Source organism: Clostridium sp. C1 (assembly GCF_018223625.1).
Classification (GTDB): domain Bacteria; phylum Bacillota_I; class Bacilli_A; order Erysipelotrichales; family Coprobacillaceae; genus Allocoprobacillus.
The window spans coordinates 1,669,260-1,899,945 of sequence record NZ_CP073631.1; the positions used below are offsets into that span (position 1 = coordinate 1,669,260).

The 230,686-nt window shown below is 31.4% G+C and carries 222 protein-coding genes, 1 tRNA gene, 7 pseudogenes, 1 riboswitch and 1 other annotated feature (1 of these 232 running past the window's edge); of the genes and pseudogenes, 59 read left to right on the forward strand and 171 right to left on the reverse strand.

The features are described from left to right. Positions 1-12: 12 nt before the first annotated feature. The 4 genes from KEC48_RS09065 to KEC48_RS09080 all read right to left on the reverse strand — a co-directional run bounded on the left by KEC48_RS09065 (position 13) and on the right by KEC48_RS09080 (position 2,967). Positions 13-288 carry a hypothetical protein gene (locus KEC48_RS09065; protein ID WP_211962010.1) on the reverse strand — a complete coding sequence of 92 codons (276 nt, stop codon included), beginning with the start codon at positions 286-288 and terminating at the stop codon, positions 13-15. A gap of 139 nt (positions 289-427) precedes the next feature. After that, complete coding sequence (locus KEC48_RS09070; RefSeq protein ID WP_349291058.1) at positions 428-1,480, reverse strand: IS3 family transposase; 1,053 nt, start codon at positions 1,478-1,480, stop codon at positions 428-430. After that, positions 1,366-2,112 (reverse strand): helix-turn-helix domain-containing protein, encoded by a 747-nt coding sequence (locus KEC48_RS09075; RefSeq protein ID WP_087357659.1) that lies wholly within the window; start codon positions 2,110-2,112, stop codon positions 1,366-1,368. Before KEC48_RS09075 ends, KEC48_RS09070 begins: the two co-directional genes overlap by 115 nt. Before the next feature lie 84 nt (positions 2,113-2,196). After that, positions 2,197-2,967: a formate/nitrite transporter family protein gene (locus KEC48_RS09080; RefSeq protein WP_211962012.1), complete on the reverse strand. Its 771-nt coding sequence runs from the start codon at positions 2,965-2,967 to the stop codon at positions 2,197-2,199. A gap of 217 nt (positions 2,968-3,184) precedes the next feature. On the opposite strand from KEC48_RS09080, the gene KEC48_RS09085 reads away from it, so the two are divergent. The 3 genes from KEC48_RS09085 (at position 3,185) to KEC48_RS09095 (ending at position 5,387) form a co-directional block, all read left to right on the forward strand. Then, positions 3,185-4,015: a phosphate ABC transporter substrate-binding protein gene (locus tag KEC48_RS09085; protein WP_211962013.1), complete on the forward strand. Its 831-nt coding sequence runs from the start codon at positions 3,185-3,187 to the stop codon at positions 4,013-4,015. Positions 4,016-4,043: 28 nt separating this feature from the next. Next, positions 4,044-4,090: riboswitch (PreQ1 riboswitch) on the forward strand. A 62-nt stretch (positions 4,091-4,152) separates the two neighbouring features. Next, positions 4,153-4,752, forward strand: coding sequence for an ECF transporter S component (locus tag KEC48_RS09090; protein ID WP_087357781.1), 600 nt, complete (start codon positions 4,153-4,155; stop codon positions 4,750-4,752). After that, positions 4,698-5,387, forward strand: a complete 690-nt coding sequence (locus tag KEC48_RS09095) for a radical SAM protein (RefSeq protein ID WP_211962014.1) — start codon at positions 4,698-4,700, stop codon at positions 5,385-5,387. The genes KEC48_RS09090 and KEC48_RS09095 overlap by 55 nt, the downstream gene beginning before the upstream one ends. Positions 5,388-5,411: 24 nt before the next feature. Here KEC48_RS09095 and KEC48_RS09100 read toward each other — a convergent pair whose 3' ends face one another. Genes KEC48_RS09100 through KEC48_RS09115 form a run of 4 tightly spaced genes read right to left on the reverse strand, consistent with a single transcriptional unit; the run spans position 5,412 to position 8,416 of the window. Beyond that, positions 5,412-6,101 (reverse strand): GNAT family N-acetyltransferase, encoded by a 690-nt coding sequence (locus tag KEC48_RS09100; protein WP_211962015.1) that lies wholly within the window; start codon positions 6,099-6,101, stop codon positions 5,412-5,414. 23 nt (positions 6,102-6,124) lie between these two features. Further along, positions 6,125-6,835, reverse strand: a complete 711-nt coding sequence (locus KEC48_RS09105) for an ABC transporter permease (protein ID WP_211962016.1) — start codon at positions 6,833-6,835, stop codon at positions 6,125-6,127. Beyond that, positions 6,832-7,644, reverse strand: a complete 813-nt coding sequence (locus KEC48_RS09110; RefSeq protein WP_087357777.1) for an ABC transporter ATP-binding protein — start codon at positions 7,642-7,644, stop codon at positions 6,832-6,834. Before KEC48_RS09110 ends, KEC48_RS09105 begins: the two co-directional genes overlap by 4 nt. Position 7,645: 1 nt before the next feature. Further along, the gene (locus KEC48_RS09115) at positions 7,646-8,416 is read right to left on the reverse strand and encodes a MerR family transcriptional regulator (RefSeq protein ID WP_087357776.1); all 771 of its coding nucleotides are present in this window, start codon (positions 8,414-8,416) and stop codon (positions 7,646-7,648) included. A gap of 128 nt (positions 8,417-8,544) precedes the next feature. Here KEC48_RS09115 and KEC48_RS09120 point away from each other — a divergent pair, with 128 nt between their 5' ends. The 5 genes from KEC48_RS09120 to KEC48_RS09140 all read left to right on the forward strand — a co-directional run bounded on the left by KEC48_RS09120 (position 8,545) and on the right by KEC48_RS09140 (position 13,290). After that, entirely contained in the window at positions 8,545-9,294 is a 750-nt protein-coding gene (locus KEC48_RS09120; RefSeq protein WP_211962017.1) for an HAD-IIB family hydrolase, read from the forward strand. Between the two features lie 213 nt (positions 9,295-9,507). Further along, on the forward strand, positions 9,508-10,662 hold the full coding sequence (locus KEC48_RS09125; RefSeq protein ID WP_087357774.1) for a homoserine dehydrogenase: 1,155 nt from the start codon (positions 9,508-9,510) through the stop codon (positions 10,660-10,662). 6 nt (positions 10,663-10,668) lie between these two features. Then, positions 10,669-11,898 carry an aspartate kinase gene (locus KEC48_RS09130; RefSeq protein WP_087357773.1) on the forward strand — a complete coding sequence of 410 codons (1,230 nt, stop codon included), beginning with the start codon at positions 10,669-10,671 and terminating at the stop codon, positions 11,896-11,898. Positions 11,899-11,911: 13 nt separating this feature from the next. Then, positions 11,912-12,946 (forward strand): aspartate-semialdehyde dehydrogenase, encoded by a 1,035-nt coding sequence (locus tag KEC48_RS09135; RefSeq protein WP_211962018.1) that lies wholly within the window; start codon positions 11,912-11,914, stop codon positions 12,944-12,946. Next, positions 12,943-13,290 (forward strand): DUF2200 domain-containing protein, encoded by a 348-nt coding sequence (locus tag KEC48_RS09140; RefSeq protein ID WP_211965457.1) that lies wholly within the window; start codon positions 12,943-12,945, stop codon positions 13,288-13,290. Before KEC48_RS09135 ends, KEC48_RS09140 begins: the two co-directional genes overlap by 4 nt. Before the next feature lie 645 nt (positions 13,291-13,935). Here KEC48_RS09140 and KEC48_RS09145 read toward each other — a convergent pair. The 9 genes from KEC48_RS09145 to KEC48_RS09185 form a co-directional block, all read right to left on the reverse strand. After that, positions 13,936-15,954 carry an ABC transporter permease gene (locus KEC48_RS09145; protein WP_211962019.1) on the reverse strand — a complete coding sequence of 673 codons (2,019 nt, stop codon included), beginning with the start codon at positions 15,952-15,954 and terminating at the stop codon, positions 13,936-13,938. 1 nt (position 15,955) lies between these two features. Next, on the reverse strand, positions 15,956-16,714 hold the full coding sequence (locus KEC48_RS09150; protein ID WP_205089889.1) for an ABC transporter ATP-binding protein: 759 nt from the start codon (positions 16,712-16,714) through the stop codon (positions 15,956-15,958). Positions 16,715-16,817: 103 nt separating this feature from the next. Then, positions 16,818-17,801 (reverse strand): sensor histidine kinase, encoded by a 984-nt coding sequence (locus tag KEC48_RS09155; protein ID WP_211962020.1) that lies wholly within the window; start codon positions 17,799-17,801, stop codon positions 16,818-16,820. Further along, positions 17,794-18,471: a response regulator transcription factor gene (locus KEC48_RS09160; protein ID WP_087357767.1), complete on the reverse strand. Its 678-nt coding sequence runs from the start codon at positions 18,469-18,471 to the stop codon at positions 17,794-17,796. Before KEC48_RS09160 ends, KEC48_RS09155 begins: the two co-directional genes overlap by 8 nt. A gap of 18 nt (positions 18,472-18,489) precedes the next feature. Further along, positions 18,490-19,485: a WYL domain-containing protein gene (locus KEC48_RS09165; RefSeq protein ID WP_211962021.1), complete on the reverse strand. Its 996-nt coding sequence runs from the start codon at positions 19,483-19,485 to the stop codon at positions 18,490-18,492. Between the two features lie 9 nt (positions 19,486-19,494). Continuing rightward, a complete protein-coding gene (locus KEC48_RS09170) occupies positions 19,495-20,097 on the reverse strand; it encodes a hypothetical protein (protein WP_211962022.1) in 603 nt (200 codons plus the stop codon). Positions 20,098-20,227: 130 nt separating this feature from the next. After that, complete coding sequence (locus tag KEC48_RS09175; protein WP_211962023.1) at positions 20,228-21,295, reverse strand: hypothetical protein; 1,068 nt, start codon at positions 21,293-21,295, stop codon at positions 20,228-20,230. 69 nt (positions 21,296-21,364) lie between these two features. Further along, on the reverse strand, positions 21,365-21,643 hold the full coding sequence (locus tag KEC48_RS09180; protein ID WP_211962024.1) for a hypothetical protein: 279 nt from the start codon (positions 21,641-21,643) through the stop codon (positions 21,365-21,367). 8 nt (positions 21,644-21,651) lie between these two features. After that, positions 21,652-22,515: a DegV family protein gene (locus KEC48_RS09185; protein ID WP_211962025.1), complete on the reverse strand. Its 864-nt coding sequence runs from the start codon at positions 22,513-22,515 to the stop codon at positions 21,652-21,654. Between the two features lie 101 nt (positions 22,516-22,616). Between KEC48_RS09185 and KEC48_RS09190 the strand changes: the two genes are divergently transcribed. The 3 genes from KEC48_RS09190 (at position 22,617) to KEC48_RS09200 (ending at position 24,376) form a co-directional block, all read left to right on the forward strand. Next, a complete protein-coding gene (locus tag KEC48_RS09190; RefSeq protein WP_087357761.1) occupies positions 22,617-23,213 on the forward strand; it encodes a YigZ family protein in 597 nt (198 codons plus the stop codon). Positions 23,214-23,309: 96 nt separating this feature from the next. Next, complete coding sequence (locus KEC48_RS09195) at positions 23,310-23,870, forward strand: manganese efflux pump MntP family protein (protein WP_211962026.1); 561 nt, start codon at positions 23,310-23,312, stop codon at positions 23,868-23,870. A gap of 53 nt (positions 23,871-23,923) precedes the next feature. After that, on the forward strand, positions 23,924-24,376 hold the full coding sequence (locus tag KEC48_RS09200; RefSeq protein WP_211962027.1) for a dUTP diphosphatase: 453 nt from the start codon (positions 23,924-23,926) through the stop codon (positions 24,374-24,376). Positions 24,377-24,522: 146 nt separating this feature from the next. Here KEC48_RS09200 and KEC48_RS09205 read toward each other — a convergent pair whose 3' ends face one another. Both KEC48_RS09205 and KEC48_RS09210 read right to left on the reverse strand, forming a co-directional pair. Next, positions 24,523-24,759, reverse strand: coding sequence for a hypothetical protein (locus KEC48_RS09205; protein WP_087297048.1), 237 nt, complete (start codon positions 24,757-24,759; stop codon positions 24,523-24,525). Beyond that, a complete protein-coding gene (locus KEC48_RS09210; RefSeq protein WP_249191337.1) occupies positions 24,753-25,988 on the reverse strand; it encodes an ISL3 family transposase in 1,236 nt (411 codons plus the stop codon). The genes KEC48_RS09205 and KEC48_RS09210 overlap by 7 nt, the downstream gene beginning before the upstream one ends. Between KEC48_RS09210 and KEC48_RS16205 the strand changes: the two genes are divergently transcribed. After that, a complete protein-coding gene (locus KEC48_RS16205) occupies positions 25,875-26,207 on the forward strand; it encodes a hypothetical protein (protein ID WP_249191397.1) in 333 nt (110 codons plus the stop codon). The genes KEC48_RS09210 and KEC48_RS16205 overlap by 114 nt on opposite strands. An 867-nt stretch (positions 26,208-27,074) precedes the next feature. Further along, positions 27,075-28,409 (forward strand): ATP-binding protein, encoded by a 1,335-nt coding sequence (locus KEC48_RS09215; RefSeq protein WP_211962029.1) that lies wholly within the window; start codon positions 27,075-27,077, stop codon positions 28,407-28,409. A 106-nt stretch (positions 28,410-28,515) separates the two neighbouring features. Here KEC48_RS09215 and mfd read toward each other — a convergent pair whose 3' ends face one another. The 9 genes from mfd to KEC48_RS09260 form a co-directional block, all read right to left on the reverse strand. After that, complete coding sequence (gene mfd / locus KEC48_RS09220; RefSeq protein WP_211962030.1) at positions 28,516-31,947, reverse strand: transcription-repair coupling factor; 3,432 nt, start codon at positions 31,945-31,947, stop codon at positions 28,516-28,518. A 13-nt stretch (positions 31,948-31,960) separates the two neighbouring features. Next, positions 31,961-32,515 carry an aminoacyl-tRNA hydrolase gene (gene pth, locus KEC48_RS09225; RefSeq protein WP_211962031.1) on the reverse strand — a complete coding sequence of 185 codons (555 nt, stop codon included), beginning with the start codon at positions 32,513-32,515 and terminating at the stop codon, positions 31,961-31,963. A gap of 9 nt (positions 32,516-32,524) precedes the next feature. Beyond that, positions 32,525-34,621: a type I pullulanase gene (gene pulA, locus KEC48_RS09230; protein WP_211962032.1), complete on the reverse strand. Its 2,097-nt coding sequence runs from the start codon at positions 34,619-34,621 to the stop codon at positions 32,525-32,527. Positions 34,622-34,793: 172 nt separating this feature from the next. Further along, on the reverse strand, positions 34,794-36,461 hold the full coding sequence (locus KEC48_RS09235) for a Na/Pi cotransporter family protein (protein ID WP_211962033.1): 1,668 nt from the start codon (positions 36,459-36,461) through the stop codon (positions 34,794-34,796). Positions 36,462-36,909: 448 nt separating this feature from the next. Beyond that, on the reverse strand, positions 36,910-39,306 hold the full coding sequence (locus KEC48_RS09240) for a glycogen/starch/alpha-glucan phosphorylase (RefSeq protein WP_087357753.1): 2,397 nt from the start codon (positions 39,304-39,306) through the stop codon (positions 36,910-36,912). Between the two features lie 16 nt (positions 39,307-39,322). Continuing rightward, the gene (gene glgB, locus KEC48_RS09245) at positions 39,323-41,194 is read right to left on the reverse strand and encodes a 1,4-alpha-glucan branching protein GlgB (protein ID WP_211962034.1); all 1,872 of its coding nucleotides are present in this window, start codon (positions 41,192-41,194) and stop codon (positions 39,323-39,325) included. Positions 41,195-41,499: 305 nt separating this feature from the next. Continuing rightward, positions 41,500-41,715, reverse strand: coding sequence for a helix-turn-helix transcriptional regulator (locus KEC48_RS09250; protein WP_087357751.1), 216 nt, complete (start codon positions 41,713-41,715; stop codon positions 41,500-41,502). A 74-nt stretch (positions 41,716-41,789) separates the two neighbouring features. Continuing rightward, positions 41,790-42,026, reverse strand: coding sequence for a hypothetical protein (locus tag KEC48_RS09255; RefSeq protein ID WP_211962035.1), 237 nt, complete (start codon positions 42,024-42,026; stop codon positions 41,790-41,792). An 18-nt stretch (positions 42,027-42,044) separates the two neighbouring features. Further along, positions 42,045-43,031, reverse strand: a complete 987-nt coding sequence (locus tag KEC48_RS09260) for a nucleoid-associated protein (protein ID WP_205089456.1) — start codon at positions 43,029-43,031, stop codon at positions 42,045-42,047. A gap of 79 nt (positions 43,032-43,110) precedes the next feature. Between KEC48_RS09260 and KEC48_RS09265 the strand changes: the two genes are divergently transcribed. The 4 genes from KEC48_RS09265 to KEC48_RS09280 are packed head-to-tail and all read left to right on the forward strand — an operon-like array spanning position 43,111 to position 45,030. Further along, entirely contained in the window at positions 43,111-43,815 is a 705-nt protein-coding gene (locus KEC48_RS09265; RefSeq protein ID WP_211962036.1) for a YaaA family protein, read from the forward strand. An 11-nt stretch (positions 43,816-43,826) separates the two neighbouring features. Continuing rightward, entirely contained in the window at positions 43,827-44,066 is a 240-nt protein-coding gene (locus KEC48_RS09270; RefSeq protein ID WP_205089458.1) for a hypothetical protein, read from the forward strand. Continuing rightward, complete coding sequence (locus KEC48_RS09275; protein ID WP_211962037.1) at positions 44,063-44,698, forward strand: N-acetyltransferase; 636 nt, start codon at positions 44,063-44,065, stop codon at positions 44,696-44,698. The genes KEC48_RS09270 and KEC48_RS09275 overlap by 4 nt, the downstream gene beginning before the upstream one ends. Before the next feature lie 2 nt (positions 44,699-44,700). Next, positions 44,701-45,030, forward strand: a complete 330-nt coding sequence (locus tag KEC48_RS09280) for an inorganic pyrophosphatase (protein WP_249191338.1) — start codon at positions 44,701-44,703, stop codon at positions 45,028-45,030. A 26-nt stretch (positions 45,031-45,056) separates the two neighbouring features. Here KEC48_RS09280 and KEC48_RS09285 read toward each other — a convergent pair whose 3' ends face one another. Next, complete coding sequence (locus KEC48_RS09285) at positions 45,057-45,602, reverse strand: DJ-1 family glyoxalase III (protein ID WP_211962038.1); 546 nt, start codon at positions 45,600-45,602, stop codon at positions 45,057-45,059. A gap of 114 nt (positions 45,603-45,716) precedes the next feature. Here KEC48_RS09285 and KEC48_RS09290 point away from each other — a divergent pair, with 114 nt between their 5' ends. Then, positions 45,717-46,886, forward strand: coding sequence for an AI-2E family transporter (locus KEC48_RS09290; RefSeq protein WP_211962039.1), 1,170 nt, complete (start codon positions 45,717-45,719; stop codon positions 46,884-46,886). Positions 46,887-46,910: 24 nt separating this feature from the next. On the opposite strand, the gene KEC48_RS09295 is transcribed toward KEC48_RS09290, so the two are convergent. Next, positions 46,911-47,645, reverse strand: a complete 735-nt coding sequence (locus KEC48_RS09295) for a nitroreductase family protein (RefSeq protein ID WP_087357743.1) — start codon at positions 47,643-47,645, stop codon at positions 46,911-46,913. 95 nt (positions 47,646-47,740) lie between these two features. On the opposite strand from KEC48_RS09295, the gene pepT reads away from it, so the two are divergent. From pepT to KEC48_RS09310, 3 genes are all read left to right on the forward strand, one after another. Beyond that, positions 47,741-48,964, forward strand: a complete 1,224-nt coding sequence (pepT, locus tag KEC48_RS09300; RefSeq protein WP_211962040.1) for a peptidase T — start codon at positions 47,741-47,743, stop codon at positions 48,962-48,964. Next, entirely contained in the window at positions 48,965-50,335 is a 1,371-nt protein-coding gene (locus KEC48_RS09305) for an aminopeptidase (RefSeq protein ID WP_211962041.1), read from the forward strand. Between the two features lie 83 nt (positions 50,336-50,418). Continuing rightward, positions 50,419-51,480 (forward strand): hypothetical protein, encoded by a 1,062-nt coding sequence (locus tag KEC48_RS09310; RefSeq protein WP_211962042.1) that lies wholly within the window; start codon positions 50,419-50,421, stop codon positions 51,478-51,480. Positions 51,481-51,510: 30 nt separating this feature from the next. On the opposite strand, the gene KEC48_RS09315 is transcribed toward KEC48_RS09310, so the two are convergent. From KEC48_RS09315 to KEC48_RS09340, 6 genes are all read right to left on the reverse strand, one after another. Then, on the reverse strand, positions 51,511-52,476 hold the full coding sequence (locus KEC48_RS09315) for an oligopeptide/dipeptide ABC transporter ATP-binding protein (protein ID WP_087244505.1): 966 nt from the start codon (positions 52,474-52,476) through the stop codon (positions 51,511-51,513). Next, positions 52,476-53,477: an ABC transporter ATP-binding protein gene (locus KEC48_RS09320; protein ID WP_164483491.1), complete on the reverse strand. Its 1,002-nt coding sequence runs from the start codon at positions 53,475-53,477 to the stop codon at positions 52,476-52,478. The genes KEC48_RS09315 and KEC48_RS09320 overlap by 1 nt, the downstream gene beginning before the upstream one ends. A 6-nt stretch (positions 53,478-53,483) precedes the next feature. Then, positions 53,484-54,473, reverse strand: coding sequence for an ABC transporter permease (locus tag KEC48_RS09325; protein ID WP_211962043.1), 990 nt, complete (start codon positions 54,471-54,473; stop codon positions 53,484-53,486). Between the two features lie 6 nt (positions 54,474-54,479). Next, entirely contained in the window at positions 54,480-55,424 is a 945-nt protein-coding gene (locus KEC48_RS09330; RefSeq protein WP_087357738.1) for an ABC transporter permease, read from the reverse strand. Positions 55,425-55,532: 108 nt separating this feature from the next. Beyond that, positions 55,533-57,203: a peptide ABC transporter substrate-binding protein gene (locus KEC48_RS09335; protein WP_211962044.1), complete on the reverse strand. Its 1,671-nt coding sequence runs from the start codon at positions 57,201-57,203 to the stop codon at positions 55,533-55,535. Between the two features lie 225 nt (positions 57,204-57,428). After that, on the reverse strand, positions 57,429-58,235 hold the full coding sequence (locus KEC48_RS09340; protein ID WP_205089468.1) for a mechanosensitive ion channel: 807 nt from the start codon (positions 58,233-58,235) through the stop codon (positions 57,429-57,431). 150 nt (positions 58,236-58,385) lie between these two features. Between KEC48_RS09340 and KEC48_RS09345 the strand changes: the two genes are divergently transcribed. The 3 genes from KEC48_RS09345 (at position 58,386) to KEC48_RS09355 (ending at position 62,053) form a co-directional block, all read left to right on the forward strand. Beyond that, positions 58,386-59,255, forward strand: a complete 870-nt coding sequence (locus tag KEC48_RS09345; RefSeq protein ID WP_211962045.1) for a DegV family protein — start codon at positions 58,386-58,388, stop codon at positions 59,253-59,255. Between the two features lie 240 nt (positions 59,256-59,495). Then, positions 59,496-61,241 (forward strand): ribonuclease J, encoded by a 1,746-nt coding sequence (locus KEC48_RS09350; RefSeq protein WP_283092184.1) that lies wholly within the window; start codon positions 59,496-59,498, stop codon positions 61,239-61,241. Then, positions 61,238-62,053, forward strand: a complete 816-nt coding sequence (locus KEC48_RS09355) for a metallophosphoesterase (RefSeq protein WP_211962046.1) — start codon at positions 61,238-61,240, stop codon at positions 62,051-62,053. The genes KEC48_RS09350 and KEC48_RS09355 overlap by 4 nt, the downstream gene beginning before the upstream one ends. Here the strand turns inward: KEC48_RS09355 and KEC48_RS09360 are convergent. From KEC48_RS09360 to KEC48_RS09370, 3 genes are all read right to left on the reverse strand, one after another. Beyond that, the gene (locus KEC48_RS09360) at positions 62,050-62,844 is read right to left on the reverse strand and encodes a MurR/RpiR family transcriptional regulator (RefSeq protein ID WP_211962047.1); all 795 of its coding nucleotides are present in this window, start codon (positions 62,842-62,844) and stop codon (positions 62,050-62,052) included. The two genes, KEC48_RS09355 and KEC48_RS09360, sit on opposite strands and share 4 nt — an antisense overlap. 35 nt (positions 62,845-62,879) lie before the next feature. Continuing rightward, complete coding sequence (locus KEC48_RS09365; RefSeq protein ID WP_087357731.1) at positions 62,880-63,641, reverse strand: metallophosphoesterase; 762 nt, start codon at positions 63,639-63,641, stop codon at positions 62,880-62,882. 118 nt (positions 63,642-63,759) lie between these two features. Then, positions 63,760-64,128 (reverse strand): DUF11 domain-containing protein, encoded by a 369-nt coding sequence (locus KEC48_RS09370; protein WP_211962048.1) that lies wholly within the window; start codon positions 64,126-64,128, stop codon positions 63,760-63,762. A gap of 136 nt (positions 64,129-64,264) precedes the next feature. On the opposite strand from KEC48_RS09370, the gene KEC48_RS09375 reads away from it, so the two are divergent. Both KEC48_RS09375 and KEC48_RS09380 read left to right on the forward strand, forming a co-directional pair. Then, complete coding sequence (locus KEC48_RS09375; protein WP_211962049.1) at positions 64,265-64,897, forward strand: hypothetical protein; 633 nt, start codon at positions 64,265-64,267, stop codon at positions 64,895-64,897. 174 nt (positions 64,898-65,071) lie between these two features. Further along, positions 65,072-66,670, forward strand: coding sequence for an aryl-sulfate sulfotransferase (locus KEC48_RS09380; RefSeq protein WP_211962050.1), 1,599 nt, complete (start codon positions 65,072-65,074; stop codon positions 66,668-66,670). 4 nt (positions 66,671-66,674) lie between these two features. Here the strand turns inward: KEC48_RS09380 and hflX are convergent, their stop codons facing one another. Then, positions 66,675-67,895: a GTPase HflX gene (gene hflX / locus KEC48_RS09385; protein WP_211962051.1), complete on the reverse strand. Its 1,221-nt coding sequence runs from the start codon at positions 67,893-67,895 to the stop codon at positions 66,675-66,677. A 295-nt stretch (positions 67,896-68,190) separates the two neighbouring features. Between hflX and KEC48_RS09390 the strand changes: the two genes are divergently transcribed. Genes KEC48_RS09390 through rbr form a run of 3 tightly spaced genes read left to right on the forward strand, consistent with a single transcriptional unit; the run spans position 68,191 to position 69,902 of the window. Then, positions 68,191-68,844 (forward strand): hypothetical protein, encoded by a 654-nt coding sequence (locus tag KEC48_RS09390; protein WP_211962052.1) that lies wholly within the window; start codon positions 68,191-68,193, stop codon positions 68,842-68,844. 49 nt (positions 68,845-68,893) lie between these two features. Beyond that, positions 68,894-69,298 carry a transcriptional repressor gene (locus KEC48_RS09395; RefSeq protein WP_087357725.1) on the forward strand — a complete coding sequence of 135 codons (405 nt, stop codon included), beginning with the start codon at positions 68,894-68,896 and terminating at the stop codon, positions 69,296-69,298. Between the two features lie 16 nt (positions 69,299-69,314). Next, positions 69,315-69,902, forward strand: coding sequence for a rubrerythrin (gene rbr / locus KEC48_RS09400; RefSeq protein WP_205089477.1), 588 nt, complete (start codon positions 69,315-69,317; stop codon positions 69,900-69,902). A 79-nt stretch (positions 69,903-69,981) separates the two neighbouring features. On the opposite strand, the gene KEC48_RS09405 is transcribed toward rbr, so the two are convergent. From KEC48_RS09405 to KEC48_RS09430, 6 genes and pseudogenes are all read right to left on the reverse strand, one after another. Continuing rightward, a complete protein-coding gene (locus tag KEC48_RS09405) occupies positions 69,982-70,926 on the reverse strand; it encodes an ATP-binding cassette domain-containing protein (protein WP_205089478.1) in 945 nt (314 codons plus the stop codon). Next, the gene (locus KEC48_RS09410; RefSeq protein WP_211962053.1) at positions 70,919-72,007 is read right to left on the reverse strand and encodes an ABC transporter ATP-binding protein; all 1,089 of its coding nucleotides are present in this window, start codon (positions 72,005-72,007) and stop codon (positions 70,919-70,921) included. Before KEC48_RS09410 ends, KEC48_RS09405 begins: the two co-directional genes overlap by 8 nt. 3 nt (positions 72,008-72,010) lie before the next feature. Then, positions 72,011-72,949, reverse strand: coding sequence for an ABC transporter permease (locus tag KEC48_RS09415; protein ID WP_211962054.1), 939 nt, complete (start codon positions 72,947-72,949; stop codon positions 72,011-72,013). Next, complete coding sequence (locus KEC48_RS09420; protein WP_211962055.1) at positions 72,949-73,896, reverse strand: ABC transporter permease; 948 nt, start codon at positions 73,894-73,896, stop codon at positions 72,949-72,951. Before KEC48_RS09420 ends, KEC48_RS09415 begins: the two co-directional genes overlap by 1 nt. Positions 73,897-73,973: 77 nt before the next feature. Then, positions 73,974-74,996 (reverse strand): annotated as a pseudogene (locus KEC48_RS09425) (peptide ABC transporter substrate-binding protein); the annotation flags it as partial. 74 nt (positions 74,997-75,070) lie between these two features. Continuing rightward, a complete protein-coding gene (locus KEC48_RS09430; RefSeq protein WP_087359397.1) occupies positions 75,071-75,691 on the reverse strand; it encodes a phosphatase PAP2 family protein in 621 nt (206 codons plus the stop codon). 79 nt (positions 75,692-75,770) lie between these two features. On the opposite strand from KEC48_RS09430, the gene KEC48_RS09435 reads away from it, so the two are divergent. After that, on the forward strand, positions 75,771-76,367 hold the full coding sequence (locus KEC48_RS09435; RefSeq protein ID WP_087359399.1) for an HAD family phosphatase: 597 nt from the start codon (positions 75,771-75,773) through the stop codon (positions 76,365-76,367). Positions 76,368-76,393: 26 nt separating this feature from the next. Here KEC48_RS09435 and KEC48_RS09440 read toward each other — a convergent pair whose 3' ends face one another. The 4 genes from KEC48_RS09440 to aroE are packed head-to-tail and all read right to left on the reverse strand — an operon-like array spanning position 76,394 to position 78,978. After that, a complete protein-coding gene (locus KEC48_RS09440; protein WP_087359401.1) occupies positions 76,394-77,053 on the reverse strand; it encodes a TIGR01906 family membrane protein in 660 nt (219 codons plus the stop codon). Continuing rightward, entirely contained in the window at positions 77,028-77,534 is a 507-nt protein-coding gene (locus tag KEC48_RS09445; protein WP_211962056.1) for a tRNA (cytidine(34)-2'-O)-methyltransferase, read from the reverse strand. The genes KEC48_RS09440 and KEC48_RS09445 overlap by 26 nt, the downstream gene beginning before the upstream one ends. Then, on the reverse strand, positions 77,534-78,127 hold the full coding sequence (locus KEC48_RS09450) for an XTP/dITP diphosphatase (protein WP_087359405.1): 594 nt from the start codon (positions 78,125-78,127) through the stop codon (positions 77,534-77,536). The genes KEC48_RS09445 and KEC48_RS09450 overlap by 1 nt, the downstream gene beginning before the upstream one ends. A 5-nt stretch (positions 78,128-78,132) precedes the next feature. Next, on the reverse strand, positions 78,133-78,978 hold the full coding sequence (aroE, locus tag KEC48_RS09455; protein WP_211962057.1) for a shikimate dehydrogenase: 846 nt from the start codon (positions 78,976-78,978) through the stop codon (positions 78,133-78,135). A gap of 130 nt (positions 78,979-79,108) precedes the next feature. Between aroE and chbG the strand changes: the two genes are divergently transcribed. Next, positions 79,109-79,852, forward strand: coding sequence for a chitin disaccharide deacetylase (gene chbG / locus KEC48_RS09460; protein ID WP_211962058.1), 744 nt, complete (start codon positions 79,109-79,111; stop codon positions 79,850-79,852). Between the two features lie 374 nt (positions 79,853-80,226). On the opposite strand, the gene KEC48_RS09465 is transcribed toward chbG, so the two are convergent. From KEC48_RS09465 to istA, 8 genes and pseudogenes are all read right to left on the reverse strand, one after another. Then, a complete protein-coding gene (locus tag KEC48_RS09465) occupies positions 80,227-80,802 on the reverse strand; it encodes a sugar O-acetyltransferase (RefSeq protein WP_211962059.1) in 576 nt (191 codons plus the stop codon). Then, on the reverse strand, positions 80,795-81,400 hold the full coding sequence (locus tag KEC48_RS09470; RefSeq protein WP_211962060.1) for a hypothetical protein: 606 nt from the start codon (positions 81,398-81,400) through the stop codon (positions 80,795-80,797). Before KEC48_RS09470 ends, KEC48_RS09465 begins: the two co-directional genes overlap by 8 nt. A 300-nt stretch (positions 81,401-81,700) precedes the next feature. Beyond that, positions 81,701-83,281 carry a hypothetical protein gene (locus KEC48_RS09475; RefSeq protein ID WP_211962061.1) on the reverse strand — a complete coding sequence of 527 codons (1,581 nt, stop codon included), beginning with the start codon at positions 83,279-83,281 and terminating at the stop codon, positions 81,701-81,703. A 179-nt stretch (positions 83,282-83,460) separates the two neighbouring features. Further along, positions 83,461-83,700 (reverse strand): helix-turn-helix domain-containing protein, encoded by a 240-nt coding sequence (locus tag KEC48_RS09480; RefSeq protein WP_211962062.1) that lies wholly within the window; start codon positions 83,698-83,700, stop codon positions 83,461-83,463. Between the two features lie 745 nt (positions 83,701-84,445). Beyond that, complete coding sequence (locus KEC48_RS09490; RefSeq protein WP_211962064.1) at positions 84,446-84,706, reverse strand: hypothetical protein; 261 nt, start codon at positions 84,704-84,706, stop codon at positions 84,446-84,448. Between the two features lie 3 nt (positions 84,707-84,709). Then, positions 84,710-84,841, reverse strand: coding sequence for a hypothetical protein (locus KEC48_RS16345; RefSeq protein ID WP_283092185.1), 132 nt, complete (start codon positions 84,839-84,841; stop codon positions 84,710-84,712). Between the two features lie 374 nt (positions 84,842-85,215). Continuing rightward, positions 85,216-85,974: an IS21-like element helper ATPase IstB gene (gene istB, locus KEC48_RS09495; RefSeq protein WP_211962065.1), complete on the reverse strand. Its 759-nt coding sequence runs from the start codon at positions 85,972-85,974 to the stop codon at positions 85,216-85,218. Then, a pseudogene (gene istA, locus KEC48_RS09500) lies at positions 85,971-87,285 on the reverse strand (IS21 family transposase). Before istA ends, istB begins: the two are co-directional and overlap by 4 nt. A 101-nt stretch (positions 87,286-87,386) precedes the next feature. Between istA and KEC48_RS09505 the strand changes: the two are divergent. Next, positions 87,387-87,560, forward strand: a pseudogene (locus tag KEC48_RS09505) (tyrosine-type recombinase/integrase); the annotation flags it as partial. Between the two features lie 256 nt (positions 87,561-87,816). Here the strand turns inward: KEC48_RS09505 and ascB are convergent. The 14 genes from ascB to KEC48_RS09575 all read right to left on the reverse strand — a co-directional run bounded on the left by ascB (position 87,817) and on the right by KEC48_RS09575 (position 102,817). Then, positions 87,817-89,235 (reverse strand): 6-phospho-beta-glucosidase, encoded by a 1,419-nt coding sequence (gene ascB, locus KEC48_RS09510; protein WP_211962066.1) that lies wholly within the window; start codon positions 89,233-89,235, stop codon positions 87,817-87,819. 11 nt (positions 89,236-89,246) lie between these two features. Then, positions 89,247-90,245, reverse strand: coding sequence for a sugar kinase (locus KEC48_RS09515; protein ID WP_211962067.1), 999 nt, complete (start codon positions 90,243-90,245; stop codon positions 89,247-89,249). 1 nt (position 90,246) lies between these two features. Then, positions 90,247-90,888 carry a bifunctional 4-hydroxy-2-oxoglutarate aldolase/2-dehydro-3-deoxy-phosphogluconate aldolase gene (locus tag KEC48_RS09520; protein WP_211962068.1) on the reverse strand — a complete coding sequence of 214 codons (642 nt, stop codon included), beginning with the start codon at positions 90,886-90,888 and terminating at the stop codon, positions 90,247-90,249. Further along, positions 90,888-91,178, reverse strand: coding sequence for a hypothetical protein (locus KEC48_RS09525; protein WP_211962069.1), 291 nt, complete (start codon positions 91,176-91,178; stop codon positions 90,888-90,890). The genes KEC48_RS09520 and KEC48_RS09525 overlap by 1 nt, the downstream gene beginning before the upstream one ends. Next, positions 91,178-92,896, reverse strand: a complete 1,719-nt coding sequence (gene ilvD / locus KEC48_RS09530; RefSeq protein ID WP_211962070.1) for a dihydroxy-acid dehydratase — start codon at positions 92,894-92,896, stop codon at positions 91,178-91,180. Before ilvD ends, KEC48_RS09525 begins: the two co-directional genes overlap by 1 nt. A gap of 27 nt (positions 92,897-92,923) precedes the next feature. Continuing rightward, positions 92,924-94,345 carry a glycoside hydrolase family 1 protein gene (locus tag KEC48_RS09535; protein ID WP_249191339.1) on the reverse strand — a complete coding sequence of 474 codons (1,422 nt, stop codon included), beginning with the start codon at positions 94,343-94,345 and terminating at the stop codon, positions 92,924-92,926. Positions 94,346-94,349: 4 nt separating this feature from the next. Next, positions 94,350-95,384, reverse strand: a complete 1,035-nt coding sequence (gene uxuA / locus KEC48_RS09540) for a mannonate dehydratase (RefSeq protein WP_211962071.1) — start codon at positions 95,382-95,384, stop codon at positions 94,350-94,352. Positions 95,385-95,387: 3 nt separating this feature from the next. Beyond that, positions 95,388-96,149: an IclR family transcriptional regulator gene (locus KEC48_RS09545; RefSeq protein ID WP_211962072.1), complete on the reverse strand. Its 762-nt coding sequence runs from the start codon at positions 96,147-96,149 to the stop codon at positions 95,388-95,390. Between the two features lie 82 nt (positions 96,150-96,231). Next, the gene (locus KEC48_RS09550; RefSeq protein WP_211962073.1) at positions 96,232-97,557 is read right to left on the reverse strand and encodes a PTS transporter subunit EIIC; all 1,326 of its coding nucleotides are present in this window, start codon (positions 97,555-97,557) and stop codon (positions 96,232-96,234) included. Between the two features lie 224 nt (positions 97,558-97,781). Then, entirely contained in the window at positions 97,782-98,402 is a 621-nt protein-coding gene (locus tag KEC48_RS09555) for a hypothetical protein (RefSeq protein ID WP_087298097.1), read from the reverse strand. A 36-nt stretch (positions 98,403-98,438) separates the two neighbouring features. After that, positions 98,439-98,666, reverse strand: coding sequence for a hypothetical protein (locus KEC48_RS09560; protein ID WP_211962074.1), 228 nt, complete (start codon positions 98,664-98,666; stop codon positions 98,439-98,441). A 27-nt stretch (positions 98,667-98,693) separates the two neighbouring features. Next, entirely contained in the window at positions 98,694-99,341 is a 648-nt protein-coding gene (locus KEC48_RS09565; RefSeq protein WP_211962075.1) for a DUF2238 domain-containing protein, read from the reverse strand. Between the two features lie 11 nt (positions 99,342-99,352). Beyond that, positions 99,353-100,141: a hypothetical protein gene (locus KEC48_RS09570; protein ID WP_211962076.1), complete on the reverse strand. Its 789-nt coding sequence runs from the start codon at positions 100,139-100,141 to the stop codon at positions 99,353-99,355. Positions 100,142-100,204: 63 nt separating this feature from the next. Beyond that, entirely contained in the window at positions 100,205-102,817 is a 2,613-nt protein-coding gene (locus tag KEC48_RS09575; RefSeq protein ID WP_249191340.1) for a calcium-translocating P-type ATPase, PMCA-type, read from the reverse strand. 190 nt (positions 102,818-103,007) lie between these two features. Here KEC48_RS09575 and KEC48_RS09580 point away from each other — a divergent pair, with 190 nt between their 5' ends. Beyond that, on the forward strand, positions 103,008-104,363 hold the full coding sequence (locus KEC48_RS09580) for an ISL3 family transposase (RefSeq protein ID WP_211962077.1): 1,356 nt from the start codon (positions 103,008-103,010) through the stop codon (positions 104,361-104,363). A gap of 113 nt (positions 104,364-104,476) precedes the next feature. Here KEC48_RS09580 and KEC48_RS09585 read toward each other — a convergent pair whose 3' ends face one another. From KEC48_RS09585 to KEC48_RS09670, 19 genes and pseudogenes are all read right to left on the reverse strand, one after another. Continuing rightward, positions 104,477-105,031 (reverse strand): TetR/AcrR family transcriptional regulator C-terminal domain-containing protein, encoded by a 555-nt coding sequence (locus KEC48_RS09585; protein ID WP_211962078.1) that lies wholly within the window; start codon positions 105,029-105,031, stop codon positions 104,477-104,479. Between the two features lie 24 nt (positions 105,032-105,055). Then, complete coding sequence (locus KEC48_RS09590) at positions 105,056-105,607, reverse strand: manganese efflux pump (protein WP_211962079.1); 552 nt, start codon at positions 105,605-105,607, stop codon at positions 105,056-105,058. Positions 105,608-105,647: 40 nt separating this feature from the next. Further along, entirely contained in the window at positions 105,648-106,796 is a 1,149-nt protein-coding gene (locus KEC48_RS09595; RefSeq protein ID WP_211962080.1) for an AI-2E family transporter, read from the reverse strand. Beyond that, positions 106,793-108,142: a radical SAM protein gene (locus tag KEC48_RS09600; RefSeq protein ID WP_211962081.1), complete on the reverse strand. Its 1,350-nt coding sequence runs from the start codon at positions 108,140-108,142 to the stop codon at positions 106,793-106,795. The genes KEC48_RS09595 and KEC48_RS09600 overlap by 4 nt, the downstream gene beginning before the upstream one ends. 20 nt (positions 108,143-108,162) lie before the next feature. Further along, positions 108,163-109,310 (reverse strand): annotated as a pseudogene (gene metK, locus KEC48_RS09605) (methionine adenosyltransferase). A 158-nt stretch (positions 109,311-109,468) separates the two neighbouring features. After that, a complete protein-coding gene (locus KEC48_RS09610; RefSeq protein ID WP_211962082.1) occupies positions 109,469-109,945 on the reverse strand; it encodes a flavodoxin in 477 nt (158 codons plus the stop codon). An 11-nt stretch (positions 109,946-109,956) separates the two neighbouring features. Next, positions 109,957-110,985 carry an aldo/keto reductase gene (locus tag KEC48_RS09615; RefSeq protein WP_249191341.1) on the reverse strand — a complete coding sequence of 343 codons (1,029 nt, stop codon included), beginning with the start codon at positions 110,983-110,985 and terminating at the stop codon, positions 109,957-109,959. Further along, a complete protein-coding gene (locus KEC48_RS09620) occupies positions 110,969-111,649 on the reverse strand; it encodes a GNAT family N-acetyltransferase (protein ID WP_249191342.1) in 681 nt (226 codons plus the stop codon). The genes KEC48_RS09615 and KEC48_RS09620 overlap by 17 nt, the downstream gene beginning before the upstream one ends. 123 nt (positions 111,650-111,772) lie before the next feature. After that, positions 111,773-112,336, reverse strand: coding sequence for a GTP pyrophosphokinase family protein (locus KEC48_RS09625; protein ID WP_349291025.1), 564 nt, complete (start codon positions 112,334-112,336; stop codon positions 111,773-111,775). Then, the gene (locus KEC48_RS16430) at positions 112,294-112,437 is read right to left on the reverse strand and encodes a hypothetical protein (RefSeq protein ID WP_349291026.1); all 144 of its coding nucleotides are present in this window, start codon (positions 112,435-112,437) and stop codon (positions 112,294-112,296) included. The genes KEC48_RS09625 and KEC48_RS16430 overlap by 43 nt, the downstream gene beginning before the upstream one ends. Before the next feature lie 14 nt (positions 112,438-112,451). Then, entirely contained in the window at positions 112,452-113,831 is a 1,380-nt protein-coding gene (locus KEC48_RS09630; RefSeq protein WP_087936357.1) for an MATE family efflux transporter, read from the reverse strand. Beyond that, a complete protein-coding gene (locus KEC48_RS09635; RefSeq protein WP_211962083.1) occupies positions 113,828-114,277 on the reverse strand; it encodes a MarR family transcriptional regulator in 450 nt (149 codons plus the stop codon). Before KEC48_RS09635 ends, KEC48_RS09630 begins: the two co-directional genes overlap by 4 nt. A gap of 93 nt (positions 114,278-114,370) precedes the next feature. After that, positions 114,371-116,116, reverse strand: coding sequence for a M3 family oligoendopeptidase (locus tag KEC48_RS09640; protein ID WP_211962084.1), 1,746 nt, complete (start codon positions 116,114-116,116; stop codon positions 114,371-114,373). A gap of 461 nt (positions 116,117-116,577) precedes the next feature. Then, the gene (locus KEC48_RS09645) at positions 116,578-116,940 is read right to left on the reverse strand and encodes a hypothetical protein (RefSeq protein ID WP_211962085.1); all 363 of its coding nucleotides are present in this window, start codon (positions 116,938-116,940) and stop codon (positions 116,578-116,580) included. A 125-nt stretch (positions 116,941-117,065) separates the two neighbouring features. Then, positions 117,066-117,938, reverse strand: a complete 873-nt coding sequence (locus KEC48_RS09650) for an acyl-CoA thioester hydrolase/BAAT C-terminal domain-containing protein (protein WP_087936353.1) — start codon at positions 117,936-117,938, stop codon at positions 117,066-117,068. After that, on the reverse strand, positions 117,926-118,630 hold the full coding sequence (locus tag KEC48_RS09655; RefSeq protein WP_022789868.1) for an L-2-amino-thiazoline-4-carboxylic acid hydrolase: 705 nt from the start codon (positions 118,628-118,630) through the stop codon (positions 117,926-117,928). Before KEC48_RS09655 ends, KEC48_RS09650 begins: the two co-directional genes overlap by 13 nt. 87 nt (positions 118,631-118,717) lie before the next feature. Then, the gene (locus KEC48_RS09660; RefSeq protein ID WP_211962086.1) at positions 118,718-119,203 is read right to left on the reverse strand and encodes a hypothetical protein; all 486 of its coding nucleotides are present in this window, start codon (positions 119,201-119,203) and stop codon (positions 118,718-118,720) included. A gap of 7 nt (positions 119,204-119,210) precedes the next feature. Beyond that, positions 119,211-120,020 carry a class I SAM-dependent methyltransferase gene (locus tag KEC48_RS09665; RefSeq protein WP_071441114.1) on the reverse strand — a complete coding sequence of 270 codons (810 nt, stop codon included), beginning with the start codon at positions 120,018-120,020 and terminating at the stop codon, positions 119,211-119,213. Between the two features lie 204 nt (positions 120,021-120,224). Continuing rightward, positions 120,225-121,139 (reverse strand): helix-turn-helix transcriptional regulator, encoded by a 915-nt coding sequence (locus KEC48_RS09670; protein ID WP_087359971.1) that lies wholly within the window; start codon positions 121,137-121,139, stop codon positions 120,225-120,227. 436 nt (positions 121,140-121,575) lie between these two features. Between KEC48_RS09670 and KEC48_RS09675 the strand changes: the two genes are divergently transcribed. Next, a complete protein-coding gene (locus KEC48_RS09675) occupies positions 121,576-122,898 on the forward strand; it encodes an AAA family ATPase (protein ID WP_211962087.1) in 1,323 nt (440 codons plus the stop codon). Between the two features lie 287 nt (positions 122,899-123,185). Next, a complete protein-coding gene (locus KEC48_RS09680; RefSeq protein WP_211962088.1) occupies positions 123,186-124,940 on the forward strand; it encodes an aminopeptidase P family protein in 1,755 nt (584 codons plus the stop codon). Between the two features lie 15 nt (positions 124,941-124,955). Here the strand turns inward: KEC48_RS09680 and KEC48_RS09685 are convergent, their stop codons facing one another. The 4 genes from KEC48_RS09685 to KEC48_RS09700 all read right to left on the reverse strand — a co-directional run bounded on the left by KEC48_RS09685 (position 124,956) and on the right by KEC48_RS09700 (position 128,723). Beyond that, positions 124,956-125,474 (reverse strand): GNAT family N-acetyltransferase, encoded by a 519-nt coding sequence (locus KEC48_RS09685; RefSeq protein WP_211962089.1) that lies wholly within the window; start codon positions 125,472-125,474, stop codon positions 124,956-124,958. A gap of 39 nt (positions 125,475-125,513) precedes the next feature. Then, positions 125,514-126,956, reverse strand: a complete 1,443-nt coding sequence (locus tag KEC48_RS09690) for a 6-phospho-beta-glucosidase (protein ID WP_087359504.1) — start codon at positions 126,954-126,956, stop codon at positions 125,514-125,516. A 98-nt stretch (positions 126,957-127,054) separates the two neighbouring features. Next, complete coding sequence (locus KEC48_RS09695) at positions 127,055-128,197, reverse strand: AI-2E family transporter (protein WP_211962090.1); 1,143 nt, start codon at positions 128,195-128,197, stop codon at positions 127,055-127,057. A 52-nt stretch (positions 128,198-128,249) separates the two neighbouring features. Further along, positions 128,250-128,723 carry a QueT transporter family protein gene (locus tag KEC48_RS09700; protein ID WP_087359508.1) on the reverse strand — a complete coding sequence of 158 codons (474 nt, stop codon included), beginning with the start codon at positions 128,721-128,723 and terminating at the stop codon, positions 128,250-128,252. 99 nt (positions 128,724-128,822) lie between these two features. Between KEC48_RS09700 and KEC48_RS09705 the strand changes: the two genes are divergently transcribed. Further along, positions 128,823-129,665 carry a Cof-type HAD-IIB family hydrolase gene (locus KEC48_RS09705; RefSeq protein ID WP_087359510.1) on the forward strand — a complete coding sequence of 281 codons (843 nt, stop codon included), beginning with the start codon at positions 128,823-128,825 and terminating at the stop codon, positions 129,663-129,665. 33 nt (positions 129,666-129,698) lie between these two features. Here KEC48_RS09705 and KEC48_RS09710 read toward each other — a convergent pair whose 3' ends face one another. The 13 genes from KEC48_RS09710 to thrC form a co-directional block, all read right to left on the reverse strand. Further along, positions 129,699-130,325 (reverse strand): putative bacteriocin export ABC transporter, encoded by a 627-nt coding sequence (locus KEC48_RS09710; RefSeq protein ID WP_249191343.1) that lies wholly within the window; start codon positions 130,323-130,325, stop codon positions 129,699-129,701. Between the two features lie 2 nt (positions 130,326-130,327). Further along, positions 130,328-130,759: a DUF1430 domain-containing protein gene (locus KEC48_RS09715; protein WP_205089934.1), complete on the reverse strand. Its 432-nt coding sequence runs from the start codon at positions 130,757-130,759 to the stop codon at positions 130,328-130,330. Then, positions 130,732-131,616: a hypothetical protein gene (locus tag KEC48_RS09720; protein WP_211962092.1), complete on the reverse strand. Its 885-nt coding sequence runs from the start codon at positions 131,614-131,616 to the stop codon at positions 130,732-130,734. Before KEC48_RS09720 ends, KEC48_RS09715 begins: the two co-directional genes overlap by 28 nt. A gap of 75 nt (positions 131,617-131,691) precedes the next feature. Beyond that, positions 131,692-132,306, reverse strand: a complete 615-nt coding sequence (locus KEC48_RS09725) for a hypothetical protein (RefSeq protein ID WP_211962093.1) — start codon at positions 132,304-132,306, stop codon at positions 131,692-131,694. Positions 132,307-132,595: 289 nt separating this feature from the next. Beyond that, complete coding sequence (locus tag KEC48_RS09730; RefSeq protein WP_211962094.1) at positions 132,596-133,279, reverse strand: hypothetical protein; 684 nt, start codon at positions 133,277-133,279, stop codon at positions 132,596-132,598. A 1-nt stretch (position 133,280) separates the two neighbouring features. Next, entirely contained in the window at positions 133,281-133,736 is a 456-nt protein-coding gene (locus KEC48_RS09735) for a LytTR family DNA-binding domain-containing protein (protein WP_087359519.1), read from the reverse strand. Between the two features lie 136 nt (positions 133,737-133,872). After that, positions 133,873-135,321 carry a glycoside hydrolase family 1 protein gene (locus KEC48_RS09740; protein WP_087359521.1) on the reverse strand — a complete coding sequence of 483 codons (1,449 nt, stop codon included), beginning with the start codon at positions 135,319-135,321 and terminating at the stop codon, positions 133,873-133,875. Positions 135,322-135,337: 16 nt separating this feature from the next. Continuing rightward, positions 135,338-136,237: a hypothetical protein gene (locus KEC48_RS09745; protein ID WP_211962095.1), complete on the reverse strand. Its 900-nt coding sequence runs from the start codon at positions 136,235-136,237 to the stop codon at positions 135,338-135,340. Continuing rightward, complete coding sequence (locus KEC48_RS09750) at positions 136,234-137,472, reverse strand: hypothetical protein (protein ID WP_211962096.1); 1,239 nt, start codon at positions 137,470-137,472, stop codon at positions 136,234-136,236. The genes KEC48_RS09745 and KEC48_RS09750 overlap by 4 nt, the downstream gene beginning before the upstream one ends. Positions 137,473-137,475: 3 nt before the next feature. Further along, positions 137,476-137,724, reverse strand: coding sequence for a hypothetical protein (locus tag KEC48_RS09755; protein ID WP_087359527.1), 249 nt, complete (start codon positions 137,722-137,724; stop codon positions 137,476-137,478). Positions 137,725-137,838: 114 nt separating this feature from the next. Next, positions 137,839-138,597: a histidinol-phosphatase gene (locus KEC48_RS09760; RefSeq protein WP_211962097.1), complete on the reverse strand. Its 759-nt coding sequence runs from the start codon at positions 138,595-138,597 to the stop codon at positions 137,839-137,841. Positions 138,598-138,676: 79 nt separating this feature from the next. Further along, a complete protein-coding gene (gene thrB, locus KEC48_RS09765) occupies positions 138,677-139,570 on the reverse strand; it encodes a homoserine kinase (protein WP_087359531.1) in 894 nt (297 codons plus the stop codon). Next, the gene (gene thrC, locus KEC48_RS09770; protein ID WP_087359532.1) at positions 139,567-141,057 is read right to left on the reverse strand and encodes a threonine synthase; all 1,491 of its coding nucleotides are present in this window, start codon (positions 141,055-141,057) and stop codon (positions 139,567-139,569) included. The genes thrB and thrC overlap by 4 nt, the downstream gene beginning before the upstream one ends. Before the next feature lie 202 nt (positions 141,058-141,259). On the opposite strand from thrC, the gene asnA reads away from it, so the two are divergent. Beyond that, on the forward strand, positions 141,260-142,276 hold the full coding sequence (asnA, locus tag KEC48_RS09775; protein ID WP_211962098.1) for an aspartate--ammonia ligase: 1,017 nt from the start codon (positions 141,260-141,262) through the stop codon (positions 142,274-142,276). Between the two features lie 57 nt (positions 142,277-142,333). On the opposite strand, the gene KEC48_RS09780 is transcribed toward asnA, so the two are convergent. The 5 genes from KEC48_RS09780 to KEC48_RS09800 form a co-directional block, all read right to left on the reverse strand. Further along, entirely contained in the window at positions 142,334-143,005 is a 672-nt protein-coding gene (locus KEC48_RS09780) for an HAD family phosphatase (RefSeq protein WP_211962099.1), read from the reverse strand. Positions 143,006-143,234: 229 nt separating this feature from the next. Then, positions 143,235-143,897, reverse strand: a complete 663-nt coding sequence (locus tag KEC48_RS09785; RefSeq protein WP_211962100.1) for a hypothetical protein — start codon at positions 143,895-143,897, stop codon at positions 143,235-143,237. After that, on the reverse strand, positions 143,891-144,589 hold the full coding sequence (locus KEC48_RS09790) for an ABC transporter ATP-binding protein (protein WP_087296916.1): 699 nt from the start codon (positions 144,587-144,589) through the stop codon (positions 143,891-143,893). The genes KEC48_RS09785 and KEC48_RS09790 overlap by 7 nt, the downstream gene beginning before the upstream one ends. Continuing rightward, on the reverse strand, positions 144,582-144,941 hold the full coding sequence (locus KEC48_RS09795) for a GntR family transcriptional regulator (protein ID WP_087359541.1): 360 nt from the start codon (positions 144,939-144,941) through the stop codon (positions 144,582-144,584). The genes KEC48_RS09790 and KEC48_RS09795 overlap by 8 nt, the downstream gene beginning before the upstream one ends. A 104-nt stretch (positions 144,942-145,045) precedes the next feature. Further along, entirely contained in the window at positions 145,046-145,663 is a 618-nt protein-coding gene (locus tag KEC48_RS09800; protein ID WP_087359543.1) for an NUDIX hydrolase, read from the reverse strand. 155 nt (positions 145,664-145,818) lie between these two features. Between KEC48_RS09800 and KEC48_RS09805 the strand changes: the two genes are divergently transcribed. After that, complete coding sequence (locus KEC48_RS09805) at positions 145,819-147,726, forward strand: NAD(+) synthase (RefSeq protein WP_211962101.1); 1,908 nt, start codon at positions 145,819-145,821, stop codon at positions 147,724-147,726. A 180-nt stretch (positions 147,727-147,906) separates the two neighbouring features. On the opposite strand, the pseudogene KEC48_RS09810 reads toward KEC48_RS09805, so the two are convergent. From KEC48_RS09810 to KEC48_RS09825, 4 genes and pseudogenes are all read right to left on the reverse strand, one after another. Continuing rightward, a pseudogene (locus KEC48_RS09810) lies at positions 147,907-149,268 on the reverse strand (IS1182 family transposase); the annotation flags it as partial. A 235-nt stretch (positions 149,269-149,503) separates the two neighbouring features. Continuing rightward, positions 149,504-149,869 (reverse strand): hypothetical protein, encoded by a 366-nt coding sequence (locus KEC48_RS09815; protein WP_087359547.1) that lies wholly within the window; start codon positions 149,867-149,869, stop codon positions 149,504-149,506. Between the two features lie 37 nt (positions 149,870-149,906). Continuing rightward, positions 149,907-150,287: a PAS domain-containing protein gene (locus KEC48_RS09820; protein WP_211962102.1), complete on the reverse strand. Its 381-nt coding sequence runs from the start codon at positions 150,285-150,287 to the stop codon at positions 149,907-149,909. Further along, entirely contained in the window at positions 150,271-151,422 is a 1,152-nt protein-coding gene (locus KEC48_RS09825; RefSeq protein ID WP_211962103.1) for an MFS transporter, read from the reverse strand. Before KEC48_RS09825 ends, KEC48_RS09820 begins: the two co-directional genes overlap by 17 nt. Before the next feature lie 215 nt (positions 151,423-151,637). Here KEC48_RS09825 and KEC48_RS09830 point away from each other — a divergent pair, with 215 nt between their 5' ends. Both KEC48_RS09830 and KEC48_RS09835 read left to right on the forward strand, forming a co-directional pair. Then, positions 151,638-154,316: a PD-(D/E)XK nuclease family protein gene (locus KEC48_RS09830; protein ID WP_211962104.1), complete on the forward strand. Its 2,679-nt coding sequence runs from the start codon at positions 151,638-151,640 to the stop codon at positions 154,314-154,316. Continuing rightward, the gene (locus tag KEC48_RS09835; RefSeq protein WP_211962105.1) at positions 154,306-157,914 is read left to right on the forward strand and encodes a UvrD-helicase domain-containing protein; all 3,609 of its coding nucleotides are present in this window, start codon (positions 154,306-154,308) and stop codon (positions 157,912-157,914) included. Before KEC48_RS09830 ends, KEC48_RS09835 begins: the two co-directional genes overlap by 11 nt. A 21-nt stretch (positions 157,915-157,935) precedes the next feature. Here KEC48_RS09835 and KEC48_RS09840 read toward each other — a convergent pair whose 3' ends face one another. From KEC48_RS09840 to KEC48_RS09865, 6 genes are all read right to left on the reverse strand, one after another. Further along, complete coding sequence (locus tag KEC48_RS09840; RefSeq protein WP_211962106.1) at positions 157,936-158,313, reverse strand: hypothetical protein; 378 nt, start codon at positions 158,311-158,313, stop codon at positions 157,936-157,938. Positions 158,314-158,936: 623 nt separating this feature from the next. Then, the gene (locus tag KEC48_RS09845; protein WP_087357098.1) at positions 158,937-159,119 is read right to left on the reverse strand and encodes a hypothetical protein; all 183 of its coding nucleotides are present in this window, start codon (positions 159,117-159,119) and stop codon (positions 158,937-158,939) included. 333 nt (positions 159,120-159,452) lie between these two features. Next, positions 159,453-159,638: a hypothetical protein gene (locus tag KEC48_RS09850; RefSeq protein WP_211962107.1), complete on the reverse strand. Its 186-nt coding sequence runs from the start codon at positions 159,636-159,638 to the stop codon at positions 159,453-159,455. Positions 159,639-159,768: 130 nt separating this feature from the next. Continuing rightward, a complete protein-coding gene (locus KEC48_RS09855; protein WP_211962108.1) occupies positions 159,769-160,107 on the reverse strand; it encodes an ATP-binding protein in 339 nt (112 codons plus the stop codon). Beyond that, a complete protein-coding gene (locus KEC48_RS09860) occupies positions 160,107-161,624 on the reverse strand; it encodes a HAMP domain-containing sensor histidine kinase (protein ID WP_205090191.1) in 1,518 nt (505 codons plus the stop codon). Before KEC48_RS09860 ends, KEC48_RS09855 begins: the two co-directional genes overlap by 1 nt. Further along, positions 161,608-162,291, reverse strand: a complete 684-nt coding sequence (locus KEC48_RS09865; RefSeq protein ID WP_205090186.1) for a response regulator transcription factor — start codon at positions 162,289-162,291, stop codon at positions 161,608-161,610. Before KEC48_RS09865 ends, KEC48_RS09860 begins: the two co-directional genes overlap by 17 nt. 149 nt (positions 162,292-162,440) lie before the next feature. Here KEC48_RS09865 and KEC48_RS09870 point away from each other — a divergent pair, with 149 nt between their 5' ends. After that, on the forward strand, positions 162,441-163,853 hold the full coding sequence (locus tag KEC48_RS09870; protein ID WP_205090183.1) for a solute carrier family 23 protein: 1,413 nt from the start codon (positions 162,441-162,443) through the stop codon (positions 163,851-163,853). A 32-nt stretch (positions 163,854-163,885) separates the two neighbouring features. Here KEC48_RS09870 and KEC48_RS09875 read toward each other — a convergent pair whose 3' ends face one another. The 3 genes from KEC48_RS09875 to KEC48_RS09885 all read right to left on the reverse strand — a co-directional run bounded on the left by KEC48_RS09875 (position 163,886) and on the right by KEC48_RS09885 (position 166,967). Next, on the reverse strand, positions 163,886-165,619 hold the full coding sequence (locus tag KEC48_RS09875) for a HAMP domain-containing sensor histidine kinase (RefSeq protein ID WP_211962109.1): 1,734 nt from the start codon (positions 165,617-165,619) through the stop codon (positions 163,886-163,888). Continuing rightward, entirely contained in the window at positions 165,603-166,286 is a 684-nt protein-coding gene (locus KEC48_RS09880; protein ID WP_087936781.1) for a response regulator transcription factor, read from the reverse strand. The genes KEC48_RS09875 and KEC48_RS09880 overlap by 17 nt, the downstream gene beginning before the upstream one ends. A 108-nt stretch (positions 166,287-166,394) precedes the next feature. Beyond that, on the reverse strand, positions 166,395-166,967 hold the full coding sequence (locus KEC48_RS09885; RefSeq protein ID WP_087936782.1) for a flavodoxin family protein: 573 nt from the start codon (positions 166,965-166,967) through the stop codon (positions 166,395-166,397). Positions 166,968-167,064: 97 nt separating this feature from the next. Between KEC48_RS09885 and KEC48_RS09890 the strand changes: the two genes are divergently transcribed. After that, complete coding sequence (locus tag KEC48_RS09890; protein ID WP_205090179.1) at positions 167,065-167,955, forward strand: LysR family transcriptional regulator; 891 nt, start codon at positions 167,065-167,067, stop codon at positions 167,953-167,955. A 54-nt stretch (positions 167,956-168,009) separates the two neighbouring features. Here the strand turns inward: KEC48_RS09890 and KEC48_RS09895 are convergent, their stop codons facing one another. The 6 genes from KEC48_RS09895 to KEC48_RS09920 all read right to left on the reverse strand — a co-directional run bounded on the left by KEC48_RS09895 (position 168,010) and on the right by KEC48_RS09920 (position 173,635). Next, a complete protein-coding gene (locus KEC48_RS09895) occupies positions 168,010-168,756 on the reverse strand; it encodes an alpha/beta hydrolase-fold protein (protein ID WP_211962110.1) in 747 nt (248 codons plus the stop codon). A 20-nt stretch (positions 168,757-168,776) separates the two neighbouring features. Beyond that, positions 168,777-169,580 (reverse strand): Cof-type HAD-IIB family hydrolase, encoded by an 804-nt coding sequence (locus KEC48_RS09900; RefSeq protein ID WP_205090175.1) that lies wholly within the window; start codon positions 169,578-169,580, stop codon positions 168,777-168,779. Between the two features lie 79 nt (positions 169,581-169,659). Then, positions 169,660-170,331, reverse strand: a complete 672-nt coding sequence (locus tag KEC48_RS09905; protein ID WP_211962111.1) for a NifB/NifX family molybdenum-iron cluster-binding protein — start codon at positions 170,329-170,331, stop codon at positions 169,660-169,662. 421 nt (positions 170,332-170,752) lie between these two features. After that, positions 170,753-172,447: a phospho-sugar mutase gene (locus KEC48_RS09910; RefSeq protein ID WP_205090173.1), complete on the reverse strand. Its 1,695-nt coding sequence runs from the start codon at positions 172,445-172,447 to the stop codon at positions 170,753-170,755. Positions 172,448-172,599: 152 nt separating this feature from the next. Continuing rightward, positions 172,600-173,499 (reverse strand): DUF4351 domain-containing protein, encoded by a 900-nt coding sequence (locus KEC48_RS09915; RefSeq protein ID WP_211962112.1) that lies wholly within the window; start codon positions 173,497-173,499, stop codon positions 172,600-172,602. Beyond that, positions 173,474-173,635, reverse strand: a complete 162-nt coding sequence (locus KEC48_RS09920) for a hypothetical protein (protein WP_211962113.1) — start codon at positions 173,633-173,635, stop codon at positions 173,474-173,476. Before KEC48_RS09920 ends, KEC48_RS09915 begins: the two co-directional genes overlap by 26 nt. Positions 173,636-173,732: 97 nt before the next feature. On the opposite strand from KEC48_RS09920, the gene KEC48_RS09925 reads away from it, so the two are divergent. Next, entirely contained in the window at positions 173,733-174,455 is a 723-nt protein-coding gene (locus KEC48_RS09925; protein ID WP_087357127.1) for a metallophosphoesterase, read from the forward strand. A gap of 11 nt (positions 174,456-174,466) precedes the next feature. Here KEC48_RS09925 and ybaK read toward each other — a convergent pair whose 3' ends face one another. After that, the gene (gene ybaK, locus KEC48_RS09930) at positions 174,467-174,937 is read right to left on the reverse strand and encodes a Cys-tRNA(Pro) deacylase (RefSeq protein WP_239480115.1); all 471 of its coding nucleotides are present in this window, start codon (positions 174,935-174,937) and stop codon (positions 174,467-174,469) included. A gap of 95 nt (positions 174,938-175,032) precedes the next feature. On the opposite strand from ybaK, the gene KEC48_RS09935 reads away from it, so the two are divergent. From KEC48_RS09935 to KEC48_RS09955, 5 genes are all read left to right on the forward strand, one after another. Beyond that, a complete protein-coding gene (locus KEC48_RS09935) occupies positions 175,033-175,623 on the forward strand; it encodes a hydrolase (protein WP_087357129.1) in 591 nt (196 codons plus the stop codon). 103 nt (positions 175,624-175,726) lie between these two features. Continuing rightward, positions 175,727-176,416 (forward strand): VTT domain-containing protein, encoded by a 690-nt coding sequence (locus KEC48_RS09940; RefSeq protein WP_211962114.1) that lies wholly within the window; start codon positions 175,727-175,729, stop codon positions 176,414-176,416. 75 nt (positions 176,417-176,491) lie between these two features. Beyond that, the gene (locus tag KEC48_RS09945) at positions 176,492-177,205 is read left to right on the forward strand and encodes a response regulator transcription factor (protein WP_087357130.1); all 714 of its coding nucleotides are present in this window, start codon (positions 176,492-176,494) and stop codon (positions 177,203-177,205) included. Beyond that, positions 177,202-179,313 (forward strand): HAMP domain-containing sensor histidine kinase, encoded by a 2,112-nt coding sequence (locus KEC48_RS09950; protein ID WP_211962115.1) that lies wholly within the window; start codon positions 177,202-177,204, stop codon positions 179,311-179,313. The genes KEC48_RS09945 and KEC48_RS09950 overlap by 4 nt, the downstream gene beginning before the upstream one ends. 90 nt (positions 179,314-179,403) lie before the next feature. After that, on the forward strand, positions 179,404-179,823 hold the full coding sequence (locus KEC48_RS09955; RefSeq protein ID WP_211962116.1) for a DUF2871 domain-containing protein: 420 nt from the start codon (positions 179,404-179,406) through the stop codon (positions 179,821-179,823). Between the two features lie 10 nt (positions 179,824-179,833). Here KEC48_RS09955 and KEC48_RS09960 read toward each other — a convergent pair whose 3' ends face one another. Beyond that, complete coding sequence (locus KEC48_RS09960; RefSeq protein WP_211962117.1) at positions 179,834-180,841, reverse strand: putative sulfate exporter family transporter; 1,008 nt, start codon at positions 180,839-180,841, stop codon at positions 179,834-179,836. A gap of 108 nt (positions 180,842-180,949) precedes the next feature. Here KEC48_RS09960 and KEC48_RS09965 point away from each other — a divergent pair, with 108 nt between their 5' ends. Beyond that, a complete protein-coding gene (locus tag KEC48_RS09965) occupies positions 180,950-181,816 on the forward strand; it encodes a LysR family transcriptional regulator (RefSeq protein ID WP_211962118.1) in 867 nt (288 codons plus the stop codon). Positions 181,817-181,827: 11 nt separating this feature from the next. Beyond that, positions 181,828-182,106 carry a DUF1294 domain-containing protein gene (locus KEC48_RS09970; RefSeq protein WP_205089655.1) on the forward strand — a complete coding sequence of 93 codons (279 nt, stop codon included), beginning with the start codon at positions 181,828-181,830 and terminating at the stop codon, positions 182,104-182,106. On the opposite strand, the gene KEC48_RS09975 is transcribed toward KEC48_RS09970, so the two are convergent. From KEC48_RS09975 to KEC48_RS09985, 3 genes are all read right to left on the reverse strand, one after another. Then, entirely contained in the window at positions 182,061-182,630 is a 570-nt protein-coding gene (locus KEC48_RS09975) for a GrpB family protein (RefSeq protein WP_249191344.1), read from the reverse strand. The genes KEC48_RS09970 and KEC48_RS09975 overlap by 46 nt on opposite strands. 70 nt (positions 182,631-182,700) lie before the next feature. Next, entirely contained in the window at positions 182,701-183,294 is a 594-nt protein-coding gene (locus KEC48_RS09980; RefSeq protein WP_211962120.1) for an RDD family protein, read from the reverse strand. Positions 183,295-183,338: 44 nt separating this feature from the next. Further along, on the reverse strand, positions 183,339-184,061 hold the full coding sequence (locus tag KEC48_RS09985; protein ID WP_087357138.1) for a glucosamine-6-phosphate deaminase: 723 nt from the start codon (positions 184,059-184,061) through the stop codon (positions 183,339-183,341). Positions 184,062-184,350: 289 nt separating this feature from the next. Between KEC48_RS09985 and KEC48_RS09990 the strand changes: the two genes are divergently transcribed. Continuing rightward, positions 184,351-185,715 (forward strand): PTS transporter subunit EIIC, encoded by a 1,365-nt coding sequence (locus KEC48_RS09990; RefSeq protein WP_087357139.1) that lies wholly within the window; start codon positions 184,351-184,353, stop codon positions 185,713-185,715. A 96-nt stretch (positions 185,716-185,811) separates the two neighbouring features. Here KEC48_RS09990 and KEC48_RS09995 read toward each other — a convergent pair. The 8 genes and pseudogenes from KEC48_RS09995 to KEC48_RS10030 form a co-directional block, all read right to left on the reverse strand. Beyond that, positions 185,812-186,480, reverse strand: a pseudogene (locus KEC48_RS09995) (hypothetical protein); the annotation flags it as partial. 228 nt (positions 186,481-186,708) lie between these two features. After that, entirely contained in the window at positions 186,709-192,519 is a 5,811-nt protein-coding gene (locus KEC48_RS10000) for a lamin tail domain-containing protein (RefSeq protein ID WP_211962121.1), read from the reverse strand. 385 nt (positions 192,520-192,904) lie between these two features. Next, on the reverse strand, positions 192,905-194,500 hold the full coding sequence (locus KEC48_RS10005) for a hypothetical protein (protein ID WP_211962122.1): 1,596 nt from the start codon (positions 194,498-194,500) through the stop codon (positions 192,905-192,907). Beyond that, entirely contained in the window at positions 194,481-195,209 is a 729-nt protein-coding gene (locus tag KEC48_RS10010; protein ID WP_087357143.1) for an ABC transporter ATP-binding protein, read from the reverse strand. Before KEC48_RS10010 ends, KEC48_RS10005 begins: the two co-directional genes overlap by 20 nt. 63 nt (positions 195,210-195,272) lie before the next feature. Continuing rightward, on the reverse strand, positions 195,273-195,914 hold the full coding sequence (locus tag KEC48_RS10015; protein ID WP_211962123.1) for an SdpI family protein: 642 nt from the start codon (positions 195,912-195,914) through the stop codon (positions 195,273-195,275). Next, positions 195,911-196,180 carry an autorepressor SdpR family transcription factor gene (locus KEC48_RS10020; RefSeq protein ID WP_211962124.1) on the reverse strand — a complete coding sequence of 90 codons (270 nt, stop codon included), beginning with the start codon at positions 196,178-196,180 and terminating at the stop codon, positions 195,911-195,913. The genes KEC48_RS10015 and KEC48_RS10020 overlap by 4 nt, the downstream gene beginning before the upstream one ends. 130 nt (positions 196,181-196,310) lie before the next feature. Next, the gene (locus tag KEC48_RS10025; RefSeq protein ID WP_087357145.1) at positions 196,311-196,580 is read right to left on the reverse strand and encodes a phosphocarrier protein HPr; all 270 of its coding nucleotides are present in this window, start codon (positions 196,578-196,580) and stop codon (positions 196,311-196,313) included. A 216-nt stretch (positions 196,581-196,796) separates the two neighbouring features. Continuing rightward, entirely contained in the window at positions 196,797-197,141 is a 345-nt protein-coding gene (locus KEC48_RS10030; RefSeq protein WP_211962125.1) for a hypothetical protein, read from the reverse strand. 178 nt (positions 197,142-197,319) lie between these two features. On the opposite strand from KEC48_RS10030, the gene KEC48_RS10035 reads away from it, so the two are divergent. Beyond that, complete coding sequence (locus KEC48_RS10035) at positions 197,320-199,008, forward strand: IS1634 family transposase (protein WP_249191346.1); 1,689 nt, start codon at positions 197,320-197,322, stop codon at positions 199,006-199,008. 268 nt (positions 199,009-199,276) lie between these two features. Here KEC48_RS10035 and KEC48_RS10040 read toward each other — a convergent pair whose 3' ends face one another. From KEC48_RS10040 to KEC48_RS10050, 3 genes are all read right to left on the reverse strand, one after another. Then, entirely contained in the window at positions 199,277-199,681 is a 405-nt protein-coding gene (locus KEC48_RS10040; RefSeq protein WP_087357146.1) for a hypothetical protein, read from the reverse strand. A gap of 119 nt (positions 199,682-199,800) precedes the next feature. Then, positions 199,801-200,853 (reverse strand): hypothetical protein, encoded by a 1,053-nt coding sequence (locus tag KEC48_RS10045; protein ID WP_211962127.1) that lies wholly within the window; start codon positions 200,851-200,853, stop codon positions 199,801-199,803. A 9-nt stretch (positions 200,854-200,862) separates the two neighbouring features. Continuing rightward, complete coding sequence (locus KEC48_RS10050) at positions 200,863-202,350, reverse strand: WG repeat-containing protein (RefSeq protein WP_211962128.1); 1,488 nt, start codon at positions 202,348-202,350, stop codon at positions 200,863-200,865. A gap of 102 nt (positions 202,351-202,452) precedes the next feature. Here KEC48_RS10050 and KEC48_RS10055 point away from each other — a divergent pair, with 102 nt between their 5' ends. Continuing rightward, positions 202,453-202,992 carry a nitroreductase gene (locus KEC48_RS10055; RefSeq protein ID WP_087357149.1) on the forward strand — a complete coding sequence of 180 codons (540 nt, stop codon included), beginning with the start codon at positions 202,453-202,455 and terminating at the stop codon, positions 202,990-202,992. A 92-nt stretch (positions 202,993-203,084) separates the two neighbouring features. Here KEC48_RS10055 and ltrA read toward each other — a convergent pair whose 3' ends face one another. Both ltrA and KEC48_RS16215 read right to left on the reverse strand, forming a co-directional pair. Next, on the reverse strand, positions 203,085-204,440 hold the full coding sequence (ltrA, locus tag KEC48_RS10060; protein ID WP_249191347.1) for a group II intron reverse transcriptase/maturase: 1,356 nt from the start codon (positions 204,438-204,440) through the stop codon (positions 203,085-203,087). A gap of 1,208 nt (positions 204,441-205,648) precedes the next feature. After that, the gene (locus KEC48_RS16215; protein WP_249191397.1) at positions 205,649-205,981 is read right to left on the reverse strand and encodes a hypothetical protein; all 333 of its coding nucleotides are present in this window, start codon (positions 205,979-205,981) and stop codon (positions 205,649-205,651) included. On the opposite strand from KEC48_RS16215, the gene KEC48_RS10065 reads away from it, so the two are divergent. Together KEC48_RS10065 and KEC48_RS10070 are read left to right on the forward strand one after the other, a co-directional pair. Next, positions 205,868-207,103: an ISL3 family transposase gene (locus KEC48_RS10065; RefSeq protein ID WP_249191348.1), complete on the forward strand. Its 1,236-nt coding sequence runs from the start codon at positions 205,868-205,870 to the stop codon at positions 207,101-207,103. The genes KEC48_RS16215 and KEC48_RS10065 overlap by 114 nt on opposite strands. Then, a complete protein-coding gene (locus KEC48_RS10070; RefSeq protein WP_087297048.1) occupies positions 207,097-207,333 on the forward strand; it encodes a hypothetical protein in 237 nt (78 codons plus the stop codon). Before KEC48_RS10065 ends, KEC48_RS10070 begins: the two co-directional genes overlap by 7 nt. Before the next feature lie 98 nt (positions 207,334-207,431). On the opposite strand, the gene KEC48_RS10075 is transcribed toward KEC48_RS10070, so the two are convergent. From KEC48_RS10075 to KEC48_RS10090, 4 genes are all read right to left on the reverse strand, one after another. Next, positions 207,432-207,650: a DUF6465 family protein gene (locus KEC48_RS10075; protein ID WP_087244848.1), complete on the reverse strand. Its 219-nt coding sequence runs from the start codon at positions 207,648-207,650 to the stop codon at positions 207,432-207,434. A 198-nt stretch (positions 207,651-207,848) separates the two neighbouring features. Then, complete coding sequence (locus KEC48_RS10080; protein WP_211962130.1) at positions 207,849-208,433, reverse strand: hypothetical protein; 585 nt, start codon at positions 208,431-208,433, stop codon at positions 207,849-207,851. 67 nt (positions 208,434-208,500) lie between these two features. Beyond that, positions 208,501-209,355, reverse strand: coding sequence for a diacylglycerol kinase family protein (locus KEC48_RS10085; RefSeq protein WP_211962131.1), 855 nt, complete (start codon positions 209,353-209,355; stop codon positions 208,501-208,503). An 11-nt stretch (positions 209,356-209,366) separates the two neighbouring features. Beyond that, on the reverse strand, positions 209,367-210,290 hold the full coding sequence (locus KEC48_RS10090; RefSeq protein WP_211962132.1) for an RsmD family RNA methyltransferase: 924 nt from the start codon (positions 210,288-210,290) through the stop codon (positions 209,367-209,369). Positions 210,291-210,380: 90 nt separating this feature from the next. On the opposite strand from KEC48_RS10090, the gene KEC48_RS10095 reads away from it, so the two are divergent. Then, on the forward strand, positions 210,381-211,595 hold the full coding sequence (locus KEC48_RS10095; RefSeq protein ID WP_211962133.1) for an O-antigen ligase family protein: 1,215 nt from the start codon (positions 210,381-210,383) through the stop codon (positions 211,593-211,595). Between the two features lie 319 nt (positions 211,596-211,914). Here the strand turns inward: KEC48_RS10095 and KEC48_RS10100 are convergent, their stop codons facing one another. The 15 genes and pseudogenes from KEC48_RS10100 to KEC48_RS10170 all read right to left on the reverse strand — a co-directional run bounded on the left by KEC48_RS10100 (position 211,915) and on the right by KEC48_RS10170 (position 225,525). Next, positions 211,915-212,490, reverse strand: a complete 576-nt coding sequence (locus tag KEC48_RS10100) for a hypothetical protein (RefSeq protein WP_211962134.1) — start codon at positions 212,488-212,490, stop codon at positions 211,915-211,917. A 46-nt stretch (positions 212,491-212,536) separates the two neighbouring features. Then, the gene (locus KEC48_RS10105; protein ID WP_211962135.1) at positions 212,537-213,379 is read right to left on the reverse strand and encodes an HAD family hydrolase; all 843 of its coding nucleotides are present in this window, start codon (positions 213,377-213,379) and stop codon (positions 212,537-212,539) included. Between the two features lie 66 nt (positions 213,380-213,445). After that, positions 213,446-214,300 carry a YitT family protein gene (locus KEC48_RS10110; RefSeq protein WP_205089637.1) on the reverse strand — a complete coding sequence of 285 codons (855 nt, stop codon included), beginning with the start codon at positions 214,298-214,300 and terminating at the stop codon, positions 213,446-213,448. Positions 214,301-214,348: 48 nt separating this feature from the next. Then, positions 214,349-214,425 (reverse strand) — tRNA-Thr (locus KEC48_RS10115). A gap of 39 nt (positions 214,426-214,464) precedes the next feature. Continuing rightward, a complete protein-coding gene (locus tag KEC48_RS10120; RefSeq protein WP_211962136.1) occupies positions 214,465-215,055 on the reverse strand; it encodes an ECF transporter S component in 591 nt (196 codons plus the stop codon). Continuing rightward, positions 215,052-216,020: an IS1595 family transposase gene (locus tag KEC48_RS10125; RefSeq protein WP_211962137.1), complete on the reverse strand. Its 969-nt coding sequence runs from the start codon at positions 216,018-216,020 to the stop codon at positions 215,052-215,054. The genes KEC48_RS10120 and KEC48_RS10125 overlap by 4 nt, the downstream gene beginning before the upstream one ends. Positions 216,021-216,249: 229 nt before the next feature. Further along, positions 216,250-216,456 carry a hypothetical protein gene (locus KEC48_RS10130; protein ID WP_211962138.1) on the reverse strand — a complete coding sequence of 69 codons (207 nt, stop codon included), beginning with the start codon at positions 216,454-216,456 and terminating at the stop codon, positions 216,250-216,252. Positions 216,457-216,886: 430 nt separating this feature from the next. Then, positions 216,887-218,212 (reverse strand): putative ABC transporter permease, encoded by a 1,326-nt coding sequence (locus KEC48_RS10135; protein ID WP_211962139.1) that lies wholly within the window; start codon positions 218,210-218,212, stop codon positions 216,887-216,889. 91 nt (positions 218,213-218,303) lie between these two features. Next, a pseudogene (locus tag KEC48_RS10140) lies at positions 218,304-218,655 on the reverse strand (VOC family protein). A 1-nt stretch (position 218,656) separates the two neighbouring features. Beyond that, positions 218,657-219,391, reverse strand: coding sequence for an HAD-IIB family hydrolase (locus tag KEC48_RS10145; protein WP_205089632.1), 735 nt, complete (start codon positions 219,389-219,391; stop codon positions 218,657-218,659). After that, complete coding sequence (locus tag KEC48_RS10150; RefSeq protein WP_211962140.1) at positions 219,388-219,930, reverse strand: NUDIX domain-containing protein; 543 nt, start codon at positions 219,928-219,930, stop codon at positions 219,388-219,390. The genes KEC48_RS10145 and KEC48_RS10150 overlap by 4 nt, the downstream gene beginning before the upstream one ends. Positions 219,931-219,946: 16 nt before the next feature. After that, entirely contained in the window at positions 219,947-220,885 is a 939-nt protein-coding gene (locus KEC48_RS10155) for an AEC family transporter (RefSeq protein WP_211962141.1), read from the reverse strand. Continuing rightward, positions 220,886-221,692 (reverse strand): HAD family hydrolase, encoded by an 807-nt coding sequence (locus KEC48_RS10160; protein WP_211962142.1) that lies wholly within the window; start codon positions 221,690-221,692, stop codon positions 220,886-220,888. It lies immediately after the preceding gene. A 122-nt stretch (positions 221,693-221,814) separates the two neighbouring features. Continuing rightward, positions 221,815-224,889, reverse strand: coding sequence for an ABC transporter ATP-binding protein/permease (locus KEC48_RS10165; protein WP_211962143.1), 3,075 nt, complete (start codon positions 224,887-224,889; stop codon positions 221,815-221,817). 123 nt (positions 224,890-225,012) lie between these two features. Further along, positions 225,013-225,525 (reverse strand): methylated-DNA--[protein]-cysteine S-methyltransferase, encoded by a 513-nt coding sequence (locus tag KEC48_RS10170; protein ID WP_087357165.1) that lies wholly within the window; start codon positions 225,523-225,525, stop codon positions 225,013-225,015. A 113-nt stretch (positions 225,526-225,638) separates the two neighbouring features. After that, positions 225,639-225,871, forward strand: a binding site (T-box leader). Between the two features lie 34 nt (positions 225,872-225,905). Between KEC48_RS10170 and lysS the strand changes: the two genes are divergently transcribed. The 3 genes from lysS to KEC48_RS10185 all read left to right on the forward strand — a co-directional run bounded on the left by lysS (position 225,906) and on the right by KEC48_RS10185 (position 230,241). After that, positions 225,906-227,396, forward strand: coding sequence for a lysine--tRNA ligase (gene lysS / locus KEC48_RS10175; RefSeq protein ID WP_211962144.1), 1,491 nt, complete (start codon positions 225,906-225,908; stop codon positions 227,394-227,396). Between the two features lie 328 nt (positions 227,397-227,724). Then, complete coding sequence (locus KEC48_RS10180; protein ID WP_211962145.1) at positions 227,725-229,401, forward strand: AAA family ATPase; 1,677 nt, start codon at positions 227,725-227,727, stop codon at positions 229,399-229,401. A 21-nt stretch (positions 229,402-229,422) separates the two neighbouring features. Continuing rightward, positions 229,423-230,241, forward strand: coding sequence for a DNA adenine methylase (locus KEC48_RS10185; RefSeq protein ID WP_087258004.1), 819 nt, complete (start codon positions 229,423-229,425; stop codon positions 230,239-230,241). 54 nt (positions 230,242-230,295) lie between these two features. Here KEC48_RS10185 and KEC48_RS16350 read toward each other — a convergent pair whose 3' ends face one another. Further along, positions 230,296-230,418 carry a hypothetical protein gene (locus tag KEC48_RS16350; RefSeq protein ID WP_283092186.1) on the reverse strand — a complete coding sequence of 41 codons (123 nt, stop codon included), beginning with the start codon at positions 230,416-230,418 and terminating at the stop codon, positions 230,296-230,298. A 95-nt stretch (positions 230,419-230,513) separates the two neighbouring features. Further along, positions 230,514-230,686, reverse strand: the 3' portion of a protein-coding gene (locus KEC48_RS10190) for a hypothetical protein (RefSeq protein ID WP_087358087.1). The gene runs 64 nt beyond the window's last position; 173 of the gene's 237 nt are visible here — the last part of the coding sequence; the start codon falls outside the window, past its right edge — the gene reads right to left on this strand; its stop codon occupies positions 230,514-230,516.

The window sequence follows — 230,686 nt, forward strand, 5'->3', positions numbered from 1 at the left end:
TAATTGAATATATTATTTTTTACGAATCGTTTCTACATTTTGATAAATGATATTGGGTGTTTCATTAGTTGATTGATCAATAACTGTAATCTTAAAATCATGTATTTCATGATTAATATCTAAAGATAATCGAATGACATTTTTCTCTAATATCATTCCATCTTCTTTTCTATATATTCCCTGTTTTCCACTTGCTAATGTCACTTGTCTAATGCCATGTTCATCAACAATAAACAAAGTGGATGAACTCCCATCATTTTCAGCAATATCCACATAAAATAGATGCATTTTCCACAGTTGCTTTTTGAATATCCTGCAATTTCATAACAAAAAAGCTATAACAACTGAACCGCCCCTGTCAAGTAGACAGGTGAAATAATTAAAAATGTTTTTGATGAAGTTGCCGAGGAGACAACTTCATTTTTCTTTATGCAGCTAATGTTGTATTACTTGTATAATGTTCTTGTTTATATTTTATGATTCTTTTATTTTCTAATATTGGATATTGATTTGGTCTTTGTAATGATAGTGCTTCTCTTCTCACTTCATATGGTGTCTTTACTCCAAATCTTCTTTGATATCTTTCATACATGTAATAATGAATCCAATCATCAATAGCCTTAATAAGTTCGTCCTTTGTGTTGTAATGTTTTCCATAATAATACATCTCACATTTCATGATTCCCCAAAAGCCTTCCATTGGTCCATTATCTATGCAGCAGTGAACTCTTGACATGCTTTGTGTCATTCCCTGCTCTTTAAGCATATTTACAAAGGCTGGACTTGTGTATTGATATCCTCCATCCGAATGACATAAAGGATGTGCATCTTTATTAGCTTGAATTGCTTTATCAAATGTATTAAAAACAAGAATATTATTATTGTGATTACCAACTTCATAACTGACGACTGTTCTATCATAGAGATCAAGAAATGCACTCAAATAAAGCTTATATTCATTATGTGGGCCATATTTGAATTCTGTGACATCAGTTACCCATTTTTCATTTGGTCTTGATGCATTGAAATCTCTATTAAGATTATTCTTAGCTGTGTTGTTATTTTTTCTAACTGTACAACTTCTTCGTTTAGGTCGAATGATGCTTTGAATACCTAATGTCCTCATGATCTTATAGATACGTTTGTCACTATAATGTCTATGATGATCTCTATTTATTCTATCAGCCATCATTCTATAACCTAATAATCCGTTATATTTTTTATGATATTCTTTGATCAGCTCAGCTATCTCTTCATTTTCCTTGTCTACAATACTCTTTTCATGATGAAGCCATTTATAATAGTTTGCACGTTTGACATCAAGTATTCTACACATAAGTGATATATTTGGTGTGTTTCCTTTATCTACTTCTTCTTCGCTAATTTCTTTGATTGCTTCATATTCTTCTTCATATTTGCTTTCTCTGTATATCGCCTTCTTTCTATCTCGTCCAATTTTTTTAACATTCTTACCTCCAATAGTGCCATTTCAAGTTCATATTCCTTTTGTTTGAGCTGTCGTTTTAATAAAGTCATTTCATCAACTTCTTCATCAGCTTTATGATGTCCACGTCTATCACCTAAACCATCTTCGCCTTTTTCCTTATACTTCTTGACCCAATTAAAGACATTAGCGTAAGTTGTTTCAAATACCTTAGCTGTTGTCTTATAGTCCAAATCATGTTCAAGACAATACTTTACAATTTCAATACGTTCTTCTTTATTTACTTTTCTGCTTTTCGCCATATAGATATCTTCTCCTCCAGGAATGTAATCCTTCAATTCCATATGACTATTATAATCTTTTATCCACTTTATGATAGTGCTATTAGAAGAAATATTATATTTTATTGCCAGATCATCTAATGAACCTTCGCCGTTTAAATAAGCATCTACAACCATCTGTTTAAATGTTTTAGTATATGCATTATTTGATTTTAAATCATCAAAAGCTGATTCACCAAAAGCATTGTATTTTTTAACCCATCTATAAACAACCATATTATTTGTGCCAATTTCATCAGCTAATGAATAAGTAGATCCTTCACCATTCAAATAACGTTTACATATTTCTATTTTTAGTTCTTTAGAATATTTGCTTTTTCTTCCCAATATAAAAACCTCCCGTATCAGTGTTTAATTATTTACACTGTCTACTAGGAGGTTATCATATCACAACTATAGCTTTCTTTGTCCTTATTTTTTTGTTTGAGGTGTTCTAAACATAATATAGATAGGTACTGCCAATAAAACACTTCCACCAATAATATTCCCCAGTGTGGAAATGAGCATATGCAATGGTAACATTGTCCAATCAATCGCTGAACCTAATTGTGTGATTCCCATTGTGAAAATACCACCATTGGCGATACAGTGTTCAAATCCTGGTAAAACAAATGTCATGACCAGAATCATAATCACAATTAATCTAGCTGTTTCATCTTTAATTTTCACCCCAGAATAAGCAGCAACACAAACAATGAAATTACACAATATACCTTTAATTAATAAATCAATGACATCAAAATTTAACTTTGATTCCATAACTCCTTTTAAATAAGGTTGCATAATTGTTTCTTGAGCTCCACTTTTAATAAATAAAAAACAAATCAATGCAATCCCAATCATATTTCCAATATAGCAGACAACCCACATCGGGATGATTTCTCGTAATTTGATATCCCCTCTTAATACTGGCATAATTGTCACAAAACAATTTCCTGTAAAAAGTTCGGCTCCTAAATAGACAATCGCAACCAGACCAATTCCAAATGATCCTGCCACAGCAATTTTCCCTACAACATTATGATCACTTAACAAAGCTCCTAAAGTATAAGATAAAATCGCGGCCAATCCTAAATAAGCACCTGCCATAAAAGCTCTCACAAAGAAACGTTTAGGATCTGTTTTCATCAAATTTAATTTAATATTTGCTAGTTTACATAGTGTTTCAATATCACCAATCATAGTCCCTCTCCTCTTTAAATCAAAAATATTATATAAGATACACTCAAAAAAGGCAAAACTTTTTCTAAGTTTTACAAAAAACTTTCTTTTGTAAATATTTCTTTAAGTTTATGTTAAAACTTTACATAAACTTAACATAATTAATACAAGATATTAACGAATATGGGATAGAAATTTGTTAAAGTATGAGTGTAAAAAACAAAGGATGGATATAAAGATGAAAAAGTTTGGAATATTAGTTGTTGTTTTTATTGTCTGTGTCGCATTTTTGAGTTCATATGCTAATGCTGATGTAGAAACAGAAAAAATCAGCTTAAATGGTTCTACATCTATGGAAAAGATGGTCAATGCATTAAAAGAAGGCTTAGAAGACAAATATCCTGAATTATTAATAGAACCTCAATTTACGGGTTCTAGTGCCGGAATTGAAGCAGTTTGCAATGGTACAACAGATATTGGAAATTCTTCTCGTTATCTTAAAGACAGTGAAAAGGAAAAAGGTTTAATTGAAAATATTGTCGCTATTGATGCGATTGTGATTGTGACAGATACACAAAATAAAGTCAATAATTTAACAACTCAACAGTTAATAGATATTTATACAGGAAAGATTCGTAACTGGAAAGAAGTCGGAGGTGAAGATTTACCTATCGTTGTTGTTGGTCGTGAAGCAGGTTCCGGAACACGCAGTGCTTTTGAAGAAATATTACATATTGAAGAACAATGTCAATATGCTAATGAAGTGAATGAAACAGGACCAATCATTGCGAAAGTTCAATCTATTCATGGAGCGATTGGTTATGTATCATTAGATGTGATTGATGAAACAGTTAAACCATTAGCTATTGATGGCATTCAAGCAAGTGAAGAAACAATTCAAAATGGACAATATAGTTTACAAAGACCATTTGTTATGGCGACAAAGGATACGATTGAAAAACAAAATGAAGAAGTTCAAAAATTATTTCAATATATTCAAAGTGAAGATGGACAAAAGATCATTCGTGCTGTTGGTCTTGTTCCAACATCAAACAAAATGTCTTATTGACGACATTTTGTTTTTTCTTTATAATAAACATACACTGGTTCGAGAGCCAAACCCAGTATAAAAAACTAAGGAAAAGAGATGGCTCACCATCTCTTTTCTGGCTTCTAACTGTTTTTTAGAAGAAAGGAAAAGTGAATATGAAAAAGAAAACAAAAATTCAAATGGTGATTATCATGGGTATTGTTTTTAACGTACTTGGAGCTTTTATAGCCATGACATTCTCCATACCATTTTATATGGATTCCATTGGAACCATATTAGTTGCAGGACTTCTAGGTCCTAAATATGCCATGCTGACAGGTGTTTTAGGAAGTATCACAAGTGGCATGACGTTTGATATGTATTCTTTCTATTATGCTCCTGTACAGTTATTGACAGGATTTTTTGCAGGAATACTTTATCATGGCAAGTGGCTAAAAGGATGGCGTACACCACTTGGCTCAATCCTTGTTGGCGTACCGACTTCTTTATTAAGTGCCTGTATTACAGCTGGTTTATTTAATGGAATCACAAGTGGGGCCAGTAGTACCTTTGTCGTTGTGTTTCATCATCTAGGTATGCCACTTATTTTAAGTATTTTGCTTGTACAGGTCTTTACAGATTACATGGATAAGTTTTTTGCAGTCTGTCTGACAAAAGCCATTATTGAAAGAGGACATCTTTATGAGAAATGGGGGATAGCATGGAAAGATACAGCCGTATTGAAAACAAGTACAAAAGAGAAATCGTTCTTTTAAAAGCCAGACCATGTGCCTGGTCAAAATGTACATTTTGCGATTATATCGAAGACAATTCTACATGTCTAGAAGAAATGATTCAAATCAATACTGAAGCCTTAAATCATGTCACTGGACAATACGGTGTTTTAGAAGTCATTGATTCTGCCAGTATTTTTGAATTGCCTCAACAGACATTACAACAAATCAAACAAATCATTCAAGATAAGCACATTCATACATTATTTGTAGAAAGTCATTGGATTTATCATCAACGCATTCAAGACATTAGAGATTTCTTTGGGATCAAGATGATTATTAAAATTGGTGTTGAAACTTTTGATGATGATTTTAGAAATCGTGTTTTGAATAAAAATGCAACATTTCAAACCATTGAAGAACTCAAACAGTATTTTGATTCTCCATGTTTAATGGTTGGTATTCAAGGACAAACAAAAGAAATGATTCAAAAAGATATGGATATTCTAACACATCATTTCGATTATGGAACCATTAGTATCTATCGTAATAATTCAACACCTGTTAAAAGGGATAATCAATTAGTTCAATGGTTTATGCAAAACTATGCTTATTTACAAGATGATCCACGATATGATTTTTTATATGAACCTACTGACTTTGGTGTAGGAGATTAAAAAGCTGTTTTTCAACAGCTTTTTTTAGTCATCAAACACCCAGTAAGAATAGCGTGATGATATTTTCATATGCAGTTTTCTTTGTAAAGCTAATGATGCCTCATTACCCTCTACAACTTGACAATAAGGAACTTTCTTTTGTTTCAATAATTCATTGATGAGGTATCCTTCTAATAAATAACCATAGCCATGACGTTGATAAGCTTTCTTTATTTCTAAAATACCCATGCTGCCTTCTCGATGCATCCCTATAAATCCTGCCAATTCATCATCAACAAATAAACCCCACATGGCTTTTTGTTCAATACGTTCTTTTAAATAATCTTTATCATCCATATGATGATAAATCTGATCAACATCATCCAAATATGATAAGCTCAACTGTTGAATAGAAACATCTTGAGGAATAGCCAGATCTAATAATTGTTGATGAGGATAAACTGCCTGATAACAGGCAAAATAATCTTTTTTATGATATTCATTCATTAATAAATCAACAATCTCTTTTTGTTTGACATTATACAAATCATAGTTTTCTAAATGCAAAACAGAAAATAATGTTTTTAATTTATTCATATCATTCATAGAAATCATCATTGATTGGCTTTCTTTCTCCAACATAACTATGCCATCATCTTCATGATATAAAATATCTACTGTACATAAACGCATGGGTTCAATGAAATCTATATCATCAATTTCATTCAATAACATTTTTATCACCCTTATTCATTATATCATTTTATAAAAGAATAAAAAGAACGCATTCTTTGAAAACAAATCAAAAAAGCAAGAATCATGATCAAAATCAAAATATATTGTCCCTGTGATTGTGTTAATAATAAATAACCCCATGTTGCTGGAAAAAGTTTTCCTAAATTTTCTAAAAAAGATGGCAACATAGAAGCAGGAAACATAATACCAGAAAGAATGATAGAAGGTAAAAAGATGATTTGACTCATCATAGTCAATAATCCTTGTGTTTTGACGAATAAACCAAGTACGGATGCAATACCTAAGGAAGATATTATAAATAAAATAAGATGGAAATAATATATACCTATATGTGATGGTAATGTCGCATGAAAGAGAATGGGTGATAAAATTAAAATCAGTGTACTGACAATCATGAGATGAAAAAATGCAGACACAAATAGAGTCATGAGTCCATAATAAACAGGCAGAGAGTTAGCCATATATGTTTTTTGGAGAGTTGTTCCATAAATTTGAACAACAGATGATGATAAACCTAACAATGAACCCATAGATACACTCATAATGGTCATAGATGCAATCAGTGTGTCTTGATATTCGGGCATGATGGATGTAAAAACACTTCCCATCATGAAAAAGAATAATAACGGTACAAGATAACAAGTGATGAATAATGAACGACTTCGTAAATCCATTAAAAATTGAATCCACACCCCATAACAAAATGCTTTCATTTTTCGATACCTCCTGCCATAGATATAAAGTGCTGTTCCAATGTTCCTCGACTCACATTCATATCTAAAATCTCCAGATTTTGTTTTTGATAACTATCTAAAATCTGGGATAAAGTCTGTCGAACATCTTGCGTTGTATACAGATTTTCTCCCTCTTGCGTGATAACCTTAATACGGTAACATTTTCCCATGTATAAAGTGAAATCCTCAAGCGTTCCTAAAAACACCATTTTTCCTTGTTTTAAAATACCAATACGCTGACATAAACTTTCAACTTCATTCATATCATGACTTGCTATGACAATAGTAACACCCTTTTTTTGTAGTTGACGAATGATTTGATGTAAAGCAAAACGTCCTGCTACATCTAAACCAGCTGTTGGTTCATCTAATATTAAAATATCAGGTTGTCCAATTAAGGCCAAAGCCAAATGCAAACGTCTTTTTTGTCCTGTAGAAAGTTGTTGATATTGTTTATTCATTATGGATAAAAGATCCAATGCTTTTAATAATTGGGGTTCCAAAGATGCTTTTTTCCACTTAGAAAACAAAGTGATAGCTTCTGATACTTTCATATAAGCAGGAAGTGATTCATTTTGTGATTGAATAGCTATTTGACCATCAATAGAAATATTACCTTCATATTTTAAAAATCCTTCCAGACACTCTAATGTTGTGGTTTTCCCTGCACCATTCATTCCTAACAAGCCTAGTATTTCCCCTTTATAAACCTCAAAAGAAATATCATTTAAGACTTGATAAGAACCATAACTTTGACTGACATGGGATACTTTTATAACTGTCTTCACATTACTCATCTCCAAACTTAATTCCTGCTTTTTCAAAATATAAACCTAATGCCGGTTGTAAATAGGCATTCACTTTATTTTGTTGTTTTGCCAGATTATGATTATCATTCAAATGCTCAAATTGCATCAACTGTGGCAACAAACTCATATCACCCTTAGTAAATTCTTCAACCATTTTCCAGAACTGCTCAGCTAATGCTCGAACACGTTTATCTAAAGGATCGACCCCTTGCTCTTGTAAGTCTAAGATTTTTTGAGATAATTGTTGAAAGCGATTAATAAATTCTTGTCCACTTTCTTGATTAAAATGTTGACGAATATGATCCATTGTTTTTTCATCAAAATATTTTATCACCCAATAATTGTCATTATTCATCTGTAAATTGACAATAATATCTGCATATTTTTTAAAATCAACACTTTGCATCTGTATCACTTCTTCTTTTAGATTTTCTATATCTTGAAGAACCTTTGTCAATTGTTTGATCTTTTCTTGAATTAATGAAGCTTGTTGATTTAAAACATGAGCGACTTGTTGGGGTGTATCTAATACTTCTAACTGATTTTTAATTTCGTCTAAAGAAAAACCTAAAGATTTTAATGATTGAATCTGATGTAACTGTACCATATCCTGATAGGTATAAAGTCGACGCCCTCCTTCACTTTGCATTGATGGTTTTAATAATCCCTTTTGATCATAAAATTGTAAAGTTCTTACTGTTGTTTTCATTTTTTTAGCTAATTGTCCTATTGTCATATATTCTTTATCCATTTCCATCCCTCCTGTTTTTATTATAATTGATGACGTAACGTCATAAACAAGTCTTTTTTATCAAAACTTAAGATAATCTCTTTGTATTTCTTTATCATTTCCCCTATAATAAAACTTGGGGTGAAAATATGAATTTATTAGCGAGCGATTTTGATAATACATTATGGTTTCAAGACCATATGAATAAAAAAGATGTAGAAGCCATTCAATCATTTCAAAAGAAAGGACATCTCTTTGGTGTATGTACTGGAAGAAGTTTGAGTGGTATTTTACGTCCTTCAAAACCTTATGGTATTGAATATGATTTTTATATTTTACTAAGTGGTGGTTTGATTTTAAACAAAGATTTTCAACCTATTCTGGAGAGTCAAATTCCTATATCATTAGTGAAAGATATTTATGAACTAACAGAAAAACAAAACATAACTCTTGTTTATAATGATGTCACATATCATCTTAATTCAAAATTTGATGATTTTATTTTTGATCATGAAATTCATTCTTTTGATGAATTTTCCTATCCCTATGTACAGGCATTTTCTTTTCATTATCAGGAAAATGAAATAGATATGGCACAAATAATGACTCAAAAAATACTCAATCAGTATGGTGAACAGATTGAAGCCTATCAAAATAATCAACATATAGATTTAGCCATGAAAGGATGTTCTAAAGGACATGGTATTAAAATCATTCAAGATTATTTTCAATTATCCATTGATAGTATTTATGGTATTGGTGATAATTATAATGACTTACCGATGTTAGATGTTATAAAGCATAGTTATACTTTTGATTATGCGCCAAAAGAAGTCAAAAATCATGCTCAAAAAGTGGTTTCATCATTAGCTCAGTGTATTTTTGATATTGAGAAATAATTTTTATTTTTAAGAAATTGAAATTATATTATTTCGCTTATTTCAAAATTATTTATTCATAAATTGACAAACATATACAAAAATGATATTATCAATGCAATAATAAAAAAAGACATCTTCATGTCTTAATTATAGATCATATGGGGATGTTTGGTGATTTTTAAAACTATATCTCATGATGAATGAGATTTTTTCTTTAGAGAGGGGTATCGTATGAAAATAGGTGTCATTGGCTTAGGAACAGTTGGATTTGGTGTTGTAGATATTTTAACACAACAAAAGGAAAGACTAGAAAAGTTAATTCAAGAAGAAGTTGTCGTTAAATATGGTTGTGCTTTAAATGAAGTTACTTTACCAGATGGTATCATCTATACCCAAGATTTTCATGATGTTTTAAATGATGATGAAGTGGATGTTGTGGTAGAATTAATCGGTGGCACAACAATTGCGAAAACAATTATTTTAGAAGCCTTAAAAAAAGGAAAGAATGTGGTGACCGCTAATAAAGCTTTGATTGCTCATGACGGACAGGAAATCTTTGAAATGGCTATGAAATATCAATCAAAAATTTATTATGAAGCTGCTGTAGGTGGTGGAATTCCCGTTGTTGTTCCAGCCAAAGAAGATTTAGTGGCTAATGAAATTGAAAAAATTGAAGGTATTTTAAATGGAACAACAAATTTTATATTAACGTTAATGGAAACAGATAATTTGGATTTTGAAGAAGCCTTAACGATTGCTGATGGATTAGGATATGTAGAAGCAGATGCCAGTTTAGATTTAGATGGCAAGGATGCTGCTCATAAGATTTGTATTCTGGCGATGAATGCTTTTGAAATTTTCTTTGATTTCCATAAGATTCAATGTACAGGTATTCGTGGTGTAACAAAGAAAGATATCGATTATGCTAAAAAATTAGGATATCGTATCAAATTAATTGCTCAAGCTAAAAAATTAGAAAATGGTTATGGTATTGATGTTTCTCCAACATTAATTGGTATAAAAGACATGGTTGCTAATGTCAATCAAGCATATAATGTAGTAGAAATCACTTGTAATTATTTAGAAAATGTTATTTTTTATGGAAAAGGTGCAGGACGTTATGTCACAGCCAGTGCCGTTGTCAGCGATATTATGAAAACACATCAGCCAACAATGTGGCAGCACCAATATCAATATGTTGAAGATATTTTTCCAATTACATATTCTAAATATTATATCAGATGTGATCATCCATTAGATATTGATTATGAGATGTATTACTCTCAAGATCATGATCATATCTACATTACAAATCCTATTGAACTGAATGATTTAAAACATCAACTTCAAAATGAATCTTATAATTTATTGAAGGTAAGGGGTTAATATAACATGAAGATAATTGTTCAAAAATTTGGTGGAACCTCAACACGTAGTATTGAAACACGTGAACATATGTATAAAAATATTATTCGTGAACATGATAAAGGAAATAAAGTGGTCGCTGTCGTCAGTGCGATGGGGCGTTATGATGACCCTTATGCGACAGATACCCTTTTATCCATTGTGCATACGGATCAATTGACAGATGAAGAAATTGATCGTTTAACAAGTATTGGTGAAACAATTTCTACACTCGTTGTTAAAAGTGAACTGGCTAAAAAAGGCTATACTGTAGAAACTGTCACAAATGCTGAACTTGGTATTTTGACAGATTCTCATCATCAAAATGCTACCATTACAACGGTTGAAGGAAAACATATATTAGATAAACTGAAAAATGCTGATATTGTCATATGTCCCGGATTTCAGGGATATTCTCAAAATGGTAAGATTACGACTCTAGGACGTGGAGGTAGTGACTTGTCTGCCGTCGCTATTGGTGTCGCCATTGATGCCAATGAAGTAGAAATATATAGTGATGTCAATGGAATTTATACAGCGGATCCCCGTATTGTTCCCGATGCGAAGAAACTGAACTATATCAGCTATGCCGAAATGCTGGAACTTTCCAACAATGGAGCAAAAGTTTTAAATCATCGTTGTGTACAACTGGCTGCTAAACATGATATTGTGATTCATGCCAGAAGTTCATTCGATGAAAGTCAGGGAACATATGTATTAGGAGATGAAAAAATTATGAAAGATCATTTAAATCAATTTATTATATCAGGTATTACAGGTTCACAAAATGAAGCCCGTATTACTCTTGTAGGTGTAGATGCCAAAATCAATGGTGCTGGTGAACTTTTTGAAAAAATTTCTGATGCCAATGTTAACGTCAATGTCTTTAATCAGGCTTTAGTTGGTGGTGGAAGAATGGATATTTCTTTAATTATTAATGATAAGGATGTTCCTGCTGTCGTTGAAGTCATTAATGATTTAAAAGATACTTTACAGGCAAAGAAAACAATTGTCAGAGGAAATATTGGAAAAGTCGCTGTAATTGGTGTAGGTATCAAAAATAATAAAGGCATGTTCCAGAAAGTTTATAATACATTGATGAGTCATGATATTAATGTCGAAATGACATCTTGTAGTGAAATTAATATATCTTGTTATATTGATCGAGATGATGTCAAAAAAGCTCAAGTTTTATTACATGAAGCATTCTTAGGTTAGGAGGATTATCAAAATGAAGAAATATAAAGTTACAATTGTAGGTGCTACTGGTGCCGTTGGGAGAGAAATGTTGAGATGTATTTTTCAGTTTCACTTCCCTTTTGAAAGTTTAAAATTATTAGCTTCTGCGAGAAGCGCAGGAAAAGTCATTGAATATGAAGGACATGAATTTGTTGTGGAAGAATTAACTGAAAATTCTTTTGAAGGTATTGAAGTGGCTTTCTGGAGTGCTGGAGGAAGTATTTCAGAAAAGTATATGCCTTATGCTGTAAAGGCCGGATGTACCAATATTGATAATACATCACATTTTAGAATGGATCCTGATGTTCCATTAGTTGTTCCAGAAGTCAATGCTTATGCTTTAAAGGAACATAAAGGAATTATTGCTAATCCAAATTGTACAACAATTCAAATGGTCAGTGCATTAAATCGTTTAAATGAGTATTTTGATATTGAAAGAATTATTGTTTCTACTTATCAGGCTGTTTCAGGGGCTGGTGTTGCTGGTATGGAAGAACTATATCGTCAATCACAGGAAGTGCTAGATGGTAAAGAACCAGTAGCCAAAACTTTGCCTTGTGCTTCTGATAAAAAACATTATCCAATTGCCTTCAACTGTATTCCACAAGTTGATAAATTTGATTTAGACAATCATTTCACAAAAGAAGAAATGAAAATGGTCAATGAAACAAAGAAAATCTTTAATAAAGATATTAAAGTCAATGCGACTTGTGTTCGTGTTCCTGTACTTAGAGGTCATAGTGAATCTGTTTATATTGAAACGAAAAAACCTATTGATATAGATAAAGTCTTTGAATTATTATCAAATTCTCATGGTGTTGAACTCTATGATGATATTGAAAATCAGATTTATCCAATGGCAACTTTATTTATTGGTGATGAACTTGTCCATGTAGGACGTGTAAGAAAAGATTTAGATAATGATCATGCTTTAAGTTTATGGATTGTTGCTGATCAATTAATGAAAGGTGCTGCTTACAACTCTATTGATATTGGATTAAAAATGATTGAAATGGGCTTGTTATAATGAGTCAAAAAGTCTTTCAAATGCCCTATTCAAAGATTTATCCTCTACTTCTTCAAAAAGCCTTGAAAAAAGGACGTACGCAAGAAGAAGTAGATACAGTGATTCAGTGGTTAACGGGTTATACTTTTGATAACATTCACCAAATGTTAGAAACAGATATCAATTATCAACAGTTCTTTGAAAATGCTCCAGCTTTAAATGAACGCAGATTTTTAATTAAAGGCAGTATCTGTGGTGTTAAGCTGGAGATGATTGAAGACCCTCTGATGCAAAATATACGTTATCTTGATAAACTCATTGATGAACTTGCTAGAGGAAAGAGTTTAGATAAAATTTTACGCTAAAAAGAGCGTTATCTTACTATGATAAGAATTGATTAGAAGATGGACACTTGATGAACTAATGGAAACTTCATTTATATTTGATTCTTAAATGTTATAAGATTGTCAAAAAAATAAGATGTGATTTAAAAAGTTATTAACATTTTAACATCTTTTCAATTTACATTACTTTTTTTTGTGGTATACTATAGATGAAAAGTATCTGAGTAGATAAAAATACTCAAATGAGAAAGAGAACTGTTGGCCCAGTTCTCTTTTTTCGTGACCTTTCTTTTTATCTATTACTTACGTAATTCTTTGATTATCAAAAGTATAACAATTAATGTTAAAACTTCTGAATACATAAAAAGTATCTTGAATAAATAAAAATACTCGGCCACGTTCTCCCATGTTAAAGCTATCGGTGCTATAAAACTGAGGCATGATTTCACCTCCGCCCATTGAGGGCTTTTTTATTTTATCATGATTCGACAAAAAAATATACTGAATAAAGTATCTTTATCCAGTCAGATTTTTGTTTTTATTATTTTGCTCATTTTTAATATCTTTTCAATTTACATTACTTTTTTTGTGGTATACTATAAACGAGAAGTATCTGAGTAAGTAAAAATACTCAAATGAGAAAGAGAACTGGGGCAACAGTTCTCTTTAATATTTCACAATACGATAATACGTTCTTGAAGTAAATGCATAGACAATAGCATAAATGATTGCTACAGTCACTACAGAAATAACAGTGCATATAACAAAGATTTGAATACCAGATGTGACAAGGAAGCTAAACATCATTGTAATCATATTGAAGGCAAATGCCATATGAATAACAGAAACAATGAGTGGTAAAAAGAAGAAAATTAAAACTTGTGAACGAATCGTCTGTTTGACTTCTTTTGTACTCATTCCAACTTTTTGCATGATTTCAAAACGTTTTTGATCTTCATATCCTTCAGATAATTGTTTATAATACATAATTAATATTGTAGCCATTAAAAATAAGATGCCTAAGAATATTCCTAAAAAGAATAAACTACCATATAATTCCATCAACATTAAACGAACCGTATACTGTGATGAATAATAGAAAGAGATTTCACCATGTTCCTGTCCAGAAGCATTGGCACTGATCGTAAATTTCTCTAAACATCTTTCCAAAATATCTTCTGCTTCTTTTTCCTGAGATTGGTTACTATACTTAATTGAAAGATTTTCTGTAGGTTGGATTTCATCACCAAAGAATGATGACATCATCTTTTGAATTGCTGCTTCATCTTTCATAATAACAATAATATTTTTTTCAGCAGTTGAATTTTCATTAGGTAATAAATATGGCTGATGAATAACATCTTTGATTTGATATTTTGTATTATCAATATCAAAAGTCTTACCAAATTCAAAGAAATTACTTGTTACAAGAACTTCATCATCTTGCAAACGAACATCTTGATGATAAGCTCGATTATATTCATCTTCCGTCACACCGATTAAATAACCTACGGTAAAATTGCCTGATTCTCTATCTGTCATGATATGTCGATTATCTTTGAAACGAACTGATACACTATATCTTTGTAAGTGAATAAAACTGTCAATTCCTATGCCATTTCTTTTTAACTGATCTTGTATATCTGCATAAAATGTCTGAAACTGTTTTTCTGTTGGTAATGTCCCATCTTCATAACCATAGACTTTTAACTGATAACTATCTTGTTGATAAGATGAGATTGTATCTTCTATTCCAAAATATAATGACACTGTACTCGATAACATGACTAAGATACATGTACATAAAATACATATACTGGCTAGTCCAACAGCATTTTGTTTCATACGATAAATCAATTGTGAAACAGAAGTAAAATGCTTTGTCTGATAATAAAAATGTTTATTCTTTTTTAAGAATTTTAAAATTGTGATAGAACCTGCTGTAAACAAACAATATGTTCCAATAATAACCAATATAACTGCGATAAAGAATAAATATACAGCTGTCAAAGGATCATCTATAGTCACAGCAATATAATAGCCTATACCTAAAGACAAAATACCAACAAGAGTCATTAACCATTTTGTTTTTGGTTCTTTTTCTCCACTTTGTGATCCTCTTAATAATTCAATAGGGTTTGCTAATTGAATTTGAATCACATGAATTAAATAAGTCATAAAATAAATTGGTAAAAATATAATCACTGTTATCAATAATGATGACCATGAAATATGAAAAGTCAATAATGTTGTTATACCCATTAAACGTATCAACAATAAAGAAACCAGTTGACTAAATATAATCCCAAAAAGAAATCCTACAAGCAAAGAAACAAATGTAGTAAAAAATGTTTCATAAAACATCATAATCATAATATGTTTCTTTTCTAATCCTAAGATATTATATAAAGCAATCTCTTTTTTACGACGTTTCATTAAAAAACTATTCATATAAAAGAGAAAAATCACAGAAAATATAATAATGACAATCTTTCCTAAATTTAAAATCACCTGCATTGTTCTTGAACCTGTAGACATCTGATCAATCCCATCATGAGATGAAAGATAATTAATTAAATAAAACATCATGACAGTAAAAGAACTTGTTAATAAATACGGGAAATAAAGTTTTGCATTCTTTTTTAAATTTGTGAATGCCAGACGAGGATAAAAGAATGATTTCATCTTATTTCCCTCCTGAAGCAAGTAATGTTAATGTATCTGAAATACTTTGATACATTTGTTGATACGTTTGATTTCCTCTATAGATTTGATGAAAGACTTCACCATCTCTAATAAATAAAACTCGAGATGCCCAACTGGCTGCTTTTGTACTATGTGTTACCATCAAGATTGTTTGTCCTTTCTTATTTACACGATCAAAGATTTCTAACAACTGATCGGTTGATTTAGAATCAAGGGCCCCCGTTGGCTCATCTGCCAGAACCAGTTGTGGCTGTGTAATCAATGCTCTTGCAACTGCAACTCTTTGTTTTTGACCACCAGATATTTCATAAGGATATTTTTCTAATAAGTTTTCAATTCCTAATTGAGGTGCTAATGTTTTTAATTTCTGATTCATTTCAGGATAAGATTCTTTTGATAAAACAAGAGGTAAAAAGATATTATCCTTCACTGAAAAAGTATCTAATAAATTAAATTCCTGAAAAACAAAACCAAGATTTTGTCTTCTAAACTGTGAAATTTCTTTTTCTTTTAAATGTGTAATATCTTTTCCATTCAATAGAACCTGACCACTTGTTGGCTGATCTAATGAAGCCAGAATATTTAATAAAGTTGTTTTCCCACTTCCAGATTCACCCATAATCGCAACATATTCTCCTTTTTCCACACTAAATGTAACATTGGATAAGGCTTGAACTTGTTGATTTGAAAAACGTGTTGTATAAATTTTCTTTACATTTTTAACTTCTAGTAATGACATCTGTCATCCCTCCTTTGTACATTTATAGTTTATAAAAAAAGAGAAAAATGTACCATTGATTTATCTTACATTTTCTCCTTATGACCTTACATCTTTGTAAGATTTATTCAACCTGTAAATCCTGAACATGAAAATCAATCTTTACAGTTGTCCCTTTCCCTTGTGATGATTCCATTGATATAGGATGACCGAGATATTTTAAAATTCTCGCACACAGATACAAACCTAATCCACTGGCTTTCTTATCCACTCTTCCATTATATCCTGTAAATCCCTTTTCAAATATTCTTGGTAAATCTTCTGCTTTGATGCCAATACCCGTATCTTCAATATACAAAACTTCATCTTCAACATAAATATGAATACCTCCTGTCTTGGTATATTTTAACGCATTGGATAAAATCTGTTCCAAAACAAAAGATAACCATTTTTCATCAGTTAAAACTTTTAGATCAATGTCATCTAACTGCAATGTCAGTTTCTTATGAATAAAGAATGTTGCCTGTTTTTTTAAAACGTCTTGAAGAATATCATGAAGTGAATAATATTGAATATGTAAATCTGATGAAATCTGCCCTAATTTCATATAATGTAATGCCATATCTACATATTGTTCAATCTTTAAAACTTGTAAAAGCATATCATGCGTCGACGCATTCTTTGAATCAATCAATAAACGTAATGCAAAAATAGGTGTTTTGATTTGATGAACCCACATGGTAAAATATTCTAGCATTTCTTGATGATTATTTTCTTCAAGTTCTTTTGTTTCTTTGAGTAAGTCATTTATTTGATATAACAACAACTGATATTCTTTTTCAATCCATGAAGAACAAGAAGGCAAATCCAAAGTATAATAATCTTTAAGTTGTTGATTAGCATTTAAATTATGTAATCGACGTACATATAATATAAAATCAATACAAAAATAAACAAACAACAAAACTAGACATAAAATTGTAGCATAGATAATAGCATCTATTAAAGCATCATACAAATAAAGAATCATATAAAATATCACAATAAAAGATAAAGAAAGAATATAAAAAGCTTTTTTATCATAGAAATAATGAAATAATTTATTCATAATAAAGCTTATATCCTAATCCTTTTTTTGTTTGAATGAGATGTTCAATATGAAAATCATCCAGTTTCTTTCTTAATCTGTTCATATTCACACTTAAAGTATTATCATCTATAAATTCATTGCTTTGCCATAATGCCATCATTAAATCATCACGAGATACAAATGTTTCAGATTTTTCAAACAAAATCTGTAAAATCTTTAATTCATTTTTTGTTAAATCTATGGTTTGTTCTTGATAAGAAATTGTTGCATCTAAAATATTTAAAACAAGTTCCTTATAAGTTAATACTTGCATAGATTTAGAAAAAGAATATGTTCTACGCAATAATGCCTGTATTTTCGCCGTTAAAACAGAAAAATCAAAGGGTTTCGTAATAAAATCATCAGCCCCCATTGAAATAGCCATCACAATATTCATATTTTCACTGGCTGATGAAATGAAAATAATCGGTACAGAAGAAATCTTACGAATCTGCTCACACCAGTGATAACCATTATAAAAAGGTAAAGAAATATCTAATAAGATTAATTCTGGTTGTATTTGAACATATTTTTCTAAAACATGTTCAAAATCATCAATGACATAAACTTCATAATTCCATGTTTCTAAATGTTTTTGAATTGCTGAAGCAATCACTTCATCATCTTCTACAATCATAATTTTTTGCATTTTGATCACCTGTTAGTATTATAGCACATCTTGATAAAGGTTGTGCATAGCTTTTATTCGTGCCTTCATTTCATCTTGAAGATATTGAGGAGATATCACTTTAATCTGTGTCTGCATCATCATAATCCACCCGATCAGTCCCTCTGATATTGAAACATCTTCAATCGTCAACAACAATCTGTCTTGATATAAACGTTGTACTTTCATCTGTTGACCAAAACGTGATACCATTTCTCTTAGCTGCTTATAATCACATTCAATCACTAATGTATCACGATGATGAGAAATGAACATATTCATCATTTTTTCTATTTCATTTTGAATATCAAATTGTTCTTGAATATCAATGTACCCTTTATTTAATGTCTGTATTTGACGCATACGATCAATACGATAGTTCGTTAATTGTTGAGGATGTTTTTCATTATAGGCAATCATATAATAATGATTATTTTGTGAAGTGAATGAATAAGGTGAAACAATATACTGGTCACCTTTATTTCCTCTTTGAGAAGCCACTTCTATCAATTGTTCATTCTGGATATTATAATCAATATATTGAAAAGATATGGCTTTTTGGTGTTCAATAGCTTTCATAATAACAGAAAGATTCACAAATAAAGAAAAAGAATGTTGACGTTGGCTTGGTTGAAAATTGACTAAACGTTGTTGTTGGTGAAAAGAAGACAACATAAGAAGCTTATTTTGTAAATGTTGTTGATCTTCTCTGTTCAAATCTTGATGAAATGCTATTTGACCCAATAAAAACTGTAATTCACCATCATCAAATATATCTTCATCTATCTTATAACCTAATTTATGATAAGAGATAATCAAATCTCTATCCAACCAGCTGCGAAAAAAATCATTGATTTGTTTAATACAAGAATAAACAGTCTTAATTTCAATTTTTATATCCTGTTTCATTAAATTTTCTTGTATTTCTAATGCTGTAATCACTTTGTGGGGGGTTTGTAAAATAATCTTTAACACATAAAACATTCTTTTTCCCATAATAGACTCCTAATGACTCATAACAAGCTGATAACTTTTCTTCCTGTTATAATGACGTATTAATGAAAGATAATCTTTCATGCTGTAACTACAAAGTAAATCTAAAACAACATCATCTTGACAGTCATCTAATTGTAATAAATATTGGTAAGCCAAATGATATTCATCTTCTAATAGACATATTTTTGCACAATCTAATATTCCAACATGATATTGATGTTCAAGAATAGAAATCACTTGAGAAAAAGTCATCTTTTCAAAAGGAATTAAATAACGTATCACACAATATTCTTGCAATGTGATCGTTTTTTTGGTTATTCTTTTAAAAATATCTTCTTTCAATTTTAAATAATCTTGATGTGAAAACAAACTATTCATCATCATTAAATCATGTTCCATATCCTGATAATTTTGAACTCTATATAAATGCTTCAATGCAGCTATAAAAAGTTGATGATAAACTTTTTGATCATGTAACAAATGATTGAATTCTTTTTCACGTAAACACCCAGCAAATAAATCTAATATAGATTCATCTTTCATAATGTTTAATACATAATTTTTCTTTTGAATAAAAGTAATCGTTTCTTGTTTTTGATAATTGTTTTTCATATATGTCATCTCCTTGTACTCTCATTATACCCATTTTATGATTTTGAAGATGACTTTATACCCATTTTAACACCGAAAAAACGGAGTTAAAACACTTTTTTTGATTTTTTCATTAAAAAAAGATTTTGCTTTATACAAAATCTTTTTGAAATGGCTGATAAATACCTTTTCCATAATAAATAGATGGTTCATAGAGGATTGGATAAAGATTCCAGTTTTCCTCAAGAATCCATTGAAACCATTGTCCTTGATATGACATACAATAGATACAATACATCATTCCACATTGATATTCTACAGCTTCTTGATAATGAGTTAATTGAAAATGATACTTTAAAAGTTTCAAAATAATCTCTGAATCTAAAAAATGATCCTGTATGCCAATCACTTTAAGTAAAACTTGGCTATGCTTTTTAGATATTTCATGTTCTTTAAGTATTTGCATTGCATGATGATAAGATGCTTTTGATAAAGATGAACTCAATTTTTGAATAGTTTGCCATTTTTGATGGTCCTGTAATAACTCATATATGATTTGACAATCCTCATAAGACACATAAATAACGGTTTGAAACCATAATGTTCCCTGCTTTTGAATAGTTGGTCTATCACTTTGATAAATCCAGTAACCACCTAGATATTCTTGTTGATGTTTTTTTCCAGCTAAAATACAATCAGCAAAGCCAAAATGCTCATCTTTATATTCTTGTCCGGCACCATTTAAAGCATAAATGACTTGATGATGATATTCATCAACCATTTGTTGCCATGATGAGGATAATTTCTTTTCATCTAAAATATAAGGATATTGGGCTGTTCCATTTCCTCTCAACAAAGTATCTTTAAATTCATTGATTAAAAAATCATTTTGTTTTTGATGGAGATGTTTTCGTTTTATCAACATTACAACAACCAAAACAAGTAAAACAATCATCATGATGACATCAAAAATCATAGGAACAATCTGAGGATTTGTTGTTATACCAATGATCCGTGATATCAAAATAGTAAATATCATGAAAAAATGAATAAAACAATATAAGATAGTCTCTCTAAAATATAAAAACATACAAAAATAAATAATCCATAAAAAGAGATGAATACCATTCATATATGAAAATGAATATTCCATATTGGCTAAAAAGGCACATAAAAGCGCTCCTATATATTCCAATAAATAATGCCATCTTTTATCCATATGTACCACTCCTCTCTTACATTATAACAAAGCACAAAGATAAAAAAAAAAGAAAAGCCAGGATTTATCCTAGCTTTCATTGAGTTGTCTTTTTAATTCTTCAATTTTATCATTGTATTCACCAATATGACGATACATTTCCATAACCTCATCATCAATAACACCAGAATCATGAATTTGTTGATAATAGTACTTTCCTAATTCACGAAAAACATCATCACGATCTGATTCCAAGTTTTTCATCTTTAATTTTAACTTAGCAGTCCCTGCCAGTTCCTGTGTTTTATCAATTGCTTCTTCTGTAAACTTCGCTGCTTTCTTTGTGAAATCATCAAATAAAGGCATCATTCTTCCTCCTATCCTATATATTTTTTAATATATTGAACACCGATACCACCAACACCCATATGAGCACCTACGACTGCTGGAAGTTCTCTTAATTCCAGTTCTACTTCACCAATTTTATCTAAAATCATCTGTTTAACATCTAAAGCAGAACTTTCACATAACACATGTTCAATTGTAATTTTATACTCTTTCGCATTAACACCTAATTCAACCATACGATTAACAAGTGTTGCCTTTGCTTTAGAAAGGGTTCTTACTTTACCAAGAACATCTATCTTTCCACCTAAATCATAATTGAGTTCCATAACTGGAACAATTTTCAACATACCAGCAAGTAATGCTACAGCTGGTGTAATACGTCCACCTTTTTTCAAATGTTCTAAATTAGGAGCCATGATAATTGTTCCAGAATGTTGAATCATGTCTTCAAGAATCACTTGAATTTCTTTGATACTTTTTCCTTCTTGAACTAGTTTGGCAGCAGTAAAAACCAGATATTTTTGATTCCCTGCTGTCCCTTTTGTATCAATTAATGTGATTGGAATATCAACCATCTCAGCAGCAACTTTCATTCCATTTAAAGTTGATGATAAGCCAGTCGCAATAGGTAAACCAATCACTTCATCATATCCTGCATCCTTGATTCTTTGTAAAATATTCACAAGTTCACCTGTTGATGGTTGTGATGTCATCACCATAATATCTTCTTTTTCCATTGTTTCAAAGACTTCTAAACTTGTTATATCTTGTTGATCTAAATATGTATGATTTTTCATTGTAATACATAAAGGAACAATATATATTCCTTGATTTTCATATTGTTTTAATTCTATTTGGCAACCACTATCAGCTAATATTGCAATTCGAGTCATTTTACTCTCCCTCTTTCTCGCAGTTAATTTTCTCTAACTATTATAACACTTTTGACAATAAAATGAAATCATATATAATAAAGAAAGAAAGGTGTGACCATATGATATCCGTAGAAAATTATACTACCCATACTCTAGTCATCAAAAAATCAGAATTTATTTGTCATTTGATTCCTTGCAGTCAAATTGAACAAGCCAAACAACTCATTGAAAAATACAGTGATCCTCAAGCGACACATAACTGTGTTGCATATATCATTGGAACACACGAACGTGCATATGATGATGGTGAACCCTCTGGAACTGCTGGGATGCCTATGTTGAATGTATTAAAAATGCAAGGTTTAACAAATATCATCGCTATTGTCACTAGATATTTTGGTGGCATTAAATTAGGTGCTGGTGGCTTAACACGTGCTTACAGTCAAAGTGTCTCTCAAGCATTAAAAGAAGCTAAAATCGTTGAAAAAGAGCCTGTTGATTTATACACAATTACTATTGATTATACTTATACACGTAAATTTGAACATTTATTAAAAGTCCAACATATACAATGTATTGACATTCAATATTTAGAACAAGTCTGTTATCAATGTTATATCAGGGATTTAGACTTTTTAAAACAGATTCAAGAATTGACAAATAATCAGTTTGAAGCACATAAAATCGGCACTGATTACATCAAAAAAGACGTTTGACACGTATATAGATACTTGTTATAATTTGGAAGTGATGAAAATAAAAAAGACTTGTCTGTTTTTTACAGCCTGTCTTTTTTATTACAAGGAGGACATATGGGTTTTTTAGAAATATTGATTATTGGTATTGGTTTATCAATGGATGCCTTCGCAGTAAGCATATGTAAAGGATTATCAACCAGAAAACTTCAATTAAAACATGCTCTCATTTGTGGTGGCTATTTTGGTTTTTTTCAAGGTTTCATGCCTTTACTTGGTTATCTTCTAGGCATTCAGTTTAAAGATAAAATTGAAAGCATTGACCATTGGATTGCTTTTATTTTATTAGCTTTGATTGGTATCAACATGATTAAAGAATCATTTGAAAATGAAGAAAGCTGTAATACAGAATTTTCACCTAAAATCATGATACCCCTTGCTATTGCAACATCTATTGATGCCTTAGCTGTTGGTGTCACTTTTGCTTTTTTAAATGTTAATATTTTCATAGCGATTTCCATCATTGCTATAACAACTTTTATCATTTCAATGGCTGGTGTTAAAATTGGACATGTCTTTGGTATGAAGTATAAAGCCAAAGCTGAAATCGCTGGTGGTATCATTTTAATTTGTATGGGATTAAAAATTTTATTGGAACATCTTCATATTTTAGGTTAATCATTCAAATTTTATTCATATTGGAGTATGATAATAATAAGGGGTGGTAAAATATGAATGATGTCGCTAAACTCTATCAAGTTTATGTCAACAGAGAAATTCAAACAGCAAAAAATGAGATCCTGAATACAAAAAGAATCAATCAGAAAATCCTTGCTTTTTTACATGATTTATCAGAAGTTTCTTTAGAATCTCGCTGCTATTTATTTTGGGAAAAAGAAGAACCTATCAATCATCAACAACTATTAGAAAAATATCTTGAAGGTTTAACAATGTTGATGTCAATAGGTTATGAACTTCGTATTGATAGTATTAAAAATCATACAGAAATTCCTGAAAATTTAGATATCTATTCTTTATTCTTTAAAATTCATCGATCTATTTTAAATGTACAAAATCAATATTCTAGTGATGATTATCAAGATGCAATTGATGATTACTTCACTTTAGGTTTTCAATTAGGTATTGATATTGATGAAATCATTGATAATTATCAAAATGATTAGAGCGATACGAAATAACTTTTTATGAGTTATTTCCTTAAGCTCTTTTTTTGTACTAAAATGTTATATTTTATGGTAATCTAAAATAACACGGGGTTGTGGGGTTTTGGATTATAAGAAATTGTGGGAAGGCTGTTCTTCCCACAATTTTAAAACTGTATAGGAGAATCATAATCTGATGATGGGTCATGGTTCTTTTTTTCTGCTTTTTCTATCAGTTTATCTAACTTCAGATTGATTTCCTGAGTCAAGTCATCCAGTTCATCTGCATATTCGTATATCATATTGAGTCTGTATAGTATGTCTTCCAGCAGACGTTGTCTGCTGATAATGCTTACATCATGATTGTCCACAATCAGTGTATAAATCTTTTTTCTTGTCACCATTCTGTAAAATCCCCCTTGTTTTTGATTGGATACAGGTGATATGTTGAGTCTTTATTGAGACTGTACATGATTCTTGTCTTGAAACGATGCCAGTTGAGGTATCCGTTTGAACTGTGTTTCAGCAGCTTGATGGATTTGTTTCTGTTTTCAATCAGGCCGTTTGATATGCGTCTTCCATTTGCCGGCACAAATGAATTCACAATCTCATATTTCCATTTGACCAGTGTATTCCCAAAATCCATCATTTCCTTGATCTGGGAATTCCTGAAGGATATGATCAGCTCTTCTATGTTCTTCAATGCGTTTTTTTCATTGGATCTGCTGTAAAATTCATCCAGCTCATATTTAAGATCATAGGCTAGATCCAGTACAGGGTCATGTCTGACCATGAACTCAAGGATATCATAATAGTTGTAATACCCCTCAAGGGTATGATTGTATATCTTCTTTTCGTTAGGGTCGAATATTCTATTGTCATTGGAGAAGAGCATCCAGTTGAATTTCTTTAATGCATAGTAATGCTTGGATGCTTCCTTTAACTCAAGCTTTTCAGTCTTGGTTTTTTCTTTTTTCTTCTCAAGATATTTTTTTCTGGAATAATACTTATTCATGACATCGATTCTCACTCTGTCAATTTTTCTTCCAAATTCCTGCTTCACATGAAAATGGTCGGTTGCACATATTGCATTTGGAAACACGATTTTCGATACGATTCTGTATGTTTCCCACATGTCAAAGGAAACAATTTTGACATTCTTCCTTTCCTCAAGAGGAATGGAGAAGAAATAATCCATGAGTGTCTGCTTTCTTCTTGACGGAAGGACATCGACAATATTTTGTGTTTCGAAGTCGACAAGAACGCATACGTACTTACTGTGAGCAGACTTGAATGCATAGACCTCATCTATCAGCAGATACTCAGGCAGAGGTCTTCTTGATATGGAGACAAATGAGTCAAATACATGTGCAGCTGTTGTCTGGGATATGTGGTATCGTTCGGCCACATCCCTGAATGTCATGTTTGGCTTTCTCAAATCCTCCAGGATATTATATACAGTCGCCAGAGAGATTCTTGAGCCAGCAACGGTAAAGGGATTGGACTCCATAAATGTCTTATGGCATTTTGGACATCTATATCTGCGAGCTCTGTAATTGATGATGCATTTCTTGTTTGTCAGTATGGAATGGTTGATATGCTTGACACTATAGTCCTTGACTCTGTCTGTCATGTTGAGGCAGACAGGACACTGGTGGGGCTTCTTCTTCAGTGTCACATCAATATAGATACCATCCTTTTGATGATGGATATCGAATGTTTCGATATCCTTGTCCTCGATATTGAAGAAAACAAGGAAATCATTCTGGGAAATGATGCAGCTGGACATGGTCGTGGTATTATCACACATCGTCATCACCATCCAAAGCCAATAGAATCTGTAATTTCATAAAACATCCCGTCCTTTCTTTTTCTACATCTTCATGATAGAGGAAATGGAAGCAGAAAGACATAAAGGTCATGTGGTTTGAAAAGAGAAATACAGTTTTCTGGAAAATTTCTTATAGATGAGCAGTTCATCTATTGGGCAGTTGCCAAGCTTAACGATGAAATAGTATATGTGAGACAGTTCGATAATAAGATGATCTGTTGAATCAGAAAGAATGGAAACAATATCATCGAAGGAGACAGCAGATAGGAAAGGAATCATGGGAAAAAGAAGCAGCGCATGAGTTTTGCCGCAATGAGGGCATATGACTCTCTGGATGTTGATGGAGCTGTCCTTGAAGTTTCTTTTATAGTAGCCATGAACAGACAAGCCTCTATGAGAGCATTTTGGACATGACAGAAGAGACAAATCCAGTGAAAAGATAACATTGGAATAATTTTTTTGATTAATGGTATTGATTTTTCTGCTGGTTTTTAATATTATCATATTGTCGTTAGGACAAGATGAGACTCAACTTTGGTCGGGAGGGTTTCATCTTTTTTTCTTTCTATAGATTTCAGAAGATATATCCTGATAATACCATTATAGAATTTCCCGTGATTTTAAACCAGCATAAGAGAAAACAAAAAAAGAGATTTCCCGTAAAACTTATTCGTTTTGGGAAACCCCGTGACTTCTTAGACTATCTATTTTATTTCATATGGAAATCTATTAATTCAACAGTTTTCTGATTATAATTGGAAAATTGTGATAAATAATAGAAAATATTGTTGGAAAAATGTGAATATAAGGTATATAAATAGCTGGAAAAATGTGTGTATCTCATTGAAAATAGCCTAAATTTTGTGATGAAATGAATTTATGAAAAGGATGAGAAGAAAAGTTGATGAGTTTCTAGAGGACTGGAAAAAATCAGAAGGAAAATATCCTTTAATTATAAAAGGAGCACGTCAAATAGGTAAAACAGAAGCCATAGAACATTTTGCTAAAAAACATTATAAATCTGTTATAGAGATTAATTTTATTTTACAAAAACAATACAAAACTATATTTGATGACAGTTTTGATGTTGACAAAATCATAAAAAATATTTCCCTTATGAATCCTGAATTTCAGTTTATTGAAAATGAAACACTCTTTTTCTTTGATGAAATACAGGATTGTATCAACTGTGCGACAAGTTTAAAATCCTTTCATATAGATGGGAGATATGATGTTATTTATTCTAACTCTCTCATGGGAATCAATTATCAAGAAATTGAATCTAATAGTGTTGGTTATAAGCAGGATTATGAAATGTATTCCTTAGATTTTGAAGAATATTTATGGGCTAAAGGATATAGTGATGAGCAAATTGAAGGTTTTTATCAGAAAATGCTTCATATTCAGGCATTATCAACTGTAGAATACAATGTTCTTTTTGAAAATTTTAGAGAATACATGGTATTAGGTGGAATGCCAAGAGTTGTTTTTACTTTTGTCAATCAAAAGAATTATAGTGGTACACTTCAATTACAAAAACAACTTTTACTAGATTATGAAGAAGATATAACAAAATATGCTGGAGGATTAGACAAAGGAAGAATATTAGATGTTTATAGAAAAATCCCTGTGTTTTTAGGAAGTGACAATAAGAAATTTAGAATTTCTAAAATAAAAGGAAATGCGAGAAATAGGGACTATATCGGTGTTGTTGATTGGCTATCAAATGCTGGAATCATTAATGTTTGTCATTGTATGGAAGTCCCTGAATTACCATTGAAAGGGAATTATAATCCTCATAACTACAAGTTATATTTTGGAGATACCGGTTTATTAATAGGTTCGCTAGATGAAGAAGCTCAAGAAGATCTTCGTGTCAATAAGAATTTCAATACTTATAAAGGTTCAATCTATGAAAATGTTGTTGCTGAAATGCTTGTCAAACAGGGATATGAACTCTATTTCTATAAAAATAAAAAAAGTACCATTGAAATGGATTTCATGATAAGAGATAGTCAATCCTTAGTTCCGATAGAAGTGAAAGCAAATGATCAAGCAACAATATCTCTTAATAAAATGATCAAAGATGATCAATATTCAGATATTCATTATGGAATCAAGTTTGCAAACAAAAACATTGGATTCAATGGACATTTCTATACTTTCCCTTATTTTTTAGCTTTCTTTTTGAAAAGATTTCTAAAAGATAGAAAAATTCAATAAAACTTGTTATATAAAAACGGAATCATTGTTTTGATTCCGTTTTTTAAGTTATCATATTGAAAGATATAACTCTTATCCTAATCGTTGACTATTTTTTAATATCAAATTATTGTTCATTCATTTTCTTTAATTCATTCAATAATTCTATTGTATGTGGTAACCATTTTCCAGTTGTAGAAATGACAATGACAATTTCATTTTTAATATATTTTAATTGTGGTTTGTCATATAAACGATTGACTAATTCAAAAAGCTGATCACCTGCAACATGTGAAGAAAATTCCTGTGTCAGCATTAATTGAACATCATTACCCGTTTCCTTGACCTCATCAATAAATGGTTCAGTACATAAGATTTCATATTGACGTTTGAATACAATATTTTGAACTTCTCTTGGTAATGTTCCATATAAATCCTTTAACTCACTTTCAAGTGCCTTTAACTGTGTTAAATGCTGTGCTTTATAAATACGTTGATACAGATTTAATTTTTCCATATCATTTTCTACATAGTTTTCTGGTATATAACCATCTACTGGAACATTTTGAACTGGTACTTCCTGTTCTTCTTTTTTCTCACCCGTTTTTTCATCAATGGCTTCCTGAAGAATCTTCATATACATGTCAAATCCAACTGTATCAATAAAACCAGCCTGTTCTCCTCCTAGTATATCGCCTGATCCTCGAATCGATAAGTCACGCATAGCGATTTTATAACCACTACCTAATTGAGCAAATTCTTTGATTGCTTTTAAACGTTTCGTTGCTTCTTCATTCATTTGTTTGTTTTTCGCATATAATAGATAAGCATAGGCTAAACGTTCACTACGCCCCACACGTCCTTTAATCTGATACAATTGAGATAATCCAAAATGATCTGCATTTTCAATAATGATTGTATTTGCATTAGGAATATCAATTCCCGTTTCAATAATCGTTGTACACACAAGAATATCATATTCATGATCAACAAATGACTGCATGACTTTTTCAAGTTCATCCTTACTCATTCTTCCATGTCCAATTCCAATACGAGCCTGTGGCACTAATCTGGCAATTTCATTAGCAACACTTTCAATATTGGCAGTCTGGTTATGTAAATAGAATACTTGCCCTTTTCTTCCTAACTCTCTTTCAATCACTTGTTTCACTAATTGTGGGTTCTTTTCCATGACATAAGTCTGAACTGGCAAACGATTTAATGGAGGTGTTTCAATTTGTGATAAACCACGAATCCCCATTAAAGACATTTGCAAAGTTCTCGGTATGGGTGTCGCTGTTAAGGTCAAGACATCAATTGTTTTTCGTATTTCTTTAATCTTTTCTTTTTGTTTGACACCAAAGCGTTGTTCTTCATCAATACATAACAATCCTAAATCTTTAAATACAACATCATTAGATAAAATACGATGTGTTCCTACTAATAAATCAATTTTTCCCTCTTTCACATCTTCTAAAATCTGTTTTCTTTGTTTGGTAGAAGTAAAACGATTTAATAAAGCAACTTGAACAGGGAAATTTTCAAATCGTTTGATCATCGTATGATAATGCTGTGAAGATAATATTGTTGTTGGACATAGAAAAGCAACTTGCTTACCACCTAAAATAGCTTTAAAACAAGCACGTAAAGCAACTTCAGTTTTTCCAAATCCCACATCTCCACACAATAATCTATCCATAGGACGAGGCATTTCCATATCTGCCTTAATTTCTTTAACAGCTTCTTTTTGATCTGGAGTTAATTCATATCCAAAGCATTCTTCAAACTGTATCTGCAAAGCATCGTCTTTTGGAAAAGCAAAACCGGGCTGTTTCATTCTTTGAGAATAAATTTCAATTAAACGATCTGCCAGATCATCCACTTTCTTTCTGACTTTTTGTTTCGCCTTTTGCCATTCAGTACTATTTAATGAATGAATCTTTGGTACTTTTCCATCTCTCGATGCGTATTTTCTGACTAGCTTAAAGTTTTCTACAGGTATGTATAAAGTATCATTTCCTTTATAAGCAATATATAAATAATCTTTCTTAGAACCTTTAACTTCCAATGTTTTAATTCCCATGTATTGTCCAATCCCATGAATATCATGAACAACATAGTCACCAATATTTAATTCCGTATAATCATTAATAATTTTAGCATCTTTATATTTAATATAACCTTTTTTCTTTTGAGTATTGACTTTAAATAATTCTTTTTCTGTCATTAAGACAACATGTTCTTCACAAAAATCAATCCCTGTTGAAAGTTCCCCCATATAAATATTAATACCTTGATAAATATGATCATCATGACCAATCAAAGTATAACTCAGTTGGTGTTGTTCTAGTAAATCCGTCATCATTTGAATCTGATGACTATTTTCCAGACACATTAAAATGGTATTTTGAACTAAATAATCTTTAATCTGTTGAATCAGTTGTGCTTCATTTAATAAAGATAATTGAACTTCTCTAGTGAAAAAGACAATTTGTTTTTCATTTTCTCTAAAATCTAGAAAATCTATGTCTGATTTCGTTAATAGTGAAGGTAATTCATGATATAAAGAAAGTCCTTTAACCATTTTCCCCATACTTTGTAATTCATGAGAATAATAAAATGTTTCTTCTACATATTGATGATAGACAGTTTTTATTTTTTCTTGGCTAGATGTTAAAATCAGAACATCATCAAAATAAGAACGTAACGTCGTAGATGTTGGAAACAATCCCATATATTGATACAGACGGGATGTACTTTGATGATTTTTAATCGCTTCTATATCAATAGAAATGTCCTCATCCAGTTCATCTTGATACTCTTCACAATCTGTCTGTTCTTTCATCATTTCTATCTGTGAAATCACATTTTCAATATCCTGATCATCATAAAGAATATCTGTAGCTGGTAAAATCAGAACATCTTTCACGTTTTCTAAAGAGCGTTGCGTGTTCTTGTCAAAGAAACGTAAACTTTCAATTTCATCATCAAAAAATTCTATACGAATAGGATTATCATATTGAATAGAATAAACATCAATAACTCCACCACGTTTAGAATAATAGAAAGGTTCATCCACCCTCTGTATCATCTGATAACCACTATATATCAACTTTTCTCTTAAAAAAAGTGGATCAATCGTCATTCCTACTTCTAAATGCAGAGTATGTTTTTTAAAGATTTGAGGATGTGGTAAATAACGTAAATAACTTTGGGTATGACAAATCACAACAAGTGGCTGTTGTGAAGAAATCTTTGACAATGCATGAATACGTTCTCCTACAAGTTCTTGAGAAGAAGCCAGAGCTTCAACACGCAAAGATTCATCACATGGAAAAAAGACAACTTTTTGATGAAGCAAAGGGTAAAGCTCCTGATATAAAAGTTGTGCCTGATATAAACTATCTTTAATAACCAGCATCATTTTTGGGCAAGTGAAAAAAGCACTAGCAATAAGAATCGCCTCATCACTAGCGTGAGATACAACAATCTCGCCTTTTCCTTTAAGCATTGCAAGATATGCTGGATTATTTTTCAAAATCTGAATAATCTTCTTCATATCTTATCATCTCCTAATTATAGGCATTCATAGCAGCAGTAAAATCTTTATCAAGAATGGTTATGACAGCCTCTTTTGCATCTTGAATTCCTTTTTCAATCATTGGCTGCTGCTCCTTTGTAAAACGCCCCAAAACATAATCAACAACAGGTATATAAGCATGTTTATCAATGCCCACTCGAATACGTTTAAAATTCTGTGTCCCCACATGAGCAATAATGCTTTTCATCCCATTATGCCCTCCAGCACTGCCACTTTGTCTTAAACGTAATTTTCCAGTTGGCATGTCCATATCATCATAAATCACAATTAAATCATCAACATCTATTTTAAAATAATTCATGACTTGAATCACAGATTCACCGGAATTATTCATATATGTTAATGGTTTTAATAATATGACATCCTCACCTTGATACTTCACTTTGACATATTCACCTTTAAATTTCTTTGTGTTGATTGATACATGCCAATAATCTGCTAAAGCATCCATCACCATAAATCCTACATTATGTCTTGTCAATGTATATTCTTTGCCCGGATTTCCTAATCCAACAATTAATTTCATAAACAACTCCTATCTTACTAATATCGCACAACAAACACCATTGACATCTAGATGATGATCTAGTATTTTACCTTTTTCACTATGATATAGAAGTGTAAAACCATCTTCTACCTCAACAGAAATCGTTTCTAAAGAAGCATTAAAATAAATGATAAAATCTTTATACTCACCATCATTTTGATGCAATGAATATTTAATCATACGATGATCAATATTTTCTGTTTTGACATTTTTACGTATCATATCATAACTTCCATATCTAAAACAAGGATTATTTTTTCTTAAATGAATTAAAAACTGTACAAACTGTGTTGTATCAATTTCCATATCCTTACGGTTCCAATCCAAAGCATTGACTTGATCTCCCGCATTATATGTATTGGAAAGACCACCTTTTGTCCTAAAAAACTCCTGTCCACTATGCAAGAAAGGAACACCCTGTGATAAGATAACAGCAGCCATCATTAGACGAGCACGTCTTTTTCGCATTTTTTCAGACTCATCATAATTAGAAATCTGTAATTTATCATAACATGTTGCATTATCATGACATTCTACATAATTAATTGATTGCGTAATTTTCGCAAACATATCTAGATTACATATAGCTTTCATTGCATCATTTGTTTTATACGTATCACCAGAAAAATATCCTTTTGTTTCCATCTGGTTTGTTCCTCTTAAAGTATCTCTAAAGAAATCATTGAAGAAACCAATATAAGGTGTCTTATGATTATTTTGAATGGTTGTACGCATGGATTCATCTAATGCTGTTGCCATATTCCACCCTTCTCCATAAACAACAAAGGATGGATCTAAAGCTTTCCCTTGAGCATCTACAAGTTTGATTGTTTCTTGATCAATAATCCCCATTAAATCAAAACGGAAACCATCAATACCATATAAAACCTGCCAACGTTTACACATATCTAGAATATATTTACGACACATTAAAGCTGTTGTATTTAAATCATTACCACACCATGAGCCATTAGATAGTGTTCCATCTTGATTTCTTCTAAAGAAATAATGTGGAACCGTTCTTTCTAAAGCATTGATATTGACATCATGCATATGATTAAACACAACATCCATGACAACACGAATACCACGTGAATGTAAAGCTTCAATCATACGCTGAGCTTCTGTAATACGCATATATCCATCATCTGGATCTGTAACATAACTTCCCTCTGTCACATTGTACGCTAGAGGATCATATCCCCAATTATAAAGTTCTATAGGATTCTTTTCATCCACTGTCGCAAAATCAGCAATTGGCATCAACTGTAAATGAGTAATTCCCAGACATGATAAATAATCTAATCCTGTTGGATTACCACTATCTGTTGATGTATTGAGTTCAGTAAAAGCTAAAAATTTTCCTTTATTTTTCATTCCACTTGTTGATGACATAGAAAAATCTCTGACACTTGTTTCATAAATAATCATATCAGTCATTTTTTCTAATGGTGGTAACTGGAAACGACGACATGGAACGGTATTTAAATCAACAATGATACTCGCATGTCCATTAGAAGATGAAGAATAAGCATAGGGATCCAATGTCACTTCATAACTATTTGTATGACGAATCAAATAAACATATTGTTCTAACTCTAAATCTTCATGAACTTCAACAAAATATACACCTTTCTTTTGTCTTTTCATTGGAAACAATTCTGTTTCCCCATTCCACTTCATGATTTTTAAAATTACACCTGTCGCAAGTGGTGCCCATACTTTAAATGTTGTTTTTTCTTTTGTATATTGGCTTCCTAAATCATCACGATCATAAAAATATAATTCATCAAATTGCTCACAAAGAGATAATCTTGAAAAGTCAAGAAAACAGCTTAATCCATAAGCATCAACAACCTTATAAACTTTTCCCATTGTAAAATTGGTATGAAATACATATTCCTGAAATCCGTCCTGACTACTATTATTCAACGAATCTCCATTCAGTGGTATCAATTCATCATTTTCAATATTTTTAATATAAAATTGGCTACTAATGCCATTATAATATCCTTTAGATAAGTAAACTCTAATCTCATCAAAAGCAACTGCATAAGCTTTCATCCTTACTGCACTTTCTTCCATATAACCATCCTTTCTCTTTAACACGACTATTAACCATTCCAAGTATAACATAAACAAATCTAAAAAACTATCAAAGAATGTAACCCCTTTACTTTTCTTGTTTAGGTTTGATACTTTATATCAATTGTCATATAAAAAAACAAATATACCTTTCAATAGGTATATCTGCTTTTTATTGATGTTCTATCATCTTCATAGCTTTCATTGCTTCTCTGGCTTTATAGAAACCTTCGGCTATGTTCAATCCATGATCTCCAATTCTTTCAAAATCTGTAAGAATCTTTGTATAGACAACACTGTTCTCTGTTGTACATTTTTTATCTTTTAACCTCTTAAGCTGATTCACTGTAAACTGATGATGTGTCTTGTCTATGTTCTCTTCTATTACATCAACTTTGTCTACAATGCTACTGAACTCATCATAGTTCATGATTCTCAGCTCATCTAGTATATTGACACAAAGACTGCTCATGATTCCTATCTCATCCATGGCTTCATGTGAGAATCGTCTGTCTTCACTTTGAAGCAGCTCGGCCCTTTGAGCTATGTTCACCGCATGATCTCCAATTCTTTCAATGTCTGATGATATCTTCATGAATAAACCAATAGCCTGTGATCCTTCTATTGGAAATTCTGTTGAAATCGCATTTGTTGTAAAGTCTACAATATTTTTATTGAGATAGTTGATATATTCTTCATTCTTTTGTAGCTTTTCATATTTGTCTTCCTTGAACTCTATCAAAAGTTCAAATGATTTTCTGACATTATCAATTGCTACATTCAACATGTTTTGTGTTTCATTGAATAATTGTGTATTCGCTATTGCACTTGTCCCAATATGATAATCATTTGTAAAGATACCAAAATCCAGATATCTCAACTGCATCTTTCCTTCCAGTTCTGGTTTTTCTGGTAAGATAATAAATGATAAATCAACCAGCTTTTCACCAATAGGTAATAAAATGATTGTTGTAACAACATTAAAGACCGTATGAACATTAGCAATTTGAGCAACAACATTTGTTGGTGTCAATGATGCCATAAACGATGCAAATGGTGTCAACATACTAACAATCACAAAGATAATTGTTCCAATGATATTAAATGATAAATGAATGATTGTTGTACGTTTCGCATTACGATTAGCACCAATTGAAGCCAATACAGCCGTGATACATGTTCCAATGTTTTGTCCAAATAAAACATAGATTGCTGATGGGAGTGTGACAACGCCACTCATCGCTAAAGCCTGTAAAATACCAACTGATGCTGAAGATGATTGAATGATTGCTGTAAAGACTGCCCCCACAAGAATACCAATCAATGGGTTCTGGAAGTTTGCAACAAGACTCGCAAATTCTGGAGAATCACGTAAAGGTATCATCGCCGTTGACATCATTTCCATTCCCATAAATAAAATACCTAAACCAGCAATGATTTCTCCAAAAGCATCAAGTTTCTTGCTTTTAAAGAATGCTATCAAAACAACCCCAACAAAAGCAATAATCGGTGCTAATACTGTAATATCCAAGGCAATCAGCTGCCCTGTAATGGTTGTTCCAATATTGGCTCCCATAATCACCCATACAGCATTTTTCAACTGCATCAATCCAGCATTCACAAATCCTACTGCCATAACTGTTGTTGCTGAAGATGATTGCATAATCGCTGTCGTTAAAGCACCAACTATTGTTCCTAAAAAACGATTTGTTGTCAATTTTTCCAAAATTGACTTCATCTTATTCCCGGCAGCCAGCTCTAAACCATTTGACATCATTGTCATCCCATAAAGGAATAAAGCCAAACCACCTAACATTGAGAATATATTTGTCAGTTCCATCTGTTCCTCCTATTTACATACAAATAAAACTTAACATAATCTTAATATATTGTAAACATAATTTTAACATTTCTAGACAATAAATGTTGATTATTTGTACATAAAACAAAGCAGGGACAATAACTGCTTTGAATATTCCTTTCTAAAAGAATATTATAAAATATATGAGTATATAAATAATTTTCCTTTTGACTTTTATTTGTCTTTCATTAGATAAACCATAAGCTTTTTTTGAATATGATAGCTTTCATTTTTTAATAAGTTATTTAATGCACTATACTAAACTGTATTATCTTTTCCAGACTTCACCCTCCACAATGAATGTAAATATAGTTTATAGAATTAAAATTTTCAATAATATTAGCTATATTTTTTCATGACTTTTCAATTTTTTAGAAATATAAAAAACCAACAAAATAAGTGACCTTACTTCATTGGTTTTCTGTTTTTATCTTTTCACTCTATCTAATTTCCAGATATCTTTTACATATTCTTCAATTGTACGATCTGATGAGAAATATCCAGACTGTGCAATATTGACAAGACACATCTTAGACCATTTTGCGCGATCACGATACAATTCATCAACTTTTGCCTGTGCTTTTAAGTAAGCTTCAAAATCTGCAAATAAGAAGTATTCATCATTACGATTCATCAATTCATCAAAAATCATTCTAAATTCTTCTCTTGAAGCATGGAATGTTCCATCAACTAATGAATCAACAACATTTTTAATACGAGGATCATTATTATAATAATCCCATGCATTATATTGTCCATTCCATCTTAATTCATTGATTTCATTATCTTTTAAACCAAAGATAATCACATTGTCATCGCCAACACGTTCAGCAATTTCTACATTTGCACCATCAAGTGTCCCTACAGTGACAGCACCATTCATCATGAACTTCATGTTACCTGTTCCACTTGCTTCTTTTCCAGCTGTAGAAATCTGTTCAGAAACATCTGCAGCAGGCATAATCTTTTCAGCAATTGTAACACCATAGTTTTCAATAAAGACAACCTTTAAATAAGCATTTGTATCTGGATCATTATTCACAACATCAGCAACACTGTTGATTAATTTGATAACTTTCTTTGCAAAATAGTAAGCAGGAGCTGCTTTTGCACCAAAGATAAATGTTCTTGGATAAATCTTAAATTCAGGATTCATCTTCATTTGTTGATATAAGTAAATCACATGCATAATATTTAATAACTGACGTTTATAGGCATGTAGTCTTTTGACTTGAATATCGAAAATACTGTTTACATCTACTTTGATACCATTGTGTTTATAAATATAATCAGCTAAAACTTGTTTTCTTTGTTGTTTCACATTGTAGAATTTACCTTGAACAATGGAATCATCTACATAATCCATGAGTTTTTCTAATTCTTCTGGATGTTTAATCCAATCATCACCAATTGTTTCATTTAATAATGAAGTTAATTCTGGATTAGAGTAAGCCAACCATCTACGATGTGTAATTCCATTTGTTTTGTTATTGAATTTCTTTGGATATAAGAAATAGAAGTCTTTCATTTCCTGTTCCATTAAAATTTGTGTATGAAGTCTGGCAACACCATTGACACTAAAGCTTCCAACAATCGCAAGGTGTGCCATATGCACTTGTCCATCTTTTAAAATCATCACACGATTTAATAAATCTTCATCGTTATCACTGATATGTTTCACATAACCAATAAATCTTCTATTGATTTCTTCAATAATCTGATAAACTCTTGGAAGTAATGCCTGCATTGTTGAAATTGGCCATTTTTCCAAGGCTTCTGATAAGATTGTATGATTTGTATAGGCACATGTTTGTGTTGTAATATGCCATGCTTCATCCCAATCCATATCATATTCATCAATTAAGATTCTCATCAATTCAGGAATCACCAAAACTGGATGTGTATCATTTAACTGAATAACATTCTTTTCATGGAAATTAGATAATGATGGATAAACTCTTAAATGATTTTTAATAATAGCACGTAATCCTGCTGATACAAAGAAATATTGTTGTTTTAAACGTAATGTACGTCCAGCAAGTGTTGAATCATCTGGATATAATGTCTGACAGATATCTCTGACTTCTTGAGCATATTGTCTAAAATCTTTATTAGATGGAATTTCATCACTTGGTTCTGAAGACCATAAACGGAGTGTATTTGTGACAGTTGTATCATTACCAACAATTGGCATATCATAAGGAACAGCCTTGACACATTCAGCATCCACATGATCCCATTTTCCAGTTTCTTCATTCCATACAACACGTCCCCAGAATTTAACATCAACAGCATGTTTAGGTTTTCTCACTTCCCACATATTTCCTAATTTTAACCATTGATCAGGAACTTCAACTTGATATCCATTTTCAATTTTCTGTTTAAATAAACCATATTCATAACGAATTGTATTTCCAAAAGCTGGATAAGAAAGTGAAGCCAATGAATCCATGAAACAAGCAGCCAATCTTCCTAAACCACCATTTCCAAGACCTGCATCAGATTCCAATTCTTCCAAATCATGAATATTAATACCATAATCAGCTAATCCTTCTTTAGCGATTTCATAAATTCCTAAATTCATCATGTTGTTGACTAGTAAACGTCCAATCAAAAACTCCATAGAGAAATAATGAACCTGTTTTTGATAATTTGTTCTTGTTGCCATTTTTGTCATAGCCCAATTGACAGAAGCATAGTCACGAACCATTCTTTCAAGTGTCATAAATTTTTCAGTAATATGTGACTCCTCAACTGTACGTCCGTAAGATTCGATAATTCTTCTTGAAAATTCATATTTAAATTCTTCTTTTGTCTTAAACATATCTCGTCTCCCTCAACTATTTTCTTTTCAATTCAAATATCATACTCGAAAATGGTGCAATGTCAACCAAAATCGAATTTTCTTTGTTTACAGCGTGTATTTTTTGTGATTTAATAGCACGTTTATTCGTAAAATTGCTACCAGTGTAATAATCTGTATCTGTGTTAATGATTTCCTTATAAGTTCCTGCTACAGGAACAGGAATACGATAACCATGATGTGTATTTCCTACAAAATTCATAACACAAACAAGCACTTCCCCATCCGGTGCATAACGTGCATAAGCAAAGACACTTTGTTTCATATCATCCACAACTAACCATTCAAATCCTTCTGGATAGTAATCATATTGATATAAAGCCGGATGTTTTAAAATCAGATGATTTAAATCACTAAAATATCTATGGAATGAATCATGTTGTGGATATTTTAATAATACCCATCCTAATGCTTTCTTTTCATCCCATTCTTTATATTCAGCCAGCTCATTTCCCATAAAGTTTAATTTCTTACCTGGATGTGTCATCATATATAAGTATAAAGACTTACACTGAGCGAATTTCTGATCATTATTCCCCCACATTTTATCTAGAATTGTGCCTTTACTATGAACCACTTCATCATGTGAGAAAGGCAAAATATAATTTTCACGATAGAAATACATCATAGAAAAAGTCAGTTTATTGTGAACATCTGGGTATTGTCGATAAATTGGATCCTTTTTAAAATAAGCCAATGTATCATTCATCCAACCTAAATCCCATTTATAATCAAATCCAAGTCCTCCAGATTGTGGAGCTGTTGTGACATTTGGATAATCAGTTGAATCTTCCGCAATCAACATGACACCAGGAAATAATCCATTCATATGCGAATTCATACGTTTCATGAATTCAATGGCACCATCATTGACACCACGTTCTTTATTTCCTTTCCAATAAATCAAATTACTAATCGCATCAAAACGAATACCATCCACATGAAAGTAATTCGCCCAGAAATGAACAGAAGACATCAAGAAACTACGTACTTCTTCTCTACCCAAATCAAAATAACAGCTATCCCATTCTGTATATCTTAAATTGATATCTGGATATTCGTAAACAAAGCCCCCATCAAATTGATGCAATCCATGTCCATCTTTTACAAAATGAGCAGGTACAAAATCCATAATCACGCCAATATTATTTTTATGACAAGCATTGATAAATGCCATTAATTGTTTTGGATTACCGTAACGACTTGTTGCACTAAAATATCCTGTTGCCTGATATCCCCATGACCCATCAAAAGGAAATTCAGTTAAAGGCATTAATTCAATATGTGAGAACCCATTTTCTACAACATAAGGAATGATCTGATCAATCATTTCTTCATAGCTGCAATATTCACCATCTTCTTCATCAGTAAAATCTTTTTTCATTTTCCATGAACCAATATTAGCTTCATAGATATTCAAAACTTTATCAAAATTCTTTGTGCGCTTATTTAACCAACGTTTATCAGCCCATCTAAAACCATCAATTTTATAAACCTTAGAAGCTGTTCCCGGTCTTAATTCACTAAAGTAAGCATAAGGATCAGCACGATCCACCCAAGAACCATTAGGTATTTCAATACGATATTTATATGTATCATATTGTTTGATTTTAGGAATAAATAAAGTATATATACCACCATCTGTATATTTTTCCATATAGTGATTTTCACCATTCCATTTGTTGAAATCACCTACAACCTGCACACTTCTAGCATTTGGAGCATAAACAGTAAATCTTACACCTTTTTGCCCATCCATTTCTTCAAAATGTGCACCAAAAACTTTATACATCTCTAAACAGTTTCCTTCATGGAAAAGCTGAATCAAAAAGTTATCTAATTGTGCCATAGTCAAACCCCTTTCATAGTTTTTATTATACATGAAAACGCTTAAAAAATCACTCTTTTTATTTATAGCGAATAAACAAAAAAAGAAATACAAGAATATATATGCAAATTCTTAATATTTCTTTTATCCTCTCATAACAAACAATAACTCATATTTTAAAGTTTTTTTGTTGCCTATTGAGTATACTATTAAAATAATCATAACTGTTTCATTATCAATTAAAAAAATCAATATATACTTTGATATAAGTTTGTAAAAAAAGATTCGAAATTTAACTATCGAATCCTTATAACATTCATAAACTCTTATATTTTTTGATTATCTTCTTTAATAAATTCAATAACATCATTAGGTGTACAATCCAATGCCACACATAGTTTTTCCAAAGTAAAAGTTGAAATTCCTTTGCCATGTTTAATATTATGAATTGTTCTTGAATTCAATCCATGGACATGAATCAAAGTATATGTTGTTATGGATTTGTCTTTCATTGTCTTAAATAATGGAGCATAACTGATCATCGTATCACAACCTTTATACTATTATGCCCATTTCTTAAGATGATGAATATATTGAAAAAAGTAACTATGAAATATCAAGACAATAATAAAAAGCATGATTTCAAATCATACTTTCTATCAAAACATTCATCTTGAATTATAATAGTTTGTTGTGGACATGTTGTTTCATTCATATAACAACAGATACAAGATATTCTTTGAAAAGCAGGATAGTCCTCATCATCTGTTGTCACATCATCCATTGGGCATGTGTCAATGCAACAACTACAACGGATACATTTTTCACAATCTAATACTAAAATTGGATTCATGTTTTCCCCTCATTTAGATTACTTTACAATCACTTCACTAACATCTTTTAATAAAATAGAATATGTTCCATCTTCCTGTTTAACCTTTTCCACCTTATCACCAGATAGATATTCCTCAATTGGTAAACTAATCTCAATTTCATCATCTAATACCAGTTTACATTTATCCATAGCTGTTAATGATAAACTTTCAATCTGATCTTCTTCACCAATTCCTAAGTCTTTCATCATAATTTCACTTTCTTCTTGTGCCTGTCCATCTTTTTCTAATACCTTTTTGACAATTTCTAAAGGTTTAACAGGTTGATTAGTATCAATTTTTTCCTGTATTTCATGTTTCATTAAAGGCAACGCTTTTCCATCATTAACATTATAAATATCATCCATCTTTCTCACAACTTTTTTCATGGTTGATATTTTCTGCTTATCTGTTAGCTTTTCTTCACCTTTAATCCACTGTGCATTTAAATAAAAATCCAATTTCCCATCAATGTTATATTTCTTTTCAATTAAAAATAACTTTTTCGCATCCACATTCACAATAATCGCTTCATCTACCGGTGAACCCATTGTTGGTAAAACCTGTTTTTTAGTAATACGAATATTGTTTTCATCAATCACACTCATGGGAATATAACGATAATTCAGTTTTAAAGCACCGACATATCTTTCCCCGTTTTTATAACAATCTACAAATAAAACATTACTGTTAGGCATTTCTTCAATCACTGAGCCTAAAGCAAATAATTTGTCCGTCATTTCATGAGCCTGTTTGATAAATTCTTCTTGACTTTCAATCATTTTTTCACTTCTTAACATCATCTCATGTAAAGAACCAACCGTTAATTCTTTTAAAGAAGGAGAATTTAAGGCTTTCTCTACTTTTTTACGATAATAATCTATAGATGTTTCATTCATGTCTACAAAATCAGTAGAATGATAAATCTTACGATGTTCAAAATCCAGCATATGCATTAATATTTTATTGATTACAATTGTATTCACATTATCACCCTGCAAAATTATAACATATTTCTTTATCGAAGACATTAAATACTTTATAATAATCTCGAGGTGAAATAATATGAAAATTGTCATTGCCCCAAGTAAAACAATGAAATATCAAAAGGTTCCTTTTGTTGGTAGTGAACCTTTGTTTCAAGAAGAAACACAATATCTTACAAACATTTTAAAACAATATAATGATGAACAGTTATGTCAGCTCATGAAAATATCTTATAAACAGGCAACTCAAGTTTATCAGTATTTTCATGATGAACAGACTGCTCATCCTGCTTTAGCTTTTTATCAAGGAACAGTTTTTAAACAACTTGAATTAGCATCTTATATGAATCATCAAGACTACTTATCTGAACACTTATGTATTTTAGATGCTTACTATGGTGTTTTAAAATACAATACTTTAATAACGCCTTATCGTTTAGATATGACAATGAAACCTGATCATATCAACTTATATGATTATTGGTATACACCTTTATATCAATATTTTGAACAAGTTGATTTCATTATTTCTTTAGCTTCTAAAGAATTTACCAATATGTTAAGACATCCTCATATTTATTTTATAGATTTCATTATCAACGATCATGGGAAAACGAAAAGAAACGCTATGATTATCAAAAAAGCCAGAGGTCAAATGTTAAATCAAATGATTTTAAATGAGATCAAAACATTGGATGAATTGAAAACACTCAATATTGATGGTTTTACGTATCAGCCAGATTATAATCAAGAAGGGACTCTTGCCTTCGTCAAAAATATGTAAAGGGGACTGTTATGTTAAAAAGTGAAAAAGTTATTATCATTGGAATTGGATCTTTTATAGGGTTGTTTATCTTGAACTCTTATTTTTTATCTTATATTCTATCATTTCTTATTGTAGGTGGAGATGAATATGTACTCTCCTATCTGATGCCCATATATAGTGGGATTGCTCTTATTGGGGCTATTATTATTTGTTGTAGCTATGTTATTATTAAAAAAATAAATCAACTGAGGGAGGAAACAAACAAGTGATAACAATCCGTCATGAAACACCTGATGATTACACAACCGTAGAAAATATCATTAGACAATCCTTTTATAATGTTTATATGCCCGGATGTTATGAACATTATTTAGCCCATATTATACGTCAACATGAAGATTTTATCCATGAACTAGACTTTGTTTTAGAAAAAGATGGAAAAATTATTGGTCAAATCATGTATACCAAAGCAAAGCTTATAGATGAAAATAAAAATGAAAAAGTTGTTCTCACTTTTGGTCCTGTCTGCATTTTACCTGAATATCAAAAACAGGGTTATGGAAAAAGACTGATTGAACATTCAATGAAAGAAGCCTATCAGCTTGGATATGATACCATTGTGATTATGGGACATCCTCGAACATATGTTCGTTTTGGATTTCAAAGTTGTAAAGATTTACATGTCAGTCTGGAAAATGGAAAATATCCTACTGCCTTGCTGGTGAAAACTTTAGTGCCTCATGTTTTAGATCATCACTCATGGACTTATTATGAAAGCCCTGCTATGGCATTTGATCCACAAGTTGCGAAAGATTTTGATGATTCCTTAGAAAAAATGGAAAAGAAACATCTTGCCAGTCAAGATGAATTTGCGATTATCAGTCGCTCATTTATAGAATAACTATGCAAGTTACCGTGACTATTGATCGTCCTATGGGTAGTTTTCACCCTCAACATAAAAATCTATATTATCCTATTAACTATGGATACATCGAAGGAATCATGGGTGGTGATGGAGAGTATCAAGATGCTTATGTCATTGGTATTGATACACCTTTATCTCATTTTACAGGAGAAGTCATTGCGATTATTCATCGTTTCAATGATAATGAAGATAAATGGGTTGTTGCTCCTACATCAAAAACCTATACAAAAAAAGAAATAGAACACTATGTCTATTTCCAAGAACAATTCTTTGAATATGAAATTGAAATGATGATTCCACATTTCTAACAACTTTCTATGAAAGAAGTCGTTTTTTATTTCACTAAATAATGATACTGCATACCTTCACGAATATCTTTTGAAGGTTGACCAAGTTTTTCTAAAATAGTATAAGCAAATTCTAAAGCAGCAGCTGGTCCACGTCCAGTAATGATATTCTGATCACAACATACTAATACATCCTGATAAATCCCTGAAGGGATTTCTTTTTCAAATCCTGGATAACATGTAAATTTTTTTCCTGCAACAACATCTGCTTTTTCTAATGAAATAGGTCCTGCACAAATGGCAGCAATCCATTTCTTTTGTTGATTAAATGTCTTCAAAATATCAATAACTCTTTCATCATCACGAAGTGAAGTCGCTCCCGGTAATCCTCCTGGCAACACAACCATATCAGCTTCATAAACACTTTCATCAAACATTTGATCAACTTTTATCTCAATACCATGAGAACTTGTCACTGACAAAGCATCCATCCCTATCATTTGACATGTCATATTTGCACGTCTTAAAACATCTACAACACTTAATGCTTCTAATTCTTCAAATCCATCTTTAAATAAAACTGCAGCTTTCATTTTCAATTCCTCCTTACTTTTTATCTATTTTAACATGTTTTGATATCATAAACAATCAGCTACACTTTTATATATAATTGTGTTATGATAGTAAACATAAAAGAAGGTGAATCTATGATTGACAAAACCCAAATCGTTAAAAATAACAAAACAATTTTCTATTTAACTTATGCTATTATATTAGCATTTGTTGTGTTTAACTATGAAACAGTATTTTCTATGCTAAGTGATATATTATCTCTTGCAACACCATTTTATATTGCGATAATCATAGCATTTGTTTTAAATATCCCTATGCGTAATATCGAACATTTGTATGGTAAGAAAATAAAACGTCATGGTTTAAAAAGAGGTTTAAGTATTGCGACAACATTATTATTAGCTATTATCTTAATTATTCTCTTTTCCTCATTCATTATTCCTAGACTTGGTGAAAGTATTGCTTTAATTATCACAAATATTTTTAATTATGCTGATCGTTTAGTGACAATGATTAATGACACACTAGCTCATTTTAACATTAATTATGCGATTAACTATGATTCTATTCAAGAAGCACTGACAAATCTTGATTTGAATCATCTACTTTCACAAAGTGGAAATCTGTTAGGAAATGCTGGTATTAACATTATCTTCCAGTCTATTGGTATTTTTGGTGTTTTTATTAATACAATTACATCTTTTATTATGGCAATCTATTTACTAGCCAATAAAGAAGCACATCTTAGACAATTAAAGAAAATTGTTACTTTTCTCTTTGGTTATCATCGTTCCTTAGTCATCTTTGATATTGGTGCCGAAGCTAATCATTATTTTAATGGTTTTGTTTCTGGTCAGTTGTTAGAAAGCTGTATTTTAATGTTTTTAATGTATGTTGGTTTTAAAATAACAGGACTTCCTTTTCCAGAATTGATTGCCTTTATTATTGGACTTGCCAGTTTAATTCCAATGTTTGGAGGATATTTTGGTTTTGCGGTTGGCTTTATCCTTGTCTTAGCTATCAATTCTACTCAAGCAATCATCTTTACAATCTGTTTTGTGATTATTCAACAGTTTGAAGCTAATATCATTTATCCTCGCGTTGTCGGTGGAGCCGTTGGTATTTCTGGATTATATGTCTTACTTTCATTAGTTATTTTTGGAAATCTCTTTGGTTTCTTTGGACTATTGATTGCTGTACCAAGCATGGCTTTAATTTATGCTGTTGGAAGTCGTGTTGTTAATATTTCTTTATATCGTAACCATATTGAAATTACGGATAAAACGATTAAAAAATTTGATTAAAAAGCAGACAAAATTGTCTGTTTTTTATTTTGTCCATGATTCAATGATTTTTCGAACAGAACGATTCATTTCTTGATGATATTGAGCAAAAAACTTTCTTTTTGCAAAAGCTTGAATATAGCTTTGTAATTGTTGTTCACTTCTTCCACTTTGTTTGATAAACATTTGTTTTGTTTCATCCATACTTTTATGATGATAAGTATTTACACTCACCATATCATTGATATCAAAACGTGGTGGTTTTTGACGATTTTGTTGTTGTGGTGTTGGTTTTCCAAAAACAACAAGTGTCGCAGGTACAGCATATTTTGGTAAATCAAAAAGTTCTTGATGAATTTCAAAGTTTTCCAATATATCCCCAATATAACAAGAACCAATACCTAATGACCATGCTCCCATAACAGCGTTTTGAGCTGCAATCATCGCATCTTCTAGAGCTAATATCATATCAGCTTCTTCAAGTTTAAAGTCTTCATCATGATAGGCACAATACATATCATACCATTTTTGATAATCTGCTAAAAACAATAAAACAAGTGGTGCCTGACTGATAAAAGGCTGATGATCACAAGTATTAGCCAATTGATCTTTAAGTTGTTGATCTTGAACATCAATGATTGAATAGAGTGCCATATTTCCAGCTGTTGGAGCTTGAATAGCTGATTGTAAAATCATATTCTTTTCTTCTAAAGTTATCTTTTCATCACGATAAGCACGAACAGATTTTCTTTCTATAAGTTCTTTGATAATCTGGTTCATTTTTTCTTCCTCCTATACCTATTTAATTATATCATAATCATGGATTATTTAAACAAATGCATGTATAATAATAAACAGAAAGCGAGGGACGATGAATGAATATAGAAGAAAGATTTTTGAAATATATTAGTTTTGATACACAATCTGATCCTCAATCTTCAACAACACCTTCTTCTATGAAACAATTAGAATTAGGAAAGTATCTTGTTGAAGAAATGAAAAAGATTGGTATTGAAGATGCACGTTTAGATCAAAGTGGTATTGTTTATGGAACAATTCCAGCTCGTGGAGAGCATCATGGTCCAGCCATTGGATTTGTAGCTCATATGGATACATCACCAGATGCTTCTGGACAAAATGTAAAACCACAGGTCATTAGAGATTATCAGGGAGATACAATCTGTTTAAATCAAGAAAAAAACTTATATCTTGATCCTCATGAGTTCCCTGAATTGTTGAATGTCATTCATCATGATTTAATCACAACGGATGGAACAACGTTACTTGGTGCAGATGATAAAGCAGGTGTTGCGATTATCATGAGTATGGCTGAATACCTTTATCATCATCCAGAATTCAACCATAGTGATATTAAAATTGCCTTTACGCCTGATGAAGAAGTGGGTAGAGGAACTGAAAATTTTGATATAGATGGTTTTAAAGCAGATTATGCCTATACAATTGATGGAGGTAATATTGCTGAAATTGAATATGAAAACTTTAATGCTTTTAGTGCAGTTGTTGAAATTACAGGAAAAAGCATTCATCCCGGAAGTGCTAAAAATGCGATGATTAATTCTATTCATATTGCTCAAGAATTTGATGCGATGTTACCTGTTCATGCCAGACCAGAATATACTGAAGGTTATGAAGGTTTTAATCATTTGCATGATATTCAAGGTAATTGTGAAAAAACAATCATGGGGTATATCATTAGAAATCATGACCTTGCATTAGCGAAAAAACAATGTCAGGATTTTGAAAATATTGCTAGTTTTCTCAATCAAAAATATGGGTATGATATGATCAAAGTCACTATTCAACAAGACTATTTGAATATGCGTGAACATATTGAACAACATATGTATATTGTAGATAACGCTATGGCAGCCATGAAAGAATGTGGTATTGAACCTTATGCTGTTCCCATTCGTGGAGGAACTGATGGTGCTAATCTCACATATATGGGACTTCCTTGTCCAAATCTAGGAACTGGTGGATATAATTTTCATGGACCTTTTGAATATGTATCTATCACAATGATGAAAAAACAAGTAGAAGTTCTATTAAAAATAATTGAAAGAAATGAGGTAATGTAAATGTACGCAAAAAATGCATGGAATAAATATAAAGATAATCAGTATAAAGATGTTATGGATTTTAATGAAGGATACAAAGCATTTTTATCTTCAAGTAAAACAGAAAGAGCTTGTGTTAAAGAATCTGTTGAATTAGCTCAAAAAGCTGGTTTTCAAGATATTCAAGATTTACAGAGCTTAAAAGCTGGTGATAAATTTTATGTTATCAATAAAGATAAAAATTTAGCTTTATTTATTATGGGTGAAAAACCTTTAACTGATGGAATGAGAATTTTAGGTGCTCATATTGATTCACCACGTTTAGATTTAAAACAAAATCCTCTTTATGAAAGTGATGGTTTTGCTTTATTAGATACTCATTATTATGGTGGAGTTAAAAAATATCAATGGGTGACTATTCCTTTATCTTTATATGGTGTTGTGATTAAAAAAGATGGAACAAAGGTAGATGTTGTGATTGGTGAAGATGATCATGATCCAGTTGTGGGTATCACTGATTTATTGATTCACTTATCTGCTGATCAATTACAAAAAACTGCTGCTAAAGTCATTGAAGGTGAAAACTTAGATGTAACATTAGGAAGCATTCCTTTAAAAGATACTGAAAAAGATGCTGTGAAAGCGAATGTTTTAAGACTTCTTAAAGAAAAATATGATATTGAAGAAGAAGATTTCTTAAGTGCTGAAATAGAAGTTGTTCCTAGTGGAAAAGCCAGAGATTATGGATTAGATAGAAGTATGGTAATGGGATATGGTCATGATGACCGTGTATGTGCTTATACATCATTAAAAGCTATTTTAGATATTCAGGAAATCCCACAATATACATCTTGTTGTATTTTGGTAGATAAAGAAGAAATTGGTAGTGTTGGTGCAACTGGTGCACAATCTTTATTCTTTGAAAATACAATTGCTCAAATCTTACACTTATGTGGTGATGATACATTCTTATCTGTTAGAAAAGCTTTAGCTCATTCTATGATGTTATCAAGTGATGTCAGTGCTGGTTTTGATCCACTTTATAAGGAAGTGAATGATCCTAAAAATGCTGCTTATTTAGGAAATGGTATTGTTTTCAATAAATATACAGGTGCTCGTGGTAAGAGTGGTAGCAATGATGCTAATCCTGAATACTTTGCTAAAATAAGAAATGTTATGGATCAAAACGGTATTCATTTCCAAACTGCTGAACTTGGTAAAGTTGATCAAGGTGGTGGAGGTACTATTGCCTACATCTTAGGAAATTATGATATGAATGTTATTGATGCAGGAATTGCTGTTTTAAACATGCATGCTCCTCATGAAATTGTATCAAAAGTCGATGTTTATGAAGCTTACTTAGCTTATACACAATTCTTACTTCAATTATAAAAGCTCATCATGAGCTTTTTTTCTTTCATAGACAAGTGATTATCTCTTTGATATAATAAGCCCATTAAGGAGGTTACACAACCATGAAATTTATGATTATGAACTATAAACCATACGAATATGAATTATTACAAACCAAACTTAATAAACTTGGTCAACAGGGTTACATAACTCAAGAACTATCATTCGTTACAATCTTTAATAAAGTTGATTATCCTGTTTATTATCATATAGATTTTCACAAAACTATCGGTTCTACAAAAATAGAACGTCAAAAAGATAAAGATGCTTTTGCTAGAAAATATCAACAAAAAGGATATCAACCTATTTATGCAAAACATCATATGTTTGTTTTTGTTTCTAAAAAACAAAAAGACCTTCCTTTTTCTTGGGAAGATAAAAAAGATATAGCAACTGGTTCATTTAAAATTCTTTCATTTATTGGATTTTTTATATCTCTCGTTGCTTTAACCTTATTTTCTCAGTATTTATATAATGCCAGTTTTGATAAGTTTACGAGTTATGGAATTACACTTGCCTATATTGGTATCCTTCTCCTTTTTATAACTTCCATTTTTAGAAATTACTTTAGTTTTCATCAAATGAGTACAATGCATCATCAACTCAAAAATGGAATACCTCACTTTTCTTTAAAAACACTCAAGTCAATGAGAATCGTTTATTTCATTTTATCATTACTAACAATTATTCTTATCTTTGGTGGATTAATTGAAGATGTATTCAATCAAAAATCATTCCATCAACAAGAGCATCAGGTCATTCAATTAAGTGATTTTCAAATTGATAAGGAAACATCTTTCTCAAGTCAAACTTATTCAAGTTTTACTATCCCACATACATACATTTCATTAGAAGAAGCAAAAGATGGAAACGAAGCCCTTTATATCAAAGAATTTGAATTTCCATCTCCAGAAAAAGCCAAACAAAGATTTACTGAAATAAAAGATTTACCAAGTTTATATGCTGGAAATCATGCTGTTATTGATGGATCATTATTATATGGGTATTATGATGATGAAATTGTTTCATTAACACTTTTACATAATCAGTCTGTTACAATCATTATCCCTTCATTTACATTAACAGAAGAAAACATTCAAATCATTTCACAATTTTATGCATAAAAAAAGTTTATGAATTTTCATAAACTTTTTTTATCTTTTCACAGGATGATGACAAGCCACAAAATGTCCTGGTTTTGCTTCAACAAGTTCTGGTTTTGTTGTTCTACATTCTTCAGTAGCATAACGACATCTACCAGCAAATGGACATCCAGCTGGTAAGTCAATTGGACTTGGAACATCTCCTTCAAGAATAATACGTTTTTTCTCTTTTTCTAAGTTTGGATCAGGAATTGGTACAGCTGATAATAAAGCTTCTGAATATGGGTGTAAAGAGTGAGAATAAACTTCTTCACTAGAACCCAATTCAACCAAATGTCCTAAATACATAACTGCAATACGATCAGAAATATATTTTACAATATCCAAATCATGAGCAATGAATAAATATGTTAATCCTAATTTCTTTTGTAAATCAATTAATAAGTTAATAACCTGTGATTGGATAGAAACGTCCAAAGCAGAGATTGGTTCATCACATACTAAGAATTCTGGTTCAATAGCCAGTGCTCTTGCAATACCAATACGTTGACGTTGACCACCTGAGAACTCATGAGGGAAACGGTTTGCATGTTCTTTATTTAAACCAACAAGTTCAAGTAATTCATGAACTCTTTGTTTTCTTTTTTCAGGTGTGTACATTCCATGAATTTCCATACCTTCAGCAATAATTGATTCAACTGTCATACGTGGATTCAATGACGCATATGGATCTTGGAAAATCATCTGTGCATGTTTTGCATACGCTAAACGATTTTTTGCATTATTAATATGAACTTCTTTTCCATTATAAACAATCTTACCTTTTGTAGGTTCATAAATTCCCATAACAACACGACCTAATGTTGATTTACCACAACCAGATTCACCAACTAAACCTAAAGTTTCCCCTTTTTTAATTTCAAGACTTACACCATTAACAGCCTTTAAAATTCCTCCACTGACTCTAAAATGTTTAGAAACATTATCAATTTTTAATAAAATATTTTCATCAGCCATTATGATTTTCCTCCTTGAGATGATGGACAATCTTTATGCAATAACCAGCAAGAAGCTTCATGACCATCATTTAATTTGAAAATAGGTGGTTGTTTCTTTTGACAAATCTTCATACATTTTTCACAACGTGATGCAAAAGCACAACCTTTTGGTGGATCTAATAAATCAGGTGGTGTTCCTGGAATTGAAGATAATTTATCAGATTTATTTGTATCGTGTTTAGGTAAACTGTTTAATAATGCACTTGTATATGGGTGAGATGGATTATAGAAAATATCATTTGCAGTTCCCGTTTCAACAACTTTTCCTGCATACATAACTGCAATTTTATCTGCTAAAGAAGCAACAACTCCTAAGTCATGAGTAATTAAAACAATTGCTGTTCCTGTTTTCTTTCTAATATCATCTAATAAATCAATAATCTGTGCTTGAATTGTTACATCTAATGCTGTTGTTGGTTCATCAGCAATCAATAATTTTGGATTACATGATAGAGCCATTGCAATCATTGCACGTTGACGCATCCCACCAGAAAATTGATGAGGATATTGATTAGCTCTTTCTTCAGCATTGGGAATTTGTACTAATTTCAACATTTCAATAGCTTTTTTTTGTGCTTCTTCTTTAGATAAATGTTGATGATGAACAATTGCTTCAACAATTTGTTTACCAACTTTCATTGTTGGATTTAAACATGTCATAGGATCTTGGAAAATCATACTCACTTCTTTTCCACGAATTTTTTGCATGTCTTCTTCTGGTGTATTAATAATATCAATATCACCTAAAGTTAAAGTTCCATATTTGATACGTGCAGGAGGCATAGGATTTAATTTCATGATTGTTTGAGCAGTTACACTCTTACCACAACCAGATTCACCAACAACTGCAAGAACTTGTCCTTCATCCACAGAATAAGAAACACCTCTTACAGCCTGTACTTCTCCAGCATATGTGTCGAATGAAACATATAAATCTTTGATGTCTAATACTTTTGCCATTATCCGTTACCTCCTTAATTTAGGATCAAAAGCATCTCTAAGCTTATCACCCAATAAGTTAAAGCTTAACATTGTAATACTAATGAAAATAGCAGGAATAATCAATTCAATAGGATATTGTTGGAAATATTGAATTCCATCATTTGCTAAAGTTCCCCATGAAGCTTCTGGTAAAGGTACCCCTAAACCTAAGAAAGATAAGAATGCTTCAGTAAAGATAGCATTAGGGATTGCTAATGTTAAGTTAACAATAATGATAGATAAAATATTTGGAATTAAATGTTTTCTAATAATACGTGCAGAAGAAGCACCCATACTTTTTGCAGAAACAACAAACTCCTGTTCCTTTAAACGCATGACTTCACCACGTACTAATCTGGCGGTTCCTACCCAACCGACAAGCGAGTAAGCAACGATAATTGTAAATACCCCACCAGTCATAATAACCATTAATAAGATAACGATCAATAAGTATGGAATACCATTAATAATTTCAGCGATACGCATTAAAATATTATCAACCATACCACCAAAGTATCCTGCAATACCACCATAAATAACACCAATAATAACGTTGATAATAACGGCAGCAAATGCAATAAATAATGAAATACGTGCTCCACGCCAAATTCTGGCAAACATATCTCTACCTAAATAATCAGTTCCAAAGAGATGGAAGTGACCATCACCAGAGAAAAACATACCTACATGTTTATGAAGATCATCTGTCATATCAAATTTGTATGGGTAAACAGCTGGAATAATAATCGCTAAAATAACCATCACGGCTAAAATAGCCAAAAATGTAATCGCTACTTTATCTTTTCTAATTCTTGAAAATGCATCTTTCCAGAAACTAATGCTTGGACGTGTAATAGATTGCATTTTCTCACTATCTTGTCCAACCCATTCAAAATCCGCTGCATCAACATGACAATCTGGAGATAATGCTTCTTCTGGAACGAATTCTTGTTTTAATGTTTGTTTCTTTTTCATTCTACACTACTCCTTTTCACTTGCTAGATTGATACGAGGATCAATAACACCATATAATAAATCGACAATTAATACAGCGATAATTAAGAATGCGCCATAGAACAATGTTGTTCCAGCAATTAACGTATAATCATTTTCTTTAATAGCCAATACGAAGAATTTCCCCATACCAGGAATATTAAAGATATTTTCAACAACAAATCCTCCTGTTAATACAGCAGCCGCAATTGGACCTAAAACCGTAATAACTGGCATAATTGCATTTCTTAAAGCATGTTTCCATAAAATCTGACGTTCTGACAATCCTTTTGCTTTCGCTGTTTTGATATAATCAGAACTTAAAACATCCAGCATACTTGTACGCATTAAACGTGAAACTGTTGCTAGTGAACTGAAACTCAATGCCAAAGCAGGTAAAATAATCTGATTCAAATTACCCCATCCTGTAATCGCAAAAATCTGGGTTCCCAGCAGCTGATTCAACTTTAATGCTATAAAATATTGAAGTAACGCTGCAACAATAAAACTAGGAATTGAAACTCCAATAACAGATAAAGTCATAGCAATAGTATCAGCAGCTTTTCCTCGACGAATAGCTGCAATTGCCCCTAGAGCCACTCCTGCAATAACTGCAAAAATTAATGAGAACATCCCTAACTGGAATGAAACTGGGAATGTATCTAAGATAATATCCATAACAGGTCTATTATATTTAATAGATACACCTAAATCGCCTATACAAGCATTTTTAACATACATAATAAATTGCTCTACCAAAGGTTTATCTAACCCATAAAACTCACGTAAAGCCTGTTTTGTACTTTCACTCATTGCTTTACCAGTATTGAACGGGTCACCCGGTAGCATATGCATCATTACAAATGTCAATGCTAGAAGGACAAAAATAGTGATTAGAGCATATATAAGTCTTTTTAATACATACTTTTTCATAAATTCACACCTTTCTAGACATTTTTCTCTACATTAAAATAAAGAAAGGCTATATAGACAATATTATATAGCCCATCTTTTTTCAAAAAATATCAGTATTACATTTGACTATTCTTCAACATACGCATAGTTTAAATTGATGTCTTGGAATGCAGTTCTAATAACACCTTTTAATCTATCGCTTGTTACATAACTTGTTTGTCTATCATAAATGAATCCAATTGGACATTCTTCAGCTAAGATTTCTTCAGCTTCTTTTAATTTAGCATAATATGCTTCTTTATCAGCAATTTGAGAAGCTTCTTTGATAATCTTATCATATTCAGCATTAGACCATTTACCATGATTATTACCATTTCCAGTTACCCACATATCAAGATAAGTCATTGGGTCATTGTAATCTGGTGACCATCCAGCGAATACGATTTCGAAATCACCTTGATCCATTGCATCTAATCTTGCATTGTAAGTGACTTGTCTAATATTTAGAGTCACACCTAAATGTTCTTTTAATTGTGCTTGAAGGAATTCTGCTTGTTGTTTTGCAGCACTTGAATCATCACAAAGTAATTCTGGTGAGAATTCTGCAAGTGTTAATCCTTCTTCTTTTAATCCTTCTTCTAATAATGCTTTTGCTTCACTGTAATCATTATTAGTGATATGTTTGAAAAGATCACCACAGTATTCAGTAAATTCACCTTGAGCTACTGCTGGTGGTGTGAATGTAGTTGCTACTTTGGAATCATTTTTTACAATTGTATCAATCATTGCTTGAGCATCTACACCTAAAGTTAAAGCTTTACGAACTTTAGCATTGTTAAATGGATTGACTTTTGAATTGAATTCAAAATACCAAGCTCCACCATCATCAAATCCTTGAGCATTTTCAAATTGTTTAATATTATCACCAGTTAAACCAATCATATCAATAGAACCATTATTAAATTCATTAATAGCAGTTGTTTCTTGACTGATCATTCTCATAGTGATTTTGTCTAATTTAATATTTTCAGCATTCCAGTAATCTGGATTTTTTTCTAAGACAATACTGTCTTCATGAGCCCATGAAGTAATTGTAAATGGACCATTATATGCTAATTTATCAGCATCAGTACCATAGTTGTTGTTTCCACCAGCTGCGTCATAAGCCTTTTTATTTACTGGGAAGAATGATGGGAATGCCATCAATACAACAGCGTATTGGAATGGGCCAGTAAATGTTACTTGGAATGTATATTTATCTACTGCTTTCCATCCAGCATGTTCTTCCATATATTTAGGAATATCTGCCTCAGCCATCTTGTAATCTGATTTTTCATCTTTTGGATCTACTTTTTCAGCAGTTGCATTGAAAATATCTTCAGCCCCTGCAATTTTAGTCATCCAAGTTGATGCATAAGGTGCACCAGTTCTTGCATTGAAATGTTGATTCCATGCAAATACGAAGTCTTCAGCAGTAACTTCTTCTCCGTTACTCCATTTTGCTCCTTTTCTTAAATGGAATGTATAAGTTTTTTGATCATCTGATACATCCCAGCTTTCTGCCATACCAGGTACAGCTTTATCATTGGCATCTAAGCTAACTAAACCTTCAACACAGTGACGTAAAACGTTCATTGATCCTGCAGATGTTGTTAAAATAGAATCCATTTCAGGTGGTTCTGCTCCTAAATTGATAGTGATCTCATTAGCACCAGTTGATCCACCACTACCACATCCAACTAACATAGCTAAGCATGTTACAGAAGCGGCAGCTTTTGCAAACCAATTCTTTTTCATTATTTAATTTCCCTCCTCCAAAATAACCAATCACGTCAGTTATTTTCTACTAATATATCACAACTTCTTTGATATGGGAATAGTTTTTTTTATTATTTTTTTCTTTTTTATAATTATACGACCAATTCGATGTGTTATTTCTGCTTTGCAGAAATATATGATATGTTTTTTTAATGATGTATACAATTATGTAAAAATTGTACGAAAGTTTATACAATTTTCATCTTATTTTATATCAGAATTTTGGATACGAACATCAATTTGTTGGGCTGGAATCTTGATATTTTGTTCTTTAAATATCTTTCTAATAGCAACCCACAAGTCATCATTTAACTCATAAAAATGATCATTTTCTGCCCATACCCATATTTGCATTGATACACTTCTTTCCTTATATTCACCAATTTTAATGACTGGTGCTGGTTCTTTTAAAGCATAGGGATGCTGTTGAATGACTTGCATAAGTGCTGCTTTAAATTGGGGAATATCATTATCTGGATGAAGTTCTACAGTCATTGTCACTCTACGTACATCTTCATGTGAATAATTGACGAAGCTAGATGATACTAAATCATTATTAGGAATCACTACCATCTTATTATCAAATGTCATGACAATCGTATATAAGAGCTGTATTTCTTGGACTGTTCCCACATATCCATCAATTTCAATAATATCCCCTTTGACAAAAGGCTTAGAAAACAAAATTGTGATACCAGAAGCAATTCCTTTTAAAGAATCTTGCAACCCTAAAGCGATTGCTGCTCCTGCTGTTGTTAAAACAGCGACTAACGATGTTGTAGGAACACCTAATTTAGCAATCACAGTAATAATGACAATAATCTTTAATCCAATGTTTAATATAGATATCACAAAGTTTTCAATAATTGCATCAATCTGACTTCTTTTCATCATTTTTGATAAAATACGTAAAATCATTTTCACTACATACCATCCCACAACAAAAAGAATAGCTGCTTCTAAAAAATTTATACCTGCATCTGCATATTTATGAATCAATTGTTCTACCATTTTTATTCCTCTTTTCTTTTTTCGTTATTTTATCATATTTTATTTGATATAGTTAAATTTTTTATGAATTTATAGCTTCAATTCACAAAAATTGTTGCATTATTTTTATATTGAGATAAAATGGTATTATTGTTATAAGGAGGTTATTTCATGAAAGTAGCAATCATGACCGACAGTAATAGTGGTATCACTCAAAGTGAAGCAAAAGAACTTGGAATCTTTGTTTTACCTATGCCTTTTACAATAGATGGTCAAGAATATAAAGAAGATATTAATCTCACACAGGATGAGTTTTATGATAAGTTAATGAATGGTGCCGAAGTCTTTACTTCACAACCTGCCACAGGAGAAGTCACAGCTTTCTTTGACTGCATTTTAAAAGATTATGATCAGATTGTGCATATTCCGATGTCAAGTGGATTAAGTGGTTCTTGTCAGACTGCTATGATGTTGGCAGATGATGAAGCCTATAAAGGAAAAGTTTTTGTTGTTGATTCTCAACGTATTTCTGTCACTCAAAAATGGGATGTATTTGATGCTATGACTTTGGCTAAACAAGGCAAAAGCGCTCAAGAAATTTATGATATTTTAATGGAAAACAAATTAAATGCTTCTATTTATATAACAGTGAATACACTAGAATACTTAAAAAAAGGAGGACGTATTACTCCTGCCGCTGCAACACTTGGAGGATTATTAAAAATCAAACCAATTTTAACAATTCAAGGTGAAAAACTAGACTCTTTCCAAAAGACACGTACAATGCAAAAAGCCTCTAAAATCATGATTGAAGCTTTACGTCATGACATCCAAGAACGTATTGACCCAACTCATGAAGATATGTCTGATGCACGTATTATGATTGCCTACACTTATGATAGAGATCAGGCTTTAGAATTCAAAAAAGAAGTCGAAGAAGCCTTCCCAAATCATGACATTATCTGTGACCCACTTTCTTTAAGTGTAGCCTGCCATATTGGTCCTCATTCTTTAGCCATTGCTGCATGTAAAAAGATTTAACCCAGCTACTCATCGAGTAGCTTTTTTGTTAAATTCTTGCATTTCACTTTATTTTCAGTTATGATACAGTATGTCAACATGATAAATCATAAATTTTTATTGTTAATCACAGATAAAAATCATATGCTTTAATGAAAAAATATATAAAAAATGGTATAATATAAATACATATCAATACTTTTATTTTATTGAAAAATCATGAAAAAGACATATATTATAATGAAAGAAAGGTGAAAGTGAATGGCGGATAGGCCTCAAAAACGTTCTTATCAAAGAAGAACACCCTATAATAATAAAAACAGACAAATGAAAAATGAAACATTATCTTCTGATACAAAGGTATTTGCATTAGGAGGTTTAAATGAAGTTGGAAAAAATATGTATTGTATTGAACATCAGGATGAATTAGTCATTATTGATGCTGGTGTAAAATTTGCAGAAGATGGATTACCTGGTATCGATTATGTTATTCCTGATTATACATATTTAAAACGTAATCAGAAAAAAATCAAAGCTTTATTGATTACACATGGTCATGAAGATCATATTGGAGGAATTCCTTTCCTTTTACAGGTTGTTCATATTCCTTTTATCTATGCATCTCCTTTAGCTTGTGCAATGATTCGAAGAAAGCTTGAAGAAAAACGTTTAACACAAGCAACAAAATTAATTCAAATTAATAATTTATCTCAAGTCAAAACAAAATATTTTAATATTGGTTTCTTTAAGACAAATCATTCTATTCCTGAATCATTAGGAATCGTTATTAATACACCTAATGGACGCATTGTTTCAACAGGTGACTTTAAATTCGATTTAACACCGGTTGGTGATCCAGCTGATTTCCAAGTGATGTCTTTTCTTGGCGAAACAGGTGTTACTTTATTGTTAAGTGATTCTACCAATGCTGAAGTACCTAACTTTTCGATTAGTGAAAAGCAAGTGGCTTATAGTGTACAGGAAGAATTTAGAAAAACTGAGGGTCGTTTAATCGTAGCGACATTTGCTTCTAACGTCCATCGTGTTCAACAGATTATTGATGCAGCTGTGAAATTCAATCGTAAGATTCTAGTATTTGGACGTTCTATGGAAAACAATATTCAAGTTTCTCGTAAACTTGGTTACATCAAATGTCCAGACCGTTTCTTTATCAAAAATGATGAAGCAAAGAATTTACCCGATAATGAAATTCTTATTTTATGTACCGGAAGTCAAGGAGAAGCACTGGCTGCATTAAGTCGAATTGCTAATGGAACACATCGTCAAGTATCTATTAAACCGGGTGATACTGTTGTCTTTTCATCTAACCCTATTCCCGGTAATGCAAGTAGTGTCAGCAGAGTTATCAATAAACTCTATCGTGCGGGTGCCAGAGTTTTAACAAATGAGGCTATTAATAACTTGCATACCTCTGGACATGCTTCACAGGAAGAACAGAAATTAATGTTGTTGTTGACACGTCCTAAGTATTTTTTCCCAGTGCATGGTGAATATCGTATGTTGAAGATTCATGCTAAATTATTTGAAGAAGTGGGACTGACAAAAGGCAATGCTTTTGTTTTATCAAATGGTGATTCTATCTTATTGCATAATGGAGAAGCTCGTTTAGGACCACGTATTCATGTTGATGATATTTATGTTGATGGTAATGATATTACCGGTTTATCAACTGCTGTATTAAGAGATCGTCAGATTTTAAGTGAAGATGGCATGGTATCTGTACTTATTTCAATGGATTCTCGTGCAGGATGTTTATTAAATAAACCTATTATTATGTCACGTGGTTTTGTTTATATGCAGGATAGTAAAGAAATGATTCGTGAAGCAGAGTTATTAGTGAGTCGTGAACTTTCTCATTTATTAAAGAGAAAGACAACTTTTGGTGAAATCAAGAATACAATCAGGGATACATTGGCTCCTTATTTTTATCAAAAAACAAAAAGAAATCCAATGATTATTCCTGTCATTATGAATAAAAAAGTATGAAAAAGCTCATCAGACGATTAATGATTTTATTAATCGTCTTTGGTTTATGTTTTCTGGGATATTATGTCTATGCCATTTCACCTAAAGATTACGAATTTCATGAACAAAATTATATCAATTCACAAATTTCTTCACAACTCAATGGTTTAAAGATTGCCTTTTTATCCGATATCAATTTAACAAACCAAGAAAGTATAACTCGTTTTCAAGAAATTGTTAAAGAATTAAACAATTATCCTTTTGATATGGTTATCTTTGGTGGAGATTTATATGATGATCAGGTCTTTAAAACCGATGAGGTTTCACAAATTTTAAAAAGTATTCAATGTCAATATGGAAATCTTGCTATACTTGGTGAACGAGATGAAAAATCTTCATTAGAAGTCACACAAGTGCTTAACAATGGTGGTTTTGAAGTACTCAATAATGAAACACGTCCATTATATTACAAAGATACATCACTTACACTTGTCGCCTATGACGATGAATACGACTTCTCAAAACTCAAAGAAACACAGGATAAACTGGTTGTTGGCATTTCACATCAACCTGATACTTTTATTCAAGCCAAAAACTATGTAGATTTACAACTCTCTGGTCATAGTTATGGTGGTTCTGTGTATTTCCCATATCTTGGCAGTATGTTCCCTATTGAAGGAGCAAAAACATATAATCATGGAACATATGAAGAAAAAAATGCTACATTAATTGTATCTAATGGAATCAGTGGTCCTTCATCATTCCCATATAAAGTTTTCTGTCCTAATCAAGTGATTCTTGTTTCTTTCTACTCAAAAAGCAACGATGTTTAATCATCGTTGCTTTTCTCATTATTTTTCATTCCATATTTTAAATGATATAACGCTTCTAAAACTTCAAAAATATATGTTACAGAAAACTTTCCAATCAATGAATGATGATCATTACCCACTTTCAATATCATATCTACCTTATCACTATATGGAAACTCATCTAATTGTGTAATCGCAATAATATAAGCTTCTGTTTTCACCAATTCTCGCATTGTTTCAATATGATCTTTAAAGAATCCCCCAGCAATAGATGAAACAATAATCAAATCATAGTCTTTTAATGTTTTATAGATATTTTTTTGTTGTTCTAAAGGATACATAGCAACACAGTCTTTTCCTAAATAGGAAAGTTCAATCTGTAATTGCATAGATACAGACTGGGTAAAGAAATTACCTGCAAAACAGATATGTTTCGCTTCATGAATTTTATCAACAATATAGATTAAATCCTCATAACGTAGATTATCATAAGTATCCTGTAAATTATGAATCACGTTTTGAAAATGATTTTTAAAAATATCCTTACCTTCATCAATTGTTTCAGGTGCAGGTAACTGATGATCAAACAGTAATCTTTTCGCATCTTGATTAAAATAATGCAAATTCATTGTGACATCTTTTTTAAAATCAGTAAATGATTCATAACTGAGTTTACGACAAAGTCTGGAAATCGTTGCGGTAGAAACATAGCACATTTTGGCGACATCTGTAATACTACTATCAGGTATCTTATAAATATTCTTTAAAATCGTTTTGGCAGCACCCCAATACACATCATGAATACTGGTCATATTAATGAAATTGATGAGATTATAGAAAGCACTTCTCATTGAGGTTGCCCCTCATCATATTTTAAGACTGTGACTTCTCCAGTTGTCAGACATAAACAATTTAATTGTCCTTTATTACCAACAGCTAAGCCACCATCTATTGCAATCTTATTATGATAATCTGGATCATACCAAATATTAAAAGAATGATCTTCATTAATAAAACAACAAGGTGTATGCCCAAAGATATACGTATAATCCGGATTAGCTTCATTCAAATAGAAGTATTCACGAATCCAAGCTAAAATTTCTTCATCATTCTCTTCTAAAGGAATTTCCGGATCAACACCTGCATGTACTAAAACATAATGTTTTCCATTCAAATCTAATTCATAATAACTTGGTAATGAATCAATAAACGAAATCAATTCTTTAATAAACATACGTTTTAAATCAAAATATTCTTCATAGGGAATGTAATCTTTTTGTAAATATTCTCGAATACTATCAACTGTTTTATGTCCCCCATTTTGCTTCCATAAACGATAAGGATTAGAACGTTCAGAATCTAAATCATTATATTTCAAAGCTGCCAACATAGATTGACGCATCATGATTTCATGATTTCCTTTAATCATATGAATATTATCCATAGCCTTCACAAAATAATAAATATCAATACTATTAGGTCCACGATCCATAATATCCCCTAATATATAAAGTTCATCATTTTCTGTAAAACCAATACGTTCCAACAACAATTGAAGTAATACAAATTGTCCATGAAGATCTGATATAACAAATATTCTTTTTTCCATATATCATCACCCCATTACATTCTATCATAATTATATTTTTTTATAAACTAAACCCATCTTTATTTTAAAAAAAATCTCTATTCAAAATAATTTCTATGTAAAATAGAGGCTTAAACCTCTATTCAATAATACGCACTTGGAAAACAATTTCAACACTGGACATTGGTTCAATAGTTGAAATCACATAATAAAGTGTACGATTGTCAAGTGCTGGTGTTTGTGCTTGTCCATTGACAGTAAATGACTCATTGACATAAACAACATTTTCATCTAGTTCATCACTAAAGACCACTTGTGTTTCTTCCACTAATGATGTGTTTTGAATAAAAATAGTATACGTTAAAATTTCTCCTGTACACGCCTTTTCTTTATCCACTGTTTTGGTAATTTGAAGTGGTTTTTTAATAGCTGTTTCTACACCATTACTCACACTAATATGACAACCTGTATCCACTTGAGCAATATTATATACTCGACTACATTCCATATAGCACCCTCCTTTCTCTATAATTTATGTCACTTTTCAAAGTTGTTCTGTTTGTTTACAACGTTTCTTTTCAATTTCGGTAAAAACTAGCCATCTTCATCAAAATAGTATATGATAAAAGCAGTAGGTGATTAGCATGTTCAATGAATTCTATCTTTCTGTTTATAATCAACTTTTCTTTCGATGGATTCTCTCACATCAAAAACAATATCAAAAAGACTATATTCACTGTTTTGTTGAAACGGACAATGAAAAACATCAAATTATTTGTTTTGAATCTGTAAAAGTCAAAGGGAAAATCACAATCTGGTATAATCACATTATAGAAGAAGAAATTTCACGTTTAAGTGATGATAAACTCATTTTTTACTTACATTTTACAATGACAGATTTAGCCCAATGTACCCATTTATTTAAAGAATTTTATCAGACGATGGTTCAATATACTCAGCAAAAAGAATGGAAAATTGCATTATGTTGTACGGGTGGATTATCAACATCTGTTTTTATCGAAGAAATGCAACAAGTCTGTGAATTAGAAAACATTCATTTTCAGCTTGTATCCTTATCTTTAGATCAACTCTATAAACATTACCAAGATTATGATGCTTTATATCTGGCTCCCCAAATTGCTCATTTAGAGCCTGATATTTTAGCATTCACAAAACATCAGATTCCTGTTTATCGTATTGATGCTACACTCTTTGCAACAAAGAATTATCGTGCTATTATTCAAACAATTCAAAAAAATATCCAAGTTCAATCATAAAACTTGGATTTTTTTATTCTCCACAATTTACATATTTTATCCCAATCTTTTTCGTTATTATATCCTTATACTTTTAATAAGGAGGAGATACTATGAAAAAGATAATACCACTTATTTTTATATTTATTTTCTTATTAGGATACATCATTTTCTTTATTGTAAGGAGAGAATATGATGAATAGAAAAAAACTCATTATGTGTACAATAATTCTTATTTGTATTCTTATCACATCCTTTTTGATTTATCAAAGATTAGATAATGTACAAACACACTCCAGTGAATTATTATCACATGTTCAAGAAGTCTATACCCCAACCTATCAAAATCAAATCAAAGACAATATTAATGTTATGAAAAATAAGAGTTATACACTCAATGATCCTTTAATATTAGAAAATCCTTTCCAAACAAATACAACCAGTCTATATGTTTATTTTTATACAAAAGAACCAGCCGTTATTTCTTATCAAGTTCATGTAGATGGATTAGAAGATTTTTCTCGTGAACTGTATGGCGATTATACAACCGAACATGAATATCAATTAATTGGTATTGTCCCTAATCAAAAAAATATATTAACACTCACTGCCACTAATCAAGATGGTGACATTATTGCCAGTCATCAATGGACTTATGATGCTCCTGCATTATTAAGTGGTAATGAAAATGCCTATGTTTCTATTGAAAAAGGAAACAGCACACAACAACTCAGCAACGGTCTTTATACAGTTCTAGGCAATGATACAAGTGAAAACGATGATGATATTGATTATATCTTCTTATATGACAATAATGGTGTCATTCGAAGTGAAATTCCTATCATTTCCTATCGTGCTCATCGTTTACTCTTTGATGATGATGCAATGTATTATAGTGTTTCATCTTCACTTGTAGCTGGAATGAACAGACTGGGACAAATCACACAGTTCTATGATACAGGGCATTATCGTCTACATCATGATTATATTAATGGTTCAAACAATGATTTTCTTGTTCTTGCAACACAAAGCAATACAGATACTGAAGAAGATAAAATCATCAGTATTGATAAAGAAACACATGAAATCAAAAAAGTTATTGATCTTGAAGAACTCTTTATCAACTATCGTCAGAATTTAGATTCATCACAAGATAAAGCTCTGGACTGGATGCATATTAATGCCCTGCAGCTGGTCGATAAAGACAGTTTAATCATCAGTTCAAGAGAAACATCAACAATCATTAAAATCAATTCTATTTATGATTCTCCCACTGTAGACTATATGATTGGTTCTCCTCTTTTTTGGCAGGAAAGTGGCTATGATGAATTCCTTTTAACACAAATCGGTGATTTTTCTTTAAATGCAGGTCAACATTGTGTGACTTATCAACAAGATGACAAACTTGCTGATGGACAATATTATTTGTACTTCTACAACAATAATAACACGATTTCTACGACACGTGATTATGACTATAAAAATGATCCTTATTATTATGATACAGGAGAAGGGAATAAAGGTAAACAATCATACTACTATAAATATCTCATTGATGAAAATGAAAGAACATTTGAATTAGTTGAAAGTATTCCTGTCACTTATTCTGGTTATGTGAGTTCTGTACAGGAACATGAAAATCATAAAATTATTGATAGTGGCAGTGCTTTTGAAACAGTGGAATTAGACGATCAAAACAATATCATACAAACAATCAAAGGAACAGGTGATACTTGGTGGTATCGTGTCTTTAAATATACTTATAATCATTTCTGGTTTCAAGATGAAAACTGACGGATTAACCGTCAGTTTTTATAAAAGGAAGATAACGTGATTTATGAGCCTGATTCACATAGAAACTCACATCAATGCCGTTGTCTAAATATTCTAATTGAACAATCTCATATTGATATTCAATATTACTAAAAATATCTCCTTGTTCATAGGGAATATATACATGTATTAATTCATAATCTTTAAAGAGAGTATGAATAATCATATCTTCTAATTCGTTGAAATATAAGTTTTCTTTGACTGATATTCCGATACTGTTTTCTTGTTCAAAGATGGGTAATTGAGGAAGTAAATCTATTTTATTATACACATAAATCATAGGAATGTGGTGAGCACCAATATCTTTTAATACAGATAAGGTTGTTTCTATTTGATTATGATAATATGGTGAAGAAACATCAATGATATGTAAAAGTAAATCTGCATCTTTGACTTCTTCTAATGTAGAACGAAAGGCCTGTACAAAAGAATGAGGCAATTGATGTATAAAACCTACTGTATCATTCATAATCAAATGATGTTTTTTAAAATAAATTCGTCTCGATGCTGTTTGAAGTGAAGCAAAAAGCATATCCTTAGCGTCTACTTTTTTCTTTGTAAAATGATTTAATAAAGACGATTTTCCACTATTAGTATAACCAACAAGGCAAACAACCTTTTCTTGATGATGTTTTCTTAACTGTCTTTGTGTTTGACGTTGTTTTTCAATAGCTTCCAATTCTTTTTTGGCTTGTGTCAATTGACGGTGAATACGGCGACGATCCAATTCAATCTGCTTTTCCCCAGCTCCACGAAATCCCATTCCTCCCTGTTGTGAATAAAGGTGCTGTTTCATTCCTGCCAGTCTTGGTAAGGTATATTCTAGCCTTGCCATTTCTACCTGTAACTTGGCTTCTTTTGTTTTAGCTCTTAAAGCAAATATACGTAATATCAAATCACTGCGATCCGTCACTTCAACCTGCCAGATATCTGTTAGATTTTTCATTTGTAAAGGTGTTAATTCTTCATTGAAGATAACAATATCATCCGTTTCTAAAAGTTCCCCAATGTCCATGACTTTTCCTTTTCCAATATAATATTTAGGAGAAATCACTTCTAAATTTTGAATAACAACTGTCTTCACTTCTATGTCACAAGCAAAAGCTAACTGTTCTAATTCCTGCATAGAAACCTCAAAATCATAAGTCATTTGAGGATATTTGACACCGACTAATATTCCTTTCATATGTATTCACCACTTTCAATAAGGAGTCTTTATGAAAAAAGCTAATTATTATTTTACACTTTGCCTTGTTCTTTTTACAACTCTTTTTTCTTTTTTTAATATGTTTCAAATTGTTAAAATATCTTCTCAAGTCATTCAAATAGTCCTCACCAATTTATTACCTTCTTTATTACCCTTTATGATTCTCATTTCTTTATGTTTATCCTTAGGAATCTTTCAACTCATCAGTTATTTTATCCAATTTCTCTTTTCTCCCCTCTTTCACCTAACACCTCATATGTCCTCTTTATATTTTATGTCATTTTTTTGTGGTTATCCAACCAACGCGAAAATGTTAAAGGAATCTTATGAACTAGGATATATCAATATTTCTCAACTTCAGCATCTTCTTTCCATTGCCTCTTTTTCATCATTAAGTTTTATCTTTGTTTCTTTAAAACTTCCTTTTTCTATCGCTTTGATGATTTATTTCAGTCATATTCTTCCTAGCATTATCAAAGCACTTTTCTATCATCATGATTATCAATGGATGTCTTTTCAACAAAGTTTAACTCCTATTATCCATCCTCATATACGCTTTGTTGAAGCGTTAAAAAAAAGCATCACGACTTCTTTAACTGCTTTCATTTTTATTTTAGGTTATATGCTTGTCTTTCAGTTTGTTGGTTATAGTCTTCAAGCCATTATTCATGATCCATTTTTATTAAGTATTATCAAAGGATTTTTAGAGTTTAGTTCTGGTTCCATTCAACTTTTACAATATCAACATTTTTTAGTTTATCCATTTGTCAGTTTTTATTTATCTTTTTCGGGATTATCTGTTTTAATGCAAGTTGATAATATATTAGATGGTATTCCTTATTCATTTAAATCATATGTCTTATCACGATTATTGCATGGTGTATGTTCATTTTTTATTTGTTTAGGTTTACAATATTTGACAATATAAAGATGTATGCTATAATAATAGTAACCATTATTAATAAGGGGTTGAGCGTATGTCTGAAACAAAATTAAGATATTCTAAACAAAGGGAAACAATTTATGATGTTTTAAAAAATGATTGTACCCATCCCTGTGTTGATGATATTTATACAAAAGTCAAACAATTACTTCCAGACATTAGTTTAGGAACAGTTTATCGTAATTTGAATTTACTGGCCGATCATCATAGAATTACACGCTTAGATATTGGTGATGGAGTGATTCGTTTTGATGCACGTATGGATTCACATTTTCATATGATTTGTAAACAATGTGGATCAATTCAAGATATTGTTTGTCAACCAGCAATACTTGAAGAACTTATTAATAAGGTCAATGAACAATCTGAACATGTTGTTGAGAGTGCACAAATTCTTTTTCATGGAACATGTTTACATTGTTTAAAACAAAAATCATAGGAAGGAGGGCATCATGATGCCTACATTAAAAGGAACAAAAACTGCTAACAACTTATTACATGCTTTTGCTGGAGAATCTCAAGCAAGAAATCGCTACACTTATTATTCTTCAATTGCGAAAAAAGAAGGATATGTACAAATTGCTAATATTTTTGAAGAAACAGCTAATCAAGAAAAAGAACATGCAAAAAGATTAATGAAACTATTAAATGCTGAATTAAAAGGTGAAGCTTTACATGTTGAAGGTGATTTCCCAATCATGCTTGGAACAACTGCCGAATGTTTAAAAGCTGCCGCTGCTGGAGAAAATGAAGAATGGACTGATATGTATCCAGAATTTGCAAAAATTGCTGATGAAGAAGGCTTCCCTGAAATTGCTAATGTTTGTAGAAGCATTGCTGTTGCTGAAAAAATGCATGAAGCTAGATACTTAAAATTATTAGAAAACTTAGAAAATGGAACAGTCTTCAAAAAAGACGAAGCTGTTATGTGGAAATGTAATAACTGTGGATTTATTTATGAAGGAACTGAAGCTCCTGAAAGATGTCCTGCTTGCGATCATCCACAAGCTCATTTTGAAGCATATACTTTCTTTAAAGGATAATATTGAAACCCAATGATGCATTGCATGATTGGGTTTTTATATATAATAAAATCTCTCAAAAATGAGAGATTTATTTATATTAGAACAAATCATTTTGGTGTTTTAAGAAATCTTTCAATTCTTCATCTGTTGCTAAAACATAATGTGTATCCGTAATCTTATGTTGTTTACCAGCTTCATAGTTAAGTCCACTTTCTTCATAATTATATGTCAATGAAACTCTATTTTTTTCAACGTCTGGATTTGGATGAGGGATTGCTGATAACAACGATTTTGTATACGGATGCAATGGATGATTAAAGATTTCTTCAGAGGTTCCTGTTTCCACAAGATGCCCCAAATGAAGAACACCAATTCGATTGCTAATATACTTAACCATAGACAAATCATGTGCAATAAACAAATAAGCAATGTTTGTCTGTTTTTGTATCTTCTTCATCAAATTAACAACTTGTGCTTGAATAGATACATCTAAAGCTGAAATTGCTTCATCAGCAATAATCAAACTTGGATTCATAATTAATGCTCTAGCAATTCCAATACGCTGTCTTTGTCCACCAGAAAATTGATGAGGATATCGAGATGCATGTTCTCTTGACAAACCAACAAGTTCTAAAATCTGATAAACTTTTTCGTTTCTTTCTTCCGTTGTCTGGTATGCGTGATGAATATCTAATCCTTCAGCTATTATATCTAAAACTTTTCTACGTGGATTTAAACATGCCATAGGATCTTGAAATATCATTTGCATATTTGTTCTTAAATCAGATAATGTTTCTTTATCCATTTTTCCTGAAATATCTTTTCCATTAAAAACAATACTTCCAGAAGTTGGTTTATATAAACGGATAATACTTCTCCCTGTTGTTGATTTTCCAGAACCTGATTCTCCAACAAGTCCATAAGTTTCTCCCGGATTAATTTCAAAAGAAATTCCATCAACTGCTTTTACGGTAAAATTACGATTGATTTTAAAATGTTGTTTTAAATCTTTTACAACAAGGATTGGTTCTTGATTAATCATTTATTAACCCCTCCTTTTTCATTTTCTCGATACGTTTCTTTAAAGATTCTGGCATTTCTACTTTAGGTGCTTTTTCATGCATTAACCAACTTGCTACTTTATGTGTATTTGAACCTGGTACGTCAAACATAGGAGAATCTATTCTTAAATCAATATTTAAAGCATATTGATTTCTTGGGGCAAAAGCATCTCCTTTAATTTCCTGTGTTAAATTAGGTGGAGTACCTGGTATAGTATATAATTCATCATCATTTGTATCTAAATCTGGCATAGATGATAATAAACCCCAAGTATAAGGATGTTTAGGATCATAGAAAATTTCATTGATTGTTCCTGTTTCTACAATTTTACCTGCATACATAACATTCACAAAGTCAGCAACTTTTGCAACTACACCCAAATCATGGGTAATATAAATAACAGATAAGTCTTTTTTCTTTTGAATTTCTTGAATCAACTCCAAAATCTTCGCTTGAATCGTCACATCCAATGCTGTTGTTGGTTCATCGCAAATCAATACATAAGGATCACATGATAACGCTATAGCAATGACAATTCTTTGACGCATCCCACCAGATAATTGATGGGGATAGTTTTTCATTCTTTTTTCAGCATCTGCAATTCCAACTTCTTTAAGGAGTTCTACCGATTTTTGATAAGCCTCTTCTTTTGATTTTCCATAATGAAACATCATTGGTTCCATGATTTGTTTTCCAATCGTCATTGTTGGATTCAAAGAAGTCATTGGATCTTGGAAAACCATTGCTATCTTACGACCACGAATTTCTTTTTGCATTTCTTTTTGACTTAACTGTACAATATCTTTTGTAATGGCTTCCCCAGTATTTTCATCATGCCAAGTATATTCAATAGATCCTGAATCAATGCTTCCATTATTAGCTAAAATCCCCATAATTGCTTTTGTTGTCACAGATTTCCCTGACCCTGATTCACCAACAATAGCAACAGTTTCACCTTTATATAAATCAAAATTAACCCCTCTAATCGCATTAACCTTACCATTTCCTGTTTTAAAAGATATAGTCAAATCTCTAATTTTCAATATTCTTTCTCTTTCCATAGACTACATCTCCTTCATTGTTGGATCTAAAGCATCTCTTAATCCATCCCCAAATAAGTTGAAACTTAACATTAATACAGATAAGACAACGGCAGGTATTAACATCATATAAGGGTAAACAAGGAAACTTTCAAATCCATCGTTAATCAATGTTCCCAGTGATGCATTTGGAACAGGTAAACCTAAACCAACAAATGATAAATAAGCTTCATAGAAAATAGCATTTGGGATAGACATCATTATCATGATAATCATTTGACTATAAATATTTGGTAATATTTCTTTAAAGATAATAAAGAAACTCTTCGCTCCTAAAGTACGTGAAGCCAAAACAAACTCTTCTTCTTTCACTTTTAAAACCTGTGCTCTAACTATACGACTCATTCCAATCCACTCTGTCAAAGATAAAGCAAAGACAATCGTCGTTAAACTTGATTTCATAACCATTAATAATAAAGTTAAAACAACTAATGTTGGAATAGAGTTAATAATTTCTTGAATTCTTTGCATAACAGAATCAACCATGCCACCAAAATATCCTGAAATTAATCCATAAGTTGTTCCAACAATCACATCTATAAAGACAGCACAAACAGCAATAAACAATGAAATACGCGCACCAGTCCATAAACGTACCCATAAATCTCTACCATTTGTATCTGTTCCAAACCAGTGTTCTAAATTAGGAGAAATAGATTGTAAAGAAGTATTCAAATCATCAAATTCCCATGATGAAAGTATTGGTGCAAAAATAGCCAATAAAACAATGATTATAATCATAATCAATCCAATAACAGCCCCTTTATTTTGAGAAAAGATTCCAATTGCTTCTTTCCATGCTGGCTTAGCAGGAGCTACAACATCTATCGAAATATCCTGCTTATCCCCAACGAATTCAAAATCATCAGGTAAAAATTCAATATTTTTCAAATTTGCATCCATTATGAATCCTCCTTACCTAAACGTATTCTTGGATCAATAATTCCATAAGAAACATCAATAATTAGCATCATCACAATATACATAGCTGCATATAAGAATGAACAAGCCAAAATAATATTCACATCATTAGATAAAATACTATTGATAAGTAGCTTGCCCAATCCTGGAACACCACAGATTTTTTCTACAACCATCGTTCCTGTCATCAAGTTAACTAAAATAGGTCCTAAAATAGTAACAACAGGAATTAATGCATTACGTAATGCATGTTTAAAAATAAGTGTTTTGCTATCTAATCCCTTTGCTTTAGCCAAAGTCATATATTCACTATTCATAACAGATACCATTTCTGTTCTTGTAAAACGTGCAACATTAGCAATAACCCCAACAGACAATGCCATCACTGGCATGATAGATGAACCAATTGGATTCATTGAGCTATATTGTGTTGGAAAAATATGCAATTTTGATGCAAATAATATCAATATCATCATCGCAAATACAAACGAAGGAACAGATACACCTATAACGGAAATAACTGTAGCCAAAGTATCCCAAATCGTATTTTTATGCAATGCTGCAAATACACCTAACAATGTCCCTAATACCCCACCAATAATGACTGCACTCAATCCATACATGAATGAAATTTTTGCTGCAGAACCTACAAGTGAAGCAACAGGCATATCTTTATACATATTGTAAGAAACACCAAAATCCCCTGTCAGCATATTTTTAACATAATTCACAAATTGAGTTAATATAGGTTGATCCAATCCATATCTTGCCTCAATCGCTGCTCTTTGTGTTTCCGATAACCTTTCATTATTGATTGGTGACCCAGGCAATAATTTAACAATTAAAAATAAGACAACAAGTATAACAAATAATGTAACCAAAGATATGAGTAATCTCTTGCCAATATATTTTAATGTTGATTTACTCATCAAATCCCTCCTTTTAAAAGATAAACACAATATAGAAAACCATATTGTGTTTATCAGCTTTCATAACTTGAATTGTTTTATTCTGCCTTTTCTACATAAGTAAATGTATAAGGGACACCAACTGGTCTATGAACCAAACCAGAAACTTTTTGATTTTCTAATGCTGAAGTTCCTTTTTCAAAGACTGGAATATTTGGTAAGTCTTCCATAATAATCTTTTCAGCATCAATCATATATTGCCAACGTGTTGTAGCATCTGCTTCAGTTGAAACTTTTGCCATTACATCTTCATAATCTTTACTATAATATTTACCATAGTTATTAGCATTTCCATCTAATAATAAGTTTAAATATGTTGTAGGATCACCATAATCTGGTCCCCAACGTGTACATGCAATGTCAAATTCACCATTAGCCATTTTGTTATAGATTCTATCTTGTTTTGTTGTTGCAACCATTTCAACGTTGAATCCATCCAATTTTGTAAGAGCGTTTTGTAAATACTCAGCCATTTGATCCATTGGTGATTCATCAGTACCATAAGTCAATCTTACAGTAATTGAATCTTTACCAATTTCTTTTAATCCTTCAGCAAATAATTGTTGTGCTTTTTCTAAATCATATGTTGTCACATCGTAATTACCTGCATCATCTCTAAAATCACTTCCAGAAGGACTTACTGATAACTCTCTAGGTACAAATCCTGCTGCTGCTTTAGAACCATCTTTTAAAATATTGTTTGCCAAATCATCTCTATCTATAGCCATTGAAATAGCTTGTCTAATTTTATTATTAGCTAAATCAGTATTCTTTTCATTAATTTCAAGATAGAATAAATAACCTTCATTAAATGAAACATAAGAATCATCATTCTTATATTTATCAACCAATTCAGAATTGATTGGTGCAAAATCAGTTTCACCGCTACCAAAACTTGTTGCAGCAGTTTGTGGATCCTGAACTAAATTCATAACCAAATTTTGAATTTTCACTGCATCAGCATTCCAGTAATCTTCATTTTTTTCAAAAGTTGCCTGTTTATTAGGTTGCCAATCTGTCATGATAAAGGCACCATTAGATAAAACGTTAGTTGCACTTTTTGCATATTGGTCACCTTATATTTATTTTCATAATACGATAACCAACAAAAAAGCAATCCATAATAATAGATTGCTTAATAATCAAATTTCCATTTTCCTATACTATAAATCACAATTGCTAAAACTAATGCCCATACAATATCCATAAAGGCATGTTGTTTAATCATAACCGTAGACATACAAATCAGTATTGCTAAAACAATAATCAAAAAACATAACCATGTATGTTGTTTAATTTTGCGACTTTTTAATAAAGATACACACATCATGACACTATTATAAACATGAATACTTGGACAGACATTTGTAGATGAATCAACAGAATAAATAAAACTCACCAAACACTGAAAGATATTATCATTATAAAGCTGAACTCTTAAATTTTGTCCAGTTGGTATCAATGCATAAATAAGCAAAGACGAACTCATTCCTAGAAACAAATAAAAGTAGGTTCTTTTGACTCCAGATTGATCAATAAAGACAAAATAAGCAAAACCTAATACCATAAATACAAACCATAAAACATATGGAATAACAAAATATTCATTAAAGGGAATATATTGATCTATCCATGTATCTGTAATAATCATATGTGAAAAATCTTGATTTTCTAAAATCATAAAGCCAATCATATAAGCAATAAAAAAATATATCAGATATTTTAAGCTTTGATATTTTTCTAAAAATGCTTTCATCTATGCAACCTCCTATGCTAGAATATATAAGAACATGATGATTGAATTATATGAATTTGATATGAACGGAGAATAATTTATGAAAAATATTATTTTTGATATAGGCAATGTCCTCTTAGATTTTCAACCCGAAAAGTATTTACAAAAACATTTCAATGCCTCTGTAATGGGGGATTTGATGATGATTATCTTTTCTAGTGATGAATGGATAGAATTAGATATGGGTACAATGATGATTCAAGATGCTATTGAATCATTAACTTTAAAACATCCTCATTATCATGATGAAATTATCTTTGTGATGGAAAATTGGACTCATATGATGACACCTTTAGAAAAAAATGTAGAAATTGTAAAAGAATTAAAAGAAAAAGGTTATCATTTATATCTTTTATCTAACTTTCATAAAGAAGCCATTCAAACAATGTTTCAAAGATACGACTTCTTTCAATTATTTGAAGGAGGCATCATTTCTGCCAACGAACAACTTGTTAAACCTGACCAAAAGATTTATCAGCTCCTTTTACAAAGATATCATTTACAAGCTGAAGAATCACTTTTCATTGATGATATGCTTTCCAATATAAAAATGGCTGAAGAATTGCATATTCATGGTCTTTATCTTCCTTATCAGGCTGATTTAAGAACTGAATTAGAAAAACGTCATATTTTATAAACCTGTGATATAAAAATCACAGGTTTTTATGTATTCTGTAAAATTCTTTTCTTTTGTATACAATAATAAGCATACAATCCTGCACTTATAGCCATAACAATACCAACAATCATCATAAAACAATGCATAAAGAAGGCTTCTGGTAAAATAGTAATAACAGGATCTGTAGCTTCATTAAAAATCCAATAATCATTTCTAAAGACAATTTGATGGAAAATCACAAAAGCTTTATTAAAATCAATAGCTGCTAAAAAACCAATGACTGTTGGAATACCTATCGCGAATAAAGATGTTAATCTTAAAAAACGATATTCTTTTTGTTTCAAACGACGATAAACCATAATCAAAGACCATAAACCACTCACAAAACATGTGATTTGAATGATTTCAAAAATTCTTTTGACTTCTTCAAAATGAATACGTCCACTATTAGACATCACAAAGTCTGGAAGATTTAATGTACCTTGATAAAAAAGACTCTGATATTGAATCAAAACATCATAATTATGACGAATGACATCAACAGATAAACCCGTTGTTTCACTGATATGCAAATAATCAATATCAAAATAATACAAAGGCTTAAAAAAAACCGTTATAACCACCGCAAGACTGATAATAAAAACTGTCAATAATAAAGCTAAAAAAATATCACTTTTTCTATTCTTTATAGATAAAATCTGCACCTTTTTGTACCTCAACTTTTGATAAACCCGGATAATTTTGTTGACGTAAAACTTCATAAATACCAATCGCAACACAATTTGATAAATTTAAACTTCTGGCACCTGAATCCATTGGTATACGTACACATTGATCAAGATACTTCTTTAAAATATCATGGGGAATACCATCATGTTCATGTCCAAAGATAATATATTGATCATTATCAGAAACATAACTTTGATCACTATAACAAAGTTTTGAATAACGTGTAAAGAAATGATAATCTCCTTGATTCTTGCTGGCAAAATCTTCCCAGTTTTCATAAATTTCCATTTCTAAATCTTTAATATAATCTAATCCAGCTCTTTTCATATGCTTATCATCTAAAGAAAAACCTAAGGGTTTAATCAAATGAAGCTTAGAATGTGTCGCTACACAGGTACGCATGATATTCCCTGTATTTTGTGGAATAGCCGGATGAACTAAGACAATATGATTCATTATGCATTCCCCTCATTCTTTAAAATATCATATAATTTTTTTAATGCTTTGGCACGATGTGAATATTGATTCTTTTCTTCCATGGATAACTCAGCTGATGTTTTATGTAATTCTGGTACATAAAAAATAGGATCATAGCCAAAACCGTTTTCACCAGCGATATGGTCATAGATTTCTCCATTGAAATATTCTTCAATAAGAATAGGTTCTCTATCAGGAATACATAAAGCCATTGCACAGACAAATCGTGCTCCTCTTTCTTTACCTTTGACTGCATCAATAATATATTGATTTTTCACATCATAACTTGTATCATGTCCCATAAAACGCGCTGAATAAATACCCGGTGCCCCATTTAAGGCATCCACTTCTAATCCTGAATCATCAGCTAAGACAGGCTTATGGATACGATCACAAATTGTCTGTGCTTTAATCAAAGCATTTTCTTGAAATGTTTTTCCATTTTCTTCAATTTCAATATCTTCATGAAAAACATCTTTTAATGATTTGACTTCAATACCAATTTCATTGAGCATTGCTTCTATTTCTTTTATTTTTCCTTCATTTGTAGAAGCTACAATAATTTCTTTCATTTTCATCACTCCATTTTTAAACTTTTTTTCACTTGTTCTATAGGCATTTCTTGATTCGTCCAAAATTTAAAAGACTCAGCCCCTTGATAAAGAATCATTCCTTCGCCATTCATAAAATCAAGACCTCGTTTTTGAGCCATTTTTAATAATTTTGTTTGTTGTGGATGATAGATAATATCAGCCACTTTTAAATGTTCAGGTAAATAAGTATCATCTTTTATTAAACATTCATCCTCATCAGGTGCCATACCAACATTCGTCGTTTGAATCAATAAATAACTTTCCTGTAAATCTTTTTTTAAACTTTCTAAATCACTTAAAGATTTCAAAGTGATTGGACATGTCAATTGTTGATTCAGTTCCTGAACCCAATCTTTTTGACTACGATTATAAATAACAATTTCACTGACATATTGTGCCAAAGCCACTACAATCGCTCGACAAGCTCCTCCTGCGCCTAGAATCACAACTTTTTGTTGAAAAAGATGCCATCCTTTTTCTTGACAAGCCTTTACAAAACCAATACCATCACTGATATGACCAATCAACTTCCCATTGATATTTTTGACTGTATTCACTGCATGACATAACTTAGCTTCAGGTGTTAATTCATCTAAATAAGGTAAAATATCAACTTTATAAGGCATGGATACATTAAAACCTTTGATAGGTAATATCCTGGCACTTGTGATAAATTGTGGAAAGTCTTCTTTTTTGACTTCAAAAGCTAAATAGACATCATCAATACCTAAATATTGAAAAGCCGTATTGTGCATCATCGGTGAAAAGGAATGTTTAATAGGATTAGCAACAATTCCATATAATCCTGTATAACCTGTAATTGTATTCATGAGAGTTCACCTCGATTTCTTTTCTATTATATAGCAACTTGCTTATATACTCAAAGATTTATTTTAAGAATATGAAAAAAAGGGACATGATATTTTGATTTCAAGTATAATAATACAGGAGGTACATTTTATGATAAAACAATTAATCGTTAATGCCGATGACTTTGGTATGACACAAGCAAATACGATAGGAATATTGGTTGCTCATAGTCAAGGCATTGTGACTTCAACAACTTGTATGATGAATATGCCTTATGCTCATTTTGCCTTAAAACAAGCACAGAACTATCCGCATTTAGGTGTTGGCGTTCATCTAGTCTTAACTGTAGGTCGCCCTCTTATTGAAGGAGCCCATTCTTACACTGATGCCAATGGAAACTTTATAAGACCAAAAGATTACCCTGATGGAAAACCTCATGGCGATAGTGAAGAATTATATCGTGAGTGGAAAGCACAGATTGAAAAATTTATTGAAATGGCAGGTCATAAACCAACACATATTGACTCACATCATCATGTGCATCTCTTACCTTGGCATATTGAAGTCACAAAAAGATTAGCCAAAGAATATGATCTTCCAATTCGTCAACGTGAACAGATTATAGATACATATCCTTATATTCCTGTTTACGATAAGATGTATAATGAAGATGTTAACTATCAATATGTCACAAAAGTTTTACAGTCACATTCTGGTTCTTTAGAGTTTATGTGTCATCCTGCTTATCTTGATCAAAGACTCTATGATATGTCAAGCTACAACTTACCTCGTATGAAAGAACTGGAACTTTTGACATCAAATGAACTCAAAGATTTTATTCAACAAAACCATATTGAATTGATCAATTTCTCACATTTGCACCATAAACATTAATATTTTGACAAAAACTCTTGCTTTATCGACAAAGACAATGTTATAATATTTTTGTCCGTAGAGATACGGATATGGTGAGGAAGAAGAACAAGGTGGAAGTTATTTGGAGAGATGGATGTTAGTCGTTTATAATAAGTACAATCCTTTCAAAAAATAATAACAGAAAAAAGATTACAGGTTAAACTTGTAATCTTTTTTCTTTATACAAAGTCTTATTTCTTTTCCATTTGATTCAATACACCTAATACTGCTAAAAACAATCCCGGACCCATCAATCCTAAATAATCCATTCTTTCACCTTCCCCTGCTATTTTAACAAATCCTTTTTTAAGAAATGTTAAAAATGGGTAAAAAGATATTTCAAATTATGTAATCTACCATTGTTTATGTAAATCTTCTTTAGTAATAGAACGGAGAACACGACAAGGATTACCAGTCGCTATAACATAGGGAGGAATATCATGGGTGACAACACTGCCAGCACCAATAATTGCTCCTTGATTAATTTTAACACCTGGTAAAATAGTGACATTCCCACCAATCCAGACATGATCATAAATTTTGACAGGACGTGTATATTCTAATCCCTGCATTCTTTGTCCTTCATGAAATGGATATGATGCAGTATAGATTTGTACATGTGGTCCAAAAACAACATGATCACCAATTTCTACAAGTCCCTGATCTAAAATTGTTAAATTCACATCACTATAAAAATTAAGTCCCACTGTAATATGATAACCATATTGACAATAAAAAGGTGGTTCAATACATAACTCACCCTTACAATTCATCAGTTTCTTTAAAAGAATATCCTTTTCTTCTTTTTGCACAGGTGTATAACGATTATATTCATAAAGCATTCGTTTACAAATTTCTCTTTCATGATATAATTCCTGATCATAAGGCTGGTATAAATGACCAGCCATCATTTTTTCTTTTTCACTCATTCTTTCCATCCTCTATATTCTTTTCTATTTCTTCAATCATTGCTTGACAATCATAAGTTGCAAACAAACTTGGAGCAACATTATAAACTGGAACAGGTTTTAATTCCATAGACAATTCATGTTGTTTATATCTTAATTGTGGTGCAATAAAAATGAAATCATATTTTTGATATACATTTTCTAATTCATAAATGGCTGTTGCATCAATGTGATATGGTAAATGATTCAATTGACAATACTTATTTAATTTTTGAGCAAAATACCCTGTTGTCATTCCACCACTACAACATAATAAAATATGATAACTCTGTTGATCATCTTCCATGAGTTTATCCATCATACGATGAAAGAGATTAGTTGCATAATGGAAATTATAAAACTGATAATGTAAATAAAAAAGTAGTTCTTCTCCTTCAGTAATAGCTTCTTCTACAATACCAATCGGCCAAATAACAAATCTAGCAATTCTTTTTTTATAATATATTTTATATGTTCTTGAATCATATTTTTCTAAAGTCAAACGAGGATCAGAAACAACTTGATAATAAACCCACTTTCTAAAAACTTCTAAGTCTTCCTGTTTATAAAAAGTTTCCATATCTCCTCACCTCATTATTTTATTATACACAAATTAATGATAAAAACCAACTGCTTAATATATATCAAAACAGGTATCACGGCAGGAATTACCGTTTTACTAAATTTCCTTATTTTATGCGTGTTTCTGAATGGTAGAAGAGAGTTTTACAACGAGTTTACAACTTTTGAAAGATGTTTCGATATGATTTTTGATAGAGTAAAACAGGTATTTAAAGCTCAACTTTATTTATATTATGCAGTGTATAATATGCGGCAATATTTTGTAAAATACTACCGCATATTATATTTTAATGCAAAATTATTTTTTGAAAATACGAACGAGGATAGCAACATTTAATACTAACCATAAAAAAATGCTACAATTATTTATTGAAATATATGGGATGTTTTGAGGAATAAAAGCAAAAAAATCCCTTAATAATTTTAAGGTGTCATATATGGATGGTAACCCCCAAAAAATCGCTAATAGTAGCCCTCCAATAGCAATAAAATTTTGAAAGTTATTATTCTGTTCTTGACGTTTATTGTTTAATATATTATCTATTGCGGAAAGCTTTGTATCTGTAATTTTTTGTTTAGTGTAATAAGGCATCATATTTTCAAAAATAGAAATTTGTTCACTTACACTTCCATAACAGCCCTCTTGTAATTGACAAATAAATTTAATGTTTTCCCAGTATTCATTTTGAATTTTTGTTAATTTTTGGGGAGCGTTAATTTTTTGGATAATTGTATTATGGTTATTTGCTTTTTTAAGAATAATAATCAGTAAAGCTAATTCTGCATTATTTTGTAAATCACGTGATATTTGATTACAAATATAAAAATAGTCACTCTCAGTTAACACGGTGGTTCTATATGTATCCTTAAATTTTTCGCAAACATAGTCTAATAGTGCTTGATCAACAAATGAGAGGCAACCACCAGTAGATTTTAAAACATATTTTACATTGTGATTTCCCCAAGAATGGTCGCATAAATATTCCTTGGCATCCTTTTTATATGATGTACAAGACATTTCGGGCACAGGAGCGCAAATAATACGAAATATGTCTTCTTGAAGAATATCCGGAATATTATTTATTTGTGACGGAACTCCATCAAAGTCCGCTAAGATGATATGATTTATAGTATCATTATATTGCCAAATGCTAATTTTAAGTTTTTTGTGAAGATCATTAATATAGAACTTTGAAATTTCATCTAAAGTATTAACTGAACTAAAATCATCTTTCCATGTGCAATGTGTTTTTGAAATAAACTGATTAACCTCATTATTTTTTAAGGGTTTAGAGTCAACATTTATTAAAGGAAGTTCTAATTTTAGTACTCCCATTTTATTTGAGAAAACATATAATATAGCAAAAAGCCAGACATTTTCTTTGCTATTAAGTTCGATCTTCAATGGAAGTAAAAGAAACCGTTCATGTGAATTCACAAAATATTGCCCATAATATTGAGAAGAGTGTTCATATTCATCTTGTATACGTCTAATACGATTTTCTAATGCTTCAAGTTCTGTATTAATTACTGCAATTTTTAAAGAATTTCCGGTATCATCAAGTTCAATTCGTAATTCTTGATTTTTTATATCAAGAGGGGAGGAAGTAGTTGATTTGTACTTTTCAAAATCTTGTATTTTAAGGTATGCGGAGTCGCTAGAAGAATAATTTTGATTGAATTCTTCTACAGTCTGAGCTAACGACACGCCTAATGCATGAAGGATTTTTTCACTATATTCCTCTTTAAAAACAAAGGAACTTTCTGCAATAGCAGTACATAGATTTTCAAAGGACAAATCGGTATCGAATTTTAAAGGATAATAGGTGTGAAATTCCCCGTATTTAATAACATTTATTCCCAGAGTACTTTTTTTCATTTACTAAACCTCTCTAAATCCTGCGGTGTGTTGTTTTTTACAATATCTATATACGTATTATATAACGAATAAGGGATTAGGTAAACTTTTTGTTAATCTCGCCGCACAATAAAACAGCATAGACAGCCATTGTAAAAAGAGAGATACCACAATTATGTATCTCCCTTTTAATATTTAGGTTACTTCTTAATCTTGAGTTCAAATTTCAACATAGCCTTTACCATAGCGGTCTGTATCTCGCCTTTCCATTCCTCATCTACCTTCATGCTTACCTTTCCATTCTCGTGATAGAATGAGTGCAAACACAATTTGGAAATATAAGCGTCATAAAAATTCAGAATTTCTTCAATGGCAGTATTGTCACCGCCAGAGGCTTTGCAAATTAGCTCATAAGCCAGATAGCCATAGTCTTTTTTCATTCGCTCAACTCCTCATTCAATAATACTTTCAGTCGTTCCAGACCTTTATTTCTAGTATAGCCAACAGCAGAACAGGAGATGTGATATAGAGTTGCAATTTCTCTGTCGCTCATATCATAATACAGCAAGATAAACGACCTTTGTCGCTCTGACAATTCTTTTAAGACTGTACTGATTTTCTCGTTATGCACAAGGATAGAAAAACGTAGGATTTGAAATTCTGTCAAATATGAAGCTTAATTGTCAGTAGTTGTTGCTTGTGTTCATTTAGTAATAATTTTCCCAGTTCACAGAAAAGCACTTCGTGTTTACTGTAACGTGAAAGCTGTTTTCTTTTTTGCTTCAATGTACCTTTTTATCGTTTTTATCATTAGCCCATTAAACTGCATTTGGATTGCTTCTTTGAAAGAAGATAATTCCATAGGCATAGCCCCTTATAGCCATCATTTGAGTATTATCCTTTTAAGCACTTTGTAATGGTATGCTCTAAACTGGCAAAAAATTTCCAAAGATAACCACTACGGAAAAAACGACGCAGGAGGCAATATAGAATAGTAAAAATGTCTGTGTGCCTATATGCTCAAATACAATACCATAGAGAAATGAACCGACAGGGTTTGCACACATACATATACAGTTAACACATGAAATCACTTTTCCAATCTGATGATTAGGTTTCAAAAGTTGGACATATGTCATCATTTGTATTTGGAAAAGAGAGGACAAAGTCATCAGAATACCACAACTAGCCGTCAATAATATATACAATGATAGCGGAATGGATAAACTGTAATGCCAGACCGCATACAAACATGGGAAACGCACAGCCAAAAGTAAGGTATCGAATTGCTTTAGGGGTGAGCTTCTTTGCCAGCAGACCAGCCAGTAAACCGTCCGCAATACTGCCGACAGCAATTACTCCTTCTGCATACCCGTACAGGCGATTAGCAACATTTATCGGGAAATCAAGCCCCTGCGTAATGATAACAGGAACGGAAATGTTCATTAGTTACGTCAACAGCAGACAGCAGAACGCATAAACAGCAGATAACTTCCATATTGTAGGCTGTTCTTTTGCAATAAAATGAAAGCTGGTCTGTAAATCAGAAAAGACAACCCTTACTCCTGTTGTGTCTGACATCTGTTTTGTGAAAGGAATATGGATAAAAATTTCCAGAACAGCCGATAAGAAGAAGCAGACAGCGCTGATATACAATATTGCGTTCAATCCTAAAAGGGAAAACAGAAGTCCACCTAAAACAGGTCCGAGCATATTTGCAAGAGAGCTTACAATTGTGCCTATGACAGACGAGGTGAAAAAGTGTTTTCGCAAAATCATTGAGAACCGCAAAAAGCCAAAGACAGAACCCATGATAGACGGGAAAGTGGGCTTTCTGTATCTGGACAAAAATGATATACCAAAGGTATAAATGTCAATATAATTTTGTACAAAAATGATCATTTATGATGTACAATTATGTTCCTGTTCAATATAACTAGGAATACTTCTTAATATTAGGATTCCTCTTCGTTTGGCTTCATATGATCTTTTAACCGATAGGATTTACCCGTTATAGTTACCACATGCGCGTGATGAAGGACTCTATCTAAAATGGCATTTGCCATTACCGCATCACAGAAAACTTCATCCCACTCACTAAAATTGATATTTGTAGTTAATATCGTGCTTCTTTTTTCATAACGTCTATCTATCAGTTGAAAGAATAATTTCGCATCATCTTTATTAATTGGAAGATAGCCAAGTTCATCTATGATCAATACTTTATATTTGGTAAAATGGCGAAGTCGATCTTCCAATCTGTTCTCATTATTTGCTTTCTTCAATTGTTGAATAAGGTCATGACATTTGATGAAATATGTACTATTTCTACGCTTTGCTGCGGCGATGCCTATACTTACAGCCAAGTGTGTTTTACCTACACCACTATTACCTAGAAATACGATATTTTCACAATTCTCAATGAATCTGAGTGTCTCAAAATCCAATATCTGTTGTTTATTAATTGATGATTGAAAATCAAAATCAAAATCCCTTAATTCTTTATGGTGAGGAAAAGCTCCTACTTTAACCATTGATTTGATCGTATTCTTTTCTCTATGATCGATTTCTATTTGGGTCAATTTAATCAATCCTTCAGTAAGGGATAGATTGTTCTTAGTTATGTAATCCAATATCTCATCTAAATTTTCATTCATTTGACTTAGTTTCAAATAATTCAGGTTATTTCTTAATTGCATATATGTACTACTCATTGTATATTTCTCCTATCAAATTTAAATTTTCCTTAGCTAGTTGTTTAATTTCATCCGAACTATCTTTAAAACTTACTTCGTATATTTTTTGATAATGCTCTTCATGATAATTGTATTTTGACTGAGATATTTGATGAATTGTTATGAGTTTTGTGTTAAAATGCACATGTATATAATCATCAAATATTTGTAGTTTCACTGTTTTACCAATATATTCTGGTGGTGCGGAATATTTATTTCCTTTATAGGAAAATAAGCTTTGTGAATCTACTTTTACTGGTTTAATGGTGATTTTATATTGATTTCTTATCTTTTCTTGTGGTAAGGGGGGATAAGAAATCTTTTTCTTTTTTGAATATGAAGCTTCGGAATTTTTCCTATTTCACTGTGCACCTGGCAATTATGCCTTTCATTAATTTCCGTTACTTTTTCATTCAGTTGTGCATAGTTTAATTTTCCATTATAGGCATATAGTTCATCCCATAATTTCATTGGTGCTTCAACTTTTCCTTTACTCCATGGTTTTCCGGCAATACATGGTTTCACTACAAAGCCATAATCATTTGCAAATTGTTGAAACTTCGCATTGACCTTTCCACTCGAATATTCTGTTCTTGCCTCATCCATAACCGTTTTCATATTATCGGTTTTTAAAATGTCAGGCACACCACCTGCTGCTTCAAATGCCTGATCAAGATAATGGAATAGAGCACCTTGCTTTTTTGTAAGCGAAATAAAATTAACTTTATATCTTGAATAGGAATAAACAAGTGCAAAGATATTTAATTCAATAACTTCACCTGTATTTAAGGTATAATGCATATTTTCCTTCCAGTCTAATTGTGCTTCAACTCCCATACCCGTCTCTCTTTTGATTGACTGATGATTTGTAGTACTGTTTCTAACTTTACCATTCACTGTCCTGTTTGTTCTGCCATTAAAGTATTTATCGAATTCCTCATGTTGACTGATCCACTTTCTAAAATGTGAAGCTGAGCATTCTAATCCATGATTATCTTTTAGATACTGCCATAAAACTCTTTTATAAAAGAAAACTTGAGTATTTTGATTGATCAGTAAGTCATATATTATTTGATAAAATTTATCTAACTTACTTTTTCTTTCTCTTTTCTTTGGCTTAGTATAACCATTCATATATTTATCTATCAATCTTCTATCGACACCAAGCTCTCTGGCAATCTGTGATTTATTTATTTTCAATTTTAACTCCTCTACTAATACTTTCAATTTTGGTAAATCAAGCAAGCAATTAATCTCAATACTTGAATTGACTGTTAAATTCATAATCATAATATAACCTCCAATAAAAACTGAATTATTATATTATGTTGAATTGATTTTGTACATTTTTATATGATCATTTTTGTACATATTAATAGTAGCATTTATAAAAGGTGACGCCCCATGTCTGCCGTCATACCTTTTGCTCCAATATGGCAAAGTCGGGCATGAACCCAAAGACGTTGCAGAAGATTATGGGGCACTCGGATATCGGCGTGACGCCGAACACCTATACTCATGTAGGATTTGAAGATATTCAAAAAGAGATGAAAAAAAATATGTAGTTAGGTGAGTTGTAAAGTAGTAAAATAGGAAGGGAGTTTTACAACCTATTTTACAACTTTTCAGAGGAAAAACCTGCTGACATATGCCAAAATATGCAAGTTTCCCTAAAATGGGGAAATACGGGAAAGCCTGTAAAATCAAGGAAAAACCAACTTATAAGGAGAAATGCGAACATGATTAAAATACTATTCGTCTGCCACTTTTGCATACGAAAATAAAAAAAGCCAACATTTCTGTTGACTCATTCAATATAACTTAATCTAAATCTTCTCCATTTGTTGCAATGACTTTCTTATACCAATCAAAAGATTTCTTTTTCATACGTTTTAATGTCCCATGACCTTCATCATCTTTATCTACATAAATAAATCCATAACGTTTACTCATTTCACCTGTACTTGCTGAAACAAGATCAATACATCCCCAAGTTGTGTAACCTATTAAATCAACACCATCATCAATCGCATCACTCATAGCTTTAATATGTTCTCTTAAATAATCAATACGATAATCATCTTGAATTGTTCCATTTTCTTCAATGACATCTTTAGCACCTAAACCATTTTCTACAATAAATAATGGTTTTTGATAACGATCGTATAACGTATTTAAAGTAATACGTAAACCTAAAGGATCAATTTGCCATCCCCAGTCACTTGTTTTTAAATAAGGATTTTTAACGGATTTCACAACATTTCCATCTGTCGCCGTTAATGAAGGATCACTGCTGGCACATCTTGATTGATAATAACTAAATGATACAAAATCTACAGGATATTGTTTTAAAATATCTAAATCTCCTTCTTGAATATCCAAAACAATACCCTTTTCCTTAAAAACACGCTTTGAATAGCTAGGATAATAACCTCTTGCCTGAACATCAATAAACATAAGATTTTCACGATCTTTATTCATAGCCAACCAGACATCTTCCGGATTACAGCTATATGGATAGAATTGACCACCTGCTAACATACATCCCACTTTATTTTCTGGATTGACTTCGTGAGCAATCTTTGTCGCTAAAGCACTTGCTACAAGTTCATGATGAGCAGCCTGATATTTCACCTGTTCACGATTTTCTCCCGGTTGAAATGCAATCCCTGCTCCAGAGAAAGGAGAATGTAATAAAATATTGATTTCATTAAATGTCAACCAGTATTTAACTAAACCATCAAACGCTTCAAAACATGTACGTGCATATTGTGTAAAGCAATCAATCATATGACGACTTCTAAAAGATCCATATTTATTGACTAATGCCATTGGCACATCAAAATGACAAAGTGTGACCAAAGGTTCAATGCCATATTTACGACATTCTTCAAACATACTTTTATAAAAAGCAATTCCCGCTTCATTAACTTTCCCTTCACCATCAGGATAGATTCTTGCCCATGAAATTGATGTTCTAAAACATTTAAATCCCATCTTGGCAAACATAGCAATATCTTCTTTATAGTGATGATAGAAATCAATAGCCTCATGACTTGGATAATTTTCTCCCTCGATAAATTCAACAGGATACATATCTCCTAATTTGACATACATTCTTTTTTCACCATGAGGAATCATATCTACTGTTGTTAAACCTTTACCATCTTCAAGATAAGCACCTTCTGCCTGATTCGCAGCAATCGCACCACCCCATAAAAAATCTTTTGGAAAACTCATTCTTCATCCTCCTATCTATTTATTTTTGAAGTTCCACAAGACATAAAATCTTCAATTTCAGATACTGTAAAGCGATTCACATCACCATGTATTGTATGCTTTAAAACAGATGCACAACATCCAAATTCCAGACTATACATCAAATCTTTATGTTGCAATAAACCATATAAAACACCTGAAATAAACGCATCTCCTCCACCAACACGATCAACAATATCATCAATATGATAAGTCTTAGATATATGTAATGTTCCATGATACAAATAACCTGTTAATTCATTAACACTCGTTGATAAAATATCACGTTTTGTAGATACAATATATTGTAATTGGGGATACAATGCTTTCATTTGTCCATAAACATCTTCTAATCGCTGTTCAAATGTATCTGCTTGACTTAAAATACCTAATAAATTTTGGGCATCCAGATAACCTGCTGATAAAATATCAACATAAGGTAGTATACGTTTTAATGCTTGCCCAGCTGCTTCTATGCTCCAAAGTTTAGCACGATAATTACTATCATAAACAACAAGAATATGATTTCCTCGGCAATATTTGACCATTTCTACCACAATATCTTGAATTGTTTGATTTAAAGCAACCGTAATCCCAGAAACAACAAAAACATCAACATTTTGAAATAATTGTTTCAAATCAATGTCACCTGACGTTAAAGATGTCATCGCACTATAACAGCGATCATAAATCACTTGACTGGCACGGTTCCCACTGCCATTTTCTAAAAAATAACTTCCTATACGCATATCATTTCTTAAAATCTTTGATGTATCTACACCAAAACTCTTTAAGAAAGAAATCACAGCTTCCCCCAAAGCATGACGAGGAAGTTTGGTCAATAAAGATGTATGAAAACCATATTGAGCTAAATTAACTGCAATATTGGTTTCACTACCCCCGACATGGACTTGAAAATCAAGTTCTGAAAAACGATGTCCCTTTTTTGTAGAATACCTTAATAAGGTTTCTCCCATACATAAAACATTCATATTATCTAGCCTCTTTCACTGCCTGTACATATTGAGCGGCTATTTTTGTCACTTCATCAAATTGCCCTTGAGCACCGAGTTTATTTAATTCGCCTCCAACTCCAATCGCATCAACACCAGCATTGAACCATTGTTGGACATTATCCAATTTGACACCACCAGTAACCATAATAGATGTTTGAGGTAAAGGTGATTTAATAGCTCCAATATAACCTGGACCAAAGGCACTACCTGGAAATAGTTTAATCATTTCACTTCCTGCTTCCATAGCTGTGACTATTTCTTTGATTGTCATACAACCCGGAATATAAGGAACACCATAACGATTACATAAAATCGCTGTATCATAATCAAATGATGGTGACACAATATATTGTGCTCCAGCAAGAATTGCACTTCTAGCTGTTGGAGCGTCCAAAACTGTTCCAGCTCCTACAAAAACATCCAAATCATCTTTATACATTTCTTTTAAATCTTGAATAATCTGTGAAGCATGACTATTTGTATAAGCCATTTCAATGGCTTTTAAACCACCTTGAATACAAGCTTTAGAAATATTCAACCCTTCATCATAGCTATCACCACGAATGACTGCAACTGCCCCACATTGTCTTAACTTCATTAATACTTCTGACTTTTTCATCAACCATATACCTCCCATAAATTAACAATCACAACAAACATATAAATCACACAAACCATTGTCTGTACCCATTTTTCTTGTTTATTGAATGGTGAATTCTTTTTCCAGATACGATATAAAGCATAAGGTGGAAAAAGAATCACAAAGACATAAGTCAATATTTTATAAGGTGTAAATACATGCACAGCATCTGGATCAGGTGCATTGAGTTTTTGACGTAAACGAATAATATTTTTTTGACGTTCTGTCAAACCATCCATTTTATCCTTCTTTACTTTCTTAGTTGCCATTACTTCATATATCCACCCTTCATAGCTGAAACTGCATGTTCAGAGAAGATTTTCAATACACCATCTTGATATTTACTAACAAATGGTTTTAAATGCTTTCTTCTTTCCTCTAATACTTTTTGAATATCTTCTTCACTCATCTTTTGTCCATGAATGCCACAAATTCTTAAAATACGTTGAGGAATATTAATTTCAATTAAATCTCCTTCTTCGACCAAAGCAATTGGTCCTCCCTGAGCTGCCTCTGGAGAAACATGTCCAATAGCAGGTCCTTTAGAAGCACCAGAAAAACGTCCATCAGTAATCAAAGCAATAGAAGCGCCTAATTTTTCATCAGAAGCAATCGCTTCTGTTGTATAAAACATTTCTGGCATACCACTGCCTTGAGGACCTTCATAACGAATAAAGACAGCATCACCCGGTTGAATCTTATGTGATAAAACAGCCGCAATAGCATCTTCTTCACAATCAAATGGTCTAGCAATCAAAGTCGCTTCAAACATTTCTTTAGGCACAACAGTATGTTTCACAACAGCTCCTTCAGGCGCTAAGTTTCCTCTCAATATCGCAATACTTCCATCTGTACCAAATGCATTATCAAAAGAACGAATGACATCTTCTCTTTGAATACCATACTTTTCTAAATTCTTGAAGCATTTTTCATAATATCCTGTTTGTTTGAGTTCTTCTAAATTTTCTCCTAATGTTTTTCCAGTTACTGTCATCACATCAAGATGTAACATGCTTTTAATTTGTTCCATAATCATTGGTACACCACCAGCATAATAGAAGAATTGTGCCGGCCAACGTCCAGCTGGTCGAATATCTAATAAATAATGAGCTCCTCGATGTAAACGATCAAACGTATCAGAGTCAATTTCAATGCCAAATTCCTTAGCAATAGCTGGTAAATGTAATAATGAATTTGTTGAACCAGAAATGGCAGCATGAACCATAATCGCATTTTCAAAAGATTTCATCGTCACAATATCTCTTGGTTTTAAATCATGTTTTGCTAACCAGACAGCCTGTTTTCCAGCACGATAAGCAAATTCACGTAAATCTTTGCTTGTGGCAGGAAGCAAGGCACTTCCTGGCAATGTCAATCCTAAAGCTTCTGCCATAATTTGCATTGTTGAAGCCGTTCCCATAAATGAACATGCGCCACATGATGGACAGGCATGATGTTTATAAAATTCAAATTTTTCCTTTGATATTTCACCACGCTCATATTGTGCAGAATACATACCAATTTGTTCGAGTGTCAATAAATCTGGTCCAGCATCCATCACACCACCTGTCACTACAATAGATGGAATATTCACACGTCCAAGTCCCATTAAATGAGCTGGCATACCTTTATCACAGCTGGCAATAAAGACACCTCCATCAAAAGGTGTTGCATTGGCATGAATTTCAATCATATTCGCAATCATATCACGTGAAGCTAATGAATAATTAATCCCATCATGTCCTTGTGCCTCCCCATCACAAATATCTGTTGTAAAATATCTGGCACCATATCCACCAGCTTCATCAATCCCTTTTCTGGCTTCTTCTACAAGTTCAAGTAAATGACCACTACCTGGATGACTATCGCCAAATGTACTTTCAATGATAATTTGCGGTTTTGATAAATCTTCTAATTTCCAACCTGTTCCTAAACGTAGAGGATCTAACTCAGGTGCCATTTCTCTTAGCTTTTGACTCTTTAACATTTTGTTCATCCCTCTTTTCATTATTATTTATTTGACATCTTCATCATCATCAATTTCAAACTCTCTTGTTTGAATTAAATCTTTGTAAAAATAAGCAGATTTCTTTAAATGTCTATTACGTTGATCTTCTAAATCAATTTCAACTAATCCATATCTATTTTTAAATGCATTCATTGGTGAAACATTATCAGTAAAAGCCCATAACATATAACCTTTACAGTTTGAACCTTCTTCAATACCACGAATAAGCCAATCTAAATGCATTTTGATAAACTCTATACGATAATCATCTTGAATCATTCCATCTTTTTTATATTGTTTTTCATTTTCTACACCCATACCACTTTCAGCCACAAACCATTCAAAATTATTATATTCATTTTTCATACGTAAAGCCATATCATACATAATCTTTGGATAAATTTCCCAACCACGATGAGGATTCATCTTTTTACCAGGCATATTAAAATCTTCATAATAGAAATCGGGATGGAAAGGTGCATCTGGATGTATAGCTGTTGTACGACCTTTAACACGATTTGGATGATAAAGATTAATTCCTACCCAATCCAATGTATTATTTTGCATAATATCCAATTCTTCTTGAGTATAGTCCATTAAAATATTATGTTTTTTTAATAAATCAAAGAAACCTTCTTCATAATGTCCTTTAATTGCAGGGTCTAAGAAAATACGATTATAAAATAAATCATACATATTTGCAGCTTCTAAGTCACGAGGACTATTTCCTCTAGGATAAACTGTTTCTACATTAATGATTGTTCCAAACTTTCCTTGATAACCACCTTCTTTATAGGCTTTCATAACCATGTTTGTCGCTAAAGCTTTATTATAATTCCATTGCATCCAAGCCTGACTATCTTGATAAAAAGGATAACGTAAAGCATCAAGATGAATACGTGTTTGCACAACAACGGGTTCATTAAATGCAAACCAGTATTTCACTTTATGTCCATATCTTTCAAAGGCTTTTTTTGCATATTCTACAAACAAATCAACAACATGTTTACTCGCAAAACCATCATATTTCTTAAATAATTCTCCAGGTATTTCATAATGTTCTAAACAAATCATAGGTTCAATACCTTGGGCTATCATTTCATCAAGCATTTGATCATAATAACGCGCATAATCTTCATCCACAATCACATTTTCATAGTCTATTAAAAAACGTGACCAGTTTAAAGATGTACGATAACAATTCATTCCTATTTCTTTCATATAAGAAATATCTTCTTTATAACGATGATAATAATCAGTCGCTATCGCTGGACCATAACCATTATGCCAGACATTTTTATTTTCTTTATACCATAAATCAATATATGAATCCTGATGATCTTTTTTACCTGTCCAGCCTTCCGTTTGCCATGCACTAGCCGCAGCACCCAAGAAAAAATCATCAGGTAATTTTACTTTCTTCATCATAAGCTTATTTTCCTTTCAATCCATCAATAATACCACCAAGATACATTGCTCCTAATGCACGATCATATAATCCATATCCTGGTTTCCCCTTTTCTCCCCAAATCATACGTCCATGATCAGGTCTAATATAACCTTGAAAATCTGTTTCCAGATAGGCTTTCATGATATCAACCATATCCAATGAACCACATTTTGCATAGTGGGCACTTTCTTCAAATGAACCATCTTCTAAAATCTTTACATTTCTCACATGAGCAAAATGAATTCTTTTCATTTTTCCATATTTTCTAATTAAAGCTGGAATATCATTCTTCTTTGTACAACCTAGTGATCCACTACACAATGTTAACCCATGATGTGTATCATCATAGAGTGCTAAGAAACGATCCAAATTCTTTTCACATGTGATAATGCGGGTAATCCCAAATATAGACCAAGGTGGATCATCTGGATGAATAGCCATATTGACATCACAAGCTATCGCCACGGGCATAATCTCTTGAATAAAATATTCTAAATTTTTCCACAATCCTTCTTCTCCTAATTGCTGATAAGCTTGAATGAGTTCACTGACTTCATCTGGAGAATAAGAAGCATCCCATCCTGGCAAAGTTAATTTTGTTGGGTCTAACTGATCAATTTCATTTTTATAATAAACAAGTGCTGTTGAACCATCTTCTAATTCATGGTCAATAGATGAACGTGTCCAGTCAAACACAGGCATAAAATTATAACAAATACATTTGATTCCACATTGTGATAAGTTTCTTATTGTTTGTTTATAATTATCAATATATCTTTGATAATCGCCACGCTTTAATTTAATATCTTCATGCACTGGCACACTTTCAATAACTTCCAGTTCTAATCCTTTTTGATGAACTGCACTAACAAGCTGCTGGATTCTTTCCACTGGCCAGACTTCACCAACTGGTATATCATAGATGGCACTGACAACCCCTGTTACATTAGGAATTTGTTTAATTTTATCTAAAGTCACAGGATCATCATTGCCATACCAGCGAAATGTCATTTTCATGTCTTACTCCTCCTTATATCCTAATCTTTTTGATATTGTACGTGCTGTTTCTTTCACTATATTTCCTAATCCACTTAAATCCGTAAATTCTTCATACAACCCTACACAACTGATAGCTGCAATCACTTCACCATCATGATTTCTTAAAGGTGCTGCAGCACAATATTGATATAATGAATTTTCACGATCATCAATTGCATATCCATTAATTCTGACCTGTTTTAATTCATCAAAGAACTTTTCTGGTGAAGTAATTGTATAAGGTGTAATCGGTTCATAAGTCATTGTTTTCAAAGCATCTTTTAACATTTCTTCACCGGAAAAAGCTAACAAAACTTTTCCTAAACCCGTACTATGCAAAGGATTTCGTGTTCCTATATTCGCTGTTGTAATGACACTATGTACAGACTCATATTTATAAATATAAGTGACTTTAAAATCATCTAAAACAGCCATAAATGTTGTGGCATGCATCTTATTGGCTAAATCTATTAAATCATTTTTAGCAACACTGACAATATCCATATCATTGATAAAACTACTTCCTATCAAAAAGGATTGTAGGCCTATCTTATATTTTGTTATGCCTGTCTGGGTATCTTCTAAAATCATGTTTTTATACAATAAAGTTTTAAGAATATCAAAAATACTTGATTTTGGAGAATCCAAAATATTGGCAATTTGAGCTAAAGTATAACCATCTTTATTTTTAGATAATAATTCTAATATATCTATCGCTCTTAATAATGTTCTATTGAGTTTCATGAAATCACCCCTTCATAACAATCATAACATAGGCTTACATGGAATACAAACCACCCTGAAGGGTGGTTGTATTTTATAACATTTATTGTTCTTGAGCTTTTGCTTGTTTGTTTGCTGCAATAACAAATGGAATATAAATAAGAATAGAAACAGCAATACAAATTAACTGTGTAATAATACATGTAATACTTCCACCAGATGCTAACCAAGCACTTAAAATTGGTGGTGTTGTCCAAGGAATAGCATATACCAATACATCAGCAAATCCAATCACAGTCAAGAAATAAGCAATGCTTCCTGTAACTAATGGTGTAATAATAAATGGAATTGCTAAAATTGGGTTTAACATAATTGGTAAACCAAATGTCATTGTTTCATTGATATTGAAAATACCAGGAGCTAATGACAATTTTGCAACTGATTTATAATCTTCACGTTTACAGAAAAGGAAAATAGCTACAATTAAACCAATAGTTACACCAGAACCACCCATAGACATATAAGTATCCCAATAAGACATATTAATAATATTTAATTGACTACGATCAGTGATTCCAGAGTTAACCATATCAGTATTAGCTATAATAGCTGCATTTAATAATGGTTCACGTACTGGTTTAATAATCTGATTACCATGAATACCAATAACCCAGAATAATTGTGCAACTAACATCAAGATTAATAATCCAGGTAGACCTTGCATAACTGCTTCCAATGGTTTTTGTAACATTGTATAAATAATGTCATATAAAGTCATACCAGTTAATTGATTAATTCCAAAGTTAACTGCTGAACATACGATGATTGTCAACATAACTGGGAATAATACGTTAAATGAATTTGAAACATTTGGTGGTACTGTATCAGGCATATTAATTTTTAATTTACCAGATTTAACAATCCAAGAGAATAATTCTACTGATAACATGGCAATAACCATACCTAAGAACAATCCCTTAGCAGCTGTATAATCTTTTCCTAATACATCGGCAACTTGTATAATGCTTCCATCTTCTAAAGTAAAATTAACAAATGTTGGACAACAAGCGACGAATGAACATAATGCGACAATAGCAGGTGCATAAGTATTAATACCATTCTTTTTACCTAATTCTAGACCAATAAGAATAACAGCCCCTACTGTAAAAAAGTTTAATGTTGCATAGTTAGCAGCACTAAAGATTGGTGAAAGTACTTCCAGCCATGCCATACCTGGCACTTTAGCAAGAGAAATACCATCAGTTGTTGTAGAACAAATTACATTTGTCACAAGCGTACAGAATGCCCCTGTAATAATGACAGGCATCAAAGTTGTAAAAGCATTCTTAATTGAGCTCATGTGTTTTTGATTACTAATCTTATCAGCAATCACAAGCAACTTCTCAGTTGCAGCTTCGGATAACCCCATATTTCTCTCTCCTCTCTTATCCGTATTTGCGAATTATATTCGCTATTCTGTACAATTATGATTATAACTCCCGATACTCTGATTTGTCAATATCATTTTAGGAAAAAATAAAATTTTATTTCTTATATTCATAATTACGAATATAATCTTCCGTATATGCGAAAATATGTTTTATAAAAAAAGAATGAATATTGATCATTCATTCTCTGTATCATTTCATATCGTTATGAGTCTTTTTTATGATTTAACTGATAAATCTTTCTTTCCAAAGACACAAAGAAATGTTCTTTGGGACTTTGATCAAAATGTATCAAATAGAAAGATAAAACAAGCCCGCCAATCACAGCAACCAGCATATCTGTCAATGTATCATGGACACCACTTGTCCAATGATTAATAGCATCATAGTTAAAAAAGACTAACAAAGCATATTCATAAAACTCCCATAATAAAGCCACTAAAGCATTAACAGCATTCAAAAATAGAAACATCAGACTTTGACGATGATCTTCTCTCAAAAAATATTTATAGATAAAATATATCAATTCACAAATGACAACACCACTGGCACAATGTATAAATTTATCATAATAGGGCGTTGAATAGCCTCCAAGGCAACTTCCCCAAAGACTGGCAAAATAAACAAAAACAAGATTAATGATATAAAATTCTAATGGAACTTTGATATGTAATATTTTCATGAGTACAGGTAAAATCCACGGTGTCAGACAGGCAACAAAAGTCATTCCAAAATACTTTCCTTGCCAATTGACATAAAAAGCATATATCAAAGTGACAATATAAATGATTAAACAGCTATACCATATGGTTTTTAATTTTTTCATAATGACACCTCTTTTTTTATATTGTATCATTATTTCTTAATGTTTGTGACTAAAGAAATTTCTTTTTTGTTTATTTTTTAATAAAATCAATTTTCCAAATTCACCATCCGCTAATAAATCACCCTTTTTAAGATTCTTTGGTGCAGCGAATCTTTCAAAGTATGTATATTCTGTTTGATTATCATAACGTTGACACTTAATCATATCATCATTCACAATTTCAACAATATACTGTGATTTTATCCCTATTTGTTTTTTTAACATCTTCATCCTCTTTTCCTGATTATATATCTATGATTGATCATTCATATTACAATCATAGAATTTTTCAACAATACGCATAAAGAAAGGTGACTCCTGACGATTTCTATGAGCAATCATTTCCAATAGCACTACACATCCACCACCAAGTGCACAAAGCATATCTGTCATGGCATCATGGACACCTGTTGTGTAATGTAGAATACAGTCATTATTGAAAAAGACAAGCATAAAATATTCATAAAACTCCCAAATAACAGCAATTGATAAATTAACTGTCATCATAAATATAAAAAAAAGAATATAATCCTGCTTATTATAAATAGTGCGTTGTTTTTTAATCATGCAATAAAGAATCATTGCGATAATACTGGCAAGAATTCCACTGAAAAAATGGACAATTTTATCATAGAAAGGTAATGTATATCCAGCTAATGAACTTCCTACCAGTGAAGCAAAGTATATAAAAATCACATTAATGATTTTGATTTCATCTGTCATTTTCAAATAAAACAAACGCATAAGAATTGGAAAAAGCCATGGTGTTATACAGGCAACAAAACACATCATGATATCTTTGAGATTTCCTTTTTGTATATTTAAAACAAAAGCAAATAAAAGCGTCACGATATAAATACCACTAACAAAATATAATAGTTTTGACTGTTTTGTTTTCATATCTCTTCCTCTCACTCCTTCTTTATAGGAATAAACTGTTGAATAAAATTCTTCTTTTCTTTCTTCTTACTATAAAAGAAACCAAATATTGAAAAAATAAAAGCTCCAACAAAATTCACAACCAGATCCAGCATACTGTCAATCAGACCAATATCCAGATAACCACCTAAACCTAAGTTCTGACCATTAATCAACACTTCATTAATAGGGGCAATGGTAATAGGTATATTACTTTTTGTTGGATCCAAAACAACAGAGTGAATAGCATGTATCACAGTATCTTTTTGCATATCAAAATTAAAGAACTGGTCCATACCAAACTCAAATAATTCCCATAAAGAACCAATGGTCATGGAAAAACAAAAAGCAACAACACTCATAAAAAGAGGTGATAAAGTAAACTTAAGTCGTTTATCATTATTCATAATTTCTACTAAAGAAAAACCAATAGCAGCACATAAAAATCCATTTAAAGTATGCAATATGGTATCCCACATAGGGAAATAAATATAAAATGATGAAATTTCACCAAGAATTTCTGCACTGAAAATAAATAAAAAGATAATGATTTCTAATAAACTTGGTAATTCTATTTTAAATTCTGCCTGAATAAAGCTTGGCACAATCATCAAAAACAAAGATAAAATACATAAAAACACATTTTCATAATTACGATTCCATAATTGTAAAATCATGACCATAAAAATAATGGCTCTTAATAATATATAGACTGTAAAAGAGGCTTTATGTTCATGAATTTCCGCTTTGATTGCTTCGCTTTTCTCTTTGAGTTTATGCATATTGAAATCCTCCTTAAACATATAGATATGATAGCCAGATAGCTATCATATCTATGTTAACATTTATTTCAAAAGATGAAAAGCTTTGACAATTTCTAAAACCAAAACAGGTACAAATGATAAAATCAAAGCACTGATATAGAAATGTAAAGATAATATTTCTAATCCAAAGATATGGTTAACAGCTGGAACAAATAAAACAATCAATACCATGAAGATAGAAATCAAAGCAGCTTTATTTAAATTCTTATTTTTAAAGATACCAATCTTAAATAAAGACTTTGATGAACGCATGTTATAGGCATGAATAATTTGAGATAATGACAATACCATAAATGCCATTGTTCTTCCTACTTCAATATTACCCGTTTCACGCCATCCTAAACGAAAAGCTGTTAAAGCTAAACAACCAAACATAAACCCTTGTAAAATAACCTGTATACCTAAACCATGAGCAAATAAACTTTCATCTTTATGTCTAGGTTTTTCATCCATAACATCATCTTCAATAGGTTCCGTTCCTAAAGCAATGGCTGGTAAACTATCAGTAACTAAGTTTACCCATAGTAACTGCATAGATAATAATGGAGCCTGTTTCCAAAACAGCATTGATAAAAAGACAAGGACAACTTCACCAATATTTGTTCCTAATAAGAAACCAACTGTTTTACGAATATTGTTATAAATACCTCGTCCTTCCTTGACCGCTGCCACAATCGTTGAGAAATTGTCATCCATTAATGTCAAGTCTGCTGCCCCTTTAGCAACATCAGTTCCAGTAATTCCCATTGCACAGCCAATGTCAGAAGCTTTTAATGCTGGCGCATCGTTCACGCCATCACCTGTCATTGAAACAATATAACCTTTTTTCTGCCATGTTTTCACAACACGAATCTTATTTTCTGGTGATACTCTGGCATAGACGGAAATATGTGTAACTTTGTTATCAAATTCTTCATCAGACATATTATCTAATTCCACACCAGTAATCGCCATATCACCTTCATTTAAAATACCTAATTCTTTAGCGATAGCCCCTGCTGTTACGACATGATCACCGGTAATCATAATTGGCTTAATGCCTGCTTTTTGACACTGTGCAACAGCTTTTTTCGCTTCTGGTCGAGGTGGATCAATCATACCTAATAGACCTGCAAAATGTAAATCATTCTCCAAATAGTCATTATCATAATCACTTTCATTGTCATTAACTTCTTTATAACCCACTGCGATAACACGCAAGGCCTGTTGACTCATTTGTAGCATTGTGTCATTAATAACATCCATGTTCTCATCTAAACAACGTGATGCCAAAACATCATAGGCCCCTTTGACAATCGCATATCTTTTATTACCAATCTGATTGACTGTTGTCATTAATTTACGATTAGAATCAAATGGCAATTCAAATAATCGTGGATATTGATCATTCACTTGTTGTTTAGTGATACCTTTATGCATCAATGCCGCTACAAGACATGTTTCTGTAGGATCTCCTAATGGTTTTTCTTCACCATCTTTGACTTCAATATCGCCATCACAACACAAAACAGCCGCTTTTAATAAATTCATATCTGCATCACTTTGCGTTTGATCAATATCTTTCAACTGTTTTTCTTGAGCTGTATACATCTTGACAAGTGTCATTTTATTTTGTGTTAACGTTCCTGTTTTATCACTACAAATAATAGATGTACTTCCTAAAGTTTCAACAGCTGGTAATTTTTTAACAATGGCTTTATGCTGTGTCATACGACTGACACCAATAGATAAAACAATAGTCACAATAACTGGTAAACCTTCAGGAATTGCTGAAACAGCTAAAGAAACAGATGTCATAAAGATTTCTAAGATATCCATGCCATCAATAATTCCCATCACAAAGATGACAAGACAAATCACTAAAGCTAAAACACCTAAATACTTTCCTAACTGGGCCAGTTTCATTTGAAGCGGTGTTTTCATTTCAACTTCATTGTCTATCAGCTTGGCAATTTTTCCCATCTCAGTATTCATACCTGTCTGTGTCACAATGGCTTTGGCACTTCCATAAAGAATACTACATCCGGAAAAGACCATATTAAAGCGTTCTGCCAATGGCGCTTCTAAATCTACTGGTTGAATGGCATCTTTTTCAACCGGAACACTTTCTCCAGTTAACGCTGATTCTTCAACCTTTAAGCTAGATTCTTCCAACAAACGTGCATCAGCTGGAACATAATCACCATCTTGTAAAATCAAGATATCACCCACAACCAGATCCTTAGCATCTATCATCTGTTGTTTGCCATCTCTGATGACTCTAGCATGTGGTGAAGATAACTGCATCAAAGCTTCCATCGTTTTTTCTGCCTTATTTTCCTGAAGAACACCCATCAGGGCATTCACTACAACAATCGCAACAATTAATATCGGTTCAAAGAATGCTGCCATATCATCTTCAGAAAAAGCAACGATAAAACTAATGACTGCTGCAATCAATAGGATAATAATCATAACATCTTTAAACTGTTCCATGAATTTTTGAAAGAAAGTCTTTTTCTTTTTCGCCTTTAAAGAATTATTCCCATACTTCTTTCTATTCTCTTCTACCTGTAAAGAAGATAACCCCTTATTTTCATCACTGTTTAACTGTTGAATAAGTGTATCTTTATCTTCATAATGCGAAATAATCATGTTCAGCCCTCCATTCTTGTGATTATAAAAAGAGTAGAAATTCTTTTCCTACTGGCTCTATACTAAAACTGGAGGGGAAGTTATCTTTCAATACTTCATCTTCCAGTTTTTTAGATAAAATAATAGACATAGTCGATAACTCGTTTTACAATTAGTTCACCACAAACAAAAAAGAAAGGAGTTATTTTCTATGTCCAATTTCAATTATACCAATGATATCTTAAAATCGCTAGAACTAAATTCAATGAATGGAACTTTTTTTCCTATCCCTTATCCTGATTCTGATTCCTGTTTCAGATATGAACATAAACCTGATGGTTCCACTATTAAATATGTTAATATCGTATCTTCTTCAACGAGCAAGCCTTGTCCGCATTGCGGATGTGTTGATCGTCATGATTCTAAAGGCATCAGAAAAATTTTTCTTACCCATACTTCTAACGGGCATTTAAAGACCATACTCGAGGTTTCTTACAGAAGATACAAATGCAAGCATTGCCATAAATATTTCAAGGATACCATCCCCTTTAGATTCCCTCATTCCAAGCTGACTACCATCGCTGCTCAAATCTGTCTTTTTGGCTTTAGGGAAAATACTGCAATGGCTGTACTTGCCAGATCTCATGGTCGTTCCAAAAGCACTGTCTATAGATTGTTTTATCATCATATAGACATCCCTCCAAGATTCTATCATCTTCCTTCTACGATCTCCATTGATGAATTTAGGGCAACAGTTGATGAAGGTGCTTTTGCTTTTCATATAACCAATCCCATTACTGGTAAAACTATTGATATTATTGCGGATAGACGTGCTTCCTACCTCAAAAACTATTTCATGAGATTTCCCTACAATGAACGAAAGAAAGTCAAAATCATCGTCATGGATCTCTCTGGTGCTTTCCATTCAATCATGCATTCTCTTTTCCCTCATGCTCAGATCATTGCCGATAAATTTCATTATACAAGAATTGTAAGGGAAAATATGGTGCAGGCAAGAATCAACTGCTGTAAGAATCTTAAAGATGCTTCTCTATCAAAACTTATCAAAAGAAATCTTCATCTTTTTGACCAATATAAAGAAAGACTTAATGAAAAGAAAGCGTGGTATCATCCATATTTTAAAAAGCATATGACAAATAAACAGCTGGTTGAAGCAATTCTTGAACTTGAATCGTGTGAAGAACTAAAAATCAACTATGACATTTATCAGAATTTCCTGAAAATACTTAATGAACCACACAACGATTATAAGAAAGCATTAAATGATTGGCTTGATCATATTTTCAAGACTGAAAATCAATATTATATGAGTACCGCTAAAAACTTCAGGAAAAACTGGTTCATGCCAATATTAAGATCACTGACATACACAACATACTTCAAGAGAAAAAATAAAAGAATAAAAACATGCTTCAATAATGGATTCATTGAAAGCATGAATAATAAGGTGAAACTAGTCAAACGTAATGCCTATGGCTATAGATATTTTCAAAATCTAAGAAAAAGAATACTTCTGCATCTTGGTTTTAAGTATGACATTATATAAACAAAGGAAGTAACTGAATAAGTTACTTCCCCTCCACTCTTGACACAGAGCCTTCCTACTCTTAGTATACGATTTATTGACTTATAAACATATAGACATTTTGACGAAAATGTTTATTTTTTCTCTAAAACTTTCTCACTGGAAGAAATTAACCATTCATAGAGTTCAATTAAATCATTCGGTTCAACTTCTTTATTTGTCTTCACATATTCCTTGATTCCAGCACTGATGACAATTGCATGAAACTTCGTAAATGTATCTGTAGAAAACTTATCCATCATTGGAATTTCACCATCCATATGACTAACGAAATCATGAATAATTTGATGAACAGCTTTATAGATAGCTTCTTCAAAACTATTCTGTCCAACAATCTGGTAACCAACTCGATAAAATTCAATATTTTTTTGAATAGCAAATATTACAACCCGAAAAGCTTCATGTCTATCTCGACTTTGAATATAAGGATATGCTGTTTCATAAAGATCACGATAAACAATATATTCCAAAGCAGCATATTTATCAGAGAAATAATTATAAAAAACAATACGTATCACACCTGTGGCATCACAGATCTGCTTAATCGTAATTTTTTCAAATGGCTTTTTCAACATCAAATCTCTTAAACTATCCGCTAATAAATCTTTTGTATTATTCTTAGAATTCATTGCATTCACCAATATCCAGTTCTCTTAAAATACCAAAACCAGGGAACTCATATATAATAGGATTCCTGCAATACAATAGACCTGTTTTTGATATTTAACTCCAAACATCTGACCAATCTTTAAACCTATCAAAACAAACAAAAATGTCACCAAGGTTGTTAATATGGCCATAGTCATTATATCGACTCCAACAATACGAAGACCCACACCTAATAAAAATAAATCAATAGATGTTGAAAAAGCCAAGCGACTCATATGTTTAAAATCAATATTTTCATCCAATCCTTCAAAAAATTTTCCTCTAGAAAAAGCATTATATAAAAAACGACTTCCCATTAAAATAAATAACATTGCTAATACCATACGATTAATTTCTCTTAAAATGTAAGATGTAAAAATTCCTCCAACAAAGAAACCAAGTAAAAGCATCATCAACGATACAATTCCAAACAAAACACTATATTGGCTAATCTTCTTCCATGAAAGAAAAGGCATTACAGCTCCCTTTTCCATAACCACAACAAAACAATCTAATGATAAAATAATTAAAATAATAAAAACATTAATCAGTTCCATATTTCTTTCCTCGTATATCAATCATATACATATTCCTTTCTTATGCAGAATTCTCTTTTGTGCGAAGCTGAGCTTCGCGTGTATGAATATAATCTTTTAAGAGTTCATAAATAATGGACATCACAGGTAATCCAAAGATCATTCCAGCAATACCAAAAAGACGTCCACCTACCATTACTGTAAATAAAACAAGTAGTGGTGATAATCCCACTGAATTGCCTACCACATGTGGATAAATCAAATTGGATTCAATTTGTTGAATCACTGTTCCAAATACAATAAATAAAAGTGATTTTGATAATGATTCACATAATAAAAGTATAGCACAAAAAGCTGTTCCGAAAAAGGGTCCAAAATAAGGGATAATATTGGTACAACCAATAATGATAGCACATGTTGAAGCATAGGGAATTTGAAGAATTAAGCATCCTACATAACACATGACACCAATAATCACAGCTTCTATGATTTGGCTGTTAATAAAGTTTTTAAAGACTTTATTGATTAAGCGATAAAGTTTAATTAATCGATTTAACCATTTTTCTGAAATAAACACATAACAAAGATGTTTTCCTTTCTTTAAAAGCTTTTCTTTAGAAAAAATAAGATAAACACTAATCACAAATCCCATCATGACATCTAAGATGCCTGATACGAATGTTGAAATCAGGTTTTTTGCATCTGGTAAAAGTGTTTCTAATGCTAAAATTAATTGACTGACAAAATCGCTCAGTTTGATTTGAACCTGTGTAATCTGCGAAGAAGTCATATGAAAACGTAACAGAACACTTTCTACAATTTGTGACAGTTCCTCTGAGAGTTCTGAGATATTCATAATAAGTGATGAAATAGAATGGACCAGCTGGGGAATGAAGAGAAATAAAACAGCTGCTAAAGCGATAAAAACAACGCTTAATGACAAAATAGCAGAGAGAATTTTACGTTCCTGTCCCTTTCTTTTGGGTAAATGTCGTCGAAAATAATTCATGGGAATGTTCATGACAAAAGCAAAAACAATCCCATATAAAAATGGGACAAGTGCCTGAAAGAAAATAGAAAGAGCATGTGTGATGATATCCATCTTAGAAAAGATGTAGATCATCACAATTCCAATCAGGATGATGACAATTAGATTTTCAATTGTGAGATCTACTATTCTCTTCTTTCTATTTAAATTTATTTTTTTCATGAATTTTTATGATATTCCTGCCATAACTCATCTGCAACACTCTGCCAATTGTGAGCGTATGATTGACACTTATCACACAAATGATCAACACTTTCATGAGATTGTAAATCAGTTGATTTAGCATTTGTACGATGAACCATCTCTCTTAATTTTTCTGGATTTTCCAGCATTGGACATGGGCGAAGATGATTGTCATTAAATGGCTGACCTTCTTTATATGCCATAAATAATGGTGAACATAAAGCTTCTAATAAACTCTTTTCTCTAATATTAGAATCTGAATAATGAATGAAGACACATGGTTCAATATCACCATGAGGATTAATATGCAAATAATTTCTACCTGCTGCAATACATCCACCTACATATTCACCATCATTTTGGAAGTCAATAGTAAAGATTGGTTTTTCATTTCTGAATTTTCTAATTTGTTGATACATCAAAACACGCTGTTCAGGTGTACATAACAGATCTGTGACTGCATCATTACCCACTGGCATATAATGGAAGAACCAGGCAAACTTCGCACCAAAATCAATTAATGAATCCATAAATGCTTCACTGCTTAATACTTCAACATTTTGACTTGTATAACAACATGAAACACCAAATGGCAAACGATTGTCTTTTAATAATTTCATGGCTTTTAAGACTTTCTGATATGTTCCTTGTCCACGACGTAAATCCGTTGTGTATTCATTTCCTTCAATACTGATAGATGGCACAAAGTTTTTCACTCTCAACATTTCCTGAATAAATGCTTCATCAATTAATGTGGCATTTGTAAAAGCTAAAAAGACACAATCATTATGTTTTTCACAAAGCTTGATTAAATCTTTTTTACGCATCATAGGTTCTCCACCTGTATAAATATACATGTACACACCCATTTGCTTTCCTTGTTCAATAATGTTATCAATTTCATCATAAGTTAAGTTTAACTGATGACCATATTCACTGGCCCAGCACCCCACACATTTTAAGTTGCAGGCACTTGTTGGATCTAACAATATAGCCCAAGGCACATTACAGTGATAAGTATTCATAGTATCTTCTCTTTGTTTCAATCCTAAAACGGCTGAATGAATGATAAAGTTTTCAAATAATTTCACTCTGACATCGGCATCAATATCAGTATATAAACTATTTACAAGTTGTGTCCAGTTATTATTGGGATCACTTAAAACATCTCTGACGACTGTTAATTGTTTGGTAATCATACCTGATGTATCAAATTTATCTAACCAGTCTAAAATCTTTGTGATATTCTCTCCTGGATTCTTTTCAATATATTGAATGACTTTCTTTAATGCTACTGATGTTGTTTTATCTTTTATTGTTCCCATATTCTTCAATCCTTCTTTCTTTAATGCGCATGTCCATATTGTGTATCTTGATATTGATGTGGCTGAAAATCAGTCTGAGCTTTTAATTTTTTCACTCTTTCCCAAGTAAAGATATCTTTACCAAAATGACCATAACAGCTTGTGAAATGATAAATAGGCTGATATAAATCAAGTTCATCTATCATGTTTTGTACTCGAAAATCAAAATTTATTTCCACTATGTCCTTGATTTGCTGATCTGAAACATGACCCGTTCCAAAAGTATCTACCATCAAGGAAATAGGTTGAGCTTGTCCAATGGCATAAGAAACCTGGATTTCACAACGATCAGCTAATCCATTAGCGACAATATTTTTCGCAACATATCTGGCATAATAAGCACCAGTTCTATCAACTTTACTTGGATCTTTAGAAGATAAGCATCCGCCTCCAACTCTTCCCATACCTCCATAAGTATCACAGATGATCTTTCGACCTGTTGTGCCAGAATCACCAAAACTTCCACCTACCACAAAGCTACCACTTGGATTGATATAATATTTTGTTTCTTGATCCAGCAAGTCATCAGGTATTGTAGGATGAATGACTTCCTGCATCACAACTTCTCTGATTTGATCCTGTGATGCGGATGCTTTATGTTGTGTTGATACGACAATCGCATCAATACGTGCAACCTTTCCATCTTTATATTCAACAGAAACCTGTGTCTTTCCATCCGGTCCTAAAAAGCATGTTTCTTTTGGGCCTGACTTAATGCAAAAGCTAATCGATGGGCATAATAGATTGGCGCTGGCATATAGGCTTCTGTTTCATTGCAGGCATATCCAAACATGATTCCCTGATCTCCAGCACAGACTTCATGATCTTTTGATACTGCCTCATGAATTTCTCGTGATTGTTCTGATATTTTTAAAATAATATGATAATCTTCTTTATAACCAATTTTTCTCAAGCATTGTCTTGCTATGTGTTCATAGTCAATTTGAGCTCGTGTTGATGCTTCACCATAAATAAAAACAATTTCATTTTTAATTGTCACTTCAACAGCCATTTTAGAATATTTATCCTGTTTTAAGGCTTCATCTAAAATACTATCTGCAATAAAATCACAAATTTTATCTGGGTGTCCTAATGTCACACTTTCAGATGTAAAAATATAATCTTTCATGAACTATCACCTCATTTATTCTTTCTACAATTTTCATTATAAAAAAGTCATTTTTAAAATGTAATAGACAAAAAATGAGTTATGTATACAATTCCAAACAAAAAAAGAGATACGAATCTCTTACAAATTTTCAATCAAATCTGCTTTGTTCATATCTCTTATAAAAATGATTCAGCCCATGTTTTTAATGTATCCACATCAACCTGACTATCAAAGCGACGTCCTTGACATAATTTGGCATTGCCACAAGAAACTTTTAATTCCTGAGTGGTATTTCCCATACCACTGCCTCCTGATGTTGCAAAAGGAATAATTGTTTTACCTGATAAGTCATATTGTTCTAAAAATGTATTGATAATCGTTGGTGCCACATACCACCAGATTGGAAAACCAATAAAAATCACATCATAATCATCTATATTTTTAACTTCATTTTGAATAGCTGGACGATATGCTTTGTCCTTCATTTCTTGACTGCTGCGACTTTGTGGATTCGTCCAGTCTAAATCTGCTTGACTATAAGGTTGAGCTGGTATGATCTCATGTAAATCCCCATCAATAGCTTGAGATAGTTTTTGAGCCACTCTTGCAGTGACTCCACTTGCTGAAAAATAAGACACTAAAATTTTTTTCATTTCCATCACTCCTATTCTCCAAAATATAAGGCAATGTCTTTCATTCTTTGCATTTGATCCACATGGAAAGGACAACGATGATTACAATGTCCACATTGCACACAGTCACTTGCTTTCTTTTCTAAATGATGATAGTGATCTTTAGCTAAATCATCACCTAATAAAGATAAATCATAATATTTATTCATCAAAGCAATATCTAAGCCCATAGGGCAAGGATGACAATGTTTACAATAAACACATTTTCCTTGATGTTCTACAGCATCAAATGTTGAAATAACAGTATAATCCTTATCTCCATCACTGGCCTGTGTATATTTTAAAATTTCTTTTAAATCATCACGATTTCTAACACCAGGTAAGACAGTCACAACACCTGGCTTATCTAATGCATATTGAAGACATTGAATACGTGTTAAAGCCTGCGGGAAAGGTGATTTGTTTGCATCCAAGAGCTGTCCTGCACTAAAGGCTTTCATAACTGAAATAGCGACTCCTTCTTTTTCACAGCGCTGATATAAAGCCATTCTCTCATCAGTCTGTCCAATGGCATATTCACCATGTTTATAATCATAAGCGGGATTAATACTAAACATCACCATATCTAATATATGCATATCTAAGACTTTATGCACAATTTCAGGAGTATGTGATGATAGTCCAACATGCTTGACAATCCCCTGTTTTTTTAATTCTTGAATATAATCAATAACACCCGCTTTTTCAATCGCTTTTAAATCTGCTTCTTCATCAATACAATGAATAAAACCAAAATCAATATAATCTGTCTGCAACATTTCTAACTGCCATTGAATAGATTGTTTGATCTTATCTAAATTTGTCGTCCATCCATATTCACCTGTTTCATAATTAGCTCCAAAATGAATCTGTAAATAAACTTTTTCTCTTTGTCCTTTGATAGCCTGACCAATTGCCTGAAATGTTTTAGCATGTCCACTTGCTAAATCTAGATAATTCACACCTTGATCAATAGCTTCTTGAATCGTCGCAATGATTTCTTCATCACTTGATTCTTCCAAGTGAACTGGTTCCTAAACCAATCACACTAATTTTTTCATTTCCATGTGGTAATTGTCTATATTCCATGGATTTCAACTCCTTTGCATATAAATAAATTGTAAAATCATCATCTCTTCGATATTGATCTAATCGTTTCATTTGATGATGATCATAAAATTCATAAGAACAGCTTGTATCGGTATACAAAATATAATGGGAACAGTTTTCTTTTTTAAATAAACATTCTGCATACTCATAAAGCTTCGTTCCTAATCCCTGATGCTGATATGTCTCATCAACCATAAATAAAACAATCTCTCCATCATAGTTTTGATGCATCTTTTGTAATAACTGTTCACAGTTTTGATGATAGTTTTGCATCATTTGACGATAGGAAGAAATCAAATGAAAATCATCATGTTGATGATAGAGAAGATTTTGATATTCTTTTGGAATCAGAATTTTCTCTTTTTTAGATAAAGATAATGCTAAAAAGCCAACAATACGCTGTTGTTTGGTTGCTATAAATAAATCTGTGGAATGCAATAAAACATCATAAAAATATTCTTGTGAGAAAATCATGCCATTTTTTAAACTTTTAAATATGCGATCTAATTTCCAGACTTGACAGATCATTTCTACAATTCTTGATGTCTCTTTCCATTGAAATCTTTCTATTTGCATAGTGCCACCACAACTTTCATCTTTATTTTATATCAACCCTTTCTTTTCTTCAAATACTTATATTTCATATTCAACCATGCTTATAAAGCATAATAATAAAAGAATCACTTATAAAAGCGATTCTTATTCTAAATATTCTTTAATTGAACTCATTTTATCATCTAAATCATTACACATCTGTGCACATTCCAATAACTGATGAGCTATATAACTTTCTTTATCGTCATCAATGACTTTTTTATATCTCAATTTATGTTCTAGACTGGCCCAAAAATCCATCGCTAAAGTACGGAACTGAACTTCGACTTTCACCCATTTTTTCTCATTCTCTAAAAAAATCGGAACTTCAACAATCAAATGCAAACTGCGATAACCATTGGCTTTAGGATTTTGAATATAGTCTTTTTTCTTGACTAAACGAATATCATCTTGTTGTAATAAACATTGAGCCAAATGATATATATCCTGTTTAAATGAACAGACAACTCGTAATCCCGCAATATCATAAAGATATTTTTCCATTGTTTCAACATTAATCGGATAACCTTTTAACTTCAGCTTCTTTGTAATACTTGCATTAGATTTTAAGCGGGAGTGAATAGATTCAATAGGATTACGGTCATAACAAAGAGAAAGTTCTTCATTTAAAACTCTAAATATTTTGTTTCTACTTCCATGATGGCACAACGATAATAAGCCATCATTTGTTTAAGTGGCAGAATTTCTTCCTGCCACTCATTGCTCATCACTTCATCAATAAATGCATCTTTAAACTGTTCAATAATCATGTAACTTTCCTTTCTTATGATTGTTTTGTCTGCATTTCTTTCATCTTATTTTTCATTTCAAAATAGAACATTGTTGAGGTTGTTAAAACAGCAATTGTATCAGCAATAGGTTCTGCTAAAAAGACTGCAAAAACTTGATCTGATATAAACATAGGTAAAATATAAATCAAAGGAATTAAAACCAAGATTTTTCTAAAGACTGCCAAAAATGCACTCTTTTTTGAATTTCCAAAGGCAATAAATGTCTGTTGACATGAAATTTGTATACCCATTAATAAAACTCCAGCCATATAAATTCTTAATGCCCAAATTGTGATTTCTGTTAATTGTGGATCACTTGTAAAAATCGCAACAAATAAACTTGGGAAAATCATAATCAATAACCATAGTATAGATGAATATGAAAAACATGAAATGGTTTGAAGTTTAAATGCTTTTTGAACACGATCACCTTGTTTAGCACCATAGTTATAACTGATAATAGGTTGTCCCCCTTGTGTTAAACCTTGTAATGGTAACATGGCAAATTGCATAACACTTGATAAGATTGTCATAGCGCCAACAGCTAAATCTCCACCATATTTTAATAATGATGAGTTAAAGCACAATACCAAAACACTTTCTGTAGCCTGCATTGCAAAAGGAGCAACACCTAAAGCAATACATGGTAATAAAATATGAAAATTGATTTTTAAATTTTCTCTTTTTAATTTTAAAATCGTATTTTTTCCTGATAAGAACCAGAATGCCCAAATGGCACTTAAAGCTTGTGACATGACTGTCGCAACTGCTGCACCTTGTACCCCCATATTCAATCCAAAAATGAAAATAGGGTCTAAAACAATATTTGTGACAGCTCCAATAACAACAGTTAACATACTAATTTTTGAAAATCCTTGTGCTGATATAAAGGCATTTAACCCTAATGTCAATTGTACAAAGATTGTTCCAATCGCATAAATAGTCATATAATCCATGGCATAACCAATTGTATTTTCACTCGCTCCAAAAAGATATAATAATGGTTCTTGAAAAATCAAAACCAAAACTGTCAATAAAACGGCAATAATCATGAGTGATGTTGTACAGTTACCTAAAATTTTTTCAGCCGTATCATTGTCTTTTTTCCCCATGAAGATACTAGCTCGTGGTGCTCCTCCCATACCAAATAAGTATGCAAAAGCAGAAATAATCATGATAATAGGAAAACAGACTCCTACCCCTGTTAAAGCTGCAGAACCAACTTCTGGAATATGTCCTATATACATACGATCGACCATGTTATATAAAGCATTGACAACCTGCGATGTAATAGCTGGTACAGCCAAAATAAACAATAAATGTCCTACGGGTTCTTTTCCTAAGTCCACTTCTTGTGACATTTTTAATTTCATAAACATACCTCCTCATTTTTTTCTTTAAAGTGATCTCTTATTTTTATTAGCGTTTCTTCCATTTTTTGAATATCTTCTTTTGGAATTTCTAATAAAATATCTTCATTAATTTTTCGAATTTCTTTTTTTAAAATCTTTATCTCCTCAATTGCATCGGCTGTTAAATAAATATGTTGAATACGTCGATCAGTGACATCACTTTCTATACGAATCAGCTCTTTTTTCACTAAGCTTTCTACACTACGACTAATGAGTCCCTTAGAAACTCCTAAAAAGACATTTAACTGTGTACTTGTTGTAATACTTGGATTATTTGATAATAAAATTAAGATATTCATTTCATTAGGCGATAATTTCAAATCTTTCAATCTCTCATTTAAAACACGTGCATAATACTTTCTAATCTGTATTGAATAATCTAATAATGTTTCAATGTTCGTTTTCATATCTCACCTCATTAGTTTACTTGTATATTGTTTACAACTAAACAATATACTCTTATTTTATGAAAATTGCAACAAAAAAGGTGTAACATTTCGTTACACCAATTGCTTTAATAACTTTTCAAATAAATCAATATCATCTTTTATCATATCAATAGAATTTTGCCAGAATGCTGGATCCTGTAAATCAATACCAACACTCTTACCCACATCTTCTAAACTCATTTTTCCTGTTAATGATAAGAAATGTTCATACGTATCAGCAAATGTAGCACCTTGTTTTTGATATAAACCATATAATCCTTTTGCAAGTAATAAACCAAATGCATAAGGAAAATTATAAAACGCATAATCAGCTTCATAATAATGTGGTTTCCATGTCCACATATAAGGATGTAGGTAACGATGATCCAAACCATGACCATAGGCTTCTTTTTGAGCTTCTAACATTAAATCCTTGATTTCTTCAACACTTAATGGTCCTTCTTGACGCTTTTCAATCAATCGACTTTCAAACAAGTAACGTGAATAAATATCCACAATCACCTGTGCACAATCACAGAGTTCATTTTCTAAAATAAACAATTTGTCTTTTGCATCAGCAGATTTGAGCGCTGCCTTTTTGATAATTGTTTCGCAAAATGTTGAAGCTGTTTCAGCAATAGGCATTGGATAGTCAGCATTTAAAGCTGTTTGTGTATTTAAACATACACCATGAAATCCATGTCCAAGTTCATGACCTAAAGTAATAGTATCACCAAACTCATTTCCATAATTTAATAAGAAACGACTTTCCTGAATACAATGTAAATTATGACAGAAAGCCCCTCCAACTTTTCCCGTTCTTGGATAAACATCAATCCATTGATTTTCAATAGCCTTCTTGGCATAATCTCCTAAATGCTTTGAAAAAGTATAAAACTGTTCTACAACAAATTGACTACCTTTTTCAAAAGGATAAGACATATCACTTTCTACAATTGGAGCATATAATTCATACCAAGGCAATCCATCCGTATAACCTAACGCTTGAGCCTTTAATTGGAAATATCTTTCAAACATAGGTAAAGCTTTTTTCATCGTAGAAATCAAAACATCCAATGTCTTTTGTGACATTCTGGAATCTATCAAAGTACGCTGTAAAACAGAATCATAACCTCGAAGATTGGCACTTGTTATGGCTTCACCTTTAATTGCATTCAAAGCACTCGCAACACCTTGTTCTACTTGTAAATAAGATGCTATCTCAGCTTCATATGCTTTCTTTCTCACCTCTTTATCCTTTGAATAAGCCATATTTAAAACTTCTGTCAAAGGATACTCCTTACCATCCATAGATACTTTCATAGAAGCAATTAACTGATCTTTATATTTCAACCAGGCACTTGAGCCAGTTGTTTTCATTTGAGCTAGAATCTTTTCTCCCTCATCACTTAATAAATAACGATTATGTTCTTGTGTTTCTTTTAAAACAAAAAGATGTTCTTGAATATAAGAATCTTGAATATGATCCAAATCAAACTGACCAATCCAACGATCAATTTTTGCCTGTGCATCTGCAAAACCTGCTAAAAGATTTTCAATAACAGATGAATATTTCAAAGCATCCTGATTCGTTGTATCACTACTCATTGTTAATGATATAAAAGCATATATTTTTTCTACCAGATCCGAAAATTGATTGGATTGTTCTAAATATGACTTTAAATTGTCTTCTGTTTTTTCCTTTTGAGAATATTCCTGCATATCTTCTAACATTTGTTTTAATGTTTCAATATCATTTAAAAATGATTGATCTTGAAAAGATAAATATAATTGATCTAAATTCCAACGTTTCTCCATAATAACCTCCTTATTTATATTCATTATATACTTTTTTCATATTTTTTTTCTATAAAAACTTACTAAATTTCTGATTATCTTTTCATAAGCTGGTAAATGTCGGTATAGCCTGTATTTTAGGGCTTTATCGGCATTTTCCTTTGGGAAGATACTCTGCATAAACTGTCTTTTGAAATGAAAAAAGCACTGAAAAACCAGAGAACTATCTAATTGAATATTTTCAGATAGCAGTCTTTGTTTCCAATGCATCGTATACTGTTTCTTTATGTAGGAAATATTGGATTCATCTATATTTGGATTTTCAATCATAAGCTGATTCAAATCCTGCATAGAATTTGAGCGAATAATGGATAGAGTGTCATGAAATAGAATTTGACTATAAGGAATAATGACAGATAGTAAAAATGCATGTGTATGATGACAATGCTTACATATTCTGTTTTATATCATTTGATGGCTGATCAGAGGATTGCTGTAATCGCTCCCACTGCAAGACAGGCGGGCAGGCCAAGAAGCATACCAATACAGGACTGCCTGATATGAAAACGATAGTCCTTATATTCTTCCATATCCTCTGTGCCTGGTATCCTGACTTTTTTCGAATGGCAAAACCAGATGCAATCAAGTATCAGAGCGTCATACCAATCAATGATCAGCCAGATCAGGTAGGAATCCCGAAACCCTTTCCAGAATATATCCGCTCCATTAAACTGTTTCAGGACAACAGCGAAGATGAACACAAAAGCAAGCAGGGCGATCCCCTTTCGGAGGATATCTGCCCTGGTAAAGCGTTGTTCTCTTTTTTCGATCAATCCTAATTCCATACATTTCTCCCGTATGGCCGGGGGATAATCTCCCACTGAGGTAAGGGGATTTTTCAGCGTCAGTGACACAATCAGAACTGTGAATAATAAGATACCAATCAGACTTTCTATCATGACCGCCATATTCACTTTACCTCCGATATCCATTTTATCGTTTTATGGAAAGCGTCTTCACGGCTGCGCCTGCAATCTTCCGGATATTGTCTCTCAATTTTAAACATTTTCAGCTTAGATGGATTTAATGGAACAAGAATGTGGCTTGCTTTTTCATATTCCAAGACATCCACCCGGAAAGCAAACCGGTGTTTTTCCAGGCGGTTTACCATATATGCCACTGCCTCTTTGCTGGGCCACATGAGATCTTCCTTTGCGTAAATAAATAAAATGTTTCCCTGAATGTTCTCCACATGAATGGCTGTATCCTCATCAAAATGTTTCAGTGGTTCTTCGTAGATGTAGGATAACTCGAACTGCTGATGGAGGATGAGGTTCCGGATTGCCGGCCCATATTTCAGATGCGCTGTCATACACGGAAAATCTTTTCCCCTGTATGTGAATTCGGAGGCAGATGAAAAAGTTTTCGATGCCATGCTTTTATTCCCGTACATGCCTCCCCATATACAGTGGATCGGGGAGAGTGCGACAACGCCGCAGATATCCGGCATAAGGGAAGCGCAAAGCAGCGCCAGTTCAGCGCCTTTTGAAATGCCGTACATGATAATCTTCTCATGTCCCTTGTTTTTCAGCCACAGGATTGCTTTTTCAAACGGATCGACAGGCACCCGAACCAATTCTTTCGGCAGCCCGTCTACGTTCCAGTAACAAATGCCTAACGCGGCGATGCCGCACCTGGCAAACATAGCGCCCACATTCATCGGGATATTTTCATTCCCTTCGCTGCCGCCTACTACGATGACGACCTTTTTGGGATCATGATCCTTAACAGGGACATGATAAAGTCCATAGAAGCCCTCCTGTGCAACCGTCACATATTCCACTTTCCCAACTCTCCCTGTTTTTGCAGCTTGGATTGCTGTCCGTATTTTCTTTCTTTATCCCATTTAGAGTCCTTTTTGCAAACATAGAAATCACACTTTTCTGCGCCCTCTGCAAGTGTACCTGTCCTGTATAACACGCCGCCCATGAGATCAGCAGAAATAAAATCCATGGCACACATATAAGGTATCAGTTCTTCCAAATGCTCCTGTTTTCCAAGCGCACACAGGCCGCACCTGTGATAGTTGATGGTGTATTCGTCTGCATCCCTTCCGGGAATCGTCTCCGTCATCCAGTTGAATTCGCTGTCGGATATGGCATTTGCAATTCTGTCCTTCTTGACTTTCTTTTTTTGATATTCCATATCAAATGGATTTTTACTCCCGAAAGCTTTTTTAATGAGCGACGCCTGCATCGTGGCTGTCACCATTTCCCCGAACTGCTCATGGCTCATCGCCCCATCCATTGCCTTATAAACTGCCATCCAGACAATTCCGCCGGAAAGACAGATTCGCAGAGGATTTTTCGTAAAACCGCCTATGTCGGGTGTCCTCGCCAACATATCTTTAAAGTTTTTACGCGATTTCTTCTTCACCCTGAATGTATCCGTATTTTTGCAATTGGCTGCGATATATTTGAAAATAGCAGGTGTCATCGCTGACCACATCAGTTTTTCACAGATGGTGTTTTTCATATTCTATTCCTCCTCAAACGTACTCATAAACGAGAGATTTCCTACTGAATGCGAATCATATTCTGTTTTATATCATTTGATGGCTGATCAGAGGATTGCTGTAATCACTCCCACTGCAAGACAGGCGGGCAAGCCAAGAAGCATACCAATACAGGACTGCTTAATATGAAAACAGTAATCCTTATATTCTTCCATATCCTCTGTGCCTGGTATCCTGACTTTTTTCGAATGGCAAAACCAGATGCAGTCAAGCACCAGAGCGTCATACCAATCAATGATCAGCCAGATCAGGTAGGAATCCCGGAACCCTTTCCAGAATGTATCTGCTCCATTAAACTGTTTCAGGACAACAGCAAAGATGAACACAAAAGCAAGCAGGGCGATCCCTTTCCGAATGATATCCGCCCTGGTGAAGCGTTGTTCTCTTTTTTCGCTCAACCCTAATTCCATACATTTCTCCCTTATGGCCGGAGGATAATCTCCTACCGAGGCAAAGGGATTCTTCAGTGTCAGCGGAACAATCAGGATTGTGAATAACAGGATTCCGATTAAACTTTCTATCATGACCGTCATATTCACTTCACCTCCACTCCAGGTGGAGCATTTTGAGCATTCCAAATCGATCTGAGACATCCATACTGATTTTTGTAATGATTTTTAATCCATCTCGTTTGATAAACTTGTAATACGGTTCATCCGCCAGTACTTTGACACCGCCACCCAAGGTGGTAACCAGATCTTCAGCCGAATTCACATAAAAAAACATTCGGGCATTTTCATGCCCCATCTGCTTCATATATTTCTTCTGCAACATTTTCATGCCGCTTTTATTTACCGTATCAAACACAAGCTCTATATTCCCGAAACCTTTCAGCATCTGCAAAAGGCCAAGAACTTTTTCCTCTTGAAAGTAATGGAACAGACCTCCTGCAGTAACCAGAAGAGGCGTATCAGGCATGTTCCTGCGGATCTGCCTGAGCCATCCGTCTGAAAAAGCATCCCCTGAAAGATAAGTTTCCTTCTCAGGTTCCGGGAGCAAACTGCGCCGGTATTCGATTACATTCGGAAGGTCTACAGCATACCATTGGGTTTGTCCATTTTCATTGCGATCATACGTTGTCTCCAGTCCGCAGCCCAACTGTATAACAACACCATCCGGTTTACGTTTCAGGAAGTTCTGGATATGCCGATCCATATTAGCGGAACGGGATGCAGAAGCCAGAAGCGTGTATTGACTTTGATTTCCTGTTTCCAACAGTGCGGATGGCAGCTTTTCTTTTAATGAAAGTGCTTTTTTATCATATAAAATACCCGGAAACTTTTCGGTGGCGTAAATCCTTCCCACCATAGGAATAAACATTGTATCTTCTACTATACCAAATTCGGACATGGCTATCTATCCTCCTATATGCAAATGAGTTAGTAATATCTAACCATTATTATATCAAGAGGAACCGGGGATTGCAATTCGTTTTCAATTGCTACTCGTTTTCTTCCCATCCTTTCTGCCAGCTCACCGCATCATCAAAAGAGAAGGAGCCATTCAGCAATGTCATTAAGTTAAGGACTGAATGACATTGGACTTACATCTTCTTTACTTACGATGAATCAAATAATCAATACCTAATGAAATAAAAGCAGTGATTGGAAAAATAATCCATCCTGGATGCCACCAGTTCCATGTCAATCCCATCACACAATAAAGCATAGCTGCTAGAGGCATTGTGATTCCAAAAATACTACTTTGCTGCTTTTGAATTTGTTTATCTTTAACATACTCTTTATTATGAACAATGAATTTATACACACCATCTAAAATTCCATAATAAATAAAGAAGAATACAGCAATCGCAACACATAACATAAATTGAGCCGGTATCCATTGTGAGTTGGCAAAATGTGTTTCTGTTAATAACGCCACACATGCAAGTGAAACAATAATCAATAAAACACTACCAGCAATAGCTAAAGTCAAATGAGAGTGAAATTGTTGATATTGTTCCTGTAACTCTTGTAAATCACTAAAACTCATTTTTATTTCCTGATCTTCAATATTCTGATATGGATTTTTAGAAAGAGCAGCTACCATGATGACAAAAATACTTATACCAATAATGATTAAGAAACCAAAACCACTCCATGTTTCATAAGGTGTATTTGAACATAAAATAGGAATGAGAAGTCCCAAAATCATGAATGATACAGATAATGCCATTTTTAATGCAAAACTTTTTTTAATTTGTATATAGTCGTCTATTTTTTGTTTTGACATTAAATAATAAGAAGTATCTGTTTTTTGAAAAGAATCATCATAATCTTCTTTTAATAAATAATCTAAACTTACTTGAAACAATTCGCTTATTAAAATCATCTTTTCCATCTCTGGATAACCATTTTGTGATTCCCATTTACTGACTGCCTGTCTTGATACATTTAATTGATAGGCTAAATCTTCCTGAGATAAACCTTTTTCTTTTCTTAATTGTTGTAACTTTTCTCCAAAACTCATATATCTCACCTCTTGTCTTAAGCATAGTCAAAATCAGCTCTATTAACCACCAACCTAGGGTTGTTTTTTGTCAACTAGAAGTTGCAAATAAGGGTTGCTACTTTATTTTAACATATTTTGACTCACAAGAATGTAAAGATTGCTTCAAAATCTTATAGATTAAAAAAATAAATACTCAAATCATCAAAGAGATATTCTTTGCATTATCATCTGTCCGATTCTATTATAGTTAATAAATCTATGATAGATTCATTTTATTTGCTGCTTACCCACACCTAATGCATGAATATTGCATATTTTCAATATAATAAATTATGCATTTTGCATTTTTTTAATATAAAATAAAAGTTATTTTGCATTTTTTTATAACTTTTTATATCTGTTTTATGTATTTTTCTCTATTCAAATGATATACTATATATGGATGGTGATAGTTATGAAAAGAATAATCTATAATGATTTAATAGAATGGAAAAACAAAAAAGTGAAAAAACCGCTCATTATTAAAGGAGCTCGTCAAGTTGGTAAGACTTATATCATTAGAGAATTTGCCAAAAACAACTACAAAAATCTGGTTGAAATCAATTTTGAAAGAGATCATGAATTTCAAGAACTTTTCAAACAGACAAAAACTGCTCATGATTTACTGCAATACTTTGAATTAACATATATGGATATTCAATTTGATAATGATACTTTGCTGTTCTTAGATGAAATTCAAGCATGTGGAGATGCTTTCACAGCTTTGAAATTCCTGTCTGAAGATTTTCCTTGTGATATTATTTGTTCTGGAAGTATGCTTGGTGTTGCAGTAGCATCAAGTTCGTCTTTCCCAGTTGGTTACGTTGAAACATGGGATATGTATCCCCTGACTTTTTTAGAATTTGTAGATGCTATGGGAGTTAATCCATCTATTATAGATACAATTTATCAATCTATTGAAAACAACAAGCCTATTCCTATTAGCATTCATGAAAAATTTAATCAGTTCTTTAAAGACTATATGATTATTGGCGGCATGCCTGAAGTTGTTCAAACCTATTTTCAAACAAAATCATACAGAGAAGCACTACTTATCCAAAGACAAATCGTCGATGATTATAGAAACGATATGCTTAAATATGCTCATGGTTCTGAAAGAATAAAAGCAAGAGAATGTTATGATTCTATTCCACTTCAGTTAGCTAAAGAAAATAAAAAGTTTCAATATAAGCTCATTAAAAAAGGTGGAAATGCTCGCTATTATGAATCCAGTCTTGATTGGTTGAAAGACAGTGGACTTATTATCAAAACATATAGATTGAAAACTCCAGAGATTCCATTAGAAATCAATAAGGAACTGAATATATTTAAAGTCTATATGGCTGATACCGGTCTTCTTGTGTCCCAATTTGATGAGGCTGTCATCAAAGCATTCATCAGTGGAAATTTAGAGCATTTCAAGGGTGCTTTATATGAAAATGTTATTGCACAGATTCTTCACTCCAAAAAGAAAGATTCCTATTACTTTGAACCATCTCAATCTCAGGAAATCGATTTTGTCATTTATTATCAGGGCAATGTTACCCCTATTGAAGTGAAATCATCACGTAACACTGTATCAACATCATTTCATAATTTTATTAAGACGTATAAACCTTCATTCGCTTTTAAATTTTCTCAAAAAAATATTGGCGAAAATTCTCAAAATGTGTGCTATTACCCTCTCTACACATTAGAATTTGTTCTCAACAAAGAAAAACCTGTATTACTCAAATAAAAGGTATACATTTAGCTTTTAATATATAAAAAATCAAATCTAACCAACAGATTTTCTATGGTTAGATTTTTTATATGAGATTTCCTCATAAACAGGTCACTCACTTTCTTCATGTCATGAATTTTCTCTATTCATGCTTTTATAAAGGCCCAAGGAAAATCATTTTATAGATGACTGGCCTCATTTTTTATCAACGAGAAATCACAAATAAGGATTACTATCTTTTTTAACACATTTTTACTTACAAAATGTAAAGATTGTGCTAAAGTATTATAGGGGTGTTCATAATGATAAAGGATTTTCAACAATTATTAAAAGATAAAAATATTCAATTTTATATTGTTCCTACTGATGATGATCATCAGTCTGAAACTGTAGGTGACTATTATCAGGCACGTGCTTATTTAAGTGGCTTTACTGGTAGTGCTGGAACATTACTTGTTATGCAAAATGAAGCTTATCTTTGGACTGATGGGCGTTATTTCATTCAGGCAGCTAAGGAATTATACGAAGGTATTACACTAATGAAAATGGGACAAAAAGGTGTCCCTACTTTATTGGAGTTTTTAAAAGACCATGTTCAAAAGCAAGACACAATTGCTTTTGATGGACAAACAATGACTTGTCAATTTGTATTGGATATGGAAGAAGAAATTCAAGTTCCTTATCATATTGAATGTATTGATTTAATGGAAGATTATTGGAAAGATCGTCCTCAAAGATCATGTGAAAAAGCATTTTTATATGATATACAATATCATGGTTTATCAACACATCAAAAAATAGAAAAAATTGTAGATGTGATGAAAGAACATCACTGTGATGCTCATATCATGACAACACTTGATGATATAGCATGGACATTCAATATTCGTGGCAATGATATTCCTTGTTCACCAACTGTATTAGCCTTTGCTTTGATTACTCTTGATCAGTCTTATTTATATCTTCAAAAAGGAAGTTATGATTTAGAAATGGTCAAAGCATTCCAAAAAGAAAATGTCATCATTAAAGAATATCTTGATATTTATCAAGATGCACGTCAATTAAAAGGACGTGTCTTATTAAGTCAGGCTCATATCAATTATGCTTTATATCAATGTCTTGATTGTGAAATTGTTAATCAGATGAATCCATCACAAATGATGAAAGCTATTAAAAATGATGTTGAAATAGAAAATTCTAAAAATGCGCATATTAAAGATGGTGTTGCGATGACAAAATTCATGTATTGGTTAAAAAAGAATTATGGCAAGATACCAATGGATGAAATGAGTATTTCTCATCAAGTTTTACAGTTTAGACAACAACAAGATTTATTTATTGAACCAAGCTTTACAACTATTTGTGCATGGAAAGACAACGCCGCTTTAATGCATTATCATCCAACAGAAAATCAATATACTACAATCGATCAAGATGGTATGTTGTTGATTGATAGTGGTGGTCAATATATGGATGGAACGACAGACATTACAAGAACATTTGTTTTAGGACATATTACTGACATGCAAAAGAAACACTTTACAATGGTTTTACAAGGAATGTTAACTTTACAAAATGCTCATTTCTTACATGGGTGTACAGGACAAAGTTTAGACATTTTAGCAAGAAGCCCTATGTGGAGTGAAGATATTGATTACCAATGTGGTACAGGACATGGTGTCGGTCATTTATTAAATGTTCACGAAGGACCTCAAGGCTTCCGTTATAAATTACGTAGTTTATCAGAAAACATCACCTTAGAACCGGGTATGAATATTACAGATGAGCCAGGTATTTATTTAGAAGGACAATATGGAATTCGTATTGAAAATGAACTTCTTTGTGTGAAAGGAACAGAAAATGAGTATGGACAGTTCTTACATTTCGAACCATTAACATTTGTTCCTATTGATTTAGACGCTGTAGAAGTGAGTCTGTTATCACCAAAAGAAAAGAACTGGCTCAATCAATATCATCAAGAAGTTTATGAAAAAATATCTCCTTATCTTACAGATGAAGAAAAAGATTGGTTAAAAGAATATACAAGAGCCATTTAAAAAGTTCATGAGATTTCATGAACTTTTTTCTAATTTTAATAACATAATATCATAATCAATCAGTTTGCTGTCAATTTTAAAGAATCCCTCAAAAGTCCCTATCTTTTGAAAACCATAATGCTGGTATAAAGAAATAGCACGTCTATTATCATGACATACTTCTAAAGAAACAAGATCGGCTTTTGCCTGATTTTTAGCAAAGTCAAGCAATCGATCCATCAAAGCATGTCCAATACCTAAATGCCATGCTGATTGACGAATACATAGACCTATTTCCCCACGATGGGACATTCTTGGCGATGAAAAAGTTATATAGGAACCCATCCCAACAATTTCATCTTTCATTTTAACAACATAGAAAACATCTTTTAAAGAATGAGCAACATTATCAAGAAAAGCCATTTCCTGTTCAAGAGAAAGTCCAATGCCTTCACTGCCATAACTTAAATAATTTGTTTCTTTTCCACATATTTTCGTAAGTTCTAAAATTTCTTTAGCATCTTCTTTTGTTGCCTCTACAATTTCAAAATCCATTTTGATCCTCACAAACAAAAGTGTTGCATAACAACACTTTTATAATTCTTCCCCATTTGTTTCAATGACATGTTTATACCAATAGAATGATTTCTTTTTCGCTCTTGAGAAATCTCCTTCATGGGCATTATTGTAGTTGACATAGATAAATCCATAACGTTTATCATATTCACCTGTAGAAGCTGAAACGATATCAATAGGTGCCCACATTGTATATCCTAATAAATCAACACCATCATAATCAACGGCTTCTTTCATAGCTGCAATATGTGCTGCCAAGTAATCAATACGATACTGATCATCGACAACATATTGATCATTATCATCAATATATTTATCATAAGCACCAAAACCATTTTCAACAATCATCATTGGTAATTCAAAACGATCATTAAACCAGTTTAGACACCATCTTAAACCAACGGGATCAATTTGCCATCCCCAGTCACTGGCTTTGAGATATGTATTTCTTACATAATCTTCTTCAGAAAAATCAAATGAACGACCATATCTTCCAGTATATTTTGTAGCAAAACTCATGTAATAAGAGAATCCAATATAATCTACTTTTCCTTGAGCCAATGCTTCTTCATCTTCTGGTAAAATAAAGTTTTCATATCCTTTTCTTTCAAATTTCTTTAAGATATGTTTAGGATAATGTCCTCTGGCATGAACTTCTACATACCAGTATTTTTGATGCATAGCCTGTTGAGCATTTAAAATATCCTCAGGATTACATGTTGCTGGATAAACACCATTCATACCAATCATACACCCAACTTTCGCGTCTGGATCAATTTCATGAGCTGCTTTTACAGCCAATGCACTGGCAACCAATTCATGATGAGCAGATTTATACATCATATATTCAATATCGTCACCCTCTTTGACTAAGACAGCTCCTTCCTGTACAAGATGATGTGCTCCCATAGCGTGCCATTCAGCCTGATTATTGATTTCATTAAAAGTCATCCAATATTTAACTTTTCCTTTATATCTTTCAAAGCATACTTTGGCATATTTCACAAAGAAGTCAATACATCTACGATCCATAAATCCATTATATTTTTCAGCCAAATGATATGGCATTTCAAAATGTGATAAAGTGACAATTGGTTCAATACCTAAACGATGCATTTCATCAAATAAGTCATCATAGAATTTTAATCCTTCTTCATTTGGTTGTTCATCATCCCCATTTGGAAAAATTCTTGTCCATGCAATAGAAGTTCTAAACGCTTTAAATCCCATTTCAGCCATTAAAGCCAAATCTTCTTTATAATGATGATAAAAATCAATACCTACATGATTTGGATAATCTTCTCCTTCAATGACACCATTTGTAATACGGCGAGCAACACCATTAGAACCAGCTGTCATGACATCAGCCACACTGACACCTTTTCCACCTTCATTCCATGCTCCTTCAGCTTGATGGGCAGCAATGGCACCACCCCATAAAAAATCTTTTCTAAATCCCATTTGTTATACCTCCATTTCTACTATTTTTATTATACTATAAATAAAAAGAGAAAACAGATTATTTTGTTTTCTCCATTAAAATTCTACTCTACAAATATTTATATTTGTTCCGCCTTTTTCTTCATTTGTTGCTTTCTTTTTAAACGTTCATTTGTCCATCTTCTAAGTAATTCATAAATTACAGAGAAAGTCGGTAATCCAAACACCATACCCGGTATCCCAAACATTCCTCCACCAACACTGACAGCAAACAACACCCATAAAGCTGATAATCCTACAGAACTTCCAACAACATGAGGATAAATCAAGTTAGATTCAAACTGTTGTAATAGGGTACTAAAAACAAGAAATATCAAAGCTTTGACAGGTGATACAAAAACAATTAATACCGAAGAAATCACAGCTCCAATAATTGGTCCAAAATAAGGAATAATATTGGTAAAACCAATCACAATAGCTGCAATAGAGGCATAAGGAATACCCAAAATCATACATCCAATATAGCAGAGAACTCCGATAATAACAGACTCCGTTAATTGCCCAGCTAAAAAGTTTTCAAATGTTGTCCCTGTCAAAGAAACAACTTCTTTGATATATTGATAATGTTTTTCATTAAAAATCGCTCTGGCAAACTTTTTGACTTGTCGAATCAATTTATCTTTAGAAAACAACATATAAACAGCCATCACAAATCCCATAAACACATTGATTAAACTTGATGTCATGTGTGAAACACCTAAAGCAATATTAGGCACCCAAGTTGTTAGAGTGGAGAGAAATGTCTGTGTAAAATGTTTTTGAAAATCATTAATTTTTTCAAGAAGTTCTGGTGATAAACGAATTTCTTCAAATAGATAATTCAACCATTCTTCTGCTTGAGCAAAAATATCTGGTAAATTATCTATAAGAGTTCTAATATTTTCAACAACTTGAGGAATAACAACAATCATCACAATAACCAAAACAAGGATAATTAATAATATGGCTAGGATAGCTGAAATAGTTTTCTTTCTTTTTTCATTTGATATAGGTAATTTCTTTTCTAAAAATTTCATAGGGATATTGAAAATAAAAGCTAAAACAAATCCTATGATAAATGGCTGAATAATCCCAATCAAGTTCCCTAGATAAGAAAAAACATCTTCAAAATAAATAACACCTAAAACCAGAATCGCACCATAAGTCAAAATAATTAATATATTCTTTAGCGTCAAATCACGCATTTTTATTGATGTCTTCAATATTACCACCTCACGATTTAGTTTACCTTATGATTATGAACTTTTTATGGCTCTAATTCATATATATTTTCATGAAAACTTGATTTTTCTCTAGAACTTTAAAAACACCTGCACCTATCATTAAGACAATAACTTCACCAATGAATACATATCCTGCATTTAATAAAAATGGTAGGTCTAAAAGAAAATACAGTTCTGCTCCAACAATTATACCATTAAACAATGCACCTAAACAAACACCCATCCATAAATGTGATATCCTTGTAAAGGATAAACATGTCAATAAAGTTGCTGATGTGCCAAATATAACATCATAAATACCCATTGGAGAAAAGGCATTAGCTAAAAGACAACCAATCACTAATCCGGGTATGAAACGTCGATTATAAAAAGCAAGAAACATTAGTATTTCTGCTAAGCGAAATTGGATAGCCCCATAAGAAAAAGGAGCACATATGAAAGTCAGCACTGCATATATACAGGTAAGCATCGCATTCATCAAAATAGTACGTATTTTTACATTCATGATAAAACCTCTCTTTACTTTGTCATTATACCATATTTTTATAAAAATACTTGTTCATCATGAATATATTCATTAAACTATTTATAGAGGTGATTTTTCATGACAACACTTTATGTATCTGATTTAGATGGAACTTTATTAAACTCAAATCAAACACTATCAACTTATACGATTGAAACGATTAATCAACTTGTTGATGAGGGTATGTTATTTTCTTATGCAACAGCCAGATCTTATCAGACAGCTAAGAAAGTCACACAAGGATTACAGGCGCCTTTTCCTTTAATTGTTTATAATGGTGCCTGTATTCGAGATAATGTATCAGGTGAGATCTTATTATCACATTGTTTCCAGGAAGATATTCATCTGCTTTTAGATCCTTTTTTAAACAATCATCTTTATCCGATTGTCTATGCGTTTATTGACGGTGAAGAAAAATTTTCTTTTATTCCAGAAAAGTGCACACCTGGAATGCTTGAGTTTATCGAGTCTAGAAAAGGTGATCCACGCATCAGGATCATTCATCATCTCAAAGACTTTTATGTTGGTCAAATTTTTTATGTCACATTGATTGATGAAACAGATAAGCTCAAACCGTTTTATGCATACTATCAAAAACAATATCATTGTTTATTCCAAAAAGATATTTATACAAATCAACAATGGCTTGAAATTATGCCTCAAGGAACATCTAAAGCACATGCTATTGAACAATTAAAACATATTTATCATTATGATCGTCTTGTTGTTTTTGGAGATGGAGAAAATGATATTGAGATGTTTCAATTAGCGAATGAAGCTTATGCAGTAGATAATGCACATGAAAAATTAAAAGCGATTGCTACTCAAATCATCCCTTCCAATGATCAAGATGGCGTTGCTCAATTTTTAAAACAGACATGGAAAAATAAAGAGCTTAGCTCCCTGATACTGGATAAATAGCTAAACTCTAAAATGAAAAATACAAATACTATATTACAATTGAATCACTCTATCACATTGTTGAGCTATAGACTGATCATGTGTCACAATAATGACTGTTTTATCTTGCTGTTTCATTTCCTTTAAAATATTGATGATATCTTGTGCATTGTCTTTATCTAGTGAACCCGTAGGTTCATCACATAATATGATAGGAGCATCTTTAATGATGACTCTTGCGAGTGCAACACGTTGCTGTTGTCCACCAGATAATGTATAGACTTTTCGTTTTTCTATACCTTCTAATCCTACCTGTTTTAATGCTTCTTTTATACATTGAATCTTTTCTTTCTTTTTTAAATCTTTATATTCTAAAGCAATCATTAAATTATCTATAATATTCATAGATTCTATTAATGCAAAGTTTTGAAAAAGATATGATATTTGATAACGTAAAGCGAACACAGCATCCTGTGATTGAAAAGCTACTGGTTTTCCAGCAATATAAACATCGCCCTGATCACTATCTTCCAATAATCCCATGATATTCAAAAGCGTCGTCTTACCACTCCCACTTTTTCCAACAATTGCATTCATGCTTCCTTTTTTTATTTTTAGATTATAATTTTGAAAAATGACATTTTCATCATAAGCTTTCGTTATATTTTTTATTTCAATCATCATCATTCTCCTTTCAAAATTGAGGATATATAATATTTTTTTGATTTTATTACTGTTTTCATAAATATAAAAATCCAGAATAAGACGATAAGTCCGATAAGGAATATCACCATACCCATATGATATTGTAATCCCATAAATATTCTTGCAATCAAAACATACATCATGACATTGAATATAAAATACTGATGATATTGCTTAAACAAAGAAAATCCGTGTAATTTCTTCACTGCAATCAATTTTTTATTTTTATGCACAAAACAATAAAGCCCTTGTTCTACAGCTTTACCAACAAAAATAAGAATCAAACCAATCGTTGCGATTAGACAAACAGCTGCCATCATCTCATTATGATTCAACTCAGCCATATCATCATAGGCAGATATCACTTGTACTGGATACTTGTCTAACCCATATTTCTGGAGTAAAGACATGAGTTCCTTTTTTGTGATACCTTTATTTTTAATGGATTTCCCTTATATCCCATGATGCGATCATAATCAATATCATCTCCATTATTTTCTGTACGTACTGATAATACAATATTCTCTAAAGTATTTGTATGCTGATTAATGACTTTAGAATTATAACTAAAGAAGCCTTGTCCACTTTTATAATATACAAAGATCACATCATCATTTTTCTGATAACCTATATTCTTCACATCATCTGATAACTTTTTTTCATCATACATATGATTATCAGGAATTAATAAAACCTGTCTTTCTTCTTTTTCATCTATCTGTATGAGCTTCTCTTGAGCCTCTACAATGTTATTGACATTTAAATACTCATTATTCACATAGGCAACTGCTCCTTGATAATAATAACCTTCCTCAATGCTTCCATCATTGATAAAATCATTAAAATCGGCATATATTGCCTCATGACGATTAAGTTCTATAAATGCCTTCTTTGTATTTTTAAGCCATGTTGACTGGGCAATAGTATCTCCATCTTCGGTTTGTTGAATGGCTGGTATAATATAATAATCCTTTGTTGTTTCCCATTGTATTGTATTATTCATTCTTGAAAGAATTGATTCTACATAATTTGTTGCACTCAATGATAAAAAGATACCTATTGTGATTAAAAGAAACAATATAAACTGATTAAAATATAAAAATGTATGAGAAATATGTTTTCCTTTTAAATAATCGATAACTTTGACACGACTAAAAACAAGAATAACGAATGTTGAAAAGACAAAAATTAAAACCATAGAAATAATAATTGTTTGATAACCAGATAAAATAAAATGAATAACATCACTATTGAATTTTTGTGTCATTATCAGACTTAATATTGTATAACAGGGAAAGAGAATACAACTATAATCTATTAAAATATGACTAATTTCATCTAATCAAATATCACCATGGGAATAACCATGAAGCTTTTTTATAGAAAAAAGTTTATATTTTTGATACTGATCATAAATAATGATAAGTAATAATAAAACCGTAAATGCAAAGATAACCATTATAACAAAAGGCATAGAATCTATTGAACTATTATCATGACTTACAGTATTGATATCTATATCTAAAACTTTCTCTAATGATTCTTTAATTTGCTTTGTATTATCTTGATGAGAAACAATTCTGGCTTCTCCATTAAATGAATCATTTTCTATTATTTGATCTAATGGATAGATATCTAATTGATATTGATATTGTAAAAGTTCAACAGATTGATATTCTTTTATTCCCAAAACATCAAAATAATCATTATCATTTGTATAAATATACTTATAATAATGGTTATAATCTTTCTTAGTAAAAAAGATGCTAGAATGATATTCATTCATAACATCCTTAATATCGTCTAAAACATCTTGAGAATTTTTTGTTTTAATATTTTGATCAATTTGAATTGTCATGACATGATCCAGTTGATTTTCTGCATAAACTTTATTTTGAAAATCTTTGATTCCTGCTTGTGCAAACTGAGGAATAAATAAAACGACTGCATAATTCACAAATAAAATTCTTTATGTTTTTTTCATATATTCTCCTATTTATTCTTCATCATCAAACATCCTTATTTTCATACTATCTCCAAATACTTATTTTGGTTATATTAACATATAGCTATTTATGTTTCAATGTATTCTTAAAATGAATATTTGATAATATACTTTCTCTTATTGTCTGTCTTTCTTCAAAGTTTTTCACTTTCGATTCATTCCAATAACCAAGTTGGTGTGTTTAATTTTAAAAATAACCATGCAAAAACATAAGATAAAAAGGTATGTACCAAAATTATAGCTATAAATAAGAGATCTTAATTTCTGAAAAATGAACTTTCCCTTTTAATGTGATACAATGTTCAATCAAATCACTATTCATTTCTTCAATTGAAACATGAGAAAATAAATTATCAGTGTCATCTATCACTTTCCATGTACGGGGAATATATAATTCCAACATTCCACAAGTCACATACAAATGAAAATCAATGTTTTGATACTTCATATCAGCTTGATGAAAATAAACTTTAACTACCCCAGCACGATTTGTTATACTTACATTTTCAATCTCTTGAGAATCAATATAACGAATACAGCTACTCATATTTTCTTCAATGGATATATTTGTTTCCTGCATTGTCTTTTGATTTATATTTTGAAAATGACGTGAATGTTTCTTTGATGAGGGAAATAAGAAATGCCATCCTATACTTGCTAATAATGCAGCTAAAAGAACTGTCCATGGTGTAATGGCTTCTAATCCTAAAGGCTTATCATAAATAATAATAAGAAAAGCAATGGAGAATAAAAAGCCAGTGACTTCTTTATGAAACAAACTCCAAAGAGCAGATACACCAAAGAAGATTGTCAATATCAATGTCCAAATACTTATATGAATATCTAAAATACCTAATTGTGAAACAATTAAAAAAATTGCTAAAGCGATGAATAATACACCCCAAAATATTCTATTCTTTTTCATTTTATAACCTCTTTTCCTCTAATCTTGATCGAAGTGGTCTGTAATAATGTCTTGATACATAGACTTGTTTGGAAGTATTCGCAAATTCTATCAGACATGGACTTGATATTGTTTTATGAAGTGCATAAATCTTTTGAAGATTTAAAATCGTGGATTTAGAAACTCTCATGAAATGACCAGGTAATATTTCTTCAAGTTCATATAATTTATATTTGACTTGATATAGATCATCACAGGTATGCGCACGAACATTCTTTTCATCTGTTTCAAAAAACAATATATCATTCAACGATAAATAATATTCAACAGAACCCTTATAAAAAACAATAACTGCCTGTTTTTTAGAAAAATCAAATAATGTTGCTTGGACTTGCTGAACTCTTTCATTCATAACCGGTGTCTTGATAACCACTTCAATATCTTCTAAACTTTCATCCATTTCTATTTTGACTTTCATAATTAATCTCCTTCGACATCTTTAATATAAACATCATGAAAGGAAAAGTAAATAGCTATCACCTAAGTGGTCTATATGATGAAGTAAGTGGTTAAAAAAAGGTATGTATCATGAAATGATATATACCTTCTTCATCCTATAATTCTTCACCGTTTGTTTCGATGACTTTTTTATACCAATAATAAGAATCCTTTGGAATTCTATTCAATGTTCCAGAATTTTCATCTTCTTCTCTATCAACATATACAAATCCATAACGTTTCTGATATCCATTTAACCAGCTTAATAAATCAGTATATGACCATGTACAATAAGCTAAAACACGACATCCATCATCAATAGCTTTCTTTAATTCTTCAATATGTGCTTTTAAATAAGCAATACGATATGGATCATGAACCTGTCCATCTTCAACTTTATCAAAAGCTCCTAAACCATTTTCTGAAATCACAACAGGTAAATCATAACGTGAAGTAATATCACGACAGCACATTCTGATTCCCATTGGATCTATTGTCCAATCCCAGTCAGTTGTTGGCAAGAAATCATTTGCCGGATTCTTATATAATCCTGGTACACCTTGAACTTGAGCTGTTCCTTTTTCACCTGTGTTGTTCATTGTATTTGTCATACCAACACCATTGATGTCATTATATTCAGCCACACATGTCTGATAATAATTCACACCCATAAAGTCAACTAATGCAGCAGCTTTTTTCAAAATGTCTTCATCGCCATCTTCCATTTGTGGAGTGACTCCTTGACTTTCTAAATATGCCCAAGCACTTCTTGGATAACGACCATAAGCATAGATATCCATCCACCAATAATTTTGTAAATCATCATAATCAGCTTTAGCCATCGCATTTTCAGGTTTTCTATCATATGCATAACATGGACTGTAAGCAAATGAAGCACCAACTTTGGCGTCAGGATACATTTCTTTTAAAGCCAAAACTGTCTTTGCATGTGCCATATTGGCATGATGGTTAACCTGATAGAATGTTTTCATATCGTTTTCTTTTCCTGGTGGATGCATTCCTTTTAACCATCCAAATGATGTAAAGATATTTTGTTCGTTCATTGTAATCCAGTATTTGACACGATCTCCATATCTTTCAAAAAGTGTCTTGGCATAGTTCACATAATCATCAACAATCTGACGACTTTCCCAACCATGATATTGATCTTCTAAAGCTTGAGGCATATCCCAATGATAAACTGTCACCATAGGTTCAATGCCATATTTTAATAATTCATTAATTAAATTATCATAGAATTGAAGCCCAGCTTCATTCACTTCACCATTTCCATTAGGATAGATTCTTGTCCAGGCAATAGAGAAACGATACGTTTTTAATCCCATTTCTGCCATTAATTTGACATCTTCCTTGTAACGATGATAGTGGTCAACAGCTTTATCACCTGTTGTTGCCTTAAAAGTTTTACCGGGAATTCTTACAAACTTATCCCAGTTGGAAACACCTTTACCATCAGCGTCCCATCCACCTTCTACTTGATAAGCAGCAGATGCACTTCCCCATAAGAAATCTTTAGGGAAGCCTTTTGATTTTTCAAAATACATATAAGCCCTCCTCTTTTTATATATTCTCATTCATAAACTCAATTAGAGATAATGAATAGGAATCCTGTTTATCTTTTAAATCATAGAGATGTTCTTCTTTAATTGGAAATAACAATTTGTTGGAAGCATCATGATTATACAATGGAAAAACCATTTGAAATGGAACATCCTTATCATTTTTAGAATGAACATAAACTGTTGGAATCTGATTTTTCTTAACCAATTCCACTGTATCCATTTTTTTAATATCTATTTTTAATTCATTTTTCATCACTTTTCTAATCACTCTACCTGCCAAATATTGTGGTACTTTCATCTCTCTTTGACATTTCTTTGTCAGATAGTGGTAAACATGATCATAAGCTCCTTCACTTATAATCAAGTCTACATTCTTAAGTTTACCTAATCCAGAAGCATTTAAAATCGTATTGGCTCCCATTCCTTTACCATACATAATCAAACGATGATTTTCTCCGTATTTCTGTAATAAATACGTATTAAAATACATCAAGTCAAAAACATCACGATAACCAAAACCTCGAATATAACCATCACTTAATCCATGAGCATGAGCATCAATCATTAAAATATGATCATCTTTAAAAATACTTTTTAGATACTCCACTGTTTTTTCCAAAGACTTGGCAGAAGCCATCAACTCATGTAAACAGACAATCGTTCTTTTTGCTTCAGGCTTTTCTATCAGATAACCCTGAAGATACAAACCTTTATGATTTTGAATCTTAATCTTTTGAGCATGAAGTTTTTCATACCAGTTACCTTGATCCTCTTTATTCAAATGTTCACGATATAAAACTTTTTTGGCAAACTGATTTGCAAGTGCTAAACTGGCTGTCAATGTTGACGCTGTTAAAGTTGAAGCTAAAGCAGTTGTAACTGCAAGTTTCTTTTTCATTTATACCACTCCTTAAAATTATCCATTAATAGTCTATTAATGTTTGTCACTTGTTCAAAAGAACTTAAACGATAGTTTTCATTTTCCATTCTTGCTGCAAAATACTGAATAGCTGTCACCAGTTCATCTCTCACTTTTGGTTTCATATTATCTGGAAATGATTCAATCGGAAAGCATGTAAACACAAAAGTATTGTAATCTCGATGGAATAAATCCAATAATATCTGATAACCTTCTGTCTGTATAATAGAATTTCCTAATGCTAAATCCAAATCATGATTTGCAAAAGTTAACATATAATGAATAATATTTCTTAAAACATTAATCAAGACTTCATAATAATGTTCATAATCACTATAGAAAATATAGTAAATATAAGAAAAAATAAGGTTTCCCTGACTACGAGAATGTTTGCGATTTTCCAGCATAAAATCATTATCAATCAATGTAAACTCATCTTTAAATTGATCTATGATGGCTTTAGCCACATTGTATTGTGATAAAACAAGCGAACCAAAATCCGTCATGATTGCAAATGTAAAACGTGAATTTAAACATAAAGTACGAATAGCTTGAAATAATTCTTCTGGTACATTTTTATAAAATTTATCCAAATGACGCCAAACAATACGAATAATCTTACGAATATAATAAAGATGAAACTGATATTCTGTATCTAAGTATTTTGAATTGGTTCCATCCCACTCATATTGATATAAAACACTCTCAAATAAAAGATTAACAGAATCTATAAAATTTTTATAATTTTTACGTTTTAACTGTTTTTTTAAACAAGGTAAAAATATCTTATAAAAATCATCCATTGTCTGTTGATTAATACCATGATGATATTTCATATAGCTTAAAATATCACAAAAATCAATAGGTGCCAAAACGTTCACTTCATCTGAAACTGTTTTAATAAAATTTTCATACAATGAATAATGCAAAACTCTTTTATATCCCAGTCTTGCTAAAACACGTGTTAAAGCATCTTTCACAATATAAATCTTTTCCTGCTCATGTAAATCTTCTGAAAAAGTATACGTAATTTCATCTAGACAATGAATTTCCACAAAAATATCAATTTGGCGAAAATTTTGATCCAACATATAATAATGAACTTTAAACGTATTTTCTTCAGTACGATATCCACTATGATATCGATACTTTCCCACATATTGTGATTGATGATCAGCCATGAATTTTTGCATAACTGCCTGATCAAACGCCATATTTTATCCTCCTTTATGAGCTTTTTGAAAACGTGGTAAAAATTGACGACGTACATACTGCACAGCAATATAACGTATATTCTCTCTTGAATAATCTCCACCGATAGATAATGAAGTATCCATAATTTCTTCAGTCAATAAAGTTAATTCATGATCACTCAACTCTATTTTTTCTAAAGCAATTGTCGTTCTCACAATTTCCTTACACTCATCTATATAATCTTTTTTATCAATATCTGTTACATGTTCCATATTTTTAATCTCCTTACTAGCATTATACCATGATTATATGTCTTTTCTATAAACATTTCTTTCTTTTTTATCATTTGTTTTCCATATAAAAAGCAGGTCATCCTGCTTCTTGTGTTATCTTAAAAAACGAATATCTTCCGTGATATCAAATCCTAAATCTTTTAAATGATTTTTGGCTTGTTGATATGTTTGCATATCCAATAACGCATTGGCTTCATGGGCATCTGTACCAATAATGACACGATTTCCTACATCTTTTGCAATCTTGAAAAAATCATCACAAGGATAATGACGATGTGTACGATATCCTAATAAATTAAATTCTAATGGTATATCATATTGTTTAGCTTTTAAGCATAATCTTTGCATTTCCTCTGCATAAAAAGGATCATCAGTTGGATAATTGGCTAAATCCGGATGAGCAACATAGCTATATAAACCTGTTTCGATTGCTTCGATACAGCTATTGACATATTGTGTAAGTTGCCAAGATTTCAAAGGAAAACCAAAATAAATACCATCTTCATCACTACCATCATAATGATTGCCTAAAATAATATAATCAATAGGATATGTTTTTAACATCTCTTTTAAACCATCCATATATTTTTCAAAATATTCACATTCTAAACCAATTTTTATAGAAATCTGATTTTTATATTTCTCCTTTAATTTTAATAGAGTCGATACATAATCACCTATTTCATAAGCTTCCATACGCATTGTTGGGTGAAATGAAGATTGATACATCCACGGGCTATGATCACTGAACCCTAGTTCAGTATATCCTGAAGCAATGGCTGCCTGAATATAATCTTCTTCATTATCAATAGCGTGATGACAACGTTTCGTATGTGTATGATAATTTTTCATTACTATTCATCTCCTTGGCTTCTATTATAACGCATTGACTTCGCTTATCGCAATAAAAAGAGGCATCTTTCATAGATACCTACTCATAATCACATGTATAACCACGCATATCTAATTCTAACTTTTCTACTTGCCAGTCATTTAATAAATGACCTAACTCCTCTTTCATTCTGACGACACCTTTTTTATCACTTTCTCGAATAACAGCCATTATTGTTGGTCCAGCTCCCGATAAATAGCAGCCCAGTACATGTTCATCTTTTTCTAAAGCTGCCATAATCTCATCATATCCTTTTATCAAAGTCCCACGATAAGGCTGATGTAAACGATCTTTAAATCCCAGCTTCAAACCATCATCATAACCATTAATCAAAGATGCGACCATTAATGCCAGATGGGATACATTCGCAATAGCGTCTTGTCTTGGTAACTGTTGAGGTAAAACAGCACGAGATTTTTCTGTTGATAAAGTAAAAGGAGGGATAAAAGCAACAAAGCGATAATCGTGTTTAACTGGAATATTTAAAGTTGTCACATGGTTATCATTCATGACCGATACTGTCAATCCCCCAAAAATAGCAGGAGCGACGTTATCTGGATGCCCTTCAATCTGTGTTGCCAATTCTAATATCTCCTGACGTTCTTCACTACGATCCATAAAAGCATATGCTCCTACAATCCCTGCAACAATACATGTTGAAGAACTTCCAAGTCCTCTTGTATAAGGTACGTCCCCACTACACTCAATGCGTAATCCTTGAAATTGTAAACCACAGGCTTTTGCTCCTTCTACAAAGGCACGATATGTCAAATTGTCTTGATTACAAAACTGCTGTGGACAACCAGTGATTTCTAAACCATCTTCCAACAATTCAAAAACAAAAGTATTATATAATGTTACTGCTAATCCGGCAACGTCAAAGCCCGGTCCTAAATTAGCACTTGTTGCTGGAACTTTCACTTTGACTTTCATAAAGATATCTCCTTAATCTTTTGAGAAATCTCACGAATAATTTGTGATTTATCTATCACTTTTTGATGAAGAACTTCTCTTTGGTCTAAAGCTACTAATGGTTTAGGAATTTCAACACCTGTTTTTTGATAAACTGCTTCAATAGCTTCATATTCTGATAAGTCTTGATTTGTTAAAGCATGATAAACAGAATCAGCAAATTTATATGGTGAAGCTGTAGCTAAAATGATCGTTTTCGTCTGATCTCTAAATGCTTTTTGATATTCTTTATAAACACCATAACCAATAGCTGTATGTGTGTCTAATAAATATCCTGTTTCTTCAAAACATGTTTGAATTGTATTGAGAACTCCTTGTTCATCTAACCATCCTGCTTTAAAAAGACATTGCATTTTTTCTAATAAATCAGAAGAAATTTCATAAACACCATTTTGGTTCAATTGTTCCATATAACTATTCACTTTTTGACTATCTTCACAAACCATATACACAAGTCTTTCTAGATTACTAGATACCAGAATATCCATTGCCGGAGCATTTGTTTTATAAAATTCACGACGTGCATCATATTTTCCAGTACGGAAAAAATCAGTTAAAATATTATTTTTATTAGATGCAACAATAAACTTTTGAATAGGTAATCCCATCTTTTTAGCAATAACTCCTGCTAGACAATTGCCAAAATTACCACTAGGAATTGTAAAATTCACTGCTTCATTTAAACGAATTTTCTTTTCATTCACAAGTGTCATATAAGCATAAAAATAATAAACCACTTGAGGAATCAATCTGCCAATATTAATAGAATTTGCAGAAGATAAGAAAACATGATGCTGATCACATAAATCTTTTAATTCTAAAGATTGAAATGCCTGTTTCACTGCTTTTTGAGCATCATCAAAATTTCCATCTATACCTACAACATCCACATTTTGACCAGTCTGCGTAATCATTTGTTGTTTTTGAATAGGCGAAACACCATCTTCAGGATAAAAAACTTGAATATATGTTCCTTCCACATCTTTAAATCCTTCTAAAGCCGCCTTCCCCGTATCTCCAGAAGTTGCTGCTAAAATCATCACTTTTCTTTCTTCACCTTTTTTCTTGAGTGAATAAGTCATGAAATAAGGTAATAACGATAATGCCATATCTTTAAAAGCCGCTGTTGGACCTTGAAATAATTCAGCAATATAAACATCTCCTGCCTGTTTAACAGGAACAACTTCTTTTGGAAACAAGCCATTTCCATAAGCTTTCTGACATAATTCTCTTAATTCCTCTTTTGCATTATTTCCAACAAAAGATGTTATAATTTCAGTTGCCATATCTACATAAGATAAATGCTGCAAAGCCTTTAAATCTTTTTGTTCTAATGTAAAATCTGGAACAAGCAATCCTCCATCACTGGCAATCCCCTGCAAAATAGCATCATAAAAATCTATTGGTCGCTGTTTTCCTCTTGTACTCACATATTTTTTATCACTCATGATTTACACCTGCTTTCATATTTGTTTCATTGTATACAATTTTAAAATACAAGTCAATATTATTAGACTATTTAAGCATATTTATCATCCATTTTATAATTTCCCTAAAATTAATGAAGATTTATATTGTTTTAAAAATATCATTTTGACTAATACTCTTGAATATACTATAATAAATTTTATTATAAAGGGGGAAGCAACTATGAGCCATATAATCATACCTAAAGACTATAAGCCACATCTTAATTTAATCGAAACAGAAGTAGCTATCAAAATGATTAAAGATACATTTGAAAGAAGACTTGCTGAACAACTTCGTTTAACACGTGTTTCAGCACCACTGTTTTTATTAAAAAATACAGGTTTAAATGATGATTTAAATGGTATCGAAAAACCAGTATCATTTACATCTTTTGAACTTAATCATAACGATGAAATAGAAATCATTCATTCTTTAGCCAAATGGAAAAGAGATGCTTTATATCGTTATGGTTTTGAACAACATACAGGTTTATATACAGATATGAATGCAATTAGAAAAGATGAAGAATTAGACAATATTCATTCCATGTATGTAGATCAATGGGATTGGGAAATGGTCATTTCCCGTGCTGATCGTACTTTAGACTATTTTAAAGCTATTGTTTCAAAGATTTACAATGCTTTGTTAGATGTTGAATTTTTAATGATTAGACATTATCCTCAACTCGGTGAATCTATTTTACCTGATGAAATCTATTTTATCACTTCTCAAGAGTTAGAAGATCTCTATCCTCAACTCACACCTAAAGAAAGAGAAAAAGAAATTGTCCGTACTAAAAAAGCAGTTTGTATTATGCAAATTGGTGATTTATTAAAATCTGGTCAAAAACATGATGGACGAGCACCAGATTATGATGACTGGAAATTAAATGGTGATATTCTTGTCTATAATACACAACTTGATGATGCATTAGAAATCTCAAGTATGGGTATTCGTGTGGATGAAAAAGCCTTAAAAGAACAATTAGAAAAAGCAAATGCTTTAGAACGTTTATCTTTACCTTTCCATCAAAATGTAATCAATCATGTTCTTCCATTAAGTATTGGTGGTGGAATTGGTCAAAGTCGTTTATGTATGTTCTTTTTAAGAAAAGCTCATATTGGTGAAGTTCAAGCTTCTTTATGGGATGAAGAAACTATGAAATTATGTCAAGAAAATCAAATTCATTTATTATAAAAGCATTCCTTTTATTGAGAATGCTTTTTCATAAATTCAAATGATATAGTGAATGGATTATTTCTTTGACTCGTTTTTGCTTTTTTCTAATAAATCAATAACATCTAACAATGAAGAAAAAATACCACTAGCCTTTTGAATATATTCTTCATGAGGATATTTTAAATCCGGAATACAACAAACTGGAATATGTGCATCATAGGCTGCTTGGATACCTGCTTCACTATCTTCTAAGACAATAGCTTCTTGTGGGGATACACCAAGTTTTTCACAGGCTTTTAAGAAAATATCTGGAAATGGTTTCCCTCTTTTGACATCTGGACCATAAACCATAACATCAAAATCATCTATCATATGATGTGTTTCAAGCATTTGATTTGCTCTAGAAGCCAGACTAGATGTAGCAAGAGCAATTTTATAATGATGTTTATGTAAATAATCTAATAGCTCTTTAGCTCCTTTTTTTAATTGAACACCTTCTTTTTGTAATAATTGAACTTCTAACTGATGAAAATATTGAAACTTTTCTTCAATATCATAATCCAGATGATAATGTTCCTTAATAAACTGTAAAGAGACTTTCAATTGCTTCCCTGGATAATCTTTGACATAATCATCCATAGTAAAAGTATACCCATAACTTTCAATTAACTGTTTATAACATTTATATGAAATGACTTCACTATCAATCAAAAGCCCATCCATATCAAAAATAACTGCCTTTAACATAACCATCCTCCTCAACTTTATGTTTATCTTATTACAAAACACTTGAAAAGAAAAGATTCTTACAGAAACAGAAAAAATTTTCTCAGACAAAAAATACCCCTTCACTCATGAAGAGGTATTCTTTTATTCAATTTCAATATGATAATCTAAAATATAGACTGTGACGAAAGTTAAAATCACATTGAAAAATAGATCAATGAACATAAACGTAATTGGAATTCCATACCATTCAAAAGATGCGATACTCATACCTGATAAAACAAATTGTATCCATGAAAATAATTCCCAAAACTATCCATATACAAATCCCGACAGCCAAACGATGATGACGACATAAAGCTGTATGTGCTAACGTTAAAGCAAAATAAATAGATATAATAAGCGCATATGTTTCTACAATCATATAAATAAGACTTAATAATGATTCACCAGGCTGATTCATGAACATCTGTCCTAATCCTTTGAACACTTCTGGAATTCCCTGAAAAATCTGCATGATTGACATATTATGTGTCAACAATGACATCATAACTCCCATCAATAAAACCCCAAACATCAATGCAATTCCACCAAGAATAAGCCATACAAATGAAACAATAAGCTTAGAAATAATTAACTGCAAAGATGATACAGGTAAAGTCAATGTCAGATAAGCTGGTCTTTTAAACATAGAATGATAATAATGTGTAAAAATACTGACAAATAATGCAATACTAATTCCCATAACTAAAACTGTAAATCCAAAAGCCATCATAAAGCTTAAAATAGGAATATCTGGAATTAGTCCTTCTGTAAAAAATGGCAATAATAAACATGCACCCCAGAAAACACAAAACGAGATGAAAAAGGAACGCATAGAATGAATAAATTCATATTTCATTAATTTTAACATTTGAATTCCTCCTTAAAAATATCATTAATAGAAGCTTGTCTTTTCATTCTTAAGTCCTCACTATTTTCATGTAAGATAATTTCACCATTTTTAATAAAGATCACTTCATCAAATATTTTTTCAATATCCGCAATCAAATGTGTTGATAATAAAACAAGTGCATCTTCAGCATAATTATTTAAAATAGTATCTAAAATAAGTTCTCTTGCAGCTGGATCAATACCACCTAATGGTTCATCTAAAATATAAATCTTTGCTTTTCTAGACATAACCAATATCAACTGAAACTTCTCTTTCATTCCTTTTGATAATTCTTTAATCTTCACTTTCTTTTCAATATCCATTCTTTCCATTAAAGATAATGCCTTATTCAAATCAAAATCATCATACATATCAACAAATAAATTCAATGCATCACTGGTTGTCATCCAGTTTTCAAAATAAGGTTCATCTGGTAAATAAGAAATGATTTTTTTAGAATGAATACCTATAGCTTGCTGATCAATTTGAACATCTCCATCATATTCTTTCAATAAACCATTTAAAACTTTAATCAGTGTTGTTTTCCCGCTTCCATTAGGTCCAAGTAAACCCACAATCTGTCCACCATGTAAAGTTAAATTCACATCTTTTAAAACTTGTTTCTTTCCATATTTTTTATTTAAATCTTGGATTTTTATAAGTTCACTCATGATTTTCCTCCTTTAAATAAGCAATAATATCTGCTTTTGTAATGCCATAACGCTCCATTTCTTTAACAAACTGTTGAATCGTTTCTTGTATTTTGTTTTGGCGACATGATTCAATAAAATCAATGTCTTCACTAACAAATCTTCCTACTGCCCTTTGTGTCACAATAAATCCCTGATGTTCTAATTCCAAAAAAGCTCTTTGAATGGTATTAGGATTGACTTCCAATCTTGATGCCATCTCTCTGACTGATTCTAATTTATCACCTGGCTGCAACTGCCCACCAAGAATTTTTGATTTGACTTCTTCAACAACCTGTAAATAAATAGGCGTATCTGTTTGAAAATGATTCATAGCCATTCCACCTTACTGTATTAATACACTAATACAGTAACACAGTATAATTCTTTTGTCAATATTCACACACAAAAAAAGATAGCTTTTCACTATCTCTTATATCAATCAAATAAAGTTTTCCAATTAGGATGACGATAGGCCTCAAAATACATATGAATTTGTTCTTCATTGTTTTTCTCAGTAGAAAGCTCAAGTAAATGATCTTCATCAAAATATTTAGATTCTACTGTTTCTACATTTTTCTCAAACTTTCCACCTATTTCATAACAAAGCACAAAAATTTTACAAACGCCATAAGCATAAATTGGAACATTATGTTGAGCACGATCTTGCACAGCGATAATTCTATCAGCGATCACATCTAAACCAGCTTCTTCTTTCACTTCTTTTATTGTATTCTGTTTAACTGATAAGTTCACATCTACCCATCCACCAGGAAGTGACCATTTTCCATTATTTTCTTTTACCAAAAGAATTTGATTATCTTTAAAAATAGCTGCACGTGTATCTAATTTAGGTGTCTGATATCCACTTTCATTACAAAATAAATCTTTCACTTTTTCTAAAGGAATATCATTTTGATACGCCATGATTTCAGCCGATATTTCTCTTATACGTTCATATCTTTCCTGATCGTAAACATCATGACCATAAGTTAATCCTGCTTGTGCCAGACTTTGTAATTCAATAGCCCAATCCACCCATTTTTTATTATTCATTTTTTCCACCTCTTTATTTTTATTATATCTTATTATATCTTTCATGACTACCCATCCAATGAAAAATACAATACCTACACATGATGACTTTTTGATCAATAAATGCTAAGATATAAATATCTTTTTTATATAATCAATTAAATGGAGGAATATTCATGAAAGATGGATTTATAAGAGTAGGTTGTGCAAATTTTGAAGTATCGTTAGGTCAAGTTCAACACAATGCACAAAAAATCATATCTTATGTTAAAGAAGCCAATGAAAAACATATCAAAATTCTTGTTTTTCCAGAGCTTTGTTTAACTGGATATACAATTGAAGATTTATTTTATCAAAAACGTGTTTTAAACGAAGTCAACAAACAAATCACTACTATATGTGAACAGACAAAAGATTTAGATATATTGTTTACTTTTGGTTGTCCAATGGTTTTGAAAAACAAACTTTATAACTGTGCCATAACAGTATGTCATGGAGATATATTAGGTGTTGTTCCTAAAACATATATCCCTACATATCATGAGTTTTATGAAGGACGTCATTTTGCCAGTGCTTTAGACAATGATGAAGTCATTACAATCAATGGTCAGACTTATCCATTTTCTTCACGTTTATTATTTGAATGTCAGAGTCATCCTGAATTAAAAATCGGTATTGAAATCTGTGAAGATTTATGGGCACCTTTACCACCAAGTACCTTACATTGTTTAAATGGAGCAACATTAATTTTGAATCCTTCTGCCAGCAATGATTTGACATCAAAATCAGATTATCGTCGTCTATTGGTCACTTCTCATAGTGCCAGACTTATTTGTGGCTATGCTTATTGTAATGCTGGATTAGGTGAGTCTTCTACTGATGTTGTTTTTAGTAATCATCATTTGATTGCTGAAAATGGAAGTCTTTTAGCTCAATCTCAACAATATAGTGAAGGTATCATCTTTGCTGATATGGATATGGAAAAAATAGTAAGTGAACGTGTGGAAATGACAACTTATGATAATCGTCAGGATCATTATCAGATCATACCTTTTTCATTACAGGATGAAGATATTGAACTGACACGCACATATGATCCACATCCTTTTGTACCAAGCAATAAGGATCAACGTGCAATGCGTTGTCAGGAAGTTTTTGATATTCAAATTCATGGTTTGATTCAAAGATTAAAAGCTGCACATATCAAAAAAGTCGTCATTGGGATTTCAGGTGGTTTAGATTCTACCCTTGCATTACTTGTTGCTAATATGGCTTATCAAAAATTAGGATATCCATCTCAGGATATTATTGCTGTAACAATGCCATGTTTTGGAACAACATCTCGTACTAAAAACAATGCTTTAAAAATGATGGAAGAATTAAATGTCACTTCCTTAACAGTGGATATTGGGGATGCTGTTAAGCAGCATTTCAAAGATATTCATCATGACGAAAATGTTCATGATGTGACATATGAAAACTGTCAAGCAAGAGAACGTACACAAGTTTTGATGGATATCGCCAATCAAGAGGGTGGCATTGTCATTGGAACTGGTGATTTATCAGAAGTGGCTTTAGGATGGTCTACATATAACGGTGACCATATGAGCATGTATGCTGTTAATGTTTCTGTTCCTAAAACACTTGTTAGATATTTAGTTGATTATGTTTCTTCTTTGTATGCTGGAAAACCCCTTCATGATACATTACAGGATATTTTAAATACTCCTGTTTCACCAGAACTTTTACCAGCTAAAGATAATGAAATTGTTCAAAAAACAGAAGATATCGTCGGTCCTTATGAACTCCATGATTTCTTCTTATATCATCATGCCAGATTCCACTATGAACCAAGAAAACTTTATCGTATTGCCTGTCATACTTTTAAGGAACAATATGATAAGCAAACCATTAAAAAATGGCTTACAACATTCTATCGCCGTTTCTTTACTCAACAATTTAAACGTTCATGTATTCCAGATGGTCCAAAAGTTGGTAGCGTCGCTTTATCTCCTCGTGGGGATTTACGAATGCCTAGTGATGCCAATGTGGAATTATGGTTAAAAGAATGTGAATGTCTATAGAAAAAACCTGATAATAAATCAGGTTTTCAGACTGTTGACAAAGTGGTAGAATTTTTTATTAAATCTACCACTTCTTTTATTTTTTTATGAAAATTGATAAATTTGTATTGTTTTCCTTATATTTCCTTCTTTTTTATTGGGTGAAGGAATATTTATGAGTCCTTTCCTTTTCTTCATTCTCGCTAATTTGCCTAAATTATGGCAGCCAAAAATAATCAACGATTCCTGTTGATTTTTCTTTAGTCCTTTTAATCTTGTGAATCTTAGTCCATGCTTTTCTTTGCAATCTGCATAGACTCTTTCTATCGTCTCTTTTCTTAGTGGATAGATATCTTTCCATTCTGGTGTATATCTGTTCTCATCTGCTATTTCTCTATATTCCTCCCATACATGTCTTGTGATGACCTTCTGATGATTTTTGCTCTGTGTACATTTCTCTAAAATGGACATCCTTCACAGTCCTTTGGATTTGATTTGTATTCCCTGTATCCTGATCTGTTTGTTGTAGTATATTTCAAATCCTTGTTATTGGGGCATATATAAATATCCAACTTTTCATCATAGACATATTCATATTTCTTGAAGTATCCTTTTTTGTCATGGGTCTTTTATATGGCATATATGCTCTGATTCCATCTTCTATGATTTCTCGACATATTGCTGGTGTCATGAATCCTGCATCTAAACTGATGTTATGTATTAAATCTCCATAGGTGTTCAACAGCTTTCTATATGCATCATGAAAAACAACACTATCGTGCTGATTGCCTGGTGCCACTGTATTATGCAGTACAAATCCGTGTCTATCACAGAATGTTAGATTTGTATATGCAAAGCATTTCTGTTTTTCTCCCTTATGAAAGCATCCGCTTTCCGGATCTGTCTTGCTTACCTTTATTGATTTTGTTCCTTTTCCTTCAATGAGTTCACCTGTTTCTTCGTCATATGCAAGTTCTATATCCTTTGTTTCCTTTATTGGCTTTTTCTCATGGGCTTTTCTATCCTTGTTGATTTCCTCCAGAAGTTCATCGTCATAGTATTTCTTTACTATTTCTACAGCCTTATTTTCATGTTTTCTATTATTGGCATTGGCCTTTCGATGTGTTCCATCTCCAAATACCGTATCAAGATCCACAAAATCATATGCGATGGCTTCTTCAATAATTTTTTTGAAAATCTCATCGAAAACTTCAGAATCTCCATATCTTCTGATGTAGTTCTGTGACCATGTTGAGTAGTTTGGAACCTCATCATCAATGGACAACCCTAAAACCATCTGTAGGCAAGGTTCACCTTTGTTTCTTCACATGTTCTTCTCATGGAATGAATACTAAATGCAAAGTTGATAAAAAGCATTTTAAAAAGTACCACCGGGTCAATACTTGGTCTGCCAAAAGAACTATATAAAGGTCTAACGAGAGGATATATGAAATTCCAGTCAATAGCTTCTTCAAGCTCTCTTACCTTGTGATCCAATGGTACTAATTCATCTATAGTACTCAAAATCAAGCTGTCATTTTTTCGATTGTTTAAACATGTCATTGCCATAATATTTTACCTCCAAATATGCATTTACATTATACCATATTTTCATGATATAGTGGTAAAATAAAAAGTCGTGGAGCCTCAAAATTTGCATATTTGGAACGAAGTCATCCACGACAATAGATATAATACCATATATTTTTCTATTTGAAAACTAAAAGCTGTTGACTTTTTACTTTGTCAACAGCCTGAAAACCTGATAATAAATCAGGTTTTTTACATATATAAACATTTAATCATGATTTTGATAAATCACAGTATAATGATTTGAGTTATCTAAATGGTATTGTCGTATTTCTCGAATATGATGATTTGAATTGTCAATTTCATATAGATATCCAGAATTTTCACCCGATAATAAAGAATAATACGCTTCGATTCTATAAATACCGGGTTCTATTTCTTCTAATTTTGCTTCTTTAAAATATCCCATTGAAGTTCCTGAACTCATTTCTATGACAATCTGTTCATTGAAAACTTGAACATCTTCTTGCTGAACTTCAACAAGATAAGTTGTTTTCCAATCTAAAAAAAGTAAAGCAACAATCAAAACAAATAAACCTATAATCAAATAGACAATCTTTTTTGCTTTTAACATTTTCATCCCTCTTTATCTACATCATACTTAACAATTCTTATATACGATTTTTCCAATATTGCACTACTGAAACTTCAGGATGTTCATGATCCCAATGAGCTTCATGTCTTTCAAAATAACCAATAACTTGTCCCTTGACTCTTACAGGTACAAAAAACTCTCTTTCTCCAGTTTTCTGATTGAGTGTTTCAAACATTTCATCTTCCCCTTGATCAGCTCTTTGTAGAAAATCTTCAATCTTTTGACGAGAATTTTCATTATGACAACAAAATAAACTTTGTCCAACTTGTACACGTCCAGCATATCTTTCTTTAGCCACTTTATTCATATATCGTACAATATGATGGCGGTCAACAAAAACAACCTCGTAAGCGTAGGCATCTAAAATACCAGCTAAAATGTCAAATGTGATTTCCATTCTTCTTCTCTCCTTTCATATGCTGCCAATAACATAACAAACTAACCAGACTAAACAAAGCCCCTAACAACATAACCCACTCAATTTTTTGATTTCCGGCAACTCCAAAACTCATATTTGTAAAAACACCAACCATATTCATAATCATCGAATAAATAGAAAGCATAGTGACTCTTAAATGACTCTCAACCATGTGATTCATTATAGATTGTGATAAGGGTGTATACAACGCTTCTACAAAAGTTAGTATAAACACACCTGCAATGGATAACCATGCAATATGATAAAATCCCATCACTAGACACGATAAGAAACAAAGACTTATTAATCCCATCATTAATTGTTTTTCTTGAATATATTGAGCAAGTTTTCCAAGTATTGCACCACAAAACGGAATAAAATTCATTAATATAGCTAACCAGCCAAAATAAATCATAGGAATATGACTTGCTTTCCATTGGATTTGATTATAAAAAACACTTATTGTATGTGTTGTTTCTAATATAAAAGCAGTAGAAATCAAAAATAATATGATTCTCTTTTGTTTCCATAAATCTGAAAATAAACTTCTCAAATGGTGTGAATTTTCTCGCTTTTCTACCGGTATATCATTCAAGAAAAAAGATAAACCAAAAGCTATCAAATAAGGAAAAATGGTCAAAAACGCTGCTTTTTCTACATCTTGAATCCACAATGAAAAAGTCAGTGATGCTATCATCATACCAGCAACACCACAGGCATGATAATAACCAAAGATACGTGGATTCTCCATTTTTCCAGTTGATAAATATAAAAATGCACTGTCACAACCCGAAAGTCCAGAAACTGTTAATGCAAGTAAAATTCTTTCTAATAAAAACATCCAAAAGCTATAAGCCTGATAAAAAATGATTTTAGATACAAAATACAATCCATAACATGATATAAGTGTTTTCTTATAGCCAAAACGATCACCTACATATCCCATAGGGATTTCTAATATAAAAACAAAAATTGAAAAAAAGCTTTCAATCAGTCCCATTTCCACTAAAGACAAACCATGACTCTGTCTATATAAAGTAGCTATAGAGCCATAAAAAACCATTCCTTGCAGCCATTCAATCGCAAACAAGAGATAGATATTTCTTTTATTCATAAATAAAATAGTCCTTTCTTCATATGATAAAAACATCTACATAAAAATGTAGAAAAATATAAATTTCATTTTGTTTTTATCAAATTAAAAAAAGCACCATCTCTATCCCTCCATATATTTTATTATAGTATAATCCAACATATCAAAGCAACAATTTTGTCATTTCAAAGACAACATTCTTTTTTTCATGTATAATAGAAAACGAGGTGAAAACAATGCAAATCATAACGGGTTTAAATCAACATTATAAACGCAATCATATCATTCAAAAATATGTTCAAAAAGCCAATCAACATCCTTTTCATCAATATATTTATATATGTGACAATCCCCATGTCATTGAACAATATTTTTTTCAATATACTCATTGCTTAGTCAATATTCAAATCATGACATGGAAGCAATATTTAAAACAACTTCAAGTGCAATACCATCTGACAAAACACCATCTTGTTTCTTCCATTGAAGCGACTTATCATTTAAGACGTATCTTAAAAGAAGAAAGTTTTCATTGTTTTGATATGGGTCATCCCCTTCCTTTTATTAAGGAACTCTTTCCACTCATCAAAGATTATGAACGTTATCAGATAAATTATCCAACAATAAATCATGAAAAAATTGATGATTTTATGCATATCTATCATTCATTTCTACAATCATTAGATAATGAAACACATCTGACAATGGAAAGTATCTTTAATCATGTAAATTTTACACATCATGATACTTTAATCATTGAAGCTGACTCCCTTTATATGACACAGTCCCAAAAACTGATTGAACGTCTATCCAAAACATGTGAAGTCATCTGTTTATATACTTATCAGGATGATGAACGTCTATTTAACTTACCATATCAATCTTTCTGTCAAGACAGTCATATCATTGATCAGCCAAATATCTTGACTAACCATCTTTTTGATTATGAGCCTGTGCCTCAGCAGGACAATCATCATATGTATACATTTGTGGCAGGAACACCTTATCAGGAAATTCAACGTGTTGTTTATACTATTTATCAAAAAGTTGTAGATGAAAAGAAACACTTTCGTGATTTTACAATCATTTATCCTCAACAAAGCTACCGAGATGATTTGCTTTATGTCTTAGATTCCTTACATATTCCTCATTCATTACCACATCAAAAACAACGTCAATATGAATATAGCTATCAATGTATTTTACAACAGCTCCAACAATCTTCAAGTTCCTGCTTTCATGATATAGCGATGGAATTATTAACTTTAAATCTTGATGCTGATTATATCCATTATTTCAATGAAATTTCTGAATTAAAGGGACATATAACACCTGAAGAATTCAAAGAATTCTTTCAAATGACATTTCCTCAAACTATTCAAAGTTCAGAGAAAAAACAAGATGAAGTTCATGTCTGTATGATTGGTGAAGAAAGCTATTTTCCTCAAACCCACCTTTTTATATTAGGAATGAATGAAACCATTCTTCCTCAAAGTATAAAAGATACAGCCTTATTATTAGATGAAGATATTGAATTATTAAGAAAGCAGCAAATTTCTTCCCCTCTCACAACAAGTGAATTATTAGGAATTCATCAAAATCATATTTTGAAACTTCTTTCTACTCCTTATGATACATTAACCATTTCCTACCCTATGACATCTTTAACTGGAGAAACACTTTTACCATCTTCACTCTATAAACAATTAACGAATATGTTTACTTTTCAAAAACTTCCTGCCTTAAAGTTTTTACCTATCGAAGACTTTTATGTACAGGGAGGACAAAGTTCTGATAAATATATCTTAAACAAGCATATTGCTCAATATCAGGCAACAAAAAATCAGCCTGTACAACTCCCTATAGATTTGGCACAAAATCTATATAGTTCCTATCTTTCTGTCAGTCAAATTGAAACATATAATAAATGTCCTTTTCTCTATTTTATTCAATATGGTTTAGGTGTTTTTCCACCACAGGAACAAAAATTAATGCCTAATGAATTAGGTTCGTTGATTCACTATGTTCTTTCTATGACGATTGATCAAGAAAAAGATATAAATCATCTTGTTGATCAATATATTCATGATCATGACATTCTCCAACAAAAAATCAGCCAACAGCCATTAAATCAATTCTTTATTGAACAATTAACAGATGATTTACATATGACTTTAAAGGTTTTAAAATACTTTTTAAAAACTGGACATTTTCAAGTGGAATATAAGGAAAAGAAAGTTCAAGACCAGATTCATGATATTGCTTTTAAAGGGTTTGTTGACCGTATTGATACTTATGATCATTATGTTTCTATCATTGATTATAAGTCCAGTGCCAAAAATATAGATTTGAATCTTGCGATGCAGGGATTTCAAATTCAAATGCTTATCTATCTTGACATGGTCACAAAAATGACTCAAAAAGATCCCGGTGCTGTTTTATACTTCAATACCAAAAAACGTATTTTAAGTGTGCAACAAAATATGAATAAACCTATTGAAGAAGATGAATGGATGAAACAATATCGCTATGGTGGTTATGTTATTGATGATGGAAGTCACCAAAGCTTATTAAATTTAGATCCCACTTTTGATAAACGTTCATCACTTATTCCTGTCACCTATGTCAAAAGTAAAGATGAGTATAAAGGACAGATATTAACGATAGAACAGCTACATATCTTATTTGATAAAATCAGTGAGCATATCTATGAACTGTATCAACATATGATGGAAGGACATATTGAAATTGCACCTAAGGGTAGTGATCAAAAAGCAACACATACCCTTGTTAATCCTTGTTTTTACTGCCCATATCATAGTGTTTGTAGCTTTGATGTCTTTTATAATGATTATCAGCTTGTTGAATTTTTAGATGTTGATTTCATACTTGGAGGTGAAGAAGATGCCATTTAATGCTGGTCAGTTAAAAGCAATCCAACAAAGAAATTCTTCAATATTAGTCAGTGCTCCCGCTGGAAGTGGAAAGACGAAGATTCTTGTCAGTCGTATTATCGAACTTTTAAAAGAAGGTTATGAAATTTCAGATTTTTTAGTTGTGACATTTACACAGGCTGCTGGTCATGAAATGAAACAGCGATTAACTGAAGAACTCAATACGCTTGTATCTTCTCCTATTGATGAAAAATTAAAAAACCACTTACAAAAACAATTATTTGATCTTCCCCATGCTTATATTACGAATTTTCATGGTTTTTGTAATTTATTACTGATGAAATATGGTTATTTAATTGGCATTATGCCTGGTTTTGAAATCAATAGTGATCCGACAATGATCAAAAAAGAAGTCTTACAGGAATGTTTGAATCAATGGGTTCAAGACCAGCATATTCGTGATTTCCTGACACTTTATTTTCCCGGATATTCTTTAGATGATTTTCAAACATTACTTTTATCTATTGATAATATTTCACATTCCATTGATCATTTTTATGACTTTATTGATCAGATGAAAACTTCTTATTATGACAATTTGTCTTCTTTAGAAGATTGGCCTTTATTCCCTTATTTAAAAAATATTTTTTATGATGAATTAACCATGGCCATGAATAAATTAATTGAATTACAGATTTTCTGCGAAGACAATCAGCTCATCGACTTTTATGAAAGACCCGATGAACAAACAGAAAGAAATCAATTGTTAAAAGTGCCTTTTGAAGCCTACTATGATTATATAGATGAACGTCTACAGGCATTATCACATTCTATGACTTATGATACATTTGTATCTTTAATGAATGCCTCTATAGATAAATCTTATAATATGTCATGGAAAGAGGTTGATCCTCAAGTCAAAAAAGAATTTACGAAGATGAAAAGTGCTGTTTTATCTTCCTACCAAAAAGCCTGTCAGTCTTATTTAGAAGAAGATAGTCAAGACTTTATCAAAAAATTACAGATCAGCTCTCAAGTGATAGATATGTTGCTTTGTAAAGGTCAACTTCTAGACCAATTTCAACAGGCTTATCAACAAAGAAAAAAAGAACTTAATCAATTAGATTTTGCAGATTTGGAAAATTATACACATCAGTTACTTTTACCTGAATATGGTGTTGTTGATATTTTGTATCATCGTTTAAAAGAAATTATGATTGATGAATATCAGGATACCAATCAAATACAGGAGTCTTTAATTGCTTTAATTGCTCAATATCAAGAGCCATTCATTCCATTATTTATGGTTGGAGATATGAAACAATCTATTTATCGTTTTAGACAGGCTGATCCTCAAATCTTTTTAGATAAATATAATCGTTTTTCTTTATCAGATGAAGAATGTCTACAAAGTCAAACAAGAAGAATTGACCTTGTCTTTAATTATCGTTCTTCAAAGATTGTTTTAGATTCTATTAACTATATTTTTAATCAAATCATGGATAGTCAAATTGGTGGTTTAGAATACTATTTAGATGACAGTGCCCGTTTAAACTATGATTATGATGGAAAAGAAGGTGGTCATCAAAAAGAAGCACGAGAACGATTCTTTAAAGATGATATGAAAAAAACAGAAATATTAATTGATATTTATGATCCTGCATCATCTTTGGATAAAGATCAGTATGAAGCACATATGGTAGCACAAAAAATATTGAAATTAAAAGAATCAATGACTTTAGATGGTCGTTCTGTATCTTATAAAGATATGGTTGTTCTCATGCGTTCCACTGTTTCTTTCTTAACTTTTAAAAAGGTTTTTGACCAATATCACATTCCTAATCATATTGTATTATCACAAGGATTCTTAAAAGCCAACGAAATAGAAAACATGTTAACATTTTTAAAGGCTATTGATAATCCCTATCATGATATTGCCTTATTAAGCGTCATTACACAGCCTTATACATGTTCTTATATTCCATTAGATAAAATTGCTCAGTTAAAGATTGACTACCCAGATAGATCTCTTTACGAAAGATTACAGCTTTGTGATGATGAACAGATTCAAAATTTCTTATCTATTTTTGAAGAATTAAGACGTTTTGCTTACGAAAATTCACCTTATGATATTTTAAGAAAGATATATGAATTGACAGATTATCCATTATTTGTTTGTCAGTTAATCAATGGTGAACAAAGAAAAGCCAATCTCCAGCTTTTATTAGAACTTGCGAAAAACGCTCAACAACAATATCCTTATCTTCATGATTTTATGGAAATGATGGAACAATCTTCAGATGTCGCTCCAGCTATTGTTGCATCGCAAAATGATGATTATGTTGAATTTATGACAATACATAAATCAAAAGGTCTTGAATTCCCTATTGTTTTTGTCTGTCAGACACATAAACAATTCAATACACAAGACAGTAAAGAACGTTTTATGATTGATAAACAGTTAGGAATTGCGATTAAGCCTAGAGTATATGTTTCAAACGAACAATTTGGGCAAATGACTGTCGAATATGATAATTGTTATCGTAATATGATTGCCAGACATCAGTTAGATGAATCAATTAATGAAGAAATGCGTATTTTATATGTCGCTTTAACACGTGCTTCACAAAAACTGATACTAACGGGTGTTTTAAAAAGTATAGATGAAATTAGAGATACGATGAACAAACTCATTATCAATGAACATCCCGATATTTATCATAAAAAAGGAGCCGAACATGTTTTACTTTATAATCGTATACGTAAAACAAATAATTATCTATCTTGGATATTAGCAGCTGTATGTCGTCATCCTCAAATTCTTCATCAATGTCTGGATATACCAGAATTAGCTGATTTAGCACAAAAGCTGCAAAAATATCATTTTGAAAAGTATCTGATTTTTGACTCTACAGAACACGCTATGTTTTCATTATCACTGACAACAGATCAGGAACTTGAAAAGAATATCATTTTGACAGCTCATCAGAAAAACAATCTTGATAATCAAACACAGCAATATTATCAAAATTTTCAATATCCTTATGATACAACCAACCCATTAACACTTGCTGTGACAAAACTTCCTCATGTTCATGACAATGATTATTCTATTATAGCTGATGGAAGTGAGAATATAACACTGAGTGCCAGTGACAAAGGAACACTCGTTCACTTGCTTTTAAGTTATCTGACTTTTGAACATGATGACATTAAAACATTGATACAACAGCTTTATGATGAAGCTTTAATTGATGAAACCGGTCGAGACATTTTATATGATTATCAAAAACAGATACAAGGATTTATTGATAGTCCATATTACCAGATGATTCAACAGGCAAGTCATATTTATAAAGAAAAACCATTTTCTTACTATGACGAAACACTCCAACAAATCATTCATGGTATTTTTGACCTTGTCTTTGTATATCATGATAAAATCTATGTTTTGGATTATAAGACAGACCGTATCAAGAAAGAAAGCACTAATCAACAACTGATTCAAAAACATCAAGTACAATTAGATTATTATAAAAAAGTTTTAAAAGATATGTATCATCAAGATGTTCAAGCCATTGTTTATTATTTACATATTGCACGTGGTATTGAATTTTAAAGGGTCTGAAATTCAGACCCTTTAAAAATATCTTCTTCTTTTGTTTCTAAATGAATATTTGTATGTCATTGTATAACGGGGATGATTTTGGTAAAGCATATATAATCCTACACATTCTAAAGGAATAGACAATGCTAAAATGATTGTCAGATCTGGTAAAATCAATAAATGTGGATTCAACATACCAAGCAAAAAACTAACAATAAAGATAAAGATTGTAAAAATCTTACCCAACTTCATTAAAACCGTTCCCTCAGCTTTTTTAAGATTCAAAAATTCTATTCCTATCAATAATCCTACTACAAAAGCTGTCAAAGTCTTTGCAATCAATGCACTCTCCATAAAACCAACACAAACCAATATGATATAAGGTATCATCATTCCTAAAATTTTATTCATAAATAACATCCCGTCCTTTTTTATCATTATAATTGACATATCTTGTCGTTTCAAGTCAAAGATTGGAAAATATATAATACTGTTAAACAGACAAGGATAATTGACTGATTTCATTCACATTGAATCATTCATTTTTCATTGATATAATATGTATAGATATTACAATTTAATGGAGGAAATCAAGTATGAAAGATTCAAGTCTTATCACAATCATTGGTTTTATAATGTATATCATCTTATCTATAATAGATAAGTTTATATATACTGTTCCCAATATCATTTACATCCCTATTGGCATTTTAAGCATCATCTTTGTTTTAATGGGGTCTTTTATCAATCTAAAAAGTAAGTGAAAATAGAAAAGCGGTGGTTATTTCAATCAGCCGCTTTTGTATACTCAAATCAAGATTAGCATCATTGTTTAAACAATCTATCTATATTTCATTTTCAATACAACATACTTTATTTTTCAACTCATGATAACTTATATTTTCAATAATATAATGAAAGACACTCTCAATTTGTATTTCACTACATGACTCAATCCAAAGACTATCTTGATGATATTTTTCCTCAATAAGTTTCTTAGCACTTTCTAATTTTCCTCGCTTTATACCTTCTTCTCAGTTTCGCATCATTCTACTTTCAATAAGCAATCTTTCTTGTTCAATCCCATAACTTTTAATCATTTCTTCATCACTTTGAATAAATTTTTGATGCATATTCATAACTTCTTCAACCAAACTATTTAACTCACTATAAGAATGTGGTTGATTATGTGTAAATAAATAATCCAATTGTTCCATTATATGTAATGGCTTTAAATTCCTCCTTCAATAACTGTAAATGCAACAATATTGTTTTGACTTTTTCACCATTATAAGTTAATTGTCTATGAATATCACCTTTTTATATCACATGATAATAATGAGAAAAAGACTTTATAGGTTTTACTGTATAAAAAATGAGCTGATATACATTTTTAAGATAGATATAATTCAGTCCCATCTGTTCTTGATAATTAATTCATCTTTCACTATATCTTAAAAAACGAATTTCATCTTCTAACTGAATGTCATAATTATTCATTTCAAAATCATATAAACGTCCATGATCATCTTCCACAACAACATCAAGAATTAATTTCTTATTTTGATAAGAACTTTTAAAAGTTTTACTATTTCTAACATATGTCTTTTGAATCGTGTTATCCCCTGATATATACTGGCATAAAAACATCTTAGTCTAGAACTATAAATCAAAAGATAGTGAAAGAAATAATCGTATTTGAACTGATAAATCTTTTGTTGACATTGATTACACATATATAGAGTCCTCCTTGTTATTACCCTTCTACTTCTATATACGCAAAAATCATGTCATTTTTCTTTTTTATTTTTCAATTTTCTACATTTATTATAACATTTATATATAAATTCATAATAAGCAAATATATTATATCTCATTATCTTTAATATGAATTTGAAATTGCACACCCTTTTCACTATTGGTCACACAATATGAAAATCCATGTAAGTCTAATATAGCTCGACATATTGCTAATCCTAATCCTGTGCCATGACGATCTCCAGACACATATGTATCCCATATTTTAGTTATTTGCTCATCACTTAAATGATGACCTTCATTTTCAAATTTCAAGCTTCCATTTTCATAATTCAGATAAATATGTCCATCTTGAGGTGTATGTTTGATAGCGTTACTCATGAAATTTTGAAAAACAATCTTGAGTTCTTTGAAATCTCCTTGAATATGTGGAAATTCATCTCCCATCACAACATGAATATGTTTTTTTTTAGAATAGGCGCAAATGTTTCTATAATTGACACTAATAAATCCTCTAAATCAATATCTTCCTTATGTAATTCCACTTTACCAGATTCTAATCTTGATAAATCTAGCATAGCCATAATCAATTGATTAATATGCTCTATTTCTTGATGAATGGCACTTAAATATTGTTGTTTCTTAAGATCATCTTTTCTAGCTTCAATTAATTCTATATATCCATTAATAATACTTAATGGTGTTTTGATTTCATGAGTAAAATTCGCAATGAACTCTTTTCTCATACCTTCTAATTTTTTTACATATTCTATTTCATCATTTAATTGTTGAATTGTTGTTTTTAATTGTTGGCTCATTTGATTAATATTATGTGATAATACACCTAATTCATCTTTAGCTTTTTCATTAAGATGAATATCAAAATCATTATTTGCAATAGATAAAGTAGCTTGACTCATCTTTTTAATACGCCTTGTCAATATATATGAAATCAATAAAGATATCATTATACAAACAATAAAGGAAATGATATAAATAATCATTTTAGAGTAAATGACTTGATGTGTAATTCTGCCAATCGCGTTAAGGTCATATGTATAAAAAACAAGATAACCATCTACATCTTGAACGTCATAATCTCCAAATTCGCTATTTTCAATTGGTTTGGCATTTTTAGAGATTAATGGTTTACAATGAATAGAATATAAAGTGCCATCTTTTTCCTCTACACCGCCTACACCTGATGAAAATGTTTCACCATATTGAGGGAACAATGAAGATACATAATCACGAACAATACCATCATGTTTTTGATAATTATCTTCATGAAAATCATCATATTCATCTAGGTATAGCCCTTGAGCAGATAAAAGACAATTCGCACTTTCATATGTTTCAAAATACATCGTATAAATCTTTTCATTATTTTGTCGATGATTTAGGAAAATCTGCTTATCAATAGATAAATATGAAATATCATCAATCTTCATAGATACATTGGAATTATTTTGAGAATCATATCCAGTAAAAGCTATATTTACAGGAAGTTGATTATTTTCAACGTGTTTTCTGAGAATATTTTCTATTTGTTTTTGTTGATCTATAGAAATTTGAGAGAGATTGATTTGGAGATAAGTTGTTATTCCATCTTTTTCATTTCTTAACGTTAAATAAGGAGTATTGTGTTCACGTAGATTATAGACCATCTCAAAATCTGGATTCAATACAAAGACTGAGTCTATTTTATAACCATCTTCTGCTTCTAAAGCCTGTTCTATATCTTCATAAAATGAAGAATTTAAATCATTATATTTTTGATTATAAAGAATAGATAATTGCTGCCTTAAAACTTCAATATTATATATATTATCATTTTGAATATAGATATGAGATTTTTCTCGGTGAAAATCAAGAGTCACATTTAAGACTTGAATTAATACAAAACTCATGAAAACTAAAATAAAAATCTTTTTTCCTAATGTCATTTTAAACATTGTCTTCATCACTTACCACCACCTTTAACATATATCCTGTTTTGATAACAGTTTGGATATAACACGCATATTTTCCTAGTTTTTTACGTAACTTCTTGATATATGTATCAACTGCCCTTCCATCACCATAATAATCATATCCCCATATATGATCTAAAATCTGTTGCCGTGTCAATAACTGATTCACATGCATACATAAATATTCTAAAAGTTCGTACTCTTTATGTGCTAATGAGATTCGTTGCTGATCTATGATTAGAATACGATTGATACGATCTAATTGAAGATGGCCAACAGTTAATATATTTTCTTCTTTTTTCTGATCACGTTTAATCATGGCGATAACTTTAGCATGTAATAATGATAACTGAAAAGGTTTGATGATATAATCATCCGCTCCTAGTTGATATGCCAGTAACTGATTTTCTTCTTGTGATAAAGCACTCATAAAGATAACAGGTCTTTTTGTTTTTAATCTTAATTGTTTACAAACTTCATAACCATCAATACCCGGCATCATAATATCTAGTAATATCAAATCAATTGTTTCATTGATTATATTTAATGCTTCATAGCCTTGTGTTGCTTCAACGACTTCAATGCCTTTTAATGAAAAATAATCTTTGATAATTTGACGAATATGAAACTCATCTTCAATAACCAATATTTTATACATTCTTTTCACCTCGACTTCATCTTAACATGCTTTTGTGGAATTGAAGTGGAATCGAAAGTATAAATGTTATAAGTCTTCACAAAAACGTGACATTTTATGACAATTTATGTTAAAATCAAGACGTTTTAATAAATATGAGGAGAGGAAAAATGAATAAAGAAGAAAATGTAACGACTGTAAGTGATGAAAATATTTATAAACTCAATGGACGTGTTCCATTGAAAAAAGCTATTTCTTTTGGTTTACAACATGTTTTAGCGATGTTTGTCGCAAATCTTGCGCCTGTTATTATTGTCTGTGGAGCAGCTGTTGTCAGAGGTTCTGGTGAGCATTTGACATCAGCTGAAATTACTTCTATTTTACAATGTGCAATGTTTGCGGCTGGAATTGGAACTTGTATGCAACTCTATCAAATATGGAAAATTGGTTCTAAATTGCCTATTGTCATGGGAGTGAGTTTTACCTTTTTAGGAAGTTTATTAGTTATATCAACAAATCCATCTTTAGGTTATGAAGGTATGATTGGCGCTGTTATTCTCGGTGGTATTTTTGAAGGGTTAGTTGGATTAAGTGCAAAATACTGGAAAAGATTTTTAACACCTGTTGTTTCTGCGTGTGTTGTAATTGCGATTGGTCTATCACTGCTATCAGTAGGAATGGATTCTTGGGGTGGTGGTTCTGGTGTTGAAGACTTTGGTGCATGGTACCATCTTCTTGTTGGAACTTTTACGCTTATTGTATGTTTAATATCACATTATCGTTTAAAAGGTATTTATAAAAACTTAAATATTCTTGTTGGTTTAATTTTTGGATATTTATTATCTGTTATTTTGACAGTCACAGGAATTGCGCCAATGGTGGACTTTTCTAATATTGCGGAAACGATTCATCAAATTGGATATTTCAGTATTCCAAAATTAGTATTCTTTACAGAACATATGCCTGTCTTTGATTTAGGTGCTTTCTTCACTATTGCTATTGTCTTTTTAGTTTCAGCTGCTGAAACGACTGGCGCAACAACAGCTGTCTGTAAAGGAGCTTTAAATCGTGATATTAAAATGGAAGAACTTCAAGGTTCATTAGCTGTAGATGGATTTTCAAGTGCTATTTCTGGATGTTTTGGTTGTCTCCCTTTAACATCTTTTAGTCAAAATGTTGGTTTAGTCACAATGACACAAGTCATCAACCGTTTTACTATTTTCATGGGAGCTTTAATCCTGATACTAGCATCGTTATTTCCACCTCTAGGGGCTTTCTTTCAATCATTACCTCAATCAGTTTTAGGTGGATGTACAGTGATGATGTTTGGTTCTATCATGTATGAAGGTATTAAAATGTTAAAAGATAATACTTTTGATGAACGTACAATGATCATTGTTTCACTTGCCTTTTGTATTGGTGTGGGTGTCACTCAAACTTCAGGAAATTTCTTTACATGTTTCCCATCAGTTGTTGGAGAAATCTTTAATGGAAATGCAGTTGCAGGAGTCTTTGTTGTATCATTATTATTAAGTTTAGTCTTACCTGAAAAGAAAAAGAAAAAAGGAAATGAGAATATGTAAAAAGCATATTCCTGTTTCCTTTTTATATACTATCAACAATCATACTTTAAATCTGAAAAATAAAACTCTACACCAGATTCAACATTTTTAACACCATAATCATAATGATGAAGCTGTAAAATAGCCTGGCATATAGCTAAACCTAAACCACTCCCCTGATGATCATGTGTCACAAAAGTATACCAGATATCTGATAAGTGTTCTTCATCAATATGTGAACCTTCATTGATGATAGAAAATCCGTGAGCAATCGTTATATAAATATGTCCTTGTTCTGAAGTATGTTTTAAAGCATTGGATAAAAAATTATGTATTACTGTTTCTAATAGCTTACAATCACCTTGAATCATAGGATGTAGAACTTTGATATCCACTTGAATATGCTTTTTCATCAATAAGACTTCATATTCATCAACAATTTCCGTTACACTATTTTCTAAATCAAATTCTTCTTGATGAAGCTCTACTTTTCCAGCTTCAAGTCTTGAAAGTGACAACATGGATTGAATCAGCTGATTGAGTCTTTCTGTTTCTCGATGAATGATTGATAAATATTTTTCTCTTTCTTCTTGACTTGTTGCTTCTTCAATTAATTCACTATAACCATTAATAATACCTAGGGGTGTTTTCATTTCATGCGTAAACTGATTCACAAAATCTTTTCTCAATCCTTCCAATTTTTTAACATGTTCAATTTCCTGATTCAACTGTTCCATTGTGTTTTTTAACTGAAAAGACATACTTTGAATACTTTTCGCTAATGAACCAATTTCATCATGAGAACGGATATTGATTTCTTCATCAAATTGATTATTTTTAATTTTTAATGCTACTTTTTCTAATGCTTGAATAGGTCTGCTGATTGTCCATGACACCAATAGTGATATACATATGACAATACAAAATGCTCCTAAAAACAATCCCCAATTCTCTTCAAAATACTGTCGAGCCATAAGGCTATCAATATGCGCCTGGTCTTCCATTCCAATAACTACTGCATATAAATCCTGGTCTTGGTCTTCCCAATCTGTGAGTCCTGTCATACCAATATAATAGTAATGTCCATGATAGCTTGTATAATAGGCCGTCATGTAACCATGGTGTTTAAGTTGAAGGACATGTTCAAGATCTTTTTGTTGGCTTAAAAACAATTGAGAATCATATTGACTTTGAATTGATTTTTCGCCATCTATACAAAACTGATCAACACTTACTGATTGGATTTGATGCTGATCCAATTGACCATAACTGTCTTCACCCCATTGAAGATAAATCAATTGTTCATTGTCTAACACATATTTGACTTCAGCTTCACCAGGAATAGAATAACTATAATCAGTTAATTTTTGCATCAGATATGTCTTTAAACTTTGTCTTTGTGACAAAGATAAATCGGCAATAGATATGTAGATTGATGAATCATCATAGATATGAATATAATTATCTAAATAAGGACTTAGAGAAAACCATTTGACAACTTTATCATCTTGTTGAATTAAACATTGATAAAGGTTATTGTTTTCACTGATATAATCAATAGAATTTATTTTTTTCATGACTTCATCATATTGAGGATAATGATCATATTCAATACCTAATTGTTGTTGGAGATTATCAAGATCATCAAAATCAATGATACTTTGAAGAAGATAATGATTTGTAGAGTCAATACGATTTTGAATATTGATTTTGGTTGATACAGCTAAAATCATAATAAAAGCTAACATGATCAAAACAAAAATCTTAACACTAATCTTTGTTTTCATTTTCTTCACCATCCTTAAATAAATATCCAACCTTAAAAACTGTTTGAATATAATATTGATATTTTCCCAACTTTTTTCTTACTTTCTTGATATATGTATCTACGGCTCTCGCTTCTCCATAGTAATCATATCCCCATATAGCATCTAAAATTTGTTCTCTTTCTAATAAACGATAAGGATTTTTCGTTAAATATTCTAATAATAAATATTCTTTATGAGTGAATTCTATGTGTTGACTATCAATGTAAACTTGGTGATTGGTATAATCAATCTGTAAATGATGAAAAGTTTTGATATTGGATACTTGTGGATCTTGTCTTTTACAGATAGCTAAGCATTTTGCATACAAAATAGATGGTAAAAATGGTTTGGTTATATAATCATCCCCACCTAACTGATACGCTTGAAGCTGATTGTCTTCCTCACTTAAAGCACTTATAAAAATAATAGGACATTGATATTGATAGCGAATCTGTTGACAAACTTCATAACCATCAATACCAGGCATCATAATATCTAATAAAACAAGCTGAATTTGAGAATGCATAAGTGATAATCCCTGATGTCCATCACAGGCTTCAATAATCTGGATTTCTCGCTTTTCAAAATAAGTTTTAATAATATGCCTGATATCAAAATCATCTTCAATAAGCAATACCTGATACATACTCCCACCTTCTTTACTTTTATCATAAAAAGGACTTGTGTAAAATTTGTGTAAATCTTCTATTCTTATTTTATCATAAAAAGAAAAGACGTTTATATCAAAACGCCTTTATAAAGATAAACCTTTTTCATATGCTTCCTGTAATTTTAAAGGTGGAATATAGGGTTGATGTGATTCATCATGACAACCTCCAGCGAGAACAGATCCTAAACTTTTCCAGCCTAGTGCCTTTGTATAAAAAGAATAAAAAGATAATGCCTGTTCAAAAGTCCAAAAATGATTATCCCCAGCACTCATCAATAAGAATGTTTCTTTATATGGATATTCATCATTTTGAGAAATCGCATATAAACGATCAATAAAGCACTTTAATCTTCCTGAAATAGACCAGAAATAAAGGGGTGAAGCCAGTACCAATGTATCGGCCCATTCAAACATGGCATAATATTCCTGCATACTATCTTGAATGACACAGTGATGTTGATTGATCTGACAAGCACCACAGCCTTGACATCCCTGTAAATTTTTTGATAATACAATTCGTTTCACTTCATGCCCTGCCTGAATAGCTCCTTTTTCAAAAGCCCTAGCCAACTGATCCGTATGCCCATTTATATTTCCACTTCCAACAACAATAAGTATTCGACGCATTCTTTTTCCCTCTTTTCCTATTTGTATCATACCACTCCCTCTCCCCTATAACAAATACTTATACTTTATATAGTTATATGCTTACTAAGCATATAGTGTTATAATATAGCTAAAGGAGTGAACAATTATGGAATTACGAGTTTTACAATATTTCCTAGCTATTGCCAGAGAAGAAACAATATCAGGAGCAGCGCAACAATTACATATCACACAACCCACTTTATCTCGTCAAATCAAAGAATTAGAAGATGAACTAGGGAAAACTTTATTTGTAAGAAGTAATAAAAAAATCACATTAACAGAAGAAGGCATGATACTCCGTCAACGTGCTGAAGAAATTGTGAATCTGGTAGATAAAACGGAACTGGAAATAATGTCTACTGATTCTCATTTAAAAGGTGAAATTTATATTGGATCAGGTGAATCTCACGCTTTAAAAATCATTACTAAAGCTATCAAAAAGATACAGACCCAATATCCTGATATTCAATTTCATATACATAGTGGTAATGCTCCTGATGTGATAGAAAAACTAGATAATGGTTTGATTGATTTTGCATTATTGACACCCAATTCTAAGATTAATGATTACAATCATATGTTATTGCCACTTTCACATCATTGGGGTGTCCTTATGTTGAAAGATGATCCATTAGCTCAAAAAGAAAGTATTACATTTGAAGATCTTCGAGATAAACCATTGATTGTATCTAAAGAACTACAACAGATATCAGATTTGGTTGAATGGTTACATAATGATATTGAACATCTTCATATTATTTCATCCTATACTTTGTTGTATAATGCTTCATTAATGGTAGAAGATGGACTCGGATACGCTATTTGTTTTGATAAACTTATCAATACAACTGGAGATTCTTCACTTTGTTTTAGACCACTTTCTCCACATATTGAAGTTCCTTATTATTTTATATGGAAAAAATATCAGATTCTCACAAGAGCATCTCAATATTTCTTAAATATTGTTCAAGACACAATTCAAGAATTGAGTCAATAAAAACATATAGCTATAAAGAAAAATATGTGGAGCCAATCAACAGGCTCCACATAATTATTTCCACAACACATCAAAGTACAATTGATTTTGTTTTCCCCAAGTTGCTTCATTATGTCCACCATTTCTCACTATATGTATATAACTTTGAGCCTCGCGGCGGACTATTTCGTCATTAAATAACTGAATGTTTTTTAAGAAATATTGAACATTGGAAACTTCACCTGTTCCAAAACTCCAATAAACATGTGTATCTTTATTCAAATCATGATGATTCATTTCTTCTTGTAGTTGATGGATACATAAAGAAAGTGCCGGAGATAAACAGGCCGCTTTAGAAAAGAGTTGATTATAATGGATGACAGTATAAAAAGCCATTAATCCACCCATAGAACTTCCCCCAATACCTGTACACTCTCTAAATGGTATTGTTCGATATTTTTGATCAATCATCGGTTTTAATTCATTCACAACCCAATCCATATAGATTTGACCTTTTCCAGTAATAGGACCAAAAAATCCATTTTCAACATCATATGGGCAATATTCATTTAATCTTTCATTTCCTTCATGATTACATTCCATTCCTACAATAATAAATGGTTTATCATAATGGTCTAAAAAATCTGAAAGTCCCCATGATTTTCCATAAGTTGCATCCCGATCATTAAAGAGATTATGTCCATCATACATATACATAACAGGGTATCTTTCATGAGATTCATAATAATTATTTGGCAAATAAATATGCATAGTACGCCATAATTGAAATGGCTCTATATAAACATTAAAATTTTCTATCATTCTATTCTCCTCTTTACTTTTTAAATAATCTGTTGAGTTATTAAAAATTCTGCAATACCATCTTCATTATTGGATGTTGTTATGTATTTTGCAACCTCTTTAATTTGTGGATTGGCATTTCCCATTGCAACACCAATATAATCTTTAATCATTTCATAGTCATTTAATTCATCACCAAAAGTTAAAATACTATCTAGTGGTAAATGTAAATCTTGACACAATTTTTGAATACCTTTTGATTTAGAAAGCTCTGGATTTAAAAACTCAAATAATATAGCTGTAGATTGAACACCTCGATAATGAGGATGTGAATTCATTTGATAATGCTGACTTATTTTTTGAATTTCTTCTTTTCCAGCCATAAATATCATTTTTTCTATCTGTTTATGATAATATGGTTTTAATCCATCAACAACAAGTGGTAATTTATTTTTTATTGCTATATTTTTAGCAAAATCATCTTCTTTTAAAACATGGAAAGATTCTTGATCATAAATCCCTGCATTAAAATGAAATTCTTTAAATTCATTGAATATCATTGGAATGTATTTTCCGTCCAATAAATAACATGAAGACATATTTTGAGTTCTCATATCAAAATAACAACCGCCATTAAATCCCATAATAATATCTACATACTCATCTATTTTCCAGTCTTTAATCAAATGTTTGACAGCATAAGGTGTACGTCCAGTTGCGATACCAAATAAAATATGTTTTTCTTTTAATTTTTTAATTGCTGCTATTGTTTTAGGTGTGACTATGCCATTATCATTCAGTAATGTTCCATCTATATCTACCAACACGAGCTTGATGTGATTCATAACTTATCCTCGCTTTCTTTATCTTGATTATAACATAAAAAAAAGAAATCCTGCTAAGTTTTGTTATTAGCAGAATTTTTTAGTGACAATGATGATGTCCTTGACATTCATGTTCATGATGATTGCATTCTGTTTCTGGATTATAATTCAAAGTACCTTCAATATAACTTTGAACCTGTGCCAAAGCATTACCACTTGCTCCTGGTAAAACTTTTATTCCAGCGGCATTAAGATGATTTTTAGCACCTACACCAATTCCTCCACAAATCACGGTATCAACACCTAACTGTGATAAAACACCTGCCAATGCACCACATCCAGACGTAGAAGTATCAATCATCTGTGATGAATCAATTTTCCCATCTTTAATATCACAAACTAAAAAGCTTGGACAATGCCCAAAATGTTGAAATACTTCTCCTTCAACACACGTTACTGCAATTTTCATTTCTTTTTCTCCTTCACTATACTCTAATTGATAATGACCGCCATCTATTTCCATAGTATGACCTTCAATGATAAATCTGGAAATCTTATTTCTTGCACTATGATACAATGAAACAACACTACTTCTCGATATTTCCATCATTTGAGCACATTCCAATTGACTATAACCTAAATAATCAATTAATCTTATTGTTTCATATTCCTCTAATGATAAAATAATTTTTAGACAGTCTTGTTTTTCACTTGTAAATCTTCTATATTCAGGCATCTTTCCAATTTTCTTTACCCTATTTTGTCTTCCCATGATTATCACCATTCATATTATATAGTTATAATTGACATATATCAATTATAATACTTTTTTTGAATAAAAAACTTTATAAAAGATTATTAAGACATAAAATACAACCTTTTAATATTATTAGCAAACTTTTTCAAATCAGTAACGACCTTTATTTCTACACATTTGATTTCAATTCCTTTAAATAAAATCACGTTTTAATATATTATGCTGCCACTTTTAAGCATTTACGTTTGTACTTATGGATATATTCTATTTGATTTTCTTAAGCAACTCCATTGGCTATATATTGCATTTTATATAACTTCTTAAATACAAATTTAGTTATTTGTTAATTTTATGATAAATCATAATAATATATTTAAACAGAAATTATATCAAAACGAAAAAAAGCATTGATAAAATCAATACTTTTTCCATCATATTATTCACCAATAATATCCATCATATCTTTTTGGAATACTTCTGTTTTAGCAGTTGCATCATCAACAGTTGCACCTTTAATTGAGAAATAGAATTTACATTTTGGTTCAGTTCCACTAGGTCTAGCAGCAATCCAAGAACCATCTTCTAAATAATATTTCAATACATTTGATTTTGGTAAATCAATTGTTGTTTCATTTCCATTTTCAGTTCTTACACTTGTCTGATAATCTTCAACAGCAACAACTTTAACACCACCAATTTCAGTAGGTGCATCTTTTCTTAAATTATCCATAATTTCTTTAATTCTTGCAGCTCCAGCAGCTCCTGCTTTAGATAAAGCAATTTGACTTTCTTTAAATGCTCCATGTTTCGCATATAATTCATTTAATACATCAATTAAATCTTTACCTTGTTTTTTATAATAGTTACCAGCTTCTGCAGCAGTTAAGACAGCCTGTACAGCATCTTTATCTCTAACGAAATCTTTAACAACACATCCATAAGATTCTTCATAACCAAAGACAAATTGTTTTTCTCCAGTTTTTTCATATTTACGAATCTTATCTCCAATAAATTTAAATCCAGTCAATGTTTTTTCTACATCAACACCATAACTTCTAGCAACCAATTCACCTAAATCAGAAGTAACAATGGTATTATACATAACTGCATTATCAGGTAATGTTCCTTTTTCTTTCATTTGACTTAAAATATATTCAAGATAAACAGCAGCAGACTGGTTACCACTCATCAAGACATATTTTCCATCATGTTTAGCAACGACACCTAATCTATCTCCATCAGGATCACAAATAACAACAACATCAGCATCAACTTCTTTAGCTTTAATAATAGCTAATTCATAAGCCATGTCTACTTCAGGGTTAGGAGATTTTGTATTTGTATAATCAGGATCTGGTGCACATTGTGCAAGTACTGGTACAACATCATATCCTAAACGTCCTAAACAAGTTCTAACAGGAATATTACTTGTTCCATGTTGTGGTGAGAAAACAATTTTAAATCCACTCTTATCCATACCAGGATTAATTTCAATACCCATAACAGCTTTATAATAAGCTTCATCTACTTCTTCACCAATCCATGTCATATATGGATAAGCTTCTTCATCACTACATACATGAATATCTAATTCATCTTCAACTTCATTAACATATTTAACAACTTCATCTGCCCATTCTGGAATTAGCTGACATCCTGTATCATCATAAACTTTATAACCATTATATTCTTTTGGGTTATGTGAAGCAGTAATCATGATTCCACCAGCACATTTTAAATATCTTACAGCAAAAGATAATTCTGGTGTAGGTCTTAAACTTTCAAAAATAAATGATTTAATACCATAAGTTGCTAAAACTTTAGCGCTTTCAATCGCAAAACGATAAGACATATGTCGGTTATCATATCCAATCGCAACGCCTCTTTCTTTCCCATTTTCTAAACCTGCGACATATTTTGCAAAACCAACATTTGCCTTACGAATTGTATAGATATTCATTCTATTTGTTCCTGGTCCCAAAATCCCTCTCATACCAGCAGTTCCAAATTCAACATTTGTATAGAATGCATCTTCCTTTTCTTTTTCTCCCATATTTTGCAATTCCATTTTTGTTGCTCCATCCATAGCAGGATGATTTAACCATCTTTCATAATTTACTTTATAATCCATATTGTTTCACCTCTGCTTCTATTATAACAAATCTTAAAAACCTACGCTATAAAAACTCACTTTGAAAATAAAACATTTTTCATAGTATCTTTATAAATTTATCAAATATAATATTCTTCATGTAAACCCTATCATTACTTTAAAACTTTTCTTTATTTCCCTAATAAAATCTTTTTAATATCTTCCTCTTTTTCTATATCAAAGATATGTAATGTTAAAGAATTAAGTTGTTTCTTGTTGCTTTGTTTAATTTCTTTAATAGTTTCTTTTGATAAATTTCCAAACTTCTGATTCAATTGTTTAATAAGTGTCGTCATGATCCCTTCATTTCTTCCTTTTTTTCTAATTCCTAATACATAGTCACTCATATTCGTTGCCCCTTTCTTTTTTTCAATCAGCTGATAAATACGTTCATCATGAATCAGTGTTCCTAATAGACATGCCAGTTCATGGCTGACTATAAACTTTTCTGGTACCTTCTTCTTTGCATAAAGGATCTTCAGCCCAATAATCAAATCTCGATTGTCCTTGTTTTGAAATCTTGTTTCATCCAGCTTTACCATTTCTACCAGTGGATGAAATTCAACATTCATGTAACGTCTTAGGTGTCTGATGCCTCGATTCATCATCTGCTTATAGCTTCTGGCATAGTTCCATTTCCTTTCGCCATAATAGATAGCCAAAGTCATGACACCATTGATTCTTTCATGGATGTTCTTTTCATAGATATGATACTGTCTAAGATAGCTAAGATAATCATATTCCATGATTCTTTGAAACATGCCTTTATCTACGTAGGACTGATGCTCCAGTCCTATGATGCACTGCTGTCCATTCATGGTAACAAGAAGCAGATGATCTCTTGTACGCTTGATTGTTTGTCCATTAGACAACAAAACACCACTGCTGTTGGAATCAAGGATGATGATATCCTGAGTATCCATTATCATTTGTCCGTCAAAGAGAATAGCATTCAAAAAATCAGCCAGACGTTCATGATTGAGAAAATAGTTGTAAATGCGTATGTCAAAAAGATTCTTGAAATCCATCATAAAATAACCCTCCTATTATATATATATACGCATTTTTTTGACAGATTTCTTTTTTTATTTTTAATTTTTTTATCTTTATAGACATTATATCATATAAATTGCTTAAAGCATATAATATTATTTCTATCTTTTCCATAAATAAAAGTATTTGTTCCCTTTCATCTGCATATTTTTATAAAGTTTTATGCTAGAATGATAGAAAGATATATTTTTAAAGAAAGTGAGGAAAACATATGTCAAGAATTTTTATAACCGGTGATACACATGGTTCGTATGATATGACAAAATTATCAAGACGACATTTTCAAGAAGGAAAAACACTGACAAAAAATGATTATGTTATTATTTGTGGTGATTTTGGATGTGTATGGGGTGGTGAATTAGAAAAATCGGACAAATGGTGGCAAAACTGGTTAGATGAACAACCATGGACGACACTCTGGATAGATGGCAACCATGAAAATCATGATTTACTTCAAACTTATCCTGTTGAACAATGGCATGGGGGTCGTATCCATAAAATCAATAACAGTATTTACCACCTTATGCGTGGTGAAGTTTTTACTATAAACGATAAAACAATTTTCACATTTGGTGGTGGTTATTCTACTGATCGTGCTTATAGAAAAGAGGGTGTTTCTTGGTGGAAAGGTGAATTACCAACTCATGAAGAAGTCAATTATGCCTTACAATCATTAGAAAAATACAATAATCATGTAGATATCATTTTAACTCATGATGCCCCTCGTGACATCAAAGAATATTTAGGATTTTATAATCTTTGTGATATGAGTGTTTATGGAGAAGAATATGAAGACATTCATAGCACCTTATATTTTTTTAAAAAGAATATTGTATTCCAAGATTGGTATTTAGGACATTATCATATAGATAAAGATATAGGCAATATGCATATTTTATATAATGAAATTATTGAGATAACTGATAAAGAATAACAGAAACCCTGTTATTCTTTTCTTATGACATCTACACACTGTCCATTGACATAAGCTATTAAATTTTTAGGATTTAAAATCACTTGAATTCCTCTTTTACCAGCACTTACAGCGACCTTGTCTAATAATAATATGTCTTCTTGAAAATAAGTAGGAAACTTCTTCTTCATGCCAATAGGCGAACATCCTCCACGTATATAACCTGTTAATGGCAACAAATCTTTTTGACGAATCATTTCCACACTTTTATGCCCACTCGCTTTAGCCAATTTTTTAAGATCAATTTCTTCCATGACTGGTATACAACATACCAGATAATCATTTCCTGAATGTAATACAAGTGTTTTATAGATTTCCTCTGGTTTTAAATCAACTTGCTCAATGATATGTTTACCAGACAAATCATTTTCATCATAATCATATTCTTTCGTTTCATAATAAATATGCTGATAATCAAGCAATCTTAATACATTTGTTTTCATTTTCATCAACCCCTTATTATCATTTATTATACAATAAAACATCATAGCGAAAAACAGACAATTTTGTTATACTAAAACAAAGAGGATGTGAAAATATGACAAATAAAGAAAGATTTATTGAAATCTATAAAACAAAGATTCATCGTGATGGAAGTGAAAAATTATTAGAATTTCTTATGTCTAAAAATTCAGATTTTTTTGAAGCTCCAGCCAGCACTCGCTTTCATGGAAGTTATGAAGGTGGATTATTAGAACATAGCTTAAATGTTTATGATTGCCTATTAGATTACTTATCAAGGGAACGCGTACAAAAAACATATCATCTCAATTACAGTGAAGAATCAATTGCGATTGTTGCTTTACTACATGATTTGTGTAAAATTAATTGTTATAAGAAGGGAATACGTAACGTTAAAGAAAATGGACAATGGACACAGGTTCCTACCTTTGAATATCATGACACTCTCCCCTATGGTCATGGTGAAAAAAGCGTTTATATGATTAGTGGCTATATGCGTTTAAAAAGAGAGGAAGCTTTTGCGATTCGATATCATATGGGTTTTGCGGGGAATGAAGACGCTAGAAATGTTGGAGCAGCATTTGAAATGTTCCCACTTGCCTTTGCGTTATCCACCGCGGATATGGAAGCAACTTACTTTATGGAAAGTCAGTCATCATATTTGTAAAACAAGCACTGCTTGTTTTTTTCTTTAGAAATTCTTTTCTTTTTTTACAGTTTCTATTTTCATTTTTCCGTTCATACTATCATTGACAATAGGAGTGATAGATATGATTCATCAAATACAACAACACAAAAAAGAATTACTATTTATTTTCAAATGTATTTTGATTATGGGTATTCTCTGTTTCTTTTTATATCAACCCATGATGCAAATATTTGAAAATCCACAACTGTTAAGAAAACAACTTCAAAACTATGGTTTATGGGGACAAATCTTTTTGACATGTATTATGATATTACAAGTCATCTTTGTTTTCCTTCCTGGAGAAATAGTAGAAATCATGGCAGGTTTTATATATGGTCCTATTCATGGATTAATGCTCTGTTTAATAGGTTGTGCTATCGGTTCTTTTCTTATTTTTACTTTTGTCAAAAAATGGGGACAACCTTTTATAGAACATTTTATAAGTAGAGAAGATATGAAACAAGCCCATTTCTTACATAATCCTCAAAAACGTAATACGCTCTGTTTCCTTATCTTTTTGATACCGGGAACTCCTAAAGATTTATTGACTTATCTTATACCTTTAACAGAAATGAAAAGATCAACATTTTTATTCATCACAACCATTGCAAGAATTCCATCCATCATTACTTCTACTATCGGTGGTCATGCTTTAGGTATTGAAGATTATATGTTTTCAATCATTGTTTTTACAGTTACAGGAATCATTTCATTGATAGGTCTATTCATTTACAATAAACTCAATAAAAAGACATTATCCTATCATCTTTAGAATTTCTTTCGTTTTATCCTCTACTTTTCTTTGATAATTTCAAGTATAATGTATGGAAGTAAGGGGGATTATAAAATGATTGATAATATATTGATTGTAGAGGATGAAATTGAAATAGCTGATGCGATTGAAATTTATTTAAAGTCACAAAATTATCATGTTTTTAAAGCACATAATGGTGTTGAAGGTTTAAAAATCATAGAACAAGAAATAATCCATTTAGCTATTGTAGATATTATGATGCCTATTATGGATGGTATCCAAATGACCATGAAAGTGAGAGAAAAGCATGATTTTCCTATTATCATGTTATCAGCTAAATCTGAAGATATTGATAAAGTCACTGGTTTAAATATTGGTGCTGATGATTATATGACAAAACCATTTGTTCCAATGGAGTTATTAGCAAGGGTTTCATCACAATTAAGACGTTATCACAAATATTTAGAAGCCACATCAACTCAAAAGAATCAAAACATTTATACAGTTGGTGGTTTAGAACTTAATTTAGATACCAAAACTGTCAGTGTTGACAATCAACCAATCAAAGTCACTCCTATTGAATTTAAAATCTTAGAATTACTGATGGCTTATCCCGGTAAAGTTTTTTCAGCTGAAAACATTTATGAAAGTGTCTGGAAAGAAGACGCTATTAATACTGATACTGTGATGGTCCATGTTCGTAATTTAAGAGAAAAAATTGAAATTGATCCTAAACATCCTCAGTATTTAAAAGTTGTTTGGGGTGTTGGATATAAAATTGAAAAACAAGGCAGGGATGAACAATGAAAATAAAACAACATATTGCAAGTTTCATACTTTTAATCATTCTTTTCATTACTAGTATTGGAACTTATTTATGCTATCCTCTTATTAATCAAGCTATCCAAAAATCTAATTTTGAAAAAACGGATATTTCAGATTATGTCACATCTCATCTGGTTGAGTACAGTTATGCATCTGACTTTTTATTAAAGCAAAATCAAGATCCTTCAATTTCACTTCTTGATTATTATCAATCACCACCAGATGACTTCAATGAGGCTTATTATGATTTTCAATATCAGATAGAAAATAAACTCAATGAATTTCATCAAAAAGAAGATATTTTCTTTCACATTATCAACAACCAAACACAGCAACAATTTTCTAATACCAAAGATTCCATTGCTCAAATATCTACAAATAAAAATCTACAAAAGAAATATCAATGGTATATGCAAGTCCAATTCAATGAAAAAGGTATACCAAGCATCATTTCTACAAGTGATAATGAATATAATATCTATTCATTAGATTCTCTTTTTTCTTACACACAAACTTATTTTGATGAAAACACACAAAAAGATGTCACTTTGCATTATCAGCCTTTACAAAATATCACAATCACTTTGGTTGTCAGTGATCAATTGCATATGACAAGCCCTATTGGTTCTTATTTGTTGAATACATCTCGTAGTCAATTACATCTTTATTCATTTCCTTATATTTTTACAGCCATCCTCATTTGTAGTATTGTCACTTTATGTATTCCTATGAAATATCTTCTACAAAGTCGCTTCTTGACTTTTGTCATGCGTATTAAATTCGCATTTCTAGCCATTATATGGACAACGTTAGCCACAATCATGTATCTTGGCAGTGCTATCATACTCTCTGGAACAATTCAAGATCAATTTCCGTACTTTTTCCAACAATTTGGCATTGAAGCTATGGAACCTTATTTAACACCTCTCGTCAATATTATTTATTTCTTCATTTTCTATTTACTCTTTGTGATTTTTGCTTATTTCATTAAATATCTTTTCCACAAAGGTTTGAAAGCTTATTTTAAAGAGAACACATGTACCGGTTGGATCATCACACAAGGGTATGGATTAATGAATAAAGTCATTCAATTTGATTTAGAAGATTCTATCAACAAAACTGTTTTAAAGATTGTTTTATTTAATTTGCTCATTATTGCTGGATGTTCTTTATTCTTTGTGTTTGGTATCTTCTTTGCGGTTGTTTATTCTATCATTATCTTTATTTTAATCAGAAAAAAATTTATTGATATTCAAACAGATTATCATACACTCTTACAAGCAACAAAACAGCTTTCTCAAGGAGATTTTGATGTTCAAATCAATCAAGATATTGGTATTTTTAATCCTTTAAAAGATGAATTTGTACACATTAAAGATGGTTTTGAAAAAGCCGTTGAAAAAGAAGTGAAATCACAAAAAATGAAAACAGAACTTATTTCAAATGTATCTCATGATTTAAAAACACCTTTAACTTCTATTATTACTTATATTGACTTATTAAAAAATGAAGATCTTCAATCCCATAATCAAAAACATTATTTAGAGATATTAGAAAGAAATGCATTAAGATTAAAGAATTTAATTGAAGATTTATTTGAAGTCAGTAAAGCCAATAGTGGAGATATTAAATTAGATTTAGTGGATATAGATATTATATCATTAATTAAACAGGCACAACTAGAATGTCAAGATAAATTAGAAGAAAAAGAACTTATTATCAAATGGAATATAGCCCAAGAAAAAATCATGTGCCATTTGGATAGTTCCAAAACTTATCGTATCTTTGAAAACTTGTTTATGAATATCAGTAAATATGCTTTAGCACATACCAGAGTCTATATTGATATTATAGAAAAAGATAAGCACGTTTCTATTATCTTTAAAAATATATCTGAAGCAGAAATGACTTTTAATGAAAATGAAATTGTGGAGCGTTTTGTACAGGGTGATAAATCTAGAAACAGTCATGGTTCTGGTTTAGGTTTAGCCATTGTGAAAAGTTTTACTGAAATACAGGGTGGTCAGTTCCATGTAGAACTTGATGGTGATTTATTTAAAACTGTTATTACTTTTTTACAATCTCAATAGAAGTTTTCGATTAGAAAACTTCTTTTCTTATGCATCAGATTTGACAAACATCTTCACTATCATTAAGATAGATAGACAGGAGGATAGACTATGAAAAAATTAATCAATACAGCCATGATCTATATGATTCTAGCACTTGTGATGGGTGTCTTTTATAGAGAGTTCACAAAATTTTATCAATTTACCGGAATAACAACATTAAGTGTGACACATACACATTTGTTTATTTTAGGTGTTTTTCTATTGCTGATATTAGCTCTCTTTCTAAAAGATGATATCCATTTATATCAAAGTTCTTTATTTCAAAAATTCTTTATTATATATAATATCTCTTTACCATTTTTTATTGTCATGTTAACAACAAGAGGAATTGTAGAAGTTCTTAATATTCCATTATCTCATTCAATGGACGCCATGATTGCTGGTATCGCTGGGTTATCCCATATTTTACTTACTGTTTCATTAATTTTATACTTTATAATCTTAAGAAAAAAAATCTATTCAAAATAGATTTTTTTCTTTACCCCAATAATAACGCAATAAAAATCAATGCTAATATAACCTGTGATGTTCCTATTAAACATCCATAAAGCATCGCTTTTGGTCCTTCTTTCATTAAATCAGCAAATTTCACACGCATTCCAATCGCTGCTAAAGCAATAATCTCAAATTGAGAACTTATCATTTTTGCTGATGTAGAAATGATGGCTGGTAAAATACCTGTACTATTGATAATACTAAAAATAAAGAATCCAATAACAAACCATGGAACTTTGGCTTTAACCTTAGCTGCCACTCCTTCCTTTTTAGCAAACAATGGCTGATTCTCATCAAGATTCATTCTGGCATATGTTAAAGCAACGACAACCACAAAAATGATTCTGACAATCTTAAAAATTGTTGCAAACTCTATAACTTCTTGATTGACTAAAGATGCTGAAGCAATCACTTGACCAATGGATTGTAATGTCCCACCAATCATAGCTGAAGTATGCAATGTTTCATGATGATATAACAAACCAGTGACAATTGGTAACACAACCATTAAGATGGTTCCAGTCACATTCACAATCGTAATAGAAATTCCCTTATCTTTACTATCTGCTTCCACAATGGGAGATACCGTACCAATGGCTGAAGATCCACATACAGCATTTCCAGCACACATTAATAAGGAAAATTTCTTGGTGAATTTTAATCTTCTTCCTACCAAATAACATATAGCAATCGTGCATGTCATCTGCAATGCAATAAATCCAACACCTTGAAAACCAATCCCCATAATATCTGTTAATTGCAGTGTCAATCCCGTTAAAACAATTGAATATTCTAACAATCGACTCTCAGAAAACTTTGTTCCAACATTAAAAATATCTTTGTTTAAAAATGTATTTCCGGCAATCATCCCGATACCTATCGCAAATAAAGCAGCACCAATACTTGGAAAAAATTTAGCAATCTGTTGAGCAATCAAACCAATGATGACACAAACAATAAATCCGGGTAATATTTCTTTTATCTTATTCATTTCTTTCTTCTCCTTCAACGAAGCTATATTACCATATTTTACCTATAAATAATAATTATAATATTTTATTTATCATAAGAATATATTATAATAAATAAGGTGATTTGTATGATTGATGATAAAATGAGAACATTTATTGAAGTTGTAGAATGTCAAAGTTATACACAGGCAGCCGCCCATTTGCATATAACCCAACCTGCTGTGACACAACATATCAAGGCATTGGAAGAACATTATCAACAAAAGTTTATTGACCGTACACATAAATCTTTTCATCTGACAAAAATGGGAGAATTACTCTATCACTATGCCAAAACACAAATGCATAATGAAAAACTCTTTGAAAAGCAATTACATGATATCCGTCCTTCCTTAATCATAGGTTCAACACTATCTATTGCTGATTACTATATTCCTCATATGATTGCTAAAAAAATAATATTAAAGAATTATCATTGTGAAATTGTTGTGGCCAATACACAGACACTGATTCAAAAATTAATTAATGGTGAAGTGGAATGTGCTTTTGTGGAAGGTCAGTTTGATACAACATTATTTGATTATCATTTACTTAAAAAAGAACGATTTATCGCTGTCGCAAGTCCTCATCATCCCTTAGCACACCAAACTATCACTTTTGAACAGCTTTTCCCTTATCCATTATTTATAAGAGAAAAAGGTTCAGGTACACGTGATATATTAGAAAACTATCTTCATCAGACAATCTATTCTCTGTCAAGTTTTTCACAGCTTGTTGAAGTCGGAAGTTTATCTATGATAAAAACAATGTTAATGGATACTCAAGCAATAACTTTTGTTTATGCCGGTGTTGTAGAAAAGGAAATAAAAAATAAACAGCTCATTGAGCTGCACATTGATCATTTTGATATCTTTCGTCCCATGCATTTTATTTATCTTCAATCCCATATTCATAAAAAATATTACCAACAGCTATTTCATATGTTAACACAATAAAGGAGATTTATATGATTTATTTATTATTAATGACAATATTGGGCTGTATAGTCATGAAAATAGACAAATATAAAGCGATTCATCATCGTTATCGCATCAGTGAAAAACTGATTTTTATCATTGCTATGATTGGTGGAAGTTTAGGTGTTTGGATGGGCATGTATCTTTTCCATCACAAAACAAAACATTGGTATTTTGTTATAGGAATTCCACTTATCATTTTTATTCAATTCATCATAGCTTATCAATTTGACTGTTTTTCTTTTCTGGCAGCATCCATGATTTGTTGAACAACATCACTTTTTGCATCAGCATAATTTTGAACATATTTCCACTTCTTTTTTGCTAATGCCTTTTTTGTATTTGCATAAAATTCTTTTGCTTCTTGATGATTTCTAAGATAGTTTCTAAAAAGGAGATATTTTTCAATCTCTTTTGAATCTTGAGAAAAAACATGTAAATGAATATCCGTGTCCGGTCCTAGAAACATATGATGATTTTCAAAGTCAGGTTCTTTTATTCTTAAAATATAACCATGTGCCACCAAATCATCTACATAATCTTCTTCCTTTCCAGCATCTTCAACAACAAGTAAAATATCAATAATTGGTTTAGCAATCAAGCCCGGAACTGAAGTTGAACCAATATGCTCAATCATTAATGCTTTGTCTTTTAAAATTGTTGAAATTCTTTGCTTCTCTCTTTCAAATAAAACAGGCCAATTTTCATCATAAGGCTTTAAAACAATTGTCTGGTTGTGTTCCGCATTTCCACTCACAACCACTTTTTGAATATACTCATCACTTAATTTCACTTGAATCACTCCTTATTCATACTATTATACACTCTTTTAATCAAATAAAAATAAGATTCGTCTTTGAATCTTATTTTTCATTTACAACCACTGTTTTTGCAAGCTTATCATGAAAAGCCTGTGATAATGGCTGGAAATAGGCATAAACAATCGAAGCTATCGTCAATCCATAAGCGATATATTTTAAAGGATCAACAAGGACAGTCAATCCAAATAAAGGCAGCATACGTCTGATATAAGTCGCAATAATGATAATTCCCCCTTCTAAAAAAGTTGAACCAATTAATTCTCTGACAATAATAGAAAGAGGTTTTACAGGACTTCCATCAACTTGTACAATTTTAATCTTACAAATCTTTTTACCAATCGTTTGTCCTTTCCAAAGCAATATAGGAACAAGAACATAATAAATGATTCCAACACTAATACCAAATACCCCTAAAAAGAGTCCTATCTCAAAATCATAGTTTTCAAGTTGAAACATAGACGCCTTTAAATAATCATCACCTCTAAAATAAAAGGTAATAGGAATAACTGCAATCATCTGAGCTAAATACCAATCTATAATCATCGCAAAAAAACGTCGCATTCTTACACGCAAAACATCATAGTTACGAATCTGTTCCTTCTTCTTTTTTTGATTTCTTTGTTTTTTCTTTGACATGACATTATCTCCTTAAAAAGCAAAGATAGTGAATATTCACTATCTTAAAGTCTTTGATAATCTTTCATATCCAATAAAGATGCTGCATCTTTGTCACAGATAACAGTAAAATTTGGATGAAGTTTCAAAACTGTTGCAGGTAATTCATCAGTGATTGGTGAATCTAAAACTTGTTTTAAGATTTCTGCTTTATGTTTACCATTGACAATCATGACCAAATGTTTCACACGCATTAAACTCTTAGGACCCATTGTTAATGAATATGGTAAATCTGGCTTATCTGGATATGTTGGATTGACAGCATTCTTTGTTTTTCTATCCATGATATAAGTATAACTATCCATAGGTGTACATCTTGGACAATTACTACAGAAATGTCCATCCCATCCTAAACCAATCAACATCACATCAATGCCACCTGCATCACGAATTTCCTGATCATATGTTTCCCAGTTTTCCATTGTTGTGATATGAATCTTTTCATCTGGAATATGAGCATCTCTAAAGAATAAATCCTGCATTTCTGTCCAGTTAGGACCTGGTTTATCTTCATTGATGTATGGTGCTTCATCAAAAAGATAGTATTCTACATCTTTGTATTTTTCCTGATCTCTCACTTCAGGAATCATCATTTGATACAAAGTCTTAGGAGAACGACCACTTGTTAATGAAATATTAACACGTTTATCCTGCATCATTGCTCCTAAAAGAATGTGCATAGCACTTTCACTCATTTTTTGTTCATTTTCTTCAATAATTAATTTCATATTCTTTCTCCTTGATTTATATTTTTATCATCAGTCGAAAGAGAATATGACTCACACACACTTTTATTATAATATGAAAGAAAGCCCTGTCAAGAAATTTTCTTTTTTCAATCATAAAAAAGAAAATAACAAGGGCTTTATGAATCACACACAATATAATATTATAAAACTTTTTTCAACATAATACAATTCATTTCCACAATTTGGCACATTTTTCTATCATTTGGAATTTTGTTGTATGCGTTTCCAAATAGTCTATATAATAACTCTAAAGAAGGGAGGAAATTTTATGAATTTCATGGAAAAATTCAATGATTTAGCGGAACGCACCTTAATGCCAATTGCGACAAAACTTGGTAACCAGCGTCATCTTGGTGCCATTCGTGATGGTATGGTTGTTGCGATTCCACTATCAATCTTAGGTGGTGTGTGCTTGATCATTTCAACGCCACCATTCACACCAGATACATTACCTCAGTGGGGATTTATTACTGATATGTTAATGGGCTGGTATAATTGGGCACAAACTTATAAAGCAGCCCTACAAGTTCCATATAATATGACAATGGCATTAATGGGACTTTTCATCGCATTCTCTATTTCATATCATCTTGCAAAAAGATATGAAATGGCAACGTTAAACGCAGCCGTTGTTTCTACTGCAGTCTTCTTGATTGTCAGTGCTCCATCTATGTCTGCTGTAGCAGCTTCATTGATTAGTGATGGTGCAACTGCTGAAGAATTATTAGCATCAGCAAGTATGTATATTCCAACCACATATCTTGATGCTAAAGGAATTTTTACAGCCATTCTCGTATCTATTGGATGTGTTGAAATCATGCACTTTATGTTGAAGAAAGATATCCGCTTTAAAATGCCTGAAGGTGTTCCACCAGCAATCGCATCTTCATTTGATGCTATTATGCCATTATTTGTATGCGTTGTTATTTTCTATGCTATTTCTTTAGTGATTCAAAACTTCAGTGGTGAATTATTACCAAGCACAATTATGACAATTTTAGCACCAGCTATTTCTGGTTTGGATTCACTTGTTGGTATCTGTTTAATTACAATTATTTCACAGATTTTCTGGTTTTTTGGATTACATGGTGCAAGTATCACTCAACCAATCAGATTACCTTTCCAAAATATGTATTTGATTGAAAATATTACTGCCTTTACAAATAATGAACCAATCGTTCATTTCTTTACACAACCATTCTGGTCTTATGTGATTACTTTAGGTGGTGGAGGATCAACACTTGGTTTATGTATCCTCTTATTAAAATCAAAATCTGTTGAATTAAAAACACTTGGAAAACTTTCTATTGGTCCAGCTATCTTCAACATTAATGAACCAATTATCTTTGGTTTACCAATGGTTTTAAACCCTTTGATGATGATTCCATTTATCTTTGTACCGGTTGTCAATTCAATTATTGCCTATACATTAATGGCATTGCATATTGTTGGAAAAGGGGTTATTGAAACACCATGGACAACACCTGCTCCATTAGGTGCAGCACTGGGATGTATGGATATTAAAGCAGCCTTTATGGTTATTGCACTTATTATTATAGATATTGTTTTATATTATCCATTCTTTAAATTAATGGAAAAACAAAAATTAAAAGAAGAAAATGCAACTGATTAAATAAGATAGAGAATACACTCACACACACTTACATTTATCATCTTTAATCAGTCAAAAAAGATACTTCATTGACCTTTTCACAAAAGCATCCTTTGATCAATGAGGTATCTTTTTCATATGGGCATATTCAACACAAATAACATCAGCAATCATCATTAATGGATAGGGATGACTGGCATAATCATGACGACTATGATAATAAATATATTCATCAACATAAGGTATATCCAAATCATGACATGATGTAATCATATATATTTTAGGTTTGGTTTTCATGTTTTTAAACGGTTTGACACGTTCAAAAACACGATCAAAATAAGTGCCTGTATCTGAGAAAATAATAATTAAATCATCTTGATTGGCTTGTTCTATATATTCAGCCTGTTCAATAAATTTGATACATGTAAAAATATGTTTACCATTCGTCTGTAAATCATATTGTAGATTTAAAGCAACATTTTCTGACTGCCTATATCCAAAAGCAGCCACATTTTTATATTGAGAAATATCTTTTACAAGTTTTTGAATCGCTTGTTCATCAATACTTGGTATAACAAGCTTTAAATTATCAATTACACTTGTAATATATGATTTGGCAGGTTGATGTGGATCATATGATTGAAATTCATATTTGTCTTTTGTTGTTTCATGTGATATCCCAAATTTAGCAATCTGATTTTTTAAGGCATTAAAATCACTCATGCCTATATCTCGACAAAACCTTGAAATACTGGAATTAGAAACATAACAGCTTTTGGCTAACTGAGATACTGAACAATCCTCTTAATCCTCAATATTTTCAATAATATATTTAGCAATTTTATAGTTATTACTGCCAAAAGGCTCACTGTTAATCATAGAAGACAAAATAATCATTAAATTAAACATCTGCCATCACCCACTTTTTACTATTATATACCAAAAAAGCTCTCTTTGAAAAGAGCTTTTAAATTCTTTATTTATCAGGAATAAAACCAATTCCTTTTACCATTTTTACTTTTGAAATAAATCTTTGATTTTATTTTTTAATGTTAAATATGCAATACCAAGCAATGTTATAATGGCAATAAATAAATATCCTGCAAAATTACCATAAAGGTCTGAAGTTTGTGGTTGTATAGATGATTGTACCTGTTGAATATTGTTTTGACTTTGAATTTGTTGTGAAGGATTATCACTTTGTTGTGGAGTGTTCTGATTAGGATTTTGCGTTGGTTTATTTTCATCAGGAAGAGAAGGTTGACCTTGAGATGATGATTCTGCTTTGACAGTAATCACTCTTCTAGCCTGAGTAGAATAACCATATTCGTCATATACAGTATAAGTCAATTCATAAGTTCCAGGTTTTAATGTATTCACTTGACCAGCAACCTGAATTTGAGATGTAATATCTTTTCCTGTATAATCTGTTGCACTCACACCCTTCATTGGATCAAATTCTTCTCCAACAGTAAATGTATTATCTGATGGTAAAATAATTGTTGGTGCTTTTTCTTCTTTGTTCACTGTAATATACTGAACATCCGTTCTTGTCAATCCACCATTTTCATCAGTAATTTCAGCATACCATCCTAATGTTTGATTAGCCAGATTATTTAATGTCAATTGTGCAGTTTGACCACTTTCTACATTTTTAACTTCACCTAACACTTCACTTCCATAAACATCTATATCTAAAGATGAAGTTTCAAGGCTCTTTGTCTTTGGTTCGATTCCCAATGCTGAAAAAGGAATTTCAAATTCTTCTTCTCCATTAATATTGGCGACATCACCAATATCAGTTTCATCTTTAGCATCATAATCATCTAGTGAAGGTGAGTATGTACGAATAATAATTTTTTCACCTTCTAAATCAAAGTGCATTAAACGAATATATCCCATACCACCAGCTTTTAATCCTTGATAATCGAATAACATCTGATAAACCGTACGATCTGCAACACCATCTTGATTATCATCAAAGTTTTCTACATTTGTCTGAGCGTTATGATAATGTCCTGATAATACCATGCAGACATTTGGATTCACAGCTACGACTTCATCATGGATACGTTGAGGTTCTTCACCCAAACCTCCACTAGCAAGTAAGTATTCATGGAAGTTCAAAATGGCCTTACGTTCAGGATATTGTGCTAAGACATCATTCATCCATTGAATTTCTTCATCACCAATACCCCATCCCATGTAAATCATAATAAAGTCAATACCACCTACACTAATTAAATCATAATGTCCTCGATTATCTTTATAACTTTGACCATACCAAGGATTCTGATTATATCTTTCTTCACCAAAATACTGAGAAAAACTTGTATAATCACCACTTAAATGACCAACATCATGGTTACCAGCCAATACACCATAAGGCATTCCTGCTTCATCAAGTATTTTATAAGCTTTATCGGCATTTTCCCATTCAGGATCAAGATGTTCATCATCAATAATATCTCCATCATGGAACATATATTGAATATTCATACGTTCTCTATTTGCGAGAACCCATTCATGAATATCTAACTGATACTGATATGAACCATCAACATCTTGTTCAGGATTACCATCATAATCTTCATTATAATATTGTGTATCACTTTCTACAACAAATGTAAAATCATAATCTTCGCGAGGAGTATCATCTTCATTAGAAGTTGTAATACGTGTTGTTTGTGAATCATATTGAGGTGGCGTATATCCTTCCCCATTTTGTATCATGACTCTTACTGATGAATCTTTGAGATAATCATTTAACTCTATTGATGCAGTTAATTCAATCTGACTGCCATCATAAATCTTTTGGGCATCTTGTAAATCCCATTCTTGAGTTGTGTGATTATAAACATACATAAATGTTTTGGCATTATTACTTTCACCTTCCCAATGAACTTTCATTGCATCCTTATTTGTAAATGAAGAATCAACCTTAATATCAAATTGCTGATATGGGAAGCCATTGGCAGAATTTGTTTCAAAAGACTGTTCATTAGTACCAGAAGTCTGACTCACACCTTGAGAAGCTTGAATATTTTGATCATTCAAAGTATATTTTTGGCCTTTCTTAAATGCAACATTCATAACATCATTTGTTGCATCACTCACTTGAACAGATAATGTAGGATCACCATGAATCACTGACCCATCACCTGGTGTGATTTCACCAACAGTAGCATTTTCTTCAGGAACAGTAAATGTTATTGTTTTGGTAGCCATATTCCCTACTTCATCTGTAGCAGTTAAAGATAAAACATGTTCTCCAGCATCTAATGTCTTTGTATCAAATGCATAAGGCAATTCAATTGCTTGATTATCCAATGTTGCTAATAAAGAAACATTTTTACTTATAGCATCTTTAGCACTCGCTTCAATTGTATGACTTCTATATTGTGCATCTTCTTCCATATTTGTCATAATTTCAGGAGCCGTATTATCTACTATAAACTGTATAGATGATTCTCCAGTTTGAAGTGTATGCACACCATCTGATAACTTTGTTGTATCAAGATCATAACGTAATGAATCAAATGATGCTTCAGGAATATCAAATGTGACATAAAGAATTTCTATTTTACTTGTTCCATCTCCCATTGAAATTTCAGTTTGTGGAGAATAATTGTCCAATGTTTCTGGTTGATCTGGATGCCAGTTATCTGCAGTATGTTCAACTGCTCCAAGCCCCTTAACACCAGTATATTTTCCTCTCAAAGATGTACCATCAGGTAAAACAAGACGAATATTCTTTAAAACAAAATCATCGTTATTTTCAATATTATGTTCTAACACATTAGCTTTATTTCCAGCATGGAATGCAATTGTCACCTGTTTTTTATCATAATCAAAATATTTTGCATCTACATCATAACTATATGTCATCCATGAGTCATAAGTTCCTTCATTAAAGACACCTATTGAATCGTTACCTATAGAAACTGCATTTTTAAAGAAGACATCTGTCTGTGAAGCATCAAATGCAATTTTTGCTGAATTGCTAATAGATTTTTTGGCTTCACCTGTAATATCTTTACCATCAAGAATAAGGTTTTCTCCCGTTCCTATAATTTGTTGATTTTTTGATATCACTGTTTGATCATCAATATTGAAACGATCACCCTCAAGAATTCCCTCTTCATTGTTTACCGTTTTCACATCAGTTGTTACTGTTTGATATCCATCACTAACAACAAAATAATATTCATAAGAAGATTTCCCAATTAAGTCAACACTTGCTAGAGTATAATTGAAAACATCTCCATTATTTCTTAAAAGATTATATTGAGTATAGCCGTTTGACTTATTATCTTTCATATATAATGATACAGTTTTAATCGTTGTCTCTTGTGAAGTTGCTTTGATTTCAAATGCAAAATCTTCATCTGTATGAAAAGTTGATGCTGTACGATCTTCTAAAACAGGTTCACTTACTGTATCTGGCAATACTGGAGAATATTGCGGTTTCGTATTACTATCAACTCTACCAGGTGTAGGCGTTCTATCATCACTCACTAATACAGACTGGAATTGTCCACTATTATATTGGTTTTGATAAACAATAGATTTGTCAGCTGTTGTATTATCAGTTCCATCCATATTATATGTTACATAATCAATCACATCTTTAACATTAGTCGCTATTTTAATTCCTCTCGCTCCACTATTAGACATCCCACCACATGAAATTTCAATCAATTGGTCATCTGAAAGATTTGTTCCCCATTTTTCATTAAAATTACCTTTTGTTAAAGCATCATTTGTACCATTTTTAATCCAGAAAACAAGTGTTTCTCCAGATTTTAAAATCTTATCTTCGTTTGTTTCCCACCAAATACTATCACTACCACTATCTGGATAATTATAATAGAGCTTATAATCTTTCAAATTTATATCTTTATTAGAGTTATTATAGATTTCAATAAATTCATATGCATCTGCTCCATCTACATTAGAAGTATCTGGAATAACTTCAGTAATTGTTAAGGCTGGTGCATTTGTTACATCGACTTCTCCACTTTGAACTGGAATTGAAGATGATGTATAAGTAGCTTGATTAACTCCATCACTGATTGTGACTTTATAAGTTATACTGTCATAATTTTTAACAGCATTATATGCAATTGTCCCTTTTAAAATATCATTGTCATATGTAAAGTTAATTGTATCAATGAGTGTTTCTCCACTATAAATATCTGCAGTTGCTGTGAAAACTTTTTCTAGATTTGTCTGAATCGTCATTTCATAATCTTGAAGATTTGAAACCACAGATGGTGCATCAATTGATACAGTAGGATTCTCTATCACATCAGGGCGTTGATATTCTCCAAAAATTTGATTAGAAACATTTCCCACAGTCTGTTCACCATCATAATGAACAACTTCATATGTTACATAAATAGACTCATTTTCATCTATTTTCTCATTAGTACTATCTTGTGCATTATATTCTGCACGATTTAATTCTAAACCTGTCTGTGAAGTAATCTTCATTATACGAGACCCAGAATTTGATAAACCATCACTTTGTACTGTTGTCAGATCTTTACCTTTTTCTAAAGCTGTTCCATAATTTTTATTGAAGTCGTCCACTGTATAATGAGCACTTATCACTTTTTCATTTTGAATCCATACAGTTAAAGTCTTCTTTGCTTCTAATTGAATATCATCTTCCAATATCCATTCAGTTTCTTTAGTTCCATTAACATAAATAAAATGATAATCTTTCAAATCTACTGTCTGATTACTAGCGTTATAAACTTCAAAATATTCAAATGCATCAGAGCCATCCACATTAACAGTATTAGGTACAAACTCAGTCAATAATAATGGTGATTGATATTTCACTGAATCTGTTGTCTCTGCTGTAATTGTCTTATTAGATTTTAATTCATTAACTCCATCAGTTAATTCAACGGATAACTCAAAAGATTCTAAACCACTTAAATCTGATGCAGGAATAGAAACAAAAAATTCACCATTATCATAAGTCATATTATATGACTTATTATTTATAAAGGCTTTTGCTTCTAATATAACAGAAGTTAAGTCTGTAGTTGCTTTCACAACATATGATGCATTTGGGTTAAATGTCTCATTAACTAATAGACTAACTGCTGCATCTTCATCCTTATTAACGACATAATGGTCATCTAATGTTTGTTCATCAACCAATGATCCTGGCGTTGGATCTCCATCATAGCCAAGTGTCAATTCTTGAATACGACCATCCTGATATTGAAATGTAATCCCCTTTTTTGTCTGGGCCTTTGCTTCTCCATCATTATAAGTCATAGAATTAATGACTTGCTTAGTATCCTTGACAAGGACTTCCATTGAACGTTCTCCAGAATTACTAAAACCATTCACCGATTCATTTGTTTTCACAATATTTACTGATTCATCAGTAATGTTATAGTAAGAGCGGAATTGATTTTCATCAAGTGAGTCACTTTCACTATTACGTACCCATACAACCAGTGTCTTCCCTGCTTCGATTGTTGTACCTTCAGGGATTTCCCATAAAGTATGCGTACTTCCATTAACATTTTGAATAAGATAATTATCCATATCTAAAGTCTGATTCGTTGTATTGTAGAGCTCAATATATTCAAAAGCATCTGTACCTGACGCAGTTTCCATATCAGATTGATGTGTATCAGCTACAATCTCACTAATCATCACTGGGCTTATAATTTTTGAAGCATTCTTTGTAAGTGTATCTGTTGCATGAACAACAGATAATGCATTCAAATTCATTGATGATGCCACAACAAGAACACTCATACTACTACCAATTAACTTTTTAGCTTTTTTTCCCATTTTGTTTCCTCCATTTATAAACGGATTATAACAAAACAGCTTCTAAAGATTGTTAATGTCAGGTAAAAAGTACATTAATAGTTTTTAATGACATCAAAACATTGATTTGAAACCACCTTATCCACTATATGAAAGCAATTTATTTCATGCTAGATTAAAATGATATAAATTGCTTTTTGTTGATTAGCACATTCATTATTCTTGCTTTAATATCATAAAAATGACTTACATTATAATTATGAGTGCAATTAGATTGTATAATGTATTTCCATAATCTCTATATACAAAAAAACGACAATGATGATCGTAATTGATATTCATTGCCGTTTTCTTCTTTGAGATGATTTTACGATTATTTATCTCGTACAGCCTTTTATTCTACTTTTTATATATGTTCAAATTGTTGTATACCCCACGTTTGAATTGTCTGATAAAGAACAACATCTAAAATAATAACAATCATAATCACACTATACATATAAGCTGTAATAGAGAGAATATCAACTAACCATAGTCCATACACCATTGCAATCACAACAGCTAATCCCATTGAAATAAACATCGTTAAAACAACAGGTAAACTCTGTTTCACACAGACCGTTTCATTAACCCAGTCAAACTTAGGCTTCCATAAATTGAGTAATAATCCTAAAAAATCAATCAATAGTGTAAATAAGATAGGAACAACCAAGACAAGTAAGCTATCAATCATTCCAATACCTGTCACATAAATCAAAGCGACAGAAAGAATTAAACCACCGGGAATACATAAGAAAGCATGCATAGCTAATTTTGAATTTAAAATATCCTGTGTTGTTATAGGGAGTGATTTAATAATCCAGAAACGATCTCCTTCTAAAGAAATAGAGGATGCACTGATCATATTTAATGATGATACAGCAATAACCATTAAACATAACACTGGAGTCATATATTCTTGAATCTGAGGAATAGAAGCAATCATTTGAATTTCATCTTGATAAATCAAGACAGCTCCCGCAGCAATGATACAAAGAATAATACCCATTGCTCCATTCAACATCACCATCGCATTAGAAGTAAAATGTTTGATTTCTCTGATGACAAGAGCTTTAAACATTGTATTTTGTTTCATTGGTTTTGCTTTATAAATAACTTTTTTCATCTTAGGTTTTGAAGTTGCCATTTTCGTAAAGTTCATAGATAATAAATAAATCACAATAATAAATGGCAATAAGGCACAAATAAGATAAATTACAAAGCTACCTATATTTCCCTGAGTTAAAGCAATGCTTAAATGATATAATGGAAAGACTGCTTTTTCAATCGCTTCAGCAATACTCTTACCATTTTCAACAAGCCATACAAGATATGTCTGTAAATAATTCACAGCATACATATATAAACCAAAGAAACCTACAAATAATACAATAGAAATAACCGTTTTGAAGCGATGAATTTTGACAAGCACATGAGCTAAAATCCAGCTAAATAAACAAGATAACGCTAAAACAAACAATGGTAGTGTCAAAACAACAATAATAAACATAAAGATTTCAATCATCGTCATACCGACATTAGTGATATAAACATAGAAAGCTGGTATCGCAATCAAAGACTCATAGACATAGTTTAAAATCAAAATTGTAAACACACGACTCAATAAAATATCACTATTTTTAATAGGCATAGCCAACAACAATTCATTATCTTTAGCTTCATAAATTTCATGATGTGTTAAGAAAATACTTCCTATAAAGCAAAGCAAAATAATGAATAATGCCATTAAAGCAAAGTATAACCATTCAATCCCCATCATTGAAAATGGTTCAATCAAAGAATAAAACAACATCCCAAACATGCCAATAAAGACAACACCTACATAAGCAAACAATAAACCAAATAATATCAGCTTTCCAATACTGTTCCCTTTTTTCTTAGAACTTTTTGTTTGTCTTAATAAAATACCCTGCAATCTAATCTTAATGAGCGTCATTAACATTGTCATCATCCTCCAACTCTAAGAAAACATCTTCAAGTGATTCATCACCAATTACATCTTGAGTCTTTCCACTGACAATCAATTTTCCTTGTTTAATAATCGCAATACGATCACATAACTTTTCAGCCACTTCCAAAACATGTGTTGAAAAGAAAATGGCACCACCACGATCACAATGATCACGCATGATTTGTTTTAATAAATGTGATGCTTTAGGGTCTAATCCAACAAATGGTTCATCCATTAAAATTAATTGTGGTTGATGTATAAAAGCTGAAATAATCGCTAACTTTTGTTTCATCCCGTGTGAATAGGCACTAATAGGTTGAGCCAGATCACTTGTTAAATCAAACATATCCCCATATTGAGAAATACGTTTTTCTCTTTCTTCCTTTGATACTTGATAAACATCTGCAATAAAATTCAAATATTGAATACCTGTTAAATATTCATATAAATCAGGATTATCTGGAATATAAGCCATGATTTTCTTACATTCTAAAGCATGTGTTTTCATAGACTTTCCATCAATGATAATCTCTCCCTCATCAAAAGGCATAATCCCAGCAACTGCTTTTAATGTTGTCGTTTTTCCAGCCCCATTATGACCAATAAAACCATAAATATGACCTCTTTCAATATGCAATGATAAATCATCTACTGCTTTAAATTGATCATATTTTTTTGTTAAATGTTCAATCTTTAACATAAGATATCCTCTCTTTCATTAATTATTAATATTATTTATATTATAATTTTATATCTTTAATATCTAATCGTCAATATTTTGGCTACACTTTCTAAATAAAAAATAAGAATACACATAAATAAATACAGTCATACCTATAATACCAATCATCAATACCAGATAAGTGTAAGAAAAATGTACTAATGCACTTATACCATTTATGAATCCTATCAATATAAAACAATAGCCACTTATTTTATGTGTCTTTTTCCAGACATACTCACTTGCTAGTGTCCATGGTGTTTTGACACCAAAGAAGTAATTTTGTGGTATTTTAGGTAAATAATTACCCATTCCTATTAATAAGACAGACACTAACAATAACACAAACTGTTCACCATCTTGTTGGGGATTAAAAGCTGAATATTCAAAAAAAGCAGCAAGAATCAAAAAGAACACTGTTAAACCATATTGAAAAAGGCGATATGTTTTCTTTCTTTTTTCCAAATTCATTCTTTTAGGATCAATATGCTTTGTAAGTGACATCCCATAATAGATGGCCATTGGTATAAAAGCCAGAATCAAAAACATATAACGACTGCCATAACCATCAATTTGCCAGTTTTCATCCCAATGTAAAGGGACTGTATCTGGCATCAAAAAGACAGTCACTACCAAAAGAAAAGTCACTCCCCACAAGACTCCATCAAAAACTTTTATTCTCATTTTTCATCCCCCATATCAATAAAATTCATAAACCATTTCATCACTTCTTGAAAAACAGACATATCAATACTATAAACAATATTCTGCCCCTGTCTTTCATCAATGATCAAACCACTTGATTTCAAAATAGATAAATGATGTGATATAGATGGTTTCGTCATTTGAAAACAATCTGCAATTTCTCCAGCATTTAAAGGTCTATCCTGTAACAACTCTAAGATTCTTCTTCTCGTTGGATCACTTAACGCTTTAAATGCATCACACATATCTCTCCCTCCTTTGATATTTAGATATTTATCTAAATATCTAAATATATTGTATCACTTTTTATATTCATGTCAAATAAAAGAAAAGAACTATACATTTTGTATAGTTCCATGTATTTGAAGCCTTATATTATTCAGCAACTTTTTGTTCTTTAATAACTTTAGCAATTGATGCGATTACGTCTTTTTCATCGTCACCTTCAGCTACGATTTCTACAGTAGCTTTAGTAGGAACACCTAAAGACATAACACCCATAATTGACTTCAAATTAACTTCTTTACCATTGTAACATAATTTGATATTGCTAGTGAATTTGCTAGCTTGGTTTACTAAGATAGTTGCAGGTCTAGCATGTAATCCAACTGGATCTGAAACTACGAAAGATAATTTTTCTGCCATCTTATTGACTCCTCCTTAATAATTTATAGTCTTATTATAACACATTTGAATTACTTTTCCATACATTTTCAAAAGAAATTAATACGCTTACATAATATTTTTTTGTCAAGTCTTTTTTTGTATTTTTTATATCTATTTAGCCTATTCAAAAAACTGTGATATAAACAATAAAAAAGCAATTTATACTGACAATTTTATCTTTATAACTTCCAAATATTACCCATAACCACCATCTTTCCACTGCCAAATACCATCTGCATTTTTACATGCAATATACATATAATCACTATAATAGTGATTTTCACCAAGTGCTGGATGAACATTAAAGAAACGTGTCTTAAATTCCAAATAAACAACGATGACTTCTTGAATATCTGTATCCTTTTGAAGATACGATTGTTCCGTTTCATGACTGATATCTTCATCATAATAAACACTATAAACATCTGCTTGAGCATTCGTATATTCATCAATAGCCATATCCATAATCTTTTCTATATCTTCTCTTTTGTGTGTCGTATTATAACGTATCTCCTTTTTTGTTTCGATTGGTTTTTTCATAAAGATGCCCGTCTTTAGAGACTATCACTAGATTTTTTAGACTAAATTTAAAATCAAAATTTTAAGTAGCGAATAAACGTCGATTTTATCGATGTTTTTTTATGTTAAATTCTTTTATTTTTTTATAGTTTATGTTATAATAATGGTGATAGTGGTGATAGATTATTGGAGGTGCTTTATGGCTTATTTTCTTAAACAATCTCATTTAAAAGGGCGTACTTATTTATCAATTGTTGAGAGTTTTTATTCCCCTGAAAAGCATGGGTCTGCTCATCGTACATACAAGTCCCTTGCCTCTGTTGAAACTTGGAAGAAAAAAGGCATTGATGATCCTGTTGCTCATTTTCAAAAAGAAGTTGATGAATTAAATGCTGCTCATAAAATTAAAAAAGAACTTCAAATATCTGATGAGTCTCCTGAAGTTTATCTTGGTTACTTCCCTTATGCCTCTCTTTTAAAATGTATGGACATAAAGAAGTATGTCGATTATTTAAATAATTCTAATAGCTTTACTTTTGATCTTTATGAACTTCTTTCTACACTCATCTTCGCTCGCTTAGTAAATCCTTGCAGTAAACACAAGACTTTTCACGAAGTTCTTCCTAAACTTCATCAATCAGTTCATTATTCCTATGACCAACTTTTAAGCGGTTTAGGATATATCGGTAATGATTATGGAAAATTTATTGAAATATTTAATGAACAATTAGATATGGTCTATAAAAAAGAAACTGATAAAACTTATTTTGATTGTACAAACTTCTATTTTGAAATTGATAAACAAGATGATTTCAGAAGAAAAGGACCATCTAAAGAAAGCCGTAAAGATCCAATAGTCGGTATGGGACTTCTACTTGATGCCAACCAGATCCCTATAGGCATGAAAATGTTTCCTGGGAATCAAAGTGAGAAACCTATCATGAGAGATGTTGTAAATGATTTAAGAAATACATATCAAATAAATGGCAGAACAATACATGTAGCTGATAAAGGTCTTAATTGTGCTGATAATATCGCTTTCGCCAAAGAAAATGGTGATGGTTATCTCTTTTCTAAATCCGTAAAGATGCTTCCTGAAACCGAACAAACTTGGGTGACCATGGATAGTGATGATTGGGAAGAAGTGAGAGATAAGGAGGGGCATCTCGTTTACAAATACAAATCATGTGTTGATCAATTTCCTTACAACATCACTATTGATGAAAACACAGGGAAAAAGAAAATTTTGATGTTTAAAGAAAAAAGAGTACTTACTTATAACCCTAAGCTTGCCGCAAAGAAAAAGTATGGAATAGAAAAACAAGCTGAGAAAGCAAGAGAACTCTGTTATAGCCAAGCAAAACGTTCTGAATTTGTAGATCTAGGAAAATATGTTGATTTTATCAATGAAAAAGGAGGAAAAGCTAAAGCCAAAATAAATCAAGAAGCCATTGACAAAGAAAGAAAACTTGCAGGTTATAATCTTCTAGTGACTTCTGAAACAAAAATGAGTGAACGCGAAATATATGAGACCTATCATAATTTATGGAGAATAGAAGAATCATTTAAGATCATGAAAAGCGATCTCGATGCAAGGCCTGTATTTCTCCAAAAAGAAAGTACTGTAAAAGGACATTTCTTAATCTGTTATTTATCAGTTCTTCTAGAAAGATTACTACAATTCAAAGTATTCAATAAAGAGTTTAGTACATATGAAATCATGAAGTTCACACGTGAATTTAGACTAGTAAAAGGTGAAAGTAAATACATTAATATAACAACAAGTAGCAGATTTATAAAAGAATTTGCGAAGCTGTCTAAACTTCCATTAACTAACTACTACCTAACAGAGAGACAAATTAAACAAATATTAAATTATAAAATATAGAATTAAAAACAGGTCCCTAAAAATAGGGACCTAAATCTTTTATAAAACTATCACTAGATTTTAATACCGGATACTAAAGTCAGGTATTATAACACATTTGAATTACTTTTCCATACATTTTCAAAAGAAATTAATACGCTTACATAATATTTTTTTGTCAAGTCTTTTTTTGTATTTTTTATATCTACTTAGCCTATTCAAAAAACTGTGATATAAACAATAAAAAAGCAATTTATACTGACAATTTTATCTTTATAACTTCCAAATATTACCCATAACCACCATCTTTCCACTGCCAAATACCATCTGCATTTTTACATGCAATATACATATAATCACTATAATAGTGATTTTCACCAAGTGCTGGATGAACATTAAAGAAACGTGTTTTAAATTCCAAATAAACAACGATGACTTCTTGAATATCTGTATCCTTTTGAAGATACGATTGTTCCGTTTCATGACTGATATCTTCATCATAATAAACACTATAAACATCTGCTTGAGCATTCGTATATTCATCAATAGCCATATCCATAATCTTTTCTATATCTTCTCTTTTGTGTGTCGTATTATAACGTATCTCCTTTTTTGTTTCGATTGGTTTTTTCATAAAGATGGCAATCAATATTACCATCACAATAAATCCTAAAATAATACCTTTATTTTTCATATTCATCATCCTTTGCCATTTCATAATACAATAAAGATATGAACATCTCATGTAAAAAATATGAAAATGAAATGAACATCATTGAGATAAAAAAAGAAAACTTACGATGAAGTTTCCTTTTAATACATTTTTTGAGCCACAACTAAAAATTGATGTGTTGTCATTTCAAAATAAGAATGTTCTTTGATTTCTTTTAATGCCTGTAAATAGAAAACTTGATATCTATTAACATTAGCAAAATCTGGTGAAACCTTTGTAAAATACTGATAAATAGCTTGAATACTATGAAAACGAATAGTTCCATAATCTTCAAATTTATCTACAATACGCATTCCAATGCTCTCTAATGTTTGAGCACAGTTTTGTGCATCCCAGCTTCCTTTCATCTGGAAAGGCATATAAAGACGAACAAATTCTTTTAAATTTTCTGTTCCATGTTGATTGACAATGAAGTAGCCACCTTTTTTTAAGACTCTAAAAATCTCACTTTTATCATAATTACATTTTTGACACATCACAATATCAATTTTTTCATCTTTAAAAGGCATTTTCCCTGTTGGTGTTAAAGTTGTCACTTTTACAGATGGATCATCTATAAATTCATTTTGAACTCTTTGTGTGTCCGTATAAGGTTCAATCACAAACATAGCTTCTGTTTCACCTTTTAACTGACTGGCAAATTTTCCAGCATCCACACTCATGACTGCCAAATGATCTTGTGATTGGATATAACGTCTTAAAACATCTTCTTCGTGATAGCTAGGAGATGATAGTGTATAATCATTTTCTAACTGAGTACTTGGTGAAAAATGTTGTAATTCATTTTGTAGTAAATGAGCATCTTCTATTTGACGACGACATCTTTTTTTGCTGTATACCATAATGGCATACTGTACAACTGCATCAGCCACAATCCCCATTGCTAAAAAGAGAACAAAGTAAACAAACCAGCTTAAAGTAAATAATTCAACTGGTGATGATATAAAATAACAAATCAAACAAAGAAAAACCATATATCCAACACGATTATAGCTAAATGGTTTATCTAAAGATAAAAACCAGTTGATATTATTGGCTTTTTCCATTTTACTTCTTGTCAATTCAAAAAAGACAAGTTGCATCAAAAACAACACACCTATAAAAATCAACAATAATACAATCAAATATTCCATATTTACTCCTTATTCTATACTTTCTCCATCCATTGTATAATAATGATATCCATCAGAAAAATATCCCTCTTGGTGGAAAGTCAAATCCCCTTCAATAGAAAATAATTCTTCCATATCATTATTGACATCATAAATATAACTTCTTCCATTTTTATTCAACATCATATAATTTTCATCATTATATTCAATAATTGGTGTTTCTGGTAATGACGTATACTCAATAGGAAAGATTTCTTCTCCAGTTGTATCAATAATACCATACATACCATTTTCATTATAAACGACATAATATGAACTGCCTATGTACTCCATACGATAATACGTATTTTTTGTTAAAATTTGTCCTTCTTCATCAATTAATGAATATCCCTTATTATCAATTTTCACAATAGCTGTATCACTGGCATCAAATGGCTGAGCTTCAAGGTATATCTGATCAATAACTTGTTTATTATCAAAACTATAGTAAGCATATCCTTTATCTTGTATATAAACTGGGAAAATTTCAAAATACAGCAACATCACTTCTGGATAAAGCTGACAATTTTCAAGATTTCCCTTAGATAGACCATTTTTATAAATCATATGTGGCCCATAGACATCTTCTTCACGTACAAGATATGTTTTGGCATTCACATAATATGAATTAATTAAAACAGGAACACCACCCATTGGATAAATATATGTTTTATCATCATGGGTTAAAATAATATTTTCTTTATCATCAAAATAAGCATCTTTAATTGCTATATGATTTTGAGAAGCTTTCTGCTTTTCAAAATCAATATAGATCATACTTTTTAATTTCTCATCATTGAGTATACATCCTTGATCATTTTGAATTAAAAACTCATAACTTCCTTTTTCAATCTTCATATCAAAGTTCTGTTCTTCATTTTGAGTACAATAATAAAAATGATTATAGTCTTTAAACCCAATAACAATTGATTTTGCACTTGAATACTGATTCACATATGTAACAGCTTCTTTTCCTTTATAAAGTTCTTCACCATTTCGATATAAAACTATATATTCTTTATCTTTTAAAATCACAGGTAATCCACTTTGCATAATAGCCGTTGATTTATCAGCCTGATATAAAACTTCACCATCTTCATTTAAAACATAAAGATTTTCCTTAACAAATGTATTTTGAGTTGATTTTTCTTTTTGATCATCTTTTTTCTTTTCCACTTTTTTGGTCGCATAAAACATATCATCGACACTTTCCAGTGTTTCATATTCTCCAACAGGAATGATTTCATCACCATCTAAATCAATAAATCCTACCTGCTTTTTAGCATTCGTTATAATATAACCACGATTACCAACTTTTTCAAAAGATTGATATTGATAATCTGTTATTTGTTCACCTTCAGAATTATATAAAGCACTTAATTTTTGATCATTCGTCAACATAAAATAATGTACCTTTTGATTTTGACTACATCCAGACAATAACATGAGTGCCATAAATCCAGCGAATAACTTCTTCACATATATTCCTCCTTTATTGCCCCTAGTATACCATAAAATTTATGTTTTAGCATTGTTTTTTCAAACAATCAGACTATAATAGAAAGCAAGAGGTGATATAAAATGAATGAAACATTACAAACAATTGCACAAAGAAAAAGTTGTCGTAGTTATCGAAGTGAAATGATTAAAGATGAAGAACTTCAAGCGATTTTAAAAGCAGGAATTCAAGCACCTAGTGCGATGAATAGACAGTTATGTGAAATCTACGCTATTACCAATCCAAGCTATATTGATGAACTCACTGAAGCTATCAAAAAAGTAAGTGAAGAACGTGGTGAAAAGAAACCAGATACTTATCATTTCTCTTATCATGCACCAATACTATTGATTGTCAGTGGTCCTGAATATGATTCAAGACGTGTAGAAGATGGTAGCTGTATGTTGGAAAATATCTTTCTAGCAGCAACGAGTCTAAACATTGGTTCATGCTGGATCAATCAACTCCGTGATACACAAGATGTTGATGAAGTAAGAAACATTTTAAATAAAATGGGTATTCCTCATAATCATCAAGTTGTTGGTTGTGCTTCTATTGGTTATGTCAATCAAGAAACACCTACAAAAGATAAAAATGAAAACCGTATTCATATTGTTAAATAATAGAGTAGAGGGAAGAAATTAATCTTCGCCCCTCTCATTGCACCGTACGTACGGGTCTCGTATACGGCGCTACATTTATATGTTAATACAACCTATCTTAGATAGTATGCGAGGGGATTGACCAAACCAGGTCTTTCCTCTTTTCTTATGGCTAGAATATCCGCATTAAGTAAGAAGTTAACTACATTCCCATTTGCTTGTCTATATAGTCCAAGCCTTGTATTCGCTACCGAATAGATTTGCTCATCACTGAAGTGATAAGGCAATTTCTCATTCAACTTTTGTAGATTTTTATATATCCTCGATGGTGTTTTCCACTGTTTCAGGATAATGACCCTTATTTTATGTCTCAACCATTGACCAAATTCATCTATGAAGTTCTTCATTCTTCCAATTCGGAAGTAGTTTATCCATCCATTGACGATTTGATTTATCCTAGTGAATGTTTTTGTATTGGTCTGTGCAACACATTTCTTTCGGATGAGTTCCTTTCGACATTTGTCATACAGGTTTTTCTTACTCTTCTTTGTAGGAATACATTCCCATCTTGATGAGTTCTTCCAATATGTAAAACCTAGAAATTGACTATTCGTTGGTCTTACTATCTTTGTTTTGGTTGCACTGACCTTTAGAAATAATTTTCTCTCTAGCCATGATGTGACTGACTTCATCACTCGATTTGCTGCCATCTCGCTTTTAACGAAGATATTACTATCGTCCGCATATCTCACAAAGCATAGTCCCCTTGCTTCTAATTCCTTATCAAATTTATCTAAGTAGATATTTGATAGAATTGGACTTAGAGGTCCTCCTTGTGGCATTCCTATGGTACTAGCTTTTACAAGACCATTTTCCATGATTCCTGCCTGCAGGAATTTGCGAATCAAATGCAGTGTTGTCGAGTCATTCACATGCTCTCTAAGTATTGAAATTAATTTATCGTGATTGACTGTATCGAAGTATGCTTCTATATCTAAATCAATGACCCATTCGTATCCTTCATTCAAGTAGTCTAGTGTTCGCATGATGGCATCATGTGCACTCCTATTTGGTCGAAATCCAAAACTATTCTCACTGAACTTACTGTCATAGATTTCTGATAATATTTGTGCTATCGCTTGTTGGATGACTCTATCTACTACTGTTGGAATTCCTAGGGGTCTTTTCTTCCCATTTGATTTAGGAATATAGACTCTTCTTACTGGTTGGGGTTTGTATTTCTTCTCCAATATCTGTTTCTTTATCTGTTCCTTATGGGTCTTGAAATACGCGTCAATTTCATTCACTGTCATCTTATCAATGCCAGGTACACCTTTATTACTCTTGACTCTTTTGATTGCCTCTTCGAGATTTACATCTCTTAGAATCACTTCGATTAATTTCATGTTGTTGCTTCTCCTTCCTTTTGTAGATATATCTGGAACCATTCCCTCTACCTTCATTCCCATGGGATTACGATTCCCACTTATGGAACTATCCTCGATTTCGAACTGTCCAAACATTGCGCATGGTGAGTTGCACCATATAAACATTAGGTCCTTTGGTATAGATGTCTTTACCTACTACGACCTCAGCTGACTTCTTGTGGCAGACCTTTTTCGACCGATGTTACCATCACTGATTTTAAAGATATTGGAATTCATCGTCCACAAGACCTCCCGGGGTAAATCACGAATCCTATTTCTTTCACAACGTCCTGATTTACTGTCTTGGTTTTACGTTTACCTTTTGGACTTCGGTTTGTACTGCAATCTTATCCACCATTTAGCCTTATATCAGGTTTCTGTTCGTACGCTCAAAAGAATCGCTACACCACTTCCTCCATCCTTAACATCACTGTTAACGACTTGTGGTTCACTACACTTGGCGGTAACTACCTGTGGTCGGTCTATCTCCGACTGAATCCGTGCCATGCCCGGCACACAGGGATAAAGAAAGAGGCTCAAATGAGCCTCTTTCTTTGGGTATATGGATAGTCTAAGAAGTCACGGGGTTTCCCAAAACGAATAAGTTTTACGGGAAATCTCTTTTTTTGTTTTCTCTTATGCTGGTTTAAAATCACGGGAAATTCTATAATGGTATTATCAGGATATATCTTCTGAAATCTATAGAAAGAAAAAAAGATGAAACCCTCCCGACCAAAGTTGAGTCTCATCTTGTCCTAACGACAATATGATAATATTAAAAACCAGCAGAAAAATCAATACCATTAATCAAAAAAATTATTCCAATGTTATCTTTTCACTGGATTTGTCTCTTCTGTCATGTCCAAAATGCTCTCATAGAGGCTTGTCTGTTCATGGCTACTATAAAAGAAACTTCAAGGACAGCTCCATCAACATCCAGAGAGTCATATGCCCTCATTGCGGCAAAACTCATGCGCTGCTTCTTTTTCCCATGATTCCTTTCCTATCTGCTGTCTCCTTCGATGATATTGTTTCCATTCTTTCTGATTCAACAGATCATCTTATTATCGAACTGTCTCACATATACTATTTCATCGTTAAGCTTGGCAACTGCCCAATAGATGAACTGCTCATCTATAAGAAATTTTCCAGAAAACTGTATTTCTCTTTTCAAACCACATGACCTTTATGTCTTTCTGCTTCCATTTCCTCTATCATGAAGATGTAGAAAAAAGAAAGGACGGGATGTTTTATGAAATTACAGATTCTATTGGCTTTGGATGGTGATGACGATGTGTGATAATACCACGACCATGTCCAGCTGCATCATTTCCCAGAATGATTTCCTTGTTTTCTTCAATATCGAGGACAAGGATATCGAAACATTCGATATCCATCATCAAAAGGATGGTATCTATATTGATGTGACACTGAAGAAGAAGCCCCACCAGTGTCCTGTCTGCCTCAACATGACAGACAGAGTCAAGGACTATAGTGTCAAGCATATCAACCATTCCATACTGACAAACAAGAAATGCATCATCAATTACAGAGCTCGCAGATATAGATGTCCAAAATGCCATAAGACATTTATGGAGTCCAATCCCTTTACCGTTGCTGGCTCAAGAATCTCTCTGGCGACTGTATATAATATCCTGGAGGATTTGAGAAAGCCAAACATGACATTCAGGGATGTGGCCGAACGATACCACATATCCCAGACAACAGCTGCACATGTATTTGACTCATTTGTCTCCATATCAAGAAGACCTCTGCCTGAGTATCTGCTGATAGATGAGGTCTATGCATTCAAGTCTGCTCACAGTAAGTACGTATGCGTTCTTGTCGACTTCGAAACACAAAATATTGTCGATGTCCTTCCGTCAAGAAGAAAGCAGACACTCATGGATTATTTCTTCTCCATTCCTCTTGAGGAAAGGAAGAATGTCAAAATTGTTTCCTTTGACATGTGGGAAACATACAGAATCGTATCGAAAATCATGTTTCCAAATGCAATATGTGCAACCGACCATTTTCATGTGAAGCAGGAATTTGGAAGAAAAATTGACAGAGTGAGAATCGATGTCATGAATAAGTATTATTCCAGAAAAAAATATCTTGAGAAGAAAAAAGAAAAAACCAAGACTGAAAAGCTTGAGTTAAAGGAAGCATCCAAGCATTACTATGCATTAAAGAAATTCAACTGGATGCTCTTCTCCAATGACAATAGAATATTCGACCCTAACGAAAAGAAGATATACAATCATACCCTTGAGGGGTATTACAACTATTATGATATCCTTGAGTTCATGGTCAGACATGACCCTGTACTGGATCTAGCCTATGATCTTAAATATGAGCTGGATGAATTTTACAGCAGATCCAATGAAAAAAACGCATTGAAGAACATAGAAGAGCTGATCATATCCTTCAGGAATTCCCAGGTCAAGGAAATGATGGATTTTGGGAATACACTGGTCAAATGGAAATATGAGATTGTGAATTCATTTGTGCCGGCAAATGGAAGACGCATATCAAACGGCCTGATTGAAAACAGAAACAAATCCATCAAGCTGCTGAAACACAGTTCAAACGGATACCTCAACTGGCATCGTTTCAAGACAAGAATCATGTACAGTCTCAATAAAGACTCAACATATCACCTGTATCCAATCAAAAACAAGGGGGATTTTACAGAATGGTGACAAGAAAAAAGATTTATACACTGATTGTGGACAATCATGATGTAAGCATTATCAGCAGACAACGTCTGCTGGAAGACATACTATACAGACTCAATATGATATACGAATATGCAGATGAACTGGATGACTTGACTCAGGAAATCAATCTGAAGTTAGATAAACTGATAGAAAAAGCAGAAAAAAAGAACCATGACCCATCATCAGATTATGATTCTCCTATACAGTTTTAAAATTGTGGGAAGAACAGCCTTCCCACAATTTCTTATAATCCAAAACCCCACAACCCCGTGTTATTTTAGATTACCGGTATATGTTTGTAATATTAAGATTAACCGATGTATAATGGTTGGTCATTTCCAACGACTTCACCAGTTTTTGTTGTCGCAACATAATATACAGAAGAATCTTCTGGTTTATAGTAAACCTCTAATGTATCAATAGTTGTCATTTTAACACCTTTTGATTTAACATCCTCTTTTACTAACTTCTCAATAGATGTTGTTTCAACGTTTTTATTATGAAATTGTACTTGTAATTTAATTTTCACTGCGTCCCCTCCTTAATACATATTATAAATGAAAGCGTTTTACATTGCAATAAATTACTTCATTTACCTCCAACAATATACCACTTTTTTAAGAAATACTCAAATTTTTCTTGAATTTTTTATACTTATTCCTCATTTTTAAGTCTTTTTATTAAAAATATTATCATAATCTCACTATAAACAAGATATTTTATCAATTTATCTTATCTCCAATACAATCGTTTCATATCCTTGATCTATCATTTCTTGAATTGATAAATCTTGATTCACATTTTTTTCTAAAAAAATAGGACAAATATAATATCTCTGATTCTTTTCTTCAATGATTTGACAATATTTTATTTGATTTCTTTGACATTCCACTTGATCATCTATACTTTCAAAGATTAATGCTGGATATTCATCAATAGTTTCAGTAGCTGGGCCATAAAAATAAGAAGTGACCTTTAAAGAATCAACATTTTGATGACTTCCTTGACGATTTTCAAATTGATATCCAATATAAACATATTGAATCGGTGGTATCCCATCTCTATTTTCATTTGTTTTCATGAATAAAAGCGGTCTATCTATAATCTCTCCATCTTTATAATGTCTTATTTCTATAACTTTTACATCTTTACGTGAAGTATCAATTTCTACTCGAAAAAAATAATCATAATCACGGTCTTGCATTTCATCCGCTGTTTCATTAAGATGATTGACTTCAGTTAGTGAAACAATTTCTTTTTCTTGACAACCCCACATAAAAAGCATCATCAATAAAATAATATATTTTTTCATGATGAACACTTCCTCTTTTTTATTATATCTTATAAATAATACTTCGATAAAAAAAGAGATGTTTTTATTAAAACATCACTAAATTCAATGATTGGGGACAAACATGGAAATGATAAACATCTTCCTTGTATTCCTCTCCATCCAAATTCCCACTTTGTTGGCAGTAAACAGTTGCTTCTTTGACTTTATAATAATGGACTTCATGTCTTTTATGTAACTGATGTGCTAAAAGATATGTCACCAGATAAGGAATCTTTATTTTAGATACATAATCAACGACACAAATATCCATATAGCCATCTTGAATTTTTGCTTGAGGTGTAATCTGAAAACCACCACCATAATATTGACCATTATTTAATGTACATAAAATAACCGGTCCATCAAACAAACATGTACCATTGCTGTCAATCTTCACATTTTGTTTTTCATATTGAAAAACCTGTTTAAAAATAGAAACAATATAACTTTGTGATTCTGGAATCAATGGAATATCAGGTATATCCTTGACCTTATTTGCGATAACACTGTCCAACCCAAAACAGGCAGAATTTAAATAGTAGCGATTATTGATTTGAATTGTATCTACTTTTTGTGATGATTGTTGTAAGGATTGTATAAGTATTTTTTGAATATTTTTTTCTTTTGTCAAGGTACGACAAAAATCATTCCCTGTTCCAAATGGCAATACAACAAGTTCATGATCTGTGTAAACGAGTGCCTGTAAAAGACCATTGATTGTTCCATCCCCTCCAACCGCATAAAATCTAGATGGTTGTAGACATGCCTTGATATATTTTTGACTATCCTGCATTGAGGTTGTATAAACAATCTCATAAGGAATATCTTGCATAATTGTTTGAATCATGCTTTCTAAATCATGATGACGTTTTGTATCATGCATCATAAAAATATGTTTCATTTTTCCCTCTCCTACTTACAATATGTTATATATCTTTGAAAACTCCCTTTTTGAATCGTTGCCTGATTTTCAATATGATAACCTATCTCCATTAATTTATCATTCATGGAGATGTGTGAAATAAGCACAAGTTCCCCAGCAATTGCTCTTGTCTTTTCTAAGAGTTCACATTGTTGTTGATAGGTAAATGGACTATATACCCCATAAGGGATATCTAAAATACAAACATCATATGTTTGCTTTAATTCTTTCATATCCATTCTTTGAATAAGTAAGGGATCATAACCATAATGTTCTAAATTCAATCTTGCTTGATAGGCAACATATTTATTAATATCAAATCCAACAATGTTTGCTTTCATACTTAACCCTTCTAAAACAACGGTTCCAATTCCACAACATGGATCAACAACTGTTTTAGATAAATCATTCCCCAACGCTATATTCATGACTGCTCTTGCATCTTTTAAAGCCAGTGAGTGAGAATATGAACAAGGTTTATCTTGATGTTGATTCCAGATCATATTATTTTCATAAATACCAAAGTACCATATCTGATTTATTTTTGTGAGTGCTAATATGATTTGAGGATGATGCATATTGACTGAACCGGCAATAGGTAAAGCTATCTTTTTACATTTTTCCAGTGATTCTTGATAAGGAACATGGGTTATCTCATTTTTTAAATAAATGACTTTAAAATCATAAAAACAATAATTCTGTTGTTCAATGAAATGAACTATCTCATCGAAACAACTATTCTCATATAAAATCTTTAATTTTCCTCTTATATAACCACTTCTTGTATAATCAAAATCCTGTGTTGTTATATGATATTTACTTTTCATATTTTCATGAAAAATACATCTAAATTCCATTTCACATAAATCTTTTTCATGAGGCGAATAATTATATACATATAAATAATTAAACATGTTTCCCTCTTTTCTTACATTTTTGTTATCTTGACTATTTATAGTATACATAAATTTAGAAATGTTGTAAAATAGAGATACGTTTGGGAGGTGTTTTTTATTTTTGGGATTGATTATTTAAAAACACATTTTACACATTATCAAAGATATATTATTGTGGCTATCTTTTCTATGTTTTTACCTTTTTATATGTGTGGAGCTATTCTTATTTTTTTAACACTTCGTTTATTATGGAAAGGTGAAATTCAAGATGTTTATAAACAAATTCCTAAGAGTCGTTTTATTATTTATTTTTGTATATTAAGTGCTATTGTTTCTTTGATTTATCAAAACTATTATGGATTTGTCTGTAGCATTGGTTTATTCGTTATATTATCTTTTGTTCTTTATTATCGTGTTCATATTAATTTAAGATTATTTGAATATATCACAAATTGTTTAATTGTTTTAAGTATTTTTGCTGCACTTTATGGACTCATTGAATATATTGGTATTTTAAATTCTTATAATATTGATCAATTTGAAATTATGATTTTCAATCGTCCACAAGATCGTATTAACTCTGTTTTTTTTAATGCGAATTATTACGCTATGATGATTGAATTTTTTGTATGTATAACATTTTATAAGATATTAAAAATTAAAAATATAAAACTCGAATGGAAAAGATTTATTTATTATGCAGCTGTGATTGCTTTAAATCTGTTTGTTTTATTATTAACAGCCTGCCGTACAGCATGGCCTGCACTGGCTGGTGGTATACTGATTATGTTGATTGTTGATAAACACTATAAAACATGTTCAGTCATTTTAGGTATTGTTATTTTTGCATGTATCTATTTCTTATTGAATCCATCACAATTTCCTCGTGTTGATAATATTATTGATTACTTTATGACACGTGCTGGTATCTGGGAAGTAGCTATTCAAAACATTATCACACATCCATTATTTGGTGAAGGACCGATGACTTATATGCACATTTATGCATTATATAATGGTCATCCAACAGAACATGCTCATAGTATTTATCTTGATCCATTATTATGCTTTGGAATTGTTGGATTAATGACAATTGCTCCTTATATTTATTCTAACATTCAAAGATTATATCATTTATGGAAATTAAAAATAGATAAAACTCTTGTTGCTTTAGTTGTTTCTTTTACAGTTATGATTTTTATACATGGATTATTGGATTATACTATTTTCTTTGTTCAAACCGGATTCTTATATCTTTTAATCGCAAGTTCTTTTGATATCTATAAAAAACCTTTAAATAAATATGAAAGCCTACGCAAGTAGGTTTTTATATTATATAATAAAAAAGAGATGGTATTGATAAATAAAATATTTTGGCATGTATTAAATCCTAAAGAGAAGTTTCAACGTTTTAAACATTCACTATGGCTTCTTATTGTTCTTTTCGTTAAATTTCATTTTGTGATTGCTCTAAGTTGTTCACTTATTTTATTGATTTTTGTCTATTTCACTTATCATCAGCTACAAAAAGAAGCTGATACATATATAAAAAGTTGCCATAAAAAGCATCGTTAATGCTTCTATGACAACTCTTTTTAAAATAACCTTAAATCATTTCATTTTTACTATAAATCAATCATCTTTAAATCTTTACTTTAGCAATTTTTGCAACCTTCCCTAAAAACAAATATGATGCTCCTGTTGTCAGTAATGCTGGTATTACCGATAAGGGAACAACAAAGAATAATAAACCAAATATTTGACTAAAAAATACTTCATATAACCACTGTCCATAATGTTGTAATAAGTAATTACCCATTGTTGCACCTTCTGTCGCAAATATAATAGGAATAACAATAATACCTGCCATAATTAAGTATAAAACAATAAAATAAAGAGTATTGTAAAGTAATTCTTTGATAAAACTCACATTCCAATGTTTGACATTATGACGAATACGAAAAAGCATATATACGAATTCTATAAAGATAAAGACAAAAATAGCCATTATGGATTCATCTTTAAACATTAAATACCAAGTAGCAAATGGTGCTACAAAAAAATAAATAACTGCATAACCAACAATAGCTAAAATTGCAGCAATGCCGACTAGAGGTAATATTGTACCTCCGCCACCTCCACTACTATCACCTACAACTCCTTCAAACGTACTCCCTGCTAAAGGTCCATCAAGAAACGTACCAAAAAAACTAAACATATAAATTTCCCCTCTTCATCAATTTTATTATTTTTATATTCACTTTTCAAAATAATCCTAAACGTTTTAACTCATGATAAATTCCATCATCCTGTACACTTTCACATATAGCATCCCCATATTGCTTTAACTCCTGAGAACCGTTCCCCATAACAACACCATGTCCACATGCTTGAATCATTGCACAATCATTCATACTATCTCCAAAAGCAATCGTATCTTGGATAGGGACATGAAGATAATCACAAACCTTTTGCACTGCAACACCTTTATCTGTTTCTTTTAAAATAATTTCACCATTAATCACATCTTGTGAAAAGATTTCATGAATGACAAAATGAAACTTATCAGACAGAATACGTTTTGGTTCTTCTAACTGTTTTTCATTTTCACACATAAAACAGATTTTTTGAACAGGTATAGGATTATTATCATAGTCTTTTAATGGATGTATATTAAAATGTTCCTTTTGTTCATTTAATAAACGTTGTAACTCGGAATTTAAATTTTCTCCATCTTTTAAACGATGTTTGACAAATTCATAATTCATCTTTTCGTCTTGAAAAGTGATATGATTTGTTTCCAAATTATATAAAACATGATGTTGTTCAAAAACATCTCTTGCTAGACGAATATCTTCCTCTAAAAGACATGTTTCAAATATCTTTTGACCATGTACTTCAATATATCCTCCAGCACTACAGATCATGCCATCAAAGCCTAGTGAAAATAATGGTCTTGTTCCAGCATAACTTCTTCCAGTGCACAAAAAGACTTCATGTCCATTATGTCGAACTTGATGGATAGCTTCTTTAACCTTTGGTGACACTTCACCATCTGGTAATGTGAGTGTTCCATCGACATCTAAAAATATTAGTTTCTTGTTCATTCAACCACCCCTTTTTTATCATAACCAATTTTTATAGAAAATGAAAATTTATTTCATAAATTGAAACTACAAACGTTTTTCAAAATGTCCGTCTACAGACATACCTTCAAAAAATAAAGTAAAAGCTTGTGAATCTATTTCTTTTAAAATATGTTTCAAATGATTCACTTCATATTTACTAATAACAGTCACCATAACATATGTATCATCTTTTGTATAGGCACCTTTTCCCTGCCAGAAAGTCATTCCACGTCCCATTTCCAATAAAACCTTATCTTGAATCTCTAAATGTTTTGTAAAAATAACACATGTCACATTAATATTTTGATAATGCGTCTTATCTAATACAAGTGTAAAACATGTTGTATAAATAGCTGAATAGATAGCTATTTCAATATGAAACAAAAAGGCACAGATCATATAAATAACAAGATTAATACCTAATGATAGCTTTCCTACCGAAAAATGAGGAAGTTTCTTAGTAAAGTATACACCTAATATATCTAAACCACCACCACTTCCAGAGCAACGTAAAGTCAAACCAATTCCAAACCCTGTTACGATTCCTCCGATAATACAGTTTGTTAAAATATCATCTACTAAAGGTGTTGTTGGAATCATAATAAAAGTTAAGAAAACCGTTTGTGAAATAACTGATAATAATGTTCTCACAAAGAAACGCTTAGAAATTGTTCGATAAGCTAACATAAACAATGGAATATTGATTAAGAAATTAATAATTCCTGATATATCTATTGTACTTTTACCTATTACTTGTTCTATAATTGTTCTTATAATTTGTGCAATTCCTAATACCCCACTACTATATAATTGCATTGGTACAACAAATAAGTTAATACCTAATGCAAAAATAAACGACCCCACAACAATGAAAAAATATCTTTTAATTTCTTGTTTCATCTTTCATTCTCCTTTATAAAGAAAAAAACGCATAAGCGTTTTAATACATGGTGCCGACAACAGGAATTGAACCTGCAACCTGATCATTACGAGTGACCTGCTCTACCGATTGGAGCTATGTCGGCATCTGTTAGTATTATAATACAAAAAAGAATAGATTTCCACTATTCCTTTGGTGCAATTTTCTTTAATAAACCAACATGTTGTAATCTTGGTGATATAACCATATAAAGTATTGTTGATAAAATCACTGCTATAATCGCATTAATAGATGTTGTAATGGCATTCCATGAAGCCAATGCTTTGGCTGCATTGTCGGGTGCTCCTAAAATAAAAGCTGTATAAAAATAGGAAAAAATCGGTTCACCAATCACATTAAATAACATTCCTGCAAAAGTTGATAAGAATACTGCCTTCCATAAAGCCTTTCCTTGTTGATGCTGAATATGAAAAAGACGATGAGCAACAAAACCTGTAATGATACCAATACCTAATTTCAATATCATCGTTTTAGGAGCAACAATCACATATGATGGATCAAGTAAATCCCCTATTCCCATTCCAATAGCACCTGCGACACCTCCCGGTACACCACCTAATAATAAGGAAGCCAATACGCAAAATGTATTTCCTAAATGAAATGATGTGAATCCTCCCGGTGTAGGAATTTTAATTTGTAAAAACATAAATGATATATAACACAATGCTGCCATCAATCCAATAACAACAATCTTTAATATTTTCGTATTTATCATAGACCATCAGACACACTTGCTTTATTGTAGTAATCTTTAAGCATCTTTCTAGTCATTACAATTGAGTAACTGATAATTCTCATCATGGAAAACATAAGCTTGAAACCTCTATATCTATGATTGAATCTCCAGGCATGTTCCTGTATATATCCATTGATATATTTTTTCGCTATGCCATGATAGATTCCATCTATATTACTTTTTATATTTGATATCTGTATATTTATCCAATACATAAGATGATCTGATTCTTTGTAATCTATAACGCCATTGATAAGATGTACTCTATCCTTTAAATAGTGATATGCCGGGTCACCATCAGTGCATATTGTTGTATCCTTATCGTAATAGATATGTTTCATGAGCCTTTTTACTTCTTCCTTGTTTTCGCTTTTTACTTGAAGCAGTTTTATTCTATTGGGATAGTTGTTAAGCTGATCTGTACCAAGAGCCACTAAAAAGGGTTGTTTGTCAGTTCCCAACCCTCTCTTACCATTATGAGATTTGCCACCAATGTGAAATCCATCTATTTCAATGAATTTTGATTTCAAATCAAAACAGCCATTATCTAAAGACATCAAATAACGCAGTTTTTGGCATAGCAACTGAGCACTTTTTCTGTTGATGCCCAGTTGACGTGACAGTTCTTCTGCGGAAATACCCTTTGTAGAAGTGATAAAAAGGAATATACCATAAAGAAGTGTATATAATGGTAATTTGTTGTCCTGAAAGATAGTTCCTGCAAAAAGATAGACTTGATGTGAACATTGAGAACAAGTGTAGACATTATTTCTACACTTGAGTAAAGTAAAATGAACACAACCACATTCAGGACAAACAAGTCCTAAAGGATGAAAAACATTCAAAAAGAAATTTCTACACATATCATCATTATTGAAGAAAAGCTTATTGAAAGTGATATGACTCATAATTTTTGGTTTAGCTTTAGCACAATTTTTTGACATAAACAATGACCTCCATAAATAATTATCAATGTCATTATACATTAATCAAAAAAATGATGACTTCTAAACCAGAGGATAGACTCCGAAAAAAAGGAGTTAAAACAAGAAAGTATTACAAGTGGCTCAGATGGTCTATGAAATTCGTATTCATCTCTATCACCTCAATATATACCACAGTATATACGATTACAAGCCATATGAAAATAGACAATTTTATATTTTTAAAAGTTTATTCAATATTTGTCCATTTCATAATTGTTTTCTGGATATGAGGATATAAATAATGGATTGGATAATAAATAAGAATACCTATAGTGGTGCTACACAGATGAATAATGATATCTCCAAAATCATATACATATTGAATATAATAGCTTAAAAAATTGATTAATAATTGAACATTTTCTATACCAAATATAACAGCTATAGAAATCATGATTGTTTTTTTGAGAGAAAATTCTTTTTTAATATGAAACCAAATGGAATAAATAATGCTAAATGAAAAAACGCATATTCGGGTAGTAGTTCAAACCTTACTGAAGGTGGGTAAAAATCAACTGCCCACCTTAATTCTTCTACAAAATAGTAAACTCCACCGGGATCTAAAACAAAAGGAAAAAACAACATACATATGACAAATGATACATATAATCCTACACATAATGCGTAAAAAAGGCTTCTTTTCTTAAAGAAATACATAAAACAAAAAATAACTATTGAAATCAAAATAAATAATGGATAAGAAAACTCTATCACTTCCATATTGAAAACCTCCACATTCTTTTATTCTATATTATGATAAAGATGTGGATTTTACGTATAGACAGTTTTAAGATAAAGTTAAAAATAAAGTAAAAGTATATATTTTAACGTTTAACTGGAAACTTTGCATTAGGATAAATCATTTCCATTCTTTGATCTGGAAATTGTTGATCAATATATCTTTCAACACTATTTTGGGCTTTTAAGCCATTTTGTCTTTGGGAATAACGTGATAAAGCTAATCCCGACATCAAGATATTAAAAGTCATAAAAACAACAAAACACCATGTCATAATAACACCTTTTTTATATGTGATTTTTTCAATCCATGATGAAAGAACTGGATAAATCATTTTAATCCATACCACAGCAACAATTCCCCAAAAGAAACAAAACAATAAATTAATACGACCACCTAAATTAAAAGGAAGATGACTATAATCCCAAAAAACAGTTCCAAAAACAATTTCAGTAAAAACACTACAGGCATATTCATAAGCCCCACCAACAAGAGTACCAAACATAAAGATAAAGCGATCACTTCTATCACGATATTGATATAAAAGTAAAGTCAAAACAGCACAACCAATACCCCAAACAATAGAAAATGGTCCATAAACAACACTGCTACGACTCATAAGTGTTCCTGTTGTCATATAACAGAAAATCGTTTCTACAATATCTCCTAAAAAAGCACCTATAAAAAACAACCAGACAAGTTTATAAAAAGAACATCCTTTCGCAAAAATAACATTCTTTTTTGGACGAGGTGTATTTAAGATTTCCTTTTTATCCAAATGAGGATAAGCAGATACAAAGTGTTTTAATGTCCACTCTGATATTTTCATACCTAAACGATCTGCTGTTTTTTGCATATTTTCAGACACATCTTTCACAATACCTTTTTTCACACGTGAACGTGTACTTAAAATACCAGTTAATGTCCCCAATAAATCAATCCCCATAATAATGAGTAAGATAATTAATATTATCTCTCTTATAGACATAGGAATCCAATGTAAAACACCTAATAGTAATGGTTCAATAAACTCTATACTGATAACTGCCATAAACCCCCAAAGAATTGTATAAGGCATATGAACATAACTTCCAAATTGAAATTTTTTATGAGAACAATCCCACCATTTATGATGAAAGATTTGTTGTAAAAGAAAACCGGTTAAATAAACCACCATAAAAACAATAATAGCTCCACCTAAAAAGAGAAAGAACCACTGTCCTTTTAAATCATGTAAAAGGACTGCAAATAAAACACCACAAATCCCATAAGAAGGACAATAAGGTCCATATAAAAAACCAACATCAATAAATCGATGACGACGGTAAGCCGCTAGTACAGTTCCTATCAACCATCCTATAAAAGAATAAACAAAAAATATTCCTAACTGATCATAAATAAAACTTTCCATCATTTTCCTCCATTGATAATGTATATATCATAATGAATATTTATGAATAATTCATGAAGAAAAAAGAAAAAAATCAGAAAGATTTCCGATTTTACTTAACAGGTGTTGTACATTCAATAATATTTCCTTCACTATCCACAATTTCAACAACCCAATTCTCTTTAATTTGTGTCATAGGAAAATGAACAAGCTTTCCTTTCATTTGTTTATTTAATGTTTCTAATGATTCAAATTCAAAACTTGGTAAACAATTACTTCCAAAAGAATGCTTTTCATTCACTTTTTGATAGGCAAACAAGCCTAGACGAAACCCATGAATATCAAAAACACTATAAATATCATCATAAACAGTCACATCTTGTTGTAAAAAAAGATTCATAAAAGGCAACAGCACGTTGCATATCTTCTACACATAGATATAAAGACCTTAATTGACAAAACATATTATTCCCTTTCTATTCTTTCAATAGCTTCACAAATAGATGATACAAGATGTGTTGCTTCTTTTTGCACTATTTCTGGTGAATCATAAAAAGTAAATGAACAATCAGCACTCTCCAACATAGGAATATCATTATAAGAATCACCGATACCATAGACATAATCTAAATGAAGTAATGATTTTAACTTTTTAATAGCTTCACCTTTAGAACATCCTCTTTTGACAATATCTATATATTCCTTATTTTGAAAAGCCATAATTTCTTTATATGTTGCATTTAAATCATATGTCCATTGTTTTGCCTGTTTTTCATTAACAGCATTTATAGATAATCCAAAAATATGATCATCACCAATACAATCAATAGATTCAACATATGTTTGAGCTAAAGGAATTTGAGAATTTTGAACTAATGTATAAATACGAAAATCAGCTTGAATAGACACTTCTGCTTTTTCATGATATTGTTCAAAAATTGTCTTTGTGATAGCTTTTGATAAAGTCTGTTCATATAAAACATGACCTTCTTTATCTAAAATACAAGCCCCACTACTGACAATATAGAAATCTGGTTGAATACAGTTTTCAAGATAATGTTGTACCCCAATCAATGGTCTTCCTGTACACAAACCAAATAAGTGATGCTTTTGAAAAGCAAGAATAGCTTTTCGATCATCTTCTTTTACACCATTTTCAAAATATAAAGTTCCATCAAAATCACTGGCTAATGCTTTCATTCTTTCTCCTCCAAATATTTTTTAATCATTTCTAATTCTTCTTTTTTAATACAATGCGGTATTAAATTTTCAAAAACAACCCTCTGACATTCTTCAAAAGATAGCCATTTTACACTTTCAATTTCTTCTTTTTGAAGTGTCATTTCACCATCATACCATAAAACATAAACACGTGATACTTGGACATTATGAAATGGCTGTTTATGAAAAATATGGAAGCTGTCACTATAGCTTGTACCAATATAATGCAGTTGACCAATCGTTGCCTCAACACCTAATTCTTCTTTTAATTCACGTAACGCTGAAGTTTCAAAGTCACTCCCTGCTATAATATGTCCTGCACTGGAAATATCATAACAACCAGGATAAGAATCTTTATTTAAACTTCTTTTTTGTAGTAATATTTCTACATCATCACGTTGTCTTAATAACCAGACATGACTTGTACGATGTCTTATTCCATGACGATGAGCATATTCTCTTTCAACAACCTGCCCAGTTGGTTGTCCATTTTCATCAACAATATCTAAATATTCCATGTATCTTTTCCTTTCGTTAAATAAAAGCTAAAATCCTTAATACCCAAATCCAAAACGTCAATGTAAAACCACTCAATAATGTTGTCAACATCACAACATTACTACTTAATACACCTGTATATCCCATATTTTTTGCCATCACAAAGCACGTAACAGTGGAAGCTGAACCTAACATTACTAAAATAGCTACAAGTTCTTCATTTCTAAATCCAAAAAGAATAGCCAATGGTAGAAAAATAGCACAAAAGCCAATAAGCTTAAAAAATGCAGCTATACAAGCAGGTTTTATTTGACTGATGGCTTTTTTCAATTCAAATGAAGCTCCCATTGCGATTAAACCTAACGGTGTTGCTGTATTGGCTATGTAGGACACACTCTTGGATAAAATCACAGGCATTGATAAATGACATAAAGACCAGATAACCCCTACAATAATACCAATAATAATAGGGTTGGTTAATATACCTAGACATGTCTTTTTTAATAATTGTAAATCTAATTTTTGTGATTGTCCAAATGAAAGAATAATCACAGCAAAAATATTGTACAATGGAACACTCCCAATAATCATCAATGGTCCCATTGTAGAATGACCATATATATTTTGGATTAAGGCAACACCTAATAATGCAGCACTGCTACGATATGTGACTTGAACAAATTCAGCTCTTATGGATTTTTGAGTCAAAGTACAAGAAATAAAAGCTGCAATCGTAATACTTAATAAAGTGGCAACAAAACAAAAAGCAACAAACGGAAAATTCCATGCTTTATGAAAGTCAACTGTCGCAATATCTTGAAATAATAAAACAGGCAAAGGAACAAGAAAGACAAATCTGTTAAGTTGTGAAGCAAAGCTTTCATGAATCCATCCTATCTTTTTTAAAACCATTCCTAAAACCATCATTAAAAAGACAGGGACAGTTGCATTTAAACTAAAAATTAAGTTTTCCATTTAATCCTCTGGAAACAAGATTTTTAATATACGTTCTAATCCTTGTTCATCAATAGAACGACAAATCAAATCTGCTTTTTGTTTTAATAATTCAACTGCATTGCCCATTGCGACACCCACTTCACAATATTCAAACATTTCTAAATCGTTGACTCCATCTCCAAAGGCATAAGTTTCATGGCGACTCATGTGATAATAATCTAATACTTTTTGAATACCTACAGCTTTTGAAACAGTTGGAGAAAAGAACTCAAAAGCATTTTCACTGCCATGTTCATCATGATGGATAACACAACTAAATCTTTCTTTAATATATTGTTCTATTTGTGCTTTATCTTTATTTGTAACATTAGCTTCAATTTTAATGGTTCTTTTTAAAACTTCATCTTTATCAAAATCACGTTTAAACATATCTTTAAAACCTCTCGTAGAGAAAAATTGATAAAGTTCTTGAAAACTATGATCAATATAAATAGAATTTGCTGTTTCAATCATATAATCACATTTTAAATCCTCTAACATCTGTACTGTCTGTATACATAAATCATAATCCATACAACCCTCAAAGATAGATTGACCGTCAATTTCTACATATCCCCCGTTTGCAAGAACATAACCATCAAAACCGACTTTCAAGAAATGTTGATTCATCATGGCTTTAGGTCTACCTGAACAAATCAATATTTTATGTCCTTGTTTTTGAATCCTTTTCAATTCATGAATAACACCTTCAGGTATTTCTAAAATACCTCTATTGCCATCAACCAATGTTCCATCTACATCAAAAAATAATAACTTAGACCTCATAAACTTCCCCCTATGATGTTCATTATACAAGAAAATCATTTTATCCTTTTATTTTTTCTAAGATTGAAAGAAAGCTTCCTATTGATGATTGCATAAAAAAGAGATAAGAATTTATCTTATCCCTATTCACTACGTAAAGCAGATACTGGATCACTTTTCGCTGCTTTCTTTGAAGGAATAATACCACCAATAAGTGTAAGAATAACACTTAAAACAATGAGAATCACTCCTCCAACTACTGGTAACGATGCACTCACATCAACATTACCAGCAATAGAATGAATAATCATATTACCCGGTATCAACAATAATAAAGTAATTACAATTCCTAAAACACCTGCTAATAAACCAACAATAAATGTTTCTGCATTAAAGACTTGTGAAATATTACGTTTCGAAGCTCCAATAGCACGTAAAATACCTATTTCTTTTTGACGTTCCAAAACACTAATATAAGTAATAACCCCTATCATAATAGAAGATACAACCAATGAAATAGCTACGAATGCTATTAAGACATAACTAATAACATTAATAATATCTGTTACAGATGACATCAATGTTCCAACATAGTCAGTATATGAAATAACTTTATCTTCATCTGTTTTTTCCATCTTGGCATTATAATTATCCAAAATATCAATCACATTCTGTTTTGTTTCAAAATCTTTAGGATAAATATTAATTCCACTTGGCTCATCAAAATTGGCATACCCCAAAAGTTTTAAATTATTTTCATATGTTGAAGTTTCTGTTGTCATTAAAGACATCATTAATTCTGATAATTCTTCTTCATCCATGTTCATTTGAATAGATTCAGCAAAAACATCAGGATTGATTTGGATAGCTGATTGCATATTTTGAGCTAAAGTACCCATCTGTTTTGTCATTTGTGCATTGATCTGGTCTTGAATAGATTTTGACATTTGAGTTGTATATTGACTAATTATAGATTGCATTTGCGTTTGCAGTAGTGTTGCAAACTGATCTGTTAAACCACTTTCTTGTAAAAGCTGAATCATTTGTTGTTGAAGTAATGTTTGAGCACGGTTTGTTGCTATATAATTCATAAAATAAGTTTGCACCTGAGTTGGATCAAGCAAATTATTTTCTGTCATATATTTTTGAAAATCTGTTGTAATAGCTTGGCTTAATGTTTCAATCTGTTCTCTTGAAAATTGTACATCTAACTGTGATAAAATACTATTCATATCAATCGCAGGTAAAGCAGATGTATCTAATTTTATTTGACTTAAATCTAGATTTCCCATACCTTTTGTTAATTGACTTTCATCAATTGTAAAAGCACTTTTTAATTTTTGTGTATCAATTGTAAATAAAGAATTCATATCAAAATCTTTATTTTCTTTTTCATCAAAACGTTTTCCAGTTAAAACATCTATTTCTTTATTTTCTAATTGTTTTTTGACTATATCACTTGATTGTGCCTGTTCAATGATATGTGTTGTTAATGTATAAGGATACCCAATTCCCGTTTTCAACATCGTTGCTGAGGCACTTTCAGAAGGTTGAACAACACCAACAATCTTTATTGTTTCTCCATTTTGAATTAATTTTTCCATATAATCATGATCTTCTCTTTTATCTTTATAAAGATCATATTTTTCATCATACTGATAATAATCACTCGCATTAACAAGTTTAAATTCTTTATTTAAGACATCTTCATAAGAATAAGACTGATTATTTTCTATTTCATCAACATCTTCTTCTTTTGCAAACTGTTCTACCATTTTATCTAATTCATCAAAATCCCTTAGTCCTAATGTATAAGACATCAAATCATTAATTTTACCACTCTTTGTTAAAACAAGGACACATTCATTATAATTTTGTGGCCAGCGCCCAGCTTTGACATCATATTGATCTTCATATAGACTCTTATCGCTAGGCATCTCAAAGAAAACATCGGTACTCATCATTGTTGACATCATACTGTTTCCACTGCTGGATGACCCTAAACCTAAAGATTGAAAAGATTGGTCTGGATGTACTTGTCGTATTTCTTTTGTATCTGTATTATAAATTTGTGGTGATACATTATAAGTATATTCCACAGCATTTGTATATTGTTTTATATTTGTATTGGATTCATCTAAATATTGTTTTAAAGAAGCCAAATCATTGGCACCAATCTTAGAAAACATATTCGTAATCATCTGTAATACTTGAATATCGCCCTCTTGTTTTTCTTCATTTTGATTATCTTGAACATCCACCATCATGGATGTCATATCAAAACCTGTACTTTGAATTTGTAGAGGATATTCTGATAACGTTTCTTCTTCAATAGATTGTATATATTGATTCACGCCATTAGAAAGCGATAATATCAAAGCAATACCAATAATACCAATCGATCCCGCAAAAGATGTTAAAATCGTTCTAGCCTTTTTAGTACGCAAGTTATTAAAACTCAAAGATAACGCTGTTAAAAATGACATTGAAGATTTACCCATGTTTTTATGTTCTGGTTTGTCCAGTTTATTTTCACTTACATGATATGGATGAGAATCACTACGAATCGTTCCATCTTTCAATTCTACAATACGTGTTGCATAATCTTGAGCCAACTCTGGGTTATGTGTTACCATAACAACCAGACGATCTTTTGCGACTTCTTTTAAAAGCTCCATAACTTGAACACTTGTATCACTATCCAATGCTCCTGTTGGTTCATCAGCAAGTAAAATATCTGGATCATTCACTAATGCCCTTGCAATAGCGACACGTTGCATTTGTCCTCCAGACATCTGATTTGGCTTTTTATGTCCCTGATTTCCTAGTCCCACCTGCTCTAATGCTTTTTTGGCACGTTCACGTCGCTCCGCCTTAGAAATACCAGATATTGTTAAAGCTAACTCAACATTAGATAGAACTGTCTGATGGGGAATCAAATTATAGCTTTGAAATACAAACCCAATCGTATGATTACGATATGAATCCCAATCTCTATCTTTATATTTTTTTGTAGATATTCCATTAATAATCAAATCACCTTGATCATAACGATCTAACCCACCAATAATATTCAAAAGCGTTGTCTTTCCACTTCCACTTGGTCCTAATATTGCAACAAATTCATTATCTCTTAAATTCAAACTCACACCATCCAGTGCTTTTTGAATTAAGTCACCTGTTTTATACCGCTTGTGTATATTTTTTATCTGTAACATTCTTCTATCCCCTTTATTTATGAATATCTACTATTAAATCTCTTTAATTTGAATTAAAAATGAACATTTTCATATATTTATCATTTTATATTATCTTCGACATATTTCCCGGGAAATAGATTTTTATTTCATTGAATCCAAATTGATATTTTCTAATGCAAGTAACATTCTTTTTCTTTCAAGTCCCCCAGCATATCCTGTCAAACTCCCATTCGTTCCAACGACTCTATGACACGGAATAATAATAGAGATAGGATTATGTCCAACAGCACTACCTACTGCTTGAGCAGACATTGACGATTTATTCATTTGTTTGGCTATTGTTTGAGCAATAGCTTTATATGTTGTTGTTTGTCCATAAGGTATATCACACAATATTCGCCAGACTCTTTTTTGAAACTCTGTGCCTTCTGGTGCTATTTTTAATCTACTAATAGAAGGATTGCAACCATCAAAATATTCATCTAGCCACTTTTTTGTTTCTCTTAAAATAACTGTTTCCTTTGATACAGGTCTTTCTTTTATTTTTCCCATATAATATTTTTGCCCTTCTATCCACAAACCTACTAAACAATCTTCATAACTCACTAGCAATAACCTCCCTAATGGAGATTGATAATATGTCTGATTATACATGCTTTCACCCCTTTATATTCTAACATTTTCTTTCATCCACAACAAACACTGTTCTTAAAAATGAATATCTCTTGACATTAAATATGTTTATTTATATAATACATGCGTATAGAAAAAAGGCGATGAATAGAGGAGTAATTGTTATGATGTATGACTAGAGAGTCCTGTGGGTGGAAATGGATGATAATAATAACAATGAAAAAAGACTAGGAGCTGTATTTTGGATCGTAAGTGATAAAATAACGTGTGCCACGTTACAGGCTAGACTCTGATAGGAGTTGATAAGGTTTATGTAGTGATACATAAATAAAATAGGGTGGTAACACGGTAATCTCTCGTCCCTTGTGGATGGGAGTTTTTTTATTAGGAAGGAGATAAATATGGAAGAAAGACAATTTAGTGAACAAGAATTAGTTAGACGTGAAAAACTTGATTTTTTAAGAGAAAGAGGTATTGATCCTTTTGGACAAAGATTTGATGTCACTGCTTTTTCAAAAGATATTAAAGAAAAATATGCAGGAAAGACACATGAAGAATTAGAAGAAGCAGCTATTGAAGTCAAAGTTGCTGGAAGAATTATGACAAAACGTCGTAAAGGTAAAGTATGCTTTATGCATATTCAAGATAAAGAAGGACAAATTCAGATTTATGTTAGAAAAGATGTTATTGGTGAAGAAAATTATGAAGTTTTAATTAAAAGTGATATTGGGGATATTGTAGGTATTATTGGAACTGTTTTTGTCACAAATACGGGAGAATTATCTGTTAAGGCTTCTGAGTATATTCACTTAACAAAAGCATTACGTCCTTTACCAGAAAAATATCATGGTTTAAGTGATATTGAAGAAAGATATAGAAGAAGATATGTTGATTTAATTATGAATGAAGAAGCTAGAAAGATTGCTTTTACAAGACCAAAGATTATTCGTTCTATTCAACATTATCTTGATAATCTTGGTTATACCGAAGTAGAAACACCTGTATTAAACCCTATCTTAGGTGGTGCTTCTGCTCGTCCATTTATCACACATCACAATACTTTAGATATTAATTATTATTTAAGAATTGCAACGGAATTATCTTTAAAAAGATTAATTGTTGGTGGAATGGATGCCGTTTATGAAATTGGTCGTTTATTTAGAAATGAAGGTATGGATAGAACACATAATCCAGAATTTACAACTATTGAAGTTTATAAAGCATTTAGTGATTTGGAAGGTATGATGGATTTAACTGAAGGAATTATCTCAAATGCTGCAAAAGAAGTTTGTGGTACATATGATATTGAATATAAAGGACATCAACTTTCTTTGGCACCGGGATTTAAACGTATTTCTATGACAGATGCTATTAAAGAAAAAACAGGTATTGATTTTGCAGGAGATATGACTTTTGAAGATGCAAAACAATTAGCTAAGGAACATGGTATTGAATTACAGCCACACTATGAATATGGTCATATCATTAATGAATTCTTTGAAAAATATGTGGAAGAAACAATTGTTGAACCAACATTTGTTTATGGTCATCCTGTAGAAATTTCTCCACTTGCTAGAAAGAATCCAGAAGACCCTCGTTTTACACAAAGATTTGAATTATTTATCTGTGGTAATGAATACGCTAATGCATTCAACGAATTAAATGATCCTGATGATCAATATGAAAGATTTGCTAATCAGTTAAAAGAAAAAGAACTTGGTAATGATGAAGCCAACGAGATGGATTTAGATTATGTAGAAGCATTGGAATACGGATTACCACCAACAGGTGGTATGGGAATGGGTATTGATAGACTTGTTATGTTATTAACTGGTCAAGAATCTATCCAAGAAGTTATCTTGTTCCCTCAGATGAAACCTCGTAATAAATAGTGATAAAATCAAGATAATTTGAATTGTTTTAACTCAATAAATAATAAAAATAAAAAGCATAACTTAAACAATAATCATCTCTATAAACGAAATGATATTGAATTTATTGTTATGCTTTTTTATTTAACTCTCATAGCAAGATTTATGATACTGGCATACAAGTGGCATACATATTAAAGGAATACTGATATATATTATAAATTTCAATAATGATTTTACTAATTTACGTTACTAATTTAGTTGTTTTAATATTATAAATTGTTAATGACATTTTGTTTGGTGAAATGTATAATATAATTATATTTTGTATGAATAGGAGATAAGTAAAGTGATAATAAAAAGTGTTGAAATTAATAAGTTTAGATCATTTGATAATCAATCATTTAAAATGGGTAAATATATAACTGCACTTGCCGGGAGAAATGCAACACAAAAAACAACTTTGTTGGGGATGATTGGACAACCATTTACTATATCTCAAAAAGATCATCCATTATATGGATGCCAAACTATAGATGGTTATAATTTTAGATCACAATTTAAAGATAAATTTAAGTTATCACAAATATTTGATGTGCCCGGAATGCATAATTGGACATTAAATTTTTATAATAAAAATTATTATGTTAATAATAGATTGGAGTTAAAAAGCATTCCTAGACCGTTAAAAACAAATCCAAACGCAATTAGATTTTGGAATGCAGAAAGTAAATCGAAAGGATCAGGATATGTACAACTTCCTGTATATTTTTTAAGTCTTTCAAGATTGTTTCCAATAGGAGAAACAGGGAAAACTAAATCTATAGATATCAAATTGTCTGTAGAAGAAAATGATTATTTTATTAAAAATTATAGAAATATTTTATCAATTCAATCACAAAGTAACGCAAATGCTGTAATGGAAAAAGCAGATGCTAAAAAAATTTTTGTTGGTGTAAATGATGATGTTCATGATGTCTTTACAAATTCTGCTGGCGAAAGTAATATAGGTAAAATCATTTTAGCAGTGCTGTCGTTTAAGAGATTAAAAGAACAATTTGGTACTAACTATAAAGGTGGGATGTTGTTAATTGATGAATTAGACGCAACTTTATATGGTTATTCTCAAATTAAGTTAATTGAGTATCTTTATCAAAGTGCTAAAAAGTTTAAAATTCAAATAGTATTTACAACGCATTCCCCTCTGATTCTTGAAAAAGTTGGTCTTTTGCAAAAACAAGAGAAAAAAAATGCACAGCGAAATGGAATAAACACTAATATTCCTAACTATAATTACAATAGTGAGATTGTATATTTAAAACCAATTTATGAAAAAAATCTTGAAGGAGCTATTGTAAGAAAAGTGAAATGTGAAAATATAAGAAGTGTAAAAGAACTAAAAAGGATTTTGAATGACATTAATTTAGAGCCAACATTAATTAGTCAGGATTTACATGTTTATATTGAAGATGAAAGAGCAAAAAGCTTTTTAGAATTTTTATTAAAAAACTACTTAAAAGTTAATATTAATAATTATTTGAATATTTTTGATGTCAATTTAGGGTTTACTAATTATCTTCAATTATATTCAAAAAAAATACCAGAGTTCATGAATAGCGTGATTATATTAGATCATGATGTATCAAAGAAGGCTAGTCCCGCTCAAAAAGAAACAATAGATCAAAGTAAAAATATTATTCTTTTACCTGATGATGTCGAAAAAGGTATGTTTAATTTGTTAAAAGATCCAACAGTCTATTCTCAGTTTGAAAATGAATTAAATGAAATACAGATGGATTATGATACATGTTTTAGAGATTTTCCTCTGAATGAATATAAATCATTAGAATATAAGCAATGGTTTAAGTATGTTGAAGATATAGTAAAAGATGTTAATATTTTATTTAAGTTTTGGCTTGAACATAATAAAGAGAGTGCAAATGAATTTATTGATAAATTTATTGATAGTTATAATTATCTAGCCGATAAATTTAATTATGATAACTTAAACTTACCTATTGAATAAATAAAAAAAGGAGGGCTACCTATGGCTAATTTTTCTCCATTGCGATATCCTGGGGGCAAAGGAAAAATGTACAATCAAACTGTCAAAATACTTAAAGAAAATAATTTGATTGGCTGTACTTATATTGAACCTTTTGCAGGAGGAGCAAACTTAGCTTTAAATTTACTTTTTAAAGGTAAAGTAAAAAAAATAATTTTAAATGATTATGATTTAGCTATATATGCATTTTGGTATTCTATTTTAAATTATGCTCCAGAGTTTATCGAGATGATTAAAAATGTAGAAGTTTCATTAAATGAGCGTGAAAAACAAAAAGAAATATACATCAATGAAAAAACTGATTTATTAAAATTGGGTTTTGCCACTTTTTATTTAAATAGGACTAATAGATCTGGAATAATTAAAGGCGGTCCAATAGGGGGACAACAACAAAAGTCCAAATATTTAATAGATTGTCGATTTAATAAGAATAATTTAATTGATAGGATAGAAAAAATATATGAAAACCGTGAAAAAATAAAGATTTACAATCAAGATGCTATGATTTTCTTAAAAAGAAGATTTAAGCCTGATTCATTTTTATTTATAGATCCGCCATATTACAATAAAGGTGCAGAGTTATATGAGAATTCATTTACTCCTAAAGAACATAAGAAAATATCTAGAAGAATTAAAAAACTTTCAGTTCCGTGGGTATTAACATATGATTGCGTGGATGAAATAATAGAAATGTATTCATTTTGTAGAGGAAAAGAATATGAATTATCATATACTGTTCAAAACAAGAAAATAGGAAATGAAATAATGTTTTATAGAGATAATTTAATTGTTGATTTTTAACAAAAGAAAAGCATATTAAATGTAATTTTTTACTATTTGATATGCTTTTTAGTATTATAATTTATCAATATATTCAATTAAGTTCTTACGACTTTTTTCATAAATATGTGCATACGTACTTCGTAACATTTCTACACTATGCCCTAATCTATCAGCAATTAATAATTCAGAAATCACAGGATTTGATAATAAATAACGGTAATCTAAAATAACACGGGGTTGTGGGGTTTTGGATTATAAGAAATTGTGGGAAGGCTGTTCTTCCCACAATTTTAAAACTGTATAGGAGAATCATGATCTGATGATGGGTCATGGTTCTTTTTTTCTGCTTTTTCTATCAGTTTATCTAACTTCAGATTGATTTCCTGAGTCAAGTCATCCAGTTCATCTGCATATTCGTATATCATATTGAGTCTGTATAGTATGTCTTCCAGCAGACGTTGTC

Excerpts from the sequence above, each read along its gene's own strand:
- KEC48_RS09065 (WP_211962010.1), bottom strand. The coding sequence starts at position 288 with ATGCATCTATTTTATGTGGATATTGCTGAAAATGATGGGAGTTCATCC.
- KEC48_RS09080 (WP_211962012.1), bottom strand. The coding sequence starts at position 2,967 with ATGATTGGTGATATTGAAACACTATGTAAACTAGCAAATATTAAATTA.
- KEC48_RS09085 (WP_211962013.1), top strand. The coding sequence starts at position 3,185 with ATGAAAAAGTTTGGAATATTAGTTGTTGTTTTTATTGTCTGTGTCGCA.
- KEC48_RS09090 (WP_087357781.1), top strand. The coding sequence starts at position 4,153 with ATGAAAAAGAAAACAAAAATTCAAATGGTGATTATCATGGGTATTGTT.
- KEC48_RS09095 (WP_211962014.1), top strand. The coding sequence starts at position 4,698 with ATGGAAAGATACAGCCGTATTGAAAACAAGTACAAAAGAGAAATCGTT.
- KEC48_RS09100 (WP_211962015.1), bottom strand. The coding sequence starts at position 6,101 with ATGTTATTGAATGAAATTGATGATATAGATTTCATTGAACCCATGCGT.
- KEC48_RS09105 (WP_211962016.1), bottom strand. The coding sequence starts at position 6,835 with ATGAAAGCATTTTGTTATGGGGTGTGGATTCAATTTTTAATGGATTTA.
- KEC48_RS09115 (WP_087357776.1), bottom strand. The coding sequence starts at position 8,416 with ATGGATAAAGAATATATGACAATAGGACAATTAGCTAAAAAAATGAAA.
- KEC48_RS09120 (WP_211962017.1), top strand. The coding sequence starts at position 8,545 with ATGAATTTATTAGCGAGCGATTTTGATAATACATTATGGTTTCAAGAC.
- KEC48_RS09125 (WP_087357774.1), top strand. The coding sequence starts at position 9,508 with ATGAAAATAGGTGTCATTGGCTTAGGAACAGTTGGATTTGGTGTTGTA.
- KEC48_RS09130 (WP_087357773.1), top strand. The coding sequence starts at position 10,669 with ATGAAGATAATTGTTCAAAAATTTGGTGGAACCTCAACACGTAGTATT.
- KEC48_RS09135 (WP_211962018.1), top strand. The coding sequence starts at position 11,912 with ATGAAGAAATATAAAGTTACAATTGTAGGTGCTACTGGTGCCGTTGGG.
- KEC48_RS09145 (WP_211962019.1), bottom strand. The coding sequence starts at position 15,954 with ATGAAATCATTCTTTTATCCTCGTCTGGCATTCACAAATTTAAAAAAG.
- KEC48_RS09150 (WP_205089889.1), bottom strand. The coding sequence starts at position 16,714 with ATGTCATTACTAGAAGTTAAAAATGTAAAGAAAATTTATACAACACGT.
- KEC48_RS09155 (WP_211962020.1), bottom strand. The coding sequence starts at position 17,801 with ATGAATAAATTATTTCATTATTTCTATGATAAAAAAGCTTTTTATATT.
- KEC48_RS09160 (WP_087357767.1), bottom strand. The coding sequence starts at position 18,471 with ATGCAAAAAATTATGATTGTAGAAGATGATGAAGTGATTGCTTCAGCA.
- KEC48_RS09165 (WP_211962021.1), bottom strand. The coding sequence starts at position 19,485 with ATGGGAAAAAGAATGTTTTATGTGTTAAAGATTATTTTACAAACCCCC.
- KEC48_RS09170 (WP_211962022.1), bottom strand. The coding sequence starts at position 20,097 with ATGAAAAACAATTATCAAAAACAAGAAACGATTACTTTTATTCAAAAG.
- KEC48_RS09175 (WP_211962023.1), bottom strand. The coding sequence starts at position 21,295 with ATGGATAAAAGATGGCATTATTTATTGGAATATATAGGAGCGCTTTTA.
- KEC48_RS09180 (WP_211962024.1), bottom strand. The coding sequence starts at position 21,643 with ATGATGCCTTTATTTGATGATTTCACAAAGAAAGCAGCGAAGTTTACA.
- KEC48_RS09185 (WP_211962025.1), bottom strand. The coding sequence starts at position 22,515 with ATGACTCGAATTGCAATATTAGCTGATAGTGGTTGCCAAATAGAATTA.
- KEC48_RS09190 (WP_087357761.1), top strand. The coding sequence starts at position 22,617 with ATGATATCCGTAGAAAATTATACTACCCATACTCTAGTCATCAAAAAA.
- KEC48_RS09195 (WP_211962026.1), top strand. The coding sequence starts at position 23,310 with ATGGGTTTTTTAGAAATATTGATTATTGGTATTGGTTTATCAATGGAT.
- KEC48_RS09200 (WP_211962027.1), top strand. The coding sequence starts at position 23,924 with ATGAATGATGTCGCTAAACTCTATCAAGTTTATGTCAACAGAGAAATT.
- KEC48_RS09205 (WP_087297048.1), bottom strand. The coding sequence starts at position 24,759 with ATGGTGACAAGAAAAAAGATTTATACACTGATTGTGGACAATCATGAT.
- KEC48_RS16205 (WP_249191397.1), top strand. The coding sequence starts at position 25,875 with ATGGCATTTTGGACATCTATATCTGCGAGCTCTGTAATTGATGATGCA.
- KEC48_RS09210 (WP_249191337.1), bottom strand. The coding sequence starts at position 25,988 with ATGACAGACAGAGTCAAGGACTATAGTGTCAAGCATATCAACCATTCC.
- KEC48_RS09215 (WP_211962029.1), top strand. The coding sequence starts at position 27,075 with ATGAGAAGAAAAGTTGATGAGTTTCTAGAGGACTGGAAAAAATCAGAA.
- mfd (WP_211962030.1), bottom strand. The coding sequence starts at position 31,947 with ATGAAGAAGATTATTCAGATTTTGAAAAATAATCCAGCATATCTTGCA.
- pth (WP_211962031.1), bottom strand. The coding sequence starts at position 32,515 with ATGAAATTAATTGTTGGATTAGGAAATCCGGGCAAAGAATATACATTG.
- pulA (WP_211962032.1), bottom strand. The coding sequence starts at position 34,621 with ATGGAAGAAAGTGCAGTAAGGATGAAAGCTTATGCAGTTGCTTTTGAT.
- KEC48_RS09235 (WP_211962033.1), bottom strand. The coding sequence starts at position 36,461 with ATGGAACTGACAAATATATTCTCAATGTTAGGTGGTTTGGCTTTATTC.
- KEC48_RS09240 (WP_087357753.1), bottom strand. The coding sequence starts at position 39,306 with ATGTTTAAGACAAAAGAAGAATTTAAATATGAATTTTCAAGAAGAATT.
- glgB (WP_211962034.1), bottom strand. The coding sequence starts at position 41,194 with ATGGCACAATTAGATAACTTTTTGATTCAGCTTTTCCATGAAGGAAAC.
- KEC48_RS09250 (WP_087357751.1), bottom strand. The coding sequence starts at position 41,715 with ATGATCAGTTATGCTCCATTATTTAAGACAATGAAAGACAAATCCATA.
- KEC48_RS09255 (WP_211962035.1), bottom strand. The coding sequence starts at position 42,026 with ATGAATCCAATTTTAGTATTAGATTGTGAAAAATGTATCCGTTGTAGT.
- KEC48_RS09265 (WP_211962036.1), top strand. The coding sequence starts at position 43,111 with ATGAAAATTGTCATTGCCCCAAGTAAAACAATGAAATATCAAAAGGTT.
- KEC48_RS09270 (WP_205089458.1), top strand. The coding sequence starts at position 43,827 with ATGTTAAAAAGTGAAAAAGTTATTATCATTGGAATTGGATCTTTTATA.
- KEC48_RS09280 (WP_249191338.1), top strand. The coding sequence starts at position 44,701 with ATGCAAGTTACCGTGACTATTGATCGTCCTATGGGTAGTTTTCACCCT.
- KEC48_RS09285 (WP_211962038.1), bottom strand. The coding sequence starts at position 45,602 with ATGAAAGCTGCAGTTTTATTTAAAGATGGATTTGAAGAATTAGAAGCA.
- KEC48_RS09290 (WP_211962039.1), top strand. The coding sequence starts at position 45,717 with ATGATTGACAAAACCCAAATCGTTAAAAATAACAAAACAATTTTCTAT.
- KEC48_RS09295 (WP_087357743.1), bottom strand. The coding sequence starts at position 47,645 with ATGAACCAGATTATCAAAGAACTTATAGAAAGAAAATCTGTTCGTGCT.
- pepT (WP_211962040.1), top strand. The coding sequence starts at position 47,741 with ATGAATATAGAAGAAAGATTTTTGAAATATATTAGTTTTGATACACAA.
- KEC48_RS09305 (WP_211962041.1), top strand. The coding sequence starts at position 48,965 with ATGTACGCAAAAAATGCATGGAATAAATATAAAGATAATCAGTATAAA.
- KEC48_RS09310 (WP_211962042.1), top strand. The coding sequence starts at position 50,419 with ATGAAATTTATGATTATGAACTATAAACCATACGAATATGAATTATTA.
- KEC48_RS09315 (WP_087244505.1), bottom strand. The coding sequence starts at position 52,476 with ATGGCTGATGAAAATATTTTATTAAAAATTGATAATGTTTCTAAACAT.
- KEC48_RS09320 (WP_164483491.1), bottom strand. The coding sequence starts at position 53,477 with ATGGCAAAAGTATTAGACATCAAAGATTTATATGTTTCATTCGACACA.
- KEC48_RS09325 (WP_211962043.1), bottom strand. The coding sequence starts at position 54,473 with ATGAAAAAGAAACAAACATTAAAACAAGAATTCGTTCCAGAAGAAGCA.
- KEC48_RS09330 (WP_087357738.1), bottom strand. The coding sequence starts at position 55,424 with ATGAAAAAGTATGTATTAAAAAGACTTATATATGCTCTAATCACTATT.
- KEC48_RS09335 (WP_211962044.1), bottom strand. The coding sequence starts at position 57,203 with ATGAAAAAGAATTGGTTTGCAAAAGCTGCCGCTTCTGTAACATGCTTA.
- KEC48_RS09340 (WP_205089468.1), bottom strand. The coding sequence starts at position 58,235 with ATGGTAGAACAATTGATTCATAAATATGCAGATGCAGGTATAAATTTT.
- KEC48_RS09345 (WP_211962045.1), top strand. The coding sequence starts at position 58,386 with ATGAAAGTAGCAATCATGACCGACAGTAATAGTGGTATCACTCAAAGT.
- KEC48_RS09350 (WP_283092184.1), top strand. The coding sequence starts at position 59,496 with ATGGCGGATAGGCCTCAAAAACGTTCTTATCAAAGAAGAACACCCTAT.
- KEC48_RS09355 (WP_211962046.1), top strand. The coding sequence starts at position 61,238 with ATGAAAAAGCTCATCAGACGATTAATGATTTTATTAATCGTCTTTGGT.
- KEC48_RS09360 (WP_211962047.1), bottom strand. The coding sequence starts at position 62,844 with ATGACCAGTATTCATGATGTGTATTGGGGTGCTGCCAAAACGATTTTA.
- KEC48_RS09365 (WP_087357731.1), bottom strand. The coding sequence starts at position 63,641 with ATGGAAAAAAGAATATTTGTTATATCAGATCTTCATGGACAATTTGTA.
- KEC48_RS09370 (WP_211962048.1), bottom strand. The coding sequence starts at position 64,128 with ATGGAATGTAGTCGAGTATATAATATTGCTCAAGTGGATACAGGTTGT.
- KEC48_RS09375 (WP_211962049.1), top strand. The coding sequence starts at position 64,265 with ATGTTCAATGAATTCTATCTTTCTGTTTATAATCAACTTTTCTTTCGA.
- KEC48_RS09380 (WP_211962050.1), top strand. The coding sequence starts at position 65,072 with ATGAATAGAAAAAAACTCATTATGTGTACAATAATTCTTATTTGTATT.
- hflX (WP_211962051.1), bottom strand. The coding sequence starts at position 67,895 with ATGAAAGGAATATTAGTCGGTGTCAAATATCCTCAAATGACTTATGAT.
- KEC48_RS09390 (WP_211962052.1), top strand. The coding sequence starts at position 68,191 with ATGTCATTTTTTTGTGGTTATCCAACCAACGCGAAAATGTTAAAGGAA.
- KEC48_RS09395 (WP_087357725.1), top strand. The coding sequence starts at position 68,894 with ATGTCTGAAACAAAATTAAGATATTCTAAACAAAGGGAAACAATTTAT.
- rbr (WP_205089477.1), top strand. The coding sequence starts at position 69,315 with ATGCCTACATTAAAAGGAACAAAAACTGCTAACAACTTATTACATGCT.
- KEC48_RS09405 (WP_205089478.1), bottom strand. The coding sequence starts at position 70,926 with ATGATTAATCAAGAACCAATCCTTGTTGTAAAAGATTTAAAACAACAT.
- KEC48_RS09410 (WP_211962053.1), bottom strand. The coding sequence starts at position 72,007 with ATGGAAAGAGAAAGAATATTGAAAATTAGAGATTTGACTATATCTTTT.
- KEC48_RS09415 (WP_211962054.1), bottom strand. The coding sequence starts at position 72,949 with ATGGATGCAAATTTGAAAAATATTGAATTTTTACCTGATGATTTTGAA.
- KEC48_RS09420 (WP_211962055.1), bottom strand. The coding sequence starts at position 73,896 with ATGAGTAAATCAACATTAAAATATATTGGCAAGAGATTACTCATATCT.
- KEC48_RS09430 (WP_087359397.1), bottom strand. The coding sequence starts at position 75,691 with ATGAAAGCATTTTTAGAAAAATATCAAAGCTTAAAATATCTGATATAT.
- KEC48_RS09435 (WP_087359399.1), top strand. The coding sequence starts at position 75,771 with ATGAAAAATATTATTTTTGATATAGGCAATGTCCTCTTAGATTTTCAA.
- KEC48_RS09445 (WP_211962056.1), bottom strand. The coding sequence starts at position 77,534 with ATGAATCATATTGTCTTAGTTCATCCGGCTATTCCACAAAATACAGGG.
- KEC48_RS09450 (WP_087359405.1), bottom strand. The coding sequence starts at position 78,127 with ATGAAAGAAATTATTGTAGCTTCTACAAATGAAGGAAAAATAAAAGAA.
- aroE (WP_211962057.1), bottom strand. The coding sequence starts at position 78,978 with ATGAATACAATTACAGGTTATACAGGATTATATGGAATTGTTGCTAAT.
- chbG (WP_211962058.1), top strand. The coding sequence starts at position 79,109 with ATGATAAAACAATTAATCGTTAATGCCGATGACTTTGGTATGACACAA.
- KEC48_RS09465 (WP_211962059.1), bottom strand. The coding sequence starts at position 80,802 with ATGAGTGAAAAAGAAAAAATGATGGCTGGTCATTTATACCAGCCTTAT.
- KEC48_RS09470 (WP_211962060.1), bottom strand. The coding sequence starts at position 81,400 with ATGGAAACTTTTTATAAACAGGAAGACTTAGAAGTTTTTAGAAAGTGG.
- KEC48_RS09475 (WP_211962061.1), bottom strand. The coding sequence starts at position 83,281 with ATGAAAAAAAGTACTCTGGGAATAAATGTTATTAAATACGGGGAATTT.
- KEC48_RS09480 (WP_211962062.1), bottom strand. The coding sequence starts at position 83,700 with ATGAAAAAAGACTATGGCTATCTGGCTTATGAGCTAATTTGCAAAGCC.
- KEC48_RS09490 (WP_211962064.1), bottom strand. The coding sequence starts at position 84,706 with ATGAACATTTCCGTTCCTGTTATCATTACGCAGGGGCTTGATTTCCCG.
- KEC48_RS16345 (WP_283092185.1), bottom strand. The coding sequence starts at position 84,841 with ATGTCAGACACAACAGGAGTAAGGGTTGTCTTTTCTGATTTACAGACC.
- istB (WP_211962065.1), bottom strand. The coding sequence starts at position 85,974 with ATGAGTAGTACATATATGCAATTAAGAAATAACCTGAATTATTTGAAA.
- ascB (WP_211962066.1), bottom strand. The coding sequence starts at position 89,235 with ATGAGTTTTCCAAAAGATTTTTTATGGGGTGGTGCGATTGCTGCGAAT.
- KEC48_RS09515 (WP_211962067.1), bottom strand. The coding sequence starts at position 90,245 with ATGAATGTTTTATGTATGGGAGAAACCTTATTAAGGTATTCTACAAAA.
- KEC48_RS09520 (WP_211962068.1), bottom strand. The coding sequence starts at position 90,888 with ATGAAAAAGTCAGAAGTATTAATGAAGTTAAGACAATGTGGGGCAGTT.
- KEC48_RS09525 (WP_211962069.1), bottom strand. The coding sequence starts at position 91,178 with ATGGCAACTAAGAAAGTAAAGAAGGATAAAATGGATGGTTTGACAGAA.
- ilvD (WP_211962070.1), bottom strand. The coding sequence starts at position 92,896 with ATGTTAAAGAGTCAAAAGCTAAGAGAAATGGCACCTGAGTTAGATCCT.
- KEC48_RS09535 (WP_249191339.1), bottom strand. The coding sequence starts at position 94,345 with ATGATGAAGAAAGTAAAATTACCTGATGATTTTTTCTTGGGTGCTGCG.
- uxuA (WP_211962071.1), bottom strand. The coding sequence starts at position 95,384 with ATGAAAATGACATTTCGCTGGTATGGCAATGATGATCCTGTGACTTTA.
- KEC48_RS09545 (WP_211962072.1), bottom strand. The coding sequence starts at position 96,149 with ATGAAACTCAATAGAACATTATTAAGAGCGATAGATATATTAGAATTA.
- KEC48_RS09550 (WP_211962073.1), bottom strand. The coding sequence starts at position 97,557 with ATGGGGTTATCCGAAGCTGCAACTGAGAAGTTGCTTGTGATTGCTGAT.
- KEC48_RS09555 (WP_087298097.1), bottom strand. The coding sequence starts at position 98,402 with ATGAAAAAATTAAAAACCATATGGTATAGCTGTTTAATCATTTATATT.
- KEC48_RS09560 (WP_211962074.1), bottom strand. The coding sequence starts at position 98,666 with ATGTTAAAAAAACAAATAGGGATAAAATCACAGTATATTGTTGAAATT.
- KEC48_RS09565 (WP_211962075.1), bottom strand. The coding sequence starts at position 99,341 with ATGAAAACAAAACAGTCAAAACTATTATATTTTGTTAGTGGTATTTAT.
- KEC48_RS09570 (WP_211962076.1), bottom strand. The coding sequence starts at position 100,141 with ATGCATAAACTCAAAGAGAAAAGCGAAGCAATCAAAGCGGAAATTCAT.
- KEC48_RS09575 (WP_249191340.1), bottom strand. The coding sequence starts at position 102,817 with ATGATTATTTCGCATTATGAAGATAAAGATACACTTATTCAACAGTTA.
- KEC48_RS09580 (WP_211962077.1), top strand. The coding sequence starts at position 103,008 with ATGTCCAATTTCAATTATACCAATGATATCTTAAAATCGCTAGAACTA.
- KEC48_RS09585 (WP_211962078.1), bottom strand. The coding sequence starts at position 105,031 with ATGAATTCTAAGAATAATACAAAAGATTTATTAGCGGATAGTTTAAGA.
- KEC48_RS09590 (WP_211962079.1), bottom strand. The coding sequence starts at position 105,607 with ATGGAACTGATTAATGTTTTTATTATTTTAATTATTTTATCATTAGAT.
- KEC48_RS09595 (WP_211962080.1), bottom strand. The coding sequence starts at position 106,796 with ATGAAAAAAATAAATTTAAATAGAAAGAAGAGAATAGTAGATCTCACA.
- KEC48_RS09600 (WP_211962081.1), bottom strand. The coding sequence starts at position 108,142 with ATGGGAACAATAAAAGATAAAACAACATCAGTAGCATTAAAGAAAGTC.
- KEC48_RS09610 (WP_211962082.1), bottom strand. The coding sequence starts at position 109,945 with ATGAAAAAAATTTTAGTGTCTTATTTTTCAGCAAGTGGAGTCACTGCA.
- KEC48_RS09620 (WP_249191342.1), bottom strand. The coding sequence starts at position 111,649 with ATGCAAATAGAAAGATTTCAATGGAAAGAGACATCAAGAATTGTAGAA.
- KEC48_RS16430 (WP_349291026.1), bottom strand. The coding sequence starts at position 112,437 with ATGATTATTGAACAGTTTAAAGATGCATTTATTGATGAAGTGATGAGC.
- KEC48_RS09630 (WP_087936357.1), bottom strand. The coding sequence starts at position 113,831 with ATGAAATTAAAAATGTCACAAGAAGTGGACTTAGGAAAAGAACCCGTA.
- KEC48_RS09635 (WP_211962083.1), bottom strand. The coding sequence starts at position 114,277 with ATGAAAACGAACATTGAAACATTATTAGATTATTCAATACAGATTAGA.
- KEC48_RS09640 (WP_211962084.1), bottom strand. The coding sequence starts at position 116,116 with ATGGAGAAACGTTGGAATTTAGATCAATTATATTTATCTTTTCAAGAT.
- KEC48_RS09645 (WP_211962085.1), bottom strand. The coding sequence starts at position 116,940 with ATGGAATTAGGATTGATCGAAAAAAGAGAACAACGCTTTACCAGGGCA.
- KEC48_RS09655 (WP_022789868.1), bottom strand. The coding sequence starts at position 118,630 with ATGAAAAACACCATCTGTGAAAAACTGATGTGGTCAGCGATGACACCT.
- KEC48_RS09660 (WP_211962086.1), bottom strand. The coding sequence starts at position 119,203 with ATGACGGTCATGATAGAAAGTTTAATCGGAATCCTGTTATTCACAATC.
- KEC48_RS09665 (WP_071441114.1), bottom strand. The coding sequence starts at position 120,020 with ATGTCCGAATTTGGTATAGTAGAAGATACAATGTTTATTCCTATGGTG.
- KEC48_RS09670 (WP_087359971.1), bottom strand. The coding sequence starts at position 121,139 with ATGAGTTTTGGAGAAAAGTTACAACAATTAAGAAAAGAAAAAGGTTTA.
- KEC48_RS09675 (WP_211962087.1), top strand. The coding sequence starts at position 121,576 with ATGAAAAGAATAATCTATAATGATTTAATAGAATGGAAAAACAAAAAA.
- KEC48_RS09680 (WP_211962088.1), top strand. The coding sequence starts at position 123,186 with ATGATAAAGGATTTTCAACAATTATTAAAAGATAAAAATATTCAATTT.
- KEC48_RS09685 (WP_211962089.1), bottom strand. The coding sequence starts at position 125,474 with ATGGATTTTGAAATTGTAGAGGCAACAAAAGAAGATGCTAAAGAAATT.
- KEC48_RS09690 (WP_087359504.1), bottom strand. The coding sequence starts at position 126,956 with ATGGGATTTAGAAAAGATTTTTTATGGGGTGGTGCCATTGCTGCCCAT.
- KEC48_RS09700 (WP_087359508.1), bottom strand. The coding sequence starts at position 128,723 with ATGAATGTAAAAATACGTACTATTTTGATGAATGCGATGCTTACCTGT.
- KEC48_RS09705 (WP_087359510.1), top strand. The coding sequence starts at position 128,823 with ATGACAACACTTTATGTATCTGATTTAGATGGAACTTTATTAAACTCA.
- KEC48_RS09710 (WP_249191343.1), bottom strand. The coding sequence starts at position 130,325 with ATGATTGAAATAAAAAATATAACGAAAGCTTATGATGAAAATGTCATT.
- KEC48_RS09715 (WP_205089934.1), bottom strand. The coding sequence starts at position 130,759 with ATGTCTTTACTCCAGAAATATGGGTTAGACAAGTATCCAGTACAAGTG.
- KEC48_RS09720 (WP_211962092.1), bottom strand. The coding sequence starts at position 131,616 with ATGACACAAAAATTCAATAGTGATGTTATTCATTTTATTTTATCTGGT.
- KEC48_RS09730 (WP_211962094.1), bottom strand. The coding sequence starts at position 133,279 with ATGAAAAAGAATAGAATATTTTGGGGTGTATTATTCATCGCTTTAGCA.
- KEC48_RS09735 (WP_087359519.1), bottom strand. The coding sequence starts at position 133,736 with ATGAAAGTCAAAATAGAAATGGATGAAAGTTTAGAAGATATTGAAGTG.
- KEC48_RS09740 (WP_087359521.1), bottom strand. The coding sequence starts at position 135,321 with ATGTATTTTGAAAAATCAAAAGGCTTCCCTAAAGATTTCTTATGGGGA.
- KEC48_RS09745 (WP_211962095.1), bottom strand. The coding sequence starts at position 136,237 with ATGAAAAAGAAACTTGCAGTTACAACTGCTTTAGCTTCAACTTTAACA.
- KEC48_RS09750 (WP_211962096.1), bottom strand. The coding sequence starts at position 137,472 with ATGGCGTTTGATCAGGCAGTTATGCAAAAATTCATGGCTGATCATCAA.
- KEC48_RS09755 (WP_087359527.1), bottom strand. The coding sequence starts at position 137,724 with ATGGAACATGTAACAGATATTGATAAAAAAGATTATATAGATGAGTGT.
- KEC48_RS09760 (WP_211962097.1), bottom strand. The coding sequence starts at position 138,597 with ATGAAAAATTATCATACACATACGAAACGTTGTCATCACGCTATTGAT.
- thrB (WP_087359531.1), bottom strand. The coding sequence starts at position 139,570 with ATGAAAGTCAAAGTGAAAGTTCCAGCAACAAGTGCTAATTTAGGACCG.
- thrC (WP_087359532.1), bottom strand. The coding sequence starts at position 141,057 with ATGAGTGATAAAAAATATGTGAGTACAAGAGGAAAACAGCGACCAATA.
- asnA (WP_211962098.1), top strand. The coding sequence starts at position 141,260 with ATGAGCCATATAATCATACCTAAAGACTATAAGCCACATCTTAATTTA.
- KEC48_RS09780 (WP_211962099.1), bottom strand. The coding sequence starts at position 143,005 with ATGTTAAAGGCAGTTATTTTTGATATGGATGGGCTTTTGATTGATAGT.
- KEC48_RS09785 (WP_211962100.1), bottom strand. The coding sequence starts at position 143,897 with ATGTTAAAATTAATGAAATATGAATTTATTCATTCTATGCGTTCCTTT.
- KEC48_RS09790 (WP_087296916.1), bottom strand. The coding sequence starts at position 144,589 with ATGAGTGAACTTATAAAAATCCAAGATTTAAATAAAAAATATGGAAAG.
- KEC48_RS09795 (WP_087359541.1), bottom strand. The coding sequence starts at position 144,941 with ATGAATCATTTTCAAACAGATACGCCTATTTATTTACAGGTTGTTGAA.
- KEC48_RS09800 (WP_087359543.1), bottom strand. The coding sequence starts at position 145,663 with ATGAATAATAAAAAATGGGTGGATTGGGCTATTGAATTACAAAGTCTG.
- KEC48_RS09805 (WP_211962101.1), top strand. The coding sequence starts at position 145,819 with ATGAAAGATGGATTTATAAGAGTAGGTTGTGCAAATTTTGAAGTATCG.
- KEC48_RS09815 (WP_087359547.1), bottom strand. The coding sequence starts at position 149,869 with ATGTTAAAAGCAAAAAAGATTGTCTATTTGATTATAGGTTTATTTGTT.
- KEC48_RS09820 (WP_211962102.1), bottom strand. The coding sequence starts at position 150,287 with ATGGAAATCACATTTGACATTTTAGCTGGTATTTTAGATGCCTACGCT.
- KEC48_RS09825 (WP_211962103.1), bottom strand. The coding sequence starts at position 151,422 with ATGAATAAAAGAAATATCTATCTCTTGTTTGCGATTGAATGGCTGCAA.
- KEC48_RS09830 (WP_211962104.1), top strand. The coding sequence starts at position 151,638 with ATGCAAATCATAACGGGTTTAAATCAACATTATAAACGCAATCATATC.
- KEC48_RS09835 (WP_211962105.1), top strand. The coding sequence starts at position 154,306 with ATGCCATTTAATGCTGGTCAGTTAAAAGCAATCCAACAAAGAAATTCT.
- KEC48_RS09840 (WP_211962106.1), bottom strand. The coding sequence starts at position 158,313 with ATGAATAAAATTTTAGGAATGATGATACCTTATATCATATTGGTTTGT.
- KEC48_RS09845 (WP_087357098.1), bottom strand. The coding sequence starts at position 159,119 with ATGGAACAATTGGATTATTTATTTACACATAATCAACCACATTCTTAT.
- KEC48_RS09850 (WP_211962107.1), bottom strand. The coding sequence starts at position 159,638 with ATGTGTAATCAATGTCAACAAAAGATTTATCAGTTCAAATACGATTAT.
- KEC48_RS09855 (WP_211962108.1), bottom strand. The coding sequence starts at position 160,107 with ATGGGAGATGAATTTCCACATATTCAAGGAGATTTCAAAGAACTCAAG.
- KEC48_RS09860 (WP_205090191.1), bottom strand. The coding sequence starts at position 161,624 with ATGAAGACAATGTTTAAAATGACATTAGGAAAAAAGATTTTTATTTTA.
- KEC48_RS09865 (WP_205090186.1), bottom strand. The coding sequence starts at position 162,291 with ATGTATAAAATATTGGTTATTGAAGATGAGTTTCATATTCGTCAAATT.
- KEC48_RS09870 (WP_205090183.1), top strand. The coding sequence starts at position 162,441 with ATGAATAAAGAAGAAAATGTAACGACTGTAAGTGATGAAAATATTTAT.
- KEC48_RS09875 (WP_211962109.1), bottom strand. The coding sequence starts at position 165,619 with ATGAAAACAAAGATTAGTGTTAAGATTTTTGTTTTGATCATGTTAGCT.
- KEC48_RS09880 (WP_087936781.1), bottom strand. The coding sequence starts at position 166,286 with ATGTATCAGGTATTGCTTATTGAAGATGATTTTGATATCAGGCATATT.
- KEC48_RS09885 (WP_087936782.1), bottom strand. The coding sequence starts at position 166,967 with ATGATACAAATAGGAAAAGAGGGAAAAAGAATGCGTCGAATACTTATT.
- KEC48_RS09890 (WP_205090179.1), top strand. The coding sequence starts at position 167,065 with ATGGAATTACGAGTTTTACAATATTTCCTAGCTATTGCCAGAGAAGAA.
- KEC48_RS09895 (WP_211962110.1), bottom strand. The coding sequence starts at position 168,756 with ATGATAGAAAATTTTAATGTTTATATAGAGCCATTTCAATTATGGCGT.
- KEC48_RS09900 (WP_205090175.1), bottom strand. The coding sequence starts at position 169,580 with ATGAATCACATCAAGCTCGTGTTGGTAGATATAGATGGAACATTACTG.
- KEC48_RS09905 (WP_211962111.1), bottom strand. The coding sequence starts at position 170,331 with ATGGGAAGACAAAATAGGGTAAAGAAAATTGGAAAGATGCCTGAATAT.
- KEC48_RS09910 (WP_205090173.1), bottom strand. The coding sequence starts at position 172,447 with ATGGATTATAAAGTAAATTATGAAAGATGGTTAAATCATCCTGCTATG.
- KEC48_RS09915 (WP_211962112.1), bottom strand. The coding sequence starts at position 173,499 with ATGATGGATTTCAAGAATCTTTTTGACATACGCATTTACAACTATTTT.
- KEC48_RS09920 (WP_211962113.1), bottom strand. The coding sequence starts at position 173,635 with ATGGAAAAGATAGAAATAATATTATATGCTTTAAGCAATTTATATGAT.
- KEC48_RS09925 (WP_087357127.1), top strand. The coding sequence starts at position 173,733 with ATGTCAAGAATTTTTATAACCGGTGATACACATGGTTCGTATGATATG.
- ybaK (WP_239480115.1), bottom strand. The coding sequence starts at position 174,937 with ATGAAAACAAATGTATTAAGATTGCTTGATTATCAGCATATTTATTAT.
- KEC48_RS09935 (WP_087357129.1), top strand. The coding sequence starts at position 175,033 with ATGACAAATAAAGAAAGATTTATTGAAATCTATAAAACAAAGATTCAT.
- KEC48_RS09940 (WP_211962114.1), top strand. The coding sequence starts at position 175,727 with ATGATTCATCAAATACAACAACACAAAAAAGAATTACTATTTATTTTC.
- KEC48_RS09945 (WP_087357130.1), top strand. The coding sequence starts at position 176,492 with ATGATTGATAATATATTGATTGTAGAGGATGAAATTGAAATAGCTGAT.
- KEC48_RS09950 (WP_211962115.1), top strand. The coding sequence starts at position 177,202 with ATGAAAATAAAACAACATATTGCAAGTTTCATACTTTTAATCATTCTT.
- KEC48_RS09955 (WP_211962116.1), top strand. The coding sequence starts at position 179,404 with ATGAAAAAATTAATCAATACAGCCATGATCTATATGATTCTAGCACTT.
- KEC48_RS09960 (WP_211962117.1), bottom strand. The coding sequence starts at position 180,841 with ATGAATAAGATAAAAGAAATATTACCCGGATTTATTGTTTGTGTCATC.
- KEC48_RS09965 (WP_211962118.1), top strand. The coding sequence starts at position 180,950 with ATGATTGATGATAAAATGAGAACATTTATTGAAGTTGTAGAATGTCAA.
- KEC48_RS09970 (WP_205089655.1), top strand. The coding sequence starts at position 181,828 with ATGATTTATTTATTATTAATGACAATATTGGGCTGTATAGTCATGAAA.
- KEC48_RS09980 (WP_211962120.1), bottom strand. The coding sequence starts at position 183,294 with ATGTCAAAGAAAAAACAAAGAAATCAAAAAAAGAAGAAGGAACAGATT.
- KEC48_RS09985 (WP_087357138.1), bottom strand. The coding sequence starts at position 184,061 with ATGAAATTAATTATTGAAGAAAATGAACAAAAAATGAGTGAAAGTGCT.
- KEC48_RS09990 (WP_087357139.1), top strand. The coding sequence starts at position 184,351 with ATGAATTTCATGGAAAAATTCAATGATTTAGCGGAACGCACCTTAATG.
- KEC48_RS10000 (WP_211962121.1), bottom strand. The coding sequence starts at position 192,519 with ATGGGAAAAAAAGCTAAAAAGTTAATTGGTAGTAGTATGAGTGTTCTT.
- KEC48_RS10005 (WP_211962122.1), bottom strand. The coding sequence starts at position 194,500 with ATGTTAATGACGCTCATTAAGATTAGATTGCAGGGTATTTTATTAAGA.
- KEC48_RS10010 (WP_087357143.1), bottom strand. The coding sequence starts at position 195,209 with ATGTTAAAGATTGAACATTTAACAAAAAAATATGATCAATTTAAAGCA.
- KEC48_RS10015 (WP_211962123.1), bottom strand. The coding sequence starts at position 195,914 with ATGAGAATAAAAGTTTTTGATGGAGTCTTGTGGGGAGTGACTTTTCTT.
- KEC48_RS10020 (WP_211962124.1), bottom strand. The coding sequence starts at position 196,180 with ATGTGTGATGCATTTAAAGCGTTAAGTGATCCAACGAGAAGAAGAATC.
- KEC48_RS10025 (WP_087357145.1), bottom strand. The coding sequence starts at position 196,580 with ATGGCAGAAAAATTATCTTTCGTAGTTTCAGATCCAGTTGGATTACAT.
- KEC48_RS10030 (WP_211962125.1), bottom strand. The coding sequence starts at position 197,141 with ATGAAAAAACCAATCGAAACAAAAAAGGAGATACGTTATAATACGACA.
- KEC48_RS10035 (WP_249191346.1), top strand. The coding sequence starts at position 197,320 with ATGGCTTATTTTCTTAAACAATCTCATTTAAAAGGGCGTACTTATTTA.
- KEC48_RS10040 (WP_087357146.1), bottom strand. The coding sequence starts at position 199,681 with ATGAAAAATAAAGGTATTATTTTAGGATTTATTGTGATGGTAATATTG.
- KEC48_RS10045 (WP_211962127.1), bottom strand. The coding sequence starts at position 200,853 with ATGGAATATTTGATTGTATTATTGTTGATTTTTATAGGTGTGTTGTTT.
- KEC48_RS10055 (WP_087357149.1), top strand. The coding sequence starts at position 202,453 with ATGAATGAAACATTACAAACAATTGCACAAAGAAAAAGTTGTCGTAGT.
- ltrA (WP_249191347.1), bottom strand. The coding sequence starts at position 204,440 with ATGGGAATGAAGGTAGAGGGAATGGTTCCAGATATATCTACAAAAGGA.
- KEC48_RS10065 (WP_249191348.1), top strand. The coding sequence starts at position 205,868 with ATGACAGACAGAGTCAAGGACTATAGTGTCAAGCATATCAACCATTCC.
- KEC48_RS16215 (WP_249191397.1), bottom strand. The coding sequence starts at position 205,981 with ATGGCATTTTGGACATCTATATCTGCGAGCTCTGTAATTGATGATGCA.
- KEC48_RS10070 (WP_087297048.1), top strand. The coding sequence starts at position 207,097 with ATGGTGACAAGAAAAAAGATTTATACACTGATTGTGGACAATCATGAT.
- KEC48_RS10080 (WP_211962130.1), bottom strand. The coding sequence starts at position 208,433 with ATGAAAAAATATATTATTTTATTGATGATGCTTTTTATGTGGGGTTGT.
- KEC48_RS10085 (WP_211962131.1), bottom strand. The coding sequence starts at position 209,355 with ATGAAACATATTTTTATGATGCATGATACAAAACGTCATCATGATTTA.
- KEC48_RS10090 (WP_211962132.1), bottom strand. The coding sequence starts at position 210,290 with ATGTTTAATTATTTATATGTATATAATTATTCGCCTCATGAAAAAGAT.
- KEC48_RS10100 (WP_211962134.1), bottom strand. The coding sequence starts at position 212,490 with ATGTTTAGTTTTTTTGGTACGTTTCTTGATGGACCTTTAGCAGGGAGT.
- KEC48_RS10105 (WP_211962135.1), bottom strand. The coding sequence starts at position 213,379 with ATGAACAAGAAACTAATATTTTTAGATGTCGATGGAACACTCACATTA.
- KEC48_RS10110 (WP_205089637.1), bottom strand. The coding sequence starts at position 214,300 with ATGAAACAAGAAATTAAAAGATATTTTTTCATTGTTGTGGGGTCGTTT.
- KEC48_RS10120 (WP_211962136.1), bottom strand. The coding sequence starts at position 215,055 with ATGATAAATACGAAAATATTAAAGATTGTTGTTATTGGATTGATGGCA.
- KEC48_RS10125 (WP_211962137.1), bottom strand. The coding sequence starts at position 216,020 with ATGTCAAAAAATTGTGCTAAAGCTAAACCAAAAATTATGAGTCATATC.
- KEC48_RS10130 (WP_211962138.1), bottom strand. The coding sequence starts at position 216,456 with ATGATTTCTATAGCTGTTATATTTGGTATAGAAAATGTTCAATTATTA.
- KEC48_RS10135 (WP_211962139.1), bottom strand. The coding sequence starts at position 218,212 with ATGGAAAGTTTTATTTATGATCAGTTAGGAATATTTTTTGTTTATTCT.
- KEC48_RS10145 (WP_205089632.1), bottom strand. The coding sequence starts at position 219,391 with ATGAAAGCATTAGCCAGTGATTTTGATGGAACTTTATATTTTGAAAAT.
- KEC48_RS10150 (WP_211962140.1), bottom strand. The coding sequence starts at position 219,930 with ATGGAATATTTAGATATTGTTGATGAAAATGGACAACCAACTGGGCAG.
- KEC48_RS10155 (WP_211962141.1), bottom strand. The coding sequence starts at position 220,885 with ATGGAAAACTTAATTTTTAGTTTAAATGCAACTGTCCCTGTCTTTTTA.
- KEC48_RS10160 (WP_211962142.1), bottom strand. The coding sequence starts at position 221,692 with ATGAGGTCTAAGTTATTATTTTTTGATGTAGATGGAACATTGGTTGAT.
- KEC48_RS10165 (WP_211962143.1), bottom strand. The coding sequence starts at position 224,889 with ATGTTACAGATAAAAAATATACACAAGCGGTATAAAACAGGTGACTTA.
- KEC48_RS10170 (WP_087357165.1), bottom strand. The coding sequence starts at position 225,525 with ATGTATAATCAGACATATTATCAATCTCCATTAGGGAGGTTATTGCTA.
- lysS (WP_211962144.1), top strand. The coding sequence starts at position 225,906 with ATGGAAGAAAGACAATTTAGTGAACAAGAATTAGTTAGACGTGAAAAA.
- KEC48_RS10185 (WP_087258004.1), top strand. The coding sequence starts at position 229,423 with ATGGCTAATTTTTCTCCATTGCGATATCCTGGGGGCAAAGGAAAAATG.